The following is a 170,717-nucleotide window of genomic DNA, read 5'->3' as shown; positions in this document are numbered from 1 at the left end:
CGGAGGCGCGGCCGTCGGAGGCGCGGCCGTCGGAGGCGCGGCCGTCGCGCCGCACGGGCCCGCCTCCCCGGGCGGGGCGGTCGCGCAGGCCGTCGGGCTCGGGGTGCGCCGCGGGCGGATCGAGGCGCTGCGAGGGGTCGACCTCGCCGTCGCGCCGGGCGAGACCGTCGCGCTCATGGGGCGCAACGGGGCCGGCAAGTCCACCCTGCTGGCCACCCTCGTCGGCATGATCGAGCCGACGTCCGGCAGCGTGGCCGTGGGCGGCCGCATCCCGCACCGCACGGGCCCGCGGGAACTGATCCGGCAGGTCGGCCTGGTGCCGCAGGAGCCGAGGGATCTGCTGTACGCGGACACGGTGGCCGCCGAGTGCGCGGCGGCCGACGCGGACGCGGGCGTCGCGCCCGGGGCCTGTGGGGCCCTGGTCGGCGCGCTGCTGCCGGGAGTGCCGGACGACGCCCATCCACGGGACCTGTCCGAGGGCCAGCGCCTCGCGCTGGCGCTCGCGGTCGTGCTGACGGCCGGGCCCCCGCTGCTGCTGCTCGACGAACCGACCCGCGGTCTCGACTACGCGGCCAAGGCCCGACTGGTCGGCGTGCTGAAGGGCCTGGCCGCCGAGGGCCACGCCATCGTGCTGGCAACACATGATGTGGAGCTGGCGGCAGAGCTGGCGCACCGGGTGGTGATCCTCGCGGACGGCGAGGTCGTCGCGGACGGCCCGACCCCGGAGGTCGTGGTGTCGTCTCCCGCCTTCGCCCCGCAGACGGCCAAGATCCTGGCGCCTCAGCCGTGGCTCACGGTCGCCCAGGTCCGGGAGGCACTGTGATCGACGACCCGATGCGGACGACGGGCCGGGCCCCGGACCTCTCCGCCCCGGCTGACCCCGTCACCCCCGGGGCAACCGGACCCGCCCGAGCGGCGGCGCCCGGTGCGGCGGCGCCGTCGCCATCCGGCCCGGAATCACCACCCGGCCCGGAATCACCACCCGGCCCGGAGCGGGCCGATGCCCCCGACCCCGATCCGGCCCCTTCGCCGAAGGAGGCCCGCGCCGGCAGGCGGTCGCGCGAAGAGGACCCCGCGGTGACGGATCGCCCACCGACGGCGGACCACGCCGCCGCCGAAGGACGCACGCCCGAAGCCGACCCCGCGGCGATGGATCGCCCGCCGAAGGAGGCCCGCACCGGCGGGCCCGCGCGCCCCATCCGTCTCGGCCCCCGCTCCGTCGCCGCACTGGGGCTGATCTCCGCCATCGGGGTCGTCGCCTTCGGCTGGCCGCTGCTGGCGGACGCGGACAGCGCGGTCACCGATCACGCCGCCGACGCGCCCTGGCTCTTCGGGGCGCTGCTGCCGCTGCTCGTCGCCGTCGTCGTCGCGACGATCGCCGACACCGGCATGGGCGCCAAGGCGGTGGCGATGCTCGGGGTGCTCGCCGCGGTCGGGGCGGCGCTGCGTCCACTGGGCGCGGGCACCGCCGGCCTGGAGCCGATGTTCTTTCTGATGGTGCTCAGCGGCCGGGTCCTCGGCCCGGGCTTCGGCTTCGTCCTCGGCTCGGTCACGATGTTCGCGTCCGCGCTGCTCACCGGCGGGGTCGGCCCCTGGATGCCGTTCCAGATGCTGGCGATGGGCTGGTTCACGATGGGCGCGGGGCTGCTGCCCGCCCCGCGCGGGCTGCGCGGCCGCGGCGAGGTGTTGATGCTCGCGGGATACGGCTTCCTCTCCTCCTTCGCCTACGGCACGGTGATGAATCTCCAGGGCTGGGTGCTGCTGCAGTCGACGATGAGCAGTTCGGTCGCCTTCCACCCGGGCGAGCCGGTGCACGAGAACCTGGTGCGCTTCGTCGCGTACTGTCTGGCGACCTCGCTGGGCTGGGACCTGGGCCGGGCCGCGCTCACCGTCGTGCTGACCGTGCTGCTCGGCTCCACGGTCCTCAAGGCGCTGCGCCGTGCCACGCGGCGCGCCGATTTCGAGGCGCAGGTCACATTCGAGCCGCGCTGAGCGGCCGTTGAGCGGGCCCCGAAGAGTCCCGGGCGGGTGAGCCGTCTCACGGGACGTTGGCCCTCTACGGCCCGGCTTCGTAGCCGTGCGGGCGGGCCGAGAGGCCTTCCGACCCCGCCTCCACCAGGCGAAATGCCCCCTATACCAGGGTCGGGAAATTTGCCCCGTACTTCCCGTTCCGCCTCGTATCTCCGTAGTGAGCCCGCTCACGGCGCGGGCCCCGCCGCCTGCTTTACAACTGTCCGGGTCGCCAGGCGGCGCAGGGCTTCGAGCCCGGCGTACGAGCCCCGCTCAGCCACGCCGCTCATGGCGACGAACCATGCCCCCCGACGTTAGGTATCGCTTTGACCCGCTCGCTGATCAACCGCTTCACCGCCCGCCAGAAGACCGTCGTCGCAGGCGCCGCTGTGCTCCTGGGTGCGGCAGGCGCGGTGATGGGGTCGACCACGACGGCCGCCGCTGCGACCCCGCAGCAGATCGCCAAGCAGATGATGCCCGCCGGCCAGTTCAAGTGCTTCAGCAACATCGTCGAGCGTGAGTCCGGCTGGGACCACACCGCCACGAACCCCTCCTCGGGTGCGTACGGCCTGGTGCAGGCCCTGCCGGCCTCGAAGATGGCCTCGGCGGGCTCCGACTGGAAGACCAACCCGAAGACCCAGATCAAGTGGGGTCTGGACTATATGAACGACCGCTACGGCAGCCCGTGCGGCGCCTGGAAGTTCTGGCAGGCGAACCACTGGTACTGAGTCTGGCCCCGAGCCGCTGACGGCACGGCCCGGTGAACGAGGGCCCCGGCGGCCGACCATTCCCTTGGTCGGCCGCCGGGGCCTTTCGCATATGGGGCGCGACGCGGCACGAAGCACCTCGGCCGACGCATCACGGCACGACGCGCACCCCGGCGGGACGCATCACGGCACGACGCACCGCAGCACGCCGCAGCGGGCAGGCCGCAGCACGCCGAGGCTACGACAGTCGCTGGATGATGGTGCCCGTCGCCAGCGCCCCTCCCGCGCACATGGTGATCAGGGCGAACTCCCGGTCCCTGCGCTCCAGCTCGTACAGGGCCGTGGTGATCAGCCGTGCGCCCGTCGCGCCCACGGGGTGGCCCAGCGCGATGGACCCGCCGTTCACGTTGACCTTCTCCAGGTCCTGCTCGAAGACCCGGGCCCAGCTGAGCACCACGGAGGCGAACGCCTCGTTGATCTCGACCAGGTCGATGTCCTTGAGCGACATGCCCGCCTTGCCGAGCACCGCGCGGGTGGCGTCGACCGGGCCGTCGAGGTGGAAGTGGGGGTCCGCGCCGACGAGGGCCTGCGCGACGATGCGGGCGCGCGGCTTGAGCTTGAGCGCTCGGGCCATGCGTTTGGACGCCCACATGACCGCCGCCGCGCCGTCGGAGATCTGCGAGGTGTTCCCGGCGGTGTGCACCGCCGTGGGCATGATGGGCTTGAGCCTGCCCAGGGCCTCCATACTGGTGTCCCGCAGCCCCTGGTCGCGGTCGACCAGCCGCCACATGCCCTGTCCCGCGGCCTGCTCCTCCTCCGTGGTGGGGACCTGGACGGCGAAGGTCTCCCTCTTGAAGCGCTCCTCGGCCCAGGCGGCGGCCGCGCGCTCCTGCGAGATCAGCCCCAGCGCGTCGACGTTCTCCCGCGTGAGCCCGCGGCGGCGCGCGATGCGCTCCGCGGCCTCGAACTGGTTGGGCAGATCGACGTTCCACTCGTCCGGGAAGGGCTTTCCGGGACCGTGCTTGGAGCCGCTGCCCAGCGGCACTCGGGACATCGCCTCGACGCCGCAGCTGATGCCCACGTCTATGACGCCGGTCGCCACCATGTTGGCGACCATATGGCTCGCCTGCTGCGAGGAGCCGCACTGGCAGTCGACCGTGGTGGCGGCTGTCTCGTACGGCAGCCCCATCGCCAGCCAGGCGGTGCGCGCGGGGTTCATGGACTGTTCGCCGGCGTGCGTGACGGTGCCGCCGACGATCTGCTCGACGCAGTCGGCGGGGATGCCGGTGCGGCCGAGGAGTTCACGGTAGGTCTCGCCCAGGAGATAGGCGGGGTGGAGATTGGCGAGCACCCCGTGCCGTTTTCCGATGGGGGTGCGTACGGCTTCGACGATGACGGGTTCCGCGGCCATAGAGCTTGTCCTCTCCTGCGCATCCGCGCATGGGTGCGCATCGGCGGGGGCGTCCCGGCGCCACACCGCGAGCAAAGCTTGCCGGGAGGGGCACTAGTACACGTTCTAGTTCTCTCAGCAGTCTGGAGAGGCTTACCCGCGGTACGCAAGGCCCGTGCACGCCCTCCGCACGCCCGTGCACACCATTTCCGCGCAACAGTTGCCGCCGCGACTCTTGCCACTTGCAGGGCCCGTTACTACCTTGCGACAAATCTGATGGGTCGTCAGACAGTCCGCGTCGCGCCCGCGTCCGGCCGGCGGGGGCCACTTCCGCACCGGCAGCCCGACGCCGCCGCCAGTCCTGGAGTCGCCCATGCCCCCCTGCCCCCGCCTTCCCCAAGGATTCGACTTCACCGACCCCGACCTGCTCCAGTCCCGTGTCCCGCACCCGGAGTTCGCCGAGGCGCGCGGGACCGCACCCGTCTGGTGGTGCGCCCAGCCGACGGGGATCTCCGGGTTCCAGGACTCCGGGTACTGGGCCGTCACCCGGCATGCCGACGTGCGGTACGTCTCCACCCACCCCGAACTGTTCTCCTCGCACACCAACACCGCGGTGATCCGGTTCAATGAGTCGATCAGCCGGGACCAGATCGACGTCCAGAAGATGATCATGCTCAACATGGACCCGCCCGAGCACACCCGGGTCCGGCAGATCGTGCAGCGCGGCTTCACCCCCCGGGCGGTGCGCTCCCTGGAGAACGCGCTGCGCAGCCGCGCCCGCTCCATCGTCGAGACGGCGCTGCAGAGCGCCGGGAAGCCGGAGGACGGGAAGCCCGAGGGCGGGAAGCCGGGGGGCGGCGGCCGCAGCTTCGACTTCGTGACGAACATCGCCGTCGAGCTGCCGCTCCAGGCCATCGCGGAGCTCATCGGCGTACCGCAGGAGGACCGCGCCAGGATCTTCGACTGGTCCAACAAGATGGCGGCCTACGACGACCCGGAGTACGCCGTCACCGAGGAGATCGGCGCCGAGGCCGCCCTGGAGATCGTCTCGTATGCGATGAACCTCGCCGCCGCCCGCAAGGAGTGCCCGGCCGAGGACATCGTGACCCAGCTCGTCGCCGCGGAGGGCGAAGGCAATCTCTCCTCCGACGAGTTCGGCTTCTTCGTCATCCTGCTGGCGGTCGCGGGCAATGAGACCACCCGCAACGCCATCAGCCACGGCATGCACGCCTTCCTCACCCACCCCGCCGAGTGGGAGCTCTACAAACGGGAACGTCCCCAGACCGCGGCCGAGGAGATCGTGCGCTGGGCGACGCCGGTGGTCGCCTTCCAACGCACCGCCACACAGGACGTCGAGCTGGGCGGAGCACGGATCGCCAAGGGCGACCGGGTGGGGCTCTTCTACTCCTCGGCCAACCACGACCCCGAGGTCTTCGACCGTCCCGAGGTCTTCGACATCACACGGGACCCCAACCCCCACCTGGGTTTCGGCGGCGGGGGCCCGCACTTCTGCCTCGGCAAGTCCCTGGCCGTGATGGAGATCGACCTGATCTTCAACGCGGTCGCCGACACCCTTCCGGACCTGAGCCTGGCGGGCGAGCCGCGGCGGCTGCGCTCGGCCTGGCTCAACGGCATCAAGGAGCTCCGGGTCAACGTGGGACTCTGACGCCGCCTCATACATGTGGGAGGCAGGGGCTCACCCCCTGCGCCCCGCCCCTGCCGCCCGCCGGCCCGTCCCGGCGCCCCGGGGAGAGGTGCCAGCCGCAGAGCGGCTGGCCTCCGCCGGCTCCAGCCGGGCGCCTCGGTGCAGTGCCCCTCCGCAGCGCGCCCGCGGAGGGGAAGCCGGGGGAGCCGAACGCCTCCGGAGTGAAGGTCCAGGCCGTCACTCGGCCGCGCGCGCCGCCGGGGCCGCCTGCTGGACCACGTCGAAGGTCCACACCGTGGAGTCCGTGGCCGCCGGCTTGGGGCGCTCGCCGGACTGGTCTCCGCGGCCCTGGTGGGCGGCGCGCATCGGACCCTCCATCCATGCCTGGAAGTCCGCCTCCGAGCGCCAGCGGGTGTAGACGAGGTACCGGTCGGTGCCCTCGACGGGGCGCAGCAGCTCGAACCACTCGAAGCCGTCGGAGTTCTCCACCATGCCCGCGCGGGAGGCGAATCGCTCCTCCAGAACCTCGCGCTGCTCAGCTGGGACGGTCAGCACATTGATCTTCACGATGCTCATGACGCCATCCTGCCCTACACCGAGCCGAGGTCGGTGCCGACCCAGCGCTCCGGGCGCACCCGGAAGACAGCCTCCTCGCCGTGTTCCTTCTCGGCGAAGGCGGCATGGCCGTCCACCGTGTCGGCGGGCAGAGTGCGGGCGGCCGGCTCCGTCAGCGGGGCCCGGCCGGACTCGCCGGAGTCGACCGACAGGGCCTGCGACATGAGGTGCCGTCAGAAGCTCTTCACGCTCCTTACGGGTCAGCGGCGCCGCCGGGCTCTCCGCGCTCGTCCGGATCGGGGAACAGGTCAGGACACCACGCGGACCAGCAGGAAGCCGTCGTACCCCTTGGTGCCCACAGTCTGCACCGCCGTGGCGTCCAGCCGCGGTTCCCGCGCCACCAGTTCGAACATCCTGCGGGTGGCCTCGATCGCCTCGTCGCCGCTGCCGTCCTCGGTCACCCGGCCCGCGCGCACCACGTTGTCCACGATGATCACGCCGCCCGGGCGGGTCAGCCGCAGCGCCCACTCCACATAGCGGGGGTTGTTCTTCTTGTCTGCGTCGATGAAGACCAGGTCGAACCGGTCCGGCTCGCCCAGCTCCGCCGCGATCTCCGGAAGGGTGTCGAGCGCCGCGCCCGTGCGCACCTCGACGATCTTGTCCAGTCCGGCGGCGGCGATGTTCGCCCGGGCCACTTCCGCATGGGCGGGGTCGTACTCAAGGGAGATCAGCCTGCCGCCGTCCTGCGGCAGCGCGCGGGCCAGCCAGATCGTGCTGTAGCCGCCCAGCGTTCCGATCTCCAGCACACGACGCGCGCCCTGCGTCCGCGCCAGCAGGTGCAGCAGCTTCCCCTGTGGGGCCGAGACGGCGATTCGCGGCAGGCCCGCGGCGTCGCTCGCCTCGAGGGCGGAGTCCAGGGCGGGGTCGTCCGGGATGAGCATGTCGGTGAGGTAGGCGTCGACGGCGTTCCACTGTTCCTGAGTCATGGCCTCCAACCTATGCCAGTTCGGGCGGGCGGACCGTTCGTTGGTTTCCGTCGGGACATCGCCCCGCCGGGGCGGAGGCATCGCCCCGGAGCAGGCGTCGGCCGGGGCGGAGGCATCGCCCCGGAGCAGGCGTCGGCCGAGGCGGAGACGTCGCCCGGGCAGGCGGTCGGCCCGCCGCCGCTCCGGGCCTTGCGGATGAGAGGTCACCCGGTCGGGCTTATCGTCTTGTATGTCTGCCTGCGATCACGGACTTCCGGTCAAAACGGGGTGACAGTCAGGCGAAGTGGGGGTTGCCTGAGTCTCTGCCTTGGGGAAGTGCAAGGCTCTACCGACTCGGGATCACAGACGTGGGGAGGCGCGGCGCGAGGTGGCGAACGCGGAGCACAGCGTGAACGGCAGCGCGACGACGGCATCGCGGATGGCCCTGGCCAGGGTTTTCCTCTGGGTCGTCGCCGCCGTACTCGCGATACGGCAGACAGCGGCCGTCCTCACGTCGCCGCCCGGCGAACGGCTCGTCGACCTGGAGACCTGGATCGGCGAGGGCGGCGTGCTGCACGTCAGCGGATCGCTGTACGACGCCGAGACGTTCACCGGCACTCCCTTCGCCGGCCTGGTCCTCAAACCGTTCGCACGCTCGGCAGAGCAGACGTTCGGAGTGGTGTGGACGTTCGGCACCCTGCTCCTCGTCGTCGCCCTCGGCCTGGTCGCAGCCCGCGCCCTGCCCATGCCCGTGTCCCGCCGCAGCAAACTGCTGGCCGCGCCCGTCGCGATCAGCCTGCTCATGCTGTCGCTGCCCGTGCGCAACAGCTTCCACCTCGGCCAGACCAGCATCATCCCCGTCCTGCTGGTGCTCCTCGGCTGCTTCGCGGCACGCGGAGAGCGGTCCGCCGGCCTGCTCATCGGCGTCGGCGCGGCCCTCCAGCCGACCGTGCTGCTCTTCGCGCCGCTGCTGTGGCTGACGGGCCGCCGCACCGCCGCCGTCAGCGCCGCCGGCACCTTCGCCGCCTGTTCCGCGCTCGCAGCCGCCGCGCTGCCCAGCGACTCGTGGACGTACTGGGTGCACCATCTCGCGGGCGCCGGGCTCGGCACTCGGCCCGACAGCCTCGGCAACCACTCCCTGCACGGCGCGCTCCTCCGCTTCGGCCTCGAAGGACCGCTGGAGATCGCCGTCTACACCGTCCTCGCCGCCGGCGTCTGCTTCATCGGGCTGCGCCGCGCAGTCCGCTACGCCCGCGACGGGCAGCTTCTGCTGGCCGTCGCGCTGACCGGCTGCGTCGCCGTCGCCGTCTCCCCCACCGCCTGGCAGCACCAGCTGCTGTGGGTGCTGCTCGCCGTCGTCGGCCGGGTCGGCAAGCGGGCCTCCGACCGGATGCTGTGGCCCGTGCTGATCGTGCTGGCGATGACGCTGCCGGGCAAGATGCTGCTGCCGAACCTCGCAGTGCTGCACCCCGTGCGGGACAACGCCCTGCTCATCGCCGCGCTCGCCGCCGCCTGCGCCGTACCCTTCCTGACGCTCGACTCCCCGTATTTCCGCCGGCCCGTGCCCACGCGGTACGCGACCCCCGTCGCCTCCCGCTGGCGCTTGGTGCCCCTGCTGCCGTTCTGGCGGCGCGTGCTCAGCAGACCGAACCTGCTGCTCGAACTGCTGGCGATAAGGGTCGGCTACTCCGTGTACTCGCAGATCCGCCTCGCTGCCACGGGCAGCGTCGGCGCGGCCGAGGAGCACGGCCGGCTGATCCTCTCCGTCGAGCAGGCGCTTGGCATCGACGTCGAGCACGCCGTCAACCAGGCGGTGGTCGAGATCGGGTGGGCGGAAGCCTTCTTCAACTTCTACTACACGTCGTTCCACTTCCTGATCCCGCTGACGATCCTCGGTATCCTCTACGCCCGCCGCCCCGCCGACTACCGATGGGCGCGCTCCTCGCTCGCCTTCGCCACGCTGCTCGCGCTGCTCGGCTTCTGGCTCTTCCCGCTTGCCCCGCCGCGCCTGATGCCCGGCCTGGGCTTCGTCGACACCGTCCACGGCCCGCAGGACCTCGCCAACCCCGACTACGGGGCGATGACGGCCGTCACCAACCAGTACGCGGCCATGCCGTCGCTGCACTTCGGCTGGTCTCTGTGGTGCGGTGTGGTGGCGGTCGTCCTCGCGCCCAAGCTGTGGATGAAGTTGCTGGGGCTGCTCCATCCGCTCTTCACGGTCTGCGCGATCGTCGCCACCGCCAACCACTGGGTGCTGGACGCGGCAGGCGGTGCGGCCGTCGTGGCGGCGGGATTCGGGCTCACATACGTGTTGTCCGGACGGCGGCGGCTGCTGCCGCTTCCGGAGGCCGGACGGGCAGGCCCGGGGGGCGAAGACGGAGCCGGCGAAGGCGGCGGCGGAGCGCGGGCCGCCGTGGGGAAGGACATGGCGCGGGCGGGCGCGGGCGGCACGGCGTAGCGCACGGGCCGCATCCCCGCCCCGCGCACGGCGTAGCGCACGGGCCGCATCCCCGCCCCGCGCACGGCGTAGCGCACAGACGTCACGCCCGGCGAAACGCACGAGCCACATCCCCCCGGCGCACCGCGAAGCACACGGGTGTCACGCCCGGCCCGGGAGGACGCCTCCATGGGCGGCCCCCCGGGTGGATCGCCGCGTTCCGTCAGGATCCGCCCCTACCGGCCGGTCCGCCACCCGGGGCCCGACCCGCCGTCCGCAGGCGGCCCCGCGCCCGGCGTGGTACAAGGGCGACATGGCCCCCACGGCGCCCCACGCGCCGCCCCTCGACCGCGGCCGCTCCGCCTTCGCACGGCGGGCGTGGCACGACGCCCAGGCGGAGCTGGCCGCCGCCGATCTCGCCGCTCCGCTGGGCCCCGAGGACCTGGAGCGCCTCGCCGTCGCCGGATATCTGGCCGGTGACGAGCTCGGCAGCGACGAGGCCCGGGTCCGCGCCCACCACGCGTGGCTGCACCGGGGCGATCGGCCGCGAGCCGCCCGCTGCGCCTTCTGGCTGGCCTACCGGCTCCTGGGCGCCGGTGACCTCCCGCGCGCGAGCGGCTGGGCCGGCCGGGCCCGCCGCCTGCTCGACGAGGACGGCCGGCCCGACTGCGCCGAGCGGGGATATCTGCGCTGTCTGACCGGCCTGCAGGCCCTCTTCGAGCGCGACGCCGCCCGCGCGTACGCCGCCTTCGGCGAGGCCTCCCAGGCCGGGGAGCGCTTCCGGGACCCCGATCTGCTCACCCTGGCCCGCCACGGTGCGGGCCGGGCGCTGATCCGCCTCGGCGGGACCGACGAGGGCAGCGCCCTCCTCGACGGGGCCATGGTCGCCGTCCAGGAGGGCGAGGTCTCCCCGGTGGTCGCCGGAGAGGCCTACTGCGGCCGCGTCGAAGCCTGCCGGGAGATCCTCGACGTACGGCGGGCGCGGACGTGGACCGAGGCCCTCGGCCGCTGGTGCGCGGGGCAGCCGCAGCTCGTTCCGTACCGGGGGCGGTGGCTGCTGCACCACGCCGAGACGCTGCACCTGCGCGGCAGTTGGACGGAGGCGCTGGCCGCGGCTCGCCGTGCCTGCGCGGTTCCGGGCGGGCCCGAGACCGCGGCCCGCTGCCTGCTGGGCGAGCTCCACCGGCTGCGCGGCGCGTACGGCGACGCCGAGGCGGGGTTCCGGCTGGCCGCGGACGCCGGAGCCGATCCGCAGCCGGGACTGGCCCTGCTCAGGCTGGCGCAGGGGCGCACGGACGCGGCCGTGGCGGCCGTCCTGCGGCTGGCGGGCGAGATGCCCGACGGCGGCGTCGAGCGGGCCCGCTTCCTGCCCGCGTATGTGGAGGTCATGCTGGCGTCGCACGACCTGGTGGCGGCGCGCGAGGCCTCCGAAGAGCTGACCGCGGTCGGCGCGCTGCTCGGCACGCCCCGGCCGCGGGCGGCGGCCGCGCAGGCGAGGGGCGCCGTGCTGCTCGCCGAGGGCGACGCGCGGTCCGCCGTTCCGGTGCTGCGCGGCGCCTGCGGCATCTGGTCCGAACTGGAGATCCCCTATGAGGCCGCCCGTGCCCGCACCACGCTGGCCCTGGCCTGTCGGGCGGCCGGCGACGCGGACGCGGCAGCGAGGGAACTCTCCGCCGCACGTGCGGAGTTCGCCCGCCTGGGCGCGGCCGGAGACCTGTTCCGGCTGGACGCCTCGACGGGCGGCTGAGACGAGTCCGGCGGCACACTCGCGGCGGGGAGGCCCGCGCGGCGTACTCGCCCGCACGGCCTGCCGCTGTGCCCGCGGCCGGGCGAAGCGACGCCGCCTCTTCGCCTGACAAGGTCACGCACCGTCGGCCACAATGGCCGTCTGCAGCACATCAGTCGACGTGCGGAGCGCGGCGCAAGGCGGGGGATCTCGGGGGACGGCATGGCATCACTGATGGAGTTCAGGACGGACGAGGGTGCGCAGGTCGTGGTCGAGGTCGACCGGCACGGCCCCGGCGCGAAGCTGGTGGCGCGTGACGGCAACTCCCTCGTCCAGGCCGGGCGGACCTTCGACGCGGCACTCGACGGCATACGCGCCGCCGCCGAGTCGGCGCTCGGCGTGTTCCGGGACGGGACGCTCAGGCCTGACGGCCTGGAGCTCGAATTCGGGGTGAAGCTCACGGCGGAGGCCGGTGCGGTGATCGCCAAGAGTGCGGCGGAGGGCCATCTGACCGTCCGGCTCTCCTGGTCGCCGCAGAGCGGCCGGGACCACGGCACGGCCGCCACGGCGTCGTGACCGGGCCCGCCGGCTGGCACGCCCGTGTCGACCTGGCCGGGTCGGCACTGGGCTCCGGGTTTCTGGTCTCCGAGCACCACGTGCTGACCTGCGCACATGTGGTGCAGCAGACGCGGGAGGCCGAGGTGGTGTTCCCCGGGGCGCCTGCCCTGGGACCGGTCCCGGCCACCGTTGCGGTGCGCGGGCCCTGGGCGGGACGCGCACAGGATCCCGGGGATGTCGCCGTGCTCGAGCTGAGCCGGCCGGTCGGGCTGACGCCCGCCGCCTTCGCGGGCCTCGAGGACGCCTATGGCTCTCCCAGCCCCAGGCTCGTCGCGCACGGCTTCCCCGACGGGTACGGCGAAGAGGGCGTGCAGAGCGAACTGCGCGCCACCTCCCGCCGGCTGATCGGCGACGAGTGGAGTCAGCTTGAGCTGTGGACCGGATACGGACAGCAGCCCACACACGGCTTCAGCGGGGCGGCGGCGGTCCTCGAGGAGGGCGGCACGGTCGTCGGCATGGTGTCGGCACACGACGAGACGGCGCGCAACGGCCGGATGATCCCGACGCGGGTCCTGGCCCGGCACTGGTCCCCGCTGGCGGAGCTGATCCCGACGCCGGGCTACGGACCGGAGGAGAAGCGCTCGCTGCGCGAACTCGTCGCACGGCTCCCCGAGCCCGGCGCGCCCGCGGTCGGCGAGCTGGTGCGAAGCTCGGCGGGGCCGCTGGGAGTTCAGCTGCTGCCGCCCATCGACAGCCTCTGGGCAGCCGCGTGGCTTCTGCTGTCGGAGACCCGGCCGAGCCCCGGGAACCTGCCCCTCGCCGACTTCGCCGTGCGGCTGGCCGACGCGAGCGAGCCCGCGCCTGCCGCGCTCGGACTGCGCGACTGGGCACGTGCGCACCGGGCCGCGCATGCCGCGCCCATGACGGCGGGCCGCGCCGACCACGGGCGGCGGGCTCACGGCGTCGAGGACGCCCTCGGCCCGCACGGTGCTGCCGCACGCGCCCGCGGTCCCCATGCAACGGAAGGTGCGCACGCAGCCCATGAGGCGGCACCCCCCGATGCCGGCGCGCATGATCCGGGCCTGCGAGCCATGGGCAACGCTCAGGAGCCGACGGCGGCGTCCTCCGTGCCGTCCGGCGCAATCGGTCCGCCGCCCTTCCCGCCGTCCCCCGCGCCGCCGTCTCCGCCGCCCTTCCCGCCGTCCCCCGCGCCGCCGTCTCCGCCGCCCTTCCCGCCGTCCCCCGCGCCGCCGTCTCCGCCGCCCTTCCCGCCGTCCCCGGCGGACCGGACGCGTTCGCTCGGGCAGGTGGTGGCTGCTCCTGGACCGGCCGCCGAACCCCGTCCGCGGTCGCCGATCCTCGTGACGGTCCGCCACAGCGGGGCCGACCGCAACGCGCTGCTGGTCGAGGTCGCGGCCTACCGCGACGGTCGACCACAGCTGATCGGTGAGCAGCGGCTGGCCAGGAACCGGGTCCGCGACTGGGTGCTGGCCCGCATCGACGAGGCGTTCGGCGCGATCGACGCGGCGGGCAGGGAACTGATCGCCTTCTCGCTTCCCAGGGACTGGATCAATCAGCCCGTGGACGAATGGCGGCGTCGCCAGGGCATGCGCACACCGCTCGGCTGCCATGCGCCCGTGGTCGTACTCGACCATGAGCGGCGGGCGAGTGAACTGCTGCAGTTCAAGCTGCGGAAGATGTGGGCCGTACTGGACGGCCGACCCGGCTCCGCCGTGCACCCGCTGCCCTGCGACCTCCCCCAGCGGCCCGAGCAGCTCTCGGTCCGGCTCCAGGACGTCTACGGGCCCGTGGGGTTGCCGCGTCCGCCCCGGTCGGCACGTGACAGGCTGCACCGGGCCGTGCTGGACGCCCCCGCCCCCATCGTGCTCTGGCCCCGCACCGGCTGCCCCGGTCCCGGCGGCGGCCGCGGGCCGTGCGGCGACGACTGCCGCGGCGGCGACTTCCTGCGGCGGCTGGGCGAGCGGCTCGCCGCCCTGCCGCCCGACGAACTCCCCGAGCAGGTCATGGAGTTGCGCAAGAGCGCCTTCACCCACGAAGGGCCGGAGCCCCACTGGGCGAAGGGCGTGTCCCTGGTCTGGGAGGATCCCCGCTGGTTTCCCGAGGCGGGGTGGCTGCGCCACTCCCCCGTCGGCTGACACGACTGGAGCGACGGCCTATGTCCCTGTGGCCCGTGTACCGCGGATCGGGCGAACCGCATGACGAGGTGACGCGGCTGCCCGCACCGCCTCCCTGGCGGGCGTTCGACGGCGGCCCGCCGCTGAGCAGGCCGGACGGGCCCGCGGAGTCCGCCGCTTCGCCGTTCCGGGCCCACCGCGCCGAGACCTACCGTCCCACCGACGAGGCGGTGCAACTGGTCAACGCGGCCCTTTATCTGCGCCGCCCTCTGCTGGTGACCGGCCCGCCCGGCAGCGGCAAGTCGAGCCTGCCCTACGCCGTGGCACGGGAGCTGCGCCTCGGTCCCGTACTGCGCTGGAACATCACCAGTCGCAGCACCCTCGCCGACGGGATCTACCAGTACGACCCGCTGTCCCGGCTGTATGCGGCGGGCCGCGGCCCCGAGGAGGCCGCCGACTCGCCGGCGGACCATCTGCGGCTGGGGCCGCTCGGCACGGCCCTGCTGCCCTTCGAACTCCCCAGGGTGCTGCTGATCGACGAGATCGACAAGAGCGATCTCGACCTGCCCAACGACCTGCTGCACGTCCTCGAAGAGGGGCAGTACGAGATCCCGGAACTGGTGCGGGCGGCACGCGAACAGGCGGAGGCGAGCGTCCTGACGGCGGACGCAGGGGAGCGGGTCGCCGTCCGCCAGGGGGTGGTTCACTGCCGTGCCTTTCCGTTCGTCGTGTTGACCAGCAACGGGGAGCGGGAGTTCCCTCCGGCGTTTCTGCGACGCTGTGTGACCCTCGCCCTGCGCCGACCGGACGAACGGCAGCTCCTGGACATCGTCCGCGCCCACCTGGGCGATGCCCTGGACGATGAGACCGTGCAGCTCGTGCAGCGGTTCCTGGAGCGCGGGCGGGACGGCGAACTCGCCACGGACCAGCTCCTCAACGCCGTCTATCTGACGCGCGCCGCGGGGCTCGACTCCCCGTCACGGCAGGAGCTGGCGACCCTGTTGATGTCCCATCTGGGCCCGGCCCTCGACCCCGTCGACGCGTATGACTGACGCGCCGGGCGAGGGCGGCGCCCGGGCGGTCGGCGCTGTCGACGCTGTCGGCACACTGGCGGGGCTGCTGCACCGGGCGTCCGGAGCGTCGCCGACGGGGCGGGAGCTGGCCGAAGTGCTGTGGCTGGCCCGCCATATGGACTCCGGCGACGCCCCGCCGGATCACCGGGAGCCGCGGCCCGGCGCCGGTGTGCGGCCCGCCGCGCGTGCACGGCGCAACGCCCGCCCGCTCGGGGAGGACCCGGCGCCTCCGTCCACGACGCCGGAACGGGTCCCGCTGCACGCCCCGCCCGCCGCCGCGCCGGCCGCCGTGCCGGGGGCGCCGGCGACAGCACCGATCCGGACCGCGGACGACGGTGCCGGTGACGGCGACGGCGACGGCGACGGCGACGGTGCAGGCGATGGCGGAGGCGGAGGCGGCTGGGAGTCGCTGCTTGCGCCCGCGCCGCCGATGCTGCCGCGCCGCCTCGCACTCCAGCGTGCCCTGCGCCCGCTGCGCCGCCGGGTGCGCAGCGCACACGGCTGGGAGCTGGACGCCGAGGGGACCGCGCACCGCATCGCGGCACTCGACGCACCCCGGGCGCTCTGGCTGCCGGTGCTCCGCGCCAAGCGGGAACGCTGGCTGCATCTGCGCTTCGTCTTCGACACCGGGCCCACGATGACGATGTGGCGTCCGCTGCTGCGGGAACTGCGCCGCGCCTTCGCACAGACCGGCGCGTTCCGCACCGTCGACACCGTGCGGGTGGGCCCCGACGGCGCCGCGCCGCGCGTCGGCTGGCAGGCGGGGCGGACCGCCGTCCTCGTGCTGAGCGACTGCATGGGCCCCCAGTGGCGGGAGGGGGAGGCGGGCGAGCGGTGGTACGGCAGCCTGCGCGACTGGGCCGACCGGTACCCGGTCGCCGTCGTACAGCCGCTGCCGGAGCGGCTGTGGCGGCAGACCGCCTTCGCTCCGGCGGCCGGGGAGTTCTCCTCGGCCGGGCCGGGCGCGCCGGGCGCTGCCCTGGCCTTTCTGCCCTACGCCAGCGGCCTTGACGCCGTCCGAGGGGCGGGCCCGCCCCTCGTTCCCGTGCTGGAGCCCTCGCCGCGGTGGCTGGGCCACTGGGCGAGGCTGGTGGGCGCGCCGAGCGGTGCGAAGGTCCCCGGCGCGGCCGCGGTCGCCGCGCCGCCGCCGGAGGAGATGCACCGCGCCTCCGCGGTCGCGGCGGACGCGCTGGACGCCGAGGGCCTCGTACGGCGGTTCCACGCGCTGGCCTCGCCTCAGGCGTTCCGGCTCGCCGCCCATCTCGCGGTCGGTGAGGCGCAGCTCCCGGTGATGCGGCTCGTCCAGGCGGCCATCGACCCGCAGCCGCAGCCGCAGCATCTCGCGGAAGTGGTGCTCAGCGGCCTGCTGACCGCGACGGGGCCGGCCGGCTCGGGCGCGTACGGCTTTCGCTCAGGGGTCCGTGAGCTGCTGCTGGGCATGCTGCCGAGATCGGCTCTCGCCGCGACGGCCCAGCTCCTGGGGGACGTCGGCCACCGGCTCGACGCTCTCGCGGGCACCGCCCCTGGAGAGTTCCGCGCTCTGGTCGCAGCGCGCCAAGGCTCCCTCACGACGGCCGGGGGCCGGTTCGCGCTGGTGAGCCGGGAGTCGTTGGGACTGCTGCGGGGTGCGGAGCCGGAGACTGACGGGGAGGCCGAGCCGGAGACGCTGTTCGAGGGGCGGTATGCACTGTCCCGGCTGAGCGCCGCCGCCGGAAACGCGGAGGTCTGGCGAGGGCATGACCGCGTGTTGGACCGGCCGGTCACCGTCAAGATCTACACGTTTGACGCCCGTGTCATGCCGGAGCGCTGGCGGGGCATCGTCGCCGACTTCGTCACCAGCGCGGGCGAGGCGGCCCGCATGACCGCCCAGGCCGTTCCACAACTGGCCGCCGTCTTCCACGGCTTCGAGGACCGCGGCCGTTGTGTGCTGGTGACGGAGCCGGTGGACGGCCCCACGCTGCGGCAGAGGCTGGGGAACTCGCCCCGGGGCCTGGCCCCCGAGCTGATCCTCGAGTGGGGCCGGGAGTTGCTGATCGGACTGGAGGCGCTGCATGCGGAGGGGCTGACGCACGGCGACCTCAACCTGGACAACGTCATGGTTCCTCCGGGGGGCGGTCCCGTCCTGTCCGACTACGGTCTGACGTGGCCGCCCGTCCTGGGTGACGCGCCCCGCTATGTCGCCCCGGAGCACATGGCCGCGCCGGCGGCCACGCCGGAAGGCGATCTGTACGCCCTCGGGCGGGTGCTGTACGAGGCGGCCACCGGATACGAAGAGCGGCTGCTGAGGCTCACGGCAGTCGAGGATCCACGACTCCGGGAGGCGATCTCGTATCTGGCGCACCCGGAACCCTCCGTGCGCTCTGTCGGCGCCGACCTGCTCCGCGGCACGCCGGCCCCGCCCTCGCACGACGCCCCGTCCTTCACGTACCGCGTACTCGGCAGCCCACTGGTCTGGAGCGCGGAGACCGCGCTGCATGTGCCGTCGGGATACCGGCCGGTTCTGGCATGCCTGCTGCTCGCCCGCGGCCAACCGCTTCGGCTCGACCGACTGCGCGACCTGGCCGACCAGGAGGGGGTCGAGCTGGAAGACGTGCTGGAGGGGCTGCAGAGGCAGGGGCACCGGCTGGAGATCGGCGACTCGTCCTGCGCCCTGCCCGTCGAGGGCGGCAACCTGGACCTGAACCTGCTGTACCGCCATGACGAGAACGCCCGGGCGGCCCTGGCCGCCGACGACCCGGTCGAGGCGCTGGCCGCGTACGAGGCCGGGATCGCGTGCTGGGGCGACACACCGCTGATGCATGTGCCGGGCGAGTGGGCCGCCGGGCAGCGCCGCAGTCTCCTCGAGATGAAGCGGACCAGGAGGCAGCGCCGCGATGAGCTGCGGCGCTCCCTTGAAGCCGACGAGTCCTTCTGGCTCACCATCGAGTTGGCGACCCTTCCGAACACGGCGGCCGACGATCTGGAACGCTCCGCACGGCTGCTGTACGCGGCGGCCCGCACGCTTCTCCCTTCTCTGCCGCCGACCCGCACACACTGGTTCGGCGCCGCCCCCGCGCATCTGCTGAGGCTGCGGCTGCCGGTGGACCACTCGCTGCCCGACGTCGCCCGCTGGGCGCTGGAGGAACTGCCTCAGCGGATGGCGGTCGGCATGCCCACAGGGGCCGTGCCGGCGCTGTTCAGGGTCATGGTCATGCGGTGGGACAGCCGGCGCGTCGACCTGGTGCCGCCCCATGTCGCCATTCCCCCGAGGGGGCTGACGTTCGCTTTCGGCGTGCCCAAGGCCGTCTACGAGGAGCTCACTCCCGGGCAGCGGCAGGGCTTCCGCCTGGTCCGGCCCGGCATATCCAGCCCGGTCGAGCACCTGAACGGGCGCTTCAAGGTGGTCGAGGTCGAGCTTCCGGCCCGGCCGGCCCCGCCCTCCCCCGGCGACCCCGGCTGGGCCGGGCCGCTGACCGGGGACGAGGGCTAGGACGGGACGCCCACGGCTCCACCGAGAAGTCGGCCGTCCGGTCAGCGCGAGTGGTCCCGCTTGGCCTCCCCCTCGTACGGGCGGTCGCCGTCCGAGCCGCAGAGTTCGGCGTTCAGTTCGTGGACCAGTTGGACCAGGTCCGTGGGGCGGTCCGGGCCCCACCAGTCGCCGAGGAGTTCGGACAGGGACTCCTCGCGGGCGTGGGAGAGGCGGCCGGCCGCCTCGACCCCCTCGTCGGTGAGCATCAGCTCCAGGCCCTCGCGGCGTGCCAGGCCGCGTTGCTCGATCTGGCGGGCGGCATCGGTGATCGTTCGCAGCGGCACGGGCGTGGTGTCGGCGAGGAGGGCGGGCTCCACGACGCCGTGGCGGCGGAGGCGCAGCAGCAGCCAGCCGGAGGCGGGGAGCAGGTCGAGGCCTGCGCGTTCGGTGATCCGGACGTAGATCTCGTGGCGGCCTTCGCGGGAGCCGAGCACCGACAGGGCCCGGGCCACCTCGGCGTGGGAGGAGCGTTCGACGGGGTTGGAGGCGAGTGTCTCGGTGGGCTCCGGCGCGGTCACGGAGGCGCGCAGCGGGTCCTCCTTGAGGAACCAGCAGACCAGGAAGGCGACGGCTACGACCGGTACGGCGTAGAGGAAGACGTCGGTGATGGAGGTGGCGTAGGCGTGCAGGACGTCCGGCCGGAGTTCGGCGGGCAGTTGCGCGATGGCGCGCGGGTCGGCGGCCAGTTCGTCCGCGCCCGCGTCCGGCGGCACCGGCTGCCCGGCCAGGGCGGCGGCGAGCTTTCCCTCGAGCCGGTTGGTGAAGACCGTGCCGAAGATCGCCACGCCGAAGGAGGCGCCGATGGAGCGGAAGAACGTCGCGCCGGAGGTGGCGACGCCCAGGTCCTCGTACCGGACGGCGTTCTGCACCACCAGCACCAGTACCTGTATGACGAGCCCGAGGCCCGCGCCGAAGACGAGGAAGTAGGTGCTCGTCTCCCAGGTCGGGCTGGACTCCTTCATCTGGTGCAGCAGCACCAGGCCGACGGCGGTGACGCCGGTGCCGGCGATCGGGAAGATCTTCCAGCGGCCGGTACGGCTGACGATCTGCCCGGACAGTGTGGAGGTGACCAGCATGCCCAGCACCATCGGCAGCAGGTACACCCCGGACATCGTCGGTGACACCCCCTGCACCACTTGGAGGAAGGTCGGCAGATAGGTCATCGTCCCGAACATCGCGAAGCCGACGACGAAGCTGACCACTGCGACCAGGGTGAAGGTGCGGATGCGGAACAGCTTCAGCGGCAGCACCGGCTCCACGGCCCGCCGCTCCACGAGGAGGAAGGCCACGAGCAGCACGACGCCGAGGACCGCGAGGGAGACGATCTGCGCCGAGCCCCACGTCCAGGTCATGCCGCCGAGCGAGGCGATGAGGACCAGACAGGTGGCGACCGAGGCGATGAGGAAGGTGCCCAGGTAGTCGATGGTGTGGCGGGTGGGGCGCGCCGGGATGTGCAGGACTGCGGCGATGACGGCGAGCGCCACGACTCCGACGGGCAGATTGATGTAGAAGACCCAGCGCCAGCTGAGGTGTTCGGTGAAGAAGCCGCCGAGCAGCGGCCCGAGCACGCTGGTGGTCCCGAAGACCGCGCCGAACAGCCCCTGGTACCGGCCCCGTTCGCGCGGCGAGACGATGTCGCCGACGATCGCCATGGACAGCACCATCAGCCCGCCGCCGCCCAGTCCCTGGATGCCCCGGTAGGCGATGAGCTGCGGCATGTCCTGGGCGACGCCGCACAGTGCGGAGCCGACGAGGAAGATGACGATCGCCGTCTGGAAGAGCTTCTTGCGGCCGTACTGGTCGCCGAGCTTGCCCCAGAGAGGGGTGGCCGCGGTCGAGGCGAGCATATAGGCGGTGACGACCCAGGAGAGGTGGTTCATCCCTCCCAGTTCGCTGACGATGGTCGGCAGGGCGGTGGCGACGATCGTCTGGTCGAGGGCCGCGAGCAGCATGCCGAGCAGCAGCGCGCCGATGGCGACCAGGACGCTTGGCCGGTTCTGCCCTTCCCCGGGGGCCGGGCCCACGGCCGGCGTGCTCGCTTCCTGGGCCATGCACGTCTCCTCGGGTCCGCCGCTCTCCTCGGGTGCGCCGCATTCCTCTCCATCGTGGTGGGTCTGGCCTGGTATGGCCTGCCGAGTACGGCAGGGCGGCGTGGTGCCTCCGGGACGGCGGGTTGCATAATCGCTCGCAATTCGAGGGAGGGGACCCGTGATGACGTCGAGCAGTTGTCCGGAGTGCGGCGCCGCGGCGCCGGCCGGCGCGGCGGGAGCGACGCGGCCGGGCTGCGACTGCGCCGTACGGGCGGCAGAGGCCATGCGCGCGCGGCGCCAGGCCGAGATCGACGCGGCGGAGGACTTCAATCCGCTGCGCGTCCGCCCGTATGTGACGCTCCAGGGTCCGCAGGCTCAGGAGGGGGAGCAGTTCGGGAGCGGCGCCGGCGGCGACGGCAGCGACGCCGCGACGGTCCAGATGCCGGCGGTGACGGCTTCGGCGGCGCCGCCCGCGCCCGTGCCGGAGTCCCCGGCGCAGGGGTCGCCGGAACAGGCGCAGGGGAGGTACGACGGGCCGTACAGGAGGACTTCCCGGCGGGCGGGCGGCGGCCGTCGCCGGCCGTCCGCCGCTCTGCTCATCGGCGCGGCGGCGCTCTGCGTGGCGGCCACGGCGGCTTTCGCCGGCGGCCTGTTCTCCGCGGACGCTCCCGAGGACCGCGCGCTGCCGGACCCCGAGAGCCCGGCGGCGAGCGTGAGCGACGCGCCCGCCCCCTCGGCGTCCGCGACGCCGTCCGCCTCCCCCTCCGCGAGCCTGTCGGCCTCGGCGTCCGCCTCCCCCTCGGCATCGCCCACGCCGTCCTCTGCGTCCTCGCCGTCGTCCGCGTCCGGCGGCAGCACCCTGCCGTCGGCACAGGCGGCCGAACCGTCCGCCGCCCCGTCGACCACCCAGGCGACGGGCACGGTCACAACGCCTCAGGCCTCGAATCCCGGCGGCGGCACGCTGCGGCGCGGCGACAGCGGCGCCGGGGTGCAGGAGCTCCAGCTGCGGCTGGCGCAGCTCGGGCTGTTCCAGGGCAGCCCGGACGGAGAGTACGACCGGGATGTGGAGAACGCCGTGCTGTTCTACCAGGAGGACCGGGACGTCGCGGGCGACCCCGACGGGGTGTACGGGCCGCAGACGCGAAGGGCCCTGGAGGCGGAGACGACAGAGGCCTGAAGCCGGGCTGAGGGCCGGACGCGGGGGCCGGGCGGGAGGGGTCCGGCCGGCCGGTTTTGCACCTCGCCCCGGATTTTGTACCATCGAAAAACAAAGTGGCTCCGCGCGCACTCCCTGACCGGCGCGTGGAGCCACTTGTGCGTTCGCGGGCCTCCGGTCAGCGCTGGACGTTCATGACCGCGCCGACGCCGTCCCGGAGCTCCGACCCCGGCCGCTTCTCCGGCTGAGCGCCGCAGTACTCGGCTTCGACCACGGACTGGGTGTCACCGCCCCAGTCGCCGTTCAGATTGAACGACAGGGAGTGCCGGCCGTCCCTGGTCGTGGTCGCCGCGGACAACGAGCCGTGGATGCCGCCGCTGTGACCCCAGACCTCCGTGCCGCAGGACAGCTTGCGCTTGAGCAGCCCGAGCCCGTAGCCCGCCTCCGGCCAGCCCTCCTCGTCGACCGGCACGGTGGTCAGCATCTCCTTGAGCTGCGCAGGCGGCAGCAGCCCGCCGCGCATCAGGGCGGAGTAGAAGCGGTTGAGGTCCGCGGAGTCGGAGATCATCTCTCCGGCCGCCCAGGCGCCGGAGGGGTTGAACTCCGTGACGTCGTAGGTCCGGCCGGAGGTGTCGTCGAACGAGAGCTTGGAGTATCCGCGCCCGCTCGGCCAGGGCATACGGGGGTCGGCGCCCGGCACACTGGTCGCACGCAGGTGCAGCGGCCGGATGATCCGGTCGCGGATCTCCTCCCCGTACGGCCGCCCCGTGACCTTCTCGACGATCATCCCGGCCAGCACATAGTTGGTGTTGGAGTACGACCAGTCCGCACCCGGCTCAAAATTCGGCTTGTGCCGCATCGCGACCGCCACGAGCTCCTCCGGGGTCGTGGTGTCGAAGCGGTGCTCGAAGAACCCCGGAGCGACGAAGTACGACTGCACCTCGGGGTCGGCGGTGTAGTTGTAGATGCCGCTGGTGTGGTTGAGAAGCTGACGAATGCTGATCTTCGTGCCGTCATGGCCGTTGCCGCGCACCAGGCCCGGCAGCCAGGCGTCGACCGTGTCGTCGAGCCGGAGCCTGCCCTCAGCCTCCAGCTGGAGCAGCGTCGTGGCGACGAACGTCTTGGTGATGCTGCCCACCCGGTAGCGGTCGTGGACCCCGCGCGGGCGCTGCGTACGGATGTCGCCCACCCCGGCGGCGCCGCCCCAGACGCGGTACCCCTCCCTGGCCTGGGCGGTCACGCCGGGGATACCGTGCTCGACCAGCGCGTCGAGGGCCTGCTGGGTGGCGCGGTGCGAGCCCCGTCCGGCCGCCGCGGGTTCCTGCGCCGCGGCGGCCGGCTGGACGAAGGCGACGGCCGCAAGGGCGGCGGCCGTGAGCCCCACGGTCGCGGCGCGTGCGGCGGTCGCACGCCGACGCGCGGAGGGGGGTGCGGATGCGGATGCGGCAGAGGATGCGGGTGCAGGTGCGGGCGAGGGCACTGCGGACTCCTTGTCACCGAAGGTCACCGTCGTCGATACACACGGCCGCGCGGCCGTGCATTCGATCACAAGGACTCCACGCGGACGGGGCGGAGTTGACAAGATTCAGGCCACTTGACGCCACTCGGAGGCAGAACCACCCGCGCGGGTGAACGAGAAGCGGGCTGGCATCTCGACGCCCCTCGCGCCCGTTCCCGGCGCCCCGGCCTTCACGGCCGCCCTCACCGGGCCCCCGCACGCGCTGGTCACCTCCGCGGGCGAGGCCCTCGCCCAGGCGAGGATGGCAGCGGCGGGACTCCCGACGCCCCGGGTTCGGGTCACCGCGGAGCGCGTCGGGGCGGGCAAGCCCGACCAGGGGTTCCTCAAGGGTGCGGCGGAGCTCGGTTTTAACCCGGCGGAGTGTGTTGCCTTCGAGGACTCCGAAGTCGGCATCGCGGCGGCCCGCGCTGCGGGCGCACGGGTGGTGGGCGTCGGCCCGCGCGCCGCTGCACACGCCCCGGACGCGCATGTCCCGGACCTCACCCGCATCCGGGTGACGGTCCGGACGGACGGGGCCTTCGAGCTGCGGCTGATCTGACACGCGGTCGACACGGGCGGCCCGAGCCGCGAGGGCACGGGCCCCGTACGCCGGGTCCGGTACGCCGCCCCGCTCAGCCCCGGTGGATGCGCCCCCGCGCCGCCAGCTCCAGCACAACCGCCACGGCCACCGTCTGCACCGCCGCCAGCGCCACCAGCACGAACAACTGCACCGCCCCCGCGTGCAGGGGCGACGCACCGCCGAGCAGCATCCCGACGAACGCGCCCGGCAGGGTGACGAGACCCACGGTCCTCGTCTGGTCGAGCCCGGGCAGCAGCGCGTCGGACGCGGCCGTGCGCGCCACCTCCAGCCGGGCGTCGCGGTCCAGGAGCCCGAGGGCCAGTCCCGCCTCCACCTCGCCCCGCCGGGACTCCAGCTCGTCCAGCGCACGCCGCCCGCCGAGGGCCGTCGCCGTGAGCGCGCCGCCGATGAGGATGCCGGCCACCGGGATCAGCGCGATGCCCTTGAGCGGCACCAGTCCGGTCAGCAGCAGCGCGGCGACCACGGGCACGACGCCCGCGGCGATCGGCAGCGCGGCCCAGCGCCAGGTGCGGTTGGAGGTGATGCGGCGGCCTGCGGTGCGTACGGCGACGGCGTACATCAGCGCCAGGAAGGCCAGCAGCAGCGGGACGGAGCGGATCACCCACCCGATCACCAGGGACACGGCGGTGAGCTGGACGGCGGCGCGCACACCCGCGACGGCGATCTCCCTGGACCGCCCCAGACGGGCCGCGGCGGCGACCGTCGCGGCGGCGGCGAGAAGGACGGCCAGTACGGCCCCGAGGGTCGGATTGACCGGAAGCAGCACGCGCCAACCCTATGCCCGGAACCGCCCGGCGTCCCGTCAACCACGGCTGCGGGGACGCCATATGGCCAGGGGTCGAATTTCGCCGGAAGTCTTGATCTGACGTGTCCATGTCGCCACTCTGTTACCTGGCGCACTCCCCCAGGAAACCTGGCGCCGACACGATGACCGGGCCCCGCGAGGGGCGAGTACCGGCCAACTTTCCCCCACTTCACTGGAGTTCGCATGTCAGGTGTCTACGCGCGTCATGCCGGCCGTGCCGGTGTGCTCGCCGCTTCCGTCGCCCTTGCCGCAGCCGCCGGCCTGGTCACCGCACCCGCGGCCCAGGCCGCCCCGCCCGCCCCGGTCAGCGCCTCGACCGCGCGCTCGTACCTCAACTGGCTGACGGTCGAGGCGGAAGGTTCCTCCAGCGGCTACAGCCGCGACAAGTTCCCGCACTGGATCACCCAGTACGGCTACTGCAACACCCGCGAGGTCGTCCTCGACCGCGACGGCACAGGCGTCGAGCAGGCCTACAACTGCTCGGCGGTCAGCGGCAGCTGGTACTCGCCGTACGACGGCGCGACCTGGTACGCCGCGTCCGATGTGGACATCGACCACGTCATACCGCTCGCCGAGGCCTGGCGCTCGGGCGCCAGTTCCTGGAGCACCTCCGCGCGGCGCGCCTTCGCCAACGACCTGTCCAACCCGCAGCTGATCGCGGTCACCGACAACGTCAACCAGTCCAAGGGCGACAAGGACCCGGCGGAGTGGATGCCGCCGCGCAGCTCGTACCACTGCTACTACGCCCGCATGTGGGTGGATGTGAAGTACGAGTGGGACCTGTCCGTCGACCCGGCGGAGAAGAACGCGCTGCAGTCGGTGCTGAACGGCTGCTGACGCCGAGCGCGGCCGTTGACGCCGAGCGCGGGCGCCGAGCCCTGCGCGGCGCGACACCGTGAGCGGCCGTTGAGCCGGAACGCACACACGCCTCTCCGTCGTTCCGTACCGTACAGACGTCACGGGACGGCGGAGGAGGACGCACATGGCCGGGCTGCGGCTGGGACCACTGCTGCGGTACGTGGACTGGGAGTCCGGCGACCGCGCGACCGTCTGGGTCGAGGCAGACCGCCCGTGCCGCGCCGAGGTGCGCTGCATCGGCGGGGCGGGCGGCGGCTTCGCGCGTACGTTCCAGATCGAGGGCCACCACTATGCGCTGGTCCCGGTCACCGGGCTGACCCCCGGCGCCGCGACCGCGTACGAAGTGCTGCTGGACGGCCGCCGCGTGTGGCCCCTCGACGGCTCCCCGTTCCCGCCGAGCGTCATCCGGACCCCGGCCGTCCCCTCCGACGAGGTGACGGTCGTCTTCGGCTCCTGCCGCTGGGCCGCCCCTCCCGCCGGTGAACACGACCCGATCGGCCCTGACGCCCTGGACGCGCTCGCCGCCGAACTGGCCTCCGGCGCGCTCCCGGAGCGGTGCCGCCCCGATGTGCTGGTGCTGCTCGGCGACCAGGTGTACGCCGACCGGACGAGCGGACAGGTCCGGAGCTGGCTGGCCGCACGCCGCGACCTGCGCAAGCCGCCGGGCGCCGAGGTCGCGGACTACGAGGAGTACACCAGGCTCTACTGGGAGTCGTGGACCGACCCCGAGGTGCGCTGGCTGCTGTCCACGGTCCCCAGCTGCATGATCTTCGACGACCACGATCTGATCGACGACTGGAACACCAGCGCCTCCTGGCTCGCCGAGATGCGCGCGGAGCCGTGGTGGCAGGAGCGGGTGCTCAGCGGTCTGATGTCGTACTGGGTCCATCAGCACCTGGGGAACCTCTCCCCGGCCGAGCTGGAGGCCGACGAACTGTACGCGGCGGTGCGAGCCGCCCCGGACGGCACCGACGTGCTGCGCCGCTTCGCGTCCAAGGCGGACGCCGATCCGACGTCCGTCCGCTGGAGCTACCGGCGCGACTTCGGCCGCACCCGGCTGCTGATGGCCGATACGCGCGCCGCCCGCGTCCTCGAGGAGCCGTCGCGTTCGATGCTCGCGCCGAGCGAGGCGCGGTGGCTGCGCGAGCAGGCGCTGGACGGCCACGAGGAGGGCGCGTACGACCATCTCCTCATCGGGGCCTCGCTGCCCTGGCTGCTGCCGCCGCTGGTCCATGACGCGGAGAGCTGGAACGCGGCGCTGTGCGCGGGCGCCCGGGGCCGGCGCTGGGCGCGGTTCTCCGAAGCGCTGCGAAGACGGTCGGATCTGGAGCACTGGGCCGCGTTCCCCGCCTCCTTCACGGAGTTGACGGCGCTGATCGCCGAGGCGGGCGGCGAACCGGACAGCGGTGCGCAGGCCCCGGCGACGGTGTGCGTCCTCTCGGGCGATGTGCACCATGCGTATGTGGCGGAGCCGGTGTACGCGGCGGAGCCGACGGCCCCGGCGCTCCCGGCTCAGTCGGCGCACCTGGCCGACCCGGCGTTCCCGGCGCACCTGGCCGGCTCGGCGCTCCCGGCGCAGTCGGCGCACCCGGCCGACCCGGCACACCCGGCCGACCCGGCACACCCGGCCGACCCGGCACACCTGGCTGACCCGGCGCACCCGGCGGGCCGCCCCGGTCCGCGGGCGCAGGTGTTCCAGCTGACGTGCTCGCCGGTGCACAACGCCATCCACGCCATACTGCGGCTCGGCTTCCGCTTCGGCTGGAGCCGGGCGGGCCGGCGGCTGGGCCGGGCGCTTGCCCGACACGGCAGGGCCGGACGGCCGCCGGTCGACTGGCGGCGCACGGGCGGACCGTGGTTCGGCAACCAGCTGATGACGCTGGCGCTGCGCGGGCGCGCCGCCTCGCTCCGGCTGGACCAGGCGCGGTTCGCCGTCGTCGCGCCAGGCGGCGGAACCGGCGGCGGGGCGGGCGGCGGCGCGAGAAGGAACGAATCCGGCCATGGCGCGGGCGCGCGGCTGGCGACGGCGGAGGAACGCGAGTTGACTGCGCACCGCGATCCGTCGCTCAGCGGAGGGTGAGACCCTGACACCAGGTTCACACGATCCACCAGAGTTCCACACGGGCTCCGTCAGGGGTTCTGCCCAGGGGTTCGACTTCGGGGGCCGCAACGGCATGATGAGGCGGACGATCCGGTTCCACTCGCCACAGCCCCGGGAGTCACGGTCTTGTTCGACGACGCGCACGACGTACGTCCCGCACAGCCCGCAGTACCGCACCAGCGCACAGCCGCTCCGCGCCGCACGTCCGGTCCGGCCGGCGACTCCCCACCGAGCGGCCCTGCGGCAGGGGTGTACAGGCCCGCCGCATCGACCTCCACATGGGCGCACGGGGCCCCCGAGCCCGCGGCGGAGGCGGGCGGCGGCGTCGCGATCGCGATCGTCGGGGTGGGCCCCCGCGGCGCCTCCGTACTCGAACGGCTCTGCGCCTCCGTCCCGGAACTCGCGCCAGGAGTCCCCCTGACGGTCCATCTGGTCGACCCCGCGCCGCCGGGACCCGGCCGGGTCTGGCGCACCGACCAGTCGGCCGAGCTGCTGATGAACACGGTCGCTTCCCAGGTGACCCTGTTCACGGACCGGAGCGTGGCCTGCGAGGGCCCGGTGCGCCCCGGTCCCAGTCTGTACGAGTGGGCCGGGGAGCAGCACCCGGACGAGCGGATCGGTCCGGACGACTATCCGACGCGCGCCTGCTACGGCCGCTATCTGGAGTGGGCGCTCCTGCGGACGGTCGGCCTGGCGCCGGACACGGTGACGGTGCGGGTCCACCGGGCCAGGGCCGTACGGCTGGAGGACGACCGCACGGTCGATCCGTACGGTCCCGAGGCCCCGCCCCAGACCCTCGCCCTCGACAACGGCGCCGTCCTGACCGGTCTGCGCGCGGTGGTCCTGGCGCAGGGCCATCTCCCGGTCGTCTCCCGTCAGTCGGAGGCGCATCTCGCCGACTACGCCGCGCGCCACCGCCGGCTGCGCTATTTCGGCCCGGCGAACCCCGCCGATCTCGACCTGTCGGGCATCGCCCCGGGCGAACCGGTTCTGCTGCGCGGTCTCGGCCTCAGCTTCTTCGACCATATGGCGCTGCTGACGACGGGCCGCGGCGGCTCGTACGAGGAGCGGGACGGCGCGCTCGTCTACCGTCCCTCGGGGCGCGAGCCGAAGCTGTACGCGGGATCCCGGCGCGGCGTCCCGTACCAGGCACGCGGGGACAACGCCAAGGGCCCTTCAGGACGGCATGAGCCGGTCGTGCTGACACCTCGGGTGATCGCGGCCTTCCGCGCGCAGGCGGACGCGGGCGATCCGCCGGACTTCCTCGAGGAGATATGGCCTCTGGTGGCGAAGGAGGTGGAGACAGTCCACTACGAGGCGCTGCTCGCCCGTTCCGCCGACCCGGCGGGCCGCGCCTTCCGCGAGGGCCGCCGGGAGTGTTTCCGGGAGGGCCCCAAGGACAGCCCCAGGGACAGCCTCAGGAAGCGCTTTCGGGAGCGCTTTGCGGCCGCGCCGCACGGGAGCGCCGAGGAGGCGGCCGTACTGGAGGAGTTCGGGTTCGCCGAGGCGGACCGCTGGCGCTGGGAGCGGCTGGAGCGCCCGCACGCGGGGGTGACGTTCCACTCCCCCGCCGGGCACCGCGCCTGGCTGCTGGACCGGCTGCGCGCGGACGCCGCGCAGGCCTCGCTCGGCAATGTGGCGGGCCCGCTGAAGGCCGCGCTCGACGTGCTGCGCGACATCCGCAACGAGCTCCGGCTGATCGTCGACCATGGGGGGCTCTCCGGCTCCTCGCACCGTGACCATCTGGACCGCTGGTACACGCCCTTGAACGCCTTTCTGTCCATCGGCCCGCCGCGCCGTCGCGTCGAGGAGATGACGGCGCTGATCGAGGCGGGCGTGCTGGAGGTGGTGGGCCCGCGGATGACGGTCGGGATGTCGAGGGCGGCTCCCGAGGGGGCGTTCACTGCCGAGTCGCCCGATGTGCCCGGATCGTCGGTGACCGCGACGACGCTGATCGAGGCCCGGCTGCCGGAGCCCGATCTGCGCAGGACGTGCGATGAGCTGCTCAGCCGGCTGCTGAAGACCGGTCAGTGCCGGCCGCATGCGATCGACGGCTACGAGACCGGAGGGCTGGACGTCTCGGCGCGCCCGTACCGCCTGGTCGACCGTCAGGGGCGCGTGCACCCGCGGCGCTTCGCCATCGGGGTGCCGACAGAGGGCGTGCACTGGGTGACGGCCGCGGGGGCGCGGCCGGGCGTGGACTCGGTGACGCTGGCGGACGCGGACGCGGTGGCGCGGGCCGCCCTGCGGGCCCTCGGCCGCACGGGCGCCCCGGCCCGGCAGCAAGGGCGGCTCGGCGTACCCGCGCAGGCCCCCGGGCGCGCGGAAGCGGAATCCGAACGGTCTCTCATCGAATTCTCAGATGTTGAACTTGCAAGTATTGATTAGGCCTGCCTAACCTGAGGTTTCTTCGCCGGTTCACGTCCCCAGACCCGAAGGACCCCCCATGCCCAACCGCACCCTGCCCACGCGACTCGACCAAGCCCGGCCGTATGCGCTCGGCGCGTTCCGGATCGTCGTCGGACTGCTGTTCGCCTGCCACGGGGCCGCCTCCCTCTTCGGGATCCTCGGCGGCATGGGCGGCAGCGGCGCGACCGTCCCCGCCGGCGCCTGGCCCGGCTGGTACGCGGCGGTGATCCAGCTCGTCGGCGGCGGGCTGGTGCTGCTCGGGCTGGGCACGCGCAGCGCGGCGTTCATCGCCTCGGGCTCGATGGCGTACGCGTACTTCAGCGTCCATCAGCCGGAGGGCCTGTTCCCCCTGCAGAACGGCGGCGAGGCGTCCGCGCTGTTCTGCTGGGCCCTTCTGCTGCTGGTCTTCACGGGCCCGGGCGCACTGGCGCTGGACCGCGTCCTCACTGCGCGGGGCGCCGCCGGACAGGAGGAGCCGGACAAGCGGAAGCCGGCGTCGCCGGTCGCCGCGTGACCGGCGCACGCACTTCAGACGCCTGAACGTCGGGCGCCTGGACTTCAGGCACCTGAACGTCGGGCGCCTGGACTTCAGGCACCTGAACGTCAGACGCCCGCACTCCCGACGTCGGCGCACCCGAGTCCGCACGCCCGACGCCCGCATGGCATCGGCACGCCCGACGTCCACACGCCGGACGCCCGGACCCCGACGGGGGTCCGGGCGTGAGGCGCCTCGCCACCCCTTCTCCTCGGGAGCGGCACCTCCGCTTCGCCCTCCCCGCCCCCGGCGGAAGTGACGCGCGCCACAACCGCCACCCCCTGCCGATCTCGTGTCAGACCCCCGGCGTACGCTGTGTAGCCGTCATGCCGCCCCTGCCGCTCCCCCGCGACGTCGCGGCGTTCTTTCTGCCTCGGGGAGTCAACAGGTGCTGGAAAGTGTGGGGTCGCTGACCGGCAGCCCGTGGATCTACGCGGTCGTGGCCCTGTCCGTGCTCCTGGATGTCTTTCTGCCCGTCCTGCCCAGCGGCGTGCTCGTGATCACGGCGGCGACGGCCGCGGCGGCGGGTTCGGCCTCCGCGCCGTACGAGATTCCCTCGCTGCTGGTGCTCCTGGTGTGCGCGGCGGCCGCGTCCGTGCTCGGCGATCTGATGGCGTACCGGCTGGCCTGGCGCGGCGGTGACCGGCTGGACCGCGCGATCGCCCGTTCGCGCCGGCTGACCCGTGCGCAGGAACGTCTCGGCACCGCCCTCGGCCGTGGCGGCGGCGCGCTCGTGGTGATAGCGCGCTTCGCGCCCGCGGGGCGTTCTGTGGTCTCCCTGGGCGCGGGCGCGGCGCGCCGCCGGGTGCGGGACTTCCTGCCCTGGTCGGCGCTGGCCGGCGTGGTGTGGGCGGGGTACAGCGTGGGCCTCGGATACTTCGGCGGCCAGTGGCTGGGCGCGAGTTGGGTCGGCGCGGCGGTCTCCGTTCTCGCGCTGTTCGCGGCGGGCGCACTGGCCGCGTATGTCGTACGCCGCCGCCCGGCGCCGTCCCCCGCGACCGCGGTGGCGGCCGGCTACGCACCGGCCGCCGGCTACGCGTCGGACCCCTCGACGGACTCGGCCTCAGCCCCGGCGTCGGGGGCCGCGGCGGCCGCCGTCCCCGCGCAGGCGGCTTCCCGTCAGCCCGCGTCTGCCAGGCGGGCCGCCGAGCCCGTGGCCTGAGCAGGACTCCGCGCGGCTGCGCTCCCTCGCACTTCCAGGCCGTCGAGCAGCCGGGCCGTCGCCTCGGCGACCTCGTCGACGGCCCGGTCGAAGACCTCGCGGTTGTGCGCGGCGGGCGCGCGGAAGCCGGAGACCTTGCGGACGAACTGCAGGGCTGCGGCTCGGACGTCCTCGTCGGTGGCCTCTCCGGGGAGGGCCGGCGGACGGAGTGTCTTGATACTGCGGCACATGCCTCCAGTGTGCCCCGCCGCTCTTCAGGCGGCCGAGCAGGCTGCCGTGCGGTCCGTGCACAGCACCCGGACCACGAAGCTCCCGATGGAGATCCCGACGACGCCCTCCCCGGAGCATGGCGATCACACCTGAGACGAGCATCAGCACACCCGCGAACAGGGTCCCGCCGGACGCCCGGCCGCGTCGGGGCCGTGGACCGGGCCGTGGACCAGGCCGTAGGGCGGGCCGTGGACCGGGTCGTGGGGCGGGCCGTGGACCGGGTCGTGGGGCGGATGCCGAGGTACGCCCTAAGGCGAGGTGCCTGCCATGCCTCCACCCTCCGCCCGCCCCGGACCGCCGACCACCGGTGCTCGCCCGTCCGGGTGAGCATCCGCGACCGCGGAAATGCCGGTGCGGCAGGCCGGAGACACGAGTACCGTCGCAGCCCATGACGGAGCTCCCACCCCGCAGCCGGCCTCCCTTCACGGCGGACGAACGGACCCAGCTGGTCGGCTGGCTGGACATGCAGCGCGCGATCATCCACTTCAAGTGCGAGAACCTCTCCGAGGAGGACGCACACCGTGCCGTCCTGCCCGACTCCCCGCTGATGACGATGGCCGGACTGGTCTCCCATCTGCGCTGGGTCGAACACATGTGGTTCGAGGCCCTCTTCCTCGGCCACCCGCCGCAGGACCCCGGGCTGGAGGACGAGGACGCCGACATGAAGGTCGACGGCATCCCGCTGTCCCAGCTCCTCGACGAGTACCGGCAGCAGTGCGCGACCTCCAACGAGATCGTCGCCCGCCACTCCCTCGACGACGTGGGCCGGCACCCGGACTTCACGTCCTCCGCCGCCAGCCTGCGCTGGATGCTCCTCCACATGATCGAGGAGACGGCACGGCACGCGGGTCACGCGGACGCGATCCGCGAACTCCTGGACGGCGAGAAGAGCTACTACTGAGCGGCTGCTGAGCGCGGTCCGCGACGCCCGCCCCGGCGGCACGCGGCGTGGTGAGCACTTCCGGCAGCCCGCCCCGGCGCCGCCCTGGTGTGCTCCACTCCCCCGACCGGCCTCCCCCGGATGCCACGCCCGGCCGGACCGGGCAGGGTGGCCTCGTCAGGACCTTCCCGCAGAGACGAGGACCGCCCATGTCCGCGACCTCCCACCGGTACCGGCATCGCGCCCTCGCCGCCGGGGCGGCCCTCCTCACCCTCGCCACCGCCGCGGGCTGCTCCGGCCTCGGCCGCAGCGCCGTGGGCACGTTCGCGTTCGAAACGGCCCGCCACCGCCACATCGCGGTCACCAACCCCTCGGTCAAGGGCTGCCACCGCTTCCCCCCGGCGGGAGCGGTCTCCGTGGAGAACACAACCTCCGTGGACGTGAAGCTCTACACCACCCGGGACTGCACCGGCGGTTCGATCTACGTCCCGGCCTCCCTCTCCGACGTCGCCGCCCCGGGCGCGGGCCCCTGGCGCAGCTTCAGCTTCATCCACTGACAGTCGCGGCCACGACCCGGGGCCACTCGCGCCAAGCGCCGCACACCCCATGGGCAGTGATCCGTGGAACGGCCGTGTCCTCAGCTCGGCCAGGGCCTGTTTCTTTGACGGGGGTCCATGGCGGGACGCCACTGTCCGCGGTTGGTGGCGGTTATCGCGATCGCGTCGAAGGCGGGGCTTGCTCCCGGTCTTGGACGTGGACAACGGCAGGTATCCACAGCAACCCCCACCCGAGACCAGGCCATCGAACTCGCCCGCTCTGCAGTTGGCGAGCGCCTGACTGCCGGCACCCAGATCATCGGCCCCGTCACGTCCGTGTTCTGGCACGATGGCGAGTTCGGTACTGGCGAGGAATGTCAACTGCTGCTGAAAACTACCCGGGCCCGCTACCCGGAGCTGGAGGCCCACCTGGTCAGGAACCACCCGTGGCAGAACCCGGAGGTGGCCGCTGTAGCGCTCGCGGCTGCTTCGAAGGGGTGTCTCGACTGGATTGCCGCGAACACCGCCCCTGCGGAGTAGCTCAGTTGTCAGCCATGTCCAAGACCTCCGGGAAAGGGGCACCGCGTTGAACTCGCCGAGCCGCCGTAGAACTGGTGCGAGCCGCTCGATCCGACAAATCGGCCTCGTCGACCCACGCGGTCCAATCCGGCTGCGGGGCGCCGTCGACCTCGGCGGCGGATCGCGAAACCTGGCCTGCCCGACGTTGCCCCTCTGCCTTCGGGCGCGACGCTGAGCCCCCGCCATCCGCGTCTTCTGACTGCTGACGCTACGGCCCCCTGCACCGGCCACGGCCGGAGCAGGGGGCCTTCTGCCGTCTCACGGTCAACGTCGATTTAGCGCCCGACGGACGGCGTTGATCACATTGTGGGCGTCGGTGCCGTAAGCCGCCGATTCCTGGATCGTCTTCCAGGTGCGAAGGTAGAGCGCGATGCTCTCAGCGTCGTCGAGCCACAGCTCTGCGTGCCAATCCTCGGCGATCACAAGCCTGTCGTCCAAGAGCCAGAACCCGTTGGCCGTGGGGATCTTCAGCGACGCGCCGAGGGGCACAATCCCAAGCTCCACCGTATCCATCCCGATCACACCCGTGAGCCGGTCAAGCTGGGCCACGAGGACCGACGGAGGACACACCAGAGCATGGAGGGCTGCTTCCCACACCAAGGCGTGAAACTGCCGACCACCTTGGTATAGCCACTCCTGCCGCTTCATCCTTGCTCGGACTGCGGCTTCGGTGTCGCGCACTGAGCCCTGAAGCTCGGCGTACCGAAGGAAGATGTGTCGCGCGTAGTCTGCTGTCTGGAGCATACCGGGGATGACGGCTTCTTCCCAGGCATGGATGGCCCTGGACCGTCCGACTTCGACGTTCCAACTGTCCTGTGCGGGCCGGTGCCCGGCAGCTAGTTGGCGGCGCCAAGAGCGGATGTGGGACTCAAACCCCCGCAGCCGGGCGTGCAGTTCGTCGACGATTCCGGGCTGGCCGACTCCATCGGCCCAGGCCTGCAGGTCTTCGGTCGTCGCGGTCTGCTGGCCGTTCTCCAGCTTGTAGACCTTGGAGTGCGGCCAGCCGAGCCGCTGGGCGAGCTGCGTGCCGGTGAGACGGCCAGCAGGTGCCGAGAGCCGCAGCTCCCGCAAGCGAAGACCGAGGGCCGCCCGGGCCTGCTGATAGTCCGTGCTCACCGGCGCAGGTCAGCCCTTCCTGTCAAGCCGGGCGGCGAACTGCCCATGAGGGATAGAGGCGTGCACCGCAGCGTCTCGGACCTGACAGTAGCGCAGGACCTTGGCGGGCTCCGTGACGATCTCCACATCGTGGAAGATGTCTTCGTCATTGAAGCGGAGGACGGCGACGAGGCGACTGTCGAAGACCCAGAAGTCCTCTTCAGGCAAGTGCGCGCTGACGGCTTCTTCGCGCCACAAGTTCCGGACGTCCTCGCCCGTGGCCGCGTTGCACCTGGCGTAGGAGAGCAGGAACCGCTGCCCCTCAGTCGGCGGGTTGTCGACCACGCGGACACGACCCACGTACTTGCCGCTGTCCGTCTGGCGGCGGATGTTCGTGCACCACTCGCTGTCGAGGTCTAGCGGGGCTTCGCCGGTTGCGAGGAACTCAGCGTAGCCCGCGTCCTCTCGGTCGGAGGCATAGCCTCGCCGGGTCTCAAGGTGCCAGGCCGAGTGCTTGAAGGTGTGGAAGAGCCGACCGAACTCGTCCGGGCCGATCAGGTCGGGCACTCGTTCCATCTCCTTGGGGCCGTGGTTGACGAGCAGTTTGCGCGGCACTGCGACCGCAGCGTCGCCAGGACCGAAGTGCTGGAGTTGGGCGATGTCGTCTGGGTCCGTGAGGGGCCGCCCCTGGACGATGAACTCGCCGGTATCGAGATCCTCGTGCACAGCAGGACAGCCGCCGTTCTTGCTGTCGGTGCCGTTGAAACGTAGTCGCCGCATCGTCTTCTCCCTCGGGCGTTGAGCCATGTCGCCTTCAGCATCGCCAGGGGCAGCTGCCCTTCACTACAGCTTCCACACTGCTACACGAGATCACAGGAGAACATTGAGTCAGATTAGGAGAACATTCGAGAACATTCCATGGCGGGCGTCAGCCCCGCCTTCCTACCTTCCTGTTCATGGCTTCAGCAATCGAGTCGCAGGACATCGACCCCTTCACAGCCGTGGAGTCCCTGAGGGCAGCGCTCGACCACGTCGGGATTGTGCTGCCGTCACTCGCCGTCGACGCAGCATCGCCGGCACTCGGCCTCGTGGAACTTGGGCGCGTACGCGCCGATTCCGCCATGAGACTGGCGCAGGCGCTACAGCAAAGGGCCCCCGAATCACCGATGCCTTCAGCGTCGTGCGGGGTGATCTCGTGACGGTCTTCGGCCCGCTCCCAGTACACCTACTCCCTCCCAACACCGTCCCCGAGCCCGCGCCCGGCTGCGGCGTGTGCGCCGCGCTCGCCGAGCAGCACGGCCGGGCGCTCGCCCGCGGGGACCGCGCGAAGGCCACCCGCTGCAGCGCGGAGATCCGCAACCACCCCCACACCCAGGAGGCAGACGCATGAGCCCGGCCCCGAGCCCCGCGCGACTCGACGTCGAGGGGATGCGGACCGACGCTGCGCAACTGCTCGCCCCGGACGCGGACGCACCGGCGGACGACGGGCTGAGCGAGCTGACCCTGCGGCTGCGCGGGCACATCATGCAGCTCATCCCCGCCCTGGGCGACGGGATCGCCGTCCACCCGCGCAACGACGACACGCTGGCGGACGCAATCGCCGGAGTCGCGCGGGCACACCGGCGACTCGCTGTGGAGGCCCCGAACGGCAGCCTCACCCAGGCCGTCGCCTACGCGCAGGGCCTCGCCCGCACGGTCGTCGAGCTCACCGAGCACCTGGCCGCACTGGAGGCGGGACGGTGAGCGAGGGGACCCGTTTCTGCGACTGGTGCAGCCGACCCATCCGCGGCGAGGCCGAGACCATCATCCCGTTCTCCGCCTCCGGCGCCCGCCCCAACAGCTACCGGCACAAGAAGGGCGACCCCGAGTGTCAGCCCCGCCGGGACCCGGGCATGCTTCGCCCCCGCGGGCGCTGAGCCCCTGCCTGCTGCCGCGACTACGGCGAAGCGGCGGCGGGCAGGCACCACGGCCCCGGCCGGCCCGTAGCCCCCGCGCAGGCCGGCCGGGGCTCGGATGTCGGTTCCCTGCCGGTTACCGGAATGTATTCCTCCATATATGGATCACGCCCAGCATGTCGCTGCAAGTTTCAACTATATGGACGCTCGCCTCATCCCGAGGTGAGCCCGCAGGGCGCGCCAGGGGCACCAGGAGTGGCCCCCTCGGACCCCGGCGCTGAGCCGCCCCTCCCTGATTGGGGAGGGGCGGCTCTTCTTGTGTGCGCTGACCTGGGCGAACGCCGTGATCGTTTAGGGGATTTTCAGGAGACGGGACCCGTAGTCGGAGCGTAGCTAGAACGTATGCGTGATGTGGGTAGAACGCTCCGAACGACGGAAGACCCAGGCAGCCACTGGGCTGACCTGGGTCTTTGCCAACCAGATACCTGGTCAGGATGGTGGGCGCGGACGGTTTCGAACCGCCGACATCTGCTTTGTAAGTATGATCATCGTCAACATCACCATGATCCGCTGACCTGCGCTTGATCACCGTTCGTCGACGTCCCCCCTGCCTGACCTGGTGCGATGCCGTTCTGACGAGTCCCAAACCGTCCTGGGAGCTCCCCGATCTTGACGGTCACTACGTCCCCGCAGCGTCCCCACGACTCCCGCTTGTCCCCACTCTGTCCCCGCAGAAAGGTGCCGGGAATGGCCGCTGACCAGCGCTGCTTCGACACGCAGGCCCGGACCCTGATCCGCGTTTCACGAGCACCGCTTATCGATCGTGGCGCGGGTTCGTATCCGTTAGTGCAACCGCTTGTCGGTGGCACGTGGAACGATCCGGGCCATGACGAGCGAGCAGACCGAGCGGGGCCTGGACCTCTTCCGACACGGCGACTTCCCCATCTACACGTTGACGTTCGCGCGGAATCTGGCGCCGGCTGAGCTGCTGAGCCGCATGGGGGTCGACGGCGCGACGGTGGCCATGCGCGATCCCGTCGACATGTCGGACGACTTCGGGGACGACCTCTACGACGACGAAGAGCCGGTGGTCCGGGCGGGTACGACGGGCGCGTGGGCGTGGGCCTGGGAGGAGGGCGGGGTACATGGACTCGACGCGCGGATCCTGCGCGGCGTCTCCGCGGGAACCGAGGTAGTGGCGCTGCACTACAACGAGAAGCCGATGTACGCGTTCGCGTACGCCGTTGAGGGGGACGTGGTCACGACCTTCGACACGCTGATGGCGGTCTCTCCGGAGGGGAGCGACCCGAAGCGGCTGGCACAGCACATGCGGCGTGCGGGGCTCGTGGCTGGTGAGTGGGCGGAACTGTACGGGGTGCTGGCTCTCGTAGAGGACGCCTTCGGGATCCGGTTCACCAGGGAGCAGTTGAACGACGAACCTCGGCTCAGTGGTCGGCTTCGCCCGCTACCTGAGTGACGGGCGAGACCCTGCTCGGGCAAGCGGAAGGGCGGCCAGGACGTGGAGTCCGGGCCGCCCTTGCTGGCGCCGGTGTGCCTCACCGGGTTCTCTGGTCGATTGGGAGTGAGCGGAGCGTCGGCGGCTATCCCTTACGCCCTGGCTTGCGATGATCTCCCGATCGCACAGATCCGGCCAATCTTGCCAACGCTCGTCCGGTCATGCGGCGATGCCAGCAGGTGGAGTCTTCGGGAGCGGTGCGCGGAACGCTCTGGTGGACGCCGCGGGCGTGGCCGCAGCCGGGGCGGGTGCAGTGGGGGTGGCGCTGGTTGTCGTGCCGGTGGGCGGCGAGGCCGACTTCGTGGATGGTCTTGCCGGTGCCGCGGGTGGGTTCGGTGTCGGCGTAGCAGCCGCCCCGGCCGCAGTCGTGGTTGAAGCGGCTCGGGCGTCGCGTTCAGCCTCGCGGGCGGACCTGCGGTCCGTGGCGGCCGGCTTCTCTCCAAAGAGGTCGAGTTGTGTCATGACAGATCTCGGATTCTCCAGTGGGATGCGGGTGCGGGGCGGCCACTGGACCGCCCCGCACCCTGGGGCTGATCAGTTACTGGGGGCGGCTTCGACTTCTGCGCCTTGGTGTCCTGCGCCTTCGTCGCCCTGGCCGTCGTCGTGGCGCGGCGTGACCGGGGCGCTGGCGTCCGCTTCTTCGGCTCGGTGGCCTTCGCGGGCGTCTGCGTCTTCTTGGCCGTGCGGCGTGAGGTCTTCGCCGGGGCCTTGGTCGCGGTCGCTTGCTCTGGCTGGGGGTTGTCGCCGCTCGTCGGCGCGTTGGCGGCTGCCGGGTTCTTCTCGGCGCCCGCAGTACGGCGGGCAGGCTTCTTGGGGAAGGCGCGCAGCGGTGGGCGCTCGCCATCGAACGCCGGCAGCAGTCGGGTGCGGATGTTCCGTGCCGCGGTCGCGGCGGGCGGGTTGTTGGAGAAGTGGACGCCGACGTTGTAACGGATGCCAGGGGAGAGGTGCTTGAGGCTGTCGGCGTACGACTCGGCGTCGCGGTCACCCTCCTCGAACTCGCGGGGCGGCACGTCGAGCGCCCAGGTCTGGACGGCCTCGCCTCGCCAGAGGTGCTTGATGCCGATGCGGCGGCCGTCGGGGTGGGCGAGGTACGCGGACGGGCCTGGGTGGGGTTTGTCGTCGGTGTCGACGGCCCAGCCGTCGCCGAGTGCGGCGGCGGTCGCGGCGACGAATTCGGCGAAGTCCGCGGGGAAGACCCGCTGCCTCTTCTGGGTGTCGGAGGCTTTCGGCGTGGCTGGCTTCGTCGGGCTCACGAGTCGTTCTCCTCGGTCGTGCGGTGCTCTGTCGTGGGAACGGCTTGCCTCGCGCCGCAGATCTCCCAGGCTTCGGTCAGGGCCGCTTCCGGCAGAGAGACCAGGCGGTCGGAGGCGGTCACGCCGGCGAAGACCGCCGGGCCGCGGATGTCGTCGAGGTGCCCGCCGAGGGCGTGGGCCAGCGCGGTGGCGTGGCGGTTCGGCGGGTGCTGTTCGCGGTTCGTGCCGCCGATGACCACGATGTCGCCGCCCGGGCGGTGGATCCGCCGGAGCACGACGGGGGCGTCGAGGAGCGCTCGACTGACGCGCCGAGCCTGGTCGCGAGAGGTGTCGCCGAGTGGGATCTCTCGTAGTGCTCCGGCGGTGTCGATACGGATCGCGTGCGGTTGTCCGGTCACTTCGTTTCGGCCTTTCGGTCTTGTTGGGTCAGGTCATGCACCAGCCGGACTCGCACAGGCTGTCGTCGTCGAAGGGCAGCGGTTCGGTGCCTTCGGGGACGGCTTGTGCGAGGGGCCGGGCCAGTCGGGTCAGGAAGACGGGGTCCTTGCCGAGCTGTGCGCGGCGTTGGATAAGGGTGGTCTCGAGTCGGCAGGCCGCGTCGAAGAGTTGCGGTTCGTCTTCGCGGAGTCGCTGCCATGCGGTGAGGGGTTTCAGCGGGCAGAAGAAGCAGGCGCTCTTCGGCGGTACGGGCAGCCCGGCACCGGCGATGATCCGCATGCAGTCGGTGCGCCGCAGGCCGAGACCGAGGAGGGGGTAGGTGACCCTCTCGTACGGGCCGGGGCGGCGGTTGTTGGCGCGGTGGATCTCGTCGAGGGAGATGCCGACCCCGACCGTGGCCGGCCAGGTGCGGGTGGCGCCGTTGCGGCGCAGGTGTTTCTCGATGACGCGGATCTTGAAGTCGGCGGTGCAGCTGCGGGTGCCGGGGGCGCCGTTGCTCATCCGGACGGGGATGGGCAGGGACTTGGACCCGGGGCGCATCAGCCGTTCCCAGAGGGTTTCGATGTGACCGTCCCGCCGTCTGCGGTTGAGGGTGTGCAGGTCGATGCCATTGCGGTGGGCGTACGGGATGGCGACGGTGCGGACGTAGTGGAGGGTGGCGGGGTGTTCGCTGTCGTCGCCGACGTTGGCGAACAGGAAGGTGTCGTACGGGATTTCTCCCTTGGCTGCCAGCACCAGAGCCGCTGTGGACTGCACACCTCCGCCGAAGGAGAAGACGTTCACTCGGCTGCACCTGTCAGGAGGCGCTCGGCCTGGCGGATCGCGGCGACCATGCGTGCCTTGCCGACGACGTTGTTGCGGTGCTCGATGACGGCCGCGCGTTCGGCGAGGGCCTGGGATACGCCGCCGTCTCGTGAGGCGAGGGAGTCGCCGCACCAGATCACGGTCCGGGGGCCGAGGTCCCACAAGATCGCGTTGACGGCGGCGCAGGCGGTGGAGAGGCGGTCGATGTCGTTGCCGAACCAGGTGTAGTCGTGTGGGTTGAGGCTGTGTTCCCGTAGACGTTGGGCGACGGAGCGGAACATGCCGCCGCTGCCGATGGCCGGTTCGCGGATCGACGACCCGTGGTCGGTGTCGACGAGGATGTGCGCCATCAGGTCGGACACGCAGGGTGGTGTGTGGTACTCGCCGCGCCACTTCTTGTCGCTCTTGTGCCGCAGTCCTGTCAGCAGCGGGCTGAGGACGTCTGCCTGGGACCGGTCGTAGGGATCGTCCCGTGCGGTGAGGTCGAACAGCCCGTTGTAGATGGCGGTGTGGATGACCGCTTGGACGGCTCGGAGCTGGTACTCGTCGGGGCTCTCCTCGACCCAGTCGTGCAGAGGGCGCGCGACCTCGATGAGGTCGGGGCGGGCCATCCACTGGACACCCCAGATCTCCCGCAGGAGCGGTGGGAGCTGGGCGGGTTCGAGGGTGAGGAGCCAGTCGCTGACGAGGGGTTCCCGGAAGAAGGACAGCGCGGCGACGGTGCCGATCGGGACGTCCATGCGGCTCCCGCCGTAGTGGCTGAACCATGCGGCGATGACGTTCTCGGCGACTTCGCCGGCGTGCCGGTGCGGGTCGTCCGGGAAGGCACAGCGCGTGCGGCGCGAGGCCGGAGCCGTTCGTGGCGTGGGCTTGGCGGCTTCCTCCTCGCGTTGCTTGGCGCGCTCGTCGAGCTTCTGCTCCACCTCGCCGAAAAGGTCGAACTGGACCACGCCGTTCACCGCCCCGTCGTCTTGGTCGACGCGTCCGCCGGCGGGAACGGGTGTGGTGGGGCGCCCGCGGGAGCGGGTACGGGACCCGCCTGGAGGATCGCCGTGGCGCGGTCCGCGCGCTGGATGTAGTAGGCGTGGTCCTCGCGGACGCGCCGCATCCGCTCCTCATGCTGCGTGATGAGTCCGCCGTACCGGCTCAGGGAGCGGGGCGCGCAGTCGTGTTCGTGGGCGCGGCGCAGGTCCGGTGCCCAGGGCTGGGCGAGCCAGTGGCGGGCCAGGGCGGAGACGATGGCGAAGGCCCGGCGGGCTGTGCCTTTCGCGACGCGGACGGGGGAGCTGATGATCAGGCGGTAGGGGCGGAGTCGGAGGGTGCCTGCGGTGAGGGTGGCGCGGGTGAAGGACTCGGTGCCGGCGAGTGTGACGCCGAACAGGACGGGGGCTTCGTCCATCTGGAAGCCGAATGGGCCGGTGCCGTAGGCGACGTGGAGGATCTCCTCCTTCGGGTCCTGGTCGGCTTCGGGGTTGCGGTCGGGGTCCCAGCCGAGGGTGAACGCGCCGATATCGGCGATGCGGTAGACCACCTGGCCGGTGTCGAAGTCGGCGTACGCGGTCGCCTCGAGGGCGGGGCCGCTGCCGACGGTGAAGCTGAGCATGATCTCTCTCTTCATTCGTGGGGGCATGGGTGGGAGCCGGGGGCCGCGGCTGCTCGCACTGCGCGGCCCCCGGGTGGTGGTGCGGGGCGGGATGGGTTATCCGTGTTCGGCGTGCCAGCCGCTCACGTACGCGCCGACTTCCTCGGCCAGTGGTTCAAGGGACAGGTCGCCGGGCGGTTCGCCTTCGGGCGTCGTGGTGTCGTAGATGACCTTGCGGCTGCCGTACACGTCGTCGATGTGGACGGCCATCCAGCCGCCGAGTTCGCTGCGGTCGTCGTGCCAGGGCAGGGAGTGCCGGCCGGCGATGGCGATGTACTGGTCCTCGGCGAGCTGGACGGTGATGTTCAGCTCGTTGCCGCAGGAGTCCACGCCGACGTCGGTGACGTGCTGTTCGAGGGCTTCGATGACGTCGGCGTACAGGGAGCGGGCCTTCTCCTCGTCTGCGCGGCGCAGCAGGTTGACGGCGCTGAGGTAGGTGAGGCTCATGACGTGGCCTCGCTGTCCGGGGTGTGCTTGCCGCAGACGAAGGACAGGGGCTCGCCGTCGTGTGGGAGATCGAGCTCGATGTCTTCGGCCTTCTTGCACAGCAGGCATCTCAGGGTGACGGTGCGGATCATGCGGCGGGGGCGGACCGGGGTGTTGGCGGGCAGGTGGAGCTGAGTGCCTGGGCCGGGGAGGGAAGCGCAGGAGCGCCAGCTCGGATGAGACGGTGACCTTGCCGACGCTGGTGATGAGCAGGGGGGTGGTCGGCGCGTCGGGGAAGGTGAACACGTCGCCCGGTTGCAGTTCGTGGGCGTACACAGTCCTGGTGAAGCCGAGGGTGATCACGGCGTGATTGCTCATGGTGCAGCTCTCTTTCCGCTCGTAGAAGGGGTGGTGGTCGGCCCCGGTGCCGTCTCGCACACGGCGCGCCGGAGGTGTCAGTCCTCGATCAGGTGCACGGGGCTGTTGAGCGGCCCTTGGTCGAGCTCATCCGCGATGTGTGGGGGAACGCGGGGCACCTGGGCGGCGTGGAGGGTGAGTTCACCACTGACGAAGTCGACGACGACGGTGCCGTCGGGCTCGACGCGGGTGACGCGGCCGTAGAGCGGCTGCTCGGGGTGCTTCACCCAGTCGTGGACGGCGAGGGGCGGCAGGTGGCGCGGGCAAAGGCCCTGGTCGCGCAGGGAGAGGTGCGGGGCCGAGGGATGCCAGCAGGGCTGCCCGTCGGGGCGGGGGTGCTCGCAGCCCCGGGCGATGTGGCCGTATCCGTCGCAGCGGATCAGGACCGGGCTCGGCCACGGCTCGCGGGCTCGCACGACCGCGAAGGTGACGGCGCCGCGCGGGCCCTGGTCATGGTGGGCGACGTATTCGATGGTCAGGCCGATGGCCATGGGCCAGGTCTGGAGGACGTTCGCGGCGATCGTCCGGGCGTGGACGGCAGGCACGGCGGGTGCGGGCGCGTGCTCGACAGTCAGGGACATGACATTACTCCCCCGAGCCGGTCTCGGTCTGCGGGAGCAGCAGAAGCGCGGTCTCCTCCGCCGAGCCGCCGACCCGCGTCACGTATCGAGCGCGCAGGTGGGGCAGGGAGCGGATCTGCCAGATCAGCCCGCGGATGATCCGCCCGGTCTCCTCGGGCCACAGCGGCCGGTCGGGTTCGGCGTGGACCGTGGGTCCGACTCCCGTGGCGCCGACCGTGGTCACGCCGGCGACGCGGGGCCGCATGGCGGAGAGGTCGACAGTCAGGAGGCCCGCGTCCGGGTGGTGCACGCGAACGAGCGCAGCGATCCTCGCGGCGCGGTCGGCGGGTGGGAGGTCGAGCACCCAGCGCTTGCCCGGCAGCGTCTGGGGGCGTACGGCGCTCCACGCGACCGAGTTCAGCCGGTCGAGGGCGTACGTGAGGTCGTCGCCGATCTCGCCGGGGTCGAACCCGACGGTGGCGCTTCCGCCGCCGCGCAGGTCGTGGAGCAGCTCCTCCGTGCCGCCGTCGCGGGTGGCCCACAGGCCGTCCAGCTCGATCAGGCCGTCGGCGGTGGCGTGGACAAAGGTGAGATGCGTGGTCTGGGGGTGCGCCTCGACGATGCGCGCGGTGATGTAGTCGAGCATCGCGACCTCGTAGCGTGCCTGGACGTGGTCCATGGCGCGGACCGCGTGGTCGAGATGGCGCCGTGCGTCGATGGTCCGTGGCGCTTCGTTGTCGGTCATTTGGGAAGCTCCTTGTGCGGGTCAGGACGGGTACGGGAAGACGAGCTGCCACATCTGGCCCTCGTGCTCGGAGGCGAGGTCCATGCACGGGGTGAGGTGACGGCTGCGCAGGTGCGGCAGGGCGTAGAGCTGGCCGAGAGGGTGGGCGAGCTCGTGGGAGACGTCGTGCGGCCACGGGCTGTCCTCTGTGTCCGGGGAGCAGCGGGGGCACGGAATGGGGACCGTTTCGCCGCTGCTGAGCGTGATCTTCTCGAAGCCGACGGCGATGCCCCGGTCGCGTGCTTCGAAGCGGCAGATCAGGGAGACGGCGTCGGGGACGTGGCGGCGCACGATGTCGGCGACGGCGGCGGCGCGGTCGGCCGGCGGGAGGCTGATCCAGCGGCGGTCGCGGTACTCGTGGACGGGGTGCGGCTCGACCACGCCCCAGTGGTAGAGGAAGGAGCTGCTCAGAACACGGCCGAGATCGCTGATGAGTTCGTCGACGTCCAGCGGGCCGTCCCGCCAGTCCTCCTCCGCGTCGCCGTGGGGGTCGTACAGGAGGCGGCAGCTGCCGAGCCCGGATTCCTGGGCGCTCCAGATGCCATGCAGCTCGACGTCACCGTCGGCGTCGACGCTGACCTCCAGGTACTCGGCTTCGGGGTGGGCCAGACGCACGCGGGCGGAGATGTCGTCGTGGATCGCGAGGAAGAGCGTCTCGCCTGCCTGGACGAAGGCCGCGGCGAGGTCGTCGAGCGGGAGCTGGGTCAGTCGAAATGGCTGGTCTTCCATGGGATTGGCTCCTCGTCATGTGTGGTGGTGGGGTTAGCCGGCGCGGCGCAGGACGACAGCGGTCGCGTTGTCCGAACCGCCGAGGTCGGCGGCGTCGGCGAGGAAGTCGGCGGCCTTCTGCGGGTCGCTCTCCTCGAGGGCGCAGCGGATCGCGCTGTCGTCCAGGCACCGAGCGATGCCGTCCGTGCTGAGCAGGACGCTTGTGATGCCGCGCACGGGCAGGGACGTGGTCACGAACTCGTGGCGGGCGATGGTGCGAGTGACCTTGCGGTCGTACGCCGGCAGCGGTCCGCGCTGTGAGGTGTGGCGGCGGATGTGCTCGCCGAGGGAGTGGTCGCACGTGGCGCGCCGCAGCTGTCCGTCGGTGGTGAGGACGTAAGCGCGGCACAGTCCGGCCCAGGTGATCTGGACACAGCTGAGGGCGGGGTCGAAGAGCGCGGTGACGATGGACGCGTCCGCGGTGATGCCGCTGGCGGCGAGGCGTTCACGGGCCGTCATGCAGCCGACTTCGGGCGTCGCGCTGAGGGCGACGGCGGCCGCCTCCTCGGCGCCCAGCCGGGCCGCATCGGCGGCCTCGGCGGTGTCACCGATGCCGTCGGTGACGGCCACCGCGATACGGCCGGTGGCCAGGTCACCGCCGACGTTGAACGCGTCGGCCTGGACTTCGCGGCGGCCTTTCCGCTGGGCGCCGCCCACGCGCCAGGGCGCTTGGGGCATGGCTGGACTCCTTCTCGTACGACAAGGGATCGGGGATGGGCCCGCTCGGGGCCGGGCACCGCTCGCACCGGCGCGGCCCCGAGCGGGGGCTCTCGTGTTACGGCGCGGTGGCCGCGGTGAGCTGAGCGACGGTGGTGACGAACTGCGGGCAGGAGCCGAAGCGTTCGTGCAACGTGTGCTCCTGCTCCCACTGGCCGCAGCGGACACAGACGGGCTGGACTCGTCCCGGCGCGGGCCGGGCGATGTACGCGCCGTGCAGGTCGCCGTCGGTGAAGACGACGACGCCGGTGGCTTCCTCGAGGCCCGCCGCGCCCTGGCCGTGTTCGGTGACCTGGCGCAGGGTGCGGCGCAGCAGCATCCCGGACCAGTCAAAGCCGGTACTGTCGTCCGCCGGCGGGTCCTCGTACGTCACGCGGTAGGCGGGGAACGCGGCCTCGGCGGGGTCGGTGAGGGGGCGAGCCCAGAACTCGACGGGCCGGTCGTCCTCGTGGGTCTCGGGTGAGGGGGCGATGGCGGAGACGATGCGCATGATCACGTCGCCGTCGGGGAGCCCGGCGCGGTGGGCCGCGCGGGTGCACAGCTCCCTGAAGCCGGAGACGCCGTAGGCGGCGAGCCACCGGTCGGGGGTCAGCTCCCCGCCGAACTTGGTCCGGAAGTCCTCGCGGTCGCGGCGTTGTACGGCGGCGATGATGTCGATGGCGCGGTGGATCTGGTCGGGGCTGACGCCGTGCTTGGCGGCCTCCGCGTACAGGAGCTGTTCGCGTGTGGGCTGGTCCACTTCTCTCTCCCTTTGTGGGCGCTGGGCTATTCGGTGGTCGGGCGCGGGGTGAAGTGCTCGGTGGCCTGGGCGTGCAGGGCGTCGAGGCGCGCGGAGAGGCGCTTGCCGAGGGTGCGGCCCACCATGTCGACGCCGTGGTTGTCGGTGACCGACTCCAGTCGCCACCGGCGGTGGCCGTCGTCGAGGGTGAAGTCGCAGATCTGGCCCTTTTGCTGGCCGTGCAGGCTCAGTACGCGGACGGCGGGGCCGCCGGTCTCCCGGCGCTCGGTGGGTGCACCGAGGACGCGGGCGGCGACGACTATGGCGGCAATGTGGGCGATGTTCATCGGGTTCCTCGCACTCTGGTGGTCTCACCCGGCACGCACCGGGGAGACTTGCAATTGCCTCCACACATGTCGGAGGCGTGGATACGGACGCGCAGGTCAGAAGGCGTCGCGGTAGAGGTCCGGGCGGCCGGCGACCTCACGCAGGGCGCACACCAGCAGCCGGCCGGACGCCTCGACGCCGAGGACGTCGCGCACGAAGTCGAGCGGCTCAACGGGGCGACCGAGGGCGTCACCGTAGGCGCGGGCCAGCCGCTCGCCCATTCCCTTGGCCAGCTTCTGAGCCTGGTCAAACTGGACGCCATCGACGCCGCGGGCAGCGAGGCTGACACTCAGGGCGGCGCATTGAGCTGGGGCGAGAAAGCTGAACACTGCTCGGAACCTCCGAAGGTGGGGGTGTTTTCCAGTGGATCTGATACTATTTTATCATTCTTGATCACTTTGCGTCAAGTATTCTTTACGGCTGGTGAGCGGGATCCCGTCGCGCTGGCGGCCGCGCTGGAGCGCTTCCCGGGCGGCTTTGCGGGGGCCTTCGAGGACTCCTTGAGCTTCCAGCGCCTGCACTTGGGCGCGGCGCGCGCCGTCCTCCTGGAACCATCGGCGGTCTCTGTCGCGGGCACGGGCGGCCTTCGCCTGCTTCTCCTGGGCTGCTGCGGCGGCTTGGCGGCTGCGCGGATTGGTGCCGCAGCCGCGGCAGTTGGCAGCAGGGGCGCTCGGGTGAGCGGTGCAGCCTCCGCTCGAACCACCGCCGTTCTCGGCACCGGCTTCCCCGGTGCCGCCGGCCCCGCCGCGGCCGTCACCCTCCGCCGGGGGTAGGGGGTTGTTTCTCTGGTGGTTCTCTGACGGTTCCCCCGTCATTTTGACCGGTACACCCGTGGAATTTGACCTCAGGTCATTGTGACCAGCGGTCATTTTGACCGCCTGTTTCGCCCCAGTGTCTTCCGGCGCGGGCTCCTGGTTGACGTCCTCGTCGTCGGCCTGTTCGGCGGCGTCCCCGGGGCCGCCGGGGTCCTGCGGGTGCGGTGGCGGACCAACGGGCCGGGGGGTGCGCAGGACGTAGCGGTTGCTGGTCCTGCGGCCTTCGACGAAGCGAGGGCTGCGGGACATATAGCCCTGCTGCTCAAGCCACTTGAGATGCCGGCGCACGGTGCTCAGACTCTGACTGGTCTTCGTCGAGAGGGTTTCCTGCCCGGGGAAGCAGGACCAGGACTCGTCCGCGAAGTCGCACAGCGCGAGCAGCACCAGCTTCGCGCCCGGATTGGGGATCTTCTGCTTGAACGCCCAGGCCATCGCCTCGATACTCACGCTTCTTCCTTCCTCCAGGCCGCCCGCCAGCGGGTGACCGTGCGGGTCTCCACGCCGACGCGCTCGGCGATGTCGCGCGCCGGGCGCCCGGCGCGGGTCATGATCCGGGCGGCAAGCTCCTGCTCGGCTTCATTGAGTTCGGGCGTCGGGAGTCCGCCGTTGACGACGCGCTCGACGGCCATGAAGTCCACGCCGACGATGCCGGTGTCGGTGGTGCTGACGTAGACGTGGCGGGGCTGGCGGGTGGGGTCGCTGCCGAGGAGTGAGAACGGCGCGGCGCTGCTGTGCGGCCGGGGTGCATGGGTGCTGGGCACGACGGATCACTCCTCGTCGATGCAGGACGCGGCTGCGCAGGGCCCAAGCGGCTGCCCGTCGCTCCGGAGGACGGCGAGCGCCGGGTCCGGTTCGCCGGCCAGGAGAAGGCGCGTCGCTTCGGCGACGATCTGCTCCAGGGTGGTGGCGGTGGACCGTGCCCGGTCGCGCTGCGTGAGCGCTCTGTCTGCCTGGCTGCGCCAGGAGGATGCCTGGTTCTGCAGCTGGGTGACGATCGGCATGATGACGTCCATGAGCGAGGCGGCGATGTCGCCGGCGTGGTCGGCGTAGGCCATGCGCGGCCAGCAGGCGACCAGGCGCTCGACGAGTCGCTGCCGGATGCGGTCCGCGGTGAGCGGGGGTGGCGTCTCGAAGGTGTCTGCGGGCAGCGGCGGTCCGTCGAGGATCGCCACCAGGTGCAGCATCAGGCCGAGGACGTCGTCGCCTTCGTACGAGGCGAGCGCATGCTTCGCCTCCTCGATGCGAGCGAAGGCGCCGCGCGGCTGCGGGTCGGCGTCCTGTCCGTACTGCGGCAGGACGGTGAGAACCGCGTTCGCCGCGCGGTGGTGCGGGGCGGGATCAGATGCGGTGAGGGCGGGCTGGTCGCCGTACGCCTGGGACAGCACGTCGGCGATGCGCTCGCGCAGCGTGGGTGTGAACATGAGGAGCTTCCCCTCCAAGGGTTGGGTGTGCGGGATCGCCGAGCACCGGGGCCGGCGTGGTGCGGGCCCCGGTGGCGGGCGAGGTGGGTCAGGTCGCGTCAGGGACGCGGGTAACGCCGATGGTGCGCGAGGTGCGGCCGCCGGACTTCATTGGGATGTCGACGCTGAGGCCCTCAAGGATGCGGATCATCGCCTGGGGGTCGGGCTCGGGCGGGCGGGGGTTGCCGCCAGACCAAGAGAGCTTGAAGTCGCCGTACGTACCGGGGTCCGCGGCGTCGAGCATCTTGCGTGCCTTGGCCTTGCGCTTCTTCGCGGCGCTCTCGATCTCCGCGGCGTCCGCGTAGGCGCGCAGCGCGTCGGTGATGCCAGCTTCGTCCTCGGCGAGGATGGTCTGCGGGGCGCGGCCGTCGTCGGCGAGCTGGTCGAGGTTCCAGCAGGCCGTCTTGAACGGGCAGTTGTCACAAATGACCGACAGCCCGGGTCCGTCGAGGTCGCGGGGCATGGCCTCCGGCTCAGCACTCTCGAGGACATCCTCGGCCCAGGCCAGGGCCTGCTGAGTGACGCCCTCGTCGTACATGCGCTGGTGGACGACGACTTGGCCGTACTCGCGGCCGACGTAGCGCAGTCGTACGACGTCGGCCTCCAGAGGCTTCCCGGTCGGCAAGTGAGGGTGTTCGCTGAGCCCGCCGGTGCGCAACAGGTGTGCGTACAAGTGGACTTGGAACCACTCGTGCTGGCTGGGGCCCTGGCGTACGACGACGTCCAGGGCGCGGGTGGACTTGGTCTTGACGTCCTCGACGACGCCGGGGGCCTGTCCGCTCGGGGTCCAGTAGGCGTCGGTGTGCCCGAGGATGACGCCGTTGGTGAGCTCCAGTTCGGTGTGGGCACCGTACTGCTCCGCCAGCACACGCAGGATTCCCTCGTGCAGCCAGGTGCCGAGGATCGCGGCGTGCATGTTGTCGTCGAGGTCGGTCGGCCAGGTGCCGTGTACTTCGTAGGCGGCGCGGCGTCTGCACAGGCCGATCGAGGACGGGCCGAGGAGGCGTTGCCGGGCGCGGGGCCGGGCGCGGTCGTCGCGGTGGGCGCCCTTCCATAGGTCGGGTACGGTGATCGTTCCGGGATCGACGGACATGGTCTTCTCGCACTCTGGTGGGTTGGCCACCCAGCGGGGTGGCTGGTGGCTACTTCGCTGTACTGCGGGTCGACTTGGTGGGTGACGGCGTGCGGGCGGTCGTCTTCTTCGCTACGGCCTTCTTCGTGGTGGTGTTCTTCGCGGGGGCGCGCGTACGGGAGCCCGCGGATCCGCGTCCGCTCGGAGGGTCAGCCTCCACTGCCTTCGCCGATTCGGTGTCCGCGGTGAGCGCCTCGGCGAGTTCCTGGAGCTGTTCGGGGCTGGCGTCCTGGAAGGAGACGCTGAAGTCGTCGAAGCAGCGTTCGTTGACCACGTCGAAGCTGATGCCGAGCCGCTTCGCGACGTCGCGTACAGTGCCGCGCGCCTCCTCCACCGCGCCCTGCGGATCGACAGGCGCGGCCGTCTCTGCTTCCTCCACCTGCCCGCTGCGCTGGTCCTGCTTGTCCTGCGTGCTGGCCGGTTCGACGACTTCGGCGTCCACCACGGGAGACTCCGAAGTGCCTGGCGTCTCCAGTTTCTCGCCGGGGGTGCGCAGCCGGGCCGCGGCGGCCTGGACGCGCTCGCGGGACTCGGCCGCATCCGCGGCGTGCATTTCCTCGTCCACGTGCAGCCCGGACAAGTCCGCCGGGCAGGCGCGGCGTAGGGCGAGGGCTTCTGCGACCTTGCTGAGCTGGCTGGCCGGCATCTGCGGCCACAGCCCGCCGAGCTTGTACTCCTGGGACTCGTAGTCCCAGACCTTTGGCGCGTACTCGCGCCAGTGCGCGACGGCCGGGAAGCGGGAGTCCCCGCGCCACAGGACGGCCCGGCACGCGGCCGGGGGTTCATCGCGCAACCACACCGTGTGTTCGCCGCCGTCGGCGTCGTACCAAACGAAGTCCTCGTACGCGATGGGCTGCCCGGCCCGGTCGGCGGCCCGGCGTGCGATGAGCCGGTAGCCGTCGATGCCGGTCTGGATGGTCCAGCGGATCTCGCCGCGGGACTTGCGCTTGATCATGTAGATCTGCCGGCCGAACGGGTCGAGCCCGGACGCCTTGCAGTAGTGGAAGAAGATCCCCAGCTGCGCAGGACTGGCTTCCACCAGGTCCGGGAACGCCGCGCGAAGAGCGCGCAACTGCTGGTCCTCGAACGCCTTCTGGTCATCGCGGATCGCGAGCCAGGTGACCGGAGCATCGGCCACATCCCCTCCAAGCAACCTCGTTCCCCTTTGTCGACGTTCAACTGTCGCAACACATGTTGAGAACAATTGAAGCTGATATAAATCTATTTCACTTGATGCCTGGCGTCAAGTGTGGACTGTCGCCTGCCGGAGCCACCGCCACGCAGGCGGCGCAGCTCGAACACGTCGCGCCATTCCGGATGACGCGCACACAGCAGGCACGCATAGCGCGAGGTGAAGTTGTTGTTCAGCTGGAACGGCTCACCATGAGCGAGATCCGGCGCGAGCCAGCGCAGCTGCTCGAACAGCGCCTTGACGCCGATCCGGCCGCCACCCGCCTCGACCCACTGAGCCGTGAGCCGCTCCAGCGCCTCGTACACCCAGGGGTGCTCGGCGTGAAAATCCTCAAACCGGTCGTCCAGCGTTGGCGCGCTCTCATCCGGCGGGGACTGTCGCCCATCGATCCCCAGCGGGAGTTCAACTTGTCGGTACACACTTCACCCCCACAACGACTGCGTACCGTCTGAACACATGTCAGAGTCACACCTTAGAGGCATTGCCCGGGATCCGCGCGAGCTGACCCATCACCAATCGGGGTACACCGGCCGCCGGCCACACAAGGAGCGATGCTGGAACGCACGACACATCTAGAAGACGTCTACCTATGTCTCCCAGAAAAGCCCCTTTACTTCAAGACAACTGATAGACGCAGCAAGTCAGGGCGTGCCAACATCTCACTCGTCGCCACAGGGCGGCCATATGAAGGGGTGGGGATCCATGACGCAGCAAGCACAGGAGTTCATCTCCGTACCGGTGCCGCGCGAGTACGTCACGAAGGTGTACGCCTACCTGGCCCAACTCTCGGGCACGGCACCTTCGCCGTCGGAGTCTCCCGTCGACGGCGACGCGGGAGTAGAGGAAGACGGCAAGTACCCCTATGTCGAGTGGAGCGTGGAAGACCTGCGCGAACTGACTGTGGCCCAGTTGTCTTCAGTCCAGGCGGTCGTCGACCTGCTGGATATCCTGGCCGAGCAGCCGGGAAACCCGGTGAGCTACACGTTTCTAGTGGACAGGCTCGCCGTCGAAAGGAACCAACTGCGCGGTTCCCTGGCCGCCTTCACCCGGGTAGTCCACAAGCGACACCGGCGAAGGAACTGGCCCATGACCTGGGAGGAAGGGGCTGGCGAAAATCCCGAGTACAAGTCTGAGTTCTTCTACACGGTGAGCGAGACCATCGCCGAGCGCTGGAAGGAAGTTCGCGCCGGGCAGTGATGCGCATGCCGGGGCTGCCTTGAGCAGGCAGCCCCGGTCTGTCCGCAGCGGTGCTGGCTATCGCTTCGGGCGTACGGTCAGTGCAAAGCCACCCTTCAACAGCTCCGCTGCGAACGCGGCAACGTCCTCCGCGGAATGCTCCCCCGGCCGGAACGTCCGCGCCTCCGGCAGCGGCAGCGGGGTTGGCTTGGGCTCGGACGAAGGCTTGCGGCCGCGGGGCTTGATCTGCTCCCGTTCGCCAGCCTTGATCCGGTCGATGCCCTCCTGAACGACGGCCCTGCCTCGCTGCTCCGCGCTATGAAGGACTGTGTCCAGCAGCCACAGCGGCGATCCGGAGATCGAGGCATCCTCGGTGACGAAGCTGCCGCGCACCCGCCACTGGTAGACGTCCATGTACTTCTTGCCGAAGATCCAGGGGATCTCCTTGAGCCCGACGACGTCCGGCAGGTCCGCCGCGTCGCCGACCTCGTAGCCGCCGGCGATGCCGGCCTTGTACTCCTTGAGCCGTTCCGGCGAGACGTCGCGGGCTCCGTCCTCGGCGAGACTGAGAACCGTGGGCAGCAGCCAGTACGGGTTGCCGGAGATCACGACGTCCGGTTCGCCCAGAACGCCGCGCGTCTTCCACAGCTGGGAGGTCTGCCGTTCAACTCCGAAGAGGAACGCGATCTCCCCGTGCCCCAGGAGATAGGGGAACCGCTTCGCTGCCACGTCGCCACCTTCACCATGCTTCATAAACGCAACTTGATGCATCAAGTCTAATTGAGGTCGCCCTGTCGTTACTCACCGCCCTCGGCAGGTCAATCGCGGACGGTGACGCCCTGGTCGCCGCTGTTGGGACCTGGGCCCGCAGCCGTGGGGCCATGTCCTTGTCGCTGACGGTCATCGACGGAGACGAACCTGCTCGTCGGCCCCATCGGCACATGAGCTGCCTGGCCACGGGAGAATGGGAATCCCGACCGTATAGCCCGGCACAGAGTCGTGAGCAGCATGGCATGTCCCTCCGCTCGTAGCGCTCTGTCCCGCCAGCACTGCGGGCGCAGAAACGCTGGAGGCACTTGCGGCGCAGAGAGCAGCCGCCTACTCTGGCTCCCTCTTTCCATTTGTGGAACAGCGCCCCGGGATCTGACTCGCACTCTGCCCGGGGCGCTGCCGCGTTCAGGACGCGTCACTCCAGGATGTGGACGAGGAACCACGTGGCGAAGCCGGTCCAAGCGACCGCGAAGATCGCGCGGCCCGGGCGAGTGTGGACGCGGAACCACGCGCGGACGCGCTCGGACAGCGTGTCGCCGTCCTCGGCGTCGGCGAGGGCGAGCAGTTCATAGGCGGCGCCGAGCGCGAGCAGGGCGGCCCAGATCAGGTCGGGCGTGGTCAATCCGTTCTCCTTCTTCTCCGCGCTGCTCTGTGATCCGGAGCCGTCAGCGACCTGCCGCCGACCAGAGGGCGACGCCCAGGGCGGCGAGGCCGGTGAGGGCGCTGATGGTGGGGAGCGGCCAGCGGGTTCGTTCGAGGGCCGTGACGCGGGCGTCGAGCTCCTCGACGTCCTTGTCGATCTGGTCGGAGCGCTGGACCAGGAGGGCGAGTTGGCCGTCGATGCGCGCCAGCCCGACTTCGAGGGCGCGGCGGAGTTCGGCGAGCTCCAGGGCGATCTCTCCGTCGGGCATGGCGGCTGCTCCCGTGATCAGCGGATGGTGATGGAGGCGGGGTCGGTCTTGGCGGGGAGCCACGAGGCCGTCCCCGGGCGGCCGAACAGCGAGCCGACGGCACCCTTGAGTACGGCGAGGCCCGCGGGGATCGCGGCGATGGCCGCTGACTCGAGCGCCGACAGGGTGACGACGTTGGTCGTGCCGGACGCGAGGAGGAGGCCGAGGAACGCCTCGATGTACGTGAGGACGGTGCGCTCGCCGATGTCGGCGAGGAGCTTGGGGGTGCGGCTGGTTGGGGCCATGGGGTGGAGGAACCTCTCGACGTGGGGGTCAGGGCTTGGGGACGCGGAGCTTGGCCCAGCTGGTAGGGCCCGGGATGCCGTCGGCGTCGTCGCCGGAGAAGCCGAGTTTGCGCTGCCACGCGGCGTACGAGCGGCGGTCGGCGTCGGTCCAGCGCGGGCCGGGGCCCTTGGCGTACTTGCTGCATCCCTCGGCCACGAGCCGCTTGCCCATTGCCGTGATCAGGGCGGAGCGTCGGCCGGTGCGGAAGTAGGCGGGGCCGGGGAACGGGGCGTACGTCGGCTTGTCGTCCGCGGGCTTCGGGATCGTCGGCTTGCCGTCGAGGAGGTCGGCGACGGCGTCGCGGAACTCGTCCATCGCGATGCCGGCGGGGTCAGGCTTGCCAGGCTGCCACTCCTTGTGGGCGATGACCGAGGGCGCGGTCCAGCCGTGGGCCCGGCACAGGGCGGCGCTGACCTTGTGCATGGCCTCCAGCTGGGCCGGCGGCCACGTCTGGCCGCTGCCGGTGTTGATGCACTCGAAGCCATAGAAGCGCGCGTTGCCGTCGGTGTTGGCCTCGTTGTTCGGCGGCAGGGGCTCCTCGGCGATGACGGCCCTCAGGACGTCGTCGTCGCCGCCCCCGGCGTGGTTGGTGCGGCCGTAGCCGACGAGGTGCACGGTGCCGGAGCGGTCGATGACCCCGTGGCACAGCGGACCGGGGAGCGAGGTGTACCCGGTGCGGCAGATCTCCACCATGCCGGCCTCGGTGGAGTACGGACCGGTGTGGTGAATCATGACGCCGTGGACCGGGCCCCAGGCGCCCTTGTGGTTGCGGTTGTGGGTGCGCCAGCTGCCGTGCTCGACGACGCGGACGCCGGACTTCTTCAGGACGGCGAGGAACTGGTCTGCGGACAGGGGCTGTGCCACGGTGGGACGCCTTCTCCCCCGCGCCTCCGTGCTGTGAGTCCGGCCAGGCGCCACCTGGCGGTCCCTCGGGGGCTGCACCGTCTGGTGCTGGTGAAGCGTGGAGGACGGAGGGTCGCCCAGCGGGCGGAGCCTAATGCATCGGGCGTTGCTGTGTCCCACGTATGAGACGAACGGACCTCCGATGGCTGTGTTGCTGGGATCGTCTCCAGTAGGCAGACGCACCCGTGGGTGGAACGAGGGGCGGATCGATGGGGAACTCAGCTGACTGTGACGGAGCGCGGCCCCAGAGGGACAGGCTCACGGCACCGGCAGCGGTGTTGCGACGGCTTCCTGGAAGGGCGCGACCCCACGCGGAAGCTCTCCAGGAGTACCAGGATCTCAACACCGAGCGCCGTAGCCACATCCCGAGGGCACTGTGGCCGTTCTTGGCGCCGACCCCGGAGAAGTTCTACCGCTGGCGGGTCCAACTCGACTGCGGCTGCGTCGAGGAAGTCCTGACGTACGGCAAGGAAAAGTTGCCAGTCGAGCAACAGTGGCACGATCTAGTGCATAAAGTACGGCTTCCGGCCGGGCAAGTGCTCTGCTTCCACGACGACTCGCCACCCGAGCCGTACCGGAAAATTGTCGAGTGGGGAGAGCGCAAGGAAGTGTCCTTCCCCGCCGATCCCGTCGAACCACCCGACTGGATGGACGCGAAGGCGTGGGCCCTTATCCGCCACGAAGAGCCGCGCACTTCGGCGTTCTGGACCGTGACGCTCTCCTGCGGCCACGCCACGGAGGTGATGGCCCCGGACCTTGAGTGGAAACCCGCTGACGGTCCCCAACGGGCCAGCAAAATGAGCTTGCGGAGGATGAAGGCGGCGTACGAGGAGCTGTGGGCATCGGATCCCGACGCTCAGGCCGAGAGCGAGCGCGAGCACACGAGACGAATGCTCGCGGACGGCTGGCCGTGCCCAAGTCCTGAGAACCTCTGCCGCACCTGCACTTGGGCCCGGTGGATCGTGGCCTACCAGCGCATCGGCTGGCTCGTTCCGCGGCAGCCAGAGCCGAAGCGACCGAAACCACCGTCTCGTACAGGGCTTCAACGCCGTCTCCGTCAGGCCGAGGCCGAAGCCGAGAAGCTACGGAAGCAGCTTGCTCAACTCGGCGGGGAGGATGCCTCAGAGGCAGGCAGTTGATGGAAGACGGAGCAGGCTTTAGCGCCGAGATCGGAGAGGGCGCGTGGTGGCCAGAGGGGTCCGGGCACAGCACCCATCGACGGCATGGATGGTGGTCACTTCGTGTACGTGACCCGGAGCTTGGGTGGGTAGCTCTGACCGACGCCCTGGGCGCGGCCGTAGTAGGTCTTGTCGGAGTTGTTCGGGTCCAGGGCGATGCCGCGCCAGCTCGTCGAGTCGAAGACCGAGGTGATGTCGACCCACTTGCCGACGTTCTTGCCCCAGCTGATCGTCTTCGCCTCGCTGTCGGAGCTGAACGTCGACGGGCGGGACGTGTGCTTGTGGGCCTTGATGATCGCCTTACCTCCGCTGTTGTAGTACCAGTGGTCGAAGTAGATGTACACCTCGGCCTTCTGGATGGTGGCGCCGGACAGGTCGGTGGCGAGTGCGGAAGGGAAGCCGATCAGGCTCGCCTGCATGCCGTTGGTGGAGCTGTAGTAGCCCTGCAGGCACTTGCTGCCGTAGTACGAGTTGTACGAGCCGCGGTTTGCGTACGAGCCGGACCAGGAAGCCGCGTAGGTCTTGGTGTAGGTCTTCTTCGGCGGAGTCGTCGTTCCGCCGCCCGTGTTGTACTGGCCGGTCCCCGGGATGTGCGGGCCCAGGTCCTCGATGTACATCAGGCCCGGGTAGCTGGTGCCGCCGAACAGGCGCACGGTCTGGCCGCTGGGGCCGTTCTGGCAGCGGAAGGTGACCAGCAGGCGGCGCAGTCCGGCGCCGAAGGCCGCGCCGGAGCGGATGGTCTCCAGGTGGATGCGCCGGTAGCCGGCCGTGGGCATCGGGTAGATCGCGGACTGGATCTGCGGCGAGGAGATCGACGGAGTGTTCGCTCCGCCGTCCTTGAGAGCGAGGACGAGCTCGCCGCCGGACGCGGACGGGTCGGCGTAGCAGTCCAGGACGACGCGGTACATGCGGCTGGTGTCGGCGTCGAAGGACAACTCGACGAAGCCGTAGTCCGTGGTGCCCGCGGTGACGGAGGTCGCCTGGTAGTCGATGGCGACCAGGCCGCGGGCGAAGCCGGACAGGTAGGTCTCGATCGGGTCGCCGGCGATCGTGAGCCTGCCCGCGACGGAGAGGTCCCCAACACCGGTGTTGCCGTCCTGGTCGATGGTGGCGACAGCGGTGCCGTTGTTCGTGAGCGTCAGGTAGTTGGGTGTGCCGGTGGTCAACGAGACGGCTTCGTCGCCGGCCTCGTCGTACAGGCGCAGACCCTGCGGGGATAGTTCGGCGCGGACCCCGCCGCCGGGTGTGGAGAGCACGGCGCGGCATTCGAGGTTGTCGAAGTAGGCGATGCCGGTGGTGGTCTCGCTTCCGTTGGCGTCGATCCCGACCCGGACGTTGACCTTGGTGATGTTCGGGGGGACGGTGACGATCTTGGATATGCGCTGCCAGCTGCCGTCGGTGACGGGAGTCGAGAGAGCGATGCCGTCGGAGCTCACTCGGGTGCCCGCCTCGTCGTAGAAGCCGGCGTACAGCATCACCTTGGCGCCGGCGAAGTCGGCGGAGGTCTTGTAGTCGGCGGCGAGCCAGTAGCGCTCGCCTGGTAGGACGGGCGAGGTGGCGTGCTGCAGCCACCGGTAGGTGTTCGGGCCGGGGGTGATGCGCAGGCACTTCGCCGAGTTGTTGCCACCCTCTTCGACCGCGTATTCGGGCTTCCCCTCGATGGCGGCGGCGATGATGCCGCTCTCGTACGAGGGGTCGGCGACCAGGTTTCCGTTGGTGCCGATCGCGAGCCGAGACGCCGTGAGCGAGCCTGCGGCGATGTGGCGGGCGGTGAGGGTGTTGGTGGCGATCTCGTCGCCTGTCAGGGACAGCGCCATGACCTCCCGGGCCGTGATGGTGTTCGCCACGATCTTCTCGCCGGTCACGGATTCCGCGGCCAGTTCCAGGGCGCCGATGGACTCGGCCAGCACCATGCCCGCGCCGATGACGGTACGGATCTGGGCGTTGTCGAAGTCCGCGGTGCCGACGGTGGCCTGGAAGTTCTGCAGCCATACGGTGGCGGCCACGGTCCCGGCCGGGGCTTGGGCCTGCTGGCTGACGGTGGCCCAGTCGGCGCCCGGGGTGGGGGTGGCGATCGCCGTGCCGTAGTCGAGCACCGTGCCGGCCGCGTCCTGCCAGCGCAGGTAGAGGCGGAGGGAGTCCCCGGCCCAGTCGGCTGAGGTGCGGTAGTCGAAGGCGAGGAAGAACCGGTCCCCTGGGGAGACGGCCAGCTCGGTGATCAGCAGGCTCCGGGATGTCGGCTCACTGCTGGTGCCGTCGACCCGCAGGCCGCGAGGGGAGCCGTTGCCCTCGGTCAGCCGCCACTCGGCGGAGGAGGAGACGAGCTGTTCGGTGAAGGCGCCCTCGAACGAGGGGTCGGGCATGAGGTTCCCGGTGCCGATGGCCAGCTGGTTGTGGCCCACCGCGCCGATCCGCAGCTTGGCCTGGGAGACGGCATTGTCGGCGAGCGCGGTCTCGTCGACGATGCCGTCGAGGACCTCCTGGGCGACGACCTGTGCCGGGCCGACCGGCCCGCTCTGGGCGGACGGGGCGGAGGCGGTGCCGGAGGTGTTGCGGGCCAGCAGGCGGACGTACAGCCCCTCGTCGGTGGGGATGGTCAGGGTGCTGCCGAGCGGCGACTCGAACGTGCCGCGCAAGGTGGCCGGCGTGGGGATGAAGTTGTCGAGCGTCGCGGCGTGGACCTCGATACGGGCGAAGTCCAGCGGCGGCGCGGGTGCGTCGGTGAAGACCCCTTCCCATGTTGCCGACACGCCTCCGAGGACCGGAGTGACGGTGGGCTGGCTCGGGGTGGGTGGCGGTGGGGCGTTGACGATGTTGACCGCGGTGGTGCCGTCCGGCTGCTGGCCGATGACGGCGCGCAGGGAGCCGGTCTCGTCGTACACGTCGAGCGCGCCGTTCTCGATGGAGGAGTAGGCGAGTTGGGAGGTTCGGGTCTGCTGGGCGAAGCGGCGCTCGAGGTCGGCGATGCGGGCAGCCAGCCGGGTCAGGTCGTTGGCCACGTGAGTCAGCTCCCGTAGGTGAAGCGGTCGGCGCGGGCGAGGGTGAGGGTGATGCGCTCGGGGTCGTCGCCCTGCGGCGGGCGCAGGGTCCAGCCGGTGACGCGGCACCAGCCGTCGTAGTCGGTCCACTGGTCGTGGAGGGTGACCCGGACGTCGTCGCCGATCTGCCAGGATCCGACCGGGGCCGAGGGGTGGTCGATCACCTCGATCTCCGTAATCTCGCCCAGGACCTGGCGGGCAGTGCGTTCGGTGCGGGCCCGGGAGGCGAGCCGGTCGTTGCCCTTCTCCGCGGGAACCTCCAGGACGTGCTCCAGGCGGAGGCGTCCGTTGCGGATGGCGTCGATGGCGCGGCGACGGCCCCGGCCCTCGCCGGCACCGAGGGCGATCACGACCTGGGCGTAGGAGTCGGCGTCGTAGGTCACCGGGACGGTGGCGGCCACGTTGACGCCGCTGGCGAAGCCGATGTCGGTGCGGCGGGTACCCAGGCGGGGCCAGCCGAGCCGGATCCGCCCCACGGGCCGGCCGCTGGCCCAGTCGGTGGCCTCGGTCCATTCCGGGCCGCCCTCGATCTGTGTCATGTCGTCGATGACGGAGCCGAGGACCGGGGCCTCCCACCAGTCCGTGCGGTACGGCTCGGCCGGGGTGCCGGCCTTGGCCCGGCTGGTGGTCGGGTCCACGGTGACGCCGAGGTTCCCGTCGGGCTGGGACTGGGCGTATGCCCAGGTGTCGCGGATGACCTGGCACGGGTCGGCGTTGACGTACGGGCCGCGCCCGTTCAGGTTGCCGTGGACGTCGTGGCGGCGGTGCGAGTAGCTGCCCCAGCCCGCTGCCTCGATCGGGTACACCGAGCCTTCCGGCTCGGCGCGCCAGATGAGGCCGCCCCACAGCAGGGCGTTGTCCCGCTCACAGGTCAGCAGGGTGTTGCCCGGGTCGGCCTGGGAGGGCAGGAGGTGGGCGAAGCGCGGTGAGAGGCGGCCGGAGAAGTCTCCGGCCGCGTTGAGGAACAGGCTGAACTCCGTGTCGGACAGCGGCAGGTCTGTGGCGAGCAGGTCGCCGGTCAGGGCGTGCCAGGTGCGGTAGCGGTAGGTGGGCACGGCGTCAGATCACGCCTTCGGTGAACTCGATGTCCGCGACGAGGCTGGTGGCGCCGTCGACGCTCAGGTCCCCTGTCTCGATCTTGTGCATGAAGGTCTGCAGATAGAGGATCTGAGTGGTGCCGCGGATGGAGGCGGGGATGCTGATGCTGTCGGCCAGCACCACGGTGTTGCGGCGGATGCCAGTGCCCTGGTCGTCGTCGACGGCGGTGTCCTGGCCGAACACAGTGCCGAAGACGTTCTGCATCGTGGCGAACACGTCGGCTCGGGACAGCCGCAGTCCGGCGATCGTGGTCACCAGTTTGACGCTGGCCGCCCAGGGCGGCACGGCGATGCTCCAGCGTGCGGCGGTCGGCCAGTTGTGCCACTTGTCGTCGGAGTAGGTCAGGGTGCTGATCGCCCCGGGGAAGGCGGTGTACAGCTTCCGTTCGCGGCGTGGGTTCGCGATGCGCCGCACATCTTTGATCATTGAGTCGGTGATGACCGTGGTGTTGGCGGGGATGTCGATGCGGGCGAGCGGGATCGCGGTCATGCCGCCCGGCGGGATGGTGGTGCTGACCGGGACGTTGCTGACGATGTGGAAGTAGCCGATCTCGTCGGTCTCGGAGTTGCGGGTGCCCTCGTACTCGGGGTCTTCCACGCGCAGGCAGACCAAGTCGGATCGGGGGCTGGCGGCGGTCGGCGCGACGGGCACGACGGCGTCGCCGACGTTGTACTGCGTGTAGGAGCCCTGGCCCCAGGCGGCTCCGCGGATAACGGCCGAGCCGTCCGCGACGCGCACGCCAGCCGCGGGCGTGGACAGTTGCCGCACCTTGAGGTCGTCGCCCTCGGTCACGCCCTGGGAGCCGCGGGCGAGGTCGCGGACCATCATGCGGAAGGCCCTGGCCTCGTGGGTGCCCCCGTGGGTGAGCAGGGGCGGGTTGATCAGCGTCATCGGGGATCCTCCGGATTTCACAAGGCGGCGTAGGCAGCTCGCCAGGTCACGGCCAGGCGGGTGGCGCTGGTGTATTCGCGGGCGGTCCACCACAGCTCGCTGCTGCCGGGCGGGATGGTGAACGTGTCGAGGCGGGAGGCCGCCGACAGAGCGGGGGCGAGGTTGCCGGTGCCGTTCCTCAGCGCCCAGCGGGTGCCGGGACGGGTCTCGATGTCGATGTGCTCGCCGGTCTTGAGCGCGACGGCCAGCTCGAGGACGCGGCCGGTCTGCACGTGGCGGATGCGGGGGTTGGTGCACGGGCCGGTGATACGGATCGACGGCCAGGCCGGCAGGTCTCCGTCGTTGTGGACCCGGCCTCGCCGCTCGTCGGGGATCGCCACGCCGGTCGTCAGCGGGGCGACCAGCGGCGCGCGGAGCCCGCCCAGGCCGTCGGCGGACAGGGCCAGCGTCAGAGCGGAGGCGTCGTCGGCGTGGAAGCGCGGGTCGAGCGCGGCGAACTCGATGTCCAGGGGGATCCAGCCGTGCAGCGTGCTCGACGCGCTGGCGGCCTCCACGCGGCGCAGCCGCCCGTACAGGCGGCGCGTCGTACGGCCCGGCCAGCACAGCCGCAGTACCGTCTGCGCTCCGGGGCCCGTACGCACCGCCGGGTCGTCGGCCGCGCGGTGGAGGCGGGCGAGCAGGTCGAGGGCGCGAGCCGGGTCGCCCGGCGTACGGATGCCGGCCTCGATGCGGACCGTACGCGGCCCGTACAGGTCGACGCCGGGGAAGGCGCCATCCCCGGCGGGGTTGTCCACATCCTGTGTACGAAGTTCGGGGACGCCCAGCCCCTCGACATCTCCGACTGGAATGTCGGTTCCAGGGCCGAGGACGACACCGGCGACCTCGATCTGCCACTCGGTGAGTTCAGGCATCAAAGTCGGCCTCCTCTCTGGGCGTTGCGGAGGCGGCGCATGACCTCGGCGCCGATCTGCTGCGGGGTGGCCTGGGTCGAGGTGACGGTGACGGGCATGGTGCCGATGAGCGGCTGGCGTTCGCGTACGACGACGACCTGGACCGGTCCGGCCGGGCGGGCGTCGACCGTGTGGACTGGAGAGGGCGCGGCCGGCGGGGCGGCGAGCTGGAGGCCGAAGCGCTGGGCCACATCGGCGAGGACGGTCGTCGCGGCGGCGCGCTTGGCCGGCGCGAGGGGGATGAATGCCTCGCCGCCCGTGCTCGCCTCCGCGAACTTGATCAGCGCGGTGGGCGAGGAGTAGACGCCTGGCTCCCAGATTCCGCCGTTCGCGTACGCCAGGCCCTTGTTGGCCTTCGCGAGGTCGGAGAGGAACATGGTCGCGCGGGCGCCGAGCGCGGACCGGATGCGGGACTGGCCGAGGTTGCCGACCTCGATGATCCGGTCCTCCTCCAGGCCGGTCGTGTCCGCGACCTTGTGGATGCCGGTGGTGCTCGTCCTGACCGCGCTGATGATGGTCAGCAGGTCCGTGAGGTCCTCGGCCGCGAGGGTCTTGGCGGCCGCCCTCGCCACATCGTTGGCCTGCCGCGCCCGCTTCGGGTTCTTCACGGCCTCGGCGGCCAGCTTCTCCGCCGCCTCGTCGCCCTGTTCGGCGAGTCGCGCGGCGAGGTCGCCGTAGCCGAGGGAAGCGAGCTTGGCCAGGTTCTGCTCGAAGGTGCTCTGGTCCTTCACGGTCTGGCGGAGCTGTGCGGTGAAGTCTCCGAGGGTCGTCTTCGCGACGAGGCCCAGCCGTTGAAGGTCGGAGGCCATCTCCTTGAGGTACTTCGACGAGCCGGTGGCCATCTTGTGGGTCAGCTCGATGCCGTCTTCGCCCATGGCTTCGAGTGCGTCGGCCACGTCCTGGCCGGCGCGCCGGGCGACGGTGCGCAGGTCCTTGCGCCACCGCTCGGTCCGCCTCATCGCCTTGTCGAGGTTCTTCTCGAACCTCCCCAGGTCGAAGACCTCGACCTCCTTGCCTTTCCGCTTTACGGTGCGCATGGAGTCCGACCGGATGGACGACACCGACACCAGCTCGCTCCTGCCACCGGAGGGGGCGTACGCCCAGCCGGACAGGCCGCCGTCCGCGTACCAGGTGACGTCGCCGCCGAAGCGCCGGACGACCTCCTCGACGATCGTCTTGCTGCGGGGGCGCTTGCTCGCGGCGAGCGGTACGTACGCCTCGCCCTGGGTCTCCGGCTCGGCCCACACCCGCCAGGAGCCGGCCGGGGCGATTTGCGCGACGTGGTTCTCCCGGACGCCGCCGACGACGTAGTACGAGACGACGGCGCCGTCCGCGTAGGAACCCGGCGTGCGCCTGTTGAGGTTGCGGGTCTCGCCAGTGGGCGAGACGAGGTACTGCTCGACACGGCGTGTCGTGATCGTGACTGTCTTTCCGCGCAGGCTGTCGATCGCTCCCTGGATGGTGCCGAGGGCGCTCAGCGGGGGCTGCACCGGGACAGTGATCTCGGCCTTGCCCTTCGGCATGTTCGTCACCTTGAAGCCGAGATCCTCCAACGCCTGGCGGGCTTCGGCTGTAGGCGCGCTAACGGTGATCGTCTTGGCGTCGGGGCTTTTGATCAGCTCGGCTTCGACAGTCCTCAGGCTGGCGATCGCGCCGACAGTCGCGGCGTTGACCTTGACCGTCTTCCGGTCGGGGGTCTGCCCGAGCTGGTCAATGAGCGCCTTGAGCGCGTCGCGGGCCGACTTCGTCGGTGCCGTGATCTTGATCTGTCGGGTGCCGGCGACAGTCTCGATCGTGAAGCCAAGCTCCTCGAGGTCCTTCTGCGCCTGCTCGCTGAGGGAGTCCACGCGGATCGTGGACTGCTTCGGGAAGCGGTCGAACTCGGCCTGCACGGCAAGGAGATCCGCGAGCGTGGAGTCCATGCCCTCGGTCTCCAGCAGCAGCGACACCTTGGACGGCAGCAGGCCGAGGCTGTCCGCGACCGCCTCTGCCTGCTCGGGCAGCAGCCCGTAGCCCTGGGCGGCTTTGACCGCGGCCGCGCGGGCCTTGTCCATCTGCTCGCGGGCGGCGGCCAGGGACTCGGGTAGCGACGTGCCGTTCTGCTGGGCGAGGGCGTACGCCGAGACCGCGGCGTCGGCGGCGGCGTCGCTCAGGGACGTGAGGGACTGGTAGAGCTGCTGGCCGTTGCGGGTCGTGGTGTTCAGCGTGCCGTTGTTGTTCAACAGGGCCTTGCCGTACCCGTCGGCCTTGTCGATTCCGTCGTCCAGGGCCTCGTTCACGTTGAGGATGGCGCTGTTGACGCGCGCCTCGGCGGCCTGGAGGGAGATGCTGCCGCCGGAGAGCAGATCGAGGGCGTCCTTGAGCGCGCGGGTGCGGGTGTCGGCGTCGGCCGTCCGGTCGGCCAGGGCACCGACGGCGGCCTTGAGCTTGTCGTAGGCGGTGACGCCCTGACCGGTGCCCCGCTGAGCTTCGGCGAGGTCCTTGGCGCGTTGGACGGACTCGTCCATCTCTCCCTTGACGCCGTCCAGGGCATCGGCGGCGTCCTGCGCTCTGCGGCCCAGGACGTCGTAGCCCTGCCAGGTGTCGCCGAACTCGTTGGTCTGCCACACGTCGTCGTGCGCGTCGGCGACTGCCTGCAGCCGACCCTGGAGGCCATCCAGGGTCTGGCCCTGTCCGAGGTAGGCGTCGGTGAGCTCGGACAGTGAGACGCCCGCGTTCTTCATGACGTCGACCAGGCGCTGGCCTCCGTCGGCCGTCTTCGTGTCCATCAGGAACTGCGCGGCCTGGGCTCGGACGTTGGCGTCGATGGCACCGTTGGAGGCGAGCAGCGCCTCGGTCAGATCGCTGATCCGCTGTTCGTGCGCGGCCGCCCTCTCGGCGGCCTTCTGCTGCCGGTCGGCGAGAAGGCCGAGCCCGACGGCGACACCGGTCAGCGCCAGCCCCCAAGGGCCGCCCATGACGCCGACCAGACCGCGCATCGCGCCGGTCAGGCCGGTGCCGGCGGCCCGGGTGATGCCGCTGAGGGTGCCCCGGAAGCCCGATCCGGCCGTGGACGCGGAGCGGAACGAGGCCGTCATCGCGCCGATGACCGGGACCCGGGTCTGCAGGACCGCGAAGGCCGCTCCGTAGCGGGTCACCGACTGCCCCGAGGCCGTGGCCAGAGCGCGCTGTAGGGCCATCTGCTGGTTGAGGGACTGGAACGCCCCGGTCACCCGGCCACGGACGGTGGAGGCCAGGTTGGACATCACCGGGCTGACACGGCGAGCCAGCAGCATGGCGAGAATCGCCGTCTGGACAGGGCCGGGCAGGGAGCCGAACCCGGAGACCAGGTTGCCGATGATGCTCCCGATCGGTACCAGGACGCCGGAGAGGTACGCGACCGCAGAGGCAGCGGCGTCCAGCACCATCACGACGATGTCGAGGGAGTTGGCGGCGCCGTCCGACTCGTCACTCACGTCCGCGAGAGCTCTGCCGATGGGGCTCAGCCCGTCCGCCAGGTTGTCCAGCACCGTCATCAGGGCCTTGCCGACGTTGATGAGGAGGTGCAGCCCGTCGGCGAGGGCTTCTTCGCCCAGGGCCTTCAGCGGGCCGAGAAGCTGCTCCGCCTCGTCGATCAGGCCACCCAGGCCCTGGTGGGCCCGCTGCCTGAGCTCGGGCCCGTACAGGGTCGCCAGATCGTGCCCATACTCGATGGCGGTAACGAGGTACGGCGTCGCGGACGACAGGCCCTGCGTCATGAGCCGGGTCACGTACTCCAGGCCCGGTGCCATCGCGTCGTACAGCGCGAGGCCGGTCTGCCGCGTCTGCTTCCGCAGCAGCGTCATCGCACCCGCCAGCCCCTGGCCGCGGGCGGCGGTGATCTGCGCGGCCGCGCCCGTCTCGCGTACGGCGAGGTTGAGCGCGTCGAAGGACTCGGTGCCCTGGTGCGCGAGCGCGATGGCGCCGGACATGGCGGGCTTGCCCATCGCCCTCTTCACCGCGGCGGTGAAGTCCTGCTGCGACATCTCGTGCTGGGCGCGGCTCAGCTCCTCGATGACGTACCGCAGGCCCTTGAACCGGCCCTGCGCGTCCCACGCCTCGATGCCAAGGGCCTTCAGCCCCCTACGCATGTCCTTGGTGGGCGCGGCGAGGTTGGCCATCATGCCGCGCAGCGCGGTGCCGGCGGTCTGGCCGAGGATGCCCGCCTTGCCCAGCATGCCGACCGCGGAGGCGGCGTCCTCCATGCTCACGCCGAGGCCGGCGGCGACCGGTCCGGCGTACCGCATGGCGTAGTAGATGTCGATGATGCCGCCGGAGGCGTTGTTCGCGGTGGCGGCGAGGATGTCGGAGGCGCGGGCGGCTTGGTCGGCGCCGAGGCCGAACTGGTCCATGATGTCGCCGAGGTAGCGGGCCGAGTCGGCGGCGTTGACCCCGGCTGCGGAGGCGAGCTGGAGCGAGGCGCGGGTTGCGGAGATGGCCTGGTCGGTACGGAAGCCCGCCTTCGCCAGTTCCACCATCGCCTCGGCGGCGTCGGCTGCGGTGGTGGTCGGGAGGGTCAGGTCGTTGCCGAGTTGGTTGGCCATCCAGGCGGCGCGCTGCATCTGCCCGGCGGTGGCGCTGGTCACCGCCTGGAAGATGTTCATCTGCCGCTGGTAGCGGTTGCCCTCCTCGACCAGCTGGCCAGTGCCCAGGAAGAGCGCCCCTCCGGCGAGGAGGCGGCTGAGCGCGCCCGCCTGCCGGCCGGCGCCCTTGAGGGAGCGCTCCAGTACGCCGGCGTCGCTGCCCGCGCGGCGCAGGCGGTCGCCGGTCTGGCCACCCCGGGTGCCGAGGGCCCCGAGGCGGGCGGCGGTGGCCTGGGCACGCGCGCCGAGGAGGTCGACCTGCCGGGCGGTACGTCGGCTGGACGCGTCGAGCGCGGCGAGGCGGCGGTCGAGTTCCCGGGTGCGGCGGCCCAGGTCGCGTGCGGCGTCGGCGGCCGAACGCAGCCCGGAGATCAGGCTGTTGGCCTGCGCCGTCAGCTGGACGGTGAGGTTGTACGTCGCCATCCGGCCGGATCACCGCCCGTTCGGCGGGTCGTCGCCATGCAGCGCGTCGTACGCCTGCCGGGGCAGGAGGGTGATCTTGATGCCGTAGCCGGGGCGGCCCTCGGGTACCTGGTCGCGCTCCTGTGCGATCAGCTCGCAGCCCGGGCAACGCACGGTGTCGGTGACGTACGCGTGCTGGTGGCCGCCCTTGGCCGGATCCCACTCCTCCGCCCGCGTACGGCAGTCCGGGCAAAGCGTGCGCTGCCACCCCTGCCAGGCCAGGGCCTTGGCCCGGTCCAGGTCGCTCCAGCGGCCGTCCCCGCCGAGGAGCCGCGAGTGCGGGATGCCGTACCGCTCGCACAGCTCCAGCTCGGCCCGCAGCCGCGGGTCGGCCGTCAGCCTTTTCCCAGGTCGGCGGCCTTGTCTGCCCTGCCCTCCTGCTGCACCTCCCAGGCCGCCTCCCACAGGGCGTTCGCGTCCGGCGCCGACCAGGAGTCGAGAAGCTCGCGGGCCTCGGCCTCGCTCATGCCGTCCGTGCTGGAGGCGGCGATCAGCGCGGCTGGGAAGGTGTCGGGGTTGAACGCGGCTCCGTCGGCGGCCTGTTCGTCGGTCGGCGGATGCGCGTGGATGAGCTCCTCGAGGACTGGGCGCGGCAGCGCGCGGAAGGTGAGGTAGACCGACGCCCTGTCGAGTGCCTCGCGCGCCGTCTCGCAGCGCTCGGCGGCGACGCGGGCCCGCTCGGCGAACACGCCGTTGCCCGCGTCGCTCTCGGCCAGCAGCCGGGCCCGGTCGGCGGCCCGTCTGGCCTCGTCATACTCTGTCCGGCGCGCTGCGTCGTCGCAGATCCGAAGAACGCGCTCTGGAAGCGAGCGGCGGCGCAGCCGCTCCATCTTCTGCTCCCACGACACCGCGCCCCTGCCCTCGGCGGCCATCAGGCGGTCCCCGTTGAAGCGGCCGGGACAGCGGCGTCGAGCGCCGGCGGGGAGGTGATTGAGAAGATCGCCTGGAACTTCGCCGCCTCGTTGCCCGCGTTGTACTGCGCGGCGCGGGACGCAACCTGCACAGGGAAGGTGTCCATCGACTTCGACCCGGGGACGTCGCCCTTGCGCAGGAAGACGACGAAGCCGATCGCACCCTTGGGCAGCAGGGTCTCGATGGTGTCGCTGAGCTGGTCCTCGTAGAAGGTGATCGAGGAGTTGTCGGCCTTGTCGTTCCCCGGGATCGAGGACGAGAAGGTCGACGCCATGTCCGGCGTCTCGATCGCCTCGTTCGTCAGCGACCAGCCGTCGACATCGCTGATCGCCTCGGTCAGATCGCTCGCGTTCGGCGCGGACAACTCCGCACGGGTGGGGATCAAGGTCTCGGCGGCGACATCCTTCAGCCAGAGGATCTTGGTGATGCCGCGCCGCATGAAGCGCTGCTGAGCCACGGGCACTCCCAGAAGGGTGCTGCGCCGGGCTCGTCGGCCGGGCGTCCGCGTGGCTCCGCGGTGAGAAGAGGATCAGGCAGGCGTCACGGTGATCGTGAATCGCTGCACGTAGGTAACGATACTGCCCTGCGAACCGTCAACCGGTTCTCCATCGGCGTCGTAGGTCAACTCGCGGTCGATCACGCGCATCCCGGGAACCACGAGGTGCCTCAGCCAGCCGGCGACCACCACCCGCACCCGGTCACCGAGCCACTGCACCTGATCGGCCCGCTCGCCAACGCTCGTCGCCTGGTACGTCCACGCCGCGTCGGCCTGCCAGTCGCCGAACGACGGACCGGAGAACTCACCGGGCAGGCTGTCGAGGATCAGATACGGGAAGGCCGCAGCCTGTCCGTCCGCCGTCCGCGGCAGCACTCCAAGCCCACACGGCCGCCCCGTGCCGACGGCGAACACGTCGACGAGCGCCCGCGTCAGCGGCAGCCGAGGCGGGCTCACCGCGGCAGCACCCCCTTGCGCAGGGCCTCCAGAAACCCGGGCTCGGTCTGCCGGAACGCGGGCTCGATGTGTGGATAGGGCGGCTGCCGGTACTGGCGCCCCAACCGGTCAGCGCCGACGAACCCGTACTCCAGCCGTCGCGACTGCGGCGCGTCCGTGAACACCACCGCGCTCACGCGCCCTCCGCCCCCGGCTGCTGTCACCTTCACGTCCCAGGAAGCCCGGTACTGGCCAGTGATCACGTTCGGCCCCGGCCGCCCAGAGGCGTTCTTCTGGATCCGCACCCGCAGCAGCATCGCGTGGTGCCGCGTGATCGCCCGCGTACGAGCCCGAACAGCCGCCCCCATCCCCGACAGCGCCGCCGCCAGCTCGATCGGGTCACGGAACGCCGTCGCGTCGGGGTGGGCGTTGGGGTGTGGGTTCACCGCCATCAGCCGATCACCTCCAAGCGCACGACGCGCACCACCGCGAACGTACCGACCGCGACCTCCGCCACCCGGAACCGGCGCCCGACGAGCAGCTCGTCGCGCGCGGACCGGGAAACACTCAACACGTCGCCGGGCATCATCGGCGGCGCCGACAACGGCAGCAGCGCCTGGTACGCGGTCGAACCGGGGAGCGCGGCGGGAGCCCCATCCAGGGGCGGGACGGGCGAAAGCTGTCCGGGCCGTACGATCGCCCCTGACCCTTCCCACAGCAGAACCGCCACCCCGTCTTCAGGCTTCAACGCTCCGGTCTGCTCGTCCAGTTCGTCGCCAGAGGCGCCGTCCGAATCCCGCCACAGCTGAACCTCGTCGTCGAGCAGCCCCTCCACGACCCGCCGCACCCCCGACAGATCAAGCGCCACGGGCCCACTCCGTCAACTGGCGCATCACCGCCGCCGTACCGCCGCCCGGCACGTTCTCCAGGTCCATCCGTGCCAGGGCCGCACGCTCCACCTCCAACGGGTCCAACGCCTCCAGAAACGCGGCGGCCGCCGGGCCGGGGTCCGGGGGCGCGCCGACCTCGACCCGAGCGAGGAGATCCAGTTCGGCGGGCCATGTCCCGGTCGGGCGCAGATGCAGCACCACGCGTGGCACATCGTGAGCATCAGCGTGCAGATCCACGGCAGCGACGTCCTCGCTCACGTCCCTGCCGTCTACAGCGAGGGCATACGCACGCCCGTCGAAGGTCATCTGGAAGCGATTCGGCGTCGTCACCAGCGGAGCCTAAGCTCCGGTTCGTCTCTATCAAGCCGAACGAGCTGCGCAGGATAGCCCTCCGGACACACCGATGGGCCAGTTTCCGTGTGTCCCAGCGTGCCGCGCGGCCGTGAACACATCGTGGCTTCATGACTGACGTCGTTCCCTACGCGGTCGCAGTACGAGGCGCGGCCGAGGTGCTGGTGAAGGCGCTGGTTCTCCGTGACTTCCTGCCGTCTCGTCTGGCTGCTCAGCGTGCCCACACCCCCGGTGGGCGCTCCGTTGAGGAACTGGAGGCCCTGATCGTCGAACGCCGAGCGCTGTCCATCGCCACCCGAATGTGCATGGCACAGGCGGACCACGGTTTCTTCTCTGGGGTTTGGGGCACCTCGATCGCCGGATCGGTCGACAGGGCCGGAGAGCTGATCCTTCGCGAGCGCGCACTCGAGCACGCCTCGCCGTCTGCGGCCAGTGCCAACAGTGGTCGAGCCGCACGGAGAAGGGCTGCACATGATCGGGCCGATGAGCCGCTGCCCGAACTCGCCTTCATGACGATCCGCGAGGTCGCGCGTGCAGCGTGGACCGAAGGACTCGGCCTCGCCAGTCTCGCTGAAGCGGAAGAACTGATCCGCGCTGAGCGTGCCGCCCGGATGGCTGAGTACCGAGGCAGACCCGCCCAGGTGTGCCCGTTCACCCGGCGCGAGTGCCATCCCCTCACGGGTGACACCTCCTGTCGCTGACAGCGGTGAGCGCCGGCCGTCACATCCCCTTGGCACCGCCCCTTTCCAGATTCGCCAACACCTGCTCGGCGACCTTGCGTGCCTGAGCGTTGAGGTCCGGTTCGGACACCATGTGAGCCGGCGAGTACCTCTCGATGAAGAGGAACTGACCGGCACCGATGTCCACCGTGAGCGACGCCCGCCAGTCGTCGCCGTACATCACCTGCTGGGCCGCACCGCGTCCCTTCACTGTGACCGGAACGGCCTTCGTGGGGCTGGGGTCCGTGCCGTCGGCTGTCGCCAGCAGGGCCTCCTCGTTCTTGAACATGGAGACCACGTAGCCGGCCGGGTTGTCCTCATCGGGGGTCATGGAGAAATAGCAGCTGACCTCGCCCTTGCCGGACATCGGCGTCGCCTCCCACACCCCGATGGCCTTCTGCTGGGCCTCTGTAAGTGTGGCTTCGCAGACGGAGCCCTCGGTCACTTTGCCGGTGTTTATGGGTGCTGTAGCCCCGTACTGCCCGGAGTTCGGCTTGGCGGACGTGTCCGGCTGCTGGTCGGACACGGCACACGCCGTCGCCAGAACGGCAAGCGGGACCACGGGCCACATGCGCAACTGCGGACGCACTTTTACTCCCTGTGGTTTCGATAGGACCACACCGTGGGCGTGGGGAAGGTGATCACCCTAACCAGTCACAAGTCGCTGACAGGGAAAGACCATTCGAATCCGGACCACGCGACCGCTCGAAGTGGCCAGATCCGCTCTCCAGCTCGCCCGTACCATGCCCCTCGGAGCTACTTTCGGACCTGGATCAGGGCGTGCGTTCCACTCGTACGCCAGGCCGCCCCGGACCGTTCGAGGTCATCCAGTGTTCCCTGCTGCAGGCCAGCGATGACGTCGGACTTCAGTGTGCGGAGGGCCGCGACGGGACCTGGGAAATAGGCGGTGAGCTCGGCGAACGATGTCGTGGCGTCCCAAAGGCGGTCACCCACCAGGCGACGGTAGTTGAGGTCGCCCTTCAGGATGGTGAGCGTGACGCCCGCGAACTCCTTCCGAAGGTCCTCGGGCATCTCCTCGTACGGCAGCGGAGCGCAGAAGAACGAGTGGGTGCGGACCTCCAGGCTTCCTGCCGCCATGCCCTTCCACAGTCGGCCGCCGATCCGGCCGGCTTCGCCGGGCGCCTCGGTGAGGCGGCGGAGGCAGTCGACCACGTCCGCGGTCATCGCGTCGGAGACGTAGTACGGGTAGGGCTTGACGTGAAGCACGACCCGCTCGGCATGCCGGTGTTCGAGGAGGTGGTCGATGAGGATCAGGTCCGGGATCAGCTCGCGTCCCGCGTTGTCGGCCACCACGGCGACGGTCGCGGAAGCTCCGGCGGGCAGGAGCTGCCACAGCGCGGCGCTGTCGTCGGCGACCAGCGCGGAGGTAGCGACCTCACCGGCTGGGGACTCCCCCGAGGCGCGGAAGCCGAGGTCCGCGCGGTTACCCCAGAGCGAGGCGTGGAGCAGGGCCGTGGCCCGCTCACCGGCCGGAGCGTCGGCGAGCGCGTCCAGGGCCCGGAGCTCCTCCTCCACTGCCTCGCCCCGTAGTTCGGCCTGCTTGAACGGAGCGAAGGGGTCAACTCCCTGCCACGGACCGGTACCGAAGTACCCGACCGCGGCGAGGAGCCTGCGGTAGAAGTAACTCTCCGCCCACAGGAATGGGGCGTCGTACCAGGATCGCCCGAAGTGCCCCCGCCCCCAGTCCGCCCAGCGCCCGTGGTCGGGTTCCTCAGGAGCCAGGGGTTCGACGACGCCGTTGCTGCTCTCGTCCAGCAGGGCGTCGAGGGCTTCGTGCTGCCGACGGCCGTACGGGAAGGCGTCCCGTACCTGCTGAATGAGGGCAGGGTGGCGCTTGGCCAGCACACCCCACGCGAACGAGCCGCGCTCGTTGCTCAGGATGACCGGCGCGGCGGCCGCAGCAGCTGAGCCGGAGGCAACGGCCGTTTCGCGCGAGGCGCGGGAGATCTTCTCTGTCATAGTGTCCAAGCCCTTCGCTTCTCTCACGTGTCCATGATCTCCAGAGCCAGGACCCCGGCCGCGCTCCCTACCAGCACCTCGCCCGTCGAGGGTTCGAAGGCCGCACAATGCAGCGAGGCGTCCACCCTGACCTTGGCGGTCTGCCGCTGCTCACTGAGCGACCACACGCGCACGGTCCCGTCCGCCGCGGCTGACACCAGGCAGTCTTCGTCGCTCATGAAGCCCAGCATGAGGATGCGGCCCGTGTGGCCGGAGAGGTGGGAGGTGAACCGGTCCGTCCCCAGGTGGCGTACCGCGATGTCGCCAGTCCCCGCACCGACCGCTACGCGGTTGCCCGGACCGTCCACGGTGACGGCGCGGGCCCAGCTGCTGGGGCTGCTGAACCGGCTCCTGAACTCCCCGGTGGGGGCGTGCCAGACGCGCACCGAGCCGTCACCACCGCAGGCGGCCAGGAGGTCTCCACTGTCGTCGAAGGAGAGCGACCGCAACCGACCGGCGTGCACGTCCTGGCTCCACAACGGCGTCCCGGTGGGGAGATCCCAGCACCGGATGTGTCCGTCGCCCGTGCTCGCGGCGATACGAGGCGTCGAACGGGCCATCGCCACGGCCCACGTACGCGGGGTGTCCTGGTTCAGGGTGAGTGACCAGGCCGTGTCGGGCAGCGACCAGACCCTGACCGCCCCGTCGCCGCAGGCCGCGGCGACGTGCTCCTCGCCGCAGGCCAGGGACCAGACGCGTCCATGGGCAGCGGGCAGCCTCCGGCTGACTGTCGCGGTCGTGGTGTCGATGACGTCAACGCCGCCGGCCCCGTCGCCGACCACGGCGGTACGTCCGCCGGCCGCGAACTGCGTGGACCACACGGTGTTGGAGCCGCTGGCCAGGGTCCTGAGCCTGCTCTTCCCCACGGTCCAGACGCGAACAGCACCGTCCTCGCATCCGGCGATCACGGTGCCGTCGCCCGTTCTGGCGAGTGAGCGCACCCAGTCCACGCCCTGTGGGAGTAGCGTCTCGCCCACCGGGCTCTCCGCCGAGAACGCCTGGATTCTCGGCTCCTCGGTGGCGGCGACTAGGACGTCGTCGTGCGGGGACAGAGCGACGGCGCGCACGCGCGCCTTGAGGTCCGTGATCCGGCGGACGAGCGCGAGTTTTCCGTCGGCCGTGTCCCACACGGCTACGGAACGGTCACCGGATCCGGAGGCCAGGAGCGAGGAGCCTGGGGCGAAGGCCACGGAGCGAACCCAGTCACGGTGTACCGCGCGTTCGTCCAGGAGGCGGCCGGTGCGCAGGTCGAAGAGGCGGACGAACTCGTCCTCGCCAGCCACGGCCACGAGCGAGTCGGAGTCCCCGCCGATCGCCACGGACCAGACGGGGGTGCCGGCTGCCCGCATCGTCCGCAGGGGCACGAGCCGCTCCAGGTCCCACGCGCATACGGCTCCGTCCTCGGCACCGGAGACCAGGACGGGGTCGGCTGAGGAGAAGGCGAGGCTGCGGATCCGGCGGTTGTGCCCGGGCAGCACCCCGACAGGTTCGCCGGTGTCCGTGCGCCACAGCCGGATCGCCCCGTCGTCTCCCGCCGATGCGAGGACCATCGCATCGGCGGAGAGCGCGGTGGCGAACACCCAACCGGTATGGGCCTCATGGGCTCGAAGGAGCCGACCCGTGTTCAGGTTCCACAGCCTGACCACCCCGTCCTCGCCACCCGACGCCACGAGGTCACGGACGGCGGACACGCTGACGACGGCACCAATGTGACCGCGGTCCGTTACTGCCGCGGAGTTCTCCTCCGGGGGCAGCAGCCACTTCGGGACGAGTACTTGCCCCTCCCCAGCGATGCTGCCCAGGGATCGGGTGGCCTCGGGCAGGGGTGTGCGGCGTAGCACGATCGAGAGCGTCGAGGCGATGTCGGCCGGGGACTCCAGCCCGCTCAGCAGGTACCCGGCGCCGGTCAGGGCACGGGCGGTCGCCCACACTTGGTGCTGCGGGTGGTCGACTTCATGCCGCCCGGGTAGGGCGTCGAGTACGGCGGCGTCCGCAGTCAACGACTGGTGTCCGACGAGTGCGACCTTGCGCATGACGTACGGAGGCGAGGCCAGCAGGCTGACGAGTTCAGCGTCGAGGCCGGCCTCCCGCAGGTGATAGGGAAGATGGCGCCACAGGTACCCCTCGTCCTCGCCCAGGGTCTCCCAGGCGCCGCCCGTACTCTGCCGGTACGCCTCCACCAGGGACCGGTGAAGCGTCGCCCAGTGGTCGCCGATCAGATGGCGCAGGTAGGACCGGAACACGTCGTGCAGCACGATGGCGTTCCGGTCGGCGAGGTAGGCACCGATCAGGGAGCGGTCGGACAGCACTCTGCAGAACTGCCGCACCACGTGGGGAGCCCATCCGTCCACAGTGCCCCACCAGCGAGTGAGTACTGACATGGAGATGGGCATCGATGGAGGGAACACGGCCAGCGAGAGGTACCGGTCCCGCAGGTCCGTGCGCCCGGCGATCGAGACACTCTCCGCAAGGCTACGGAGGCTGGACTCGAGCGCCTGTCCGATGGCGTTCTTGCGCTGGTCGGAGTCCCACACGTCGAACGCCTGAGGACCGTAGGCGCGGATCGCCGCGCTTGTCTCCGTGACGGCGCGACCGGCCGGGGCTCCGGAGCCGACCTCCTGCGAGACGTTCGCCCCGACGATCGACGCGAGCAGGGGCCACCCGCCGCACACGCCCGCGAGGCGCGCGGCCTCGGCATCGTCCAGGGCCCCGACGTTGCGGACGAGCAGTTCCCGGATCTCGCCTGGTGCCATGGGACCCAGACGCACAACTCGGGTGGAGCTTGGGCACACGCGCACGTTCCGCGTGGTCACGAGCCGTACGCAGTCCTCGCCTCCGAGCAGGAACGGGCCGAGGTCGGTGGCGGACCAGACGTTGTCGACGACGAGGAGCGCGCGTCGTCCTTGGAGCAGACGGGCGAGGTGGAATCCGGCCTGCTCGGGATCCGCGAGGGACGGGCGGTTGCCGTCGAGGTGAACGCACAGGTCGGAGATCAGCTCGACGACCCTGGCGGCCGTGCATCCCTCGCCGGTCTCCACCCAGAGGATCTCCGAGAAGGAGTCCCGGACTCGGGGGTCCTGGCACACCTGGGTGGCCAGCGTTGTCTTCCCGAACCCGCCGGGGCCGCACAGGGCAACCGTGGCGACGCTGCCGTCCTGCGCCGCCTCTCGAAGCACGGAGACGAGCCCTTCGAGATCTTCTGACCTGTGCACCAAGCCGGGCTCCGGAACGGGTATCGGGAGGTAGTGGTCCGGTGCCGACGCGACCGAGGGCGTTGGCATTCCGACGGAGTCCCAGAAGCGCTGCCGCACTTCCGTGTCGCTCCGTTCCAACGCCGTATCGAGTAACGCCTGGGAGTCCGGGGCGACGACGATCTCCTCGCCCCGAGCCTCCCAGTTGGACACCGTCCGGTCGCTGACGCCGAGGTAGGACGCGAAGCCACGCACACTCCGACGCGTCGCGAGCCGCAGAGCGCGCGCCTCCCGTCCGGTCCAGCGCTGCACTGTGGCCACCGAAGCTCCTTCGACCGACACCGACGACGGTAACAGGGTAGGGCGGTCTGACCAGCGGCGTAGGGCCTTCGCTGCGACGGGAGTTCAGCACGGATGCGACACCCGGGCCATCCCGGTCAGGTCGGGTCGAGGGCTCACCCGCCGCTCCGGCCAGCGACGGTGCTGCATCGCGAGTGCGACGCCACGGCAGCCCGCTGTCCGGCGACGCTCGGCAGTCTTCTCAGCGCGGAGCACCGCCGCTCCGCAGACGGCCGAGAGGAGTGGTCACAGCGTGACCGGAACTAAGAAGCGACAGGACGGCCCGGGGGACTGGTCCGGAGGCCAGATCGCCTACTACCAAGCGCGAGCCGACGAGTACGACGCCACGTACAGCACCCGCATGGACATGCCCCGGCTCGCAAAGGCCCTGGACTCGCTGCCGGTCGGCGGTGACGTCCTGGAGATCGCCTGCGGCACGGGCCAGTGGACGCGGTTGCTGTCCCGCCGGGCCCGCAGCTTGACCGCGTTGGACGCGGCGCCGGAGATGCTCCGTCGGGCTCGCGGCCGCATGCGGGGCACCGCGACCCGCTTCATCGAGGCGGATGTCTTCGACTGGGAGCCGGACCGTCAGTACGACACGGTCTTCTTCGCCTTCTGGCTCAGTCACGTGCCGCCGATGGAGATGGAGCCCTTCTGGGACCTGCTCAGGTGGGCGCTGATGCCCGGTGGTCGCGTGGTGTTCCTCGACGACTCGCCGGCGAAGGCGGCGATCGAGGACCGGGCGGACGGGATGCCGGTACCGACGGTCCACCGAACTCTGGCCGATGGTTCCCGTCACCTCGCCGTGAAGGTGCTCCGCGACCCCGCCGAGCTCTCCTCCCAGCTGAACGGTCTGGACTGGGAAACCCACGTCGAGGCGATCGACCGCTTCCATCTGGCGGGTGTGGCGCGTCCCAGGGAGAGCGCGTGACCACCATCGACGGCTACCCGACCCGGCCGAGCGTCCGCGCCGGTGACGTGGTCCGCCTGCACATCGCGACGTCCGCCCCGCGGTTCCACGTCGACTTCTACCGTTGGGGAGCGACGCCGGAGCACGCCGGGCACATCGAGTGGCCCGGCCGCGCCGCCTCCCCCGGACGATTCGACGCGGACTGGCAGTGGCCCGCGTACGAGTTCCTCGTACCTCCTGAGTGGCGTTCCGGGGTGTACATCGCGGTGCTCAACACCGAGCGCGCGTCCGGCATACCGTCGCTGGATGCCAGAGAGGCGCGCATCCTGCTGGTCGTCACCCCCTCCGCTCCCTCAGGCCGCAGGGCCCTGTACAAGATCCCGACCTTCACGTATCAGGCGTACAACACCGCAGGTGGAGGCAGCCTCTACAGCGCCTCCCAGGTCACGACGCGCCGCCCCGGAGGCGGTGTCGGCGGGCCGGTGAAGGGCCTGCCTGACGCGTACGACCCGTCGTCGCCCCGGCAGACATTCGCGCACTGGGACGCCCCCTTCATCGCCTGGATGGAGCGGAACCGGATCGAGGCCGACTACTGCACCGACCTGGACCTCCACGACGGGCTGCTCCTGCACGACGGATACCGCCTCCTAGTCTCCGCCGGCCACGATGAATACTGGAGCACCGACCTTCGACGCCACGTGACCGCCTTCCGGGACGCCGGCGGCCACATCGCCAACTTCGGAGCCAACACCTGCTGGTGGCGAGTCGGAGTCACCCCGGACGGAACAGCGCTGTCCTGCGACAAGTTCCCGCCCGGTGCCTCCGCCGACACCGACCCGGACAGCTCGTACGGGTGCCCGGACCACTGGTGGGAGTCGGAGCCGGAGAACGCCCTCCTCGGCGTGAGCTACCGCAACGGCGGTGGTCACTGGGACGGTACCCGCGCTCCCCTCGGGTTCACCGTCACGGATGCCGGCCACTGGGCGTTCTCTGGCACGGGGCTGAGGACGGGCGACAGTCTCGGACACGATGGGGCGCTGATCGGCTATGAATGCGATGGCGCGGCCTACGAGCCCGACGCCGCCGGCCGCCCGTGTCCCACCGGCCAGGACGGCACGCCCAAGGACTTCGAGATCCTCGGCATCGCCGAGCTCCCCTCGGACTGGAACTTTGCCGCTCGTGAGCCGTTGCCTAGTCCCCGTGCGGCCACGCTCGGCCTCTTCACCGCCGCTGGCACAGTCTTCACCGCCGCCACTACCGACTGGGCTCGCCTGCTGGCCACCGACCCCCAAGTGGCAGCGATCACCCGCAACGTCATCACCCGCCTCTCCTGACAGAAAGGATCGTCGTGTCTGGATACGTACGGCCGCTCAACGTGGTCGTCGGTGTTAACGGCATCGGCATGGGCCACTCCGTCAGGCAGAGCGTGATCGCTCAGTACCTCCGCGAACGCGGGCACGAGGTGCGGATCGTCACCAACGGAGCTGCACGCGTCGAGTACTTCCGGGACCTCGGCTTCACCGCGTGGGAGGGGTGGATGCCGACGCTTCTGGCCCGTGGGGACCGCATACATGCAAGCGACGCGATACGCGACAACATGCGGCAGGCACCCGTCGGCTTCACCAAGCACCTCCGCCTGCGGCGGATCCTTCGCGAGACTGGCGTCCCCGACGTGTTCATCACCGACTACGAGCCCAACACCCCGCGCCTGGCCTATCACTTCGGCCGACCGTTGATCTCCGTCGATCAGCAGAGCAAGTACCGGCACCTCAACCTGCCGGCCGTCGGCCGGTACGCCCGCACCGCCGACGAGCAGCGACTGCGCTACTTCGCACCTCGCGTCGACCGGTCCTTCATCTGCTCCTACGTTCCACTGGAGGCCGACGACCGAAGGCTGGAGTTCATCGCCCCAGTCATCCCCGACTCGGTGCGCTCCACTCCGGTCACCACGGAGCCCCTGGCCACGGCCTACTTCTCGCGCTACTTCGACCACGGCCCGGAAGAGTCGGTGGGCACCCTCGCCTCGGTCTTCCGCCAGTACGTGCCAGACCGCGCTCTGCGAATCTACGTGCAACCGACGGAGATCGGCAATCTACGCAAGTACGCCGACGGCAAGATCGAGATCTGTACGTTCGACCGCAAGGCGTTCATCATGGACATGGCGCGATCCGAGGCCGTCTTCTCCAACGCCGGCTTCAACCTCATCAGCGAAGCGTTCGTCCTCGGCAAGCCCGTCCACCTGGTGCCCCTGCCCACGTACGACCAGCACTGGTGCGCCAAGGTCGTCCGGGAAGCAGAACTCGGCACATCCGCGCTGCGCATCGACCGCGGAGCGATACTCGATTTCCTCAACCGCAGCCGAGAGCTTCGGGACAACGTCGTACGTCACCGGGATCGGCACCTCTCCTCCGACCCCCGGGAGCGGATCGCCTCGTACCTGGAGAGTCTGCCGGCGGTCGGCTGGCCGGTGCCCGCGCCGATCGCAGGGTAGCCGGGAATGTCGACTCCGCCGATTCCCTCGTACGTGGCGACCGCGGCGGTCGTAGCCGCCGTCGTGACCTGCTACCGCTTCGGTGTCTCCCCCGCGGTACGCGCTCTCGCCCGGTACCCCACGCCCTTGGCCGTGACCGCGGCCGTCACGGTCATCGCCCCTCTGTCCCTCCGGCCGTCGCCCCTGCCCGGGCCGCTGCACTGTTTCGTCGTCTCCATGATCGCCCTGCTGACCTGGCGCGGCACCACGAGCGACTATGACGTCACGCTGCCCATCGGTCCCCAGCGTCGGGACAAGCTGCTCCTCCTGTTCCTCGCCGTCACCTCGTGCCTTTGGGCCCCCGCCCTGTTGGCGTGGATCGCTGTGTTCTGCGGCATGCTGCGCGGATGGCAGCACCACGCGATGATGCCGGTGCGCCTGTTGAAGGTTTACCTCGCTTGGTTCCTCGTGACCGCGGTCCTTGCCCCGCCCACTTCCCACTCCACGGCCGGTCTGGTGCTGGTACTCGGCTGCGTCTCGCTGTCGCACTACGTCAAGCCGGCCTGGAGCAAAGCCCGTCTAGGTCCGCGCCCCTGGTCCTGGGCCTGGAACAACCGCACGCACTACCTCGTGGCCTCGGCGTACTCCTGGGGCTGGGCGCGCTTCCTCCCGTCCAGGACGGTATCCCGGCTCCTGCGTCGGGCGGGGGTCGTAGACCGTCCCGTCAACCTCCTCACGATGGTCGTGGAGGCCGCCGGGCTGGTCGCCTTCCTCGACCGCCGGCTGCTGATCGCGATCCTGGTGGCGACCGCACTCTTCAACCTCGTCGTCGCCCTCGCCTCGGGCATCATCTTCTGGGAGAACATCGCCGCCAACATCGGACTCGCGACGGCCTTCGGGTTGCTTCCCGAAACGGGGTATGACACGGCCTTCGGGTGGCCCGCCGCGCTGGTCGCGCTCACCGTGATGTTGCTCAGCACCGCTGACCTGCTGTGGCAGCCCTGGCATCTGGGGTGGTGGGACGCGCCCTTCACCGCCCGCATCCACTGGCAGGTGGAGACCGTCTCCGGCGCGACACGGGGTCTCTACAACGACTACATGTGCCCGTACGAGCGCGAGTTCGGCCGCGTCGAGGGCTACTTCCTGACGGACGAGCCTGTCCTCCACGGACACCTCGGAATCGTCTGGGACCAGCGGCTCCGGGATCTCCTCGTCCAGGCCCGCGGTGACCAGGACCGGCTGCACCAGCTCAAGCAGACCTACGGCCGAACACACAGGAACGAGGAACGGTCGGCCGAGCACGTCGCCTTCCTCACCTCCATGTTCACCGGGCTCAACGCCGGTACTCGGAAGAGCCCCCTGCCCCGGTGGCTGCGTCACCTAAAGGCACCCGGGGGCCAGCTCTACCGGTGGGGCGATCTGCCCGCCTACCACGGCGAGGAGCCCGTCCGCCGCATCACCATGCGCTACGAGGAGCGCTGCTACCTCCCCGAAACCGGCGACTTCGTCCTGCTCGCCGATCGCGTCGTACGGGAGATCGACCTCAGCGCTCCGATGACCAATCTGGAGGACAACACCACATGCGCAAGATCTTCGTCGACTGCGGCGCCAACCTCGGAATCGTGCTGAGGCAATTCATGCATGAGCTCCCGGACCACGACTTCTACGCCTTCGAGCCCAACCCGACCCTGCTCCCCTCCATCCGCGCGAACGTGGAGCGAGCCCAGCACGCCGGACTGGTCGAGGTCTCCCCCAGCGCGGTGTGGACCGAGGACGGGACCATCGACCTCTTCCTCGGCCACCACGAGAGTTCCACCGTGATGCCCGGCAAGCGGGTCCCGCCCATGTACGACCAGCAGATCGACTACAGCTCGCCCGTCCCCGTCCCCGCGGTGGACTTCAGCGCCTGGCTCCGCCGGACCGCCGCACCGGAGGACCACGTCGTCGTGAAGATGGACATCGAGGGTGCCGAGTACCCCGTGCTCAGGGAGCTGCTCGCCGACGGGACGATCGACCTCGTCTCCATCCTCTACGTCGAGTGGCACCACGACCGCTTCCCCGCCATGAGCCTGCCCGAGCACGACGAGGTCGCCGCCGCCGTGTCCACACGCGTCGACGTCCGCCACTGGGACTGACCGGAGTGAGGGGACGCGACGCCATGAACAACCAGCGCATCTACCTGATCAAGCACGGCGAGACGGAGGAGAACCTCCAGGGCATCCACCAGGGCCGCACGGTCGGCGGCCGGCTCAGCGAACGCGGACGCGCCGACATCCGGCTGGTCGGTGCTTGCCTCACGGCGGCCGGGGTCGCCGTGGACAGGATGCTGGTCAGCCCGATGTCCCGTTGCCGGGAGTCGGCCGAGCTTCTCGCCGCTGCGCTCTCCCCGGCCGATGTCCGCCTCGACGAGCGTCTGGCCGCCAAAGACAGCGGTCACCTCGGGGGCCGGCCCAGGGAACTCGCCGCCGCCGAGGCCGCTCGCCACGGTGTGCCGATCCACCAGCTCCGGACGCCGGGCGGCGAGTCCTCAGAAGACGTCCAGGCCCGCTACGTGGATCTCTGGAACGAGGTCTGCTCCGGGGCGCGGCGAACCACCGTACTCGTCGGGCACGGCGGGGGCATCGCCTGCCTGCTGCTGTGGCTCACGGGGAATGGCTTCGACCGGTACCTCCAGCACGTGCCCGGGTCCGCTGGAGTCACATGTGTGGAGATCGGCGGCCCGGCTCTGCGCGTGCGGCTCATGAACGTCTCGCCCGTGGACCTGCCCGCCCTCCTCAACGCCCGTACCGCCCGGTGAAGGTCGGGACGGTACGGGTGCGGGGACGCCTGTCAGGCTTCCGGGGCGCCGCCGAAGCGCTCGCGGTAGGACTCCAGGTCCTCCTCCGTGATCTTCGCGAAGAGCACGGGCGGCACGGTGAACGCGGTGCCGGCCGGGACGACGTCCAGGGCCTTGGCCTGGTCGCCGGTCACCCAGGTCGCGGTGTCGTTCTCCAGAGCGAAGGCCCCACGCATGGCTGCGGCCGTGGTCGGGATGAACGGCTCGGAGACGACCGCGTACAGGTGGATCAGGTTCATCGCGGTACGAAGCGTCAGCGCGGCGCCGTCCGGGTCGGCCTTGATCTCCAGCCAGGGCGCCTTCTCCTCCAGGTAGGAGTTGCCCGCGGACCACAGGGCGCGCAGAGCGGCGGCGGCCTTCCGGAACTCGAGCGCCTCCATGTGTTCCTCGTACTCGGCAAGCAGCCGCGCGATCTCCTCGCCCAGCTTCGCCTCCGCCTCGCCGGCCACGCGGCCGGCCGGGACCTCGTCGCCGAACCGCTTGCGGGAGAAGGACAGCACGCGGTTGACGAAGTTGCCGAGGGTGTCGGCCAGGTCCTTGTTCACCGTGGCGGTGAAGTGCTCCCAGGTGAACGACGAGTCATCCGACTCGGGGGCGTTGGCGATCAGGAAGTAGCGCCAGTAGTCGCCGGGCAGGATCTCCAGGGCCGCGTCCGTGAAGACGCCACGCTTCTGGGAAGTGGAGAACTTACCGCCGTAGTACGTCAGCCAGTTGAAGCCCTTGACGACGTCGACCTTCTTCCACGGTTCGCGGACGCCGAGTTCGGTGGCCGGGAACATCACCGTGTGGAAGGGGACGTTGTCCTTCGCCATGAACTGGGTGTAGCGGACGGTGTCGTCGGCGTCGTACCACCACGACTTCCAGTCGCGGGTCTCGCCGTCATCAGCGGCGTCCGCCCACTCCTTCGTCGCGCCGATGTACTCGATCGGGGCGTCGAACCAGACGTAGAAGACCTTGCCCTCGGCCGCGAGCTCGGGCCAGGTGTCGGCCGGCACGGGCACGCCCCAGTCGAGGTCACGGGTGATGGCTCGGTCGTTCAGGCCCTCGGTCAGCCACTTCCGGGCGATGGACGTGGACAGGTGCGGCCACTCCGCGCTGACGGTGGCGATCCACCCCTCGACCTCGTGCTGGAGCTTGGACTGCAGCAGGAAGAGGTGCTTGGTCTCGCGGACCTCCAGGTCCTTGGAACCGCTGATCGCCGAGCGCGGGTTGATCAGGTCGGTCGGGTCGAGCACGCGGGTGCAGTTCTCGCACTGGTCGCCGCGGGCCTTGTCGTAGCCGCAGTGCGGGCAGGTGCCCTCGACGTACCGGTCCGGCAGGAAGCGGCCGTCGACCGGCGAGTACACCTGGCGGATCGCCCGCTCCTCGATGAAGCCGTTCTCGTGCAGCTTCCGCGCGAAGTGCTGGGTGATCTCGACGTTCTGCGGCGAGGAGCTGCGGCCGAAGTAGTCGAAGGCCAGCTCGAACCCGTCGTACACGGCCTTCTGCGCGTCGTGGGCCTGCGCGCAGAACTCGGCGACCGTCAGACCGGCCTCCTTGGCGGCCAGCTCGGCCGGCGTGCCGTGCTCGTCGGTGGCGCAGATGTAGAGGACGTCGTGGCCACGCTGGCGGAGGTACCGGGAGTACACATCCGCCGGAAGCATCGACCCGACCATGTTGCCCAGGTGCTTGATCCCGTTGATGTAGGGAAGCGCGCTGGTTACCAGGTGTCGAGCCATCCTCGGATGCTCCATTTCGTACGTACGGCGCCGGTGGCGCTGCCACGGCGGGCCCAGGTCGGGAGGCCGCAGCCGACGCGATCACTCCGATCGCACGCCAGTGTCACGCATGGTGACGGAACGGGACTGCAAGCCACCGTCATCGTATCGAACCGGGGGTTTGGCCAGCCCGCGGGTTTTCCGGGTTCCCCATGCCGCGCCGGAAAAGCACTCGGCCGTCCGAGACAGGCGGCCAAGCGAGTCTCGTACGGCCGAGGCACCCCCCATCTTACGGCCACCGCCCACCGCGGATACCGCGCCGCGTGTAAGTCCCCGAAACCGCAACCCCCAACTTCAGCGAGGTGGACCGCATGATCAGGAATCACGACACCCGTCGGCTCCGCGTCGTCGTTGTGGGGCAGGGATACGTGGGGCTCCCGTTGGCGGTACGAGCCGCCGAGGTCGGGCACGACGTCGTCGGCCTCGACGTGGACGCCGGACGGATCAAGCGGCTCGTGCTCAGCGAGTCGTACGTCGAGGACATCTCGGACAGGCGGCTGGCGCCGCTTCTGACCGCCGGCGTATTCCGGCCGACCATCGACCCGTCCGACTGTGCCGGGTTCGACGTGGCGATCGTCACCGTCGCGACTCCGCTGCGCGATGGCGCGCCGGACCTGTCGCACGTCGAGGACGCGGCACGGACGCTCGGCCGCCACCTCACCCGTGGGGCGATCGTCGTCCTGGAGTCGACCACGTACCCCGGGACGACCGAGGAGGTGTTCCGCCCGCTCCTGGAGCGTAGTTCCGGGCTGACCGCCGGCCGCGACTTCCACCTCGGCTACAGCCCGGAGCGCATCGACCCTGGGAACCCCACCTGGAGACTGGAGAACACGCCCAAGGTCATCTCCGGTATCACCCCTTCCTCCATGGAGGCGGTCCGCGACTTCTACGCGTCCCTAGTGGACACGGTTGTCCCTGTCGCCAGCTGCAAGGAGGCGGAGCTGACCAAGCTCCTCGAGAACACCTTTCGGCACGTGAACATCGCCCTCGCCAACGAGCTGGCGACCTTCGCCCACGACCTCGGCATCGACATCTGGGCGGCCATCGACGCGGCGTCCACCAAGCCGTACGGGTTCATGCCCTTCACCCCCGGCCCGGGTGTCGGCGGACACTGCCTGCCCGTCGATCCGTCGTACCTGTCGTGGCGGGTCGAACGGACCCTTGGACAGAACTTCCGCTTCGTCGAGCTGGCGAACGACGTCAACAACCACATGCCCGACTATGTGGTCCGGCGTCTCGTCGCGGGCCTCAACGAGCGTGGGAAGCCACTCAAGGGCTCCCGGATCCTGCTGCTCGGCCTGGCGTACAAGGCCAACACCGGAGACGCCCGTGAGACGCCGGCCGCTCGCATCGCCGAGCTCCTCACCGGCATGGGCGCCGAGATCCAGGCCGCCGATCCCCACGTCCTGGACGATGCGCATCCTCGTGCCTCCGGCCTGGAGTGTCTCCACCGAGTCGACGTGACCGCCGACCATCTCACCGCGGCTGATGCCGTCGTCCTCCTCGCGGACCATGACGCCTTCGACTACCCGCTGATCAGCGCACACGCCCCATACATTCTCGACTGCCGCCGCCGACTCACCGGCGCCCACGTCGACTCTCTCTGAAGGGAAGCAACGTGAAGATAGTGATCACCGGCGGCGCCGGATTCATCGGCGGCAACCTCGCCCGTGCCCTGGCCGAGCTGCCTCAGGTCACCCAGCTCCGGGTCGTCGACAACCTCTCCACCGGGGACAAGGTGAACCTCGCCGGCCTCGATGTGGACTTCTTCGAAGGAGACGTCCAGAACGCCGCTCTCCTCGACCAGGCGTTCCGCGGCGCCGACGCCGTCGTCCACCTGGCCGCCCTCCCCTCTGTGCCACGCTCTCTGCGAGACCCCCTGGCCAGCCACCATGCCAACGCGACCGGCACCCTCCAGGTCCTCGAGGCCGCCCGCCGTGCCGGCGGCCCGCACGTGATCGCCGCCTCCTCGTCCTCCGTCTACGGCGCCACCCCCCAGCTGCCGAAGCACGAGGACCTCGCCGCCGCCCCGATGAGCCCGTACGCGGTCACCAAGCTCACGACNGATGAGCCCGTACGCGGTCACCAAGCTCACGACGGAGGCGTACGTGAGCGCCTACCACCACAGCTTCGGCCTGCCGGTCCTCCCCTTCCGCTTCTTCAACGTCTACGGCCCCGGCCAGCGCGCCGACCACGCCTACGCCGCCGTCATTCCGAAGTGGATCAGCGCCACCCTAGCCGGCCAGCCGGTGACCATCCACGGCGACGGCACCCAAACACGCGACTTCACGTACGTGGGCACGGTCTGCGACGTCCTCACCGACGCTCTCCTCCGCCAAGTCGTCGGCTCTCGCCCCGTAAACCTGGCCTTCGGGACACGTACCTCGCTGCTGAACCTGACCCAGGAGATCGAGTCAGCGACGGCCCGCCCGGTCCTTCGGGACCACGTGCCGGGTCGCCTCGGCGACGTGCCCCACTCGCAGGCCGACAGCGCGCGCCTGCAGGCTCTGTTTCCGAGAGTCGCCCCCGTAGAGCTTCAGGAAGGGGTCCCAGCCGCGGTGGACTGGTTCCGTCAACAGCTCACCGCGTCCATAGCTGCGAGCTGATTCACGGCTGCGCGTCCCTCGGCTCTGCTGAGGGACGCAGCGCTTGTGGAACCATCAGCGGCCACGAGAGTCACTGCATCCCCGCGCCGCGCCCTCCATGCGCTCACCCGGCTCTGGTGCCGGAACGAACCGATCCCGCCTCACGTCTGCGGCTGCCGAGTGTCTGGAGTCCGGTCTGCCAGATCCCGATCCGAAGCCATGATGACCGCGTTGAACAACCACAGAAGTCGATACGCCCGCGCTACCCCGAGGATGAGTGCCGCTTCCACCATCCAGTGGACGCCGCCCGGGTCGCTCTTGGTCACGTCCAGGATGGTGGCCAGGAGACAGACGCCGGCGATCAAGAGGGTCGCCGACAGGATGCTGACCCAGTTCCGACGGAACTGCGACGCCAGGTGCTCAGCGGCGCGCAGTGTCCGCATGCGCCTTCCCGACGCCGCGGCGTACAGGGCAACGGCCGCCGTGACGAAGCTTCCGACAACCGCCACAACCGTGGCTCCTGCCGTATAGATCTGCAGCCGTTGCTCGCGCCCCGGCTTCCCGAGCAGATCGCCGCCATTGGTCCACCGGACCCAGGCCAAGTGCAACCCGAGCACGACGATAACAATCAGCCAGTCATAGCCTGGCCGCGCACGCCACTTGTTCAGCAGTCGCCGTGGTCCGACCCCAGTGCCAGGCATCGCGAATCCCCCTGCACGACCAGTAGAAAGGCTTCCCCCTGTCGCGCTCCAGCCTAGACGTCAGCACCGACAGCGGCTCTCAGCGCTCGTTCGTGCTCGAGAGCTACGCGCTCCAATTCGGTCAGGGCTACGTGAAGGTCGATCGAGTGCCCGTCGGTCGACTCGAGGGGGACTCGGCACTTCGCGGTGATGCGTTCGGCTACGAAGTCGATCTTCTCGTCGGTCGCCTGCTGGTCCCACTCCTCGATATGTGCCACCGCTCGGGCGGTATCAACCGCATCGGTGTTGTCGAGCCAGTCACTGATGTCTGCGGCGAGAGCGGAAGTAGAGTCCAGCAGCTGCCGGTGCCCCCGCGCACGGCGTCGCAGCGAGTACCACCGTGGCTTCTTGGGCACCTCCAGAGTCAACGTAATCGTCATGTCCGGATACTCCTCGTGCATCCGGCTGAGCGCCGTGCCGATGTCCGAGCTACTGCGCAGCGCTGACGGACTGTCGTGGGGCTCGGGAAGTACGCGGATGGTCACCTTCTCCACTGCGCTGGCGCGGGCCAACTTGTCGCGAGACCGGGCGTCAACAACGGGACGAAGCGCGATCTCCTCGCCGATGAGGTGCATACCGTTGAACCAGCGCTGGATCGCACGCACACGTGGGGCCGAGATGCCACCACCCATCGTGGCCACGACGTTACCGAAGGAGAGGAAGTACACCGTCGTGACGTCGATCAGCCCCTTGTTGGCGGCGAGCTGTAGGTAGCTGAACGACCCGTCGTCGAAGTTGATCTGCTGCGGCTTGTCCTTGCGGACTTTCGCCACCAGCAGGTGAGGGGCCGGCTGGAGGGGGTCTACGGCACCGATCAGGGTCTCGCCAGCCGACTCGACGGTGCGCTGGGTAAGCGGAAGGTCACGGAGTTGCCGGAGTTCAGCAGCCCAATTGCGGTACCCCATCCGGGAGGCAGGTTCCTTCGCATCGGCGATTTCGTAGAAATGAACTGTCCTGTCCCGGTTTCGTGCAGCCATTCACGCTCCCCCGTCACGATCTGTGCCCATAAGAATAACGAACGTGAGGGTGCTGGCCGCTCGGGAGAACGGCAAGCACCCTCACGCCTGCGCCTCTATTCGACCTCGAACTCAGCCTTCAACTTCAAGGTGTTGGCGTTCTCGGTGAGGACGCGGACCTTGTCCTCCGCGAACCCCTCTGGGCGCTTGGCCTGGATCTCGATCGTCACCTCGACCTCCGTGCCGATGTCGTCGAGGGGCTGCAGGATCTCGAAGACGTACTTGGTCGCGTTCTTGCTGTACTGCTCAGGGGTGAGCTGAGCGGTGGCGTAGAAGCGCGTCGGCACCCGGGGGATGACGGGCTGCCCCGGGCTGGCGGACGGCTTCGCCGTCTCTCCCGAGGTGGTGCCGCCGCGCGCAGCAGGTTCCTCCGACTTGTTCGAGAAAGTGTCGGAGGCCGCCTCACGCTTCTGCGCGGCTTCCTCCTCTGCCTGCTGACGCTGCCTGATTGCCACGTCCGGACGGACGAGGAGGGTGGCGTCGGTGATCTGCCCGAACTTGGCGTTGCCGCCGGGCAGTACCAGTCCTTGATAGCGGCCGTCGCCCTCGTCGTACCCGGAGGCCAGGGCAAATCCCTCCGTCTCCCAGGTCACCATGGACAGGACGTCCTCGACGCCCTGGTCAAGGACCAGACGGTTCACCAGGCGGTTCATGTACGGGTAGGCCGTGTGCAGCTCCCAGAGCCGGCCCACCGGGATATGTCCATCCTGCTCCCAGATGCGGGACAGCGGGCCAGAGAGCTTCTGATAGAGCAGGGCCGGCGCCTGCTGGAGGTACAGCAAGCCCTCCCGCCGGAGACGGTCGGCAGTGCGTACAGCCGCGTCATCCGCCCGCCCGCCATCGACCTTGAGGTGCTCCCACACGATCGGGGCACCCGCGTCCTGTTCGGGGATGAGGGCCCATCGGTAGGCGTCGCCGATTCGAAGCTCCACCTTCTCGTTCGCCTGATCACGCCGGGTCTGCGCCTGGCGACGCTGGCTCTCGGTGAGATCCAGCTCCATCTGGCGGTCGAGCACCTTCTTCCACCCGAGGTAGTCGCGGGCGGCCTCCATGAGGTCGCCCATGTCCTTCTTGTCGGGCGCGAGGAACACCAGCATGTTCTGGTGCTTCCGGTTCTTGGTGCCGTGGGAGGACAGCGCCTCTGCGGCGAACTCCAGAGCCAGCGTGTCTGGGATGTCCTTGCCGCCACGGTGCACGTACTTCGGGTGGAGGAGGACCAGCCGTGCCTGGTCGAGGTCCGGAACCTCCTTCGTGTGCTGCGGCGCGATGTGCACCGCGCCGAAGTCCCCACGCCGATGCTGGATCGGGCTCAAACGCCGGACGATCTCGGCCCACACGTCCTCGTCTCGGCCGATGAGTCGTTCTGCTTCGTCCTTGGCCGTACGCGTGATGTTCGCATGCGTGTCGTACCAGTAGCGGTCGGCATCGCTGTAGAGGTACGTCGACCGGTCTGCGAGCGTGTTGAGCGCGGTCCGGAAGTTGCCCAAGGCATCCCCGGGGATGGCCATTCCCAGCCTGATGTACGGCTCGGACAGGCCCTTCTTCGCAGCCTTGATGGTGGGCGCGGACCCCATGAAGACGGTGCGGGCAATACGTCGGCTCATAGCCCGCTGACCGAGGACGGTCTTCTCGTTGTCCACGGAGACAGGGGTCGAATCGGGCCCGTCAACGTCGGCGTCGATAATCGGCTTCCAGCGGTCCTCCAGGTAATGAGTGAGCTCGCTGGCGACGCGCTGATCGTCGAGCGGGATATCGCCCGGCATGATCATGGGGCTCTTGTTCTGGTCCCGCCAGAGGGCGTGGATCACCGCACTCATGAGCCTCAGCACACCGCGGGTGCGCTGGAAGCGGTCAAGCGTCGACCAGTCCTCGTAGAGGCGGCTGAAGAGCTCGGGATGGATCGGGTACGTCGACTTGATCCGACGCTCGTAGTCAGTGCCGTCCACGCCCGCCGGGAAGTCCCGCTTGTAGGTACCGTAGAACTGGCTGAACAGTCGGGCGACCTTGTTGATCTCCGCCTGTACGGCACCCGAGGGCGTCTCGAACAGACGTCGTCGCACGATCTCGAAGGACTCGTCGGAGCTTGCCGGTCGCCAGGCATCCGCCTTGCGGTGGATGACCTTCTGGAGCCGGTCCAGGGCGATTTGCCCAGCCTCGCCGCCGATCTCGTCCGAGTCCCCCTTGTGGTCCTCCCCGTCCTCGGAGGCCGGGATGGAGAGGACCAGCTGCGCGCCCGTCACCGCCTCGACAGCCTCCGTCAGGGACTGGGCGAACGAGAAGTGCGTCTCGAACGTGCCGGCCGTGAGATTGTCGTTGCTGACCAGCTGGCGCGCGTAGACGACCCACTCATCAATGAGGATCAAGCAGGGTGCGTAGGCAGCGAGCAGATCCTGCAGCAGCTCGGACCCCGGGCTGGTAAGTGTCTTGTCCGCCTCAGCGATGACGTCGTATGCACGCCGACGGCCCAGCTGCCAGGCCAACTCGCCCCACAGCGTGTTGACCTTGGTGCCGTCCTCCTTCTCATGGGGCTGCCCCGGTGCCAGTGCCGTCCCCACGAGCACCGCACGCCGCACCTCCTCCTTGGGCAGTCCGGAGGGTGCAGCCGCGACGAGTTCCTGCATTTCCTGCGGAAGTCGCTGCGGCTGAAGCCCGGGCGAGTAGAGGTGGTACAGCGCCAGCATGGAGTGCGTCTTGCCACCGCCGAAGTTGGTCTGCAGGTTCACCGTGGGCGACGCATTGTTGTCGCCGGAGATGCGCCGGAGAGACTTGCTCAGCAGGTCGCGCAGCCCCTCAGTGAGGTACGTCCTCTGGAAGAACTCCTCTGGATCGGTGTACTCGGGTGCCCCCTCACCCTTCGCGACCTCTGCCAGATTGGCAGCGAACTCAGAGGCGTTGAAGTCGCCGCGTGCCACATCCTGGTGCGGGACGAGCACATCGCGCCAGGGCTTGAGGCCCTCGGCGGCGATGCTCGGCATGGCAGCCGCGCGCCGGGTCTGCCGCTTAGTCTCGGCCTCGATAACGTCCCGCTGAAGGTTGATACGGGACTTACGAACCTGTTCGACCAGGTCGGCAGTGGCGCCCACAGATGTGAAGAGCCGCTCGGCCGTGTCCAGAGCCCGTACGGTGTCGTCAGCGCTGAAGGGCTGGTTGTGGGCCCACCGGTTGCGCACATCGTTCACCTCGCTGGCGTACCCACGAGTGGCACCCGGCAGGGAGTGGCGGAAGTAGGAAGCCCAATAGCGCTGAAGAACGTTCAGCAGGAACTGCGGGTCACGCTTCGAGGCCAGGCTGCGCCCCCTCTCGCGCTCCTCCGCTGCCGCGTCATCGAACCATCCCTCCCCTTGCCGCCTGGCCATCTCCCGTTCCACAAGCGGGAGCAGTCCGTCCGGCAGCAGCTCGATCATGCGGCCGATCCGGTCGCGGTTGCTCTGTGCCATGGTGTCCGCAGTCCTGTCTTCTATCTCTTCCGTGGTGGCTGCCGTACTGCCGGCGCCGTGCGCCGTCTCGTCGCCCTGCATGCCCGCCCCCTCGTGCACTCTCGGCTACGTCGGTCAGAACAGCTGGTCTGCCTCTACCCTCACGCCCCGCTTCTCAGCGGCCCGGGCCGCCGTCTGCAGGTCCGGCCACGAGCTCACGAGGTTGTTGAACCACCGCTGACTCTCCGTCCAGCCCCGGTTCTCACAGATGTTGTGCAGGAGGTAGGCCAAGCCCTTCACCGTGTCCTCGTCGATCTCGGAACGTGTACGGACGCGTGCGAGGAGCTCACCGGCCGCATCGATGCCGGTGCCTGGGCCCTTGCCCTCGATGAGGCGGGACAGGTGCATGGCCACCTCCCAGACGGTGAGGCGGTCGTCGGTGGTGGGGTCGTACTTGGCGGGAAGATCGGCGGGTTTGATCAGCGCCGCCTTACCTCCCCCCGCCGTAACAACACCGGCGTGCACAAGGCCCGGCACCGAAGTGTTGTAGCGGTGGGCCATCTGCTCTGCCTTGCCGTAGTCGGCTGTTTCCCACTGGTGATCCTCAAACCACTTGATGCACCACCGGGTATCGGTGTCAAAGTCCTCCTCGTACTCAGAGAGGATTTCGTCAAGCGCTTTGGTGATGAGGGAGAGCGCTGTGCGCACCCGCATAGGGGAGCCATCCGGCTCAGTCACGCGGGTGTACCTGGAGAAGATCTCCATGCCTGGGCCGATAGCTGCCTGGCCGAGGTCGTTGGCGGGAATTGAACTCTGCTGAAGCGGCTTGATGCGTTCGGGGAGCTCACGGCGGAGTGCCTGCAGGAAGCCGCGACGATCCAGAGCTCCGGCGTTGGTGGGACGAGGGCGACAGATCATGGCAACGTACGAAGCGAGGGAGTTCGCCCCCTGTCCGATCTGGCGCGTGCTATTTGTGGCATGGAGAGGCCATGTACCCACCACGCTCACCCCGGCAGCCAGCATGGCTTCCAGAAGAGCGTCCCAGGCAGAGGAAGTCAGCTCCCCGTCCTTCGTCTCCTCCTGGCGGTGTGCATAAATGACAATAACGGGAAGATCTGCCCGTGAAGCTTGTTTCAGAGAGGAGAATGTCTCAGTAAATCCATCAATGAAGTACTTGCGGGCTTTCTCTGGGCCGCCATGGCGATACGGGTTGGCCACCAGCTCTGCAGCCTTCGGAGTTGCCATGGTGCCGAAAAGGTCTGGATGTACAGGCCGTGCTGCGCGCCTGAGCCATACGTAGAAGTAGTCGCTGAGGTCTGCGTAGGGAATCTGAGCAAAATACGGGGGATCGGTCGCAATTAGGGAACTAGCGGGCTCGACGAGTGAGCCAGCGGTGCGCGCATCGGCCTGGAAAACCTTCCCAACGGCGGCGTCTCGAGGCAGGGAAAAAAGGCCCTGCGTTAGGCTACCTACCTGAACGCTCCACGCGCCGACAGAGTCACCAAATGGATTCGTTTCAGCAAAATCCCAGAGCATAGGGAGAGCTTGACGGCCAAAGGCCGGCTCAGCCTTCGATGGGCCGCTGCGAAGTCGCCACCGAGCCTGAGACGAATTCGCCATAGCCATCTTGCCGACACATACGGCGAGAACTGATGCAATCACAACCGCCTGATCACCGTCACCCCCATCCCTCTTCACCCATTCCGAAACTTCGGCAACTTCGTCTGCAAATGCCCCCAGCATGTGCAGCTGACGTGAAGTGTAAATGTCCGCATGCCGCCGCAGTCCATATAGTGCCGTACTGAACTGCTTCGAATTATTCGCAAACTCAAGTTCAGGAACCTCTTCGGGTGGATCAATTACCGCCGCCCGACTTCCCTCCGATTCTGCAATGAAATCCCGGCCAGAAGCATTGTCCACTGCGACTGCCAGGATCTGTGCACCCATTTCTCCCGTCATGCCCGACTGTCGGATGTACGCCTCGTTGACCTCGGATCCACACGCAAGGCAGGAGAATTTTCCACGTACGCCGGATCGCTTGGGGCCGCTCGGAGGATTCGCAGTCGACCCCTTACCGATCTGGAAGCGTACCTTTCCATTTTCCACGACGGGAATCAACCATGCCTTACGTCCCTCCTGCTTGCTCAGCCAGGGTGAGCTGTACAGAGGCATTGCCACACCACAAGCAGGGTCGGTACATGGCACGGTCCGAGCCCAAAGCCAGGCAACTACTTTGCCGCCCTCAACGCTCTCGTAGAGGTGCCCGACCTTGGCCCTGACATTTTCCTCCACGCGCTTGGCGTAGTGTCGGATATCTGCCAGAAGTCCGGCCATTGGGTCAACAGCGGTCCCTTCGAGGGCTCCATCGTCGCCTGAGACAGGCGGCCTACCCAGCACAGCAGGTACGAGTTGGGTCTCCACGCGAGTCACCAGCGCCGGCACCGGGTTCAAATCACTCGCCACCGTCGGAAACCCAAGCCGCTGGGCCTCAACCAAGGTGGAGCCGCCACCGCAGAACGGGTCAAGGACAATAGGGAGTTCCTGCTCCTGCTCGGCCAGTACTGCCTTTGCCCGCTTCAGCGCCTCTGCCGACGGTGCCGTTCCGGTCTTCGGGACCAGGTCCTCGATGACCTCCAGCAGCTCCGCCCGCTTCTCCTCGTCGCCCGGGTCGTCCACCACGGCCGCAAACAGCAGCGCCCGCCATGCCGGCGTCGGCATCGGTGCGAACCACTTGTGGATGTTCTTGATCGTGCCGACCTTGCGGTCCTTGTCCGCTTTGCTGGCCCTGCTGATCGCTTCCGTCGGAAGCGCAACCTCGATGAGCTTCCGCTTCCGCGGCGTCGACTCGTTGTCCATCCCGATGCTCACAGAGGAGCTCCTCCCTTGGTCCAGGCGTCCGGCCACGACAGCAGGAGCCCCTCGGCTTTCAGATCCCCGAACTCGGTGTCGGCGAAGGCATTGATCAGGTATCGCACCTCGTCGTGTTCCGGCCCGTCTGGGTGCACGGTGACGAGAGCGAGGCGGTGCTGGTCGCCGCTGTTCTTGGCGACCAGCATCTCGTTGCGGCTGATGTAGAACTCCTCCGCACCTACGCGACGGCCCTTGACCTCGATGTGGACGAGACGGCCTTCTGGTGTCAGCGAGCGAATGTCGTAGCCCGGGTTGTTGTGTGCCATCTCCTCGGGGACACGCCCGAGGGCTCGCTCTGCACGGAGTACAGCAGCGACTGCACGGCGATCGGTCTCGTAGCCGTCAACAGCGTGCAGTGGCGTGTGGACAGCGCCGTCGTCCTCAGCGTGCACGGCCTTCGCCAGCCAGCCGATCGGGACGATGAGCGCGTGTCCTGCCACCACGGGTGGTTTGGGCTGCAGGGAGCCGTCCTTCGCCAGGTCAGCGAGCCGCTGTGCACGGCGTAGCTCGAGTTCCTCCGCCCACGAGCGCGCTCTCTCCGGCCGGTATCGGACTCGCTTGCCTTCGGCAAGGTTCTGCTCGAGCTTGCCGGCCTGCGCATACCAGTAGCTGATCTCCTGCTTGAGGCGCTGCTCGACCTGAGTGCGGGTGCGGTCGACGACTGGAAGGAGTCGTTCACGGGTCGAGGCGAGGTGCTCGGGTACAGCCTCCCGGATCGCCCAGTCCAAGGCACGAGCGCTACCACCGTCGCGCAGCCATTCCGCGTCCAAGAGGAGCTTTATAGCCTTGACTTCCAGCGCCGTCGGCGGCCGGTAGTCAAGGTACGGCGCCGGGCCAGCGTTTCGGGCCGTTCCGTCAGGCAGCAGTTCAGTGAACGCGAAGGCCCGGTCTACGGCACGTCGGTGGCCGTCCACGATGTCCTGCTCCAGGGCGACGAGCAGCTGCGGCTGGTCACCCGAGTCGGCAGCGTCTACCAGAACTGACCCTTTGCCGAGCAGGTGGCCGTGGAGGCGGACCGTCTCGTTCAGTACAGCGTCGAACAAGGGGTGTGCCGGCGCGATGAGATCAGCGCGGGGCTTGCCTGGGGCAGTGATGCGTTCTCGATCGAAGCACACCCGCTCGTACTTGCGCTGCACCATGCCGCCGAGCCCGTCACCGAGGCGTCCTGCCTCGCGCAGGACGACCGGCACATGAGTGATCTCGAAGCGGCCGGCTTCCCGGGACTTGAGCTGACCGCCGAGACGGGCGAAGGCGTCGCGGAAGAACGCCTGCACATAGTGCGGGTGCAGTCGTCGCGCCTGTGCTTCTTCCATGCGCAGCCGTACCTTGTGAACGTCCTCGATTCCCATGACCTGGGCGTCAAGGGCGAGTCCCTTGATCAGTTCGACGGCGCGTTCCCCGACTCGGGCATCGATGACCTGGTCAAGCTGGGCCTTCACCTCGGGCTGGTCTCCGTAGCGGATGGCCGTGACCAGCAACTCGCGCAGGGGCTCGCCTTCGAAGATCTCTCCGAGAACGTTGTAGACCTTGCCCTGATATGCCTTGCTCTGCTGCTCGATCTTGTCCAGCAGCCTCTGAAACACCTGACCTTCGCGGGTGTTGTCGGCCACCAGGTTCCACAGGTGGCAGACCTCGGTCTGGCCGATGCGGTGGACGCGACCGAAGCGCTGCTCAATCCTGTTTGGGTTCCACGGCAGGTCGTAGTTGACCATGAGGTGCGCCCGCTGGAGGTTCAGACCTTCACCCGCTGCGTCTGTGGCGATGAGCACCAGGACGTCCGGGTCCTGGTTGAAGGCGTCCCGGACGTCGCGGCGCCGCTGACGCGGAGTGCCGCCATGGATGGATACGACGGCCTCAGGACGTCCGATAAGTGATCGGACGCGGCGAGAGAGGTACTCCAGGGTGTCACGGTGCTCGGTGAAGACGATCAGCTTACGCGGCTGCCCCAGGGCATCGCGCATGTGCTCGTTGTCCTGCAGCAGCTCGGAGAGTTCCAGCCACTTACGGTCCTCGCCCAGCGCAAGGACGCGGCTAGCCAGGTGCTCCAGCTCGCGAAGGCTGTCGATTTCCTGCGCCAGCTCTGCAATGGTCAGGGCCGCGGAGGCAGAGTCGACGACCTGCTCTTCGAGGTTCTCAAGTTCCTCACCGGAGAGCTCGTCCAGCTCACTGTCCAGCGACTCCATCCCGGCCACGGCAGCCGATGAAGTGGATTGAGGGACCACGGCCGCGAGGTCGGCATGGCGCTTCGCGGCATGCGTCTCCTCCCGGCGAGCCTCCAGCCGCTTCCGGCGACGCTCCAGCGAGCGGGCGATTGCCTCGGGGCTCGATGCGAGGCGGCGTTGCAGAACCGTGAGGGCGAAGCCGACCTGATTGCCTCGTCGGCCATCGAGCCGTTCGGCACGGTTCATCTCGTCGCGTACGTACTCCGTGACTCGCTCGTACAGCTCCTGCTCGGCCCGCGAGAGCTGGTACGGCACGGTGTAGGCACGTCGCTCGGGAAAGAGCTTCTTGCCATCGAAGGTGAGAAGGTCCTCCTTGACCATACGGCGCATCAGACCTGATGCGTCATGCTGGTGCACACCATCACGATATTTCCCCGCAAAGCGGTCACCGTCGAGCAGCGCCATGAACAACTGGAAGTCTTCTTCCTTGCCGGCGTGCGGGGTCGCGGTCATGAGGAGGAAGTGCCGCGCAACCCGGCCCAGGAGGCGGCCGAGCTCGTATCGCTTGGTTGTCTTCAGCTCCGTGCCGAAGTAGCTGGCGCTCATGCGGTGCGCCTCGTCGACGACGACCAGGTCCCATGCCGACTCGGCCAGTCGCTCCTGAAGCTCCTCAGAGCGCGCCAGAGCATCCATGCGCGCGATGAGACGGGGGTGCTTGTCGAAGACGTTGCCGTCGATCGTGGCGTCGACCAACTGCTTGGTGAGCAAGGTGAAGTCCAGCCCGAACTTCTCCAGGAGCTCATCCTGCCACTGCTCGACGAGACCCCCTGGGGCAACGATCAAGCATCGTTCCAGGTCGCCACGGAGGGCCAGCTCCTTGACGTAGAGGCCGGCCATGATCGTCTTACCTGCGCCGGGGTCGTCGGCCAACAGGAACCTGAGCGGTGTGCGGGGAAGCAGCTCGTTGTAGACCGCCTGGATCTGGTGAGGAAGGGGGTCGAGGACGCTCGTGGAGACTGCGAGCATGGCGTCGCCGCGAGCGGCCATGCGGATACGCAGAGCCTCCGCGGCGAGGCGGAACAGTTCAGGATTGGCGTCGAATCCTTGGCGAGGGGAGGAGGACTCACCTGAAGCGAGTCGACACTCGTCCTCCCGATAAAGGATCGCCTCATCGACCGTGCCATCAGGGCGGCGATAGGTGACCTGCGCGGCAGCACCGAACATCTGGCGCGCGACGATCACAACATCGATGCCGGGAGCTATGCCCGATATCACCCGCCCCGGGGTGAGGTCCTCAAGGCGAAGGAGATCTCCCCCAGACATCCATCGCCTCCTTGCTGACGGCACCATGATCATTCACGTAAATAACAGGTTCCAATGATGCCTCAGCGTGGGCCTTGCCATCCCCAAGATCCGGTCATCCGCATCAGCGCAGGCTCTTGATCACGGAGGACGGATCGCACTCGCCGCCAGGGGGCGGGGCTTGACCGCCCGTGAATGGCAGGGTAGGTCCGTGATGACGCGCGACGAACTCATGAGCCTCCTGTCCGCCCTGCGGCGGGCGCAGATAGGCAATCGCCGAGCCCCGCACAAGCCGCTGCTCGTGCTCTGGCTGCTCGGACGATTCGCCGCCGCCGGGAGCACCACGGTGGGATACGACGAGGCGGAAGAGCCCGTCAGTCGGCTCATCAACGACTTCGGGCCGGCCGTGATCAGCCGAACCCGGGCACGGGAGCGGGCGGCGATGCCGTTCGTACACCTCGAGCGCACGCTGTGGGACGTGCGGGACCGGGACGGCAACGCCATTGCCCCGGACGCTCCGGAGCGGGGCAGCTGGTTGCGGGCGCGCGGCGCGCACGGGCGACTGCGCCCCGAGGCCGAGACGTTGCTGGCCGAGCCTGCCACCCTCGCGGCGGCCGCACGGCTCCTACTGGAGCAGCACTTCACGCCCGCGTTGGAGGCGCCCATCTGCGACGCCGTCGGCCTGGACCTGACCGGACTCGATGAGGCCGTGCACATGCCGGCGGAGAGAAAGCGGCGTAAGCGGCGGGCCGGATTCGCCGAGGAGGTTCTGCACGCCTACGCGTACGCCTGCGCCTTCTGCGGATTCGACGGCGCGCTCAGCCGAAATCCGGTGGGGCTCGAAGCCGCGCATGTGCGCTGGCACAGCCAGGACGGCCCGGACGAGATCAACAACGGGCTGGCCCTGTGCGCTCTCCACCACACCCTCTTCGACCTCGGCGTCCTCGGGCTTATTCCCGACCTGCGGATCCAGGTCTCTGAGCTGTACGTGGCCCGCAGCCGGGTGGGGCAGGCCGTCGACACCCTCCACGGGCAGCAGGTCGCAACGCCCCGTCCCGGACGCCCCACCATCGATCCGAAGTTCGTCCTCTGGCACGGCCAGCAGGTCTTCAAGCGTCCCGGAACCCAGGCCGCGTAGGTCAACGGCTTCTTCGGCGTAGCAGCGGCGCCGGGAAAACGTACGCGTTCTCGTTTGGCGTGGTGTCCTCCAGGGCCGCGATCTGGCGCTCGAGGGCCCTGACGTTCTCCGCGTTGTTGACCGTGGCGACCCCCTGGACCGTGACGGCCAGGGGGTCGGAGACAAGGGCGGCCTTACGCTCTCGGAGGACCTCTGCGGCGACGGCCTGCACCGAGCCGAGGCGCTGGTAGCGGGCGTCAAGGTCCGTACGGTCAGCCTCGCCGAGTTCAGAGCGGAGGTAGGCGTACTCCGCGTCGGTGAGCGTCACGAAGTTTCGGTCTTGGTGCGGCGCAGCGGGCGAGGTGGCTCCGGCACCCAGGCGTCCGGATGCGTGATCTGTTCGGCGATCGCCGGGTCGCTGACCTCGGCACCGGGCTGGAGCAGCAGTGTCTGGTGGGTCTTGGGGTCGGTGACGAAGACCGCCGCGGCGAGGGTGCGGGCAGCAGCCATCACAGGACCTTCGCGGTGATGTGGATGTCGGGAACGTAGAGGACCGGCATGGCGACGGCGGAGCCCTTCGTCCAGACCTGGACCGGGTCGTCCTGGTGGCCGGCGGTGATGACGATGCCGGGGGCGTCCTCGCGGGTGATGGCCGGGTTGGTGCCGGAGGTGAGCACCAGGGACTCGGCGGTGATGCCGTACTGGGTCTCCGCCCAGGACTCCGGGTTCGGCGGCAGCAGGATCCAGCGGTCCTCCGGGATCACCCGCTGGTAGGTGTCGTCGACGGAGATCTGGACGTCGTAGACGGTGATCGGCGGGAGGTTGTAGCGGGCGCGGACGACCTCGACCTCGTTGGGAGCGAGGACCGCGGTCGGGGTGGTGGAGCCGTTGACGCTGCCGTAGTACGCCGCCCGGTAGGCGTCGTTCGCAGCCAGGGTCGCGCGGGCCTTGTACGAGGTGATGACGCGGGCCGGGAGCGGGGCGCCGATGGAACGGAGGTACTCGATCCAGCGCAGCTCGTCGGCGATCGGGTCGCTCGTCGGGTCCGACCAGGGCTTTGCGGCAGTGGGCATGTTCGCCGTCGGGACGCCGAAGTCGGCCTCCAGTGTGAGGCCGTTCTCGCCGTTGAGGCTGAACTTGCCGTCGATGATGAGGTCGCCGGCGGCGAGCTCCATGCGGTTGTGGATGGACTCGACGTGCCGCTCGATGTCGTCGTAGAGCAGCTCGACAAACTCCGAAGCGTCGGCGCCGCGGGACGTGTCCAGGAGGATCTGCTCCAGCTCGCCGACGATCAACTTCTGACCGAGGGGCGGCAGCATGCCCTCAGTGATGATCTTCTCGGCCTGACGGCGGGCGACGGCGGCCTCGGCGTCATACGCGCGGAACTTCGCCGCGTTCACGCGCCGCTTGCTGCTCTTGATACGGAACTTGACGGAGTTCAGGCGCCGTTCGGGCATGACGGTGCGAGTCAGCTCGAAGTCGGCCGGGGTGGCCATGGTGCGGGCGAAGGCGTTGAGGTCGGCCGCGTCGATATCGCGCAGCAGGGTGTCGAGCATGGTGGCGGGGCTCCTCAGCAGGTCGCGGGGCGTCAGACGAAGTGGATCTGCGCCGTCGAAGCAGTGATGGCGGCCGGATCGAGTCCGCCGGGCACGTGAGCGGCGGCGATCACGCCGTGCCAGAGCAGGGCCGCGCCGGCATGTCCACCGCCCGTGGCGAAGGCGACGTCCGCGAGGAGGACGCCGGTGAAGGCGGCGCGGCCGTCGGTGGCCGCTGCGTCCCACGGTCCGTATAGGCCGGTCGCGGTCAGGCGGCCCAGCGGGATGCCGGCCCTCATGACGTTGCGGGGCTGTCCGGGGGCGGGTGGGGTGTAGTGGGTGTCCTGGGTGAAAAGCGTGGTGTCGAGGGTGATGGTGAGTGGGGTGTCCAGTCCGTGCCGGGATGCCAGCCAGGGGCGGTCAGCGGTGGCGGACTCGGAGTAGGTGGTCAGCTGAAGATCCACGCCAGGTTCCTCCGGGCAGGCGATGCGGCGGCGAGTCCGTACGGACACCGGGCGGTGCCGTCGTCCGCGGGGATGGGGGTGGGGCGCGGTCCCCGAAGGCGTGCCGGGGTCAGGAGCTCTTGAGATGGCCGCGGCGGCGGGCGATGTCCAGGCCGAGCTGGCCCGGCCGGGGCGGCGCTCCGCCCGAGCGGCCGGGGATGTTGGAGGGGCTGCCTGAGGGCGGGGCCGCGGGTGGCTGCGGGGCCCGCTGGCCGAAGAGTTCCGGGCGGCGCTCCTTCAGCTCGTCGGCGGCCCGGGTCAGCGCGGTGTCGTCCGCATCCTGGTCGACGAGGCGGCCGAGCAGGACGACGGCGTCCTCCAGTTCGGTGCCGGTGGCGCCCAGGCCGACGAGCACGGCGCGGCGTGCGGCGTCTCGTTCCCGGGCGACGGCCGCGGCCTCGCGTTCCTGCGCCTGCCGCTCGCGTTCCGCGGCGGTCTGCTCCCGGCGCTCCGCCTCCGAGAGGCGGGCCTGCTCGGCGTCCTTCTGCTGCTGGTCAGCCTCACGCTGGGCCTGCACGTACTCCGTCAGGGCCTTCGCCGACTCGAAACCGAGCTGGCTGAGCAGGTCACGTACGCCGGCGCGGCGGCCCTGGTCCTTCTCGCGGGCGAAGCGGCGGGACAGCTCCTCCTGCGGGATGGTCACCACTGCGGTGTCAGTGCCGTCCGGTGCCGTCTCCCCGGTTGGCGAATTCCCAGGGTCGTCGGAGGAAGCACCGAGGATCGGGAAGATGGGGCGGCCGTCGCGGCGGTATCCGAGCGGTGCGAGCGGCAGCGGCAGGCGTGTTCGTACGGTCATGGGCAGACTCCTCGCCCAGACGCCCCCGCGTCGGGCGGAGTCTAACCTTCACCGCACCGTCGGCGTGAGTGCCTCGTGCTGCGGTGCCCCCGAGGATTGTGGCGAGGCCATGGCCGACTACATCTCGTTGACGGTCCCGCCAGTCCCGAGCTCCGTCTCGCGCTGCTCCCAGATGCGGGCGACCTCCTCTGCCGCGTCCTCGATGGGGAAGCCGGCGTCCACGAGCATGCGCACTCCGGTCTCCAGGGAGAGGACACCGGCAGTGACACCTTTGACCACCAGCTCAAGGACGCTGGCCTGATCGGTCGGCAGATAGGAGCCGAAGGCGATGGACGCCGGGGGCTGTTGCCCCGGCGGCAGCACACCGGCAGCCTGGTAGAGGCGCAGCACCATCTTCAGCAGCAGCGGATACTTGGCCGCCCGCGCGAGCCGCATGGAGCGGACCATGGCGTCCAGCGGACCGAAGCTCAGCTGCATTGCGTAGCCGGAGGCCGCCTGCGAGGCGTCCATAGTGCCGAGCACGCTGGCCGGAAGCCGGGTGACCACTGACAGCCGGTCGCGTAGTCCCTCCACATAGGCGCGGAGTTCGGACAACTGGGCGGAGGTGTCCACCGTGGTGAGCTGGCCGGTCTCCCCGAGTGGCCAGACCATCCCCGGCTCCACCTGTACCGGCAGTGGCCGGCCCGAAGCACGGTCGACCGTCAGCCGGGCGCCGGAGAGGCCGATGATCGGTGACCCGGTTGTCGCCGAAGCACGCTGACTGTCCGTGTCGGCAGCGCCGAGATCGTCAAAGAGCTGGGTGGCCTTCAGCAGGGTCGACTGGCCGAAGTGCTCCGCGCCGTTGATCGTGTTCGGTACATGGACGATCGGGATGAAGTCGATGTGCAGGTCGAGCCGGTCGAGCAGCTCCCCGTCCGCGTTCGTACGGAACCGGGCTCGGCCCGGCGAGAGCGCGTCGATGGCGCCCGCGCGGCCGACGTGTTCCAGATCCCACTCGGCGTCCGTCAGGTAGCAAGTGATGTCGGCCGGCTGCGTGGACCAGGGATACGCGCGGCTTTCGGCGGCGTCGGCATCGACCGGGCCGAGCTCGTACGTGACACGACGCAGCGTGCCCTTGCGGCCCGACGCCGGATCAGCCGGTGTCTCCCACGCCAGATGGACTCGCGTCGGGTACTCGTCCGCGTCGACGGCATCGTCGGGCAACACGGGGAAGTAGAAGCCCGGGTCGATGCTCTTCAGGACCGGGCGCCCCTTCGTCCGCGACCACGCCAGGAGGTACACAGTGTCGCCGAGCAGCACAGCGTTGCGTTCGGCGTGCTGCATCCGCATCCACAGATGCTCGCGCTCCGCCCACTCCCTGAGTAGGGCCTCCGCCGCACGCGCCGTTTCATTGTCGTCCGCCTCGCTCACAACGATCTGCTGTGTCTCGCCGATGAGGTGCGTAAGCGTCTGGTCGACGATCAACGCCGGATCCCCATACTCGCGCCGGTCCACTCCGTCCTCGCCAAGCAGAGCGGCCGCCTGGTTCGTGTCGTACGCGGCGAGCAGCGTGTATGCCGCCAGCCGTCGGCGGTCCGCCTCCGGCACCCAGGACGCGCCAGCGTGTCCTGGGAGTCCTGAGAGGTGGCCCTCCGAGGCCCTCTGGAACGCCGGCTTGTACCCAAGCGCCCCCCACGTATCGATGATCAGGCTCCGCCAGCGTCGCATCGGCTCCTCCATGCGGGTCGAGAAAGCGACGGAGCCTAATACCCGGAGGCGACGCTGTTTCGTGATCGTCCGAGATCCCGTACGTCCGCCTCATGCTCATACTCTGCCGATCTCGCCGAACCCCAGCCGCAAAGGTCTGACCCGAGGAAGGCGGGCTAAGGTCGTGGAAGACCAACCATCCGCTGTGTGAGGTAGCACCCATGTCATCGCCGTCGCCGGACTCGGCCACCGCCCACTTCGGCAAGCAGGGAATGCGACGATTCGGGCTTTCCGGCACCCATGGGACGCAGCTGCCCGAGGCGGCGCGTCACGACGTGGAACGGGTGGGCGTGCCGCTGCTGGTCGCTCCGTACTTCTCAGCCGCCGACCAGAATGACGCTACTCAGCTCGGCGTGTACACGGCGCACCATGGGTTGCCGCGTCCGCCTGCCGAGTTGTCGAATTGGCTGCGGATCGGCGGTGACGGGCTGGCCCACATATGCGTACGGCCTGACGGCGCTGTACAGGCAGTGATGCTGGAGGCAGACGAGCCGGATATGTTCGTCAGTTCTGACGTGTCGGCGTTCAACGCGGCGATGGCGGCGCTGGACAGGGCGGTACCCGCGATCGCCCTGTCGCGGAGTCTGGCAGAGGCAGCCGCGGCCTTTCGGGAGCTGTACGCCGAGGTGCGACGGGTGGACGCGGCAGCGTTCGCCGAGCGGGAGAGCTGGTGGCCGCGGGTGCTAGACGACGTGCGTCACACCCTCAACTTCCCCTTTTCTGCGGCATTCGAGTACGTCGACGGCTCGGGGCAGAAGCAGATCGTCACCGAGGCGACCGGTCCGGGCAGACTGCACCCCGAGGAGCTGATCTGGCAGCGCATCGCCGCTGAGGGCGTGGCGGCCGAGCAGGTGCGCCGGGTCCACTGTGAACTGGAGCCTTGCATGATGCCCGGGCACTACTGCGCTGTCTGGATGCGCAACACCTTTCTCCGTGCCGAGTTCACGCACAGCTTCGACTACGGCGCCACCGCGGAGTCCCGCGAGTCGGGCCTCAAAGAGCTGATCACGCACACAGCTGAACAGGATCACCGCCGGTGACTCGAAAGAGGTGGGGGCGACCGGCGGCAGGCAAGGAACCGGCGGCTGCTGCACTCCTCGGATGGCTGGCGGATCCCGCCGCACCTCGGCTGTGTCTTGTGACCGGCGCAGCGGGGCGCGGCAAGTCGCTTCTTCTGGCCTGGTTGGTGGGGCACGGCACTCAACAGGGTGCAGTGGCAGAGCGGGCAGTGCATGCTTTCGTCCCGCTGGGCGGGCAGAGTGTCCACACCACGGTATGGACACTCGCGGATCAGCTGGGGGTGAGCGCGCGAACGCGGGGCGAGCTGGTGGAGGCTCTGCAGGTGGATCAGCGCCGTACGGTGATCGTGCTGGCGGATCTGCATGCGAGCGCCGATCCCGAAGAGCACGCTGCTCTGGTCTTGGCGTTGCTGCGTCTGGAGCATGTCCGGCTGGTCACCGAGGCCCGTACCGGGGCCCTCGCGGATCGTTTGCCGAGTGAAGGGCATGCAGCCGTGTTGAATGTCGATGAGGCCCGATGGACGGACGCGGCCCGCTACGAAGCCTGGCTCGCGCAGCGCCGCGCCGCTGGCCGGAACGCCTCCGAGCAGGTGGTGACGCCTCGCCCGGGGAAGGGGCCGGACCTTGATGACCCTGTGGCGGTCTGCGCCGCCGATCCATGGGAGGTCACCACCGCCTACGCGGTCGATACGGACGAGCACGGCGGCCTGCGCACAGCATGGCTGCGTGCGGGGCAGTCACTGTGCCGGGACCAGGAACCGGCTGAACGAGCCCTGGTCCTGCTGACCGCGCTGGGTGACGGTGCTGATCCGCGCTTCGCCCCGGCTCTGACGGACATGGCGAGTTCTACGCCATGGATGGTGGGATGGAGCCGCGTTCGGGAGGACGTCCTACCGCCGTGGCCGGGCCCGGTCCTGTCTTCAGCCAAGGCCGTCGGGCAGCTGAACGGGCAGCTGATACTGGCAGACCATGCTGGCGTTCTGCGCGCCGTGGACGCTGGCAGTGGCGCGCCCACAGGACGTCTTGCTGATCCAGTCCCTCAAGTCGTATCCCTCGCACCGCTGGCAGACGGCACGCTCTTGGCCCTGGACAGTCGCGGACGTCTGTGCACACAGCAGATGCCCGCAGTACGCGAAGGGCGTGGCTCGGGGCTCCAAGCCCTGCTCGAAGAGCTCACGCCCACGAAGCGACTTGTCCAGTCGCTCGCCGCCCTGCTGTCGAGTACGCGGGGAACATCTCTGGCGTCCACAGGGGAGACGACCGCCGTCGGTGATGCGGACGGGTCCCTGCACCTGCTCACACCAGGTTCGGATTCCGCCACGCGCACAGCGCGACTTCACCAGGGGCCGGTCAACGCGCTGGCGATAGCCGCCCCATCCCGTGGCAGTGACGGTGCATCAGAGGCAATCGTGTACAGCGGTGGCGCCGACGGCACCGTCCGCGCGTGGGCCCCAGCGGTCGCACCACTGGCGGTTCCGGTCGCTACGCGATCCTGCCCCGTCGTCTCGGTGGATGCTGCCTATACGGAGACGGGCCTGGTACTCGTCATGGGATGGGGGGACGGCTTGGTGGAACACCGCCGCCTGGATGTGGAGGAGGTCCGGTTGTTCCGGCCTGGTCCACCCGTCAACGCTGTCACCGTGACGTCCCGGGACGAGGTGCTCATCGGTACTCACGAGTCGCTGATCTGCCTGCTGCCCAGGTGACTTGGGCCCGAAGCTGATGCAGCTCCTGGGCTTCCACCTCTGGTTGACTGTCACTCATTCGAAGGTAAGAGTGAGGGCGAGTTGACCACAGGGGGATGGTGCCATCGTGGGGAAGCAGCTACCCGACGAGCTTGTGGAGGTCATGGACCTCATCGGCATCCAGTGGCCACAGATCGACGAGGACGACGTCCGGGACAGCGCCAAGGACTACCGGAAACTGGCCGAGGGTCTGCGTGACGCGATCGCCGACGGAAACCGCGCGTGCTCCCACATCGTTGCCGGCAAGAGCAAAGGCAAGACCGTCGACGCCATCGACCGTCGCTGGGGCAAGCTCACCACCAAGGACATCACCCAGTTCGCCAAGGGACTAGACGACCTAGGCGACGCGCTCGACGACTGCGCTGTGCTCATCGAAGGCTGCAAGGCCGTCTGCGTCGCCGAACTCACCGCCACCGCCGCGACCGCCACGGCGGGCATCGTCGGCATGTTCTTCACGGCCGGGCTCAGTGCCCTGTTGTCCGCCGCTGCCGTAACCGCCTGCCGCATCGCCGTCCAGGAAGCCATCGACTACGCCATCGACCAGATCGGCGACATCGTCACAGAGAAGATCGAGAACAGGATCCTCGCCAAGATCGAGGACGTCTTCACAGACCGCCTCACCTCGGCGGACGACGAAGATCTGAACGGCTACGCCAGGGGCGGCGCCGACCTGGCGTCAGACCTCCTGATCGAATTCGACGAGTTCGACCGGGCGCACGGCGGATACCAGGAGACCCGCGACAACTTCGACAAGAAGAAAGGTTCCTTCAAGGGAGATGGGGGCAAACGCCGCGGCTCCATGAAGAAGGACGGTCGCTTCCACAAGCTCGCCGTCGTGATGGACAAGGCCGAAGACGCGGTCGAGAAGAAGACTGACGCCTTCTCCGACACGCTCGAAGACCACGGCGGGAAGCTCAAGAAGAGCCGAAAGGACCACAAGGAGAACGACGAGGCACGCAAGCGGGATTTCGACCGCTGCAAGGTCGACGACGAGGGCGACGTGCCCATGTACCTCCTCAACACTGACGGAAGCGTCGTACAGCTACACACGGACGGCAGCACTCCGACCCGAGTGAGCGGAAACGAGTCCGGCCTCAGAGAAATACTCGAGAGCAACGGCACTGCATGGCGCCCGCGCAGCCCCGAGGCCAATCCTTACCCGATCTCGGATGGTGGCCCGTCCGCAGACCGCGTCAAGTCGAGGAGGCTGGGGAAGGGCGAAACCAGTGACCTCGCCTACGCCACCCAGCTCGCCCGTTACTCAAAAGGGGACTACAAGGGCGGCAACTACGCCGCCGCCAGATACATTGGCGACGATGGCGAGGAAGTCATCCTCGTCGGCCACAGTAAGGGCGTTCACTCGGAACGCACCATCGGATATCCCGTGCTCAGGCACGGCAGAGAGGACAATATCCAGGCCCTCTATACCGAGCGCGAGCCGTGCCAGAACCCACCCTCATGGTGCGACCAATGGGTTGCGAAATACTTCGACAAGGACCTGGAAGTCACCCACTCCGTCTCCTACGACCAGAACGCCAAGGACGAGAACGGCAACCCGATATCGAAGTATAAGATAGACGCTGAACATCGGGAGTACCGCCGAAATCTGGAAGAATGGCATAAGAAGCATGGACTCAACAGAGGCATGATGACAGAGGGAGACGCTCGGTGATGTTGTTCAGGCTGAGTCACGACGACTTGGTTCAGGCCGTGGGAGATGCTCACGTGTACCGAATCACAGCCGAAGCGGCGCAAAGGTACGGGTTTCGTGACGAAGTTGTCGACTTCCTCGTCAACGTGGGAGTGCCTGCGGTTCCGGATCTGGAACTGCTTTTCAAGATCGGTCCGGACTTCGATGCCGAGCACCTTTGTTCCTATGAGCAACTGCTGCAACTCGGCTGGCAGGTAAGCCCTGACGTCAGCCGGTGGGTGAAGCTCGGCTATTTCCCCATCAGCATGGTGGCGATTGATCCCGTTGACGGCGTCGTGTACCAGTTCGCCGAAGGGTCGATGAGGCCATCGATGCTTCACGCAGACCTGTCATCGTTCGTCAAGACCATCATTTCCGCCGCAGTTGCCGAGGGAAAATGCTCCGAGCTCAGTGATGAAGAAGACGCTGAAGTGCTTCTGAACGAGTACGTGAGCGCGGTCAGGGTGAGCATTCAGAACATCGATCCGCTCCCGTTCGAGAACCCCCACAACGAGTGGAATGAGATCTTCGGAAATCTGGAGGCCGGGATCTACGCATGAGGTCGAGCGGGGCTTCATTCTGCGTGAAAAACGACTGTATGACGTAGTGCCTTCAAGGCGGCGCTATCGCCCGTCGCACCTGATGTCAGCGCGACCGGGCCCATCAGCGGCGGCCGGAGAGGCGGCTGTCCGAAGGACGTGAGGGGGCGCCGACAGCCGACGCGTCGAGGAAGAGATGTGTCAGTGCCCAGACGCAGGAGTCCAAGGGGTCCGGGGACTTCTCCTCGGCCGCTGAGGCGCCGACGTACGTCGTCATCTGTTCCTCCAGCACGGCGAAGGTGCGGGACGGGCCGGCGTGGGTGATGCGGGACTGCTCGTAGAGCATCGCCACGGGGGCGGCGCGGGCGCGTTTGCCGCGGGTGGCGTGGACGACGCGGCACGGGACGGTCGGGTCGACCTCGGCGAGGAGGGCGGGGAGGTAGTCGCCGCCGTTGTTGGCCTCGATGACCACGCAGTCGGCCTGGTGCTCGTGGTATAGCGCGGCGGCGCGTCGCATCGCGGCTGTCGGGGTGTGTCGGTCCTGTTCGGCGTGGAGGACGTAGCCGCGGGGGCGGCGGTCGCCGTACATCTGCTCCAGCGGGTAGGAGCGGCCGGCCACGGTGAAGGCGGTCAGGTCGGCGGAGTCGGTGGTGGTGACGGCAGGGTCGACGGCGACGACCAGGCGGTCGAGCGGTGGGACCGCCGTGCGGGCGATGCGGAAGCCTTCCACCTCGAACATCCACTGCTTCCACAGGGCGCCTTCGACGTCTTCGAGGAGGACGCCGTCGAGTTCCTGGCGGCCCAGGCGAGTGCCGCCGTACTCGGAATCGAGCTCAGCGAGCGCGGCTGAAGAGAGGTTGGCGCGGTTGTCCTCGGTGCGGCCGGTGGTCACGACGACGGTGGAGCCGGGGCGGGCGGCCGCGCTCGACGAGGCGCTTGACGTGGGGGAGCGGCTTGGGGGTGGTGGAGATGACGACCTGCGGGGACGGAGCCTCGCGCAGGCAGAACCACAGCATGTCGTACACCGACTGGGCGGTGTGGCGGTTCCAGGCGGCGTACTCGTCGAGCCAGCCCTTGTCGAAGGCGAAGCCGCGGAGGTTGTCGGGGGTCTCGGCGCCGAAGCCGTAGATCGCGGAGCCGTTCTTCAGGCGGAGGATGGTCAGGCCGTTGCCGGGGCTGTAGCGGCGGATGTCCTCGGGTGGGATGACGGCCAGGAGGCCGGACTTGGGGGACTCGAAGCAGATCTCCTTGACGAGCGTGGCGTTCGTCGCAACGACCGCGATCATCGTGCCGCGGGTGGCGGCCCAGTCGCGTACGGCTTCAGCGGCGGACTTCGTCTTGCCCCAGCCTCGTCCCGTCAGCATCATCCAAGCCGCCCAGTCGCCTTCGGGTAGACGCTGCGTGGCGCGGGCGTGGTGGTGCAGCCAGCCTTCGTGGGGCAAGCCGTCGCAGCCCAGGCGGTCGCAGGCCCAGCGGCGCGCCGAGGTGGCGTCGGCCTCGACCAGGGCGGTGATTTCGGCGTGCAGCTCGGCGTCGGACATGCCGGCCGGGTCTGGCAGCGCGCCCATCGGGTCCGGGGTCACGACGGCTCACCGCCCAAGGTGCCGATGCGGGCCTCCAGTTCGCGGCGCATCTGCTCCATGCGGGCGCGGCGTTCCTCGTCCGTCAGGCCGGTGACGTCCGCCGTGTCCGGGCCCGTGGAGGGGGCGGAGGCATCGGCGAGGTCCATGCCGTACGCCTGGCGCTCGATGCGGATCGTGACCTCCAGCCAGCGGATCACGTCCGAGGGGCTGAGGCGCGAGGGGTCGAGCTGCTGGAGCTGAGCGACGATCTTCGACTGGGCGGCGGACGCGAGGCGGGCGTGCCGACGTGCGACCTCGCGGGCGGCCTGGTGCCGCTCGGCTCGCCAGAGCCGGTCCTGCTCCCGGTCCCACGCCTCGGAGCGCAGCACCCAGCGGTGGGCCGTCGACCAGCGTTCGATCAGGGTGCGGGACTTCGCCAGTCGCTCCGCGACCTTGCCGATGCTGCGGGACAGGCCGAGATCGCGGTAGCAGGCAAACGCCTCCCACGCGGCGGACGATTCGCCCGACTGTCGCTCCCATGCCTCGGCGCTGTTCGCCATTCGATCGTCGTGCTCCTACCTGGTGTCTTGCGTCCTCTCGTACGCGGCGAGTTCCTCTGCGGTGCCGATGAAGGCTGAGCCGCAGCCGGGTGGAAGGAGCCCGAGCACCATGGCGATCGCCTCACGTGCGGTCGCGGCCTCGCCGACGTGCTGACTGCGCGAGGGTCCGTCGACTCGGTAACCGCCGTCGCGCGACGGACCGGCGTACGGGATGTCCCAGGTGAACCGTGGTTCGGTGCACCGGCTGAAGTGCAGCTCCCACATGCCCGTCCACGGGTAGAGCGCTCGGAGCCGTGGCTGCTCGTACGCTGCCCGTACAAGCTCGGTGAGGCTCTCTTGGAGCCAGTGCGGCTTGTCCTGCGGCGCCAGGAGTTCCTGCCACTGCGCTTCCACGATGTCGGTCATCCCGTCATTGTGCGTAGCGCCGGATCACGGAGCCCCAGGTGTTCCAGGAGGTCACGGCATTCGCCACGGTCGGATGCTCGGGCGGCGACCTGGAGGGCGGCCTTGCGGCGTACGGAGTCGGGCAGGGGGGTGACGGAGACCGTGCGCTCCCACGATGAGGAGTCCTTGGCCAGGTTCACTGTGCGGTCCCTTCAGTCACGTCGTCGGGCTCGAGGTCGCCGTCGAGGAGGCGGGCGAGCTGGTCGGCGAGGCGGAATGGCTCGTTCGCGAGGTGCTCGGTCAGCGCACGGGCCAGGCCGGCGGCGGTGCGGTGGACCGTGGTCAGGTGGTCGATCTCGGTGTGGAGCCGGTTCAGCTCGTCGGCGGGTGAGCTGCTCATGGGGCGGGCCTCCGGAAGTTCGGCGGGAGGGTGGCGCGCTGCCGCTCGGGACCGAGCACGCGGAGCACGGTATGCAGGTCGCGAGGCCGCCAGACGGCGACCTCGAAGCCGCTGTCGGCCAGGTGGGCGAGCCACTCGCGCTGGGCCGGGCGGAGCCGCCCGGTGTCGGTCTTGAACTCGACGAACAGCGTGCGGCGCTGGCTGAGATGCCCGAAGACCTCGTCCGGCCAGCCCGGGTCGGAGCGGCGGGAGTCCGCTGTGTGGTACTGCAGCCGCCAGCCGTACCGAGCGGCGATTTCACGGACCTTGCGTCGCCACTGCTCCTCGCTCGCACCGGTCACTGGCTCCGCCCGGTTGACGGCCACCGGGAAGCGTTCGGCCTCCAGCCGGTCGAGTGGCCCGTACCGTTCGGCGAGCAGCTTGCGGTACAGCTCCCCGTTCACGGGGCACCGTCCAGCAGCCGGTAACCGGTGCTCGTCGGCCGCATCCGCTCCAGCGCGATTCGGGTCCGCTGCCCAGTCCGGCCGCCGGGTGTAGCGGAAGTGAGGACCGCGCAGTACGCGTAGCGGACGTCGACCTCGTCTACGCGTACGGGGCGGCCCTTGCTGCGCTTGTCGTTGTCGGCCCACACCTGGCCGGCCCGCACGTCGGGCTGGGTCACGCCGCACCTGCCAGGTAGTCGGCGGCCCACAGCTCCAGGGCCCGCCACCGCTGCCCCGTCTCGATGTCGCCGTCCCGCTCCATGCGGTCGATGGCCCGCTGGACGACGGCCGCGGCGTCGGCCGGCATGGTGCGGGTCGCGAGCACCGTCTCGATCGGGGCGGAGCCCTTGCGGGTGGCGGCCTGCTCGTCCGGGTCGTACCAGCCCTCGGCGAGCTCATCGAGGTGCCGCTCCACGATCGCGAGGATGATCGCGAACGCGGCGGCGACGTTGCCGATGTTGTGCGCGCCCTTCGTCGTGTCGAGCGTGTCCAGAACGCCCTCGTACTGCTCGATGTGGGCCAGCCAGCGGGCGTCGGCGGACGCCGTCTTCCGGGCCGCCTCCAGGGCCTTCTCCGCTGCCTCCTTCTCGTCCGGCAGGAAGACGATCTGCACGGTCGCGAAGTCCAGGTTCGCCTCCGCGAGACTCGGCACCGTGACCTCGTCGAGGAGTTCGAGGGTCTTGTCGTCCAGACCGGAGTACAGGCGCATGGAGACGTCCTCCAGCTCCTCGTATAGGGCCTTCAGGGTGGCCGGGTCGTCCTCGCCGGTGATCGCGTTGTGGGCGAGCTGGAGCGCGATCTGCCGCTGCCGGGGAAGCGGCTCGGCGATCTCTATCCACCAGATGCGCTCCAGGCCGGCCTCGACGGCGGCCTTGGTGCGGTGGTTGCCCGACAGCACGATCCGCCGGCCGGTCTCCGCGTCGTTCCACACCAGCGGCGTCGAGGTCAGCGCCCCGTCGTCCCGGATATTGGCGACCAGGCGCTGGAACTGCTCGTGCCGCATGAAGCGCGCGTTGACGTCCAGCAGCGTCAGCTCGCGCGGGTCGCCCTCGACCATGCGGGGCTTGATCGGGGCGGGGGTCACTTCGCCGTCTCCTCCTCCTTCGTCGGCTCCTTGAGTCCCTGGGCCTGTCCGTGCTTGCTCCTCCACTGCGCGAGCCCTTCGACCAGCGACCAGCGGCCCAGCTCGGAGCCGTAGTCGAGCTGGTAGCGGTACGCCGGATCGGCGGAGTCCTTACGGGAGTTCAGGCGCAGCAGCCCGCGGTACTTCATCGACACCGGCCGCTGCGTGAACGCCGTGGTGTTCAACCGCGTGAGGCGGGTGTTCATGGCGCGCTGCGCGAGGAACTGCGCCTCGGTCGACAGCGCCGCGTACAGCACGAGCTTCGCCAGCCGCCCGTACGAGGTCGGGGCGACAGGGAAGTCGGACAGCAGGTACACGTTGTGCGGGTCGTACTTCGGCGTGGAGAACGCGAACGCGCCCACCACCACGCCGTCGACCAGGACCGCGAGCGCCATCGTCGGCGTGCCCGGCCGGATGTTGTGGTTCATGTACTGCGAGCGCAGCGTCGCGAACTGCCCCATCGACAGGGGCGCGAGCGACAGCGTCCCGCCGAGACGCTGTCCCGGTACGAGCCGCGGTGCGCGCACCGGCTCCAGGCGCTGGTTGGGCCGTACGATCCGGGAGCGCGGCACCGAGGAGTATACGTTGATCGGCACCCCGCGGTTGGCGGTCTGCACCTGGCCGCGCAGGTGATCGGTGAGCTCCTCAACGTCGAAGTGCAGGCCGAGGACCCAGCGGGGCCGGTTGGTGATGCGCTCGATGAGGGTCTGCTTCGCGGCGTCGTCCAGTGCCGGATACTGCGGGGCCGGCCAGTCCAGGTGCTTGTCGAGGGCGGCGAACTGGTTCTCGTAGTCCCCGGCGAAGAACGGCGGGAAGGCCACCACCGGGACGTCTGGCGGCACATGCTCGGCAAGCCACTCGTTCACGTCCATCGGCGCATACGAGGCCAGGTGCAGCGGCAGTGCCTCGATCTTCGCGACGGTCTTGGCGTGCAGCTCCGGGAACTGCTGCTGGTAGGCGCCGAGCATCCGGCCGTAGTACGGGTGCTCGCCTCGGCCGAGCCACTGGAAGAACCGGGAGCCGAGCAGCACCACGGCCAGCGTCCCTGCCCGTCCGTCCATATACGGGGCCAGCCAGTCGAGTTCGCCTGCCGACTCGGGCCGGATGGCGATGGGCAGTTCCTGACCTGCGAGGTACCAGCCGATCGCCGACGAGTACAGCTGCACGTCGCATCCGTGGAGCCGGAAGCCGCTGTCGTGCAGGACGCGTTCGATGGTGAAGTTTCCCGAGCAGCCGACGTAGATGTCCTCGGCCTGCCCGCGCCAGGTGTCGGTGTGCTCGTGGATGACCGCGCGGAGATCGGCGGGGATCGAACCGTGGAACACCAGGGCCTCCCCTTCACGGGGCCGACCACGTTGGGCGGCCCGTCAGTGGTCTCGCTTCTCGTCTCAGGCTGAACAGGAGTGGGATGCGGGTCCGGAGGGGCAGGGGGCTGGTCCTGCCGTGCCGGACCGTCGGGGAACCAGGAGGCGCGGGGGACGCCTGGAAGGGGTTGGTTCCGGGGCTGGTCGGCTCCACACCACATGACTGTGCGGACGCATCCTCGAGCGCCGGGCCCGACTCGAACGAGCTCCTCCCCACCGGAGGCGGGGCGTGCTACCAGGTGCACTACCGGCGCGCGACGGGGCCCGATCGGGAAGATCGCCCCGCCAACACATCGAACCTGTCAGACGGATATCTGTCTCAACACAGGTGGCGGGCGCGACGTCGCGCCCGCCACCTGCACAACGCCCCATGAACCGGAGCGAATTCACCTACTCATCGGGGTCGACGAGGTCCAGCAGATCCATCGTGCCGAACGCGGACGGCTCAATCGGAGGCTTCCGCCGTGACTTAGGCTGCGCCGGGCCAGGCGGGAACAGCTGCATCTGCCCGGGCGGCGCCGGCTTGGGCTCCAGTGACTTCTCGAAGTCCTCCGGTCGCATATTCAGCCAGTTCCGTCTTCCCTGTTCAGCGCTCACATCAGCGTCCCTTGCTCGTACTCCGGCCTCAGCGGCCCGAGTTCCCGGACCTGCGCCCCGGTCTGCTCCCGCCACCAGGCCGCGAACATCCGCCGGTGACACCACTCCCCAGGTTTCGCCAGGTCTTCGAAGCACAGCAGCACCAGCCGCAAATCCCGTCCTTCGACAGCGATTTGCTGGAACCGAGGGCCGAAGAAGCCAACCCCGAAGCTGTCGAGTTGCGCCCGGTACGCCCTCTCGAAGTCGGGCCGCGGCGACCCGAAGTACGTCCGGCTGGGCGCGGCTTCCCGCACCTGGTGCTCCAGGGGATACGGCAGGGTCCATCTCGGCGCAGACAGGGTGATGCGCACCGGGACTCCCATCGCGGGCTCGAAGCCCTGGTACCTGTGCGTGAACAGTTCGAACATGCCCCTCCTTCACGCCGCCCCGGTGCCGCCGCACAGCGGGCAGTCCGGGTCCGGCTCCTGGTCGTGGCCCTCATCGCTGTGGGTGTTCTCCCACCCGGCCAACTCGAAGCAGCCGTCACACAGCTGCACCCCGAGCGCATCGTGGGACGCACTGCCGGAGCCGAACACGAGCCGGCCCTCGCCGTCCACGGCCACGGTGGTGCCGCCCGATGCCCGCACCGGTTCAACCCTCAGCCGCACGCCGCACACCCGGCACGGGATCACCGTGGCCAGTGCCGCCGTCAGCCAACCGCACCCTGGTGTCACCACCCCTGAGTGCAAGAGCGCCGCTGCCTGCTCCGGGCCCAGCGTTCCGTTCGCCTCGATGAGCACTTTCATACTTTCCCTTCCCCTCTTCGCTCCGGCGCAGGACCCGACGCCCCAGCACGGAGAGACCTCTACACCCGAAATAGGGTGGGTTCACGGCACCGTGAACCCACCCCAGATGCCCACTACTTGACGCCCTGACCCTCCACCTGAAACTTGCCGAGGATGAGCCGATCCGACTCGGGGGCCTCCACCTCGGTCCAGAACTGGTCGAGGAGCCATCGCACCACGAAGGACCAGCGACTCGCCTGCCGCCGATGACGCAGAGCCAGGGCTCGGCACTCAAGGATCCGGCCCTCGACCTCAGTCCCGCCGAAGCCCGCCTGCCGCATGGCCTCTTCGAGGCTCTCGCCCTCCACGCGGGGGATACCGCTCCGCTCGCACTCCTCCCTGACCTTGCCCCACTGGACCCTGCACTCCTCCCACGCCGCGTTCGCCGCCCGCATGGCCTGCTGAATGAGCTGCACCTCCAGGCCGTCGCACTGGTCGCCGCCGTCAGCCGGGACCCACTTCTTCCCTTCGAACTCCACAGAACGCATTGCCACGCCTCTCTCTACATCGAGAACTGGCTCGCCAGGTCACTGACCCCGCCAGCCCCGACTGACTCTCTTTCCGGGATCCACTTTTGAGTTGACATGGAGTAAACTTGACAACTAAATTCTATCGTCAGCCATGCTCGGACGTCAAGCGATGTTTATATCTGTGGTGCGCTCGCGGACACTCCGACACCCCCCTCCAGGCGAGCCCGCCGGAGACCCCTCCCAGACTCCGGCGCACCCCACTTGCACCCCACCTCCGCCCCACCCCAGGCGCCGCGCCCGCACCGCCAGCCGGGCACCCAAAGACCAGCGGCCGGGCACCCCACCGCGGGGGCACCCGGCCACTGAAACCTGGCCAATCAGGCCGCCTCCTCCAGCTCAACTTCCGTCGGCTCTGCGGCCTCCAGATCAGCCAGCTCCGCCTCGCTCGGCCCCTCTTCAGCCAGATCCTCCGCCTCGGGCTCGACCTCCAGCTCCGGCCGGACCGTCAGCTGCTTCGCTTCGGACATCGCCTTCGCCTTCCGCAGCTTCTTCACCGCCTCGGCCGCCGCCTTGCGCACCCGCTCCACCGCGTCCAGCTGCTTCCCGACCTCGCCTTCGAACAGCTCGGCCAGCTCCGACGGCGTCAGCTTCGCCAGCTCCTCCAGCAGCCCGCCCGCGCGCTCGACGTGGTCCACCTTGGACTTGGCCTGCTTGCGCTCCTTGGCCTTGTCCTCCTTCTCCTTCTCCGACAGCTCCTTCTCGGAGAAGAAGCCCTCCTGGTTCTCCTTCATCCGCAGGGCCTGCGCGAAGGTGGAGGCGTCGGTCTCCGTCCTGAAGTCGCCCTTCATGTACCGGGTGACGGCCACCTTCTGGTTCGCCGGCGTGAGCTTCGACAGGTACCAGGCGAAGTCCGCCTTGATCTTGCCCGCGGAGACGAGCTCCGCGATGTCCGTGGTGAGGTTGAGCAGGTCCATCCGCCACTTCACGTAGTCGGTGGTCTTGCCGAACATCTCCGCGATGCGCTCCGCCTGGTATCCGAACCCGACCAGGTCCGCGTACGCCTGCGCCTCTTCCATGAGGGTCATGTCCGCACGGCCGACATTCTCGGAGATGCCCATGATGAACGCGTTCTCGTCGTCGACGCTCGAGACAACCTTGGCCTCGATGGCGGTGGCACCCTCCACCAGATGCATGGCCCGCCAGCGGCGCTCACCCATCACAATCTGGAACCGGTCGCCGGCCGGGCGGACCACGATCGGCTGGAGCTGGCCGACCGAGCGGAACTGGGCGGCCAGTTCTTCCAGCTTGGCCTCGTCGAAGAACTTCCGGGGCTGGTCCGGGTTCGGCTCGATCTCACCGAGGGGGATGGCGATGACCTCGATGCTCGCCTCGCTGACGCTCATGTCGCTGACTCCTCGCACTCTTCGGTCTCGCAGGATGGATTCCTGTGAGGTTGTGACTATATTCTATGATCACAAGATCATGAATGTCAAGTGTCATTTACTTTGATTTCGCGCAACCCTCGGGGGCGTCTGAACGTCAAACACAGAGGCCCCGGCGGTCCGCAGAGACCACCGGGGCGCACCCTCGAAATGACTTGCCAAGTCAACCAAACTCTGCCTCAACACATGTCGACCCCAAATCAGAGGGCTCGAACTCCACGTCCGCGCCCATCAGGACCTTGAGGCATTCCAGCGCCAGCTCCTCTTCCCTGCCCTCATGTCCGACACCGACGCCCTCGACCCCGTCCACCTCTACCCACCCCTTCACTGCGGCCAGCGAGATACGCCCGTCCACGCACTTCTCCCCAAAGCTATGACGCAGGCGGCTCCCTGCGCCCCGACTCGCTCCCTCGTAGGTAGCACCGGGCGCAGCACGGTCGGTGACTAAGCGTTACACAGAGCGCGAGATCGTTTAGACTACGACCCGATCCACCGGAGCGCAAACATATGTGCGGACGAAGGGGTCCGTGTCCGACAGCTCCTCCCTCTGTAGACCGACGGCCAGCGACAGAACTCCCCTACCGCCAGAGGATGTCGAACCGAGCCTCGTCGAACCGGCGTGATCCACGCACCGTGGCCGGGCCGACTCGCACCTCGGCCACGATCAACTGCAAGAGAGCCCGCCGCTGTTCCTGACTCGCAGTCTCGTTCCACCACTCGACCAGCGCCTCGACAGTCAACTCCGGCAGCTCGCCGAGGTACTTGCCCCTTCGCATGGCGGCCATGGCCTGCGAGCGCCGCGCCTCCAGAGCCTCCTTCGCCTTCTTGAACTCCCCAAGACTCAGATCCTTCGCACCGAAGGCCCGTGCCAATTCATCCTTGTGGTTCCGCAGCCCGTCCAGGAACTTGGCGGCCTCCTCGGACTCCGCGACAAACCCGTCCCGCAGATCGGCCAGCCGCTTCATCATGCCTGCGCGCTCCAGTCTCGCGATGGCGCGTTCGGCGACATACTTGTCCAGCGGCTCCGCAGCGATCCGGACCTTGCCGCATCCCGCGGTCTCGCAGACGTATCCGCGCCCGCCGTTCGCTGTAGACCGGGACACCAGCGGGCTGTCGCACAAGTCGCACACCGCGGTCCCCCCGGACAGCAGGTGGACATGCGCCGGCCTACTGCCCTGACCTCTCTCGTTGCGCGTGAACAACTCCTGCAGCGCATCGAAGGTGTCGCGGTCGACGAGAGGCTCGGCCGGGCCCTCCACCAGCTCACCATCCGCGTTCTCCCGCAGTCCCGCGATCCCAGGATTGCGCAGTCTGCGACGTAGCGTCGTCGGCGACCACGGCCGCCCGAACACTGTCGGCCCGGCGGTCTCCGTCATCCACTGCGCGGTGTCCGCGAGCGTCGCCGCACCCTCCAGCAGGCGCTTAGCCGCCGCCGCCAAGTAGGCGGCTTCCTCGGGGACGGCAGTCACTCCGTCCGTCTCGTGGCCGTATGCCCTCATCACCTCTCCAGCCCATATCCCCCGGTATCCCCCTGCACCAGGGTATGCCAGAACCCATCACTGTCAGCCCGACATGTAATGGTCTACACAATGTGCACACCAACTGGGTTCGCGGCACCGTAGCCGACCTGTTCCAGCCTCGTCTACCTACCCGACGGTTACATCCAGCGGGGGCAGATCACCCCTGCGACGGGCCACGACCTGCAGACTCGCAGTATGCCTAGTCAAAGTATGCCAACTCGTCATTGGCCTACCCAGGGTTGGCCTCCCCGCCAACCCTGACGGAGGCTGCGCCCTGCGGCAGGAGTCGACTCTCAGCGAGGGCGGGGCAGTCGGCAGCCCGTCCCCGCTGGCTGACAGCGCACTGGGTTCAGCACGGCTGTTCCACCCCTCCGGACCGGGCAGGTGTTTCCCGGGGAAACGCCGCTGTCACCCCAGCGCCGCCCGCGACAAGTCTCAGACTCGGAGACGTGCAGCGACTCACGTGAGTCGCTGCTTCCGCGGCCCTGTCAGCCCGGCCCGACACCCAGCGCCTCCCACACGTCCGCCGTGCGAACCCGAAGCTTGTTGCCCGCTCGGATCACGGACACGGGGAACTCGCCATCGCGCACCAGGCGATAGGCCAGCGTCCCGCCCACCCCGAACGCCTCCGCAGTCGACACGTCGATCGCCATTGGCAGGGCGCGTAGCGCTTCCCTGGGCGCGGGGTCGCAGCCACTCAATTGGGCGGGCTGCGTCGGGGGCTGGGCGACTCCGCGGCGGCGGCGAGGGGCGGCCGAGTCGCCCCCCTCGCGCCCGCCTCTATTTCGGCTCCACCCCGAGTGCCGCCCACAGCTCGGAGGTCAGGACCCTGCGGTTGCCCTTGCCGTACTGGTGGACTTTCACCGGGAACTCTCCGGCATTGATCAACTCGTACGTCGTGTTCCGGCCGAGGCCGAACGCCCTGCCGGCGGTCAGGACGTCGATCGCTACCGGCAGCTCCAGCACTTCCTCCCGCGTCATCCCGGCACCGTCGCCAGGCGCCGCACCGCGCGTGGCTGAATCTCGACGACCACCCATGTTCAGACTCTCCCGTCTCGCCCCCGCGCCTCCCGGACAGTCCCGGCCGGGCCTAGAGTCTCCTCAGCGAGGGTGCCAAGATCCGCGTCCACCCAAACGAGTTACACCCGGAATCAGACTGCCACCACATAGGTATATGCACATCCAGGGCGAGCAAACCCGAGCGCACACCAGCCAGACGCCAAATCGACCAGGCCATCCATCTACGTCGATGATATCAAGGAGACATGCAACCGTCTCCACATATGATCGGGTGCGTTCGGGATGACGCCGACACCGCTCAGCACCGGAGGGGAGACAACGTGTTCAAGGGGTCCGTCTACAAGCGCTGCGCCTGCAGGACACCCGTCACCAGCGAAGACGGCGAACCACTACTCGGCAGCGACGGCAGGCCGAAGACGAAGGAAATCGGCGCGGACTGCCCACAGTTGAACAAGCGCGACCACGGCACCTGGTACTACTACGTCGAACTACCCAACGGCCCCGGCGGCAAGCGACGAAGAGCACGCAAGGGCGGCTTCCTCACCAAGAAGAAGGCCGAGGACGAAGCCCAAGCGATCTGGGACCAGGCCCAAGGAGGCATCGACGTCCTCTCGGACGAGACCGTCGAGCAGTTCCTGCGGCGCTGGATCGACAAGAAGGTCAACCTCAAGCGGTCGACCAGGAAGGGCTACCAGGACCACATCGACCGCGTCTTCGTCCCGCACCTCGGCCACCTGAAGATGCGGGACCTCCGCACCCGGCACATCCAGGAGATGTTCGAGCAGATCTGGCGCGACAACGAGACACACGCCGCGAACCGCGCCACAGCAGCCGCCGCCGAAGCCGAGGTCGACGCCGCGCACGCGGCGTGGAAAGCCGCCGCGAGACCACGCCCACCCGAGCTGCGCCAGCGATGGAACGACGCCAAGCAGGCGCTGCGCGACGAGCGGAAGAAGCCCCGCCACATCACCGGCCCCGGCGCCCAGCTCAAGATGAAGAACGAACTCAGCTCGGCTCTGGACTACGCGGTACTGACCGAGAAGCTCATCAGTGAGAACTGGACGAAGCACGTCGTGCTGCCGAAGTACACGCCGCCCAAGCCCTTCATCTGGACCCGCGAGCGCGTCGCCCGCTGGCGCGAGACCGGCGAGAAACCCGGGCCCGTGATGGTCTGGACACCGGAGCAGACAGGCGAGTTCCTCGACGGCGTCGCCGAGCACCGGCTCTACCCGATGTTCCACCTCATGATCTTCCGCGGGCCCAGGCGGGGCGAGTCGGCCGGCCTGCCCTGGGCAGAGACCGACCTGCAGACCGGCGTCGTCCACATCACGGAGCAGCTCGTCTCCTTCTCATACGACGTCTGGGAGGACACCCCCAAGAGCGACAGCGGCGCCCGCACGATCCTGCTGGACGCCCAGTCCCGCGAGCTCCTGCTGTTCTGGAGGCGGAGGCAGCAGGCAGAGCGGGTGGAGTGGGAGGAGAAGCACCAGAAGGAGCCGAAGAAGTACGGCCCCTACGTCGACTCGGGGCGCGTCTTCACCTGGGAGGACGGGCGGCCGTACCACCCGGAGTACCTCTCCCAGGTCTTCGCCCGGCTCATCGAGAAGCTCGGCCTGCCGCCCGTACGCCTGCACGACCTCCGCCACTGCGCCGCGACGCTCTCCCTCGCCGCCGGCGTCCACATGAAGACGATCCAGTCCCTGCTCGGGCACTCGTCGTACCAGCTCACGGCCGATACGTACACCAGCGTGCTGCCGCAGATGGAACAGGCGGCGGCCGACGCTCCCCTGGCGCTCGTGCCGCGAAAGGGCCAGGAATCCCCGGCCGCGCCCAAGTCCGTCCCCACTGAGGCGGTCGCGTAGACCCGCGTCCCCAGATTGTCCCCACAGACGCCCAAAGGGCCCTCCGGATGATCTCCGGAGGGCCCTTCGTGGTGCTGCTGCGCTGGTCAGCGCGGTGGGCGCGGACGGTTTCGAACCGCCGACATCTGCTTTGTAAGAGCAGCGCTCTACCCCTGAGCTACGCACCCGTGGATGAGGCAACAGCGTACATGGCCCACGGGGCGGGGCCGCAAACCCGTTCCCGGGTGGGCCGGGGGATAGCCCCACCTCAAGGGGGTGGGCCGCCGGATTAAGGGTGGGGGGCGGGGACGCATAGCGTGGACGGCGGCAGAGAAGGGCAGGGGGAAGGATGAGGGTGGGAGTGCGGTCGGGGTGGAGGCGTGCCGTCGTCGCCGGCAGCGGGATGGTGCTCGCCGTCGGCGGGGTCGGTGGGTGCGGGAGCGCCGAGGCCGGGGACGCGCCGGTGGAGCGGAAGACGTTTGCGTTCGGCGGGCAGGCGCTGGAGATCGACGCGGGGAACACCGACATCGAGCTGGTGACGGGCGACGTCCAGGGCGTCGAGGTGGCCCGGCAGGTCGACGGGTGGGTGTTCATGGGGAGCGGGCCCGAGACAGTGTGGCAGCTGGAGGGCGGGAGGCTCACGCTGGAGGTGAGCTGTGAGGCCATGGCGAGCAGCTGCGACTCGCGCCATCGGGTCACGGTGCCCAGTGGGGTCGGTGTGACGGTGACGGATGACAACGGCTCCGTCAGCGCGAGCGGCTTCAGCAGCGCGCTGTCCCTGCGCGCGGACAACGGCGAGGTCGTCGTGCGGAACTCCAGCGGGGCGCTGGAGCTGACCAGTGAGAACGGCGCGGTGCGGGCCGAGGGCGTCAGCTCCCGGCAGGTGACGGCCGCCGCCGACAACGGCAGTGTGACGCTGTCCCTCACCGCCGCGCCCGACCGGGTCGAGGCCGTCAGCGACAACGGCGAGATCGTCGTGGAGCTGCCCCCCTCCAAGGGGCCGTACGCGGTGTCCGCCGACGCCGACAACGGGACCGCGGACGTGGACGTCCCCACGGACCCGGGCAGTGCCCATGTGGTGAGCGCCCGCAGTGAGAACGGTGAGGTGACCGTGCGCAGCGCGAACTGACCGGCTCGTGTGTTCGTCCGCACCGGATGGGAGAATGAACCGGGCAGGGCGGGCACACGGCACGGGAGAGGGATGTGACGGGGACACACGCGCAGCAGGCGAAAGTGAGTGCCGTCCGCGATGTCCTCGGGCTGATGCTGCTGCCGGCGCCGCTGGCAGCCGCTGCGCTGTCCGCTTCCTTCGCGGGCGGTGGGACCCGCCGCTGGTTCGGGGGGCGCGGGGAGAGTCGGCGCGCCGATGCGCAGGCCGCGAAGGACGCGGCCGCCGCGGCGTTCTACGAGCTGGACACGGCCCAGCGCGAGCTGCGGATCTCCATCGAGACGATCACCGCGGTGGACGACTCCCCCGCCGCGCGCCGGACGGCGGACGACTTCGCCGCGCTGGGGCGGCGCATCGACGAGGTGAGCCACCGCTATATCACCGCGGTCGACACACATGATCTGGACCGGGACGATCTGGAGCCGTCGGCCGCGTCCCGGGCGCGCGGCGAGCTGAACGGCGCCAGGGACGAGCTGGTGCGGATCAAGGGCGAGCTGGACCGGTTCGCGCAGGGGCTCGGGCCGCTGCTCGACAAGGCCGAGACGCAGCTCGCCCGGCTCGCCCCCGCCGTGGAGCGTGCGCGAGCGGCCCTCCGTTCAGCGAGCGGCGCTCTGGACGCGGTGCGCGGCTCCGGGCTGCGGGCGGACGATCTGGCCGCCCGGCTCGCCGCTCTCGCGCCTGAGCTGACGAAACTCAACGAGGGCGCAGGGCGGCACGGCCTCACGGAGACCCTGCACCGCGCCGACCGCGTCCTGCGGGATGCGGAGGCCGTACGCAGCGAGGCCGAACGGCTCCCCGAGCGTGCCGCCGAGATCGACAAGCGCCTGGTGTCGCTGCGCACCCGCGCCCAGGCGCTGACCACCCGTGCCGCGGGCGTGGAGCCGGTCCTCAGCGAGCTGCGCCGCCGCTTCTCGGCTGCCTGCTGGCAGGATCTCCAGCCGGTTCCGCAGCAGGCCGTCACCGGCGTCCGCCAGGCGGAGGAGAAGCTGAGCGAGGCGGCGAAGGCGCGCGACGAGCAGCGCTGGCCCGATGCGGCGGCCCTGCTCGGCGCCGTACGCGCCCTGCTGAACGCCACCGACGAGGCCGTGTCGGCAGCCGGGGACCGGCTTCAGCAGCTCAACGCGGTGTCCAAGGACCCGCAGCAGGAGATCGAGCGGACCCGGTTCGCGATCCGCGACGCCCAGCGGCTGGCCATGGCGGGCCGGCATACGCCCGACCCGCGCCACGCCCGTCCGCTCGACGACGCCGTGGCCCGGCTGGACCGGGCCGTCGCAGGCCTCGAGGGCCGTCACCCCGACTACTGGCACTTCCTCCAGGAGACCGAGGCCGTGCGCGGGACCGCCGGCCGGGTCGTGGAGCAGATCCGCGGGGAGCGGGGCGGCGGACAGGCACGCTGACCGGTGCGCGGCCGGCACGCCGACCGGTGCGGACAGTCAGGCACGCCGACCGGTGCGGGGAAGCAGGCACGCCGACCGGTTACGCCCAGAGGACCGCTTTCCCCATGGGTTGTCCCGTTACGGTCGCTGGCGGATGCTGGTACTACGTGGGGAAGGAGGCCGACATGGCCGGACACGCGCTGCACCCCAGGACCCACCACACCAAGCTCGACGAGCATCTCCCCGTCGATCACCGCCTCAGCAACTTCTACCGCGTCGGGGCGGGGCTGACGGGTCTGCTGCTGGTCGCCTTCGGCGTCCTCGGCCTGACGGACAACATCGGCTTCTTCGACACCGCGGGCGACACCGTCGTGGGTCTCAACACCAACGGCGCCCTGAGCGTGCTGTCCATCTGCGTCGGCGCACTGCTGTTCGTCGGGATGGTCATCGGCGGCAACTTCGCCTCCACGCTGAACATGATCCTCGGCATCGCGTTCCTCGTCAGCGGCTTTGTGAACCTCGCACTCCTCGACACCAGCTACAACTTCCTCGCCTTCCACATCCAGAACGTGATGTTCAGCTTCGTGGTCGGCATCATGCTGATGTTCTTCGGCATGTACGGGAGAGTGAGTTCGACCTTGCCGCACGACAATCCGTACTGGAAGTCCCGCCACCCGGAGCAGGCCGCCGAGGAGCGGCGGATGGAGCAGCGCATCCGCGAGCAGCGGGAGCGTGCGGAGCAGGCGGAGCACGATCTTGCGGAGAGGGCGGAGGCCGAGCGGCGGCGGGCACTCGGCCGGTAGCGTCGCGGCCGGCAGCGTCACCGGGCCGATAATCTAGGGCCATGCCTCGCTATGAGTACCGCTGCCGGAGCTGCGGCGACACCTTCGAAGTCAGCCGGCCGATGGCGCAGTCGTCCGACCCGGCCGACTGCCCCGCCGGTCACACGGACACGGTCAAGCTCCTGTCTACCGTCGCCGTGGCGGGAGGATCCGCCGCGCCCTCGCCCGCACCCTCGCCCCAGGGGGGTGGAGGCTGCTGCGGCGGCGGCTGCTGCGGCTGACCGGGCGGCTGCCGAGCCGGAACGAACCTGCGTGCCGGAGCCCGCGCGCCGGAGCCCGCGTGCCGGGGCCGGGACGAGTGTCAGCGGACGAGGGCATCGGGGGCAGGGGACGGGGACATCTGCGGATGAGGTCAGGCCCCGGCCAGGGATGAGCTCAGGTCCCGGCCAGAAGTGAGGTCAGGCCCCGGCCAGGAACCGGCGCAGGATCTCCTCCCCCGCAGCCGCGCCCGTCTCCGTCAGCGCCTCGACCTGCGGGGCGGTCCAGCCCTGGTCGGCGAGTTCGCCGTGGCCGGGCCGCCAGGCGCGGTGCGCGGCGAGCAGCAGATCGGCGTCGAGGAGGGAGTCCCCGGCGGCGAGGATTCGCTCCGCGCCCATGCGGCGGGCCAGCTCCAGCACGGCCGCGCTCTTGGTGAGCGGCCTGGGCACGGCGTAGATCTTGCGGCCCTGGAGGGACACCGTCCAGCCGAGGCCGTCGGCCCACTCCGCCACTTCCTTCACCCAGCCGTCCGGCAGCAGGGCGCGGTCGACGACGAGATACGCGAAGAGGTCCTCGGCGACCCGCTCCTTCAGCAGCCACGCCGGGTCGGCCGCGGCGGTCAGCCGGGCCCGCACCTCGGCGAGCGGTGCGCACGCGGCGGCGAGGCGGGCGGCGACCTGCCGCTGCCAGTCCGGGTCGGAGACCCCGTCCACCAGCAGATGCCCGCCGTTGGCGCAGATCGCGTACCGGGGGGCCGGGCCCGGCAGCCGGATGCGTGCGTACTGCTCGCGGGTGCGGGTCGTGACAGGGACGAAAGCCGCCGCGTGCGACAGCTCGCCGAGCAGCCCGGCGGCCGTCTCCGTCATATACGACAGCGGCCGGGACTCGTACACCTCGACGCACAGCAGCCGCGGGGCGCGGGCGTCCGGCATCCGCAGATCCAGCGCCGCGGAGGAGTAGATCAGCGTGCGGTCGAGATCGCTCGCGATCAGCGTGGGTGCGCTGCGCGGGGTCACGGGGCCGTCACCGCCTTGCCGTCCGCGCCGGTCGCACCGCGCGTGTAGCGGGGGTGGATCAGTCCGACGCAGCTGTACGGAAGGCCGTCCGCCTCCTCGACGGGCACGCCGCGCTGCGCGGCGAGCAGCCGGATGTGTGCGAGGTCGTCGCCCGCACCGCGCTGCGCCAGGATCTTCCACGGGACGCGGCGCAGCAGCACGCGCGTGGTCTCGCCGACGCCCGGCTTGACCAGGTTGACGTCGTGGATGCCGTACTCCTCGCTGATCCGCTCGACCGCGGCCCAGCCCTCCCATGTCGGCTCCCGGTCCGCCGCGAGGAGTTCCTTGACGTCCGTGGCGACGGTTTCGGCGACCTCGCCGAAGCGGGCGGCGACCGTCTGGGTGAAGAGGCCCGAGACATCGTCGGCGGCCAGCTCGCGGTAGAACTTGGCGCCGTGGAAGTCGTGCGGGCCGACGAGGTCGGAGCGGAGGACCGTGCGCGATATCAGCCCGGAGACCGTGGAGTTGAGGCAGGCGGAGGGGATGAGGAAGTCCTCGCGGGTTCCGTAGGTCCGCACACAGCCGCCGGGGTCGGCCAGCACCGCGATGTCGGGGCTGAAGCCGGAGACCCCGTGGGACTCCGCGAACTCCGCGAGCGCGGCGGCCAGTTCGCGGGTGATGGCGCCCTTGCCGGTCCAGCCGTCGACGAAGACGACGTCGGCCGGGTCGTGGTGGCGCGCCAGCCAGCGCAGGGCGTTGGCGTCGATGCCGCGGCCGCGGACGATGGAGACGGCGTAGTGCGGCAGGTCCAGTCCGTGGCGGTGCTGCGCCCAGCGGCGCATCAGCACCCCCACGGGGGTTCCCGCGCGGGCGAGGGAGACGAGCACGGGCCGCGGCGACCGCTCGGCGAGGACGGTCTCCGTGACCGTGCCGACGGCGCGGGCGATCCGGGCGGCGGAGGCGTCGAGCGCGTCCCGGAACAGCCGCTGGTACTGGGCGGAGGGCTGGTACTCGACGGGCAGCGACTCCGCGTAGTGCGCTCCGCCGCTCTGGATCGCCTCCTCGCGCTCCTCGGTCGGGGCCTCCAGCTCGGCATCCGAGAGATCTTGGAGCAGCCAGCCGACGTCCTCGGCGGGATACGAGGAGAACGCGGGTCCGCGGAGGGGTTCGGGCCGGCCGGGTACGGGCATGGGGGCGCTTTCGGTGGTCGTGCGGCGGATGTGGAAGGGGCGGCGTGGGCGGGGCTCGTACGCGGGGACCACCGCCAGCCCCACCCGCCCCGCATGGGCGGCGAGCTGGGACAGCAGGCCGTCCGGGGCGTGCAGCCCGGGGGTGTCGGCGGTGGAGTCGACGACGGCGACGACCGCGTCGAAGCCGCCGCCCACCACGTTGTAGGCGTAGCGGTCGCCGGGGCCGTCCGCCGGGTCGTCATGGGCGGGGAAGACGAGTCGGCTGCGGATCGCGTAGCCCGGGTCGTCGACCGCGAGCACCGGCGAGCGGGTCGTGGTCGAGAAACGTATCTCCGCTCCGTCACCGAGGCGTTCCTGAAGAGCCATGCCGAGCCGCAGCGGTGTGTACATCAACTCCTCGCAGCCGAGGACGAGAACGCGCGGCGGCGGGCGGCGGGCGGCGGACCGCGACGGGGGCGCGGTCGCCTGTGTCGGCATGAGGGGGCCGGACGCGCGGGCGGGCGTCCCGCGGCCTTGTGGGCCTGACGAGCTGGCGGGCGTCCTGCGGCCGAAGGCGGGACCGGACCCGTCAGCCGCGGACGCGGCGGGCCCGGACAGGACGGCCCCGGACACGTCCGACCCAGACACCCCGGATCCAGCCCGGTCAGCCCCGGACACTGCGGACGCAGGCGCGTGCAGCCCTGACCCGTCGGCCCCGGGCGCCCCGCCGGACAGGACGGCCCCGGACCCCCCGGGCCCGGTCATGCCGGACGGGGTCTCGCCGACTGCGTCCGCGGCAGGGCCGGGCGGGGTGCCCGCGCCCAGAGCCAGCGCCTCGGCGATCCGGTCCGCCATCGCCGGGAGCGCCGTCTCCAGGCGGGCCCGGTGCTCCGGCCGGAAGCCGTGCCGCCCGCCGTCGGGCAGTCCCTCGGGCCAGCCGAGGTCGATCCGCACCACGCGCCCCGCGGCCCCGTCAGCCCCGTCAGCCCCGTCAGCCCCATCGGCCGCGGAGGACTCGGGCACCCCATGGTCGGCCTCATGGACGGCCACCAGCTCCTGTCCCTTCTCCAGGACGCCGTCCGGCAGGGTCACGGTCCCCGAGGCCAGGGAGACCAGATCGACGCACGCGCCGATCTCTCGGGCGAAGGCGTCCAGCCGGGCGCGGTCGCTCGGGGCGCGCATATCGGCGAGCGCCACGATCACATAGCGTTCGCGCGGGTAGCGGGCGTGCAGGGCGCGGATGGTGTTGAGCACGGTGTTGCCTGTGGAGAACTCGTCGTCCACGAGGACCAACGGCCCCGTCCCGGCCAGCAGTTCCGGATCCTCCGGCAGCAGCAGATGGGAGGTGGCGTGCGAGTGGGACTCTTCAAAGCCGCCCGCCTGCGCCACGCCGGCCACCGGCCGGCGGGTGGAGTGCAGATACGGGGAGAGGCCGAGGCCGTCCGCGACCGCGTGGCCGAGGCCGGTCGCCGTCTCCGCATAGCCGAGGACGACGGCCCGCGCTGCGTCCGCCTCGCCCAGCAGTTCCCGCACCCGCTCGCCGAGCCCGCGTCCCGCCCCGTACACAACGGACGGGTGCTGCGGGACGTGCTTGCCGAGGACGTTGGACACCAGCAGATGGGCCCGCTTCGGATTGCGGCGCAGGGCAAGGCCGAGCAGATCCTCAAGCCTCGGGGCCCCCGGGGCGCCCGTCTCGTCAGCGGCCAGGGCGACGCCCAGCCGCTCGGCCACCCAGCTGCCCGTCCACACCGACACCGTGTCGCTCTCCTTCTCCGCGCGCACCGCTTCCGCGCGCTCTGTTGCAGCATGCGCCATTCCCGCATGCACGATGCCCGCATGCACGATGCCCGCGCGGTCCGTCACCGCATGCGCGATGCCCGCGCGGTCCGTCACCGCATGCGCCGCTTCAGCCGCGTCCCGCATCAGTGCGCGACCCCCGCCGCCAGCAGTTCCACGAAGCCGACGTCCTCCCGCGCCACGCCGAACGCCTCGGCGCGCACCAGAGTCCGTTCGGCCCAGGCACGGTGCGGCTTCACCTCGTTCATCTTGTTCGTGTACGCGGAGCGCAGCACGCCCCCGCCGCCTCGCTCGGGGCGCAGTATGTCCTGGGCGTCGCTGTACTCCTCGTGGCTGACCACCGACAGCGCGTGCACAGGCAGCACATGCGAAGGGTGGATGCAGGTCTTGCCGAGCAGGCCGTTCGTCCGGTCCAGCTCGATCTCGCGCAGCAGACCGTCCATGTCGTGCTCGATCAGCGAGGTCCGCAGTTCCTCGGCGCGCCCCGCGAGAAAGGGGCTGCGCCGCAGCTGGGGCTTGAACATCCGCTCCTGCAGCCGGAAGTACTCCCACACCGGGCCGGTGATGGTGAAGCCCGTGCCGTCCGAGCGGCCCAGCACATTGACCACGTCCGCGATGACCGAGGCGACGATCCCGACGTCGTATGCCGTCATCTCCGGCGAGCGGCGCAGCCCGTAGGCGGAGCAGAAGTCCGTGACGCCGAGCCGCAGCGCCAGCACCCGGTCCCGGTACTTGTCGACGGTGCGGGCTATGCCGGCCAGAGCCTCGGTCCTGGTCTCCAGATGCAGCAGCTCGGGCGATTCCAGGACGGGCATGGCGAACAGCCGGCGTCCGGTCGCCGCCTCGGCCGCGGTGAGCGCCTCGAGGAAGGGCGCGCCGCGCTCCTCGGTGAACTTGGGGACGACGAATCCGGACAGCAACTCGCCGGCCGCGCCGAGACGGGCGGCGAGGTCCGGTATCTGGCCGGACTCGCGGACTCGGATGAACAGCAGCGGTGGCTCGATTCCGCTCTTGTGCAGCGCGGCGAACTGCCGTATCAGGTTGGCCTCGGCGCCGCCGACGTCGGCGTCGTCGATCGAGTCCTCCAGGCAGAGCACCATGGAGACGACCCCGCGCCCTGCCTGCTTGACGATGTCGTCGGCGAGTTTCGGCCTGGTGGCGGGCGAGTAGAGGGTGGCTCCCAGAGCCGCGGAGAGGATACGGGCCGGGGAGTCCGCGGTGAACGCGCACGGCTCCCGGTGGAACAGCCCCTGCCGGGCAGCGGGCGGGATGTGCCCGAAATGACGCATAAGAATTCCCCGTACTGCCGTGGCGGGCCGGATGACATGTGGCCGGTAATAGTACGTACGCGGGGGTGTCGGCAGTTCCCCGTATGCATGAAATCCACGTAACCCGTCTGCTTCTCACCGGTGCCGGCCAGGCCCCCCGCGTTGTCCGCCCGGCCTCGGGGAAGGCAGGATGACGGGCATGACGCACGCGATGCTGAAGGGCTCGAACGTCCCTCTTGACGCCACGGCGGTACGGGCCGTGCTGCGCTGGACCCCCGGCGGCGGGGTCCCTGATGTGGACGCCTCCGCCCTGCTGCTCGGCGGTGACGGACGGGTGCGCTCGGACGAGGACTTCGTCTTCTACAACCAGCCCCGGCACCCTTCCGGGCTGGTGCGCCGACTGCCGAAGAAGCGGATCGCCGAGCATCTGACGGACACGGTCGAGACGGATCTCGCGGGGCTCGACCCGTCCGTCGACCAGGTGGTGCTGGCGGCGTCGTCGGACGGCGGGACCTTCCGGCAGGTGGCGGATCTGCGGATCGCCCTGTACGACGCGGGCGCCGACGGCGACGACGCGCCGATCGCCGTGTTCGACGTGCATGCGGAGACCGGCGAGGAGACGGCGATCATCTGCGGCGAGCTGTACCGGCGCGGCGAGGGCTGGAAGTTCCGCGCGGTGGGCCAGGGCTACCCGACGGGTCTGGTGGGGCTGGCGACGGACTTCGGCATCTCGGTCGACGAGAGCGCGGACGAGACCGCGGACGGAAGCGGGCCGGACGGAAGCGGGCCGGACGGCGAGGCCGCGGGCGACGTCTCGGCTGCCGCGCCGGCGGAGCCCGCGCCCCAGGGGGCCGCCCCCGGTGAGGCCGCCGCGGCCGGGCAGGCTGCTCAGACGGGGCTGCCGCCGATGCCGGCCGCACCGCCCGCGTACGGCTACCCTCCGGCCGCCCCGACACAGCCCGGCCCTGGACAGCCCGGGCCCGGACAGCCCGCGTCCCAGCCCGCGTCCCAGCCCGCGTACGGCTATCCCCACCCGGCCGCGGCCCCGGCCGCCGCCGCACCGGCCGGGCCGCCCGCGTACGGCTATCCGCACCCCGCGTCCGACCAGGACTTCCGGATGCCGCCGATGGGGCCGCAGTTCGTCCGCCCGTAGCCGGGAGGGCCGTGACCCGTCCGCCCGTCTCCCCAGCTCCGGCGTCCGGCGGTCAGACACGGCTCTTGTAGCCGCGCCCCCACTGCAGACCCCAGCCGTACAGCCGGTCCAGCTCGGCCTGAAAGCCGTAGACGAACTTCACCTCGCGGCGCACGACCAGCTCGTCCTTGACCTTCTCCACGGTGAACACCGCACACGAGCGGGCCTGCGGGGCGCGCTCGTCGAGGTCTATCTCCACCCGCGGGCCGTTGCTGGGGTAGAGGGTCACCTTGGCCTGCGTACGGTCGAAGGCCGGGGTCGCGTCATAGATGTAGACGAAGAACAGCAGTCGCCGGATGTCTTCGCGGTGGTCGAGATTGACGTAGACCGTCTCTCCGGAAGGTGCGCCGAACCGGTCGTCGCCGCTGAGCTTCACATACGGCGGCTCGTTGAGGCTGCCCAGGAAGCCGCCGAGGGGCTGGACCACTCCCTTGGAGCCATCCGTCAGCTCATACAGACAGCCGAGGTCGAGGTCCACGTTGACCACGCCCTGGGTGTGCGCCTGGACGACCTCGGGCTGGAAGAGCCTGAAGGGGCGGCGCAGCAGGCCGCCGCTCCGCCGGGACCGGCCCTCGATGTCGGAGGTGCGCATGCGCCAGGAGAGGTTGACGCGGAGATTGCCGGTGGCGGCGCCCTGCTTGGTGAGCGAGACGGTCGGTTTCCGCCGGGTCAGTTCGATGGAGTTGGCGCCGCCGCCCGCGTCGAAGTCGAACGACCGCCTGCCGCCCAGCAGACCGTCCCAGAAAGCCATCTCCACCACCCCCAGATGTCCCGGTGTCCCCTGACGCACGACCGGTATACGGGCATACGACAGCGGGGCGGTCGTCAGGCCGTCGGCCCGAGACCGCCCCGCTCTGTGCGCTTCCCGCTACAGCCCGGGGTCACACCCCGGAGGACACCTCGGTCTTCTCACCCGAGCCGCCGGGGCCCCCGGAGCCGGGGTCGTCCCCGCCCGCTGCCGCGAGGGCGCGGTTGCGGCGCACGGAGGAGAAGAAGGACCAGGCGATCAGCGCCACGCCGATCAGGCCGGTGACGACCTCGGGAACCTCGTACTGGATGGTGATCAGCAGGATCACGGCCAGCGCGCCGATGGCGTAGTGGGCGCCGTGCTCCAGGTACACATAGTCGTCGAGGGTGCCCTGGCGGACCAGATAGACGGTCAGCGAACGCACATACATGGCGCCGATGCCGAGACCCAGCGCGATGACCACGGGGTCGTTGCTGACCGCGAAGGCGCCGATGACGCCGTCGAAGGAGAAGGACGCGTCCAGCACCTCGAGGTACATGAACATGAAGAAGGCGGCCTTGCCGACGAGCTTGGTCGCCGCGAGCGGCTTGCCGGTCCTCTTGGCCTCTTCCTCCGCCTCGTGCTCACGCTCCTCCTCTTCCTCGAGCTTGTCCTCGAAGAAGCCGGAGAGTCCGCCGACGATCATGTAGGTGACCACACCCGCGACGCCGGCGAGCAGCACGGTCGCGGACTTGTCGGCGTGGACTCCGCCGTACTGGTGGGCGTGGACGGCGAAGGTGGTCGCGGTGATCAGCAGCACGATCAGCGCGATGCAGGCCGACAGCATGTCGACCTTGCCGAGCTTGGCGAGCGGCCGCTCCAGCCAGGCCAGCCACTTGATCTCGCGCTCCTCGAAGATGAACTCCAGGAAGATCATCAGCAGGAACATGCCGCCGAAGGCGGCGATCGCCGGATGGGCGTCGGTGACCAGTTCCTCGTACCGCTCATGGTCGGTCAGCGCGAGGTCGACGGCCTCGATCGGGCCGAGCTGCGCGGTGATCGAGACGATCACCACCGGGAAGACCAGCCTCATGCCGAAGACGGCGATCAGGATGCCGATGGTGAGGAAGATCTTCTGCCAGAACTCGCTCATCTTCTTCAGCACGCCGGCGTTGACCACCGCGTTGTCGAAGGAGAGCGAGACTTCGAGGACGCTCAGGATCGCGACCAGCCAGAAGGCCGTCCACCCCCCGTAAAGCACCGCCGCGACCAGGCCGAGCGCAGTTACTGCGAACGACCAGCCGAAGGTCTTGAAAACCACTGGCTACCCAATCGTGTCATGGAGGTCGCCCAAAGAGTCCTTGGGCGACCGTCCCCCGCGCCGCGCACGGCTTTACGAAACATTGACTCCGAAGTCTAGAGCGATGCCCCGCAGCCCCGACGCGTACCCCTGCCCCACCGCCCGGAACTTCCATTCGCCGCCGTAGCGGTACAGCTCACCGAAGATCATCGCGGTCTCGGTGGAAGCGTCCTCACTCAGGTCGTAGCGGGCGAGCTCCTGGCCGTCCGCCTGGTTGACCACGCGAATGAATGCATTGCTGACCTGCCCGAAGGTCTGGCCGCGATTGTCTGCCTCATGGATGGAGACCGGGAAGACGATCTTGTCGCAGTGGGCGGGCACCTTGCCGAGATCCACCAGCAGCGACTCGTCGTCACCGTCCCCCTCGCCCGTGAGGTTGTCACCGGTGTGCTCGACCGAGCCGTCGGGGCTGGTGAGGTTGTTGTAGAAGACGAACCACTCGTCGCCCAGCACCCGGCCGGACTGGCAGAGCAGGGCGCTGGCGTCGAGGTCGAAGGGCGCTCCGGTCGTGGAGCGCGCGTCCCAGCCGAGTCCGACCAGCACCTGCGTGAGGTTGGGTGCGGCCTTGGAGAGGGAGACATTGCCTCCCTTGGCGAGTGTGACGCCCATGATGGTGAGTCCTCCCCGGGTGATGTGGTGCGAGACGCCGCACCGGCGGCGGCGGTGCGTGCGGTGCGTGCCGCACGCCGATGTACGCGGCGGCGACGGGCGGTGCGGCGACGACGACCGCACGACGGCACGGCGCCTGCGGCGCCGGTCTGTCAGGCGCGTCCGGCGCCGCACTGTGCAGTGCGACGCCGGACGCGGGATGCTGCTGCTGCGCGGAGCGCGCCGGCTCGGACGCCGGCTCAGCCGACTCAGACGTTGACGCCGAAGTCCTGAGCGATGCCGCGCAGACCCGAGGCGTACCCCTGGCCGATGGCGCGGAACTTCCACTCCGCGCCGTGGCGGTACAGCTCGCCGAAGACCATCGCGGTCTCGGTCGAGGCGTCCTCGGTCAGGTCGTAGCGGGCGAGCTCCTCGCCGTTGGCCTGGTTCACCACGCGGATGAAGGCGTTGCGCACCTGGCCGAACGACTGCTGGCGGGTCTCGGCGTCGTAGATCGAGACCGGGAACACGATCTTCTCGACGTCGCCCGGGACCCCGGCGAGGTTGACCTTGATCTGCTCGTCGTCGCCCTCGCCCTCACCGGTGAGGTTGTCACCGGTGTGCTCGACGGAGCCGTCGGCGCTCTTGAGGTTGTTGAAGAAGACGAAATTGCCGTCCACGGCGACCTTGCCCTCGGCGTTGGTCAGCAGGGCGCTGGCGTCGAGGTCGAAGTCGGTTCCGGTGGTGGTCCGCACGTCCCAGCCGAGACCGACGGTCACCGCGGTCAGATTGGGCGCGGCCTTGGTCAGCGAGACGTTGCCGCCCTTGCTGAGGCTGACTCCCACGAGTCCCTCCATTGGTTGTCAGGGGCAGCGCCCCCGTTGTGCCTTGCATCGGATCAACGTCTGGATCCTAGTGACCGGTTCCCGGGTCAAACAGACACTTCGACCGAAGAATCACAGGGTGTCGAGAGCCTTGACGTAGTCGTTCAGATCCCGGGCGTCCGGCAGATCGTTGACGACGGTCCAGCGGACCGTGCCCGAGGCGTCGATGACGAAGGTGCCGCGCACCGCGCACCCCTTCTCCTCGTCGAAGACGCCGTACGCCCGCGCGGCCTCGCCGTGCGGCCAGAAGTCGGAGAGCAGCGGATACTCCAGTCCCTCCTGCTCGCCGAAGATGCGCAGGCTGTGCATCGAGTCGGCGGAGACGGCGAGCAGCTGCGTCTCGTCGTTGACGAACGACGGCAGCTGCTCCTGGAGCGCACGGAGCTCGCCCGTGCACACACCGGTGAACGCGAACGGATAGAAGAGCAGGACGACGCGCTTGCCGCCACGGAAGTCCGCGAGCCGCACGGTGCGTCCGTGGTTGTCCTTCAGCTCAAAGTCCGGGGCCTGTGCGCCGACCTCGATCGCCATGTCCACTCCACCTCTTTGGGAACTCCGCTCCCGCTGGGCCGAACCGGTGAAGCCCCACCCTACGCGCCTGTGCCAGGGCCCCGCGGCGGCTGGGCGGCCACGGGGCCCTCGAGGGTGCGGCTCCACCCCTTGGGCGGATGAGCCGAAGGGGGAGGATTCAGCGCTTGGGTGCGGCGAGACGGACGCCCGACCAGTCCTTGCCGACGCTGATGCTCTTGGATGAGGAGAGGCCGGCGGTCTTGGCCGCGTCGATCACATCGCTCGGCTCGACGTATCCGTCACGACCGGTCTTCGGCGTCAGCAGACAGATGACACCGCCCTCGTCCAGCAGGCCGATGGCATCGACCAGCGCGTCCGTGAGATCGCCGTCCTCGTCGCGGAACCAGAGCACGACGGCGTCGGCGACGTCGTCGTAGTCCTCGTCCACGAGCTCCTGACCGATCACGGACTCGATGCCTTCACGGAGATCCTGGTCGACGTCGTCGTCGTAACCGATCTCCTGGACCACCTGTCCGGGAGAGAACCCCAGCTTTCCAGCCGGGTTGGTCCGCTCCTCCGCGTGGTCCGCGGTCGCGCTCACGGCTTGCCTCCTGATCGTGTGTGGAAAATGCTGCAGCCGCGCGCGTACGCGCGGCGTTGGCCGTAGTCCACACGTGCTGGGCGGATCGCGCAAGTACCCGGCCGCCGAGACCGCCGAAACGGTGACGTTTGCGGCCGTCTCGCCGCAAGTCCAGGCACGCTCGAGGGACTGAGGGCGACCCAGGGCACACCCTTCGACGGCCTTTGCGGCTTTTCTTCCCGGCAACCCGCCCTCATACGCCACCCAATCGCGAACAAAGGGCCGAAACGCCTGCGCGATCCCGGTGCGCGCATACGACGTGCATACGGCGTGCACACGGCGTAGCACCCCGCCCGCATACGACGCGCACCCCCGCCCGCCCGCGACCTGACACAGGACTTCGGGGTTACCCCTGGGTAGAGATGACGTTTCCCGTCCAGCGGTACACGATGGGAGACGGTGCACGCCCGCCCTGTCGCAACTCCCGCCCTGTCACACCTCTCCTAACAGTGAAGGAACAGCGTGGCTTCCGGATCAGATCGCAACCCGATCATCATTGGCGGCCTTCCCAGTCAGGTCCCGGACTTCGATCCCGAAGAGACCCAGGAGTGGCTGGACTCCCTCGACGCCGCCGTCGACGAGCGGGGGCGGGAGCGCGCCCGCTACCTGATGCTCCGCCTGATCGAGCGGGCCCGTGAGAAGCGCGTGGCCGTGCCCGAGATGCGCTCCACGGACTACGTCAACACCATCGCCACCAAGGACGAGCCGTTCTTCCCCGGAAACGAGGAGATCGAGCGGAGCATCCTCAACGCCACCCGGTGGAACGCGGCCGTCATGGTCTCGCGCGCCCAGCGCCCCGGGATCGGCGTCGGCGGCCATATCGCCACCTTCGCCTCCTCCGCCTCCCTCTACGACGTGGGCTTCAACCACTTCTTCCGCGGCAAGGACGAGGGCGACGGCGGCGACCAGATCTTCTTCCAGGGGCACGCCTCCCCCGGGATCTACGCCCGCGCCTTCCTGCTCGACCGGCTCGACGAGGCCCGGCTCGACGCCTTCCGCCAGGAGAAGTCCAAGGCCCCCGACGGTCTGTCGTCCTATCCGCATCCGCGGCTGATGCCGGACTTCTGGGAGTTCCCGACCGTCTCCATGGGCCTGGGCCCGATCAGCGCCATCTACCAGGCGCGGATGAACCGCTATATGGAGGCCCGCGGCATCGCCGACACCTCCAGGTCCCACGTCTGGGCCTTCCTCGGCGACGGCGAGATGGACGAGCCGGAGTCGCTCGGCCAGCTCTCCATCGCAGCCCGCGAGGGCCTGGACAATCTGACCTTCGTGGTCAACTGCAATCTCCAGCGGCTGGACGGCCCGGTGCGCGGCAACGGCAAGATCATCCAGGAGCTGGAGTCGCAGTTCCGCGGCGCCGGCTGGAATGTGATCAAGCTGATCTGGGACCGCACCTGGGACCCGCTGCTCGCCCAGGACCGGGACGGCGTGCTGGTCAACAAGCTGAACATCACGCCGGACGGGCAGTTCCAGACGTACGCCACCGAGACCGGCGCATACATCCGCGACCACTTCTTCGGCGACGACCACCGGCTGCGCGCGATGGTCGCGAACATGACCGACCACCAGATCCTGATGCTCGGCCGCGGCGGCCACGACCACCGCAAGATCTACGCCGCCTACTCGGCGGCCCGTGCCCACAAGGGCCAGCCCACGGTGATCCTCGCCCAGACCGTGAAGGGCTGGACGCTCGGCCCGAACTTCGAGGGCCGCAACGCCACCCACCAGATGAAGAAGCTGACGGTCGACGACCTCAAGGGCTTCCGGGACCGGCTGCACCTGCCCATCGCGGACAAGGACCTGGAAAGCGGCCTGCCGCCGTACTACCACCCCGGCCGCGACTCCGAAGAGATCCAGTACATGCACGACCGGCGCAAGTCCCTGGGCGGGTACGCGCCGACCCGCGTCGTGCGCGCGAAGCCCCTGCAACTGCCCGACGACAAGGTGTACGCGGCCGTCAAGAAGGGCTCCGGACAGCAGTCCATCGCCACCACCATGGCGTTCGTCCGGCTGCTGAAGGACCTGATGCGGGACAAGGAGATCGGCAAGCGGTTCGTACTGATCGCGCCGGACGAGTACCGCACCTTCGGCATGGACTCCTTCTTCCCGAGCGCCAAGATCTACAACCCGCTGGGGCAGCAGTACGAGGCGGTGGACCGCGAGCTGCTGCTCGCCTACAAGGAGTCCCCCACCGGACAGATGCTGCACGACGGCATCTCGGAGGCCGGCTGCACCGCCTCGCTGATCGCCGCGGGCTCCGCGTACGCCACCCACGGCGAACCGTTGGTCCCGGTGTACGTCTTCTACTCGATGTTCGGCTTCCAGCGCACCGGCGACCAGTTCTGGCAGATGGCGGACCAGCTGGCGCGCGGCTTCGTGCTGGGCGCGACCGCCGGGCGCACCACGCTGACCGGCGAGGGCCTGCAGCACGCGGACGGCCACTCGCAGCTGCTGGCCTCCACAAACCCGGCGTGCGTCGCCTACGACCCCGCCTTCGGCTTCGAGATCGCCCATATCGTCAAGGACGGTCTGCGCCGGATGTACGGCTCCGACGCCGAGCACCCCCACGGCGAGGACGTCTTCTACTACCTGACCGTCTACAACGAGCCCATCCAGCACCCGGCCGAACCCGACGACGTGGACGTCGAGGGCATCCTCAAGGGCCTCCACCGCTTCAAGGCGGGCGAGGCCGGCGACCTGTCCGCCCAGATCCTGGCGTCCGGCGTCGCCGTGCCCTGGGCCGTGGAGGCGCAGCGGCTGCTGGCCGAGGAGTGGAACGTCCGCGCCGACGTGTGGTCGGCGACCTCCTGGAACGAGCTGCGGCGCGACGCCGTCGCCACGGACGAGCACAACCTCCTCCACCCGGAGGAGGAGCAGCGCGTTCCGTACGTCACCCGGAAGCTGTCCGGGGCGGCCGGTCCGTTCGTCGCGGTCTCCGACTGGATGCGGTCCGTGCCGGACCAGATCTCCCGCTGGGTGCCGGGGACGTACACCTCCCTGGGCGCCGACGGCTTCGGCTTCGCGGACACGCGGGGCGCGGCGCGGCGGTACTTCCACATCGACGCGCAGTCGATCGTGCTGGCGGTGCTGACGGAGCTGGCGCGGGAGGGAAAGCTGGACCGCTCGGTTCTGAAGCAGGCGGTCGACCGTTATCAGCTGCTGGACGTCGCCGCGGCTGAGCCGGGTGCGGCGGGCGGCGACGCGTAGCCGCCTGCGGCGCGCATACGGGGTCCGGGGCCGGGGCACCTCGCCTCGTGCCGAGCCACGGGGCCTCGCTCCGGGTCCGGGTCCCGCCCCAGGCCCGGACCCGGAGCCCGGCTCGAGCCGGGAGCCCGGGGGCCTCGCTTCGTACTGGCCCCCGGGACCCGCGGTCCCCGAGGCACCCGGAGCCTCGCCCCGCGCCGCCCCAGGCCCGGGGCGCTCGGGTGGGCGGGGCGAGCGGAAAGGCCCGGGGGAAGGGTGCACGGGGGCGTCGGCCCCACATGCGGTGCCCCTAACATGCTGCGCATGAACGAAACGTCCGCCCAAGATCGGTGGGAGCGGCGCAGTCAGGGGCCCCTCCTGTGGCTCGCCGTCGCCTTCGCCGTCGCGTACGCCGTACCCGTCGTCGCCCCTGACTCCGCCCCCTGGGTGCGCACCCTGTGCGTGATCACGAACTGGGTGGTCTGGGCGGCGTTCGCCGTGGACTACACCGCACGGCTGTGGCTCGCCGAGAACCGGATGCGTTTCGTCCGCTCCAACCCGCTCTCCCTGCTCGCCGTCGCCCTCCCCCTCCTCCAGCCGCTACGGCTGCTCAAGCTGGTCTCGATGCTGCTGCTCGCGGGCCAGCGGGCCCGTATGGCGTCGCAGGTGCGGGTGACGACCTATGTCGCCGGCTCCTGCCTCGGGCTGCTGATCTTCGGGGCGCTGGCGGTGCTGGAGGTGGAACGCCATGCGCCCGGTGCGTCGATCCAGTCGCTGGGCGACGCCCTGTGGTGGGCGTTCACCACGATGACCACCGTCGGGTACGGGGACATGGCGCCCACGACCGGCGTCGGCCGGATCCTGGCGGTGGGGCTGATGCTCTCCGGCATCGCCCTGCTCGGTGTGGTCACGGCGAACATCGCCGCTTGGTTCATCGCCCGCTTCGAGAAGGACGAGGACGCCGAGCGCCGTCACTCCGAGGCCATCGAGGCACTGACCGCCGAGGTCCGCTCGCTGCGTGCCGAGGTGGCGCGGCTGTCCGAACCGGAATCCGAGCGGGAAACCGACCGGGGATCCGAGAGGGATTCGCAGCCGGCCTCCGAGCCGGGCGGCGAGCCGGTCCCCGCGCCGGGATCCGCCCCGGTCCCCGCGGCCCGGACCGCGGCCCGGTCATAGACGACGAGGTTCCGGCGCGCCGTCCTCTCCGACGCGAACGCCACGGCGGAGGTGTGGCTGCGCCCCCACAGGTGCCGGACGTCCGCTACGTCCGGCACCCCGCGCCGGCCGGGCGGACAGGCCTCAGCTCTCCCACAGTTTGAACGCCCGCACCCGGTACGGCGAGCGCGGCGCCCATGTCCCGCTGCCCGGGTACGTCTCGAACTCGCCCGTCTCCGCGCATTCGCCCGACTGGTAGGTGGTGACCGGCCGTCCGGTCCTGTTGGCCAGTGACTGGGCCGCGGCCCCCGCCGGAAGCCGGATGCAGGACTCGATGTCGGTGTCGGCGAGTTCGAAGGTCTGGCGGGGGCCCTGGAAGTCGTCCTCGGGCCACAGGCAGAGCTGCCCCGGCCCACAGGGCCCGAGGTCCGCCGGCGCCCCGGAGGCCGCGGCGGTTGCCGCGGGGGCCGACAGCAGGGCGGCGGCGGTCGCGGCGAGCACCGCGAACGCGGCGGTGGCCGTGGCGGTGGCGGTGGCGGTCATCTGCATCTGGTTCTCCCCCGTACGGTGTGGTCCTGCTCTGGAACCACGGTGGGCCGCCCGGCCCCGACCGGGGAAGGGCGCCTGCGGCCGATCACCCTGATGGGCGACTGGCCCTCCTCCCCCGGCAAGCACCCGGTAGCCGCAGGCGACCAAGGCGCGGCGCACGTCCTCGGCGCGCGCGGGCGCGAAACGTGATCTGCCTCACGGTATTCACAGAGGTGCCCGTGAGTCTCCTAGGGTGTCCCGCAGTGACTTCCTTCAACACCTCCCCCACCCTCCCCGTCTGGCGCGCAGTGCTGGCTCTGGCCGTCGTGTTCGTGATGCTGGCGACGACGGGGTGGACCGCCGTACGACACCACGGCGGTCCACGGGACGCCCTGGAAGCCGAGTTGACCGGGTGGCGGAAGGAGCGGGTGGGGACTCGTGCCCTGCCCTCGCCCGACTCTCCGCCACAGCGCATCGCCGCGTTCTTCGCGTCGATCGGCTCGGCGCGGCAGCACCGACTCGCGGACCGCTTCCCCCGCATCGTCGGCAATCTCAACGGCGCGCCCGTCAGCCTGCGTTACCGCGCCAACCGCAGCTCTCTCGGCGCGACGCTGAAGATGGAGGGCGAGCGGCTCCGCAAGGCCTCGTCCCGGCTGACCCGCGAGGGTCGGCACACCGCCGCCCGCCGGCTGCACCGCTTCCGGGCGCTGATGGCCCCCGACCGGCAGATCCTCGCCTTCGACCCGTCCGGTTCCGGGAAGGTCGCCGAGGTCTTCGGCGACCTCGACCGCGCCGAGCGGGTCTCGGTCGTGGTCCCGGGCGTCGACACCAATCTGCTCACCTTCCAGAGGACCGCGCGCAAGTACACCGCTCCGGTGGGCATGGCGCAGTCGCTGTACGCCGCCGAGCAGGCCGCGGCGCCCGGGGCCCGTACGGCCGTCATCGCATGGGCGGACTACACCGCGCCCGTCGGGATCGGCATGGACTCGGCGATCGGCCGGCTCGCGGAGAGCGGCGCGGTGCGGCTGACGGCGCTGACCGAGGCGCTCCCCGGCGACTCGGAGGTCGCGCTGTTCTGCCACAGCTACGGTTCCGTGGTCTGCGGGGTCGCCGCGCGCGGCCTGCCGCCGCGCGTCACCGACCTGGCGGTCGCGGGCAGTCCCGGCATGCGCGCGGAGAACGTCGCAGGCCTGGGCACCCGTGCCCGGGTGTGGGCGATGCGGGACGAGGACGACTGGATCGAGGACGTGCCGCATCTGGCGGTCGGGGGGCTCGGGCACGGCGAGGACCCGGTCGCGCCCGACTTCGGCGCGCGTGTGCTGTCGGCTGCGGGCGCGGTCGGCCACGCAGGCTATTTCAAGCCGGGAACGGGGAGTGTGGAGAACTTCGCCGCGATAGGCGTCGGCTCCTACGGCGACGTGGAATGTGCGCCGGGTCATCGGGCCTGCCGCAGCGGTATTTCCGGCGCAAAAGGCATCTGACGCGCGTAGACCGCCGTGGATCGAGGTGGATCCGGGTGGATTTGGCTGGTTGCCAAGGGGCGACGCGCGGGCGTACGCCGCATACGATGAGGCGTATGGGTGATGTGCTGGCCGGAATTCAAGCCACTTGGGAGTTCGAGTCCGACTCCGTGCTCATCCGCTTCGAACGGGGGATCCGTACGCCGAAGCTGCTCTCCGTGCTCGGTGAACGGCGCATCCCCCACGAGGCGTTGGCGTCGGTGACGCTCACTCCCGGCAAGCGGGGGACGGTGGCGCTGCGCGCCGTGCCCAGATCCGGCGCGGACCCGCTGATGGAAGCGGCCGCGGACCAACTCAAGGAGGCCTGCGACCCCTACCGGCTGGTACTGCCGGCCGAGCGGGAGACACTCGCCGAGTACTACGCCGACGAGCTGCGGGCCCGGCTGAGCCCGGACGCGGACCGGCCGGCGGACCGCTTCACAGTGGCGGCCCCGCCCCCGCCGCTGCACTTCAAGGCCTACGACGGCAAGGCCTCGTTCGACGGCACGCACGTCTCCTTCCGCTGGTTCCGGACGGGCGCGTCGTCGGCGAAGTGGAAGGCCGGCGACCAGAGCTTCCCGGTGGCGGAGCTGAGCGGGGTGGAGTGGCGCTCGCCCGAGGTCTTCGACGGCTGTCTGCGGCTGCTGCGGGACGGCGGCACGCCCGGGGAGCGGGCGCAGCCGGACCAGGACCCCGCCGCGGTGGTCTTCGGACTGGGCTACGGGCCGGTGCACGAGTCGCTGCCGTTCGCGGCGGCGGTGCTGGAGTCGATCCGCACGACGTCGGCCGTCCCGGCCCTGGCGATCCCCTCGGCCCGCCGCGACCCGGCGGACATCGCGGACCGGATCCGGCATCTGGGGGAGCTGCACCAGGCGGGACTGGTGACGGACGAGGAGTTCACCAGCAAGAAGGCGGAGCTCCTGGCGGAGCTGTGACCGGGGCCGGGCCCCGTGTCATACCGTTCCGATCCTGGCCCGGCCGGCCTGGCTGCCGCCGTTCGCCGCAGTGCTGATCCTGACCGGCCGCCGCAGCCGGTCCTTCGAGGCGCCGTGGCACGGTGCGGGCCGGGGGCGGCGGCGGTCGCGGGGCTGCTGGCGGCGTTCTTCGCGGTCTTCGCACTGGGCCTGGCGTGACGCCGGACCGGCCGCCAGGTCATCCGCCGGGACGCACTCGGATCACTCGCGGCCCGCCGACGTGCTCGACATGTCCGGGTACCGCTCGCCCGCCACCCGGGCCGCGATGGCGTCCAGGGTCTTCAGCTCGGCCTCGTCGAGGACCAGCCGGGCGGCCGCCGTGTTCTCCTCCAGGCGGGTGCGCCTGCGGGTGCCGGGGATCGGGATCACCGGCAGACCGTGCGCCCCGGCCCGGTGGTGGACCCAGGCGAGGGCGATCTGGGCGAGGGTGGCGCGGTGGGCGGCCGCGATCTCCCGCAGGGGGGCGAGCAGGGCCGCGTTGGCGGTGGCGTTGGGGCCGGTGAGGCGAGGGAAGTAGCGACGCAGGTCGTCCTCGCTGAGCTCCTGTTCGGCGTGGACGAACGCCCCCGTCAGAAAGCCCCGGCCGAGCGGGGAGTACGGCACGAGGGCGGTGCCCAGCTCGGCGGCCGCCGGGACGACCTTCTGCTCGATGTCGCGGCTGAACAGCGACCACTCCGACTGCACGGCGGCGATGGGGTGCACGGCGTGCGCCGCGCGCAGCTCGTCTGCGGTGACCTCGCTCAGGCCGAGGCGTCTGACCTTGCCCTGGGCGACGAGTTCGGCCATCGCGCCGACCGACTCCTCGATGGGGACGTCCGGGTCGCGGCGGTGCATGTAGTAGAGGTCGATCCGGTCCACGCCGAGGCGGCGCAGACTGGCGTCGGCGCACTGGCGGATGTACGCGGGATCGTTGCTGATGGTCCGCCTGGCGGGGTCGTCCGGGTCGAGCCGTATGGCGAACTTGGTGGCCAGCACGATGTCGTCGCGGTGCGCCCGGACGAAGGGGGCGAGGAACTTCTCGTTCTCCCCGGCCCCGTACATGTCGGCCGTGTCGTACAGGGTGACGCCCAGCTCCAGGGCGCGCTCCAGTGTGGCGCGCGCTTCGCGGGCGTCGGTCGGGCCGTAGGCGAAGCTCATGCCCATACAGCCGAGGCCCTGGACGCCGACCTCGTCTCCGGTGCTGCCGAGCGGGGCTCGTGCGAGGGCGGCGGTGCTGTTCGCGGTGTCCGTCTCGGGGGACGTCTTCGGGATGGTCATAGGTGGGTTCAGACCCTCTCCGGCGCCCTGCGGGCGTCAGTGTCGGAGGCGCGTGCGGTGTTGTCGGCGCCGTCGGCGATCTCGGTGTTTGCGGTGTTCTCGGTGTTTACGGTGTTCTCGGTGTTTGCGGTGTTCTCGGTGTTTGCGGTGTTTGCGGTGTTCTCGGCGCTGTCGGCGCTGTCGGCGCTGTCGGCGTAGAAACCGATCTTGCAGTCGAGTACGGCAAGGGTGTCCTGGAGCTCCGCGATCCGGGCGATCACGTCGCGCCGGGTCCGCTCCAGCAGTTCCTTCCTGGCCTCGAAGGTGTGCTCGCCCTCCCGTACGAGATGTGCGTAGCGGACCATGTCCGCCACCGGCATCCCGGTCAGCCGGAGCTTGCCGACGAGCGCGAGCCAGTCCAGGTCCCGGTTGGAGAACCGGCGTTGGCCCGTGTGCGAACGGTCGACGTGCGGCATCAGCCCGATCCGCTCGTACCAGCGCAGGGTGTGCGCGGTGAGCCCGGTCAGGGCCGCGACCTCGCTGATCGTGTACCGGTCCTCACCGGCCGGCCGCGGGTGGGAACCCGAGGCGGAGAGAGAGGCGAACGGCGTGGGAGGGGAAGCGGAGACAGGGGCGGATTCGGGGGTGCTCTCAGTCACCATGCCGCCACGCTAGAACCTTGGAGTGCACTTCAAGCAAGCCCGTTCCGTACGTGTGTCCGCCCACCCCTTAGGCTCATACGCATGCAGAGCCTGGCGATGATCGAGAACTGGCCGACGCCGACCGCGGCGGCCGCCGTCGTGCGCGCGGACGGGACCGTCGCCGGCGCGCACGGTCCCACCGGACACCGCTTCCCGCTCGCCTCCGTCACCAAGCCGCTCGCCGCGTACGCGGCGCTCGTGGCGTACGAGGAGGGGGCGGTCGAACTCGACGAGCCGGCCGGTCCCGAGGGCTCGACCGTGCGGCATCTGCTCGCCCACACCTCCGGTCTCGCCTTCGACGAGCACCGCGCCGTGGCCGCGCCCGGCACACGCAGGATCTACTCCAACGCGGGTTTCGAGGTGCTCGGCGACCACATCGCCAAGGCGACGGACATCCCGTTCGAGGAGTATCTGCGGCAGGCGGTGCTCGAACCGCTGGGGATGACCTCGACCGCGCTCGACGGGTCCCCGGCCAAGGACGCCGTCTCGACGGTCGACGACCTGGTGCGCTTCGCCGCCGAGGTCCAGGCCCCGCGGCTGCTCGACGCCCGCACGGTCCTGGAGGCGATGACCGTCGTCCATCCGGGGCTGACCGGCATCCTGCCCGGCTACGGGCATCAGAAGCCCAACGACTGGGGCCTCGGCTTCGAGATCCGCGACGGCAAGTCCCCGCACTGGACGGGCGCCTCGTCGTCGCCGCGCGCCTTCGGGCACTTCGGCCAGTCCGGCACCTTCCTGTGGATCGACCCGGACGCGGGCGCGGCGTGTGCGGCGCTGACGGACCGGGCGTTCGGGCCGTGGGCGATCGAGGCGTGGCCGACGTTCACGGACGCGGTGCTGGCGGAGCTGAGGTCTGCCTGAGATCGTCGGGTTCGGCGACCTGTGGCGTGGGCCGGGCATCGGCCCCGTCCTCCTCGGCGCAGCGCGACGCGGGCAGCCCGCCGTCCGGGCCGATGAGAAGCACCTCGACGGCGCCCGACGTGTCGGCGGCGTACGCGGTCGTGCACACCAGCTGCCGTACGGCGTGCTCCGGCAGCCCACGCACCGAGAACGCGGCCCTGATCTCGACCCGGCCGGGGAACTCCGCGGACCGCGTCACCCGCAGGGCGCCCACGGGCGGCGGGGGCAGGGCGCTCTCCAGCCCGGCCTCCTGCTCGTGCGGCAGCGGCCCCGCCACCAGCGCGGCGAGGCTTTTGCCGATCGCCTCCTGCGAGATATGCAGTTCCTCGGGTCCGCCGAAGTTCGTGTCGGCCGACCGGGCCACCGGCACCAACTGTCTCTCGGGGCCGACGAAGAACAGCAGCAGCCGGTGTGCTTCGTCGGGGTAGACGTTGACGGTGGCGGGCCCGCCGGCCTCGACGACGCCGGTCCCCTGCACTCCGCAGCCCGCCAGCAGCAGGGCCGCCGATGCGGCGAGAGCCCGGCCCAGAGCCCGCCTCACGAGGTCGCCCCCTCCGTGGTCAGGGGCAGTTCGACGGTGAAGACGGCCCCGCCGCCGGCGGCGTTGGCGGCGCGGACCGTGCCGCCGTGCAGCCGTACGTTCTCCAGGGTGATGGCCAGTCCGAGACCGCTGCCCTCCGAGCGGGTGCGGGCGGCGTCCGCCTTGTAGAAGCGGTCGAAGAGATGCGGCATGGCCTCCTTGCTGATGCCCGGGCCGCTGTCGGCGACCTCCATGACCAGGACTGCCGGTCCCGTGCCGGGGGTCCGGGCGCTCACCCGGACCGTGACGGGCGCGGCGCCGTGCCGCAGCGCGTTGCCGACGAGATTGGCCACGATGACGTCAAAGCGCCGCGGGTCGACGCGGGCGCGGATGGCGTCGGGCAAGTCCGCGACGACGTCGGCGGGATCGCTCCAGCGGCGGCTGTGCAGGGTCTTGCGGATCGTTTCGGCGATGTCGACCTCGTCGAGGTGCAGTTCGGCGGCGCGGGCGTCAAAGCGGGAGATCTCCATCAGATCCTCGACCAGGACGGCGAGCCTGCCCGTCTCCACGCTGATCAACCGGACGGCGGCGGCGGTGTCGCGGTCCAGCGACCCGGCGTCCTCGTCGAGGAGTTCGGTGACGGCGAGCATCCCGGCGAGCGGAGTGCGCAGCTCGTGTGAGACGTCGGCGGCGAAGCGCCGGGCGCGGCTCTCGGCGCGCTGGAGTTCGTCCACCGACCGTTCCAGCGCGCCCGCCGACTCGTTGAAGGTGCGGGCGAGGTCGGCGAGTTCGTCCGACCCCTTTGCCTGGATGCGGGTGTCGAGCCGTCCGCGGCCCATGCTGCGGGCGGCCTCCCGCAGTTCACGCACCGGCCGCAGCACGCTGCGGGCGGACAGCAGAGCGGGCACGAGCGCCACGGCCAGCCCCGGCACCGCGCCGTCCCGGGCGGCCGTGACCATGGCCCGCACGTTGGCCTCCTCGTCGTTCAGCGGCATCACCGCGTACAGCGTCAGCCCGCTGGACTGGTAGGAGTGGCCGGTGGCGAAGACGGCGGGCACCGCGATGGTGAGGTAGGGGTCGCCGCCCTTGACGACGCGCTGGAAGCTGCCGCGGGGGTCGGCGTGGGCGGCGCGGCGCAGCTCCGGGGTGATGACGGTGGAAACCGGGCTGCTGGTGGAGGAGACCCGGACCGATCCGTACTCGGCGAAGACGTACCAGGCGCGGGGCTTTCCGCGGCCCGCTATGCGGCGCAGCTCCCGCTGGAGGTGGGCGCCGTCGACGGGGAGGCCGACGGCGAGGTTGGCCACCTGGTCGCGGAAGGAGGAGACGGCGGTGTTCTGAGTCTGCTCCAGGATGGCGTTGCGGGCTTCGCGATAGGTGAGGGTGGCGGTGGTGCCCGCACTGACGGCGGCGACGAGGAGGAAGGCGAGGACGAGCCGGGTGCGCAGCCCGAAGCGCGCCCGTGTCGGCGACCCGGCAGCCTCACGCGCGTCGCTCACAGATCCCCCTCGTTCGCTTCTCCGCCCACTCGGCGAAACAGCAGACACCGCCACCGCCTGCGACCCGGCAGCCTCGCGTGCGTCGCTCACAGATCCCCCTCGTTCGCTTCTCCGCCCACTCGGCGAAACAGCAGACACCGCCACCGCCTGCGACCCGGCAGCCTCGCGTGCGTCGCTCACAGTGGGCCGAAGCGGTAGCCGAAGCCGCGCAGCGTCTGTATGTAGCGCGGGGTGCCGGGCACGTCCTCGATCTTGTTCCGGAGCCGCCGGACGCAGGCGTCGACCAGTCGGGCGTCGCCGTGGTAGCTGTGCTCCCAGACGTGTTCGAGGAGCTGCTGTCTGCTGAAGACCTGTTCTGGGGCGGCGGTCATATACAGCAGCAGTCTCAGCTCGGAGGGGGCGAGCGTGAGCCGCTGCCCGCCCTTGGAGACGGTCAGCCCGGCGCGGTCGACGGCGAGTTCGCCGTGGACTTCGACGGAGGGCCGGCCGGCGGGCGCCTCGATCCGGCGGAGCACCGCCCTGATCCGGGCGTCGATCACATCGGTGCGGGCGGGTTTGACGATGTAGTCGTCGGCGCCCGCCTCCAGTCCCACCACGACGTCGAAGTCGTCGCCGCGGGCCGTGAGCATGATGATGGGCAGTTGGCTGGCCTCCCGGACCTGGCGGCAGATCTGCACGCCGTTCATGCCCGGCAGCATCAGATCCAGCAGCAGCAGATCGGGGCGGAACTCACCGAGGGCGGCGAGCCCGGCCTCCCCGGTGCCGACGCCGCACACCTCGTGCCCGCGTCGGCGCAGTCCGAGTTCGACGCCTTCGCGGACGGAGGGATCGTCTTCGATCAGCAGGACGCGTGGCATGAGCGGAGTATCCCAACGATGTGTCCGGACAGGTCAGGCAGTTCAGGGGGTTCGGCGGGTTCGGCGCAGGCGGCGGCCGGCGGTGCGGAGCACGGCCCGCACCTCTTCGAGACGCAACGGGCGGGACAGCAGCGCGAAGACCGCCGCGACGGCCGCAGTGCCCGCCGCGGCGGACACGAGCGGCCCGTGCTGCGAGGTCTGCTCGGCGGCCAGGCGGGCGAGGACGGTCGCGGGTGCGGCGGCGAGCAGCAGCCGCGCGAGTGCCGCGGCCGTCGGGGAGCGCCTCAGCCGGGTTCGGGCCCGGGAGCCGGATGTCCGGGCGAGCCGGCGGTGGAGCGTGTACGCGGTGACGGCCCAGCCCGCGAAGAGGGCGGCCGAGTAGGCCCCGGCCATGCCGGTGACCGCCCAGCGGGCGGGCAGCAGCAGATACGCGGCGGCCGAGCCGCCCGCGTTGAGCGCCACGATCACCAGGTTGAGCAGGAAGGGCGTACGGGTGTCGGAGAGCGCGTAGAAGGCGCGGGAGAGCACATACTGGCCGGAGAAGGCGATCAGCCCGGGTGCGAACGCGGCCAACGCGCCCGCCATGACCGCGATGTCGCCGGCGTCGGTCCTGCCGTACTGGTAGACGAGCGCCATGACCGGCTGGGCGAGCGCGAGCAGCGCGCAGGCGGCGGGCACGACGACCGCGAGGCTGCCGCGCAGGGCGTACGCGACGTCCCGGCGCACGGCCGCGGCGTCGCCGTCGGCGGCCGCGCCGCTCATCCGCGGCATAAGGGCGGTGACCAGGGAGACGGTCACGATGCCGTGCGGCACTGCCCACAGCACATAGGCGTTGTTGTAGGCGCTGAAGCCGGCGCCGCCGTCGATGCCGAGCGCGGCGGCCCGGGTGCCGGCGGCTGTGGCGAGCCGGGTCACCGCCCAGTACGCCAGCTGGTTGGTCAGCACCAGCAGGACCAGCCAGCCAGCGGAGCGCAGCGGCCGGGTCAGTCCGCTGCCGCGCCAGTCGAACCGCGGCCGCCAGCGGAACCGGGCCGCTCGCAGCGACGGCCACAGCGCGAGCGCCTGGACGGCGATCCCGGCGGTGGTGCCCCAGCCGAGGAGGGCGGTCTCGGCGGGGGTGAGGGCGCCGCCGGTGCCCGCGGTGACCAGGAACAGCCCGAACACGGCGATGACGACGACGTTGTTGAGGACCGGCGTCCACATCATCGCGCCGAACCGGCCGCGGGCGTTGAGCACCTGCCCGAGCAGGGTGAACAGTCCGAGGAAGAAGATCTGCGGCAGGCAGTAGCGGGCGAAGGCCACGGTGGCGGCCCGCTGCCCGCCGGTGTAGTCCGTGTAGACGTCGACGACGGCGGGCGCGGCGAGCACGGCCGCGGCGGTGAGCACGACAAGTGCGGCGGTGCAGACGGTGAGCAGCCGGTCGGTGTACGCGGCTCCGCCGTCGTCGTGCTCCTTGGCGGCCTTGACGAGCTCCGGCACGAAGACGGCGTTCAGCGCGCCGCCGAGGAGCAGCATGTAGACGATGGTGGGCACGGAGTTCCCGACGGCGTACCCGTCGGCGACCACGCCCACTCCGAGAGCGGCGGCCACCACGGCGGACCGCACGAATCCGGTGGCCCGCGACACGACGGACCCGGCGGCCATGACGGCCCCGCTGCGCGCGACGGACGCCTGCCGCGGGCCGGGTTCCGCGGACCCGGCGCGGTCGTCGCGCTCGGTGCCCGCAGCGTGCCCGCCGCCGGACGACGCTCCGTCCCGCGGTGCGGGGCCTGGGTCCCGGGGTGCGGGGCCTGGGTCCCGGGGTGCGGGGCCTGGGTCCCGCGGTGCCGGGCCTGGGTCCGCGCCGACGTGCGCGGCCGGCGCCGACGCCGTCTCCTCGGACGCCGCACCAGCGGGAACGGCCGGATCGCCCGCCGCCGGCACGGCGGCGTTGCGCCGTGCGGGCGGGACGTCGACGGTCTCGGCGGGGCCGCCGGCCGGCGGGTGGCGCAGGCTCATCGGCGGGTCAGATACGCCTGGAAGGCGCGATACAGCGTGTGGTTGGCGGTGCCGCTCAAGGGTGTCTCCCACTCCCCCAGGGTCTCGACGACCTGTCCCCCGGTGCCGAGCTTCCAGCGCAGCAGCCCGAACGGACGTTCGTCAGGGTCGAGAGTGGAGGGTACCCCGCGCATGTCGTAGACCTCCGCTCCCCGTTCATGGGCGTCGAGGAGCATCCGCCACTGCAGCGCGTTGGAAGGGCGGACCTCGCGGCGGTGGTCGGCGGAGGCGCCCGTCTGGTACCAGACGCGGCTGCCGACCGTCACCATCGTGTGCGCGGCGAGTATCTCGCCCCGCCAGCGGGCGAGATAGAGCTTCATCCGGCCGGGCTCCTCGGCGTTGAGGGCCTTGTACTGGCGTTCGTAGTACGCGAGGGAGCGGCCCAGCCGGAAGCCGTCGCGCTGCTCGGTGATCCTCAGCAGGCGGTGGAACTCGGGGAGGTCGGCGGCCGTGCCGAGCGACACCTCGACTCCTTCCTTCCGGGCGCGCCGGACATTGCGCCGCCACTCCTGGTTGAGGCCCGCCCACAGGTCGTCGGCGGTGCGGCCGGCCAGCGGCACGCGGAAGACGTGGCGGGGCTGCGCATCTCCGTCGCCGCCGTCGCCGCCCTCGCCGCAGCGCCGCCAGCCGCGGGCCCGCAGCCGCTCCGCGACGGCCGCGCCCAGTGGGTCGACCTCGCAGGCGAGGACGTCGGGGAGTCGGCGGCCGCGCCCGGTGAGGGATTTCAGCCGGGCGGCGTTCCAGCGCCGGTACGCGGGCGAGGGCCCGATCCGCACCGCGAACGCGCCCGCCGCCCGCAGCTGGCGCAGCAGCGGGGTGAGCCAGCGGTCGAGGTCCGGGTCGGCCCAGTCGGCGACCGGTCCCTCCGGCAGATAGGCGAAGTGCTTGCGGGTGCCGGGGAGCTGGCGCAGCAGCACCAGGGCGGCTCCGGTGAGCTGCTCCGCCTGCGGCCCGGTCCGCGGGCCCCAGCCGAGCAGCAGGGAGCGCCAGCCCTCCTTGACGTCCGCCCACGAGGGGCACTGCAGAAAACCGGCCCCGAGGGCGGCGCCGGTGCGGGATGCCAGGAACGCGCGGTACGTCGCGGCGGTGACCGGCCCCAGCCAGAACTCGCCGGCCGTCTCCTCCCGGCGCCCGCGTGCTTCCCCTTCTGACGTTGCGAGCAGCGCTGACACTGCGCCTCCCTGAGTTGCGCCGTTGGGTACGTCCGGAAGGCTCACAGCCGACCGTGACCGAACGGCGCGGCGAATGTGACGGGACGACGACCGTTGCGCTCCAGAGGCGGTCACAGAGCCGCTCGTCGGTTTCGGCACGGCCTCGGCGGCCTAGAGTCCCTGGCGTCCCGGCGATGTTCACGCCGTTGCTCCCGCCGACCCCGGAGGTCCCGTTGCGTTCCCGCCAGATACGACGCCAGATACGTGTAGGACACATATGTGCACTGCTCGCGGCCGCCTCGCTCACCGCCACGGGTTGCACCGCCGCCGCGGACACCCCGGGCGGAGAGCCGAAGGCGAAGACGGACGGCGCGCGGCAGGGCGAGGACGGCCGGCCGGTCACCGTGACCGTGACCCCGCAGGGAGACCGGGCCGCCGCCGGCGAGCCGGTGAGGGTCACGGCGGAGGCGGGCACGCTCACCTCCGTCACCGTCACCGACGACAAGGGCCGCACCCTGGCCGGCACGGCTTCGGCGGACGGCCGCACCTGGACGTCGGACCGCGTCGCCGCACCCGGAGCCACCTACACGGTCAAGGCCGCGACCCGCACCGGGGGCGGCCGGGCGGGCACGGCGGGTTCGTCCTTCACCACCGCCCCCGCCGACAAGGTCAACAAGGTCGACTGGCGGCCGGGCGACGGCGCCGTGGTCGGGGTGGCCCAGCCGATCTCGCTGGTCTTCGACCACCCCGTCGAGAACAAGGCCGCTGTCGAGAAGCAACTGAGAGTGACCACCTCGAACAGCACCGAGGGCTCCTGGGGCTGGCTCACCGACTGGTCGGGCAAGGACCGCGTCGACTGGCGTCCGAAGGAGTACTTCGAGCCCGGCACCAAGGTGACCCTGGACGCACGGCTCAACGGCGTCGACTCGGGCGAGGACGGCGGCTGGTTCGTCCGCGACTACAAGGTCGGCTTCACCGTCGGCGACCGCCGGATCGTCAGGGTCGACCTGGACGACAAGCAGCTCACGCTGGAGCGTGACGGCGCGGTGGTCCGGCGGATCCCCGTCTCCGGCGGCACCCCCGGCGGCGACAAGCGCTCCTGGCGGGGCACGGCGGTGCTGATGTCCAAGGAGGGCACGATCCGGATGAACTCCGAGACCGTGGGTCTCGGCAGCGCATACGACAAGATGGTCGACTACTCGATGCGGCTGACCTGGTCGGGCATGTACGCGCACGCCGCGCCGTGGAACGCCGAGTACCTCGGCAAGGCGAACCGCAGCTCCGGCTGCATCGGCATGAGCGACCCCGACGCGGCCTGGCTGTACGGGCAGGTGCGCGTCGGCGATCCCTTCGAGATCGAGGGCGCGGACACCAAGGGCGCCCTCGCCCCGCACAACGGCCTGGGCGTCTGGAACGTCGACTGGGCGGACTGGCAGGCCAAGAGCGCCCTGCGGTAGGCACCCCGGTCAGCCCCCGGCCGGTCGCCGGTCGGGCGCCGGCCGGACCTCGCGGCTCAGCCGCCGAGCTCCCACAGCAGCACCTCGGCGGCTGCCGCCCCCGCCTGGAGCTCAAGACCGTCCTCGCCGCTGATCCGCGCCGAGTCCCCGGGCCCGAGCTCTTCGTCCTCCAGCAGCGCCGCGCCGCGGACCATATGCACATACGCGGCGTTCGCGCCCGGCACCGCGGTCCGCTCGCCGGGGGCGAGCCGGCGTATGTGCAGCAGCGCGCCCGCCTGCGGCAGGGCGTACGGCGTGGAGTCGGCGATGCCGCGCACGATCTCGTACGAGGGCTCGCCGCCCGGGTCGCGCGGTGCGAGCCACATCTGCACGAACACCAGCGGATCGGCGCCGTCGTTGCGTTCGATGTGGCGGACCCCGCCGGCGGAGCTGAGGCGCTGGACGTCGCCGGGCCCTACGACGGTGGCGTGCCCGGCAGAGTCGCGGTGGGTCAGTTCGCCTTCGACCACCCAGGTGACGATCTCGGTGTGGCTGTGCGGATGCTCGTCGAATCCGGCGCCGGGCGCGAGGCGCTCCTCGTTGCAGGCGAGGATCGCGTCGAAGCGGAGGTTGTCGGGGTCGTAGAAGCTCCCGAAGGAGAACGCGTGCCAGGACTCGATGCCCGCGTCCGCATCGCCCCCGCGGTAGCGCTCCCCTGCCCGCCGTACAGAAATCACGCCCCCACGGTATCCCCGCGTCCCAGCGCCGGAACCGCCGCGTCCGGAGTACGCCAAAGGCCTCGTTCCCCCATATGCCAGACGCCGCGTCCAGGGGACGCCACGCGCGGTCCCCGCGACGCCCGCCAGCCCCCTTGTATACCCCGTACGCCCCGTACGCACCGGTAGCCCGACCCGCCACTCCGCGCACCCGTCCCGATAAGGCACTCTTGTCCCCGTGCCAGAACCTGCAGCGAACGACGAACACCCGCACTCCGCGACTCTGCGCCGGCTGGAGCGGTCCTCCGGCCGGCTCGCCGCAAGCGCCATCGCGCGCATGGACGAGACGCTGCCCTGGTACCGGGCGATGCCCCCGGAGAACCGGTCCTGGATCGGACTGGTGGCGCAGGCGGGCATCGCCGCGTTCACCGAGTGGTTCCGGCATCCGGAGACCCCCCAGGCGATCTCGACGGACGTCTTCGGCACGGCGCCGCGCGAGCTGACCCGGGCGATCACGCTGCGCCAGACCGTGGAGATGGTGCGCACCACCATCGAGGTCATGGAGTCGGCGATCGAGGAGGTCGCGGCGCCGGGCGACGAGTCGGTGCTCCGCGAGGCGCTGCTCGTCTACGCACGGGAGATCGCCTTCGCCACCGCACAGGTGTACGCACAGGCCGCCGAGGCCCGCGGCGCGTGGGACGCCCGGCTGGAGTCGCTGGTCGTCAACGCGGTGCTGTCGGGCGAGGCCGACGAGGGCGCGGTCTCCCGGGCCGCCGCCCTCGGCTGGAACGCGCCCGAGCATGTGTGCGTCATCCTGGGCACCGCACCCGACGGGGACAGCGAGCTGACGGTGGAGGCGATCCGCCGGGCCGCCCGGCACGCCAAGCTCCAGGTGCTGACCGGGGTGCTCGGGGACCGGCTCGTGGTCATCGCGGGCGGCAGCGACAACCCGCTGCAGGTCGCCAAGGCGCTGATCGGGCCGTATGCGGCAGGGCCCGTGGTGGCCGGTCCCGTGGTGCCCGATCTGCTCGCGGCCACGCGCTCCGCGCAGGCCGCGGCCGCCGGGCTCAAGGCGTGTTCGGCCTGGCAGGACGCCCCGCGCCCGGTGCTCGCGGACGATCTGCTGCCGGAGCGCGCGATCGCCGCCGACCCGGCCGCGCGCGAGCAGCTGGTGGAGGAGATCTACAGACCACTGGAGGAAGCGGGCTCGGCGCTGCTGGAGACGCTGAGCGTCTATCTGGAGCAGGCGAGCAGCTTGGAGGGCGCCGCACGGATGCTCTTCGTCCACCCCAACACCGTGCGCTACCGGCTGCGACGTGTGACTGATGTCACCGGGTGGTCACCCTCCGATGTTCGCTCGGCGTTCACTCTGCGGATCGCACTGATCCTGGGGCGTCTGGCCGACGCCGACTCCCAGCCCTAATCTTTTGTCGAACACCAACAATTCCCCCAACGGTTCTTCGTCCCTGTCCCCACGGGCATTTGGAGCCGTCCACAAGAGAGAGTGTGAGGGTGCTCGTACTCGTCGCTCCCGGCCAAGGCGCTCAGACGCCCGGCTTCCTGACTCCCTGGCTCGACCTCCCCGGCGCCGGTGACCGCCTCGCGGCCTGGTCCGACGCCATCGGACTCGACCTCGTCCACTACGGCACGAAGGCCGACGCGGACGAGATCCGCGACACGGCCGTGGCACAGCCGCTGCTCGTCGCAGCCGGACTGCTGTCCGCAGACGCGCTCGGGGCGGCCCCCGACGCCGTCGCCGGCCACAGCGTCGGCGAGATCACCGCGGCCGTCTTCGCGGGCGTGCTCGACGAGACGTCCGCGCTGCGACTCGTACGGAAGCGCGGCCTGGCGATGGCCGAGGCCGCGGCCGTGACGCAGACCGGCATGTCCGCCGTGCTCGGCGGCGACCCGGAGCAGGTCGTCGCACACCTCCAGGGCCTGGGCCTGACCCCGGCGAATGTGAACGGCGCGGGCCAGATCGTGGCCGCGGGCACGGCGGAGCAGCTCGCTGCGCTCGCCGAGAACAAGCCCGAGAAGGCCCGGGTGATCCCGCTGAAGGTGGCGGGCGCGTTCCACACCCACCACATGGCGCCCGCGGTCGCCGCCCTGGAGGAGGCCGCCGCTTCCCTCGCCCCGGCGGCTCCGGCCGTCGCGTATGTCTCCAACAAGGACGGCCAGGTCGTCGCCGACGGCACGGAGGTCGTGACGCGGCTCGTGGGCCAGGTCGCCAACCCGGTCCGCTGGGACCTGTGCATGGAGACCTTCACTCAGCGCGGCGCGACCGCCCTGGTCGAGGTGTGTCCCGGGGGCACCCTCACCGGACTGGCCAAGCGCGCCCTGCCGGGCGTCAAGACGCTGGCGCTGAAGACCCCCGACGACCTCGACGCGGCCCGCACGCTCGTCGCCGAGCACGCCGAGCACTCCGCCTGAGAGAAGGAGCCGTAGAGCATGTCGAAGATCAAACCCGCCAGGGGAGCGTCGTACGCGCGCATCATGGGCGTCGGCGGCTACCGTCCCACGCGGGTCGTGCCCAATGAGGTGATCCTCGAGACGATCGACTCGTCCGACGAGTGGATCCGCTCGCGCTCCGGCATCGCCACCCGCCACTGGGCCTCCGACGAGGAGACCGTCGCCGCCATGTCCCTGGAGGCGTCGGGCAAGGCCATCGCCGATGCGGGGCTGACCCCGCAGCACATCGACGCGGTGATCGTCTCGACCGTCTCGCACTTCAAGCAGACCCCGGCCGTGGCGACCGAGATCGCCGACAAGCTCGGCGCCGGCAAGCCTGCCGCGTTCGACATCTCCGCCGGCTGTGCCGGCTTCGGCTACGGCCTCACCCTCGCCAAGGGCATGATCGTCGAGGGTTCGGCGGAGCATGTGCTGGTCATCGGCGTGGAGCGGCTGAGCGATCTGACCGATCTGGAGGACCGGGCCACGGCCTTCCTGTTCGGCGACGGCGCCGGCGCGGTCGTGGTGGGCCCCTGTGAGGAGCCGGCCATCGGCCCGACCGTCTGGGGCTCGGAGGGCGACAAGTCCGAGACCATCAAGCAGACCGTTCCGTGGACGGACTACCGCGACGGCGACGTCGCCCGGTTCCCCGCCATCACGCAGGAGGGCCAGGCGGTGTTCCGCTGGGCCGTCTTCGAGATGGCCAAGGTGGCCCAGCAGGCCCTGGACGCGGCCGGCATCACGGCGGACGACCTGGACGTCTTCATTCCGCACCAGGCCAATATGCGGATCATCGATTCGATGGTGAAGACTCTGAAGCTGCCGGAGCACGTCACGGTCGCCCGTGACGTGGAGACCACCGGCAACACCTCGGCCGCCTCGATTCCGCTCGCGATGGAGCGGCTTCTGGCGACCGGTCAGGCGAAGAGCGGGGACACCGCGCTCGTCATCGGCTTCGGGGCGGGGCTCGTCTACGCCGCGACGGTCGTTACCCTCCCCTAGGCGCTTGCGGATCTTCCCAAGCACCACACCCTCTGTTAACAGATAGAAGGAGCGCCACATGGCCGCCACTCAGGAAGAGATCGTCGCCGGTCTCGCAGAGATCGTGAACGAGATCGCGGGCATCCCGACCGAGGACGTCCAGCTCGACAAGTCCTTCACCGACGACCTGGACGTCGACTCGCTGTCCATGGTCGAGGTCGTCGTCGCCGCCGAGGAGCGCTTCGACGTGAAGATCCCCGACGACGACGTCAAGAACCTCAAGACCGTCGGCGACGCGACGAAGTACATCCTCGATCACCAGGGCTGAACCTGATATGCGTTTGTCGCCACCCGGCGGTGGCGCCGTGACAATTCAGCACCCTCTACACGTGGAGAAAGAATTCCTGTGAGCTCGACCAATCGCACCGTGGTCGTCACCGGTATCGGCGCAACCACACCGCTGGGTGGCGACAGCGCATCGACCTGGGAAGGTCTTCTCGCCGGCCGGTCCGGAGTGACGCCCCTGGAGGGCGAGCGCTTCGCCGATCTGCCGGTCCGCATCGCCGCCTCGGCGGCCGTCGACCCGGGCGAGGTCCTGCCGCGCCCCGTGGCCCGCAAGCTGGACCGCTCGGCGCAGTTCGCGCTGATCGCGGCCCGCGAGGCCTGGGCGGACGCCGGCTTCACGGCCGCCGCCGGTGAGGACCAGGCAATCGACCCCGACCGGCTGGGCACGGTCATCGCCTCCGGCATCGGCGGTGTGACCACCCTGCTCGACCAGTACGACGTGCTGAAGGAGAAGGGCGCCCGCCGGGTCTCCCCGCACACCGTCCCCATGCTGATGCCGAACAGCCCGTCGGCCAATGTGGGCCTGGAGGTCAACGCCCAGGCCGGTGTGCACACGCCGGTCTCCGCCTGCGCCTCCGGCGCCGAGGCCATCGGCTACGCGGTGGAGATGATCCGCACCGGCCGCGCCGACGTGGTCGTCGCGGGCGGCACCGAGGCGGCCATCCACCCGCTGCCGGTCGCCGCGTTCGCCAACATGATGGCGATGTCCAAGAACAACGACGAGCCTCAGAAGGCCTCGCGCCCGTATGACACGGCCCGCGACGGCTTCGTCCTCGGCGAGGGCGCGGGCGTCGTCATCCTGGAGTCGGCCGAGCATGCCGCCAAGCGCGGCGCGAGGGTCTACTGCGAGGCGCTGGGCCAGGGCCTGTCCGCGGACAGCCACCACATCGCCCAGCCCGAGCCGACCGGCCGCGGCATCGCCGCCGCACTGCAGAACCTGCTCGACTCGACCGATCTGAAGGCCTCCGAGGTGGTGCACCTGAACGCGCACGCCACCTCCACGCCGCAGGGCGACGTCGCTGAGATCAAGGCGCTGCGCAAGATCCTGGGCGAGGACCTCGACCATGTCGCGGTGTCCGCCACCAAGTCGATGACGGGTCATCTGCTGGGCGGCGCGGGCGGCATCGAGACCGTCGCGACGGTTCTCGCCCTGTACTGCCGCACGGCCCCGCCGACCATCAACGTCGACGAGCTCGACGAGACGGTCGACGCGGACATCGTGCGCGACGAGCCGCGGGCGCTGCCCGAGGGCACGATCGCCGCGATCAACAACTCGTTCGGCTTCGGCGGCCACAACGTGGTCCTCGCCTTCCGCACGGTCTGACCGTACGCCGGCGACTCCACCCCGGCACACGAACACAAGCGGGCCCGCACCGGTTCTTCCGGTGCGGGCCCGTTCGTCTTCGCCCCGCGGGCCGAAGGACGCTGGAGACGGGACTTCAGACGACCTGGTGAAGCCAGCGGACGGGCGCGCCCTCGCCCGCGTACCGGAAGGGCTCCAGTTCGTCGTCCCAGGGCTTGCCCAGCAGCTTGGCGATCTCCGCCTCGATGTCGCCCTCGCCCTGCGCGGAGCGGGCGAGGGCCGCGCGCAGCCGGTCCTCCGGGACGAGGATGTCGCCGTGGATGCCGGTGACGGCGTGGAAGATGCCCAGGTCGGGGGTGGCGCTGTAGCGCTCGCCCTCGGCCGTGGGGGAGGGTTCCGCGGTCACCTCGAAGCGGAGCAGATGCCAGCCGCGCAGCGCGGAAGCGAGCTTGGAGGCCGTGCCGGCTTCGCCCTGCCAGGAGAACTCCGCTCTCCAGGTGCCGGGGGCGGCGGGCTGGCGGATCCAGTCGAGCTGCACCCGGACGCCCAGCACGCCCGCGACGGCCCATTCGACGTGCGGGCACAGCGCGCGCGGTGCGGAGTGAACGTACAGAACGCCACGTGTCGTCACCGGGACCTCCAGTGTGGGACGAGGATCGCCTTCCCCAGCGGCCTCAGTAAACAGCATCGGGAGCGAATCTCCACAAAAGGGACGCCTTGTGACGTGATGTAATTTACCGGAGCCGGTGGGCGAGGCACGCCTCTGGGTCGACGGGAAAAAGCTACCGCGCGGCGGTGGCCCGGAGGCGACGTACTGTCGGTCCCGGGGCCGTACGCACGAAGCTTTCACCCGCCAGGACGTCTTGCGCCCGCCGTGCGGAGAGCCGGCGACGACACGGAGCGACGGGGAGACGGACATGGGAGTGCGGAAGCGCCGGCGGGGCGTACGCACAGCGGACTCTTCCACGGCGGCGGCCTTCGGGGCGGACTCCTCGAGAGCGGCGGGGAATCCCGGAGCGCGGCCCTCCACCGTGACGGCCTCTCCCGGAGCGCGGCCCTCCACCGTGACGGCCTCTCCCGGAGCGCGGCCCTCCACCATGGCGGGCTCTCCCGGGGCGCGGTCCTCCACCGTGACGGGCTCTCCCGGAGCCCGGCCCTCCGCCATGGCGGGCTCTCCCGGAGCCCGGCCCTCCACCGTGACGGGCTCTCCCGGAGCCCGGCCCTCCGCCATGGCGGGCTCTCCCGGAGCCCGGCCCTCCACTATGGCGGGCTCTCCCGGAGCGCGGCCCTCCACTATGGCGGGCTCTCCCGGAGCCCGGCCCTCCACCGTGGCGGCCTCCCCCGGAGAGCGGCCCTCCACCATGGCGGGCTCTCCCGGAGAGCGGCCCTCCACCGTGACGGGCTCTCCCGGGGCGCGGTCCTCCGCCATGGCGGCCTCGCTCGCGGGTCTGCTCCTCGCCGTGGGCGCAATCACCGGATGTGACACGGCGTCGGCTCCCGACGGATCACGCGGTACGGCCGCGAGCGCGCGCCCCTCCCCCAGTCCGACCCCGGTCTGGGACCGCAGCCCCGACTCGGTCGCCGCCGTCGGCGACTCGATCACCCGTGGCTTCGACGCCTGCGGGGTGCTCTCCGACTGTCCCGAGGTCTCCTGGGCGACCGGCACCGACGCCTCCGTGCGCTCACTGGCTGTGAAGCTCCTCGGGCCGGTCGGCGCGGCCGAGCGCAGCTGGAACTTCGCCCGCTCCGGAGCGGCGGTCGGCGATCTGGCCGCGCAGATGACGCGCGCGGCGGAGAAGAAACCGGAGCTGGTGACCGTGCTGGCGGGCGCGAACGACGCCTGCCGGCCGACGGCCGAACAGATGACGCCGGTCGCGGAGTTCCGCAGTTCGTTCGAGAAGGCGCTGGCGGCGCTGCGGCGCGCCTCGCCGAAGTCCCAGGTGTACGTGGCGAGCGTGCCGGACCTCAAACGCCTCTGGTCGACCGGGCGCGGCCATCCGCTGGGCCGACAGGTCTGGAAGCTGGGCGTATGCGCCTCGATGCTCGCCGACGCCGAGGACGACGGGCCCGCGGCGCGGCAGCGCAGGGCGACGGTCCGGCAGCGGGTGGTCGACTACAACGCCGCGCTGGAGGACGTCTGCGCCCGGGACCAGCGCTGCCGCTATGACGGCGGCGCGGTCTTCGACTTCCCCTTCACACGCGAGCAGCTCAGCCGCTGGGATCTGTTCCACCCCGGCAAGGACGGGCAGCAGCGGCTGGCGGAGATCGCCTACCGCCGTGTCACCGCCGCGGAGCCGTCCGCGTGACAGGCATTGGTTACCGGACATGTCCTGCGGCACAGGAGGGGTTTTCAGGCCAGCCGGCAGCGGGAGTTGCGACCGGCGTGAATACTTCCCGCCGCGCACGATCACTCTCGCAGCGCCCCGCCGACGGAAGGACTCCCGTGTCACGCGCCCCCGCATCCCGGATACGCACCCGCGGCCGCACCGCCGCCGCACTCGTCCTGCTCACGTCCCTGGCCCTCGTCTCCGCCTCACCCCCGGCGCTCGCCGCCGATCCGGCGGCGGGGCCCGCGGCGGCCACGGGCCCAGCCGCGACCGTCGAGGAGCAGCGGCTGGAGCGCGCCGTGCCGCAGGAGATCCTCCGGCGCAGCGGGTTCGACGAGGCGGGGCGGGACTTCGCCCGGGCGCTGCGGCGGGCCGGCTCGTACCGGGAGGCGGAGCGGTCCGCTGCCCGGCACGGCGCGCGGCTGTGGGACCGGGCGGTCGACCGCGCCCAGGGCAGGGGCCCGGCACGCGGGGACCTGAGCCGTGACGACGACCGCCCGCTGTACTGGGCTCGGCTGGCCATGACCCGGGAACTGCGCACCTGGGACCCGGGGTTCCCGCTCTCCGCAAGCGCGCGGGCACGGCTGCTGGAGCGGCTGGAGCGGTCTTCGCGCGGCCAGGACTCGATGGACTTCCCGCGGGGCGGGGGCTACCGGCGGATCGTGATGACGGGCTTTGACCCGTTCACTCTGGACCGCGACATCCGGATCAGCAACCCGTCCGGCGCGGCGGCCCTGGCCCTGGACGGCGCCTGGATCCGCACGGCGGAGGGGTGGGCACGCGTCGAGACCGCGGTCTTCCCGGTGCGCTGGCGGGACTTCGCCGACGGCGAGGTGGAGCGCACCCTGAGCGCACAGCTGCCGCGGGCGGACGTGTTCACCACGGTGAGCCAGGGCCGGGCGGGTCGCTTCGACATCGAGCGCTTCAACGGGGCGTGGCGCGGCGGCTTCCCGGACAACGAGAACCTCTCGTCCACGGGGACGGTCCCGGTCGCCGATCCGGCCTCCCAGCCGCAGTGGACGGCGACCACTCTCCCGTACAAGGAGATCGTCGCCGCGTCCACCGGCCGCTTCCCGGTGTACGACAACACGGCGGTGACCGAGATCCCGGCGGGCGGCGCCGCGGAGGTCGTCCGCCCCGACGGCCCCACGCCCGGCTCCACGGCGCGCCGCGGGGGCGGGGGCGACTACCTCTCCAACGAGATCGCCTACCGCGCCACCCTGCTGCGGGACCGGCTGGGCCTGGACATCCCGGGCGGTCATGTGCACACGCCGGTCCTGGAGTTCGGGGCCGGCAACACCACTGAGGTCACCGACCCCGACTTCGTACGCAACCGGCTCGACATCGTCGCCCAGGTCCGGGCGATCATCACGGTGGCGGCGGACGGCGCCTGAGAACGCGGCCCCGGTGCGGCGGTCCTAGCGGGCGAAGCCCAAGGAGACGCCGAGGCCGACGAGGACCGACCCGATCGCGCGGTTGAGCGCCTTCTGCCGGCGGAGCATCGCGGCGCGCAGCCGGGTGTCGGAGAAGAACAGCGCGACGAGCCCGAACCAGCAGAAGTGGGTGAGGGACATGAACAGCCCATAGCCCGCCTGCCGCCACACAGGCGTGTCGGGGCCGACGACCTGGGTGAAGGTGGAGACCACGAAAAGGGTCGTCTTGGGGTTGAGGACATTGGTGAGGAAGCCGGAGCGGAGCGCGGCCGGCCGCGTGAGCTCCGACTTCGCCTTCAGGTCGACGGCGACGTCGGAGCGGGCGAAGAAGGTCCGCAGGCCTATGAAGACGAGATAGGCCGCACCGGCCAGCTTGACGGCGGTGAACAGCGCGGTGTTGGCGGCGATGAGCAGCCCCACGCCGAGCATGGTGTACGTGACATGGACAAGGACGCCCGCGGCTACGCCCGCCGCGGAGAACAGTCCGGTGGGTCGTCCATGGAGGGCGCTGTTTCGCACGACCATGGCGAAGTCGGCGCCGGGGCTGATGACGGCGAGCACGGTGATGAGGGCGACGGCGAACACTTCTGTCATAGGGGTCGATGCTGGTCGCCGGAGGGCGGGCGATCAACCGGGTTACGGTCGCGAACAGCGCCGTCATCCCGGTCGAAGCACGCCGCCCAGAGACGCGTCACCCGCGCTTGGACCGGGTCCTCTCCCGTATCGGGGCTGTGCCGGCCTCCGGGGAAGTCTCCCGCTCGGCGTCGGCGCTGCTCTTGGCCGCAGGCTTGCACGGACACAGGTACGCGCCGGACGCGATCCTCTCGGCGGCCGCACTCGCATGCCGGGGCCGGTGGTCGTCCCGACCTCTGATCCGGACGTCGCGGATCCGGGCAGAGCCTCACATCGCAGCTCTGTGCGGGCCCCGGGTGCGCCCAGTCAGAGCGTGGGAGGCGAAGACGGTTCGCCGTCGGTGAGCCGGACGGCGGGCTCCGCACCATCCGCGCCATCCGCGTCGGCTGCGTCGTTCTCGCTCCGGGGCCCCTGGGGCGGTGAACAGGGAGCCAGTTCGCGGGACATCAGCGTGGCCCCCGCGACCGCTCCCGGCATCAGGAACACGGCGACGACCGGGATCAGGAACGCCAGGGTCAGCGGCACCCCGAAGCCGAGCGTCAGCATCCGGCGTCCGCGCAGCAGTTCCAGACGCTCCTTCAGCTCGATGCCGCGCCGACCCAGCGCCACCGCCGTGAGCTCCTCGGCGAGAAAGAAGCCGGAGACGCAGAAGCCCAGCACCGGGATGACCGTCTGTCCGATGACCGGGAGGAAGCCGAGGGCGAAGAGCAGCACCCCGTACAGCGCCACCCGCACCAGAATCCGCACCGAGTCCCGGGCGGAGATCCACAGCTCCTTCCAGAGCGGCAGGCCGGAGGTCGGGACCTCACCGCCCTCGCTGCGGTCGACCTGCTCGGAGAGCGAGTCGTAGAAGGGCTGGCCGACCAGGAGCGTCACCGCGGTGAAGGTGATCACCGCGAGGAACAGCCCGAAGGCGAAGACCAGCGCGGTCAGCGTGGAGCGGAGGATGCCCAGCCAGGGCGAGGACCAGTCGTCGGCGAAGGGCGTGGCCCAGGCCGCCAGATCGTCCGCTCCGTAGCCGAGGCCGACCAGCGCGGCCGCGTACAGCACCAGGGTCACCAGACCGGGCAGCAGCCCGAAGCCGAACCAGCGGCCATGGTCGGCGACCCAGCGCTGACCCTTCACCAAGTAGCCGAAGCCCAACCCGAGATCGCGCATGCGGATACGGTACTAGTAGGCGGTGTCCGGCGGGTCTTTCCCCTCCCCGCCCCTCCCATAGCTGGGGGCAGGCCCCCAGACCCCCGTACCCCCGTACGGTCTTCGGCCGTGTCCTCAATCGCCGGACGGGCTCATTCTGAGCCCGTCCGGCGATTGAGGAGCGGGGTGAAGGGGCGGAGCCCCGGTTCGGGAAGGGCGGGGAGGGGAACCGCCGGAGACGGCGCGGGCCCGCGCCCCTCGCGGGGTGCGGGCCCGGCATGCCGGTGGGGCCGTCAGGCGACGGAGACGTCCACCTTGATGTTGCCGCGCGTGGCGTTGGAGTACGGGCACACCAGGTGCGCCTTCTCCACCAGGGACTTCGCGGTCTCCGCGTCCACGTTCGGGATGGACGCGGTGAGCGCGACCTCCAGGCCGAAGCCGCCGGCCCCGTTCTTGCCGATGCCGACCGAGGCGGTCACCGTGGAGCCGGAGATGTCCGCCTTCTCCTGGCGGGCCACCACGCCGAGCGCGCCCTGGAAGCAGGCGCTGAAGCCGGCGGCGAACAGCTGCTCCGGGTTGGTGCCGGCGCCGCTGCCGCCCAGCTCCTTGGGCGGGTTGACGACGACGTCCAGCTGGCCGTCGTTGGAGGCCACTCGGCCGTCACGGCCGCCCTCCGCGGTGGCGACGGCGGTGTAGAGGACGTCTATGTTCTGGATGGACATGCTTGAGGATTCCTCCTGGAGTGTCGCCGCGACTCGCGCCCACGATCGCGGCGGTCTGGCGTGAGCCTAGCGGGGCTCAGTGGGCAAGGGAAACGATCATCTTTCCGGTGTTGTCGCCGCGGAGCAGGCCGAGAAAGGCGTCGAAGCCGTTCTCGATGCCCTGGACGACGGTCTCGGCGTACTTCAGCTCGCCGGAGCGGATCCAGCCGGAGACGTCCTGGACGAACCGCGGCTGGAGCGCGGTGTGGTCGCCCACCAGGATGCCCTGGAGCCGCAGTCGCTTTCCGACGACGAGGACGAGGTTGCGCGGGCCGGGGGCCGGCTCGGTGTCGTTGTACTGGGCGATCGCGCCGCAGAGCGTGGCCCGGCCGTGCACGTTGAGCGACGAGATGGCGGCCTCGAGGTGGTCGCCGCCCACGTTGTCGAAGTACACGTCGATGCCGTCGGGGGCGGCCTGCCTGAGCTGCTCCGCCACGGGGCCGTTCTTGTAGTTGAAGGCCGCGTCAAAGCCGTACTCCTCGACGAGCAGCTTGACCTTCTCGTCGGAGCCGGCCGAGCCGATGACACGCGAGGCGCCCTTGATCTTCGCCATCTGGCCGACCTGGCTGCCGACCGCGCCCGCCGCGCCGGAGACGAAGACGGCGTCGCCCTCCTTGAAGGAGGCGGTCTCGAAGAGCCCGGCGTACGCGGTCAGACCGGGCATGCCGAGGACGCCGAGGTAGGTGGAGAGCGGGGCGAGCGAGGCGTCGACCTTGGTGGCGTGCCGGGCGTCGACGTCCGCGTACTCGCGCCAGCCGAGGCCGTGCAGGACGTGGTCGCCGACGGCGAAGCCCTCGGCGTTTGAGGCGACGACCTCCCCGACGGCGCCGCCGTCCATGGGCTGGTCGAGCTGGTACGGCGGAACGTACGACTTCACGTCGTTCATCCGGCCGCGCATGTAGGGGTCGACCGAGAAGTGCAGATTGCGCACGAGGATGCGGCCCTCGCCCGGCGCGGTGACCGGGACCTCACGCAGGGCGACGTCTTCGGCCGTGGGCCAGCCGTGTGGGCGGGCCGCCAGATGCCAGGCGCGGCCGGACGTGGGGAGTGCGGACATACGGGGATGCCTCCTAGAAAGCTTCAGGAACTGAAACAACCATGCTCCTGGATATTTCATGTTGTCAAGTATCTGGGTAGACTCGATGCCATGGACTCTGCCAGCGCCGCCGCCTCGGCCCCCGCTCCCCGTACGGACGCCCTGACCCTCGAAGTGGTCGAGCTGATCGGCACGGTCGTGGCCCGCTACCACGACGAGTACGAGGAGGCCGCGGCCCAGCACTCCCTCACCGGCGCGCAGGCACGGGTGCTGGGACTGCTCACCCTGGAGCCGATGCCCATGCGCCGCATCGCGCAGAAGCTGAAGTGCGAACCGTCGAATGTGACGGGGATCGTGGACCGGCTGGAGGTCCGCGGGCTGGTGGAGCGCCGCCCGGACCCGGCCGACCGGCGGGTCAAGCTGGCCGCGCCGACGGCTCAGGGGCGTGAGACGGCCCGGCGGCTGCGGGACTCGCTGGACTTCGCACGGGAACCCCTGGCGCAGCTCTCGACCGAGGAGCGGACGGTGCTGCGGGATCTGCTGCGGCGCATGCTCGGCGAAGCCGGGTAGCGGACGCCCGAGGGGCCGCGGCCGGCGGCTGCCGTGGCAGCGGCAGTCGCAGTGGGCGTCACCATGTGGCCGTCACCATGTGGCCGTCACCATGTGGCCCTCACCAGCAGAACCAGAGGAAACAGCTCCCGTCTTCCTCGGTGGGCGTGGGTACGGGTGCGGGTGCGGGGCTCACCGTGGAGTCGGTCGGGCTCTGACTGGAGGTCGGCTCGGACGCCGACGGGGAGGAGGCGTCGCCGGACGGCGGGTCTGCGGGATCGGAGGCCGTCGGGGAGGCGTCGCCGTCGCCGGACGACGCGGACCCCGACGGACGTATGCCGCCCGCGCCGCCGCCCGCGTCCCCGGCCTCGCCGCCGGGAGCGGGGCTGCCGCCGCCTTCCCCGCCGCCCGCGACCGCGGGGCCGGTCGTCCCCGTGCCGGGCCCCGTCGGCCCACCCGCGCCGGG

General features: G+C 70.4%; 163 protein-coding genes, 2 tRNA genes and 4 pseudogenes. 62 read left to right on the top strand and 107 right to left on the bottom strand.

From position 1 onward, the window contains the following. From QCN29_RS11780 to QCN29_RS11770, 3 genes are all read left to right on the top strand, one after another. Positions 1 to 823: ATP-binding cassette domain-containing protein (locus QCN29_RS11780; protein WP_279927804.1), on the top strand; the 823-nt coding region annotated here is incomplete at its 5' end. 326 nt (positions 824 to 1,149) lie between these two features. After that, on the top strand, positions 1,150 to 1,992 hold the full coding sequence (locus tag QCN29_RS11775; protein ID WP_279927816.1) for an ECF transporter S component: 843 nt from the start codon (positions 1,150 to 1,152) through the stop codon (positions 1,990 to 1,992). 344 nt (positions 1,993 to 2,336) lie between these two features. Beyond that, positions 2,337 to 2,738, top strand: coding sequence for an aggregation-promoting factor C-terminal-like domain-containing protein (locus QCN29_RS11770; protein ID WP_240139505.1), 402 nt, complete (start codon positions 2,337 to 2,339; stop codon positions 2,736 to 2,738). A 217-nt stretch (positions 2,739 to 2,955) separates the two neighbouring features. Here QCN29_RS11770 and QCN29_RS11765 read toward each other — a convergent pair whose 3' ends face one another. Next, positions 2,956 to 4,128 carry a steroid 3-ketoacyl-CoA thiolase gene (locus QCN29_RS11765; RefSeq protein ID WP_279927803.1) on the bottom strand — a complete coding sequence of 391 codons (1,173 nt, stop codon included), beginning with the start codon at positions 4,126 to 4,128 and terminating at the stop codon, positions 2,956 to 2,958. Positions 4,129 to 4,480: 352 nt separating this feature from the next. Here QCN29_RS11765 and QCN29_RS11760 point away from each other — a divergent pair, with 352 nt between their 5' ends. Further along, a complete protein-coding gene (locus QCN29_RS11760) occupies positions 4,481 to 5,773 on the top strand; it encodes a cytochrome P450 (RefSeq protein ID WP_279927802.1) in 1,293 nt (430 codons plus the stop codon). A gap of 216 nt (positions 5,774 to 5,989) precedes the next feature. On the opposite strand, the gene QCN29_RS11755 is transcribed toward QCN29_RS11760, so the two are convergent. From QCN29_RS11755 to QCN29_RS11745, 3 genes are all read right to left on the bottom strand, one after another. After that, the gene (locus QCN29_RS11755; RefSeq protein ID WP_240139502.1) at positions 5,990 to 6,328 is read right to left on the bottom strand and encodes an antibiotic biosynthesis monooxygenase family protein; all 339 of its coding nucleotides are present in this window, start codon (positions 6,326 to 6,328) and stop codon (positions 5,990 to 5,992) included. A gap of 14 nt (positions 6,329 to 6,342) precedes the next feature. Then, positions 6,343 to 6,531, bottom strand: coding sequence for a hypothetical protein (locus tag QCN29_RS11750; protein ID WP_398859174.1), 189 nt, complete (start codon positions 6,529 to 6,531; stop codon positions 6,343 to 6,345). Between the two features lie 84 nt (positions 6,532 to 6,615). After that, entirely contained in the window at positions 6,616 to 7,293 is a 678-nt protein-coding gene (locus QCN29_RS11745) for an O-methyltransferase (RefSeq protein WP_279927801.1), read from the bottom strand. 418 nt (positions 7,294 to 7,711) lie between these two features. On the opposite strand from QCN29_RS11745, the gene QCN29_RS11740 reads away from it, so the two are divergent. The 6 genes from QCN29_RS11740 (at position 7,712) to QCN29_RS11715 (ending at position 18,670) form a co-directional block, all read left to right on the top strand. Further along, the gene (locus tag QCN29_RS11740; protein ID WP_318036706.1) at positions 7,712 to 9,730 is read left to right on the top strand and encodes a bifunctional glycosyltransferase 87/phosphatase PAP2 family protein; all 2,019 of its coding nucleotides are present in this window, start codon (positions 7,712 to 7,714) and stop codon (positions 9,728 to 9,730) included. A gap of 292 nt (positions 9,731 to 10,022) precedes the next feature. Further along, on the top strand, positions 10,023 to 11,456 hold the full coding sequence (locus tag QCN29_RS11735) for a DNA-binding response regulator (protein WP_279927798.1): 1,434 nt from the start codon (positions 10,023 to 10,025) through the stop codon (positions 11,454 to 11,456). A 201-nt stretch (positions 11,457 to 11,657) separates the two neighbouring features. Beyond that, entirely contained in the window at positions 11,658 to 12,011 is a 354-nt protein-coding gene (locus QCN29_RS11730) for a CU044_2847 family protein (RefSeq protein WP_240139811.1), read from the top strand. After that, the gene (locus QCN29_RS11725; RefSeq protein WP_279927797.1) at positions 12,008 to 14,149 is read left to right on the top strand and encodes a VMAP-C domain-containing protein; all 2,142 of its coding nucleotides are present in this window, start codon (positions 12,008 to 12,010) and stop codon (positions 14,147 to 14,149) included. The genes QCN29_RS11730 and QCN29_RS11725 overlap by 4 nt, the downstream gene beginning before the upstream one ends. 20 nt (positions 14,150 to 14,169) lie before the next feature. After that, positions 14,170 to 15,180, top strand: a complete 1,011-nt coding sequence (locus tag QCN29_RS11720; RefSeq protein ID WP_279927796.1) for an AAA family ATPase — start codon at positions 14,170 to 14,172, stop codon at positions 15,178 to 15,180. Then, complete coding sequence (locus QCN29_RS11715) at positions 15,173 to 18,670, top strand: SAV_2336 N-terminal domain-related protein (protein WP_279927795.1); 3,498 nt, start codon at positions 15,173 to 15,175, stop codon at positions 18,668 to 18,670. The genes QCN29_RS11720 and QCN29_RS11715 overlap by 8 nt, the downstream gene beginning before the upstream one ends. A 41-nt stretch (positions 18,671 to 18,711) precedes the next feature. On the opposite strand, the gene QCN29_RS11710 is transcribed toward QCN29_RS11715, so the two are convergent. Further along, the gene (locus tag QCN29_RS11710; RefSeq protein WP_279927794.1) at positions 18,712 to 20,760 is read right to left on the bottom strand and encodes an MDR family MFS transporter; all 2,049 of its coding nucleotides are present in this window, start codon (positions 20,758 to 20,760) and stop codon (positions 18,712 to 18,714) included. 160 nt (positions 20,761 to 20,920) lie between these two features. Here QCN29_RS11710 and QCN29_RS11705 point away from each other — a divergent pair, with 160 nt between their 5' ends. Further along, a complete protein-coding gene (locus QCN29_RS11705; protein ID WP_279927793.1) occupies positions 20,921 to 21,916 on the top strand; it encodes a peptidoglycan-binding domain-containing protein in 996 nt (331 codons plus the stop codon). A 157-nt stretch (positions 21,917 to 22,073) separates the two neighbouring features. Here QCN29_RS11705 and QCN29_RS11700 read toward each other — a convergent pair whose 3' ends face one another. After that, complete coding sequence (locus QCN29_RS11700; RefSeq protein ID WP_398859173.1) at positions 22,074 to 23,375, bottom strand: serine hydrolase domain-containing protein; 1,302 nt, start codon at positions 23,373 to 23,375, stop codon at positions 22,074 to 22,076. 181 nt (positions 23,376 to 23,556) lie between these two features. Here QCN29_RS11700 and QCN29_RS11695 point away from each other — a divergent pair. Then, positions 23,557 to 23,952 (top strand): annotated as a pseudogene (locus QCN29_RS11695) (HAD-IA family hydrolase); the annotation flags it as partial. A gap of 73 nt (positions 23,953 to 24,025) precedes the next feature. On the opposite strand, the gene QCN29_RS11690 reads toward QCN29_RS11695, so the two are convergent. Next, on the bottom strand, positions 24,026 to 24,760 hold the full coding sequence (locus QCN29_RS11690) for an ABC transporter permease (RefSeq protein WP_279927792.1): 735 nt from the start codon (positions 24,758 to 24,760) through the stop codon (positions 24,026 to 24,028). A 222-nt stretch (positions 24,761 to 24,982) separates the two neighbouring features. Between QCN29_RS11690 and QCN29_RS11685 the strand changes: the two genes are divergently transcribed. The 5 genes from QCN29_RS11685 to QCN29_RS11665 all read left to right on the top strand — a co-directional run bounded on the left by QCN29_RS11685 (position 24,983) and on the right by QCN29_RS11665 (position 31,864). Continuing rightward, positions 24,983 to 25,636 carry an HNH endonuclease family protein gene (locus QCN29_RS11685; RefSeq protein WP_279927791.1) on the top strand — a complete coding sequence of 218 codons (654 nt, stop codon included), beginning with the start codon at positions 24,983 to 24,985 and terminating at the stop codon, positions 25,634 to 25,636. Between the two features lie 145 nt (positions 25,637 to 25,781). Then, positions 25,782 to 27,737: an alkaline phosphatase D family protein gene (locus QCN29_RS11680; protein ID WP_279927790.1), complete on the top strand. Its 1,956-nt coding sequence runs from the start codon at positions 25,782 to 25,784 to the stop codon at positions 27,735 to 27,737. Positions 27,738 to 28,103: 366 nt separating this feature from the next. Then, a complete protein-coding gene (locus QCN29_RS11675) occupies positions 28,104 to 30,146 on the top strand; it encodes an FAD/NAD(P)-binding protein (protein WP_279927814.1) in 2,043 nt (680 codons plus the stop codon). Between the two features lie 58 nt (positions 30,147 to 30,204). Continuing rightward, positions 30,205 to 30,681, top strand: coding sequence for a DoxX family protein (locus tag QCN29_RS11670; RefSeq protein WP_279927789.1), 477 nt, complete (start codon positions 30,205 to 30,207; stop codon positions 30,679 to 30,681). A gap of 409 nt (positions 30,682 to 31,090) precedes the next feature. Beyond that, positions 31,091 to 31,864: a DedA family protein gene (locus QCN29_RS11665; RefSeq protein ID WP_279927788.1), complete on the top strand. Its 774-nt coding sequence runs from the start codon at positions 31,091 to 31,093 to the stop codon at positions 31,862 to 31,864. Here QCN29_RS11665 and QCN29_RS11660 read toward each other — a convergent pair. Then, entirely contained in the window at positions 31,822 to 32,094 is a 273-nt protein-coding gene (locus tag QCN29_RS11660; RefSeq protein ID WP_279927786.1) for a DUF2277 domain-containing protein, read from the bottom strand. The genes QCN29_RS11665 and QCN29_RS11660 overlap by 43 nt on opposite strands. Before the next feature lie 428 nt (positions 32,095 to 32,522). Between QCN29_RS11660 and QCN29_RS11655 the strand changes: the two genes are divergently transcribed. The 3 genes from QCN29_RS11655 (at position 32,523) to cutA (ending at position 34,090) form a co-directional block, all read left to right on the top strand. Beyond that, entirely contained in the window at positions 32,523 to 33,035 is a 513-nt protein-coding gene (locus QCN29_RS11655; protein ID WP_279927785.1) for a DinB family protein, read from the top strand. A gap of 188 nt (positions 33,036 to 33,223) precedes the next feature. Next, on the top strand, positions 33,224 to 33,571 hold the full coding sequence (locus QCN29_RS11650) for a hypothetical protein (RefSeq protein WP_279927783.1): 348 nt from the start codon (positions 33,224 to 33,226) through the stop codon (positions 33,569 to 33,571). Between the two features lie 144 nt (positions 33,572 to 33,715). Continuing rightward, positions 33,716 to 34,090 carry a divalent-cation tolerance protein CutA gene (gene cutA / locus QCN29_RS11645; RefSeq protein WP_398859177.1) on the top strand — a complete coding sequence of 125 codons (375 nt, stop codon included), beginning with the start codon at positions 33,716 to 33,718 and terminating at the stop codon, positions 34,088 to 34,090. A gap of 303 nt (positions 34,091 to 34,393) precedes the next feature. On the opposite strand, the gene QCN29_RS11640 is transcribed toward cutA, so the two are convergent. Together QCN29_RS11640 and QCN29_RS11635 are read right to left on the bottom strand one after the other, a co-directional pair. Beyond that, entirely contained in the window at positions 34,394 to 35,245 is an 852-nt protein-coding gene (locus QCN29_RS11640) for a helix-turn-helix domain-containing protein (RefSeq protein ID WP_279927782.1), read from the bottom strand. 9 nt (positions 35,246 to 35,254) lie between these two features. Then, complete coding sequence (locus QCN29_RS11635) at positions 35,255 to 36,004, bottom strand: DUF6879 family protein (RefSeq protein WP_279927781.1); 750 nt, start codon at positions 36,002 to 36,004, stop codon at positions 35,255 to 35,257. A 176-nt stretch (positions 36,005 to 36,180) separates the two neighbouring features. Here QCN29_RS11635 and QCN29_RS11630 point away from each other — a divergent pair, with 176 nt between their 5' ends. The 5 genes from QCN29_RS11630 (at position 36,181) to QCN29_RS11610 (ending at position 38,596) form a co-directional block, all read left to right on the top strand. Next, a complete protein-coding gene (locus tag QCN29_RS11630) occupies positions 36,181 to 36,423 on the top strand; it encodes a hypothetical protein (protein WP_279927780.1) in 243 nt (80 codons plus the stop codon). Continuing rightward, the gene (locus QCN29_RS11625) at positions 36,420 to 36,614 is read left to right on the top strand and encodes a hypothetical protein (RefSeq protein WP_279927779.1); all 195 of its coding nucleotides are present in this window, start codon (positions 36,420 to 36,422) and stop codon (positions 36,612 to 36,614) included. The genes QCN29_RS11630 and QCN29_RS11625 overlap by 4 nt, the downstream gene beginning before the upstream one ends. Continuing rightward, a complete protein-coding gene (locus QCN29_RS11620; protein WP_279927777.1) occupies positions 36,611 to 36,967 on the top strand; it encodes a DUF6415 family natural product biosynthesis protein in 357 nt (118 codons plus the stop codon). The genes QCN29_RS11625 and QCN29_RS11620 overlap by 4 nt, the downstream gene beginning before the upstream one ends. Next, positions 36,964 to 37,140 (top strand): hypothetical protein, encoded by a 177-nt coding sequence (locus QCN29_RS11615; RefSeq protein ID WP_279927326.1) that lies wholly within the window; start codon positions 36,964 to 36,966, stop codon positions 37,138 to 37,140. Before QCN29_RS11620 ends, QCN29_RS11615 begins: the two co-directional genes overlap by 4 nt. Positions 37,141 to 38,005: 865 nt before the next feature. Further along, positions 38,006 to 38,596, top strand: a complete 591-nt coding sequence (locus tag QCN29_RS11610) for a DUF6461 domain-containing protein (RefSeq protein ID WP_279927776.1) — start codon at positions 38,006 to 38,008, stop codon at positions 38,594 to 38,596. A gap of 497 nt (positions 38,597 to 39,093) precedes the next feature. On the opposite strand, the gene QCN29_RS11605 is transcribed toward QCN29_RS11610, so the two are convergent. The 20 genes from QCN29_RS11605 to QCN29_RS11510 form a co-directional block, all read right to left on the bottom strand. Then, entirely contained in the window at positions 39,094 to 39,891 is a 798-nt protein-coding gene (locus QCN29_RS11605) for a hypothetical protein (protein WP_279927775.1), read from the bottom strand. Then, on the bottom strand, positions 39,888 to 40,289 hold the full coding sequence (locus QCN29_RS11600) for a hypothetical protein (RefSeq protein ID WP_279927774.1): 402 nt from the start codon (positions 40,287 to 40,289) through the stop codon (positions 39,888 to 39,890). Before QCN29_RS11600 ends, QCN29_RS11605 begins: the two co-directional genes overlap by 4 nt. A gap of 28 nt (positions 40,290 to 40,317) precedes the next feature. Next, the gene (locus QCN29_RS11595) at positions 40,318 to 41,112 is read right to left on the bottom strand and encodes a phosphoadenosine phosphosulfate reductase (RefSeq protein ID WP_279927773.1); all 795 of its coding nucleotides are present in this window, start codon (positions 41,110 to 41,112) and stop codon (positions 40,318 to 40,320) included. Further along, positions 41,109 to 42,092, bottom strand: coding sequence for an N-6 DNA methylase (locus tag QCN29_RS11590; RefSeq protein WP_279927772.1), 984 nt, complete (start codon positions 42,090 to 42,092; stop codon positions 41,109 to 41,111). Before QCN29_RS11590 ends, QCN29_RS11595 begins: the two co-directional genes overlap by 4 nt. Then, positions 42,089 to 42,751, bottom strand: coding sequence for a hypothetical protein (locus tag QCN29_RS11585; protein WP_279927771.1), 663 nt, complete (start codon positions 42,749 to 42,751; stop codon positions 42,089 to 42,091). Before QCN29_RS11585 ends, QCN29_RS11590 begins: the two co-directional genes overlap by 4 nt. An 81-nt stretch (positions 42,752 to 42,832) precedes the next feature. Continuing rightward, complete coding sequence (locus QCN29_RS11580) at positions 42,833 to 43,222, bottom strand: hypothetical protein (RefSeq protein ID WP_279927770.1); 390 nt, start codon at positions 43,220 to 43,222, stop codon at positions 42,833 to 42,835. Continuing rightward, positions 43,219 to 43,353 (bottom strand): hypothetical protein, encoded by a 135-nt coding sequence (locus QCN29_RS11575; RefSeq protein WP_279927769.1) that lies wholly within the window; start codon positions 43,351 to 43,353, stop codon positions 43,219 to 43,221. The genes QCN29_RS11580 and QCN29_RS11575 overlap by 4 nt, the downstream gene beginning before the upstream one ends. Before the next feature lie 303 nt (positions 43,354 to 43,656). Then, entirely contained in the window at positions 43,657 to 44,199 is a 543-nt protein-coding gene (locus tag QCN29_RS11570; protein WP_279927768.1) for a hypothetical protein, read from the bottom strand. 4 nt (positions 44,200 to 44,203) lie between these two features. Next, complete coding sequence (locus tag QCN29_RS11565; protein WP_279927767.1) at positions 44,204 to 44,923, bottom strand: hypothetical protein; 720 nt, start codon at positions 44,921 to 44,923, stop codon at positions 44,204 to 44,206. Positions 44,924 to 44,944: 21 nt separating this feature from the next. Then, the gene (locus QCN29_RS11560) at positions 44,945 to 45,691 is read right to left on the bottom strand and encodes a hypothetical protein (protein ID WP_279927766.1); all 747 of its coding nucleotides are present in this window, start codon (positions 45,689 to 45,691) and stop codon (positions 44,945 to 44,947) included. A gap of 33 nt (positions 45,692 to 45,724) precedes the next feature. Beyond that, positions 45,725 to 46,408, bottom strand: a complete 684-nt coding sequence (locus tag QCN29_RS11555; RefSeq protein ID WP_279927765.1) for a hypothetical protein — start codon at positions 46,406 to 46,408, stop codon at positions 45,725 to 45,727. Between the two features lie 97 nt (positions 46,409 to 46,505). Then, a complete protein-coding gene (locus QCN29_RS11550) occupies positions 46,506 to 47,186 on the bottom strand; it encodes a hypothetical protein (protein WP_279927764.1) in 681 nt (226 codons plus the stop codon). 26 nt (positions 47,187 to 47,212) lie between these two features. Next, positions 47,213 to 47,512 carry a hypothetical protein gene (locus QCN29_RS11545; RefSeq protein ID WP_279927763.1) on the bottom strand — a complete coding sequence of 100 codons (300 nt, stop codon included), beginning with the start codon at positions 47,510 to 47,512 and terminating at the stop codon, positions 47,213 to 47,215. A 96-nt stretch (positions 47,513 to 47,608) separates the two neighbouring features. Further along, entirely contained in the window at positions 47,609 to 47,881 is a 273-nt protein-coding gene (locus QCN29_RS11540) for a hypothetical protein (protein ID WP_279927762.1), read from the bottom strand. A gap of 54 nt (positions 47,882 to 47,935) precedes the next feature. After that, positions 47,936 to 48,814, bottom strand: a complete 879-nt coding sequence (locus QCN29_RS11535; protein ID WP_279927761.1) for a helix-turn-helix domain-containing protein — start codon at positions 48,812 to 48,814, stop codon at positions 47,936 to 47,938. Further along, positions 48,811 to 49,128, bottom strand: a complete 318-nt coding sequence (locus QCN29_RS11530; RefSeq protein WP_279927760.1) for a helix-turn-helix domain-containing protein — start codon at positions 49,126 to 49,128, stop codon at positions 48,811 to 48,813. The genes QCN29_RS11535 and QCN29_RS11530 overlap by 4 nt, the downstream gene beginning before the upstream one ends. 6 nt (positions 49,129 to 49,134) lie before the next feature. Further along, positions 49,135 to 49,788: a hypothetical protein gene (locus QCN29_RS11525; RefSeq protein WP_279927759.1), complete on the bottom strand. Its 654-nt coding sequence runs from the start codon at positions 49,786 to 49,788 to the stop codon at positions 49,135 to 49,137. A gap of 88 nt (positions 49,789 to 49,876) precedes the next feature. Beyond that, the gene (locus tag QCN29_RS11520) at positions 49,877 to 50,920 is read right to left on the bottom strand and encodes a PD-(D/E)XK nuclease family protein (protein WP_279927758.1); all 1,044 of its coding nucleotides are present in this window, start codon (positions 50,918 to 50,920) and stop codon (positions 49,877 to 49,879) included. 49 nt (positions 50,921 to 50,969) lie between these two features. Further along, entirely contained in the window at positions 50,970 to 52,097 is a 1,128-nt protein-coding gene (locus tag QCN29_RS11515; RefSeq protein WP_279927757.1) for a recombinase RecT, read from the bottom strand. Between the two features lie 83 nt (positions 52,098 to 52,180). Beyond that, on the bottom strand, positions 52,181 to 52,456 hold the full coding sequence (locus QCN29_RS11510; RefSeq protein WP_279927756.1) for a hypothetical protein: 276 nt from the start codon (positions 52,454 to 52,456) through the stop codon (positions 52,181 to 52,183). 397 nt (positions 52,457 to 52,853) lie between these two features. On the opposite strand from QCN29_RS11510, the gene QCN29_RS11505 reads away from it, so the two are divergent. Further along, on the top strand, positions 52,854 to 53,348 hold the full coding sequence (locus tag QCN29_RS11505) for a hypothetical protein (RefSeq protein ID WP_279927754.1): 495 nt from the start codon (positions 52,854 to 52,856) through the stop codon (positions 53,346 to 53,348). 57 nt (positions 53,349 to 53,405) lie between these two features. Here QCN29_RS11505 and QCN29_RS11500 read toward each other — a convergent pair whose 3' ends face one another. From QCN29_RS11500 to QCN29_RS11480, 5 genes are all read right to left on the bottom strand, one after another. Then, complete coding sequence (locus QCN29_RS11500; RefSeq protein ID WP_279927753.1) at positions 53,406 to 54,056, bottom strand: hypothetical protein; 651 nt, start codon at positions 54,054 to 54,056, stop codon at positions 53,406 to 53,408. 457 nt (positions 54,057 to 54,513) lie between these two features. Continuing rightward, the gene (locus QCN29_RS11495; protein ID WP_279927752.1) at positions 54,514 to 54,720 is read right to left on the bottom strand and encodes a hypothetical protein; all 207 of its coding nucleotides are present in this window, start codon (positions 54,718 to 54,720) and stop codon (positions 54,514 to 54,516) included. Between the two features lie 43 nt (positions 54,721 to 54,763). Then, positions 54,764 to 55,009 carry a hypothetical protein gene (locus tag QCN29_RS11490; RefSeq protein WP_279927751.1) on the bottom strand — a complete coding sequence of 82 codons (246 nt, stop codon included), beginning with the start codon at positions 55,007 to 55,009 and terminating at the stop codon, positions 54,764 to 54,766. Positions 55,010 to 55,026: 17 nt separating this feature from the next. After that, complete coding sequence (locus QCN29_RS11485) at positions 55,027 to 55,293, bottom strand: hypothetical protein (protein ID WP_279927750.1); 267 nt, start codon at positions 55,291 to 55,293, stop codon at positions 55,027 to 55,029. Positions 55,294 to 55,321: 28 nt separating this feature from the next. Further along, a complete protein-coding gene (locus tag QCN29_RS11480; protein WP_279927749.1) occupies positions 55,322 to 56,197 on the bottom strand; it encodes a peptidoglycan-binding protein in 876 nt (291 codons plus the stop codon). A gap of 425 nt (positions 56,198 to 56,622) precedes the next feature. On the opposite strand from QCN29_RS11480, the gene QCN29_RS11475 reads away from it, so the two are divergent. Beyond that, complete coding sequence (locus QCN29_RS11475; protein WP_279927748.1) at positions 56,623 to 57,375, top strand: hypothetical protein; 753 nt, start codon at positions 56,623 to 56,625, stop codon at positions 57,373 to 57,375. Positions 57,376 to 57,470: 95 nt separating this feature from the next. Here the strand turns inward: QCN29_RS11475 and QCN29_RS11470 are convergent, their stop codons facing one another. The 12 genes from QCN29_RS11470 to QCN29_RS11415 all read right to left on the bottom strand — a co-directional run bounded on the left by QCN29_RS11470 (position 57,471) and on the right by QCN29_RS11415 (position 71,517). Beyond that, positions 57,471 to 60,413 (bottom strand): hypothetical protein, encoded by a 2,943-nt coding sequence (locus tag QCN29_RS11470; RefSeq protein ID WP_279927747.1) that lies wholly within the window; start codon positions 60,411 to 60,413, stop codon positions 57,471 to 57,473. Positions 60,414 to 60,418: 5 nt separating this feature from the next. Next, entirely contained in the window at positions 60,419 to 61,507 is a 1,089-nt protein-coding gene (locus QCN29_RS11465; RefSeq protein WP_279927745.1) for an MBT domain-containing protein, read from the bottom strand. Between the two features lie 4 nt (positions 61,508 to 61,511). Further along, a complete protein-coding gene (locus QCN29_RS11460; RefSeq protein WP_279927744.1) occupies positions 61,512 to 62,441 on the bottom strand; it encodes a hypothetical protein in 930 nt (309 codons plus the stop codon). Positions 62,442 to 62,458: 17 nt separating this feature from the next. Further along, positions 62,459 to 63,352 (bottom strand): phage distal tail protein, encoded by an 894-nt coding sequence (locus tag QCN29_RS11455; protein WP_279927743.1) that lies wholly within the window; start codon positions 63,350 to 63,352, stop codon positions 62,459 to 62,461. After that, on the bottom strand, positions 63,352 to 68,415 hold the full coding sequence (locus tag QCN29_RS11450) for a phage tail tape measure protein (protein ID WP_279927742.1): 5,064 nt from the start codon (positions 68,413 to 68,415) through the stop codon (positions 63,352 to 63,354). The genes QCN29_RS11455 and QCN29_RS11450 overlap by 1 nt, the downstream gene beginning before the upstream one ends. Before the next feature lie 9 nt (positions 68,416 to 68,424). Beyond that, positions 68,425 to 68,859, bottom strand: a complete 435-nt coding sequence (locus tag QCN29_RS11445; protein ID WP_279927741.1) for a hypothetical protein — start codon at positions 68,857 to 68,859, stop codon at positions 68,425 to 68,427. Further along, on the bottom strand, positions 68,790 to 69,326 hold the full coding sequence (locus QCN29_RS11440) for a hypothetical protein (RefSeq protein WP_279927740.1): 537 nt from the start codon (positions 69,324 to 69,326) through the stop codon (positions 68,790 to 68,792). The genes QCN29_RS11445 and QCN29_RS11440 overlap by 70 nt, the downstream gene beginning before the upstream one ends. Then, positions 69,326 to 69,823 carry a phage tail tube protein gene (locus tag QCN29_RS11435; RefSeq protein ID WP_279927739.1) on the bottom strand — a complete coding sequence of 166 codons (498 nt, stop codon included), beginning with the start codon at positions 69,821 to 69,823 and terminating at the stop codon, positions 69,326 to 69,328. The genes QCN29_RS11440 and QCN29_RS11435 overlap by 1 nt, the downstream gene beginning before the upstream one ends. A 72-nt stretch (positions 69,824 to 69,895) precedes the next feature. After that, positions 69,896 to 70,318: a hypothetical protein gene (locus QCN29_RS11430; protein WP_279927738.1), complete on the bottom strand. Its 423-nt coding sequence runs from the start codon at positions 70,316 to 70,318 to the stop codon at positions 69,896 to 69,898. Then, the gene (locus tag QCN29_RS11425; protein ID WP_279927737.1) at positions 70,315 to 70,749 is read right to left on the bottom strand and encodes an HK97 gp10 family phage protein; all 435 of its coding nucleotides are present in this window, start codon (positions 70,747 to 70,749) and stop codon (positions 70,315 to 70,317) included. Before QCN29_RS11425 ends, QCN29_RS11430 begins: the two co-directional genes overlap by 4 nt. Then, complete coding sequence (locus tag QCN29_RS11420) at positions 70,749 to 71,165, bottom strand: DUF6093 family protein (protein WP_279927736.1); 417 nt, start codon at positions 71,163 to 71,165, stop codon at positions 70,749 to 70,751. Before QCN29_RS11420 ends, QCN29_RS11425 begins: the two co-directional genes overlap by 1 nt. Then, positions 71,155 to 71,517 (bottom strand): hypothetical protein, encoded by a 363-nt coding sequence (locus tag QCN29_RS11415; RefSeq protein ID WP_279927735.1) that lies wholly within the window; start codon positions 71,515 to 71,517, stop codon positions 71,155 to 71,157. Before QCN29_RS11415 ends, QCN29_RS11420 begins: the two co-directional genes overlap by 11 nt. Before the next feature lie 179 nt (positions 71,518 to 71,696). Here QCN29_RS11415 and QCN29_RS11410 point away from each other — a divergent pair, with 179 nt between their 5' ends. Beyond that, the gene (locus QCN29_RS11410) at positions 71,697 to 72,239 is read left to right on the top strand and encodes a hypothetical protein (RefSeq protein ID WP_279927734.1); all 543 of its coding nucleotides are present in this window, start codon (positions 71,697 to 71,699) and stop codon (positions 72,237 to 72,239) included. A gap of 19 nt (positions 72,240 to 72,258) precedes the next feature. Here QCN29_RS11410 and QCN29_RS11405 read toward each other — a convergent pair whose 3' ends face one another. The 3 genes from QCN29_RS11405 to QCN29_RS11395 form a co-directional block, all read right to left on the bottom strand. Further along, entirely contained in the window at positions 72,259 to 72,783 is a 525-nt protein-coding gene (locus tag QCN29_RS11405; RefSeq protein ID WP_279927732.1) for a DUF3558 domain-containing protein, read from the bottom strand. Positions 72,784 to 73,013: 230 nt separating this feature from the next. Continuing rightward, positions 73,014 to 74,237, bottom strand: a complete 1,224-nt coding sequence (locus QCN29_RS11400) for a damage-control phosphatase ARMT1 family protein (protein ID WP_279927812.1) — start codon at positions 74,235 to 74,237, stop codon at positions 73,014 to 73,016. Between the two features lie 23 nt (positions 74,238 to 74,260). Next, positions 74,261 to 77,788, bottom strand: a complete 3,528-nt coding sequence (locus QCN29_RS11395; RefSeq protein WP_279927731.1) for an NB-ARC domain-containing protein — start codon at positions 77,786 to 77,788, stop codon at positions 74,261 to 74,263. A gap of 271 nt (positions 77,789 to 78,059) precedes the next feature. Here QCN29_RS11395 and QCN29_RS11390 point away from each other — a divergent pair, with 271 nt between their 5' ends. From QCN29_RS11390 to QCN29_RS11365, 6 genes are read left to right on the top strand one after another with little or no spacing between them, the layout of a single operon-like run. Continuing rightward, positions 78,060 to 78,737, top strand: a complete 678-nt coding sequence (locus QCN29_RS11390) for a class I SAM-dependent methyltransferase (RefSeq protein ID WP_279927730.1) — start codon at positions 78,060 to 78,062, stop codon at positions 78,735 to 78,737. Further along, positions 78,734 to 80,050, top strand: a complete 1,317-nt coding sequence (locus QCN29_RS11385) for a N,N-dimethylformamidase beta subunit family domain-containing protein (protein WP_279927729.1) — start codon at positions 78,734 to 78,736, stop codon at positions 80,048 to 80,050. Before QCN29_RS11390 ends, QCN29_RS11385 begins: the two co-directional genes overlap by 4 nt. Before the next feature lie 14 nt (positions 80,051 to 80,064). Beyond that, positions 80,065 to 81,207: a glycosyltransferase family protein gene (locus QCN29_RS11380; RefSeq protein WP_279927728.1), complete on the top strand. Its 1,143-nt coding sequence runs from the start codon at positions 80,065 to 80,067 to the stop codon at positions 81,205 to 81,207. Between the two features lie 6 nt (positions 81,208 to 81,213). Next, positions 81,214 to 82,815, top strand: a complete 1,602-nt coding sequence (locus QCN29_RS11375) for a hypothetical protein (RefSeq protein ID WP_279927727.1) — start codon at positions 81,214 to 81,216, stop codon at positions 82,813 to 82,815. Beyond that, positions 82,767 to 83,321 (top strand): FkbM family methyltransferase, encoded by a 555-nt coding sequence (locus tag QCN29_RS11370; protein WP_279927726.1) that lies wholly within the window; start codon positions 82,767 to 82,769, stop codon positions 83,319 to 83,321. The genes QCN29_RS11375 and QCN29_RS11370 overlap by 49 nt, the downstream gene beginning before the upstream one ends. A 23-nt stretch (positions 83,322 to 83,344) precedes the next feature. Then, complete coding sequence (locus tag QCN29_RS11365) at positions 83,345 to 83,983, top strand: histidine phosphatase family protein (RefSeq protein ID WP_279927725.1); 639 nt, start codon at positions 83,345 to 83,347, stop codon at positions 83,981 to 83,983. 32 nt (positions 83,984 to 84,015) lie between these two features. Here QCN29_RS11365 and metG read toward each other — a convergent pair whose 3' ends face one another. Then, positions 84,016 to 85,740 (bottom strand): methionine--tRNA ligase, encoded by a 1,725-nt coding sequence (metG, locus tag QCN29_RS11360; protein WP_279927724.1) that lies wholly within the window; start codon positions 85,738 to 85,740, stop codon positions 84,016 to 84,018. A 350-nt stretch (positions 85,741 to 86,090) separates the two neighbouring features. On the opposite strand from metG, the gene QCN29_RS11355 reads away from it, so the two are divergent. The 3 genes and pseudogenes from QCN29_RS11355 (at position 86,091) to QCN29_RS11345 (ending at position 88,385) form a co-directional block, all read left to right on the top strand. Beyond that, complete coding sequence (locus tag QCN29_RS11355; protein WP_279927723.1) at positions 86,091 to 87,386, top strand: nucleotide sugar dehydrogenase; 1,296 nt, start codon at positions 86,091 to 86,093, stop codon at positions 87,384 to 87,386. Between the two features lie 11 nt (positions 87,387 to 87,397). After that, a pseudogene (locus QCN29_RS11350) lies at positions 87,398 to 87,814 on the top strand (NAD-dependent epimerase/dehydratase family protein); the annotation flags it as partial. 31 nt (positions 87,815 to 87,845) lie between these two features. Beyond that, the gene (locus tag QCN29_RS11345; RefSeq protein WP_279927722.1) at positions 87,846 to 88,385 is read left to right on the top strand and encodes an NAD-dependent epimerase/dehydratase family protein; all 540 of its coding nucleotides are present in this window, start codon (positions 87,846 to 87,848) and stop codon (positions 88,383 to 88,385) included. A gap of 140 nt (positions 88,386 to 88,525) precedes the next feature. Here the strand turns inward: QCN29_RS11345 and QCN29_RS11340 are convergent, their stop codons facing one another. The 5 genes from QCN29_RS11340 to QCN29_RS11320 form a co-directional block, all read right to left on the bottom strand. Beyond that, positions 88,526 to 89,065 carry a hypothetical protein gene (locus tag QCN29_RS11340; RefSeq protein ID WP_279927721.1) on the bottom strand — a complete coding sequence of 180 codons (540 nt, stop codon included), beginning with the start codon at positions 89,063 to 89,065 and terminating at the stop codon, positions 88,526 to 88,528. Positions 89,066 to 89,118: 53 nt separating this feature from the next. Continuing rightward, complete coding sequence (locus QCN29_RS11335; RefSeq protein ID WP_279927720.1) at positions 89,119 to 90,081, bottom strand: hypothetical protein; 963 nt, start codon at positions 90,079 to 90,081, stop codon at positions 89,119 to 89,121. A 95-nt stretch (positions 90,082 to 90,176) separates the two neighbouring features. Next, positions 90,177 to 93,557 (bottom strand): DUF499 domain-containing protein, encoded by a 3,381-nt coding sequence (locus QCN29_RS11330; RefSeq protein ID WP_279927719.1) that lies wholly within the window; start codon positions 93,555 to 93,557, stop codon positions 90,177 to 90,179. Between the two features lie 114 nt (positions 93,558 to 93,671). After that, a complete protein-coding gene (locus QCN29_RS11325; RefSeq protein WP_279927718.1) occupies positions 93,672 to 96,404 on the bottom strand; it encodes a DUF1156 domain-containing protein in 2,733 nt (910 codons plus the stop codon). Further along, positions 96,401 to 99,931: a helicase-related protein gene (locus tag QCN29_RS11320; protein WP_279927716.1), complete on the bottom strand. Its 3,531-nt coding sequence runs from the start codon at positions 99,929 to 99,931 to the stop codon at positions 96,401 to 96,403. Before QCN29_RS11320 ends, QCN29_RS11325 begins: the two co-directional genes overlap by 4 nt. A 193-nt stretch (positions 99,932 to 100,124) precedes the next feature. Between QCN29_RS11320 and QCN29_RS11315 the strand changes: the two genes are divergently transcribed. Beyond that, positions 100,125 to 101,048: a phosphorothioated DNA-binding restriction endonuclease gene (locus tag QCN29_RS11315; protein ID WP_279927715.1), complete on the top strand. Its 924-nt coding sequence runs from the start codon at positions 100,125 to 100,127 to the stop codon at positions 101,046 to 101,048. 1 nt (position 101,049) lies between these two features. On the opposite strand, the gene QCN29_RS11310 is transcribed toward QCN29_RS11315, so the two are convergent. The 6 genes from QCN29_RS11310 to QCN29_RS11285 form a co-directional block, all read right to left on the bottom strand. Next, a complete protein-coding gene (locus tag QCN29_RS11310) occupies positions 101,050 to 101,355 on the bottom strand; it encodes a hypothetical protein (RefSeq protein ID WP_279927714.1) in 306 nt (101 codons plus the stop codon). Further along, positions 101,352 to 101,537, bottom strand: a complete 186-nt coding sequence (locus QCN29_RS11305; protein WP_279927713.1) for a hypothetical protein — start codon at positions 101,535 to 101,537, stop codon at positions 101,352 to 101,354. The genes QCN29_RS11310 and QCN29_RS11305 overlap by 4 nt, the downstream gene beginning before the upstream one ends. Next, complete coding sequence (locus QCN29_RS11300; protein WP_279927711.1) at positions 101,537 to 102,583, bottom strand: major capsid protein; 1,047 nt, start codon at positions 102,581 to 102,583, stop codon at positions 101,537 to 101,539. Before QCN29_RS11300 ends, QCN29_RS11305 begins: the two co-directional genes overlap by 1 nt. Before the next feature lie 32 nt (positions 102,584 to 102,615). After that, entirely contained in the window at positions 102,616 to 103,026 is a 411-nt protein-coding gene (locus QCN29_RS11295; protein WP_279927710.1) for a head decoration protein, read from the bottom strand. Positions 103,027 to 103,135: 109 nt separating this feature from the next. Further along, positions 103,136 to 103,861, bottom strand: coding sequence for a hypothetical protein (locus QCN29_RS11290; RefSeq protein ID WP_279927709.1), 726 nt, complete (start codon positions 103,859 to 103,861; stop codon positions 103,136 to 103,138). Between the two features lie 117 nt (positions 103,862 to 103,978). After that, positions 103,979 to 105,448 carry a hypothetical protein gene (locus QCN29_RS11285; protein WP_279927708.1) on the bottom strand — a complete coding sequence of 490 codons (1,470 nt, stop codon included), beginning with the start codon at positions 105,446 to 105,448 and terminating at the stop codon, positions 103,979 to 103,981. Positions 105,449 to 105,768: 320 nt separating this feature from the next. On the opposite strand from QCN29_RS11285, the gene QCN29_RS11280 reads away from it, so the two are divergent. The 4 genes from QCN29_RS11280 to QCN29_RS11265 all read left to right on the top strand — a co-directional run bounded on the left by QCN29_RS11280 (position 105,769) and on the right by QCN29_RS11265 (position 110,621). Then, complete coding sequence (locus QCN29_RS11280; RefSeq protein WP_279927707.1) at positions 105,769 to 106,647, top strand: nucleic acid/nucleotide deaminase domain-containing protein; 879 nt, start codon at positions 105,769 to 105,771, stop codon at positions 106,645 to 106,647. Between the two features lie 98 nt (positions 106,648 to 106,745). Next, entirely contained in the window at positions 106,746 to 108,332 is a 1,587-nt protein-coding gene (locus QCN29_RS11275; protein WP_279927706.1) for a WD40 repeat domain-containing protein, read from the top strand. Positions 108,333 to 108,438: 106 nt separating this feature from the next. Next, entirely contained in the window at positions 108,439 to 110,043 is a 1,605-nt protein-coding gene (locus tag QCN29_RS11270; protein WP_279927705.1) for a nucleic acid/nucleotide deaminase domain-containing protein, read from the top strand. Next, positions 110,043 to 110,621: an SUKH-4 family immunity protein gene (locus tag QCN29_RS11265; RefSeq protein ID WP_279927810.1), complete on the top strand. Its 579-nt coding sequence runs from the start codon at positions 110,043 to 110,045 to the stop codon at positions 110,619 to 110,621. Before QCN29_RS11270 ends, QCN29_RS11265 begins: the two co-directional genes overlap by 1 nt. Before the next feature lie 103 nt (positions 110,622 to 110,724). On the opposite strand, the gene QCN29_RS11260 is transcribed toward QCN29_RS11265, so the two are convergent. From QCN29_RS11260 to QCN29_RS11165, 20 genes are all read right to left on the bottom strand, one after another. Next, positions 110,725 to 111,492: a phage terminase large subunit family protein gene (locus tag QCN29_RS11260; RefSeq protein ID WP_279927704.1), complete on the bottom strand. Its 768-nt coding sequence runs from the start codon at positions 111,490 to 111,492 to the stop codon at positions 110,725 to 110,727. Continuing rightward, positions 111,434 to 112,183: a terminase large subunit domain-containing protein gene (locus QCN29_RS11255; protein WP_279927703.1), complete on the bottom strand. Its 750-nt coding sequence runs from the start codon at positions 112,181 to 112,183 to the stop codon at positions 111,434 to 111,436. Before QCN29_RS11255 ends, QCN29_RS11260 begins: the two co-directional genes overlap by 59 nt. Beyond that, positions 112,180 to 112,722 carry a hypothetical protein gene (locus QCN29_RS11250; RefSeq protein ID WP_279927701.1) on the bottom strand — a complete coding sequence of 181 codons (543 nt, stop codon included), beginning with the start codon at positions 112,720 to 112,722 and terminating at the stop codon, positions 112,180 to 112,182. Before QCN29_RS11250 ends, QCN29_RS11255 begins: the two co-directional genes overlap by 4 nt. Positions 112,723 to 112,737: 15 nt before the next feature. Next, a complete protein-coding gene (locus QCN29_RS11245; RefSeq protein ID WP_279927700.1) occupies positions 112,738 to 113,127 on the bottom strand; it encodes a DUF6193 family natural product biosynthesis protein in 390 nt (129 codons plus the stop codon). After that, positions 113,124 to 113,306, bottom strand: a complete 183-nt coding sequence (locus QCN29_RS11240) for a hypothetical protein (protein ID WP_279927699.1) — start codon at positions 113,304 to 113,306, stop codon at positions 113,124 to 113,126. Before QCN29_RS11240 ends, QCN29_RS11245 begins: the two co-directional genes overlap by 4 nt. Further along, positions 113,303 to 113,506, bottom strand: coding sequence for a hypothetical protein (locus QCN29_RS11235; RefSeq protein ID WP_279927698.1), 204 nt, complete (start codon positions 113,504 to 113,506; stop codon positions 113,303 to 113,305). Before QCN29_RS11235 ends, QCN29_RS11240 begins: the two co-directional genes overlap by 4 nt. Further along, positions 113,503 to 113,949 (bottom strand): VRR-NUC domain-containing protein, encoded by a 447-nt coding sequence (locus QCN29_RS11230; protein ID WP_279927697.1) that lies wholly within the window; start codon positions 113,947 to 113,949, stop codon positions 113,503 to 113,505. Before QCN29_RS11230 ends, QCN29_RS11235 begins: the two co-directional genes overlap by 4 nt. Continuing rightward, positions 113,946 to 114,167, bottom strand: coding sequence for a hypothetical protein (locus QCN29_RS11225; protein WP_279927696.1), 222 nt, complete (start codon positions 114,165 to 114,167; stop codon positions 113,946 to 113,948). Before QCN29_RS11225 ends, QCN29_RS11230 begins: the two co-directional genes overlap by 4 nt. Beyond that, positions 114,164 to 115,072: a ParB/Srx family N-terminal domain-containing protein gene (locus QCN29_RS11220; protein ID WP_279927694.1), complete on the bottom strand. Its 909-nt coding sequence runs from the start codon at positions 115,070 to 115,072 to the stop codon at positions 114,164 to 114,166. Before QCN29_RS11220 ends, QCN29_RS11225 begins: the two co-directional genes overlap by 4 nt. Beyond that, positions 115,069 to 116,436 (bottom strand): putative antirestriction adenine methyltransferase, encoded by a 1,368-nt coding sequence (locus tag QCN29_RS11215; RefSeq protein WP_279927692.1) that lies wholly within the window; start codon positions 116,434 to 116,436, stop codon positions 115,069 to 115,071. The genes QCN29_RS11220 and QCN29_RS11215 overlap by 4 nt, the downstream gene beginning before the upstream one ends. A 221-nt stretch (positions 116,437 to 116,657) precedes the next feature. Beyond that, a tRNA-Arg gene (locus QCN29_RS11210) sits at positions 116,658 to 116,729 on the bottom strand. Positions 116,730 to 116,865: 136 nt separating this feature from the next. Continuing rightward, on the bottom strand, positions 116,866 to 117,072 hold the full coding sequence (locus QCN29_RS11205; protein WP_279927691.1) for a hypothetical protein: 207 nt from the start codon (positions 117,070 to 117,072) through the stop codon (positions 116,866 to 116,868). Beyond that, positions 117,069 to 117,479: a hypothetical protein gene (locus QCN29_RS11200; RefSeq protein ID WP_279927690.1), complete on the bottom strand. Its 411-nt coding sequence runs from the start codon at positions 117,477 to 117,479 to the stop codon at positions 117,069 to 117,071. Before QCN29_RS11200 ends, QCN29_RS11205 begins: the two co-directional genes overlap by 4 nt. A 9-nt stretch (positions 117,480 to 117,488) precedes the next feature. Continuing rightward, positions 117,489 to 117,857 carry a hypothetical protein gene (locus QCN29_RS11195; protein WP_279927689.1) on the bottom strand — a complete coding sequence of 123 codons (369 nt, stop codon included), beginning with the start codon at positions 117,855 to 117,857 and terminating at the stop codon, positions 117,489 to 117,491. A 113-nt stretch (positions 117,858 to 117,970) separates the two neighbouring features. Continuing rightward, on the bottom strand, positions 117,971 to 118,384 hold the full coding sequence (locus QCN29_RS11190) for a hypothetical protein (RefSeq protein ID WP_279927687.1): 414 nt from the start codon (positions 118,382 to 118,384) through the stop codon (positions 117,971 to 117,973). 359 nt (positions 118,385 to 118,743) lie between these two features. Beyond that, complete coding sequence (locus QCN29_RS11185; RefSeq protein WP_279927686.1) at positions 118,744 to 119,769, bottom strand: ParB/RepB/Spo0J family partition protein; 1,026 nt, start codon at positions 119,767 to 119,769, stop codon at positions 118,744 to 118,746. Positions 119,770 to 119,971: 202 nt separating this feature from the next. Further along, positions 119,972 to 120,163, bottom strand: coding sequence for a hypothetical protein (locus tag QCN29_RS11180; protein WP_279927685.1), 192 nt, complete (start codon positions 120,161 to 120,163; stop codon positions 119,972 to 119,974). 223 nt (positions 120,164 to 120,386) lie between these two features. Next, positions 120,387 to 121,307: a recombinase family protein gene (locus QCN29_RS11175; protein WP_279927684.1), complete on the bottom strand. Its 921-nt coding sequence runs from the start codon at positions 121,305 to 121,307 to the stop codon at positions 120,387 to 120,389. A gap of 509 nt (positions 121,308 to 121,816) precedes the next feature. Continuing rightward, positions 121,817 to 121,981, bottom strand: a complete 165-nt coding sequence (locus QCN29_RS11170) for a DNA-binding protein (RefSeq protein WP_279927683.1) — start codon at positions 121,979 to 121,981, stop codon at positions 121,817 to 121,819. 127 nt (positions 121,982 to 122,108) lie between these two features. After that, entirely contained in the window at positions 122,109 to 122,309 is a 201-nt protein-coding gene (locus QCN29_RS11165) for a DNA-binding protein (RefSeq protein WP_149183275.1), read from the bottom strand. 359 nt (positions 122,310 to 122,668) lie between these two features. On the opposite strand from QCN29_RS11165, the gene QCN29_RS11160 reads away from it, so the two are divergent. After that, entirely contained in the window at positions 122,669 to 124,210 is a 1,542-nt protein-coding gene (locus tag QCN29_RS11160; RefSeq protein WP_279927682.1) for a site-specific integrase, read from the top strand. A gap of 95 nt (positions 124,211 to 124,305) precedes the next feature. Here QCN29_RS11160 and QCN29_RS11155 read toward each other — a convergent pair. Next, positions 124,306 to 124,377: transfer RNA gene (locus QCN29_RS11155), tRNA-Val, on the bottom strand. A 161-nt stretch (positions 124,378 to 124,538) separates the two neighbouring features. Between QCN29_RS11155 and QCN29_RS11150 the strand changes: the two genes are divergently transcribed. The 4 genes from QCN29_RS11150 to QCN29_RS11135 all read left to right on the top strand — a co-directional run bounded on the left by QCN29_RS11150 (position 124,539) and on the right by QCN29_RS11135 (position 127,796). Beyond that, a complete protein-coding gene (locus QCN29_RS11150; RefSeq protein ID WP_398859172.1) occupies positions 124,539 to 125,318 on the top strand; it encodes a DUF4097 family beta strand repeat-containing protein in 780 nt (259 codons plus the stop codon). Between the two features lie 74 nt (positions 125,319 to 125,392). After that, on the top strand, positions 125,393 to 126,754 hold the full coding sequence (locus QCN29_RS11145) for a hypothetical protein (protein ID WP_279927680.1): 1,362 nt from the start codon (positions 125,393 to 125,395) through the stop codon (positions 126,752 to 126,754). Positions 126,755 to 126,918: 164 nt separating this feature from the next. Continuing rightward, positions 126,919 to 127,536 carry a DUF4383 domain-containing protein gene (locus QCN29_RS11140; RefSeq protein ID WP_279927679.1) on the top strand — a complete coding sequence of 206 codons (618 nt, stop codon included), beginning with the start codon at positions 126,919 to 126,921 and terminating at the stop codon, positions 127,534 to 127,536. A 41-nt stretch (positions 127,537 to 127,577) separates the two neighbouring features. Further along, positions 127,578 to 127,796 (top strand): FmdB family zinc ribbon protein, encoded by a 219-nt coding sequence (locus tag QCN29_RS11135; protein ID WP_240140243.1) that lies wholly within the window; start codon positions 127,578 to 127,580, stop codon positions 127,794 to 127,796. A gap of 177 nt (positions 127,797 to 127,973) precedes the next feature. Here the strand turns inward: QCN29_RS11135 and QCN29_RS11130 are convergent, their stop codons facing one another. The 3 genes from QCN29_RS11130 to QCN29_RS11120 all read right to left on the bottom strand — a co-directional run bounded on the left by QCN29_RS11130 (position 127,974) and on the right by QCN29_RS11120 (position 133,023). After that, a complete protein-coding gene (locus QCN29_RS11130) occupies positions 127,974 to 128,789 on the bottom strand; it encodes an HAD family hydrolase (RefSeq protein ID WP_279927678.1) in 816 nt (271 codons plus the stop codon). After that, the gene (locus QCN29_RS11125; protein WP_398859176.1) at positions 128,786 to 131,752 is read right to left on the bottom strand and encodes a phosphoribosyltransferase; all 2,967 of its coding nucleotides are present in this window, start codon (positions 131,750 to 131,752) and stop codon (positions 128,786 to 128,788) included. Before QCN29_RS11125 ends, QCN29_RS11130 begins: the two co-directional genes overlap by 4 nt. A gap of 107 nt (positions 131,753 to 131,859) precedes the next feature. After that, the gene (locus QCN29_RS11120; protein ID WP_279927676.1) at positions 131,860 to 133,023 is read right to left on the bottom strand and encodes an HpcH/HpaI aldolase/citrate lyase family protein; all 1,164 of its coding nucleotides are present in this window, start codon (positions 133,021 to 133,023) and stop codon (positions 131,860 to 131,862) included. A 169-nt stretch (positions 133,024 to 133,192) separates the two neighbouring features. Between QCN29_RS11120 and QCN29_RS11115 the strand changes: the two genes are divergently transcribed. After that, positions 133,193 to 134,155: a TerD family protein gene (locus QCN29_RS11115; RefSeq protein ID WP_279927674.1), complete on the top strand. Its 963-nt coding sequence runs from the start codon at positions 133,193 to 133,195 to the stop codon at positions 134,153 to 134,155. Between the two features lie 52 nt (positions 134,156 to 134,207). On the opposite strand, the gene QCN29_RS11110 is transcribed toward QCN29_RS11115, so the two are convergent. The 6 genes from QCN29_RS11110 to QCN29_RS11085 all read right to left on the bottom strand — a co-directional run bounded on the left by QCN29_RS11110 (position 134,208) and on the right by QCN29_RS11085 (position 138,864). Next, positions 134,208 to 134,945 carry a TerD family protein gene (locus QCN29_RS11110; protein WP_240139541.1) on the bottom strand — a complete coding sequence of 246 codons (738 nt, stop codon included), beginning with the start codon at positions 134,943 to 134,945 and terminating at the stop codon, positions 134,208 to 134,210. A 130-nt stretch (positions 134,946 to 135,075) separates the two neighbouring features. Then, positions 135,076 to 136,242, bottom strand: a complete 1,167-nt coding sequence (locus tag QCN29_RS11105) for a DUF475 domain-containing protein (RefSeq protein WP_279927672.1) — start codon at positions 136,240 to 136,242, stop codon at positions 135,076 to 135,078. Positions 136,243 to 136,314: 72 nt separating this feature from the next. Then, positions 136,315 to 136,890 carry a TerD family protein gene (locus QCN29_RS11100; protein WP_240139543.1) on the bottom strand — a complete coding sequence of 192 codons (576 nt, stop codon included), beginning with the start codon at positions 136,888 to 136,890 and terminating at the stop codon, positions 136,315 to 136,317. 248 nt (positions 136,891 to 137,138) lie between these two features. Next, entirely contained in the window at positions 137,139 to 137,714 is a 576-nt protein-coding gene (locus tag QCN29_RS11095) for a TerD family protein (protein ID WP_240139544.1), read from the bottom strand. A 111-nt stretch (positions 137,715 to 137,825) separates the two neighbouring features. Beyond that, positions 137,826 to 138,284: a peroxiredoxin gene (locus QCN29_RS11090; protein WP_279927670.1), complete on the bottom strand. Its 459-nt coding sequence runs from the start codon at positions 138,282 to 138,284 to the stop codon at positions 137,826 to 137,828. Between the two features lie 157 nt (positions 138,285 to 138,441). Further along, on the bottom strand, positions 138,442 to 138,864 hold the full coding sequence (locus QCN29_RS11085) for a DUF3052 domain-containing protein (RefSeq protein WP_240139546.1): 423 nt from the start codon (positions 138,862 to 138,864) through the stop codon (positions 138,442 to 138,444). Positions 138,865 to 139,365: 501 nt separating this feature from the next. Here QCN29_RS11085 and aceE point away from each other — a divergent pair. Together aceE and QCN29_RS11075 are read left to right on the top strand one after the other, a co-directional pair. Continuing rightward, entirely contained in the window at positions 139,366 to 142,113 is a 2,748-nt protein-coding gene (gene aceE / locus QCN29_RS11080) for a pyruvate dehydrogenase (acetyl-transferring), homodimeric type (RefSeq protein ID WP_279927668.1), read from the top strand. Positions 142,114 to 142,404: 291 nt separating this feature from the next. Continuing rightward, positions 142,405 to 143,265, top strand: coding sequence for a potassium channel family protein (locus QCN29_RS11075; protein ID WP_279927666.1), 861 nt, complete (start codon positions 142,405 to 142,407; stop codon positions 143,263 to 143,265). Positions 143,266 to 143,388: 123 nt separating this feature from the next. Here QCN29_RS11075 and QCN29_RS11070 read toward each other — a convergent pair whose 3' ends face one another. After that, on the bottom strand, positions 143,389 to 143,787 hold the full coding sequence (locus tag QCN29_RS11070) for a peptidase inhibitor family I36 protein (RefSeq protein ID WP_279927809.1): 399 nt from the start codon (positions 143,785 to 143,787) through the stop codon (positions 143,389 to 143,391). A gap of 248 nt (positions 143,788 to 144,035) precedes the next feature. On the opposite strand from QCN29_RS11070, the gene QCN29_RS11065 reads away from it, so the two are divergent. Next, on the top strand, positions 144,036 to 145,253 hold the full coding sequence (locus tag QCN29_RS11065) for an alpha/beta hydrolase (RefSeq protein ID WP_279927664.1): 1,218 nt from the start codon (positions 144,036 to 144,038) through the stop codon (positions 145,251 to 145,253). A gap of 95 nt (positions 145,254 to 145,348) precedes the next feature. Beyond that, positions 145,349 to 146,206: a DUF4429 domain-containing protein gene (locus QCN29_RS11060; RefSeq protein ID WP_279927663.1), complete on the top strand. Its 858-nt coding sequence runs from the start codon at positions 145,349 to 145,351 to the stop codon at positions 146,204 to 146,206. A gap of 240 nt (positions 146,207 to 146,446) precedes the next feature. Here the strand turns inward: QCN29_RS11060 and QCN29_RS11055 are convergent, their stop codons facing one another. Next, a complete protein-coding gene (locus QCN29_RS11055; RefSeq protein WP_279927808.1) occupies positions 146,447 to 147,388 on the bottom strand; it encodes an aldo/keto reductase in 942 nt (313 codons plus the stop codon). A gap of 305 nt (positions 147,389 to 147,693) precedes the next feature. Further along, positions 147,694 to 148,143: pseudogene (locus QCN29_RS11050) on the bottom strand (MerR family transcriptional regulator); the annotation flags it as partial. A gap of 81 nt (positions 148,144 to 148,224) precedes the next feature. On the opposite strand from QCN29_RS11050, the gene QCN29_RS11045 reads away from it, so the two are divergent. Next, complete coding sequence (locus tag QCN29_RS11045; RefSeq protein WP_279927660.1) at positions 148,225 to 149,043, top strand: serine hydrolase domain-containing protein; 819 nt, start codon at positions 148,225 to 148,227, stop codon at positions 149,041 to 149,043. On the opposite strand, the gene QCN29_RS11040 is transcribed toward QCN29_RS11045, so the two are convergent. From QCN29_RS11040 to QCN29_RS11020, 5 genes are all read right to left on the bottom strand, one after another. Then, positions 149,006 to 149,623, bottom strand: coding sequence for a hypothetical protein (locus tag QCN29_RS11040; protein ID WP_279927659.1), 618 nt, complete (start codon positions 149,621 to 149,623; stop codon positions 149,006 to 149,008). The genes QCN29_RS11045 and QCN29_RS11040 overlap by 38 nt on opposite strands. Continuing rightward, positions 149,620 to 151,101, bottom strand: coding sequence for a sensor histidine kinase (locus tag QCN29_RS11035; protein WP_279927658.1), 1,482 nt, complete (start codon positions 151,099 to 151,101; stop codon positions 149,620 to 149,622). The genes QCN29_RS11040 and QCN29_RS11035 overlap by 4 nt, the downstream gene beginning before the upstream one ends. 176 nt (positions 151,102 to 151,277) lie before the next feature. Continuing rightward, positions 151,278 to 151,958: a response regulator transcription factor gene (locus QCN29_RS11030; protein ID WP_279927657.1), complete on the bottom strand. Its 681-nt coding sequence runs from the start codon at positions 151,956 to 151,958 to the stop codon at positions 151,278 to 151,280. Between the two features lie 42 nt (positions 151,959 to 152,000). Continuing rightward, on the bottom strand, positions 152,001 to 153,602 hold the full coding sequence (murJ, locus tag QCN29_RS11025; protein WP_398859175.1) for a murein biosynthesis integral membrane protein MurJ: 1,602 nt from the start codon (positions 153,600 to 153,602) through the stop codon (positions 152,001 to 152,003). Positions 153,603 to 153,952: 350 nt separating this feature from the next. Beyond that, the gene (locus QCN29_RS11020; RefSeq protein ID WP_398859171.1) at positions 153,953 to 155,167 is read right to left on the bottom strand and encodes a lipid II:glycine glycyltransferase FemX; all 1,215 of its coding nucleotides are present in this window, start codon (positions 155,165 to 155,167) and stop codon (positions 153,953 to 153,955) included. Between the two features lie 173 nt (positions 155,168 to 155,340). On the opposite strand from QCN29_RS11020, the gene QCN29_RS11015 reads away from it, so the two are divergent. Beyond that, entirely contained in the window at positions 155,341 to 156,603 is a 1,263-nt protein-coding gene (locus QCN29_RS11015; protein WP_279927655.1) for a L,D-transpeptidase, read from the top strand. A gap of 56 nt (positions 156,604 to 156,659) precedes the next feature. Here QCN29_RS11015 and QCN29_RS11010 read toward each other — a convergent pair whose 3' ends face one another. Next, the gene (locus QCN29_RS11010) at positions 156,660 to 157,319 is read right to left on the bottom strand and encodes a pirin family protein (RefSeq protein WP_279927654.1); all 660 of its coding nucleotides are present in this window, start codon (positions 157,317 to 157,319) and stop codon (positions 156,660 to 156,662) included. A gap of 217 nt (positions 157,320 to 157,536) precedes the next feature. On the opposite strand from QCN29_RS11010, the gene QCN29_RS11005 reads away from it, so the two are divergent. The 5 genes from QCN29_RS11005 (at position 157,537) to QCN29_RS10985 (ending at position 162,396) form a co-directional block, all read left to right on the top strand. Beyond that, complete coding sequence (locus QCN29_RS11005) at positions 157,537 to 158,721, top strand: PucR family transcriptional regulator (RefSeq protein WP_240139560.1); 1,185 nt, start codon at positions 157,537 to 157,539, stop codon at positions 158,719 to 158,721. Between the two features lie 89 nt (positions 158,722 to 158,810). Continuing rightward, positions 158,811 to 159,728, top strand: coding sequence for an ACP S-malonyltransferase (locus QCN29_RS11000; protein WP_279927652.1), 918 nt, complete (start codon positions 158,811 to 158,813; stop codon positions 159,726 to 159,728). Positions 159,729 to 159,746: 18 nt separating this feature from the next. Further along, the gene (locus QCN29_RS10995; RefSeq protein WP_240139562.1) at positions 159,747 to 160,748 is read left to right on the top strand and encodes a ketoacyl-ACP synthase III; all 1,002 of its coding nucleotides are present in this window, start codon (positions 159,747 to 159,749) and stop codon (positions 160,746 to 160,748) included. Positions 160,749 to 160,806: 58 nt separating this feature from the next. After that, positions 160,807 to 161,055 carry an acyl carrier protein gene (locus tag QCN29_RS10990; RefSeq protein WP_240139563.1) on the top strand — a complete coding sequence of 83 codons (249 nt, stop codon included), beginning with the start codon at positions 160,807 to 160,809 and terminating at the stop codon, positions 161,053 to 161,055. Positions 161,056 to 161,133: 78 nt separating this feature from the next. Continuing rightward, positions 161,134 to 162,396, top strand: coding sequence for a beta-ketoacyl-[acyl-carrier-protein] synthase family protein (locus tag QCN29_RS10985; RefSeq protein WP_279927650.1), 1,263 nt, complete (start codon positions 161,134 to 161,136; stop codon positions 162,394 to 162,396). A gap of 115 nt (positions 162,397 to 162,511) precedes the next feature. On the opposite strand, the gene QCN29_RS10980 is transcribed toward QCN29_RS10985, so the two are convergent. Continuing rightward, a complete protein-coding gene (locus tag QCN29_RS10980) occupies positions 162,512 to 163,006 on the bottom strand; it encodes a DUF3145 domain-containing protein (protein WP_240139565.1) in 495 nt (164 codons plus the stop codon). A gap of 796 nt (positions 163,007 to 163,802) precedes the next feature. On the opposite strand from QCN29_RS10980, the gene QCN29_RS10975 reads away from it, so the two are divergent. After that, complete coding sequence (locus tag QCN29_RS10975; protein ID WP_279927806.1) at positions 163,803 to 164,681, top strand: SGNH/GDSL hydrolase family protein; 879 nt, start codon at positions 163,803 to 163,805, stop codon at positions 164,679 to 164,681. 137 nt (positions 164,682 to 164,818) lie between these two features. Then, the gene (locus tag QCN29_RS10970) at positions 164,819 to 166,096 is read left to right on the top strand and encodes a pyroglutamyl peptidase (RefSeq protein ID WP_279927647.1); all 1,278 of its coding nucleotides are present in this window, start codon (positions 164,819 to 164,821) and stop codon (positions 166,094 to 166,096) included. 24 nt (positions 166,097 to 166,120) lie between these two features. Here the strand turns inward: QCN29_RS10970 and QCN29_RS10965 are convergent, their stop codons facing one another. The 4 genes from QCN29_RS10965 to QCN29_RS10950 all read right to left on the bottom strand — a co-directional run bounded on the left by QCN29_RS10965 (position 166,121) and on the right by QCN29_RS10950 (position 169,723). Continuing rightward, positions 166,121 to 166,729 (bottom strand): LysE family transporter, encoded by a 609-nt coding sequence (locus QCN29_RS10965; RefSeq protein WP_279927645.1) that lies wholly within the window; start codon positions 166,727 to 166,729, stop codon positions 166,121 to 166,123. Positions 166,730 to 167,074: 345 nt separating this feature from the next. Beyond that, positions 167,075 to 167,926 carry an EI24 domain-containing protein gene (locus QCN29_RS10960; protein ID WP_279927643.1) on the bottom strand — a complete coding sequence of 284 codons (852 nt, stop codon included), beginning with the start codon at positions 167,924 to 167,926 and terminating at the stop codon, positions 167,075 to 167,077. A gap of 272 nt (positions 167,927 to 168,198) precedes the next feature. Next, entirely contained in the window at positions 168,199 to 168,627 is a 429-nt protein-coding gene (locus QCN29_RS10955) for an organic hydroperoxide resistance protein (RefSeq protein ID WP_240139568.1), read from the bottom strand. Positions 168,628 to 168,703: 76 nt separating this feature from the next. Continuing rightward, positions 168,704 to 169,723 carry an NADP-dependent oxidoreductase gene (locus tag QCN29_RS10950; RefSeq protein WP_279927640.1) on the bottom strand — a complete coding sequence of 340 codons (1,020 nt, stop codon included), beginning with the start codon at positions 169,721 to 169,723 and terminating at the stop codon, positions 168,704 to 168,706. Between the two features lie 90 nt (positions 169,724 to 169,813). Here QCN29_RS10950 and QCN29_RS10945 point away from each other — a divergent pair, with 90 nt between their 5' ends. Further along, positions 169,814 to 170,272: a MarR family winged helix-turn-helix transcriptional regulator gene (locus QCN29_RS10945; protein ID WP_279927639.1), complete on the top strand. Its 459-nt coding sequence runs from the start codon at positions 169,814 to 169,816 to the stop codon at positions 170,270 to 170,272. A 100-nt stretch (positions 170,273 to 170,372) separates the two neighbouring features. Here QCN29_RS10945 and QCN29_RS10940 read toward each other — a convergent pair. Continuing rightward, positions 170,373 to 170,717, bottom strand: a pseudogene (locus QCN29_RS10940) (hypothetical protein); the annotation flags it as partial.

The organism is Streptomyces chengmaiensis, assembly GCF_029846775.1.
Classification (GTDB): Bacteria; Actinomycetota; Actinomycetes; order Streptomycetales; family Streptomycetaceae; genus Streptomyces; species Streptomyces chengmaiensis.
This window is presented reverse-complemented; position numbering and strand designations above follow the sequence as displayed.

What these genes read in the sequence shown, in the direction of transcription:
- QCN29_RS11775 (WP_279927816.1), top strand. Translation starts at nt 1,150, where the DNA reads ATGGATCGCCCGCCGAAGGAGGCCCGCACCGGCGGGCCCGCGCGCCCC.
- QCN29_RS11765 (WP_279927803.1), bottom strand. Translation starts at nt 4,128, where the DNA reads ATGGCCGCGGAACCCGTCATCGTCGAAGCCGTACGCACCCCCATCGGA.
- QCN29_RS11760 (WP_279927802.1), top strand. Translation starts at nt 4,481, where the DNA reads ATGCCCCCCTGCCCCCGCCTTCCCCAAGGATTCGACTTCACCGACCCC.
- QCN29_RS11755 (WP_240139502.1), bottom strand. Translation starts at nt 6,328, where the DNA reads ATGAGCATCGTGAAGATCAATGTGCTGACCGTCCCAGCTGAGCAGCGC.
- QCN29_RS11750 (WP_398859174.1), bottom strand. Translation starts at nt 6,531, where the DNA reads ATGTCGCAGGCCCTGTCGGTCGACTCCGGCGAGTCCGGCCGGGCCCCG.
- QCN29_RS11745 (WP_279927801.1), bottom strand. Translation starts at nt 7,293, where the DNA reads ATGACTCAGGAACAGTGGAACGCCGTCGACGCCTACCTCACCGACATG.
- QCN29_RS11740 (WP_318036706.1), top strand. Translation starts at nt 7,712, where the DNA reads ATGGCCCTGGCCAGGGTTTTCCTCTGGGTCGTCGCCGCCGTACTCGCG.
- QCN29_RS11735 (WP_279927798.1), top strand. Translation starts at nt 10,023, where the DNA reads ATGGCCCCCACGGCGCCCCACGCGCCGCCCCTCGACCGCGGCCGCTCC.
- QCN29_RS11730 (WP_240139811.1), top strand. Translation starts at nt 11,658, where the DNA reads ATGGCATCACTGATGGAGTTCAGGACGGACGAGGGTGCGCAGGTCGTG.
- QCN29_RS11720 (WP_279927796.1), top strand. Translation starts at nt 14,170, where the DNA reads ATGTCCCTGTGGCCCGTGTACCGCGGATCGGGCGAACCGCATGACGAG.
- QCN29_RS11715 (WP_279927795.1), top strand. Translation starts at nt 15,173, where the DNA reads ATGACTGACGCGCCGGGCGAGGGCGGCGCCCGGGCGGTCGGCGCTGTC.
- QCN29_RS11710 (WP_279927794.1), bottom strand. Translation starts at nt 20,760, where the DNA reads ATGGCCCAGGAAGCGAGCACGCCGGCCGTGGGCCCGGCCCCCGGGGAA.
- QCN29_RS11705 (WP_279927793.1), top strand. Translation starts at nt 20,921, where the DNA reads ATGACGTCGAGCAGTTGTCCGGAGTGCGGCGCCGCGGCGCCGGCCGGC.
- QCN29_RS11685 (WP_279927791.1), top strand. Translation starts at nt 24,983, where the DNA reads ATGTCAGGTGTCTACGCGCGTCATGCCGGCCGTGCCGGTGTGCTCGCC.
- QCN29_RS11680 (WP_279927790.1), top strand. Translation starts at nt 25,782, where the DNA reads ATGGCCGGGCTGCGGCTGGGACCACTGCTGCGGTACGTGGACTGGGAG.
- QCN29_RS11670 (WP_279927789.1), top strand. Translation starts at nt 30,205, where the DNA reads ATGCCCAACCGCACCCTGCCCACGCGACTCGACCAAGCCCGGCCGTAT.
- QCN29_RS11660 (WP_279927786.1), bottom strand. Translation starts at nt 32,094, where the DNA reads ATGTGCCGCAGTATCAAGACACTCCGTCCGCCGGCCCTCCCCGGAGAG.
- QCN29_RS11655 (WP_279927785.1), top strand. Translation starts at nt 32,523, where the DNA reads ATGACGGAGCTCCCACCCCGCAGCCGGCCTCCCTTCACGGCGGACGAA.
- QCN29_RS11650 (WP_279927783.1), top strand. Translation starts at nt 33,224, where the DNA reads ATGTCCGCGACCTCCCACCGGTACCGGCATCGCGCCCTCGCCGCCGGG.
- QCN29_RS11635 (WP_279927781.1), bottom strand. Translation starts at nt 36,004, where the DNA reads ATGCGGCGACTACGTTTCAACGGCACCGACAGCAAGAACGGCGGCTGT.
- QCN29_RS11630 (WP_279927780.1), top strand. Translation starts at nt 36,181, where the DNA reads ATGGCTTCAGCAATCGAGTCGCAGGACATCGACCCCTTCACAGCCGTG.
- QCN29_RS11620 (WP_279927777.1), top strand. Translation starts at nt 36,611, where the DNA reads ATGAGCCCGGCCCCGAGCCCCGCGCGACTCGACGTCGAGGGGATGCGG.
- QCN29_RS11610 (WP_279927776.1), top strand. Translation starts at nt 38,006, where the DNA reads ATGACGAGCGAGCAGACCGAGCGGGGCCTGGACCTCTTCCGACACGGC.
- QCN29_RS11585 (WP_279927771.1), bottom strand. Translation starts at nt 42,751, where the DNA reads ATGAAGAGAGAGATCATGCTCAGCTTCACCGTCGGCAGCGGCCCCGCC.
- QCN29_RS11580 (WP_279927770.1), bottom strand. Translation starts at nt 43,222, where the DNA reads ATGAGCCTCACCTACCTCAGCGCCGTCAACCTGCTGCGCCGCGCAGAC.
- QCN29_RS11575 (WP_279927769.1), bottom strand. Translation starts at nt 43,353, where the DNA reads ATGATCCGCACCGTCACCCTGAGATGCCTGCTGTGCAAGAAGGCCGAA.
- QCN29_RS11570 (WP_279927768.1), bottom strand. Translation starts at nt 44,199, where the DNA reads ATGTCCCTGACTGTCGAGCACGCGCCCGCACCCGCCGTGCCTGCCGTC.
- QCN29_RS11565 (WP_279927767.1), bottom strand. Translation starts at nt 44,923, where the DNA reads ATGACCGACAACGAAGCGCCACGGACCATCGACGCACGGCGCCATCTC.
- QCN29_RS11560 (WP_279927766.1), bottom strand. Translation starts at nt 45,691, where the DNA reads ATGGAAGACCAGCCATTTCGACTGACCCAGCTCCCGCTCGACGACCTC.
- QCN29_RS11555 (WP_279927765.1), bottom strand. Translation starts at nt 46,408, where the DNA reads ATGCCCCAAGCGCCCTGGCGCGTGGGCGGCGCCCAGCGGAAAGGCCGC.
- QCN29_RS11545 (WP_279927763.1), bottom strand. Translation starts at nt 47,512, where the DNA reads ATGAACATCGCCCACATTGCCGCCATAGTCGTCGCCGCCCGCGTCCTC.
- QCN29_RS11525 (WP_279927759.1), bottom strand. Translation starts at nt 49,788, where the DNA reads ATGTTCACACCCACGCTGCGCGAGCGCATCGCCGACGTGCTGTCCCAG.
- QCN29_RS11520 (WP_279927758.1), bottom strand. Translation starts at nt 50,920, where the DNA reads ATGTCCGTCGATCCCGGAACGATCACCGTACCCGACCTATGGAAGGGC.
- QCN29_RS11505 (WP_279927754.1), top strand. Translation starts at nt 52,854, where the DNA reads ATGACGCAGCAAGCACAGGAGTTCATCTCCGTACCGGTGCCGCGCGAG.
- QCN29_RS11490 (WP_279927751.1), bottom strand. Translation starts at nt 55,009, where the DNA reads ATGCCCGACGGAGAGATCGCCCTGGAGCTCGCCGAACTCCGCCGCGCC.
- QCN29_RS11485 (WP_279927750.1), bottom strand. Translation starts at nt 55,293, where the DNA reads ATGGCCCCAACCAGCCGCACCCCCAAGCTCCTCGCCGACATCGGCGAG.
- QCN29_RS11460 (WP_279927744.1), bottom strand. Translation starts at nt 62,441, where the DNA reads ATGACGCTGATCAACCCGCCCCTGCTCACCCACGGGGGCACCCACGAG.
- QCN29_RS11455 (WP_279927743.1), bottom strand. Translation starts at nt 63,352, where the DNA reads ATGCCTGAACTCACCGAGTGGCAGATCGAGGTCGCCGGTGTCGTCCTC.
- QCN29_RS11450 (WP_279927742.1), bottom strand. Translation starts at nt 68,415, where the DNA reads ATGGCGACGTACAACCTCACCGTCCAGCTGACGGCGCAGGCCAACAGC.
- QCN29_RS11440 (WP_279927740.1), bottom strand. Translation starts at nt 69,326, where the DNA reads ATGGCCGCCGAGGGCAGGGGCGCGGTGTCGTGGGAGCAGAAGATGGAG.
- QCN29_RS11425 (WP_279927737.1), bottom strand. Translation starts at nt 70,749, where the DNA reads ATGGCGGTGAACCCACACCCCAACGCCCACCCCGACGCGACGGCGTTC.
- QCN29_RS11400 (WP_279927812.1), bottom strand. Translation starts at nt 74,237, where the DNA reads ATGACAGAGAAGATCTCCCGCGCCTCGCGCGAAACGGCCGTTGCCTCC.
- QCN29_RS11375 (WP_279927727.1), top strand. Translation starts at nt 81,214, where the DNA reads ATGTCGACTCCGCCGATTCCCTCGTACGTGGCGACCGCGGCGGTCGTA.
- QCN29_RS11370 (WP_279927726.1), top strand. Translation starts at nt 82,767, where the DNA reads ATGCGCAAGATCTTCGTCGACTGCGGCGCCAACCTCGGAATCGTGCTG.
- QCN29_RS11365 (WP_279927725.1), top strand. Translation starts at nt 83,345, where the DNA reads ATGAACAACCAGCGCATCTACCTGATCAAGCACGGCGAGACGGAGGAG.
- metG (WP_279927724.1), bottom strand. Translation starts at nt 85,740, where the DNA reads ATGGCTCGACACCTGGTAACCAGCGCGCTTCCCTACATCAACGGGATC.
- QCN29_RS11355 (WP_279927723.1), top strand. Translation starts at nt 86,091, where the DNA reads ATGATCAGGAATCACGACACCCGTCGGCTCCGCGTCGTCGTTGTGGGG.
- QCN29_RS11345 (WP_279927722.1), top strand. Translation starts at nt 87,846, where the DNA reads ATGAGCCCGTACGCGGTCACCAAGCTCACGACGGAGGCGTACGTGAGC.
- QCN29_RS11340 (WP_279927721.1), bottom strand. Translation starts at nt 89,065, where the DNA reads ATGCCTGGCACTGGGGTCGGACCACGGCGACTGCTGAACAAGTGGCGT.
- QCN29_RS11335 (WP_279927720.1), bottom strand. Translation starts at nt 90,081, where the DNA reads ATGGCTGCACGAAACCGGGACAGGACAGTTCATTTCTACGAAATCGCC.
- QCN29_RS11330 (WP_279927719.1), bottom strand. Translation starts at nt 93,557, where the DNA reads ATGGCACAGAGCAACCGCGACCGGATCGGCCGCATGATCGAGCTGCTG.
- QCN29_RS11320 (WP_279927716.1), bottom strand. Translation starts at nt 99,931, where the DNA reads ATGTCTGGGGGAGATCTCCTTCGCCTTGAGGACCTCACCCCGGGGCGG.
- QCN29_RS11315 (WP_279927715.1), top strand. Translation starts at nt 100,125, where the DNA reads ATGACGCGCGACGAACTCATGAGCCTCCTGTCCGCCCTGCGGCGGGCG.
- QCN29_RS11305 (WP_279927713.1), bottom strand. Translation starts at nt 101,537, where the DNA reads ATGGCTGCTGCCCGCACCCTCGCCGCGGCGGTCTTCGTCACCGACCCC.
- QCN29_RS11300 (WP_279927711.1), bottom strand. Translation starts at nt 102,583, where the DNA reads ATGCTCGACACCCTGCTGCGCGATATCGACGCGGCCGACCTCAACGCC.
- QCN29_RS11290 (WP_279927709.1), bottom strand. Translation starts at nt 103,861, where the DNA reads ATGACCGTACGAACACGCCTGCCGCTGCCGCTCGCACCGCTCGGATAC.
- QCN29_RS11280 (WP_279927707.1), top strand. Translation starts at nt 105,769, where the DNA reads ATGTCATCGCCGTCGCCGGACTCGGCCACCGCCCACTTCGGCAAGCAG.
- QCN29_RS11265 (WP_279927810.1), top strand. Translation starts at nt 110,043, where the DNA reads ATGTTGTTCAGGCTGAGTCACGACGACTTGGTTCAGGCCGTGGGAGAT.
- QCN29_RS11250 (WP_279927701.1), bottom strand. Translation starts at nt 112,722, where the DNA reads ATGGCGAACAGCGCCGAGGCATGGGAGCGACAGTCGGGCGAATCGTCC.
- QCN29_RS11245 (WP_279927700.1), bottom strand. Translation starts at nt 113,127, where the DNA reads ATGACCGACATCGTGGAAGCGCAGTGGCAGGAACTCCTGGCGCCGCAG.
- QCN29_RS11235 (WP_279927698.1), bottom strand. Translation starts at nt 113,506, where the DNA reads ATGAGCAGCTCACCCGCCGACGAGCTGAACCGGCTCCACACCGAGATC.
- QCN29_RS11200 (WP_279927690.1), bottom strand. Translation starts at nt 117,479, where the DNA reads ATGTTCGAACTGTTCACGCACAGGTACCAGGGCTTCGAGCCCGCGATG.
- QCN29_RS11195 (WP_279927689.1), bottom strand. Translation starts at nt 117,857, where the DNA reads ATGAAAGTGCTCATCGAGGCGAACGGAACGCTGGGCCCGGAGCAGGCA.
- QCN29_RS11190 (WP_279927687.1), bottom strand. Translation starts at nt 118,384, where the DNA reads ATGCGTTCTGTGGAGTTCGAAGGGAAGAAGTGGGTCCCGGCTGACGGC.
- QCN29_RS11185 (WP_279927686.1), bottom strand. Translation starts at nt 119,769, where the DNA reads ATGAGCGTCAGCGAGGCGAGCATCGAGGTCATCGCCATCCCCCTCGGT.
- QCN29_RS11175 (WP_279927684.1), bottom strand. Translation starts at nt 121,307, where the DNA reads ATGAGGGCATACGGCCACGAGACGGACGGAGTGACTGCCGTCCCCGAG.
- QCN29_RS11170 (WP_279927683.1), bottom strand. Translation starts at nt 121,981, where the DNA reads ATGGCGATCGACGTGTCGACTGCGGAGGCGTTCGGGGTGGGCGGGACG.
- QCN29_RS11165 (WP_149183275.1), bottom strand. Translation starts at nt 122,309, where the DNA reads ATGACGCGGGAGGAAGTGCTGGAGCTGCCGGTAGCGATCGACGTCCTG.
- QCN29_RS11150 (WP_398859172.1), top strand. Translation starts at nt 124,539, where the DNA reads ATGAGGGTGGGAGTGCGGTCGGGGTGGAGGCGTGCCGTCGTCGCCGGC.
- QCN29_RS11140 (WP_279927679.1), top strand. Translation starts at nt 126,919, where the DNA reads ATGGCCGGACACGCGCTGCACCCCAGGACCCACCACACCAAGCTCGAC.
- QCN29_RS11135 (WP_240140243.1), top strand. Translation starts at nt 127,578, where the DNA reads ATGCCTCGCTATGAGTACCGCTGCCGGAGCTGCGGCGACACCTTCGAA.
- QCN29_RS11125 (WP_398859176.1), bottom strand. Translation starts at nt 131,752, where the DNA reads ATGGCGCATGCTGCAACAGAGCGCGCGGAAGCGGTGCGCGCGGAGAAG.
- QCN29_RS11120 (WP_279927676.1), bottom strand. Translation starts at nt 133,023, where the DNA reads ATGCGTCATTTCGGGCACATCCCGCCCGCTGCCCGGCAGGGGCTGTTC.
- QCN29_RS11115 (WP_279927674.1), top strand. Translation starts at nt 133,193, where the DNA reads ATGACGGGCATGACGCACGCGATGCTGAAGGGCTCGAACGTCCCTCTT.
- QCN29_RS11110 (WP_240139541.1), bottom strand. Translation starts at nt 134,945, where the DNA reads ATGGCTTTCTGGGACGGTCTGCTGGGCGGCAGGCGGTCGTTCGACTTC.
- QCN29_RS11100 (WP_240139543.1), bottom strand. Translation starts at nt 136,890, where the DNA reads ATGGGCGTCACACTCGCCAAGGGAGGCAATGTCTCCCTCTCCAAGGCC.
- QCN29_RS11090 (WP_279927670.1), bottom strand. Translation starts at nt 138,284, where the DNA reads ATGGCGATCGAGGTCGGCGCACAGGCCCCGGACTTTGAGCTGAAGGAC.
- QCN29_RS11075 (WP_279927666.1), top strand. Translation starts at nt 142,405, where the DNA reads ATGCTGCGCATGAACGAAACGTCCGCCCAAGATCGGTGGGAGCGGCGC.
- QCN29_RS11070 (WP_279927809.1), bottom strand. Translation starts at nt 143,787, where the DNA reads ATGACCGCCACCGCCACCGCCACGGCCACCGCCGCGTTCGCGGTGCTC.
- QCN29_RS11060 (WP_279927663.1), top strand. Translation starts at nt 145,349, where the DNA reads ATGGGTGATGTGCTGGCCGGAATTCAAGCCACTTGGGAGTTCGAGTCC.
- QCN29_RS11055 (WP_279927808.1), bottom strand. Translation starts at nt 147,388, where the DNA reads ATGGGCATGAGCTTCGCCTACGGCCCGACCGACGCCCGCGAAGCGCGC.
- QCN29_RS11045 (WP_279927660.1), top strand. Translation starts at nt 148,225, where the DNA reads ATGCAGAGCCTGGCGATGATCGAGAACTGGCCGACGCCGACCGCGGCG.
- QCN29_RS11030 (WP_279927657.1), bottom strand. Translation starts at nt 151,958, where the DNA reads ATGCCACGCGTCCTGCTGATCGAAGACGATCCCTCCGTCCGCGAAGGC.
- murJ (WP_398859175.1), bottom strand. Translation starts at nt 153,602, where the DNA reads ATGGCCGCCGGGTCCGTCGTGTCGCGGGCCACCGGATTCGTGCGGTCC.
- QCN29_RS11015 (WP_279927655.1), top strand. Translation starts at nt 155,341, where the DNA reads ATGTTCACGCCGTTGCTCCCGCCGACCCCGGAGGTCCCGTTGCGTTCC.
- QCN29_RS10995 (WP_240139562.1), top strand. Translation starts at nt 159,747, where the DNA reads ATGTCGAAGATCAAACCCGCCAGGGGAGCGTCGTACGCGCGCATCATG.
- QCN29_RS10990 (WP_240139563.1), top strand. Translation starts at nt 160,807, where the DNA reads ATGGCCGCCACTCAGGAAGAGATCGTCGCCGGTCTCGCAGAGATCGTG.
- QCN29_RS10975 (WP_279927806.1), top strand. Translation starts at nt 163,803, where the DNA reads ATGGCGGCCTCGCTCGCGGGTCTGCTCCTCGCCGTGGGCGCAATCACC.
- QCN29_RS10965 (WP_279927645.1), bottom strand. Translation starts at nt 166,729, where the DNA reads ATGACAGAAGTGTTCGCCGTCGCCCTCATCACCGTGCTCGCCGTCATC.
- QCN29_RS10960 (WP_279927643.1), bottom strand. Translation starts at nt 167,926, where the DNA reads ATGCGCGATCTCGGGTTGGGCTTCGGCTACTTGGTGAAGGGTCAGCGC.
- QCN29_RS10955 (WP_240139568.1), bottom strand. Translation starts at nt 168,627, where the DNA reads ATGTCCATCCAGAACATAGACGTCCTCTACACCGCCGTCGCCACCGCG.
- QCN29_RS10950 (WP_279927640.1), bottom strand. Translation starts at nt 169,723, where the DNA reads ATGTCCGCACTCCCCACGTCCGGCCGCGCCTGGCATCTGGCGGCCCGC.
- QCN29_RS10945 (WP_279927639.1), top strand. Translation starts at nt 169,814, where the DNA reads ATGGACTCTGCCAGCGCCGCCGCCTCGGCCCCCGCTCCCCGTACGGAC.